Origin of the sequence: Roseococcus microcysteis (assembly GCF_014764365.1) — a bacterium.
Taxonomy (GTDB): domain Bacteria; phylum Pseudomonadota; class Alphaproteobacteria; order Acetobacterales; family Acetobacteraceae; genus Roseococcus; species Roseococcus microcysteis.
Genome location: NZ_CP061718.1, coordinates 3064248 through 3286870, shown reverse-complemented (window position 1 = coordinate 3286870; position 222623 = coordinate 3064248). Strand labels below are relative to the sequence as shown.

Annotated in this window: 215 protein-coding genes and 4 pseudogenes (2 of these 219 cut by a window edge); 109 read left to right on the top strand and 110 right to left on the bottom strand. The window is 71.6% G+C overall.

What is annotated here, in order from left to right; all coding sequences use genetic code 11:
* The 4 genes from fabG to lepA all read right to left on the bottom strand — a co-directional run.
* Positions 1-465: the 5' portion of a 3-oxoacyl-[acyl-carrier-protein] reductase gene (gene fabG / locus ICW72_RS15845; RefSeq protein WP_191083595.1), read on the bottom strand. The gene continues 273 nt to the left of window position 1, outside the view; 465 of the gene's 738 nt are visible here — the first part of the coding sequence; the start codon lies at positions 463-465; its stop codon lies beyond the left edge, outside the window.
* The gene (locus ICW72_RS15840) at positions 452-892 is read right to left on the bottom strand and encodes a GNAT family N-acetyltransferase (RefSeq protein ID WP_191083594.1); all 441 of its coding nucleotides are present in this window, start codon (positions 890-892) and stop codon (positions 452-454) included. Before ICW72_RS15840 ends, fabG begins: the two co-directional genes overlap by 14 nt.
* A gap of 1 nt (position 893) precedes the next feature.
* The gene (gene fabD, locus ICW72_RS15835; protein ID WP_191083593.1) at positions 894-1835 is read right to left on the bottom strand and encodes an ACP S-malonyltransferase; all 942 of its coding nucleotides are present in this window, start codon (positions 1833-1835) and stop codon (positions 894-896) included.
* 70 nt (positions 1836-1905) lie between these two features.
* Positions 1906-3711: a translation elongation factor 4 gene (gene lepA, locus ICW72_RS15830; protein ID WP_191083592.1), complete on the bottom strand. Its 1806-nt coding sequence runs from the start codon at positions 3709-3711 to the stop codon at positions 1906-1908.
* Between the two features lie 147 nt (positions 3712-3858).
* On the opposite strand from lepA, the gene ICW72_RS15825 reads away from it, so the two are divergent.
* Entirely contained in the window at positions 3859-4245 is a 387-nt protein-coding gene (locus ICW72_RS15825) for a RidA family protein (protein ID WP_191083591.1), read from the top strand.
* Here ICW72_RS15825 and ICW72_RS15820 read toward each other — a convergent pair.
* From ICW72_RS15820 to ICW72_RS15795, 6 genes are all read right to left on the bottom strand, one after another.
* Positions 4242-5435, bottom strand: coding sequence for an MFS transporter (locus ICW72_RS15820; protein ID WP_191083590.1), 1194 nt, complete (start codon positions 5433-5435; stop codon positions 4242-4244). The two genes, ICW72_RS15825 and ICW72_RS15820, sit on opposite strands and share 4 nt — an antisense overlap.
* Positions 5432-7903, bottom strand: a complete 2472-nt coding sequence (gene pheT, locus ICW72_RS15815) for a phenylalanine--tRNA ligase subunit beta (RefSeq protein WP_191083589.1) — start codon at positions 7901-7903, stop codon at positions 5432-5434. Before pheT ends, ICW72_RS15820 begins: the two co-directional genes overlap by 4 nt.
* A gap of 145 nt (positions 7904-8048) precedes the next feature.
* Positions 8049-9125 carry a phenylalanine--tRNA ligase subunit alpha gene (gene pheS / locus ICW72_RS15810; protein ID WP_191083588.1) on the bottom strand — a complete coding sequence of 359 codons (1077 nt, stop codon included), beginning with the start codon at positions 9123-9125 and terminating at the stop codon, positions 8049-8051.
* 82 nt (positions 9126-9207) lie between these two features.
* Positions 9208-9570, bottom strand: a complete 363-nt coding sequence (gene rplT, locus ICW72_RS15805) for a 50S ribosomal protein L20 (RefSeq protein WP_184382589.1) — start codon at positions 9568-9570, stop codon at positions 9208-9210.
* 23 nt (positions 9571-9593) lie between these two features.
* Complete coding sequence (rpmI, locus tag ICW72_RS15800; RefSeq protein ID WP_184382587.1) at positions 9594-9800, bottom strand: 50S ribosomal protein L35; 207 nt, start codon at positions 9798-9800, stop codon at positions 9594-9596.
* A gap of 155 nt (positions 9801-9955) precedes the next feature.
* Positions 9956-10597 carry a hypothetical protein gene (locus tag ICW72_RS15795; RefSeq protein WP_191083587.1) on the bottom strand — a complete coding sequence of 214 codons (642 nt, stop codon included), beginning with the start codon at positions 10595-10597 and terminating at the stop codon, positions 9956-9958.
* A 63-nt stretch (positions 10598-10660) separates the two neighbouring features.
* On the opposite strand from ICW72_RS15795, the gene dapF reads away from it, so the two are divergent.
* The 3 genes from dapF (at position 10661) to ftsY (ending at position 13810) form a co-directional block, all read left to right on the top strand.
* A complete protein-coding gene (dapF, locus tag ICW72_RS15790; RefSeq protein ID WP_191083586.1) occupies positions 10661-11476 on the top strand; it encodes a diaminopimelate epimerase in 816 nt (271 codons plus the stop codon).
* Complete coding sequence (locus ICW72_RS15785) at positions 11466-12644, top strand: radical SAM protein (protein ID WP_191086290.1); 1179 nt, start codon at positions 11466-11468, stop codon at positions 12642-12644. The genes dapF and ICW72_RS15785 overlap by 11 nt, the downstream gene beginning before the upstream one ends.
* 224 nt (positions 12645-12868) lie before the next feature.
* Complete coding sequence (gene ftsY / locus ICW72_RS15780) at positions 12869-13810, top strand: signal recognition particle-docking protein FtsY (protein WP_456300190.1); 942 nt, start codon at positions 12869-12871, stop codon at positions 13808-13810.
* 499 nt (positions 13811-14309) lie between these two features.
* On the opposite strand, the gene ICW72_RS15775 is transcribed toward ftsY, so the two are convergent.
* The 8 genes from ICW72_RS15775 to ICW72_RS15740 all read right to left on the bottom strand — a co-directional run bounded on the left by ICW72_RS15775 (position 14310) and on the right by ICW72_RS15740 (position 22892).
* Positions 14310-15002, bottom strand: a complete 693-nt coding sequence (locus ICW72_RS15775) for an ATP-binding cassette domain-containing protein (protein WP_191083584.1) — start codon at positions 15000-15002, stop codon at positions 14310-14312.
* Complete coding sequence (gene devC / locus ICW72_RS15770; protein WP_223880630.1) at positions 15002-16243, bottom strand: ABC transporter permease DevC; 1242 nt, start codon at positions 16241-16243, stop codon at positions 15002-15004. Before devC ends, ICW72_RS15775 begins: the two co-directional genes overlap by 1 nt.
* A 17-nt stretch (positions 16244-16260) precedes the next feature.
* Positions 16261-17328: an HlyD family efflux transporter periplasmic adaptor subunit gene (locus ICW72_RS15765; RefSeq protein WP_191083583.1), complete on the bottom strand. Its 1068-nt coding sequence runs from the start codon at positions 17326-17328 to the stop codon at positions 16261-16263.
* A complete protein-coding gene (locus tag ICW72_RS15760) occupies positions 17325-17900 on the bottom strand; it encodes a TetR/AcrR family transcriptional regulator (RefSeq protein WP_191083582.1) in 576 nt (191 codons plus the stop codon). Before ICW72_RS15760 ends, ICW72_RS15765 begins: the two co-directional genes overlap by 4 nt.
* Positions 17901-18008: 108 nt before the next feature.
* The gene (lpxK, locus tag ICW72_RS15755; protein ID WP_456300162.1) at positions 18009-18956 is read right to left on the bottom strand and encodes a tetraacyldisaccharide 4'-kinase; all 948 of its coding nucleotides are present in this window, start codon (positions 18954-18956) and stop codon (positions 18009-18011) included.
* A gap of 106 nt (positions 18957-19062) precedes the next feature.
* A complete protein-coding gene (locus tag ICW72_RS15750; RefSeq protein ID WP_191083581.1) occupies positions 19063-21027 on the bottom strand; it encodes a glycosyltransferase N-terminal domain-containing protein in 1965 nt (654 codons plus the stop codon).
* A 66-nt stretch (positions 21028-21093) separates the two neighbouring features.
* Entirely contained in the window at positions 21094-22107 is a 1014-nt protein-coding gene (locus tag ICW72_RS15745; protein ID WP_191083580.1) for a glycosyltransferase family 4 protein, read from the bottom strand.
* Positions 22108-22121: 14 nt separating this feature from the next.
* Positions 22122-22892 (bottom strand): UDP-2,3-diacylglucosamine diphosphatase, encoded by a 771-nt coding sequence (locus tag ICW72_RS15740; RefSeq protein WP_191083579.1) that lies wholly within the window; start codon positions 22890-22892, stop codon positions 22122-22124.
* A gap of 250 nt (positions 22893-23142) precedes the next feature.
* Here ICW72_RS15740 and ICW72_RS15735 point away from each other — a divergent pair, with 250 nt between their 5' ends.
* Positions 23143-23817: an RraA family protein gene (locus ICW72_RS15735; RefSeq protein ID WP_191083578.1), complete on the top strand. Its 675-nt coding sequence runs from the start codon at positions 23143-23145 to the stop codon at positions 23815-23817.
* A gap of 53 nt (positions 23818-23870) precedes the next feature.
* Here ICW72_RS15735 and ICW72_RS15730 read toward each other — a convergent pair whose 3' ends face one another.
* On the bottom strand, positions 23871-24884 hold the full coding sequence (locus ICW72_RS15730) for a TIM44-like domain-containing protein (RefSeq protein WP_191083577.1): 1014 nt from the start codon (positions 24882-24884) through the stop codon (positions 23871-23873).
* Positions 24885-25096: 212 nt separating this feature from the next.
* Here ICW72_RS15730 and ICW72_RS15725 point away from each other — a divergent pair, with 212 nt between their 5' ends.
* Together ICW72_RS15725 and ICW72_RS15720 are read left to right on the top strand one after the other, a co-directional pair.
* Positions 25097-25789 carry a CBS domain-containing protein gene (locus tag ICW72_RS15725; protein ID WP_223880629.1) on the top strand — a complete coding sequence of 231 codons (693 nt, stop codon included), beginning with the start codon at positions 25097-25099 and terminating at the stop codon, positions 25787-25789.
* Positions 25790-25942: 153 nt separating this feature from the next.
* The gene (locus tag ICW72_RS15720) at positions 25943-26926 is read left to right on the top strand and encodes a cyclase family protein (RefSeq protein WP_191083576.1); all 984 of its coding nucleotides are present in this window, start codon (positions 25943-25945) and stop codon (positions 26924-26926) included.
* Positions 26927-27189: 263 nt separating this feature from the next.
* On the opposite strand, the pseudogene ICW72_RS15715 reads toward ICW72_RS15720, so the two are convergent.
* Both ICW72_RS15715 and cysK read right to left on the bottom strand, forming a co-directional pair.
* Positions 27190-29624, bottom strand: a pseudogene (locus ICW72_RS15715) (DNA translocase FtsK 4TM domain-containing protein).
* 101 nt (positions 29625-29725) lie between these two features.
* On the bottom strand, positions 29726-30685 hold the full coding sequence (gene cysK / locus ICW72_RS15710; RefSeq protein ID WP_191083575.1) for a cysteine synthase A: 960 nt from the start codon (positions 30683-30685) through the stop codon (positions 29726-29728).
* Positions 30686-30817: 132 nt separating this feature from the next.
* Here cysK and ICW72_RS15705 point away from each other — a divergent pair, with 132 nt between their 5' ends.
* The 4 genes from ICW72_RS15705 (at position 30818) to ICW72_RS15690 (ending at position 33567) form a co-directional block, all read left to right on the top strand.
* Positions 30818-31660, top strand: coding sequence for a universal stress protein (locus ICW72_RS15705; protein WP_191083574.1), 843 nt, complete (start codon positions 30818-30820; stop codon positions 31658-31660).
* A gap of 94 nt (positions 31661-31754) precedes the next feature.
* The gene (locus tag ICW72_RS15700; RefSeq protein ID WP_191083573.1) at positions 31755-32198 is read left to right on the top strand and encodes an Rrf2 family transcriptional regulator; all 444 of its coding nucleotides are present in this window, start codon (positions 31755-31757) and stop codon (positions 32196-32198) included.
* Positions 32199-32257: 59 nt separating this feature from the next.
* Positions 32258-32860, top strand: coding sequence for a RecX family transcriptional regulator (locus ICW72_RS15695; RefSeq protein WP_191083572.1), 603 nt, complete (start codon positions 32258-32260; stop codon positions 32858-32860).
* Positions 32857-33567 carry an AzlC family ABC transporter permease gene (locus tag ICW72_RS15690; protein ID WP_223880628.1) on the top strand — a complete coding sequence of 237 codons (711 nt, stop codon included), beginning with the start codon at positions 32857-32859 and terminating at the stop codon, positions 33565-33567. The genes ICW72_RS15695 and ICW72_RS15690 overlap by 4 nt, the downstream gene beginning before the upstream one ends.
* Here the strand turns inward: ICW72_RS15690 and ICW72_RS15685 are convergent.
* Together ICW72_RS15685 and ICW72_RS15680 are read right to left on the bottom strand one after the other, a co-directional pair.
* Positions 33557-33745, bottom strand: coding sequence for a twin transmembrane helix small protein (locus tag ICW72_RS15685; protein ID WP_191083570.1), 189 nt, complete (start codon positions 33743-33745; stop codon positions 33557-33559). The two genes, ICW72_RS15690 and ICW72_RS15685, sit on opposite strands and share 11 nt — an antisense overlap.
* Before the next feature lie 4 nt (positions 33746-33749).
* Entirely contained in the window at positions 33750-34928 is a 1179-nt protein-coding gene (locus tag ICW72_RS15680; RefSeq protein WP_223880988.1) for an MFS transporter, read from the bottom strand.
* Between the two features lie 154 nt (positions 34929-35082).
* On the opposite strand from ICW72_RS15680, the gene ICW72_RS21120 reads away from it, so the two are divergent.
* Complete coding sequence (locus tag ICW72_RS21120) at positions 35083-37809, top strand: mechanosensitive ion channel family protein (protein ID WP_191083568.1); 2727 nt, start codon at positions 35083-35085, stop codon at positions 37807-37809.
* On the opposite strand, the gene ICW72_RS15670 is transcribed toward ICW72_RS21120, so the two are convergent.
* Complete coding sequence (locus ICW72_RS15670; protein WP_191083567.1) at positions 37757-38095, bottom strand: AzlD family protein; 339 nt, start codon at positions 38093-38095, stop codon at positions 37757-37759. The two genes, ICW72_RS21120 and ICW72_RS15670, sit on opposite strands and share 53 nt — an antisense overlap.
* Positions 38096-38106: 11 nt before the next feature.
* Entirely contained in the window at positions 38107-39969 is a 1863-nt protein-coding gene (locus tag ICW72_RS15665; RefSeq protein WP_191083566.1) for a transglycosylase domain-containing protein, read from the bottom strand.
* Positions 39970-40072: 103 nt separating this feature from the next.
* Here ICW72_RS15665 and accD point away from each other — a divergent pair, with 103 nt between their 5' ends.
* Together accD and ICW72_RS15655 are read left to right on the top strand one after the other, a co-directional pair.
* Complete coding sequence (accD, locus tag ICW72_RS15660) at positions 40073-40939, top strand: acetyl-CoA carboxylase, carboxyltransferase subunit beta (RefSeq protein ID WP_191083565.1); 867 nt, start codon at positions 40073-40075, stop codon at positions 40937-40939.
* 10 nt (positions 40940-40949) lie between these two features.
* Positions 40950-42227: a bifunctional folylpolyglutamate synthase/dihydrofolate synthase gene (locus ICW72_RS15655; RefSeq protein WP_191083564.1), complete on the top strand. Its 1278-nt coding sequence runs from the start codon at positions 40950-40952 to the stop codon at positions 42225-42227.
* A gap of 7 nt (positions 42228-42234) precedes the next feature.
* On the opposite strand, the gene ICW72_RS15650 is transcribed toward ICW72_RS15655, so the two are convergent.
* From ICW72_RS15650 to ICW72_RS15635, 4 genes are read right to left on the bottom strand one after another with little or no spacing between them, the layout of a single operon-like run.
* Positions 42235-42507 carry a hypothetical protein gene (locus tag ICW72_RS15650; RefSeq protein WP_191083563.1) on the bottom strand — a complete coding sequence of 91 codons (273 nt, stop codon included), beginning with the start codon at positions 42505-42507 and terminating at the stop codon, positions 42235-42237.
* Entirely contained in the window at positions 42477-42944 is a 468-nt protein-coding gene (gene arfB, locus ICW72_RS15645; RefSeq protein WP_332308927.1) for an alternative ribosome rescue aminoacyl-tRNA hydrolase ArfB, read from the bottom strand. The genes ICW72_RS15650 and arfB overlap by 31 nt, the downstream gene beginning before the upstream one ends.
* Positions 42945-42967: 23 nt before the next feature.
* Complete coding sequence (gene eutC / locus ICW72_RS15640) at positions 42968-43660, bottom strand: ethanolamine ammonia-lyase subunit EutC (RefSeq protein WP_191083562.1); 693 nt, start codon at positions 43658-43660, stop codon at positions 42968-42970.
* Complete coding sequence (locus ICW72_RS15635; RefSeq protein WP_191083561.1) at positions 43657-45018, bottom strand: ethanolamine ammonia-lyase subunit EutB; 1362 nt, start codon at positions 45016-45018, stop codon at positions 43657-43659. The genes eutC and ICW72_RS15635 overlap by 4 nt, the downstream gene beginning before the upstream one ends.
* A gap of 61 nt (positions 45019-45079) precedes the next feature.
* On the opposite strand from ICW72_RS15635, the gene ICW72_RS15630 reads away from it, so the two are divergent.
* The 4 genes from ICW72_RS15630 to ICW72_RS15615 all read left to right on the top strand — a co-directional run bounded on the left by ICW72_RS15630 (position 45080) and on the right by ICW72_RS15615 (position 48790).
* Positions 45080-45631, top strand: a complete 552-nt coding sequence (locus ICW72_RS15630) for a phosphonopyruvate decarboxylase (RefSeq protein ID WP_191083560.1) — start codon at positions 45080-45082, stop codon at positions 45629-45631.
* A 3-nt stretch (positions 45632-45634) separates the two neighbouring features.
* Positions 45635-46234 carry a thiamine pyrophosphate-dependent enzyme gene (locus tag ICW72_RS15625; protein WP_191083559.1) on the top strand — a complete coding sequence of 200 codons (600 nt, stop codon included), beginning with the start codon at positions 45635-45637 and terminating at the stop codon, positions 46232-46234.
* 244 nt (positions 46235-46478) lie between these two features.
* Positions 46479-47453: a hydroxyacid dehydrogenase gene (locus tag ICW72_RS15620; protein ID WP_191083558.1), complete on the top strand. Its 975-nt coding sequence runs from the start codon at positions 46479-46481 to the stop codon at positions 47451-47453.
* Positions 47450-48790, top strand: a complete 1341-nt coding sequence (locus ICW72_RS15615; protein WP_191083557.1) for an MmgE/PrpD family protein — start codon at positions 47450-47452, stop codon at positions 48788-48790. The genes ICW72_RS15620 and ICW72_RS15615 overlap by 4 nt, the downstream gene beginning before the upstream one ends.
* A gap of 57 nt (positions 48791-48847) precedes the next feature.
* Here the strand turns inward: ICW72_RS15615 and ICW72_RS15610 are convergent, their stop codons facing one another.
* Positions 48848-49516: a Tim44/TimA family putative adaptor protein gene (locus ICW72_RS15610; protein WP_191083556.1), complete on the bottom strand. Its 669-nt coding sequence runs from the start codon at positions 49514-49516 to the stop codon at positions 48848-48850.
* Positions 49517-49643: 127 nt separating this feature from the next.
* On the opposite strand from ICW72_RS15610, the gene ICW72_RS15605 reads away from it, so the two are divergent.
* Complete coding sequence (locus ICW72_RS15605; RefSeq protein WP_191083555.1) at positions 49644-50198, top strand: histidine phosphatase family protein; 555 nt, start codon at positions 49644-49646, stop codon at positions 50196-50198.
* Positions 50198-51601, top strand: coding sequence for an amidohydrolase family protein (locus ICW72_RS15600; RefSeq protein ID WP_191083554.1), 1404 nt, complete (start codon positions 50198-50200; stop codon positions 51599-51601). The genes ICW72_RS15605 and ICW72_RS15600 overlap by 1 nt, the downstream gene beginning before the upstream one ends.
* A 4-nt stretch (positions 51602-51605) precedes the next feature.
* On the opposite strand, the gene ICW72_RS15595 is transcribed toward ICW72_RS15600, so the two are convergent.
* The 10 genes and pseudogenes from ICW72_RS15595 to leuS all read right to left on the bottom strand — a co-directional run bounded on the left by ICW72_RS15595 (position 51606) and on the right by leuS (position 60793).
* The gene (locus tag ICW72_RS15595; RefSeq protein ID WP_191083553.1) at positions 51606-52274 is read right to left on the bottom strand and encodes a hypothetical protein; all 669 of its coding nucleotides are present in this window, start codon (positions 52272-52274) and stop codon (positions 51606-51608) included.
* A 115-nt stretch (positions 52275-52389) separates the two neighbouring features.
* Positions 52390-53451, bottom strand: coding sequence for a glycosyltransferase family 4 protein (locus ICW72_RS15590; protein ID WP_191083552.1), 1062 nt, complete (start codon positions 53449-53451; stop codon positions 52390-52392).
* Between the two features lie 48 nt (positions 53452-53499).
* Positions 53500-54087: a LysE family translocator gene (locus ICW72_RS15585; RefSeq protein ID WP_191083551.1), complete on the bottom strand. Its 588-nt coding sequence runs from the start codon at positions 54085-54087 to the stop codon at positions 53500-53502.
* Between the two features lie 127 nt (positions 54088-54214).
* Entirely contained in the window at positions 54215-54766 is a 552-nt protein-coding gene (gene rplI / locus ICW72_RS15580) for a 50S ribosomal protein L9 (RefSeq protein ID WP_191083550.1), read from the bottom strand.
* 13 nt (positions 54767-54779) lie between these two features.
* Complete coding sequence (locus tag ICW72_RS15575; RefSeq protein WP_191083549.1) at positions 54780-55655, bottom strand: DUF2232 domain-containing protein; 876 nt, start codon at positions 55653-55655, stop codon at positions 54780-54782.
* Between the two features lie 46 nt (positions 55656-55701).
* A complete protein-coding gene (gene rpsR / locus ICW72_RS15570) occupies positions 55702-55980 on the bottom strand; it encodes a 30S ribosomal protein S18 (RefSeq protein WP_184382518.1) in 279 nt (92 codons plus the stop codon).
* Positions 55981-55987: 7 nt separating this feature from the next.
* Positions 55988-56461 (bottom strand): 30S ribosomal protein S6, encoded by a 474-nt coding sequence (gene rpsF / locus ICW72_RS15565; RefSeq protein WP_191083548.1) that lies wholly within the window; start codon positions 56459-56461, stop codon positions 55988-55990.
* 225 nt (positions 56462-56686) lie between these two features.
* Entirely contained in the window at positions 56687-57691 is a 1005-nt protein-coding gene (holA, locus tag ICW72_RS15560) for a DNA polymerase III subunit delta (RefSeq protein ID WP_191083547.1), read from the bottom strand.
* A 3-nt stretch (positions 57692-57694) separates the two neighbouring features.
* Positions 57695-58237: an LPS assembly lipoprotein LptE gene (gene lptE / locus ICW72_RS15555; RefSeq protein WP_191083546.1), complete on the bottom strand. Its 543-nt coding sequence runs from the start codon at positions 58235-58237 to the stop codon at positions 57695-57697.
* A pseudogene (leuS, locus tag ICW72_RS15550) lies at positions 58227-60793 on the bottom strand (leucine--tRNA ligase). Before leuS ends, lptE begins: the two are co-directional and overlap by 11 nt.
* 79 nt (positions 60794-60872) lie before the next feature.
* On the opposite strand from leuS, the gene ICW72_RS15545 reads away from it, so the two are divergent.
* Positions 60873-61979: an alpha/beta fold hydrolase gene (locus tag ICW72_RS15545; RefSeq protein ID WP_191083545.1), complete on the top strand. Its 1107-nt coding sequence runs from the start codon at positions 60873-60875 to the stop codon at positions 61977-61979.
* 11 nt (positions 61980-61990) lie between these two features.
* Here ICW72_RS15545 and ICW72_RS15540 read toward each other — a convergent pair whose 3' ends face one another.
* The 3 genes from ICW72_RS15540 to ICW72_RS15530 all read right to left on the bottom strand — a co-directional run bounded on the left by ICW72_RS15540 (position 61991) and on the right by ICW72_RS15530 (position 64722).
* The gene (locus ICW72_RS15540) at positions 61991-62563 is read right to left on the bottom strand and encodes a DUF3576 domain-containing protein (RefSeq protein WP_191083544.1); all 573 of its coding nucleotides are present in this window, start codon (positions 62561-62563) and stop codon (positions 61991-61993) included.
* Between the two features lie 182 nt (positions 62564-62745).
* A complete protein-coding gene (locus ICW72_RS15535) occupies positions 62746-63954 on the bottom strand; it encodes a porin (protein WP_191083543.1) in 1209 nt (402 codons plus the stop codon).
* Positions 63955-64155: 201 nt separating this feature from the next.
* Positions 64156-64722: a thiamine phosphate synthase gene (locus ICW72_RS15530; RefSeq protein WP_191083542.1), complete on the bottom strand. Its 567-nt coding sequence runs from the start codon at positions 64720-64722 to the stop codon at positions 64156-64158.
* Between the two features lie 3 nt (positions 64723-64725).
* Here ICW72_RS15530 and ICW72_RS15525 point away from each other — a divergent pair, with 3 nt between their 5' ends.
* Entirely contained in the window at positions 64726-65388 is a 663-nt protein-coding gene (locus ICW72_RS15525) for a YggS family pyridoxal phosphate-dependent enzyme (protein WP_191083541.1), read from the top strand.
* 107 nt (positions 65389-65495) lie between these two features.
* Here the strand turns inward: ICW72_RS15525 and ICW72_RS15520 are convergent, their stop codons facing one another.
* On the bottom strand, positions 65496-66239 hold the full coding sequence (locus ICW72_RS15520) for a hypothetical protein (protein WP_191083540.1): 744 nt from the start codon (positions 66237-66239) through the stop codon (positions 65496-65498).
* Between the two features lie 195 nt (positions 66240-66434).
* Between ICW72_RS15520 and ICW72_RS15515 the strand changes: the two genes are divergently transcribed.
* The 3 genes from ICW72_RS15515 to acdA are packed head-to-tail and all read left to right on the top strand — an operon-like array spanning position 66435 to position 68906.
* Complete coding sequence (locus tag ICW72_RS15515) at positions 66435-66995, top strand: NifU family protein (protein ID WP_191083539.1); 561 nt, start codon at positions 66435-66437, stop codon at positions 66993-66995.
* A gap of 1 nt (position 66996) precedes the next feature.
* Positions 66997-67647 (top strand): DUF533 domain-containing protein, encoded by a 651-nt coding sequence (locus tag ICW72_RS15510; protein WP_191083538.1) that lies wholly within the window; start codon positions 66997-66999, stop codon positions 67645-67647.
* Between the two features lie 32 nt (positions 67648-67679).
* Positions 67680-68906 (top strand): 3-sulfinopropanoyl-CoA desulfinase, encoded by a 1227-nt coding sequence (gene acdA / locus ICW72_RS15505; protein WP_191083537.1) that lies wholly within the window; start codon positions 67680-67682, stop codon positions 68904-68906.
* A gap of 60 nt (positions 68907-68966) precedes the next feature.
* Here acdA and ICW72_RS15500 read toward each other — a convergent pair whose 3' ends face one another.
* Positions 68967-69239, bottom strand: coding sequence for an usg protein (locus ICW72_RS15500; protein ID WP_191083536.1), 273 nt, complete (start codon positions 69237-69239; stop codon positions 68967-68969).
* Between the two features lie 314 nt (positions 69240-69553).
* Here ICW72_RS15500 and groES point away from each other — a divergent pair, with 314 nt between their 5' ends.
* From groES to ICW72_RS15465, 7 genes are all read left to right on the top strand, one after another.
* A complete protein-coding gene (gene groES / locus ICW72_RS15495) occupies positions 69554-69868 on the top strand; it encodes a co-chaperone GroES (RefSeq protein ID WP_184382490.1) in 315 nt (104 codons plus the stop codon).
* Between the two features lie 44 nt (positions 69869-69912).
* Positions 69913-71550, top strand: a complete 1638-nt coding sequence (gene groL, locus ICW72_RS15490) for a chaperonin GroEL (RefSeq protein ID WP_191083535.1) — start codon at positions 69913-69915, stop codon at positions 71548-71550.
* 201 nt (positions 71551-71751) lie between these two features.
* Positions 71752-73431 carry a methyl-accepting chemotaxis protein gene (locus tag ICW72_RS15485; RefSeq protein ID WP_191083534.1) on the top strand — a complete coding sequence of 560 codons (1680 nt, stop codon included), beginning with the start codon at positions 71752-71754 and terminating at the stop codon, positions 73429-73431.
* A gap of 286 nt (positions 73432-73717) precedes the next feature.
* Complete coding sequence (locus ICW72_RS15480; protein WP_184382485.1) at positions 73718-73921, top strand: cold-shock protein; 204 nt, start codon at positions 73718-73720, stop codon at positions 73919-73921.
* A gap of 100 nt (positions 73922-74021) precedes the next feature.
* Entirely contained in the window at positions 74022-74960 is a 939-nt protein-coding gene (locus ICW72_RS15475) for a threonine dehydratase (RefSeq protein WP_191083533.1), read from the top strand.
* Between the two features lie 41 nt (positions 74961-75001).
* On the top strand, positions 75002-75631 hold the full coding sequence (locus ICW72_RS15470; RefSeq protein ID WP_191083532.1) for a hypothetical protein: 630 nt from the start codon (positions 75002-75004) through the stop codon (positions 75629-75631).
* A complete protein-coding gene (locus ICW72_RS15465; protein ID WP_191083531.1) occupies positions 75628-76785 on the top strand; it encodes an amidohydrolase family protein in 1158 nt (385 codons plus the stop codon). Before ICW72_RS15470 ends, ICW72_RS15465 begins: the two co-directional genes overlap by 4 nt.
* Positions 76786-76805: 20 nt before the next feature.
* Here ICW72_RS15465 and ICW72_RS15460 read toward each other — a convergent pair whose 3' ends face one another.
* The 3 genes from ICW72_RS15460 to petA form a co-directional block, all read right to left on the bottom strand.
* The gene (locus tag ICW72_RS15460) at positions 76806-77564 is read right to left on the bottom strand and encodes a cytochrome c1 (RefSeq protein WP_191083530.1); all 759 of its coding nucleotides are present in this window, start codon (positions 77562-77564) and stop codon (positions 76806-76808) included.
* 4 nt (positions 77565-77568) lie between these two features.
* The gene (locus ICW72_RS15455; protein ID WP_191083529.1) at positions 77569-78855 is read right to left on the bottom strand and encodes a cytochrome b; all 1287 of its coding nucleotides are present in this window, start codon (positions 78853-78855) and stop codon (positions 77569-77571) included.
* Positions 78856-78919: 64 nt separating this feature from the next.
* Positions 78920-79495, bottom strand: coding sequence for a ubiquinol-cytochrome c reductase iron-sulfur subunit (gene petA, locus ICW72_RS15450; protein ID WP_191083528.1), 576 nt, complete (start codon positions 79493-79495; stop codon positions 78920-78922).
* 190 nt (positions 79496-79685) lie between these two features.
* Here petA and hemF point away from each other — a divergent pair, with 190 nt between their 5' ends.
* The 3 genes from hemF (at position 79686) to ICW72_RS15435 (ending at position 82434) form a co-directional block, all read left to right on the top strand.
* Positions 79686-80564, top strand: coding sequence for an oxygen-dependent coproporphyrinogen oxidase (hemF, locus tag ICW72_RS15445; protein WP_408639213.1), 879 nt, complete (start codon positions 79686-79688; stop codon positions 80562-80564).
* Positions 80565-80801: 237 nt separating this feature from the next.
* Complete coding sequence (locus tag ICW72_RS15440) at positions 80802-81791, top strand: Bug family tripartite tricarboxylate transporter substrate binding protein (RefSeq protein WP_191083526.1); 990 nt, start codon at positions 80802-80804, stop codon at positions 81789-81791.
* Positions 81792-81816: 25 nt separating this feature from the next.
* Positions 81817-82434: a protein-tyrosine phosphatase family protein gene (locus ICW72_RS15435; protein WP_223880627.1), complete on the top strand. Its 618-nt coding sequence runs from the start codon at positions 81817-81819 to the stop codon at positions 82432-82434.
* Here the strand turns inward: ICW72_RS15435 and ICW72_RS15430 are convergent, their stop codons facing one another.
* Positions 82435-83130 carry a DUF1194 domain-containing protein gene (locus ICW72_RS15430; protein WP_191083524.1) on the bottom strand — a complete coding sequence of 232 codons (696 nt, stop codon included), beginning with the start codon at positions 83128-83130 and terminating at the stop codon, positions 82435-82437.
* A 52-nt stretch (positions 83131-83182) separates the two neighbouring features.
* On the bottom strand, positions 83183-84511 hold the full coding sequence (locus ICW72_RS15425; protein ID WP_191083523.1) for an MFS transporter: 1329 nt from the start codon (positions 84509-84511) through the stop codon (positions 83183-83185).
* Between the two features lie 63 nt (positions 84512-84574).
* Between ICW72_RS15425 and ICW72_RS15420 the strand changes: the two genes are divergently transcribed.
* From ICW72_RS15420 to ICW72_RS15410, 3 genes are all read left to right on the top strand, one after another.
* Entirely contained in the window at positions 84575-85441 is an 867-nt protein-coding gene (locus ICW72_RS15420; RefSeq protein WP_191083522.1) for a dimethylarginine dimethylaminohydrolase family protein, read from the top strand.
* A 105-nt stretch (positions 85442-85546) separates the two neighbouring features.
* Positions 85547-86836, top strand: coding sequence for an Hsp70 family protein (locus tag ICW72_RS15415; protein WP_191083521.1), 1290 nt, complete (start codon positions 85547-85549; stop codon positions 86834-86836).
* 37 nt (positions 86837-86873) lie between these two features.
* Positions 86874-87131: a DUF3297 family protein gene (locus ICW72_RS15410; protein ID WP_191083520.1), complete on the top strand. Its 258-nt coding sequence runs from the start codon at positions 86874-86876 to the stop codon at positions 87129-87131.
* Between the two features lie 3 nt (positions 87132-87134).
* Here ICW72_RS15410 and ICW72_RS15405 read toward each other — a convergent pair whose 3' ends face one another.
* From ICW72_RS15405 to ICW72_RS15385, 5 genes are read right to left on the bottom strand one after another with little or no spacing between them, the layout of a single operon-like run.
* Entirely contained in the window at positions 87135-87455 is a 321-nt protein-coding gene (locus tag ICW72_RS15405) for a DMT family transporter (RefSeq protein WP_332308925.1), read from the bottom strand.
* A gap of 49 nt (positions 87456-87504) precedes the next feature.
* Positions 87505-87822, bottom strand: a complete 318-nt coding sequence (locus tag ICW72_RS15400; RefSeq protein WP_191083519.1) for a DUF4387 domain-containing protein — start codon at positions 87820-87822, stop codon at positions 87505-87507.
* 1 nt (position 87823) lies between these two features.
* Positions 87824-89185, bottom strand: a complete 1362-nt coding sequence (locus ICW72_RS15395) for an acyclic terpene utilization AtuA family protein (protein ID WP_223880626.1) — start codon at positions 89183-89185, stop codon at positions 87824-87826.
* Entirely contained in the window at positions 89182-90153 is a 972-nt protein-coding gene (locus tag ICW72_RS15390; RefSeq protein ID WP_191083518.1) for a Bug family tripartite tricarboxylate transporter substrate binding protein, read from the bottom strand. The genes ICW72_RS15395 and ICW72_RS15390 overlap by 4 nt, the downstream gene beginning before the upstream one ends.
* A 31-nt stretch (positions 90154-90184) precedes the next feature.
* Entirely contained in the window at positions 90185-91561 is a 1377-nt protein-coding gene (locus ICW72_RS15385; protein WP_223880625.1) for an LLM class flavin-dependent oxidoreductase, read from the bottom strand.
* Between the two features lie 184 nt (positions 91562-91745).
* Between ICW72_RS15385 and ICW72_RS15380 the strand changes: the two genes are divergently transcribed.
* The gene (locus tag ICW72_RS15380) at positions 91746-92747 is read left to right on the top strand and encodes a LacI family DNA-binding transcriptional regulator (RefSeq protein ID WP_184382463.1); all 1002 of its coding nucleotides are present in this window, start codon (positions 91746-91748) and stop codon (positions 92745-92747) included.
* 77 nt (positions 92748-92824) lie between these two features.
* Here ICW72_RS15380 and htpG read toward each other — a convergent pair whose 3' ends face one another.
* On the bottom strand, positions 92825-94678 hold the full coding sequence (htpG, locus tag ICW72_RS15375) for a molecular chaperone HtpG (protein ID WP_191083517.1): 1854 nt from the start codon (positions 94676-94678) through the stop codon (positions 92825-92827).
* Between the two features lie 169 nt (positions 94679-94847).
* Between htpG and ICW72_RS15370 the strand changes: the two genes are divergently transcribed.
* The gene (locus ICW72_RS15370) at positions 94848-95258 is read left to right on the top strand and encodes a DUF3775 domain-containing protein (RefSeq protein ID WP_191083516.1); all 411 of its coding nucleotides are present in this window, start codon (positions 94848-94850) and stop codon (positions 95256-95258) included.
* A 97-nt stretch (positions 95259-95355) separates the two neighbouring features.
* Here the strand turns inward: ICW72_RS15370 and ICW72_RS15365 are convergent, their stop codons facing one another.
* Positions 95356-95967 (bottom strand): TetR/AcrR family transcriptional regulator, encoded by a 612-nt coding sequence (locus ICW72_RS15365; RefSeq protein ID WP_191083515.1) that lies wholly within the window; start codon positions 95965-95967, stop codon positions 95356-95358.
* Between the two features lie 98 nt (positions 95968-96065).
* On the opposite strand from ICW72_RS15365, the gene ICW72_RS15360 reads away from it, so the two are divergent.
* Genes ICW72_RS15360 through ICW72_RS15335 form a run of 6 tightly spaced genes read left to right on the top strand, consistent with a single transcriptional unit; the run spans position 96066 to position 102817 of the window.
* Positions 96066-96932, top strand: coding sequence for an FAD binding domain-containing protein (locus ICW72_RS15360; protein ID WP_191083514.1), 867 nt, complete (start codon positions 96066-96068; stop codon positions 96930-96932).
* Positions 96929-97444, top strand: a complete 516-nt coding sequence (locus ICW72_RS15355) for a (2Fe-2S)-binding protein (protein WP_191083513.1) — start codon at positions 96929-96931, stop codon at positions 97442-97444. Before ICW72_RS15360 ends, ICW72_RS15355 begins: the two co-directional genes overlap by 4 nt.
* A 5-nt stretch (positions 97445-97449) precedes the next feature.
* The gene (locus ICW72_RS15350; protein WP_191086284.1) at positions 97450-99837 is read left to right on the top strand and encodes a xanthine dehydrogenase family protein molybdopterin-binding subunit; all 2388 of its coding nucleotides are present in this window, start codon (positions 97450-97452) and stop codon (positions 99835-99837) included.
* 24 nt (positions 99838-99861) lie between these two features.
* Positions 99862-100932, top strand: coding sequence for a C4-dicarboxylate TRAP transporter substrate-binding protein (locus ICW72_RS15345; protein WP_184382457.1), 1071 nt, complete (start codon positions 99862-99864; stop codon positions 100930-100932).
* Positions 100933-100953: 21 nt separating this feature from the next.
* Positions 100954-101493 (top strand): TRAP transporter small permease subunit, encoded by a 540-nt coding sequence (locus tag ICW72_RS15340; RefSeq protein WP_191083512.1) that lies wholly within the window; start codon positions 100954-100956, stop codon positions 101491-101493.
* Positions 101494-101497: 4 nt separating this feature from the next.
* A complete protein-coding gene (locus ICW72_RS15335) occupies positions 101498-102817 on the top strand; it encodes a TRAP transporter large permease (protein WP_191083511.1) in 1320 nt (439 codons plus the stop codon).
* Here the strand turns inward: ICW72_RS15335 and ICW72_RS15330 are convergent.
* Both ICW72_RS15330 and ICW72_RS15325 read right to left on the bottom strand, forming a co-directional pair.
* On the bottom strand, positions 102814-103674 hold the full coding sequence (locus ICW72_RS15330) for an intradiol ring-cleavage dioxygenase (protein ID WP_191083510.1): 861 nt from the start codon (positions 103672-103674) through the stop codon (positions 102814-102816). The two genes, ICW72_RS15335 and ICW72_RS15330, sit on opposite strands and share 4 nt — an antisense overlap.
* A 5-nt stretch (positions 103675-103679) precedes the next feature.
* The gene (locus ICW72_RS15325) at positions 103680-105152 is read right to left on the bottom strand and encodes an NAD-dependent succinate-semialdehyde dehydrogenase (RefSeq protein ID WP_191083509.1); all 1473 of its coding nucleotides are present in this window, start codon (positions 105150-105152) and stop codon (positions 103680-103682) included.
* A gap of 102 nt (positions 105153-105254) precedes the next feature.
* On the opposite strand from ICW72_RS15325, the pseudogene ICW72_RS15320 reads away from it, so the two are divergent.
* Positions 105255-105659 (top strand): annotated as a pseudogene (locus ICW72_RS15320) (YqaA family protein); the annotation flags it as partial.
* A gap of 177 nt (positions 105660-105836) precedes the next feature.
* Here ICW72_RS15320 and ICW72_RS20770 read toward each other — a convergent pair.
* Genes ICW72_RS20770 through ICW72_RS21110 form a run of 4 tightly spaced genes read right to left on the bottom strand, consistent with a single transcriptional unit; the run spans position 105837 to position 108376 of the window.
* Entirely contained in the window at positions 105837-107168 is a 1332-nt protein-coding gene (locus ICW72_RS20770; protein ID WP_223880624.1) for an MFS transporter, read from the bottom strand.
* Positions 107165-107767, bottom strand: a complete 603-nt coding sequence (locus ICW72_RS15315; RefSeq protein ID WP_191083507.1) for a nitrile hydratase subunit alpha — start codon at positions 107765-107767, stop codon at positions 107165-107167. The genes ICW72_RS20770 and ICW72_RS15315 overlap by 4 nt, the downstream gene beginning before the upstream one ends.
* A 1-nt stretch (position 107768) precedes the next feature.
* A complete protein-coding gene (locus tag ICW72_RS21115; RefSeq protein ID WP_269749820.1) occupies positions 107769-108080 on the bottom strand; it encodes an SH3-like domain-containing protein in 312 nt (103 codons plus the stop codon).
* Positions 108077-108376: an SH3-like domain-containing protein gene (locus tag ICW72_RS21110; protein ID WP_191083505.1), complete on the bottom strand. Its 300-nt coding sequence runs from the start codon at positions 108374-108376 to the stop codon at positions 108077-108079. Before ICW72_RS21110 ends, ICW72_RS21115 begins: the two co-directional genes overlap by 4 nt.
* Before the next feature lie 134 nt (positions 108377-108510).
* Here ICW72_RS21110 and ICW72_RS15300 point away from each other — a divergent pair, with 134 nt between their 5' ends.
* The 5 genes from ICW72_RS15300 (at position 108511) to ICW72_RS15280 (ending at position 112381) form a co-directional block, all read left to right on the top strand.
* A complete protein-coding gene (locus ICW72_RS15300; RefSeq protein WP_191083504.1) occupies positions 108511-109440 on the top strand; it encodes a thioredoxin family protein in 930 nt (309 codons plus the stop codon).
* 2 nt (positions 109441-109442) lie between these two features.
* Positions 109443-110105, top strand: coding sequence for an LON peptidase substrate-binding domain-containing protein (locus tag ICW72_RS15295; RefSeq protein WP_191083503.1), 663 nt, complete (start codon positions 109443-109445; stop codon positions 110103-110105).
* Between the two features lie 41 nt (positions 110106-110146).
* A complete protein-coding gene (locus ICW72_RS15290; protein WP_191083502.1) occupies positions 110147-110311 on the top strand; it encodes a Trm112 family protein in 165 nt (54 codons plus the stop codon).
* The gene (locus ICW72_RS15285) at positions 110311-110670 is read left to right on the top strand and encodes a gamma-butyrobetaine hydroxylase-like domain-containing protein (protein ID WP_191083501.1); all 360 of its coding nucleotides are present in this window, start codon (positions 110311-110313) and stop codon (positions 110668-110670) included. Before ICW72_RS15290 ends, ICW72_RS15285 begins: the two co-directional genes overlap by 1 nt.
* A 133-nt stretch (positions 110671-110803) precedes the next feature.
* Positions 110804-112381, top strand: coding sequence for an ABC transporter substrate-binding protein (locus ICW72_RS15280; protein WP_191083500.1), 1578 nt, complete (start codon positions 110804-110806; stop codon positions 112379-112381).
* A gap of 60 nt (positions 112382-112441) precedes the next feature.
* Here the strand turns inward: ICW72_RS15280 and ICW72_RS15275 are convergent, their stop codons facing one another.
* The 3 genes from ICW72_RS15275 to ICW72_RS15265 all read right to left on the bottom strand — a co-directional run bounded on the left by ICW72_RS15275 (position 112442) and on the right by ICW72_RS15265 (position 114771).
* Entirely contained in the window at positions 112442-112780 is a 339-nt protein-coding gene (locus ICW72_RS15275) for a hypothetical protein (protein WP_191083499.1), read from the bottom strand.
* A gap of 259 nt (positions 112781-113039) precedes the next feature.
* Complete coding sequence (locus ICW72_RS15270; protein WP_191083498.1) at positions 113040-113381, bottom strand: hypothetical protein; 342 nt, start codon at positions 113379-113381, stop codon at positions 113040-113042.
* 157 nt (positions 113382-113538) lie between these two features.
* On the bottom strand, positions 113539-114771 hold the full coding sequence (locus tag ICW72_RS15265) for a UbiH/UbiF/VisC/COQ6 family ubiquinone biosynthesis hydroxylase (RefSeq protein ID WP_191083497.1): 1233 nt from the start codon (positions 114769-114771) through the stop codon (positions 113539-113541).
* Positions 114772-114972: 201 nt separating this feature from the next.
* Here ICW72_RS15265 and ICW72_RS15260 point away from each other — a divergent pair, with 201 nt between their 5' ends.
* The 5 genes from ICW72_RS15260 (at position 114973) to ICW72_RS15240 (ending at position 118601) form a co-directional block, all read left to right on the top strand.
* Entirely contained in the window at positions 114973-115311 is a 339-nt protein-coding gene (locus tag ICW72_RS15260) for a P-II family nitrogen regulator (RefSeq protein ID WP_184382431.1), read from the top strand.
* A 32-nt stretch (positions 115312-115343) separates the two neighbouring features.
* Positions 115344-116675 (top strand): ammonium transporter, encoded by a 1332-nt coding sequence (locus tag ICW72_RS15255; RefSeq protein WP_191083496.1) that lies wholly within the window; start codon positions 115344-115346, stop codon positions 116673-116675.
* A gap of 107 nt (positions 116676-116782) precedes the next feature.
* Positions 116783-117067 (top strand): hypothetical protein, encoded by a 285-nt coding sequence (locus ICW72_RS15250; RefSeq protein ID WP_184382429.1) that lies wholly within the window; start codon positions 116783-116785, stop codon positions 117065-117067.
* A gap of 71 nt (positions 117068-117138) precedes the next feature.
* Positions 117139-117903, top strand: coding sequence for a (Fe-S)-binding protein (locus ICW72_RS15245; protein WP_191083495.1), 765 nt, complete (start codon positions 117139-117141; stop codon positions 117901-117903).
* Entirely contained in the window at positions 117900-118601 is a 702-nt protein-coding gene (locus ICW72_RS15240) for a 2OG-Fe dioxygenase family protein (RefSeq protein WP_191083494.1), read from the top strand. The genes ICW72_RS15245 and ICW72_RS15240 overlap by 4 nt, the downstream gene beginning before the upstream one ends.
* A gap of 3 nt (positions 118602-118604) precedes the next feature.
* Here ICW72_RS15240 and ICW72_RS15235 read toward each other — a convergent pair whose 3' ends face one another.
* The 3 genes from ICW72_RS15235 to ICW72_RS15225 are packed head-to-tail and all read right to left on the bottom strand — an operon-like array spanning position 118605 to position 122452.
* Positions 118605-120674 (bottom strand): acetate--CoA ligase family protein, encoded by a 2070-nt coding sequence (locus tag ICW72_RS15235; protein ID WP_191083493.1) that lies wholly within the window; start codon positions 120672-120674, stop codon positions 118605-118607.
* Complete coding sequence (locus ICW72_RS15230; RefSeq protein ID WP_191083492.1) at positions 120671-121459, bottom strand: enoyl-CoA hydratase/isomerase family protein; 789 nt, start codon at positions 121457-121459, stop codon at positions 120671-120673. Before ICW72_RS15230 ends, ICW72_RS15235 begins: the two co-directional genes overlap by 4 nt.
* A 12-nt stretch (positions 121460-121471) precedes the next feature.
* A complete protein-coding gene (locus ICW72_RS15225; RefSeq protein ID WP_191083491.1) occupies positions 121472-122452 on the bottom strand; it encodes a Bug family tripartite tricarboxylate transporter substrate binding protein in 981 nt (326 codons plus the stop codon).
* 120 nt (positions 122453-122572) lie between these two features.
* Between ICW72_RS15225 and ICW72_RS15220 the strand changes: the two genes are divergently transcribed.
* Positions 122573-123448: a LysR family transcriptional regulator gene (locus ICW72_RS15220; protein WP_191083490.1), complete on the top strand. Its 876-nt coding sequence runs from the start codon at positions 122573-122575 to the stop codon at positions 123446-123448.
* 52 nt (positions 123449-123500) lie between these two features.
* Here the strand turns inward: ICW72_RS15220 and ICW72_RS15215 are convergent, their stop codons facing one another.
* From ICW72_RS15215 to ICW72_RS15200, 4 genes are all read right to left on the bottom strand, one after another.
* The gene (locus ICW72_RS15215; RefSeq protein ID WP_191083489.1) at positions 123501-124094 is read right to left on the bottom strand and encodes a DUF4189 domain-containing protein; all 594 of its coding nucleotides are present in this window, start codon (positions 124092-124094) and stop codon (positions 123501-123503) included.
* Positions 124095-124226: 132 nt separating this feature from the next.
* The gene (locus ICW72_RS15210; RefSeq protein WP_191083488.1) at positions 124227-125300 is read right to left on the bottom strand and encodes a glycosyltransferase; all 1074 of its coding nucleotides are present in this window, start codon (positions 125298-125300) and stop codon (positions 124227-124229) included.
* Positions 125237-125983 carry a hypothetical protein gene (locus ICW72_RS15205; protein WP_191083487.1) on the bottom strand — a complete coding sequence of 249 codons (747 nt, stop codon included), beginning with the start codon at positions 125981-125983 and terminating at the stop codon, positions 125237-125239. The genes ICW72_RS15210 and ICW72_RS15205 overlap by 64 nt, the downstream gene beginning before the upstream one ends.
* Before the next feature lie 3 nt (positions 125984-125986).
* A complete protein-coding gene (locus tag ICW72_RS15200) occupies positions 125987-127414 on the bottom strand; it encodes a mannose-1-phosphate guanylyltransferase/mannose-6-phosphate isomerase (RefSeq protein ID WP_191083486.1) in 1428 nt (475 codons plus the stop codon).
* 83 nt (positions 127415-127497) lie between these two features.
* On the opposite strand from ICW72_RS15200, the gene ICW72_RS15195 reads away from it, so the two are divergent.
* The gene (locus tag ICW72_RS15195; protein ID WP_191083485.1) at positions 127498-128844 is read left to right on the top strand and encodes a glycosyltransferase family 4 protein; all 1347 of its coding nucleotides are present in this window, start codon (positions 127498-127500) and stop codon (positions 128842-128844) included.
* Positions 128841-129398, top strand: a complete 558-nt coding sequence (locus ICW72_RS15190; protein ID WP_191083484.1) for a DUF4214 domain-containing protein — start codon at positions 128841-128843, stop codon at positions 129396-129398. The genes ICW72_RS15195 and ICW72_RS15190 overlap by 4 nt, the downstream gene beginning before the upstream one ends.
* Before the next feature lie 226 nt (positions 129399-129624).
* On the opposite strand, the gene ICW72_RS15185 is transcribed toward ICW72_RS15190, so the two are convergent.
* The 5 genes from ICW72_RS15185 to ICW72_RS15165 all read right to left on the bottom strand — a co-directional run bounded on the left by ICW72_RS15185 (position 129625) and on the right by ICW72_RS15165 (position 133383).
* The gene (locus tag ICW72_RS15185) at positions 129625-130368 is read right to left on the bottom strand and encodes an SDR family NAD(P)-dependent oxidoreductase (protein ID WP_191083483.1); all 744 of its coding nucleotides are present in this window, start codon (positions 130366-130368) and stop codon (positions 129625-129627) included.
* On the bottom strand, positions 130365-130688 hold the full coding sequence (locus ICW72_RS15180; protein WP_191083482.1) for a monooxygenase: 324 nt from the start codon (positions 130686-130688) through the stop codon (positions 130365-130367). The genes ICW72_RS15185 and ICW72_RS15180 overlap by 4 nt, the downstream gene beginning before the upstream one ends.
* Positions 130678-131529, bottom strand: coding sequence for a fumarylacetoacetate hydrolase family protein (locus ICW72_RS15175; protein WP_191083481.1), 852 nt, complete (start codon positions 131527-131529; stop codon positions 130678-130680). The genes ICW72_RS15180 and ICW72_RS15175 overlap by 11 nt, the downstream gene beginning before the upstream one ends.
* A gap of 66 nt (positions 131530-131595) precedes the next feature.
* Complete coding sequence (locus tag ICW72_RS15170; RefSeq protein WP_191083480.1) at positions 131596-132585, bottom strand: M14 family metallopeptidase; 990 nt, start codon at positions 132583-132585, stop codon at positions 131596-131598.
* 69 nt (positions 132586-132654) lie between these two features.
* A complete protein-coding gene (locus tag ICW72_RS15165) occupies positions 132655-133383 on the bottom strand; it encodes a DsbA family protein (protein ID WP_191083479.1) in 729 nt (242 codons plus the stop codon).
* Positions 133384-133586: 203 nt separating this feature from the next.
* On the opposite strand from ICW72_RS15165, the gene ICW72_RS15160 reads away from it, so the two are divergent.
* From ICW72_RS15160 to ICW72_RS15135, 6 genes are all read left to right on the top strand, one after another.
* Entirely contained in the window at positions 133587-134954 is a 1368-nt protein-coding gene (locus ICW72_RS15160) for a gamma-glutamyltransferase (protein ID WP_191083478.1), read from the top strand.
* A gap of 46 nt (positions 134955-135000) precedes the next feature.
* A complete protein-coding gene (locus tag ICW72_RS15155; protein WP_191086283.1) occupies positions 135001-136152 on the top strand; it encodes a pyridoxal phosphate-dependent aminotransferase in 1152 nt (383 codons plus the stop codon).
* Between the two features lie 119 nt (positions 136153-136271).
* Positions 136272-137180, top strand: a complete 909-nt coding sequence (locus ICW72_RS15150) for a DMT family transporter (protein ID WP_191083477.1) — start codon at positions 136272-136274, stop codon at positions 137178-137180.
* Positions 137181-137389: 209 nt separating this feature from the next.
* Entirely contained in the window at positions 137390-137938 is a 549-nt protein-coding gene (locus tag ICW72_RS15145; RefSeq protein WP_191083476.1) for a GcrA family cell cycle regulator, read from the top strand.
* Between the two features lie 52 nt (positions 137939-137990).
* On the top strand, positions 137991-138854 hold the full coding sequence (locus ICW72_RS15140) for a DMT family transporter (RefSeq protein ID WP_191083475.1): 864 nt from the start codon (positions 137991-137993) through the stop codon (positions 138852-138854).
* Positions 138855-138923: 69 nt separating this feature from the next.
* Positions 138924-140264: a carbohydrate porin gene (locus ICW72_RS15135; protein WP_191083474.1), complete on the top strand. Its 1341-nt coding sequence runs from the start codon at positions 138924-138926 to the stop codon at positions 140262-140264.
* An 8-nt stretch (positions 140265-140272) separates the two neighbouring features.
* Here the strand turns inward: ICW72_RS15135 and ICW72_RS15130 are convergent, their stop codons facing one another.
* Both ICW72_RS15130 and ICW72_RS15125 read right to left on the bottom strand, forming a co-directional pair.
* The gene (locus tag ICW72_RS15130; protein WP_191083473.1) at positions 140273-141670 is read right to left on the bottom strand and encodes a TolC family protein; all 1398 of its coding nucleotides are present in this window, start codon (positions 141668-141670) and stop codon (positions 140273-140275) included.
* 29 nt (positions 141671-141699) lie between these two features.
* Entirely contained in the window at positions 141700-144819 is a 3120-nt protein-coding gene (locus tag ICW72_RS15125) for an efflux RND transporter permease subunit (RefSeq protein WP_191083472.1), read from the bottom strand.
* Between the two features lie 184 nt (positions 144820-145003).
* Between ICW72_RS15125 and ICW72_RS15120 the strand changes: the two genes are divergently transcribed.
* Entirely contained in the window at positions 145004-146287 is a 1284-nt protein-coding gene (locus tag ICW72_RS15120) for an efflux RND transporter periplasmic adaptor subunit (protein ID WP_191083471.1), read from the top strand.
* A 5-nt stretch (positions 146288-146292) separates the two neighbouring features.
* Here the strand turns inward: ICW72_RS15120 and ICW72_RS15115 are convergent, their stop codons facing one another.
* Positions 146293-146982, bottom strand: a complete 690-nt coding sequence (locus ICW72_RS15115) for a response regulator transcription factor (RefSeq protein ID WP_191083470.1) — start codon at positions 146980-146982, stop codon at positions 146293-146295.
* Between the two features lie 44 nt (positions 146983-147026).
* Between ICW72_RS15115 and ICW72_RS15110 the strand changes: the two genes are divergently transcribed.
* The gene (locus ICW72_RS15110) at positions 147027-148409 is read left to right on the top strand and encodes a sensor histidine kinase (RefSeq protein ID WP_191083469.1); all 1383 of its coding nucleotides are present in this window, start codon (positions 147027-147029) and stop codon (positions 148407-148409) included.
* Between the two features lie 6 nt (positions 148410-148415).
* Here the strand turns inward: ICW72_RS15110 and ICW72_RS15105 are convergent, their stop codons facing one another.
* From ICW72_RS15105 to ICW72_RS15055, 11 genes are all read right to left on the bottom strand, one after another.
* Positions 148416-149531 carry a branched-chain amino acid ABC transporter substrate-binding protein gene (locus ICW72_RS15105; protein ID WP_191083468.1) on the bottom strand — a complete coding sequence of 372 codons (1116 nt, stop codon included), beginning with the start codon at positions 149529-149531 and terminating at the stop codon, positions 148416-148418.
* Between the two features lie 197 nt (positions 149532-149728).
* Positions 149729-150439, bottom strand: a complete 711-nt coding sequence (locus tag ICW72_RS15100) for an ABC transporter ATP-binding protein (RefSeq protein WP_191083467.1) — start codon at positions 150437-150439, stop codon at positions 149729-149731.
* A complete protein-coding gene (locus ICW72_RS15095; protein ID WP_191083466.1) occupies positions 150436-151275 on the bottom strand; it encodes an ABC transporter ATP-binding protein in 840 nt (279 codons plus the stop codon). Before ICW72_RS15095 ends, ICW72_RS15100 begins: the two co-directional genes overlap by 4 nt.
* Positions 151275-152579 (bottom strand): high-affinity branched-chain amino acid ABC transporter permease LivM, encoded by a 1305-nt coding sequence (gene livM / locus ICW72_RS15090; protein WP_191083465.1) that lies wholly within the window; start codon positions 152577-152579, stop codon positions 151275-151277. The genes ICW72_RS15095 and livM overlap by 1 nt, the downstream gene beginning before the upstream one ends.
* Entirely contained in the window at positions 152576-153490 is a 915-nt protein-coding gene (locus ICW72_RS15085; protein WP_191083464.1) for an ABC transporter permease subunit, read from the bottom strand. Before ICW72_RS15085 ends, livM begins: the two co-directional genes overlap by 4 nt.
* A gap of 68 nt (positions 153491-153558) precedes the next feature.
* Positions 153559-153948 carry a DsrE family protein gene (locus ICW72_RS15080; protein ID WP_223880622.1) on the bottom strand — a complete coding sequence of 130 codons (390 nt, stop codon included), beginning with the start codon at positions 153946-153948 and terminating at the stop codon, positions 153559-153561.
* A complete protein-coding gene (locus ICW72_RS15075) occupies positions 153945-154745 on the bottom strand; it encodes a HesA/MoeB/ThiF family protein (RefSeq protein ID WP_191083463.1) in 801 nt (266 codons plus the stop codon). The genes ICW72_RS15080 and ICW72_RS15075 overlap by 4 nt, the downstream gene beginning before the upstream one ends.
* A gap of 18 nt (positions 154746-154763) precedes the next feature.
* Positions 154764-155198: a dUTP diphosphatase gene (gene dut, locus ICW72_RS15070; RefSeq protein WP_191083462.1), complete on the bottom strand. Its 435-nt coding sequence runs from the start codon at positions 155196-155198 to the stop codon at positions 154764-154766.
* Positions 155195-156376, bottom strand: coding sequence for a bifunctional phosphopantothenoylcysteine decarboxylase/phosphopantothenate--cysteine ligase CoaBC (gene coaBC / locus ICW72_RS15065; protein WP_191083461.1), 1182 nt, complete (start codon positions 156374-156376; stop codon positions 155195-155197). Before coaBC ends, dut begins: the two co-directional genes overlap by 4 nt.
* A 2-nt stretch (positions 156377-156378) precedes the next feature.
* Entirely contained in the window at positions 156379-157722 is a 1344-nt protein-coding gene (locus ICW72_RS15060) for a glutamate--cysteine ligase (protein WP_191083460.1), read from the bottom strand.
* A complete protein-coding gene (locus ICW72_RS15055; RefSeq protein WP_191083459.1) occupies positions 157700-158464 on the bottom strand; it encodes an RsmE family RNA methyltransferase in 765 nt (254 codons plus the stop codon). Before ICW72_RS15055 ends, ICW72_RS15060 begins: the two co-directional genes overlap by 23 nt.
* Between ICW72_RS15055 and ubiA the strand changes: the two genes are divergently transcribed.
* The 16 genes and pseudogenes from ubiA (at position 158457) to ICW72_RS14970 (ending at position 175853) form a co-directional block, all read left to right on the top strand.
* Positions 158457-159392: a 4-hydroxybenzoate octaprenyltransferase gene (gene ubiA, locus ICW72_RS15050; protein WP_191083458.1), complete on the top strand. Its 936-nt coding sequence runs from the start codon at positions 158457-158459 to the stop codon at positions 159390-159392. The two genes, ICW72_RS15055 and ubiA, sit on opposite strands and share 8 nt — an antisense overlap.
* On the top strand, positions 159389-160033 hold the full coding sequence (locus ICW72_RS15045; RefSeq protein ID WP_191083457.1) for a class I SAM-dependent methyltransferase: 645 nt from the start codon (positions 159389-159391) through the stop codon (positions 160031-160033). The genes ubiA and ICW72_RS15045 overlap by 4 nt, the downstream gene beginning before the upstream one ends.
* Positions 160034-160062: 29 nt before the next feature.
* Positions 160063-160485, top strand: coding sequence for a type IV secretion protein Rhs (locus ICW72_RS15040; protein ID WP_191083456.1), 423 nt, complete (start codon positions 160063-160065; stop codon positions 160483-160485).
* A 64-nt stretch (positions 160486-160549) separates the two neighbouring features.
* Positions 160550-160969, top strand: a complete 420-nt coding sequence (locus ICW72_RS15035) for a MaoC family dehydratase (RefSeq protein WP_223880621.1) — start codon at positions 160550-160552, stop codon at positions 160967-160969.
* Complete coding sequence (locus ICW72_RS15030) at positions 160962-161558, top strand: LOG family protein (protein ID WP_191083454.1); 597 nt, start codon at positions 160962-160964, stop codon at positions 161556-161558. Before ICW72_RS15035 ends, ICW72_RS15030 begins: the two co-directional genes overlap by 8 nt.
* Positions 161555-162472: a bifunctional riboflavin kinase/FAD synthetase gene (locus tag ICW72_RS15025; RefSeq protein WP_191083453.1), complete on the top strand. Its 918-nt coding sequence runs from the start codon at positions 161555-161557 to the stop codon at positions 162470-162472. The genes ICW72_RS15030 and ICW72_RS15025 overlap by 4 nt, the downstream gene beginning before the upstream one ends.
* Positions 162473-162678: 206 nt before the next feature.
* Positions 162679-165390: an isoleucine--tRNA ligase gene (ileS, locus tag ICW72_RS15020; RefSeq protein ID WP_223880620.1), complete on the top strand. Its 2712-nt coding sequence runs from the start codon at positions 162679-162681 to the stop codon at positions 165388-165390.
* Positions 165387-165890 carry a signal peptidase II gene (lspA, locus tag ICW72_RS15015; RefSeq protein WP_223880619.1) on the top strand — a complete coding sequence of 168 codons (504 nt, stop codon included), beginning with the start codon at positions 165387-165389 and terminating at the stop codon, positions 165888-165890. Before ileS ends, lspA begins: the two co-directional genes overlap by 4 nt.
* Positions 165887-167935 (top strand): DUF3035 domain-containing protein, encoded by a 2049-nt coding sequence (locus ICW72_RS15005; RefSeq protein WP_223880618.1) that lies wholly within the window; start codon positions 165887-165889, stop codon positions 167933-167935. Before lspA ends, ICW72_RS15005 begins: the two co-directional genes overlap by 4 nt.
* Positions 167935-169215, top strand: a complete 1281-nt coding sequence (locus ICW72_RS15000) for a M16 family metallopeptidase (RefSeq protein ID WP_191083450.1) — start codon at positions 167935-167937, stop codon at positions 169213-169215. The genes ICW72_RS15005 and ICW72_RS15000 overlap by 1 nt, the downstream gene beginning before the upstream one ends.
* 36 nt (positions 169216-169251) lie before the next feature.
* Positions 169252-170873 (top strand): annotated as a pseudogene (gene pgi / locus ICW72_RS21360) (glucose-6-phosphate isomerase).
* Positions 170870-172564, top strand: coding sequence for a DNA mismatch repair endonuclease MutL (mutL, locus tag ICW72_RS14990; RefSeq protein ID WP_191083449.1), 1695 nt, complete (start codon positions 170870-170872; stop codon positions 172562-172564). The pseudogene pgi and the gene mutL overlap by 4 nt, the downstream one beginning before the upstream one ends.
* Positions 172565-172581: 17 nt before the next feature.
* Complete coding sequence (locus ICW72_RS14985; RefSeq protein WP_191083448.1) at positions 172582-173244, top strand: histidine phosphatase family protein; 663 nt, start codon at positions 172582-172584, stop codon at positions 173242-173244.
* 54 nt (positions 173245-173298) lie between these two features.
* Positions 173299-174351, top strand: coding sequence for a peptide chain release factor 1 (prfA, locus tag ICW72_RS14980; protein WP_191083447.1), 1053 nt, complete (start codon positions 173299-173301; stop codon positions 174349-174351).
* Positions 174351-175223: a peptide chain release factor N(5)-glutamine methyltransferase gene (gene prmC, locus ICW72_RS14975; protein ID WP_191083446.1), complete on the top strand. Its 873-nt coding sequence runs from the start codon at positions 174351-174353 to the stop codon at positions 175221-175223. The genes prfA and prmC overlap by 1 nt, the downstream gene beginning before the upstream one ends.
* 147 nt (positions 175224-175370) lie before the next feature.
* On the top strand, positions 175371-175853 hold the full coding sequence (locus ICW72_RS14970) for a DUF4167 domain-containing protein (protein WP_408639212.1): 483 nt from the start codon (positions 175371-175373) through the stop codon (positions 175851-175853).
* A gap of 76 nt (positions 175854-175929) precedes the next feature.
* Here the strand turns inward: ICW72_RS14970 and mltG are convergent, their stop codons facing one another.
* The 3 genes from mltG to ICW72_RS14955 all read right to left on the bottom strand — a co-directional run bounded on the left by mltG (position 175930) and on the right by ICW72_RS14955 (position 178510).
* On the bottom strand, positions 175930-176898 hold the full coding sequence (mltG, locus tag ICW72_RS14965) for an endolytic transglycosylase MltG (RefSeq protein WP_191083444.1): 969 nt from the start codon (positions 176896-176898) through the stop codon (positions 175930-175932).
* 61 nt (positions 176899-176959) lie between these two features.
* Positions 176960-178243, bottom strand: a complete 1284-nt coding sequence (gene fabF, locus ICW72_RS14960; RefSeq protein WP_223880617.1) for a beta-ketoacyl-ACP synthase II — start codon at positions 178241-178243, stop codon at positions 176960-176962.
* A 24-nt stretch (positions 178244-178267) separates the two neighbouring features.
* Positions 178268-178510 carry an acyl carrier protein gene (locus ICW72_RS14955; protein ID WP_191083442.1) on the bottom strand — a complete coding sequence of 81 codons (243 nt, stop codon included), beginning with the start codon at positions 178508-178510 and terminating at the stop codon, positions 178268-178270.
* A 202-nt stretch (positions 178511-178712) separates the two neighbouring features.
* On the opposite strand from ICW72_RS14955, the gene ICW72_RS14950 reads away from it, so the two are divergent.
* A complete protein-coding gene (locus ICW72_RS14950; RefSeq protein WP_223880616.1) occupies positions 178713-180161 on the top strand; it encodes a cytochrome P450 in 1449 nt (482 codons plus the stop codon).
* Here ICW72_RS14950 and ICW72_RS14945 read toward each other — a convergent pair.
* Complete coding sequence (locus ICW72_RS14945; protein WP_191083441.1) at positions 180112-180657, bottom strand: hypothetical protein; 546 nt, start codon at positions 180655-180657, stop codon at positions 180112-180114. The genes ICW72_RS14950 and ICW72_RS14945 overlap by 50 nt on opposite strands.
* Positions 180658-180834: 177 nt before the next feature.
* Here ICW72_RS14945 and ICW72_RS14940 point away from each other — a divergent pair, with 177 nt between their 5' ends.
* The 9 genes from ICW72_RS14940 to ICW72_RS14900 all read left to right on the top strand — a co-directional run bounded on the left by ICW72_RS14940 (position 180835) and on the right by ICW72_RS14900 (position 191010).
* A complete protein-coding gene (locus ICW72_RS14940) occupies positions 180835-182862 on the top strand; it encodes a hypothetical protein (protein WP_191083440.1) in 2028 nt (675 codons plus the stop codon).
* A 3-nt stretch (positions 182863-182865) separates the two neighbouring features.
* Positions 182866-183555, top strand: coding sequence for a glutathione S-transferase family protein (locus ICW72_RS14935; protein ID WP_191083439.1), 690 nt, complete (start codon positions 182866-182868; stop codon positions 183553-183555).
* Positions 183556-183670: 115 nt separating this feature from the next.
* A complete protein-coding gene (locus ICW72_RS14930) occupies positions 183671-184654 on the top strand; it encodes a tripartite tricarboxylate transporter substrate binding protein (RefSeq protein ID WP_191083438.1) in 984 nt (327 codons plus the stop codon).
* Positions 184655-184661: 7 nt separating this feature from the next.
* A complete protein-coding gene (locus tag ICW72_RS14925; RefSeq protein WP_191083437.1) occupies positions 184662-185093 on the top strand; it encodes a tripartite tricarboxylate transporter TctB family protein in 432 nt (143 codons plus the stop codon).
* An 18-nt stretch (positions 185094-185111) separates the two neighbouring features.
* On the top strand, positions 185112-186608 hold the full coding sequence (locus ICW72_RS14920; RefSeq protein ID WP_191083436.1) for a tripartite tricarboxylate transporter permease: 1497 nt from the start codon (positions 185112-185114) through the stop codon (positions 186606-186608).
* Positions 186609-186723: 115 nt separating this feature from the next.
* A complete protein-coding gene (locus ICW72_RS14915; RefSeq protein WP_191083435.1) occupies positions 186724-187716 on the top strand; it encodes a TAXI family TRAP transporter solute-binding subunit in 993 nt (330 codons plus the stop codon).
* A gap of 138 nt (positions 187717-187854) precedes the next feature.
* On the top strand, positions 187855-189087 hold the full coding sequence (locus tag ICW72_RS14910; protein ID WP_191083434.1) for a CaiB/BaiF CoA transferase family protein: 1233 nt from the start codon (positions 187855-187857) through the stop codon (positions 189085-189087).
* Positions 189084-189923, top strand: coding sequence for an HpcH/HpaI aldolase/citrate lyase family protein (locus ICW72_RS14905; protein ID WP_191083433.1), 840 nt, complete (start codon positions 189084-189086; stop codon positions 189921-189923). The genes ICW72_RS14910 and ICW72_RS14905 overlap by 4 nt, the downstream gene beginning before the upstream one ends.
* Before the next feature lie 100 nt (positions 189924-190023).
* Positions 190024-191010 carry a tripartite tricarboxylate transporter substrate binding protein gene (locus ICW72_RS14900; protein ID WP_191083432.1) on the top strand — a complete coding sequence of 329 codons (987 nt, stop codon included), beginning with the start codon at positions 190024-190026 and terminating at the stop codon, positions 191008-191010.
* Between the two features lie 21 nt (positions 191011-191031).
* On the opposite strand, the gene ICW72_RS14895 is transcribed toward ICW72_RS14900, so the two are convergent.
* Positions 191032-193167, bottom strand: a complete 2136-nt coding sequence (locus tag ICW72_RS14895; RefSeq protein WP_191083431.1) for a DUF294 nucleotidyltransferase-like domain-containing protein — start codon at positions 193165-193167, stop codon at positions 191032-191034.
* Positions 193164-193796, bottom strand: a complete 633-nt coding sequence (locus tag ICW72_RS14890) for an esterase (protein ID WP_191083430.1) — start codon at positions 193794-193796, stop codon at positions 193164-193166. The genes ICW72_RS14895 and ICW72_RS14890 overlap by 4 nt, the downstream gene beginning before the upstream one ends.
* Positions 193797-194080: 284 nt before the next feature.
* Here ICW72_RS14890 and ICW72_RS14885 point away from each other — a divergent pair, with 284 nt between their 5' ends.
* The 5 genes from ICW72_RS14885 to ICW72_RS14865 all read left to right on the top strand — a co-directional run bounded on the left by ICW72_RS14885 (position 194081) and on the right by ICW72_RS14865 (position 198867).
* Positions 194081-194347 (top strand): DUF4212 domain-containing protein, encoded by a 267-nt coding sequence (locus ICW72_RS14885; RefSeq protein WP_223880615.1) that lies wholly within the window; start codon positions 194081-194083, stop codon positions 194345-194347.
* Positions 194348-194363: 16 nt separating this feature from the next.
* A complete protein-coding gene (locus ICW72_RS14880) occupies positions 194364-196214 on the top strand; it encodes a sodium:solute symporter family protein (RefSeq protein ID WP_191083429.1) in 1851 nt (616 codons plus the stop codon).
* A gap of 105 nt (positions 196215-196319) precedes the next feature.
* On the top strand, positions 196320-196721 hold the full coding sequence (locus ICW72_RS14875; RefSeq protein ID WP_191083428.1) for a hypothetical protein: 402 nt from the start codon (positions 196320-196322) through the stop codon (positions 196719-196721).
* Positions 196722-196792: 71 nt separating this feature from the next.
* Complete coding sequence (locus ICW72_RS14870) at positions 196793-197551, top strand: enoyl-CoA hydratase/isomerase family protein (protein WP_223880614.1); 759 nt, start codon at positions 196793-196795, stop codon at positions 197549-197551.
* A gap of 35 nt (positions 197552-197586) precedes the next feature.
* A complete protein-coding gene (locus ICW72_RS14865) occupies positions 197587-198867 on the top strand; it encodes a Zn-dependent hydrolase (RefSeq protein ID WP_191083427.1) in 1281 nt (426 codons plus the stop codon).
* A 15-nt stretch (positions 198868-198882) separates the two neighbouring features.
* Here the strand turns inward: ICW72_RS14865 and ICW72_RS14860 are convergent, their stop codons facing one another.
* The gene (locus ICW72_RS14860) at positions 198883-200280 is read right to left on the bottom strand and encodes an aminotransferase-like domain-containing protein (protein ID WP_191083426.1); all 1398 of its coding nucleotides are present in this window, start codon (positions 200278-200280) and stop codon (positions 198883-198885) included.
* A 164-nt stretch (positions 200281-200444) separates the two neighbouring features.
* Between ICW72_RS14860 and ICW72_RS14855 the strand changes: the two genes are divergently transcribed.
* The 3 genes from ICW72_RS14855 to ICW72_RS14845 are packed head-to-tail and all read left to right on the top strand — an operon-like array spanning position 200445 to position 202088.
* Complete coding sequence (locus ICW72_RS14855; protein WP_191083425.1) at positions 200445-200690, top strand: DUF1127 domain-containing protein; 246 nt, start codon at positions 200445-200447, stop codon at positions 200688-200690.
* 28 nt (positions 200691-200718) lie between these two features.
* Positions 200719-201591, top strand: a complete 873-nt coding sequence (locus ICW72_RS14850) for a class I SAM-dependent methyltransferase (RefSeq protein ID WP_191083424.1) — start codon at positions 200719-200721, stop codon at positions 201589-201591.
* A gap of 17 nt (positions 201592-201608) precedes the next feature.
* Entirely contained in the window at positions 201609-202088 is a 480-nt protein-coding gene (locus tag ICW72_RS14845) for a glutathione peroxidase (RefSeq protein ID WP_191083423.1), read from the top strand.
* On the opposite strand, the gene ICW72_RS14840 is transcribed toward ICW72_RS14845, so the two are convergent.
* Genes ICW72_RS14840 through ICW72_RS14830 form a run of 3 tightly spaced genes read right to left on the bottom strand, consistent with a single transcriptional unit; the run spans position 202089 to position 204793 of the window.
* Positions 202089-203309 carry an MFS transporter gene (locus ICW72_RS14840; RefSeq protein WP_191083422.1) on the bottom strand — a complete coding sequence of 407 codons (1221 nt, stop codon included), beginning with the start codon at positions 203307-203309 and terminating at the stop codon, positions 202089-202091.
* A gap of 51 nt (positions 203310-203360) precedes the next feature.
* Positions 203361-203753 (bottom strand): hypothetical protein, encoded by a 393-nt coding sequence (locus tag ICW72_RS14835; RefSeq protein WP_191083421.1) that lies wholly within the window; start codon positions 203751-203753, stop codon positions 203361-203363.
* The gene (locus ICW72_RS14830) at positions 203750-204793 is read right to left on the bottom strand and encodes a hypothetical protein (protein ID WP_191083420.1); all 1044 of its coding nucleotides are present in this window, start codon (positions 204791-204793) and stop codon (positions 203750-203752) included. Before ICW72_RS14830 ends, ICW72_RS14835 begins: the two co-directional genes overlap by 4 nt.
* A 94-nt stretch (positions 204794-204887) precedes the next feature.
* On the opposite strand from ICW72_RS14830, the gene ICW72_RS14825 reads away from it, so the two are divergent.
* Complete coding sequence (locus ICW72_RS14825; RefSeq protein WP_191083419.1) at positions 204888-205859, top strand: 2-hydroxyacid dehydrogenase; 972 nt, start codon at positions 204888-204890, stop codon at positions 205857-205859.
* A 109-nt stretch (positions 205860-205968) separates the two neighbouring features.
* Positions 205969-207669 carry a DEAD/DEAH box helicase gene (locus ICW72_RS14820; RefSeq protein WP_191083418.1) on the top strand — a complete coding sequence of 567 codons (1701 nt, stop codon included), beginning with the start codon at positions 205969-205971 and terminating at the stop codon, positions 207667-207669.
* A gap of 3 nt (positions 207670-207672) precedes the next feature.
* Here the strand turns inward: ICW72_RS14820 and ICW72_RS14815 are convergent, their stop codons facing one another.
* Positions 207673-208998 carry a cytochrome P450 gene (locus ICW72_RS14815; protein WP_191083417.1) on the bottom strand — a complete coding sequence of 442 codons (1326 nt, stop codon included), beginning with the start codon at positions 208996-208998 and terminating at the stop codon, positions 207673-207675.
* Between the two features lie 122 nt (positions 208999-209120).
* Here ICW72_RS14815 and ICW72_RS14810 point away from each other — a divergent pair, with 122 nt between their 5' ends.
* The gene (locus ICW72_RS14810; protein ID WP_191083416.1) at positions 209121-210359 is read left to right on the top strand and encodes an NAD(P)/FAD-dependent oxidoreductase; all 1239 of its coding nucleotides are present in this window, start codon (positions 209121-209123) and stop codon (positions 210357-210359) included.
* A 35-nt stretch (positions 210360-210394) separates the two neighbouring features.
* Here ICW72_RS14810 and ICW72_RS14805 read toward each other — a convergent pair whose 3' ends face one another.
* The 4 genes from ICW72_RS14805 to aroB all read right to left on the bottom strand — a co-directional run bounded on the left by ICW72_RS14805 (position 210395) and on the right by aroB (position 215718).
* The gene (locus ICW72_RS14805) at positions 210395-211693 is read right to left on the bottom strand and encodes a PRC-barrel domain-containing protein (RefSeq protein WP_191083415.1); all 1299 of its coding nucleotides are present in this window, start codon (positions 211691-211693) and stop codon (positions 210395-210397) included.
* A gap of 120 nt (positions 211694-211813) precedes the next feature.
* The gene (locus ICW72_RS14800; RefSeq protein ID WP_191083414.1) at positions 211814-212764 is read right to left on the bottom strand and encodes a hypothetical protein; all 951 of its coding nucleotides are present in this window, start codon (positions 212762-212764) and stop codon (positions 211814-211816) included.
* Between the two features lie 258 nt (positions 212765-213022).
* Positions 213023-214042, bottom strand: a complete 1020-nt coding sequence (locus tag ICW72_RS14795) for an NADP-dependent oxidoreductase (protein ID WP_191083413.1) — start codon at positions 214040-214042, stop codon at positions 213023-213025.
* A complete protein-coding gene (aroB, locus tag ICW72_RS14790) occupies positions 214039-215718 on the bottom strand; it encodes a 3-dehydroquinate synthase (RefSeq protein ID WP_269749819.1) in 1680 nt (559 codons plus the stop codon). The genes ICW72_RS14795 and aroB overlap by 4 nt, the downstream gene beginning before the upstream one ends.
* Before the next feature lie 54 nt (positions 215719-215772).
* Here aroB and ICW72_RS14785 point away from each other — a divergent pair, with 54 nt between their 5' ends.
* Together ICW72_RS14785 and ICW72_RS14780 are read left to right on the top strand one after the other, a co-directional pair.
* On the top strand, positions 215773-215919 hold the full coding sequence (locus ICW72_RS14785; RefSeq protein ID WP_191083412.1) for a hypothetical protein: 147 nt from the start codon (positions 215773-215775) through the stop codon (positions 215917-215919).
* A 1-nt stretch (position 215920) separates the two neighbouring features.
* Positions 215921-216817: a tyrosine recombinase gene (locus ICW72_RS14780; RefSeq protein ID WP_191083411.1), complete on the top strand. Its 897-nt coding sequence runs from the start codon at positions 215921-215923 to the stop codon at positions 216815-216817.
* Position 216818: 1 nt separating this feature from the next.
* Here ICW72_RS14780 and ICW72_RS14775 read toward each other — a convergent pair whose 3' ends face one another.
* On the bottom strand, positions 216819-219137 hold the full coding sequence (locus ICW72_RS14775) for a methyl-accepting chemotaxis protein (RefSeq protein WP_191083410.1): 2319 nt from the start codon (positions 219135-219137) through the stop codon (positions 216819-216821).
* Positions 219138-219263: 126 nt separating this feature from the next.
* On the opposite strand from ICW72_RS14775, the gene ICW72_RS14770 reads away from it, so the two are divergent.
* Together ICW72_RS14770 and ICW72_RS14765 are read left to right on the top strand one after the other, a co-directional pair.
* The gene (locus ICW72_RS14770; RefSeq protein WP_191083409.1) at positions 219264-219905 is read left to right on the top strand and encodes a flavin reductase family protein; all 642 of its coding nucleotides are present in this window, start codon (positions 219264-219266) and stop codon (positions 219903-219905) included.
* Positions 219906-220004: 99 nt separating this feature from the next.
* Positions 220005-221633 (top strand): ABC transporter permease, encoded by a 1629-nt coding sequence (locus ICW72_RS14765; RefSeq protein ID WP_191083408.1) that lies wholly within the window; start codon positions 220005-220007, stop codon positions 221631-221633.
* Positions 221634-221667: 34 nt separating this feature from the next.
* On the opposite strand, the gene ICW72_RS14760 is transcribed toward ICW72_RS14765, so the two are convergent.
* Together ICW72_RS14760 and ICW72_RS14755 are read right to left on the bottom strand one after the other, a co-directional pair.
* Positions 221668-222111 carry an NUDIX hydrolase gene (locus ICW72_RS14760; protein ID WP_191083407.1) on the bottom strand — a complete coding sequence of 148 codons (444 nt, stop codon included), beginning with the start codon at positions 222109-222111 and terminating at the stop codon, positions 221668-221670.
* Positions 222111-222623, bottom strand: partial view of a DUF4340 domain-containing protein gene (locus ICW72_RS14755; protein WP_191083406.1) — the 3' portion only. The gene runs 480 nt beyond the window's last position; only the last 513 of its 993 coding nucleotides appear in the window; its start codon lies beyond the right edge, outside the window; it ends in the stop codon at positions 222111-222113. The genes ICW72_RS14760 and ICW72_RS14755 overlap by 1 nt, the downstream gene beginning before the upstream one ends.

The window sequence follows — 222623 nt, the reverse complement described above, 5'->3', positions numbered from 1 at the left end:
GGCGGCGGCGTAGTTCGCCTGGCCCGCATTGCCCGTGACACCCACGATGGAGGCGATGGAGACGATGCGCCCCGTCCGCCGCTTCATCATGCCGCGGAGTGCGGCGCGCGCCAGGCGGAAGGGGGCGTTGAGGTCCACCTCGAGAACGGCTTTCCAATCCTCATCGCCCATCCGCAGCGCCAGCATGTCGCGCGTGAAGCCGGCATTGTTCACCAGGATGTCGAGCTTGCCATGCGCGGCCTCGATGCCCTCCACGAGTGCCGCGGGCGCCGCGGGGTCGTTGAGGTCGGCGGGCATGACGCTGGCGCGGTCACCCAGTTCGTCGGCGACGGCCTTCAGCTCCGCCTCGCGCCTTCCGGTCAGCACCACATGGGCGCCCTGGGCGTGCAGCGCGCGGGCAATGCCCACCCCGATGCCCGAGCTGGCGCCGGTGACGAGGGCGATCTTGCCGTCAAGCTGGAACATGCGTCTCTCCGTCGAGGCGTTTCATCATGAAGTAGCGCGAATGGCCCGGCGGGTTGTCGGGCAGGGTGCCAAAGAGGGTGTAGCCCTGCTTCTCGTAGAAGGGCCGCGCCTGGAAGCTGAGCGTGTCGAGATAGACGCCCACGCAGCCGCGCGCGCGGGCTTCCTCCTCCGCGCGGCGCAGCAGTTGGGCGCCCAGGCCCCCGCGCCGGAGGTCTTCCGGCAAGTAGAACATCACGACATGCAGCCAGGCGGCGTAGCAATGGCCGTGGATGCCGCCCGCCGGCGCGTCCTCTCCGTCGCGGAAGACCATCAGCCGCAGCGGCTTGTAGCCATGCGGGCCGATGAAGGGGCCATTGAAGGCCACGAAGCCCTCGTAGAGCACGTCCTCCAGCGGCGTCTTTTCCTCCTCGGAGACTTCGATCCGCATGTCAGAGGGTCTTCGCGAAGGCTTCGATGTCGGCGGGCGTGCTGACGGCCATGGCGCTGGCCTCGGGCGCGTTGCGCTTCATCAGCCCGGTCAGCACCTTGCCCGCGCCGACCTCGACGAAGCGGGTGCAGCCGGCGGCGGCCATGGCGGCCACGCATTCGCGCCAGCGCACCGTGCCCGTCACCTGGCGCACCAGCAATTCGCGGATGGCCTCGGGGTCGCTGACCGGCGCGGCGGTCACGTTGGCCACCACGGGCACGGCGGGATGGGCCATGCGCGCCTTGGACAGCGCATCGGCCATCACCTCGGCGGCCGGGGCCATCATGGCGCAGTGGAAGGGGGCGGAGACGGGCAGCAGCATGGCGCGCTTGATGCCGGCGGCCTTGGCAGCCTCGATGGCGCGTTCCACGGCGGGTTTGGCCCCCGAGACGACCACCTGCCCGCCGCCATTGTCATTGGCGACCTCGACCACTTCACCCTGCGCGACTTCGGCGCAGATGGCCCGCGCCTGCTCGGCCTCGGCGCCCAGCAGAGCGGCCATGGCGCCCTCGCCGGGGGGCACGGCCTGCTGCATCGCGTCGCCGCGCACGCGCAGCAGGCGGGCGGCGGTGGGCAGGTCGAAGCTGCCGGCGGCCGTCAACGCGCTGTATTCGCCCAAGGAATGCCCCGCCACCAGCGCCACGCGCCGCCCCAGGTCGAAGCCCGCCTCCGTGGCCAGCACCCGCACCACGGCGAGCGAGACGGCCATCAGCGCCGGCTGGGCATTGGCGGTGAGGGTGAGTTCCTCGGCCGGGCCTTCGAACATCAGGCGGGAGAGGCGCTGGCTCAGCGCGTCATCCACCTCCTGGAAGGTGTGGCGGGCGATGGGGAAGGCATCGGCCAGGTCGCGGCCCATGCCCGGGGCCTGGCTGCCCTGGCCGGGGAAGACGAAGGCGAGTGACATTTTTGTTCCGTGCGTTTGGCGGGATTGCCATTGCGCCACGGCGCGCGCCTGTCAACGCCTTACAGTGGATTCACGCATCCATCTTCAAGGCGGCGATGAAGGCGCTCTGCGGGATTTCGACCTTCCCGAACTGGCGCATCTTCTTCTTGCCTTCCTTCTGCTTGTCCAACAGCTTGCGTTTGCGGCTGATGTCGCCGCCATAGCACTTGGCCGTCACGTCCTTGGACAGGGCGCTGATGGTCTCGCGCGCGATCACGCGCCCGCCAATGGCCGCCTGGATGGGGATCTTGAAGAGCTGGCGGGGAATCAGCTCCTTCAGCTTCTCGCAGATCTGCCGGCCGCGTTTGTCGGCCGCACTCCGGTGCGCCATGAAGGACAGCGCATCCACCGGCTCGTTGTTCACGAGAATGCTGATCTTCACGAGATCGCTCTCGGCATAGCCGTCCATCACGTAGTCGAAGCTGGCATAGCCGCGGCTGACCGACTTCAGCCGGTCGTAGAAGTCGAACACCACCTCGTTCAGCGGCAGGCGATAGACGGCCATGGCGCGGGTGCCGACATAGGTCAGCTCCACCTGCTGGCCGCGGCGTTCGTTGCACAGCGTCAGGATGGCGCCCAGGTGTTCATCGGGCACGAAGACCGTGGCCTTGATCCAGGGCTCCTCGATGGCCGCGATGCGGGTCGGGTCGGGCATGTCGGCGGGGTTGTGGAGTTCCTCCACCTCGCCGCTGTTCATGCGCAGCTTGTAGACCACGCTGGGCGCCGTCGCGATGAGTTCCAGGTTGAACTCGCGCGAGAGGCGTTCCTGAATGATCTCCAGATGCAGCAGCCCCAGGAAGCCGCAACGATAGCCGAGGCCGAGCGCGAGCGACGTCTCCTGCTCATAGTGGAAGCTGCTGTCGTTCAGGCGCAGCTTGCCCAGCGCGTCGCGCAGCTTGTCGAAATCATCGGCGTCCACGGGGTAGAGGCCGCACCACACCACCGGGATGCTGTCCTTGAAGCCGGGCAGCGCCTCGGCCGCGGGGGTGCGGTCATCGGTGATGGTGTCGCCCACCTTGGTGTCGGCCACGGTCTTCATGGCGGCCGTCAGGTAGCCCATCTCGCCCGGACCCAGGCTGTCCACCGGCACCATCTTCGGCGTGAAGACGCCCACCTGGTCCACCGTGTAGGTGGCGCCATTGGACATCATGCGGATCTTCTGGCCCTTCTTCAGGTGGCCATCCTTGATCCGCACCAGGATGACGACGCCGAGATAGCTGTCATACCAGCTGTCCACCAGCAGCGCCTTGGTCGGCGCCTTGGCGTCACCGGTGGGCGGCGGCAGGCGCGTTACGATGGCCTCCAGCACGCCCTCGATGTTGAGGCCGGTCTTGGCGGAAATCTCCACCGCCTCGCTGGCGTCGAGGCCGATCACATCCTCGATCTGCTGCTTCACCCGCTCGGGTTCGGCCGCCGGCAGGTCGATCTTGTTAAGGACCGGGACGATCTCGTGGTTGGCATCAATGGCCTGGTAGACATTCGCCAGCGTCTGCGCCTCGACGCCCTGCGAGGCGTCCACCACCAGCAGCGAGCCCTCGCAGGCGGCCAGCGAACGCGACACCTCATAGGCGAAGTCCACATGGCCCGGCGTGTCCATGAGGTTCAGCACATAGGTCTCGCCATCCTTGGCCTTGTAGTGGATGCGGACGGTCTGGGCCTTGATGGTGATGCCGCGCTCGCGCTCGATGTCCATGCTGTCGAGCATCTGTTCCTTCATGTCGCGCAGCGCCACGGTGCCGGTGGACTGGATCAGCCGGTCGGCGAGCGTGGACTTGCCGTGGTCGATGTGCGCCACGATGGAGAAGTTACGAATGCGGTTCAGCGGGGTATCGGTCATGGGGGCCCGGTCTGGCGGCGCCCGGATGATGCCGGGCGCGGTGGGTTCGGGATGGACATAGGCCAGACCGCCCGGAAGTCAAAGCGCGGAGGTGACGAAGCGGCCCGTGGCGGCGAAGCTGGCCCCTTCCCGCAACCGGAGACCCCCATGCCCAAGCGCGCCATCACCTCCGACAAGGTGTTCAAGTCCCGCCTGCCCTTCGCCCAGGCCACGGTCGCGGGCGGCTTCATGTTCGTCTGCTGCGTGGGCACCAACCGCGAGGGGAAGTACGCCCTGGGCGACGCCCGCGCCCAGACCCAGCAATGCATCGACAACATCCGCGCCCTGATCGAGGAGGCGGGCGGGGCGCTCGCCGACGTGGTGAAATGCACCGTCTATGTGACGGGCCGCGAGCATTGGGCGCCGATGAACGAGGTCTATTTCGCCAATTTCGCGGAGGACCCGCCGCACCGCGTCTCCTGCATCGTGGCTGGCCTCGGTTCGCCCGATTGCCTGGTGGAGATTGATGCGACGGCCTATCTGGGCGAGGCCTAGCGCGCAGGGTTGGTGTGGCGGCTGCGCGCCGGAACAGGCTGAGGCAGCAGGGGCGCCAGCCGCAGCATGGCAAAGGCCCCCAGCAGCGGCCCCGCCGCCAGCACGGCAAACGCCCCGCCCCAGCCCAGCGCCGGCACGGCCCAGGCCATCATCTGGATCACCGGCACGGTCAGCAGGAAGCCCAGGCAGGTCTGCACCGTCAGCATGGTGCCGACCAGTTCGGGCGGGGCGCAGAGGCTGGTGCAGGCGCTGAACTGCGCCGAATCCGCCACCACGAAGACGCCCCACACGAAGACCAGCCCCAGCGTTAGCGGCAGGAAGAGACCCGCCATGCTGCCCGCCAGCAAGGCGCAGCCGCCGCTGATGAGCATGGCGAGTGCGGCCATCCGTGCCCGGTTGAAGCGGTCCGCCAGCGCACCCAGCCCCACGCAGCCGATGGCGCCGGCGCCCACCACCAGCGTGGTCCAAACGCCGGCATCGCCCGGCACGCCCTGCTGCGCAAGGAACAGCCCCACCCAGGCCCACATGGCATAGAGCTCCCACATGTGGCCGAGATAGCCGGCATTGGCCAGGCGCAGCCGCCGGTCGGTGAAGGCCAGCAGCACGGCGCGCGGGTTGAAGGGTGGGCGGTTGGCCTGGTTGGGGCCCTCGCGGAAGGGCAGCACCAACACGCCGCCCAGCGCCGCCAGCCCGCCCGAGGCCATATAGACCGCCAGCGGGTCCAGCCCGCCCAGCAGCGCCGGCAGCGCGTGCGGCGCCGCCGAACCCAGCGTCAGCGCCCCCACCACGATGCCGATGAGCAGCCCCAGATCGCCTTGCGCCCAGCCCGAAGCGAGCTTCATCCCCACCGGATAGACCCCCGCCATGGCCGCCCCGGCCACGAAGCGCAGCGCATAGGCCGCGGGCCCGGCCGGCGGCAGGAAGGCCTGCGCCGCCGTCGCCGCCCCCGCCAGCAGGGCGGAGGCCAGGAACAGCCGCCGCGCCGGCAGCCGGTCGGCCAACGAGAGCAGGGCTGAAATAAGCGTCCCCGCCACGAAGCCCAGCTGCACCGCCGCCGTCAGCCAGCCCGCCTGCGCCCCCGTGATGGCGCCCGAGGCGAGCAAGGGCGGCACCGTCGCCGCCCCCGCGAACCACACCGCCGGCGCCAGCATGATCGCCAGCGCCAGCAAGGTGAGGTTCCGGGCCTTCATCCCCGCAGGACCGCGCCTGTCGCCTTGGCCACCGCCGCCACGACCTTCTGGCAGATGGCCTCGATGTCGGCGTCGGTGAGCGTCTTGTCGCGGGGTTGCAGCGTGACCTCGATGGCGAGGCTCACCTTGCCCTCGGGCAGGTTCGGCCCGGCATAGCGGTCGAACAGCACCACATCGCTGATCAGCGCGCGTTCGGCGCCCTGGGCCGCGCGCAGCAGCTTCTCGGCCGGGACGGTCGCGTCCAGCAGGAAGGCGAAATCCCGCCGCACGGGCTGCAGGGCGGAGAGTTCCGGCGCCGATTTCTTGCGCCGCTTGGGCTCGGGGATGGCGTCGAGGAACAGCTCGAAGCCCACCGTGTTGCGCGGCAGGTCCAGCGCCTCGCAGAGCCGCGGGTGCAACTGCCCGAACTGCGCCAGCACCAGCTTCGGCCCCTGCCGCAGCACGCCCGAGCGGCCGGGGTGGTAATGCGCGGGCGCCTCGGTGGTGGTCTGGAGGGCGGCCATGGGCACGCCCAGCGCCTCCAGCAGCGCCACCGCATCGCCCTTGGCGTCGAAGACGTCCAGCTCGCGCGCGGGCGCGGCCCAGCTGGCCGGGGTGCGCCCGGCGCGCAGGCCGACCGCCATGGCCATCTGCCCGGCAGGCGTGGTGTCGCGATAGCCGCCGCCCAGCTCACACAGCGCCACATCCGCGAAGCCCCGCGCGGCGTTGCGCGCGGCGGCCAGCGCCAGCGAGGCCAGCGGCGTGGGCCGCATCTGGTCGAGGTCGGAGGCGATGGGATTTTCCAGCCGCAGCGCCTCCGGCGTTTCCCCGAACATCGCGGCGATGCGCTGCTCGATGAAGCCATAGGTCACGCATTCCTGCAGGCCCCGCGCCGCCAGCACGCGCCGCGCCAGCGCCGCCCTGCCCTGCTTCGCGTCCAGCGAGGGTGCGGGCACGGGCGAGGCCACAGGCAGGGACACGGCCGGCACGGCATCGAGCCCGCCCAACCGCAGCACCTCCTCCACCAGGTCGCACTCGGCTTCCACCGCGGCGCAGCCCTCGGCGGCGGTGGCGGCGCGGGCAGCGTCGAGCCCCGGGTCCTGGTCCAGATGGATGGCGGCCGCGATGTCGTTGCGCCAAGGCGGCACGGCGACCGTGATCGCCGCGTCATCGGCCGATTGCAGCACGAAGCCGAGGCGCGTCAGCCGCGTCACCGCCTCGTCGAGCGGGAGGTCGAGGCCGCCCAGCCCGGCCAGCCGTTCCAGCCGCAGCGTGGCGTTGCGTTCCCAGGCGGGCGGCGTGCCGGCTTCGCTGACGGTGGAGGGTTCGCCGCCGCAGAGTTCCAGGATCATGGCCGTGGCCGCGTCCAGCGCGCCGGGCAGCAGCGAGGGGTCAATGCCGCGCTCGAACCGCGCGCGGGCATCGGTGAAGACGTTGTGCCGCCGGCCCGACAGCGCCACGCGCACCGGGTCGAACAGCGCGCATTCGATGAAGCATTCGGTGGTGGTCTCGTCGCAGCCCGAAGGCTCGCCGCCCACGATGCCGCCCAGCGCCTCGGGGCCATGGGCATCCGCGATCACGCCATCCTCGGGCGTCAGCGCGTAGGTCTTGCCGTTCAGCGCGGCCAGCTCCTCGCCCTCGCGTGCCATGCGCATGGCGAGCGTGTTCCCCTTTACCTTCGCCACGTCGAAGACATGCAGCGGGCGGCCGATGTCGAAGGTGAAGAAGTTCGTGATGTCCACCAGCGCCGAGATGGGGCGCAGGCCGATGGCGCGCAGGCGGTCCTGCAGCCATTGTGGGCTGGGGCCGTTCTTCACGCCGCGCACGGCGCGGCCCATTACCCAGGTGCAGGCGCGCTTGTCCTCGATGGTCCAGCGCAGCGGGGTTTCGTAGGCCGGGGTGATGGCGGGGGGCACGCGGGGGTGCAGCGTGCCGAGGCCAGCCGCCGCCAGGTCGCGCGCCACGCCGCGCACGGAGAGCGCATCGCCGCGGTTGGGCGTGACCTTCACCTCGATGATCGGGTCGTCCAGCCCGGCCCAGGCGACGTAGCTGCTGCCCACCGGCGCGTCGGGCGGCAGGTCCACGATGCCGTCATGGTCCTCGCCCAGGCCCATTTCGCGGGCGGAGAGCATCATGGCCTCGCTCTTCACGCCGCGGATTTCGCCGGCCTTGAGCGTGATGCCGGTGCCGGGGATGAAGGCGCCGGGAAGTGCCGCCACGCCCACCATGCCCGTGCGCGCATTGGGCGCGCCGCAGACGACGGACAGCTCACGCCCATCGCCCACATCCACGCGCAGCGCGCGCAGCCGGTCGGCATTGGGGTGGGGTGCGGCTTCGATCACGCGGGCGATGCGGAAATGGGCGAGGGCCGCGCCGCGATCTTCCACGCCCTCCACCTCGATGCCGATGGCGGAAAGGGTGGTGGTGATCTCGTCCAGCGTGGCGGTGGTGGCGAGGTGTTCCCGGAGCCAGCTCAAGGGAAACTTCATGGGATGAGTTCCACGTCAGAAGAATGCGGCCGCACGGCGGTCGCCGCCGCCCAACCGACCGTGACCGCAGATGCGCCCGTGGCGCGGCGAAAGCCAAGCGCGCGGATGCGCGCGCCCGGCGCTTGAGGGCACGAAAAACGAAGCATCAAACGCCCTCGTGCAGCGAAGCTGCCGCGAGGGGGGTTGAGGCGTAGTGGCTCAGCCACCGCGTGTCGCCCTCGAAGAACGGCCTGAGGTCCGCCATGCCGTGCTTCAGCATCGTGATCCGCTCGATGCCCATGCCGAAGGCGAAGCCCTGCCACTCGCGCGCATCCAGCCCGCAATTGGCCAGCACGCGCGGATGCACCATGCCGCTGCCCAGGATTTCCAGCCAATCGGTGCCCGCGCCGAGTTCCCCCGTCTTGCGGTTCCAGCCGATATCCACCTCCATCGAGGGCTCGGTGAAGGGGAAATAGCTGGAGCGGAAGCGCACCGGCAGGTCGGAAATGCCGAAGAAGGCGCGCAGGAAATCGGTCAGGCAGCCCTTGAGGTGGCCGAGCGTGATGCCGCGATCGATGACCAGCCCCTCGACCTGGTGGAACATGGGGCTGTGCGTCGCGTCATGGTCGGCGCGATAGGTGCGGCCGGGCGCGATGATGCGGATGGGCGGCTCCTGCCCGATCATGGTGCGGATTTGCAGGGGCGAGGTCTGCGTCCGCAGCACGGTGCGCCGGCCATCCGTCTCGCCGGGCAAATAAAACGTGTCCTGCTCCTGCCGCGCCGGATGATGGTCCGGGATGTTCAGCGCGGCGAAGTTGTACCAGTCGCCCTCGATGTCCGGGCCCTCCACCACGCGGAAGCCCATGGCGCCGAAGATGGCCGTCAGTTCCTCGATGGTGCGGGAAATGGGGTGGATGCCGCCCTTGCCGCCCGGGGCGAAGGGGCGCGGCGGCAAGGTCACGTCCAGGCGTTCGGCGGCGAGCCGCGCATCCAGGGCGGCGGCTTCCAGCACGGCGCGCCGCGCCTCGATGGCCGCTTCCAGCCGCGTCTTCAGCGCGTTCACGGCGGCGCCGCGGGCCTTGCGCTCCTCGGGCGGCAGGGCGCCCAGCGTCTTGAGCAGCCCGGTCAGCGCGCCCGCCTTGCCCAGCGTGGCCACGCGCACCGCGTCCAGCGCGCGCAGATCGGCGGCGGCGGCAAGCTCCGCCTCGGTCCGTGTGGCGAGTTCGGCGAGGTCATCCGACATGACAATGGTCCCGAAACATGAAAAAGGGCCGCCCACGCTTGCGCGCAGCGGCCCTCCGAAACACGACGCGTAACCCGGGCGGTCAGGCCTGGGGGCGCGCTTCCTTGGCCTTCTGGACGATCTCCGCAAAGGCCGCGGGCTCGTCGAAGGCGATGGTGGCCAGGACCTTGCGGTCCATCTCGATGCCCGCCGCCTTGATGCCCGCGATGAACTGGCTGTAGGTCATGCCATGTTCGCGCGTGGCGGCGTTGATGCGCTGGATCCACAGGCCGCGGAACTCACGCTTCTTGTTGCGGCGGTCGCGATAGGCGTATTGCAGCGCCTTCTCGACGCGCTGCAGCGCCGCGCGGTAGGTCGTGGACGAACGGCCGACATAGCCCTTCGCCAGGTCCAGGACCTTCTTGTGACGGGCATGGGCGGTAACGCCGCGCTTGACACGTGCCATCTGCTCTCTCCTCTAGCCGCGCTTTACCGGGACAGCCCGTAGGGCAGCCACTGCATCACCGTCTTGGCGTCCTGCGGCTCGAGAACCTGGGTGCCCCGGTTCTGGCGCTTGGCCTTCTGGCTGCGGTTGGAGAGCATGTGCCGCTTGCGGCCCGGGCCCGCGAGGACCTTGCCGGTGGCGGTGATCTTGAAGCGCTTCTTCGCGCTCGAGGTGGTCTTCATCTTGGACATTCGGGCCCTCCGATCGGTGGGTTGGGGCGGCCCCTGACTGCCACACCATGTGGCGGAGGCACGCACGCCCGGCCAGGCTGTCCAATGGCCATGGTCGGGCGGGAGGCAGGCTTCTACAGGCGGGGCGGCGCGGAGTCCAGCCCGGGCCCGGCATCTCAGTCCGGACGCGGCGGGGCGGGCACCACGGGCGGCGGCGGCACCAGCCCGCCGGCGACGGGCGCCAGGGCCTCTCGCGCCGGCGCGGGGGCCAGGGCGGGTTCCGTGGTCGGTGCCAGCGTCGGGGCGGGCGCGGGCGCCGCCGCGGCGGGCGCCATCACGGCCCCCGAGGGCGCCTCGGCCGCCGCGGGCTCCGTGTAGTCGGGCACGATGCGTGCCTGCGCCCCCTTGATGACCAGCACGCGGGTGCCGTTGGGCAGGGGCTCCAGGTCGCGCTGGGTCACGCTGACCAGCGAGCCATTGCCCTGCCGCACGACATATTCGATGGCATCTGTATTCGCGGTGGCGCGCTCGGCCGTGGTGCCGATGATGCCGCCCAGCAGCGCGCCGCCCACGGCGCCCAGCGCCGCGCTGACGCCGCCGCCGCCCGCGGCCCCGCCAACCGCGCCGCCCGCGGCCGCGCCGGCCGTGCCGCCCGCCGCGCCATCGGCCGCGATGGCGACCCGGCGCGAACCCAGCACCACCCCCTGCTCGACCGGGTTGGCCTGCTGCACGGCGGTGGTGCGGTATTCATCGGCCGAGAAACGGTCGGCGCAGGCCGCCAGCATCAGGAGCGCGAGGAGGAGGGCGAAGCGTCTCATGGTCCGCCAGATAGGCGCCTTGGGGCTGTTACGCCAAGGGCACCAATGGCCTATATCCGCCCCATGCGTGTTCCTTTCCGCAAAATGCACGGCCTCGGCAATGATTTCGTCATCCTGGACGCGCGCGCCCGGCCCTTCGACCTGCCCGCCCCCGCCATCGCCGCCATCGGCGACCGGCATCGCGGCGTGGGGTTCGACCAGCTCATCACCATCGCGCCCGCGACGGATGCGGACGTCACGCTGCTCTTCCACAACAGCGACGGCACCGAGGCGGGGGCCTGCGGCAATGGCACGCGCTGCGCCGCCAGCCTGATCCTGGCCGAGACGGGCAAGACGCGCATCACCCTCCGCACCGCCCATGGCCTGCTGGCCGCCGAGACCCTGGAAAATGGCCTGGTGCGCGTGGACATGGGCCAGCCGCGCCTGGAATGGGACGCCGTGCCGCTGGCCCGCGCCATGGACACGCTGCATGTGCCCATGGAGGCCGAGGGTGTTTCGGATGCGGCCTGCTGCTCCATGGGCAATCCGCACGCCACCTTCTTCGTGGACGACCTGGACGCGCTGGACATCAAGCGCATCGGGCCGATCCTGGAACATGACCCGCTGCTGCCGCAGCGCGGCAATATCGGCTTCGCGCAGGTGCTGGCGCCGGGCCATATCCGCCTGACGGTGTGGGAACGCGGGGCGGGGCTGACGCTGGCCTGTGGCTCCGGCGCCTGCGCCACGGTGGTAAACGCGGTGCGGCGGGGGCTGACGGAGCGCGCCGTCACCATCACCATGCCGGGCGGGGACCTTCAGCTGGAATGGCGCGCGGACGGCCATGTGCTGATGGCCGGCCCCGTCGCCACCTCCTTCACGGGCGAGTTCCCTGTTGGCTGAGACGCTGACCTTCGGCTGCCGGCTGAACATCGCCGAGAGCGAGACCATGCGGCGGCTCGCCGGCGGGATGGACGCGCTGATCGTGAACACCTGCGCCGTGACGGGCGAGGCCGAGGCCCAGGCGCGCCAGGCCATTCGCCGCGCGGCGCGGGAGCGGCCGGGGCGGCCCATCCTCGTCACCGGCTGCGCGGCGCAGATCAAGCCCGAGGCCTGGGCGGCGCTGCCGGGTGTCACGCGCGTTATCGGCAATGGCGCGAAGCTGGACCCTGCGCGCTGGGATGCGCCGGTGGCCGCCATGGACCGGGATGCGCCCATCGGGCTGGCGGCGGGCGGGGGCACGCGCGCCTTCCTGGCCGTGCAGCAGGGCTGCGACCATGGCTGCACCTTCTGCGTCATCCCCCAGGGACGTGGACCGGCGCGCGCCATGCCGGTGGACCAGGCAGTGGCGGCGGTGCGCGACCTCGCCTCGCGACATGCGGAGGTGGTGCTGACGGGGGTGGACCTGGCCTCGCACCCCGAACTGCCGGCGCTGATCCGCGCCGTGCTGCGCCAGGTGCCTGAATTGCGGCGGCTGCGGCTGTCCTCGCTGGACCCGGCCGCGCTGGATGACCGCTTCTGGGCGGTCTTCGCGGAGGAGGCGCGCCTTGCGCCCTACCTGCACCTCTCGGCGCAGCATGGCGATGACCTGATGCTGAAGCGCATGAAGCGCCGCCATTCCCGCGCCGACCTGCTGCGCGTGGCATCCCGCGCGCGGGCGCTGCGGGGCGATGTGGCGCTGGGCGCGGATTTCATCGCGGGATTCCCCACCGAAGCCGAGGCGCATTTCGCCGCCATGGAGGCGCTGGTGGCCGAAGCGGGCCTCAGCTTCCTGCATGTCTTCCCCTATTCCGCCCGCACCGGCACGCCGGCCGCGCGCATGCCGCAGCTTCCCATGGCGCTGCGGCGCGAACGCGCGGCGCGGCTGCGCGCGGCGGGTGCGGCGGAACGCGCGTGTTTCCTCGCCACGCGCATCGGCACCACCGCCGAGGCGTTGTTCGAGGCGGATGGCCGCGCCCATACCGAGCATTTCGCGCCCCTGCGCGTCGCCTCGCCCCCGCCCGCCGGCACGCTGCTGCGGCTGCGCGTGGCGGGCAGCGACGGCACCACCCTGACCGGGGAGAAAATCTGATGGCCCTGCGCGATCTCTGGAACCGTCTGCGCGGCAAGGAGGAGGGTGCCAAGCCCGAGGAGGCGGTCAAGGACGCGCCGGTGGAGGCGCTGAAGGAATCGCCTTCGGAACCCGTCCGGGAGCCGCTTCCGGAAGCGCCTCCCGAAACGGTCCAGGAAGCCCCGCCCCCGGTGGTGGAGGCCCCTCCTGCGGACGTGCCGCCGCCCCCACCCGCCCCGGCCCCGGTGGCGGTCGAACCCGAGGAACCGCGCGGCTTCTTCGCGCGGCTCAAGGCGGGGCTGTCACGCTCCACCGCCAAGCTCACGCAATCCATCACCGGCGTCTTCACCAAGCGCAAGCTGGACGACGAGGCGCTGGAGGAGCTGGAGGAGACGCTGATCAGCGCCGATCTCGGCGTCGCGGCCTCGCAGCGCATCGTGGCGGGCTTCCGCCGCACGCGCTTCGGGCGCGAGGCGACGGATGAGGAGATCAAATCCGCGCTGGCCGAGGAGATCGCGGCCATCCTGACGCCCGTGGCCCAGCCGCTGGAGATCACGCCCGCGCACGCGCCGCATGTGGTGCTGGTGGTGGGCGTGAACGGCACGGGAAAGACCACGACCATCGCCAAGCTGTCCGAGCAGTATCGCGCCCAGGGCCTGAAGGTCTGGATGGTGGCGGGCGACACGTTTCGCGCCGCGGCGGTCGAACAGCTGCAGGTGTGGGGCGAGCGCACGGGCGCGCATGTGGTGGCCCCGGCCAAGCATGGCGCGGATGCCGCGGGCCTCGCCTTCGACGCGCTGCGCGATGCGCGCGCGGCCGGCGCCGATGTGCTGCTGGTGGACACGGCCGGCCGCCTGCACAACAAGACCGCGCTGATGGACGAACTGCGCAAGGTGGTGCGGGTGCTGAAGCGCCATGGCGAGGCGGTGCCGCATTCCACCTTGCTGGTGCTGGACGCGACCACGGGCCAGAACGCCGTCAGCCAGGTGCGGGTGTTCAAGGAGATGGTGGAGGTGACGGGCCTCGTCGTCACCAAGCTCGACGGCAGCGCCAAGGGCGGCGTGGTGGTGGCGCTGGCGCAGGAATTCGGCCTGCCGGTGCACGCGGTGGGCGTGGGCGAGAAGGCGGCGGACCTGCGGCCGTTCGAGGCGCGGGATTTCGCGCGGAGTCTTGTCGGGCTGGATTGACGGCCCGACGCCATCAGCCCATCTCGGGCGCAGGACGGCGTGACCGGTCGCAGGGAGGTTGGCCCTCGTCACCATCGCCGGAGCGAAGGGGCCTGGCCAGCAGAACCCCCCGACCGTCCCGCCGACATGAGCGCGCTCGGTTGACGGTGCACCGTCACCGGCACTTGTCCATCCTGGATGATGTGTCCGGATGGCGGCGGCCGGCCCGCGTCATCTCCACCAGAGCAAGGGGCCCTGGCCGGCAGAACCCCGCATCCTGATCCATGCAAACGAAAGCGGCGCGGAGGTCTCCCCCCGCGCCGCCGCATCGGTCGGGCCAGCGCCCTGGACCGTTTACCCCTGCGCCGAGCTCACGATGGCGAAAGCGACGACCCGGGGCCGGGACCAGTTCCGGCCAAGCGAACGATGAGACACCGGATCACCTCCTTTCATTTGTTGCAGTGCGAAGTCTGCGCCCGCGCGGGCGCGTGACGCAAGCGCGGAATTGCTACGCCGCGTATCAGGCGGAAGCCTTGGCCGCCTGCACCACCCGCCCATCCTCCATGTCCACGATGCGGTCCGCGAGGTCGAGGATGCGCGGGTCATGCGTCACCAGCAGGATGGGCACGCCCCGCCCCTTCGCCAGGTCGCGCAGCAGCCGCACCACCTCCTGCCCCGTCTGCTTGTCCAGCGCGGCCGTGGGTTCGTCGGCCAGGATCAGGCCAGGATCACCCGCCAGGGCGCGCGCGATGGCCACGCGCTGCCGCTGCCCGCCCGAAAGCTGCGCGGGCTGCTTCTCCAGATGGTCGGAGAGGCCCACGGCGCCCAGCATCTCGCCGGCGCGCGCCAGGCGCTGCGCCTCAGTGCGGCGCCCGTCCAGTTCGAGCGACATCGCCACATTCTGCCGCGCCGTCAGAAATCCCAGCAGATTGTGGTTCTGGAAGATGAAGCCGATGCGCCGGCGCAGCCGCACGCGCTGGGCTTCGGTGGCGCCCAGCAGGGATTCGCCCAGCACCCGCGCCTCGCCCTCCTGCATGGCGCGCAGCGCGCCGATCAGCGTCAGCAGCGTCGTCTTGCCGGAGCCGGAGGGGCCGGTGAGGATCACGATCTCACCAGGCCCGATGCGCAAATCCACATCGCGCAGCACCTGCCGGCGCAACTCCCCCTCGCCATAGGCGAAGTTCACGCCCTTCAGTTCAACGGGCGCCTGCATCAGAACATGTCCGCCGGGTTGGCGTCGCGCAGCTTGCGCATCGCCAGCAATCCGGCCGCGAAGCACATGCCGAAGATCAGCAGGAAGACGCCCACGGCGCGCTCGGTGTACATCTCCAGCGGCAGGAAGGTCGCCCCCGCCACATAGCCATAGAGCAGCGTGGACAGCACGAAGCCCGGGATGAACCCCACGACCGCCAGGATCACCGCCGCCCCCAGCACCACCCGCGCCAGATAGCCGTTGGAATAGCCCATGGCCTTGAGCGTCGCGTATTCCGACAGATGCCCCGCGATGTCCGCGAAGAGGATCTGGTAGACGATCACCATCCCCACCACGAGGCCCATCACCGAGCCGAAGAGGAAGATGAAGCCGATGGGCGTGCCCGTCTCCCAATAGAGGCGCTCGCGCGCGACCATCTCCGCATGGGTCAGCACCAGCACGTCGCCCGGCAGCAGGGAAGCGAGGCGCGCCTGGGTGGCGGCCACATCCGCCCCCGGCCGCAGCTTCAGCGCGACCAGATCCGCGTTGGTGGCCTGGCGGGAGAAGACGCGGCGGAAATTCTGCTCGCTCAGCACCACATTGCCATCGGCGCCGAAGGAGGGGCCGACCTCGACGAGGCCCACCAGCTCCATCTCCCGCGTGCCGAGCTGGATGGGAAAGGGCCCGTCGCGCGCGAACATGGCGGCGACCGGCCCGAATTCGGGGCGGGAGAGCCGGTCGAAGGCGAAGGTGTCCGGCCGGCGCAGGGCGGCCGCGACATCGGCCAGCCCCGGGAAATCCACCGCCCCCGCATCGGCATCGAGGCCGATGAGCTGCACGGCGCGGCGGCTGCCCGTCTCGGGGTTCCGCAGCGTCACCTGGGCCAGATAGACGGGCACGGCGCGGTCCACCTCCGCATCGGCCAGGGCCTGCCAGGCGCGGGCGCGCGGGATGGATTCGGCGCGGAAGCTGGCCTCCGTCAGCGGGTGCATCAGGAACAGATCCGCCCGCATGGCGCGGAACAGATTGGTCGCGCTGTCGAACAGCGCGCCGCGGAAACCGAGCTGCATGAACACCAGAAGGCAGGCGAACATGACGCCCGCGATGGCGGTGGCCAGCCGCGCGCGGTCGGCCCGCAACTGCCGCCAGGCGAGGCGCAGCGCCAGCAGCAGCCCGGCCAGCACGCCCGGCTCGCGCCGTGGGGCTTGCGGGGGTTCGGCGGCCTCGCCCATGCGCTCCGGCGCCCAAGGCAGCAGCTTCACGGGGGGCGGGACCTCGTTCATCGGCGGGCCGCCAGCGGCGTGGTGCCATTGGGACGGATGGCCACCTGCACCTGCATGTTGCTGCGCCGGCGCACCAGGGCGGCGGCCTCCTCGGAGAGGGTCAGGCGCACCTCCACCGTGCGGGCGTCCACCGCCGCCACCGGGTCGGTGCCGGCCTGGGTGGTGCGGCGCACCTGCCAGCCGATCTCGCTCAGCGTGGCGGGCAGGCGGCGAGCCTCGCCGGGAATGATGATCTCGGCCGCGGCGCCCAGGCGCAGGCGGGCCACATCCGTCTCGAAGACATCGGCCACCACCTCCATGCGGCTGAGGTCGGCCATCTCCATCAGCCCGTCATTGCCCACCTGGTCGCCCGGCCGGGCGAAGATGCGCAGGATGGTGCCGGCGATGGGCGCCCGCACGCGGGAGAGTTCGGCATCGGCCTCGGCCTGGGCCAGCGTCGCCTCGGCCACGGCCACGCGCGCCTCGGCCAGGGCCAGATCCTCGGGGCGCGGGGCGCTGAGGGTGGCGAGTTCGGCCTCGGCCTGGGCGCGCTCCGCCTCCAGCCGCGCCAGGGAGAAGCGGGCGCGTTCGGCCGCCGCCTCGGCCCCGGCGCCGGAGGGCACGAGGCGCGTGGCCCGCGCCGCCTCGCGCCGGGCCAGTTCCACCTGGGCGGCCAGGCTCTCGATGCGGGCGCGCTGGGCCTCGCGTTCGGAGGGGCGGGCGGCTTCGCGCGTGCGCAGAAGGGCCGCGCGCTGTTCCGCGAGATTGCCGCGCGCCTTGGCGATGGCGGCGTCCTTCTGCGCCACATCCGCGAATTCGGCGAGCAACTGGCCGGCCACGACCTCCTGCCCCTCCTCCACATGCAGGGCGGCGAGGCGCGAGACGTTCATCCCCCCCGGCTGGTTCAGCCGGCGGATGCGCGAGGCGGGCTCGACGCGGCCCAGCGCGCCCACGCCCATGGCCTCGGGCAGGGTCGCGGCGGGCGGGGCGGGTTCGGGCGGCGGGGCGCCCTGGCCCAGCATGAGCCAGGCGCCGCCCAGCGCGGCGGCCCCCAGCACGACGGCCAGCAGAAGGGGGCGCTTCATGGCGACCCCGCCCGCGGCTGGGCCAGATGTTCGAGGGCGGCGCGCATGGCGGCCAGTTCCTCCGCGTCCATCGTGTACATGCCGAAGATGCGGCCCATGAAGAGCCCGTCGCCGGCGGCCATGATGGCCAGCGCATGGCCCGGCGGCAGCGCGTCCTGGCGCAGCCTGTCGCGGATATGGGCGAAGACGCGGCGGATGGGGTCCAGCAGCGCCGGGTCATGGTGGAAGGCGGCGAGGAAGACGGCGGCGGCGCGCTGGTGCTGCTCGCACACCATATGCGGGTCGTCGAAGGTCCAGGCCAGGATGGCGCGGGTGGTGCGGGCGGGGTGCGGGGGCTGGGCCTCCAGCACCGCCTCGAACTCGGCGGCGACGCCATCGGCCAGGCGGTTCAGCATGCCGGCCAGCAGCGCCTCCTTGGAGGCGAAATGGTAGAGCAAGCCGCCCTTTGACACGCCCGCCTCGCGCGCCGCGGCCTCCAGCGTGAGCGCGGTGACGCCGCGCGCCTGCACGATGCGCTCGGCGGCGTCGAGGATGCGGGTGGGCGCGTCAGGGGGCGGGGGGCGTTCCAGCATGCCCCTTCAGCTAGACCGGCTGGACGGTTTGTCAACCGTCCGGCCGGTATAGCGAATTTAGGAGCGGCTGATTCACCGCTCCGGCGACGCGCCTCCGCGGATCAGACGCTACGCCACCACCGGCTGAAACTGCGCCGCCAGCATCGCGTCCAGCATCGCCGCCGATTCCGCCTCCCACACCAGCCCCACGCTGACCACCCGCACCTGATCCCGGAACGCGGCCGGGATGCGGACCCAATCCTTGCGCGTGGTGACGGGGATGGCGTTCAGCCCGGCCGCGCGGTCCAGCAGGGCGCGCATATCGCCCTCGTCATAGGGGTAGTGGTCGGCGAAGCATTCGCTGCCCGCCAGCACCGCGCCGCCCACCCGCAGCGTGTTGAGGAATTTGCGTGGGTTGGCGATGCCGCAGAAGGCGAAGACATTCTCGCCCACCAGCGCCTCCATCTCCGGCCCCGGCGCCAGGTCGCCGCGCAGCACGGGCATGCCGGGCGGCAGGGCCGACAGCGCCCCCGTCTCGTCCGATCCGATCAGCACGGCGGCGGCGCAGCGGGCGGCGGCCATGGCCACGGGCTCGCGCAGCGGCCCGGCCGGGATCACGCGGCCATTGCCGAAGCCGTAATTGCCATCAATGGTCAGCAGGGAGAGCGTCTTGGTCAGCGTCGGGTTCTGCAGCCCGTCATCCATGATGATGGCGCCCGCCCCCGCCTCGACGGCGAGCTGCGCGCCGGCGGCACGGTCGGCGCTGACCCAGGTGGGGGCCAAGGCCGCCAGCAGCAGCGCCTCGTCGCCCACCTGTTCGCTGCCATGCTCCTCCGGGCGGACGCGCAGCGGGCCCTTCACGCTGCCGCCATAGCCCCGCATGAGGAAATGCGCCGAGACGCCCAGGGTGGACAGCCGCCGGCCAAGATCGAGCGCCAGCGTGGTCTTGCCCGCCCCCCGGCCGTGGCGCCGCCGCAGCAGAAGACGGGCACGGGGGCCTCCCAGCCCGGCCGCGCCATGCGCCGCGCCGTCGCCCCCGCATAGATCGCCGCGATGGGGGAGAGGAGCACAGGCCACACCCCCCCGTCGCGGCCCCAGAAATCCGGAGCCCGCATGCGTCTGACCAACCTTCCTTCCGCTTCTCACGGCGTGCCCCAAAGGGGGGCCGCCGCCTTTCTTGCCATCAGCCCCGGCCGCCATCGGGCAGCAGGGCCAGCACCGCCTCCGCCACCCGCTCGGGCAGCCGGGCCGCCGGGCCGCCCATCCGCGCCGCGACCCGTGCGGCCCCGGCCACCAGGGACCGGGACAATTCCGGATTCGTTAGCACATCGGCAACGGCCGGTGCCAGCGCCGCGGCATCGGGCAGGCGCAGCGCGCCGCGCTCGGCCTCCAATGCCGTCACCGCCTCCATGAAATTCGCCATGTGCGGGCCGAGGAGGATGGGGCAGCCCAGTCGCGCCGCCTCCAGCGGGTTCTGCCCGCCATGCGGCACCAGGCTGCCGCCCACCAGCGCCACCGAGGCCAGGCGGTAGAACAGCCCGAGTTCGCCCATGGTGTCCGCCACATAGGCGGGTCCGGCATCGGGCAGCGCGCCCGTGGCGCGGTGGGGCGCTTCCGGGGCCAGGGCCGCGCCGCGCTCCGGGTGGCGGGGGGCCAGGATGGTCAGCAGGTCCGGGAAGCGGCCGCGCAGTTCGGCCGCCGCCGCCAGCACCAGCGCCTCCTCGCCCGGATGGGTGCTGGCGGCCAGCAGCACGGGGCGGGTGCCGATGGCCCGGCGCAGCGCCTCCAGCCTGGCCGGGTCCGCCGGCAGGGGGTCCGCCGCGAATTTGAGGTCACCCGGCGGGCCAAGCCGCGTGGCGCCCAGCGCCGAAAACCGCGCCGCATCCTCGGCCGAGCGGGGGATGATGCCGCGAAACCCCTCCAGCATCCGCCGCGCCAGGCCGGGGGCGAAGCGCCGCCACAGGGCCGCACTCCGCGCGGACATGCGCCCGTTCACCAGCAGCACGGGCACCCCCCGCACGCGCAGCGCCTCCAGCGTGTTGGGCCAGATCTCGCTCTCGATCCGCAGCGCCGCGTCGGGGCGCCAGCCATCGAGGAAGCGCGCCACCCAGCCGGGCACGTCCAGCGGCGCGTAGCGGTGCGTGAGCCGGGCGGCCAGCGCGGGCGAGAGCCAGTCGGGCAATTGCCGCGCGGAGGTGACGGTGCCGGTGGTCAGCAGCACATGCAGGCGCGGGGCTTGCGCCACCAGCGCCTCCATCACGGGCAGCAGGGCGCGCACCTCGCCCACGCTGGCGGCATGGACCCAGATGAGCGGGCCGTCGGGCCGGGCCGCGCCATGGCCCTCGCGCTCGGGAAGGCGCGTGGCCTCCTCCTTGCCGCGCCGCGCGCGGCGCCGCAGGTGCGGGCGCAGCAGCGGCGCCGCGAGGCGGGTGAGGACGGACCAGAACCGGAGCATCAGGACGGCCTCAGCGCCGCGGGCGCCCGGCGGCGGCGTCGGCGGCGTCGGCCGCCGCGTCCATGGCGGCGGCGATGACGGGCAAGGCCGCCTCCCCGCCCCCGGCGGCACCAGGATGGGCGGGCCGGCGACCACATGGGCGCGGCCGAAGGGCAGCGGGATTTCCATGCGGTCCCAGCTCTTGATGCCGATGGCGTGGCGGCAGCGGCCGGCGATGGGCACCACGGCCTTGCCGCTGCTGGCGGCCAGCTCCGCCACGCCCGCCGCGGCCTGGCGGCGCGGGCCGCGCGGCCCGTCGGGCGTGATGGCGACGGATTCCCGCGCCTCCAGCAGCCGCGCCAGCGCGATCAGCCCAGCCGCCCCCCCGCGCGAGGAGGAGCCATAGGCCAGCTCCACATGGAAGCGGGCCACCGCGCGGCCGATGAACATGCCATCCCGGTGGTGCGACACCAGCACATGCCCGCGCCGCAGCAGCCCCCGGCGCCGGCATTCCAGCACCACCCAGGGCATCAACGGCAGGTTCTCATGCCAGAAGGAGAGGATGACGGCGCCATTCGCCTGCACCGAGGCGGCCGCGGCGTCATAGCCGCGCAGCTCCCACCGCGTGGTGCGATAGACGAAGGCGAGATAGGCCCCCAGCAGCCACGCCCCGGCGGCCAGCACGGAAGGATGCCGGATCAGCTTTCGGAGCATGGCAGTCGGTACATCATCCTGCCTGTCCGGGTCGCACGCGGGCCGCCCCGGCGCAAGGGGCGCCCCTCAACCGGCGATAGGACCCTCGACCGGGACCAGCTGGTCGCGGAAGGTGGTGGCGCAGGAGGTCCAGGAGAAGCGCTCGGCCTGGGCGCGGGCCGTGGCGCGGGGCACGTCCAGCGCCGCCAGCGCCGCCCGGCCCAGATCCTCGTCCAGCACGCCGGCGGGGCCCACCACGTCGCGCGGGCCCATCACGGGATAGGCGGCGACCGGCGTGCCGCAGGCCATGGCCTCCAGCAGCACCAGGCCGAAGGTGTCGGTGCGCGAGGGGAAGACGAAGACATCGGCGGCGCGATAGGCGTCGGCCAGGGCCGCGCCATGCCGCCAGCCGGCGAAATGCGCGCGCGGATAGCTCGATTGGAGGGCGGCGCGTTGCGGCCCGTCGCCCACCACCACCTTGCTGCCCGGCAGGTCGAGGCTGAGGAAGGCGGTGATGTTCTTCTCCACCGCCACGCGCCCGGCATAGAGGAAGATGGGCCGCGGCAGGTCGGCGAAGGTGCCGCGCTCGCCCTGGTCGGAGAAGAGGCCGAGGTCCACGCCGCGCGTCCAGGGCAGGATGCGCTCGAAGCCGCGCCCCGAGAGTTCGTCGCGCAGCGAGGGCGTGGCGGCGAAGACGCCGGCGCCGGCATTGTGGAAGCGCCGCAGCAGCGCCCAGGTGAAGCGCGGCGGAATGCCGGTGCGCGCCGTCACGTATTCGGCGAAGCGCGTGTGGAAGCTGGTGGTGAACTGCCAGCCGCGCTCCCGGCAGAGCGCGCGCGCGGCGAGGCCGAGCGGGCCTTCGGTGGCGATGTGCACGGCCTCGGGCCGGGCCGCGTCCATCAGGGCGCGCAGCCGCGCGCGCGGCCGCAGCGCGAGGCGGATATCGGCATAGCCCGGCATGGGGAAGTTGGCGAAGCGATCGGGGCCGATGATCTCGACCGTGTCGCCGCGCGCCACGAGTTCGCCCGCCACGCGCTCCAGCGTGCGGACCACGCCGTTGACCTGGGGCCGCCAGGCATCGGTGATGATAACCAAACGCATGGAGGGGGGACGCATCAGGCCGGCACCGCCTCGCGCAGCAAATGGCGCTCGCGCTGCTGCGCGGCCCAGTCCAGCAGTTCGAAGGCGCCGTCATGGTGCTCGACCAGGGCGGAGCAGCTTTCCACCCAGTCGCCGTCATTCATGTAGAGGATGCCCTGCACCATCCGCATCTCGGGGTGATGGATGTGGCCGCAGATCACGCCGTCCAGGCCGCGCCGCCGCGCCTCCACCGCCAGCGCGCCCTCGAAGCGGTCAATGGCCTTCACCGCCTCCTTCACCTGGCGCTTCAGCCACTGGCTCAGCGACCAGTATGGATAGCCCAGGCGGCGGCGGGCGAAGTTGAACCATTGGTTGATGATGAGCGCCGTGTCATAGGCCTTGTCGCCCAGATACGCCAGGAACTTGGCATAGCGGATGACGCCGTCGAACTCGTCGCCATGCATGACGAGGTAGCGCCTTCCATCGGCGGCCAGGTGCTCGGCCTCGCCCATCAGCTTCACGCCGGCCACTTCGAGGCCCAGCCATTCGCGGAACATCTCGTCGTGGTTGCCGGGGATGTAGATCACCTCGGTGCCGTTCTTGGCGAGGTCCAGGATGGCGCGGATGACCGCGTCGAACTCCGCGTGCCAGTACCAGGATTTGCGGAGGCGCCAGCCATCCACGATGTCGCCCACCAGATAGAGGCGTTCGCACCGCACCTGGGAAAGGAAGTCGAGCAGCATGTCGGAGCGCGCGCCCCGCGTGCCGAGATGCAGGTCCGAGATGAACACCGTGCGGACGTCCATGAGGTCACGGGGGGCATCAGCGGCGCTCCTGCTCTCTGTACGTGCGGGATTGCGGCCGCCGCACGCGCTTCGCACGTGAATCTTCGGTGACGCCTGCGCTGGGCGCATGTCTCGGGACTGACACCAAAACATCATCACGCCGTCCTGGGTTGCGTGCCATGCGGGGCGTTTCCGGCGCCATGCGGCCCACCCGCCCCTTCCCCGCGCGCGCCACCCATGGTCGGATCGGGGCCTCAGAGGGAGGCATTCCATGACCATCGGCTTTCGTATCAAGCCCATCACGCAACGCGTCTCGTCCGCGCTGATCCAGCGCGCCGCGTCCATTCCCGTGGCCAATATCGGCGACGTGATGAACCGCCTGCAAAGCTTCAGCGGCACCTTCCACCCCTATGGCGGGCGCAAGCGCATGGTGGGGCCGGCCTTCACGGTGAAGGCGCGCTCGGGCGACAACCTGATGCTGCACCGCGCGGTGGATCTGGCCGAACCCGGCGACATCATCGTCTGCGACGGCAATGGCGATCTGAGCGTGGCGCTGATGGGCGACCTGATGCTGGGCCACGCCATGGTGCGCGGCCTCGCCGGCACGGTGCTGGACGGCGCGGTGCGCGACGTGTCCTCGCTGGCCAAGATGGAATTCGGCGTCTGGGCGCGCGGCCACACCCCGGCGGGGCCCTGGAAGGAAGGCCCGGGCGAGATCGGCACCACCATCTCCTGCGGCGGCCAGGTGGTGGCCCCCGGTGACCTGATCTGCTGCGACGAGGACGGCATCGTGGTGGTGCCGCTGGAGGAAGCCGAGGCGGTGATCACCGCGGCCGAGGCGCACCAGGCCAAGGAGATCAAGTCCGAGGCCGACATCAAGGCGGGCAAGTGGGCCCGTGGCTGGGTGCCCGAGGCCCTGAAGGCCAAGGGCTGCGAAGGCGCCTGACGCCGCCTCCGGGGAGCGGTCCGAGATGGGGCCGCCCCCCGGCACGGGACCAATCAGCCCGCGGGCTGAATGGCGGAGAGGGTCCAGGGGCCGCCCTGGACACGCACGAAGGTCCAGATCTCGGTGCCCATGCCGCGCTCGGTGGCGCTGCCCTCGACCACGCGGCCGCTGGCGATTTCGCGCGTCACCTCGATCATGGAGTAGCGCATGGCGACGGTGGCGTATTCACGCGCCCCCTCGCGCCAGGCCTCGGCGAGGTCGCCCTGCTCCAGCTTGGTGTCGGTCGTCTCGTTCTTCAGGCCGCGCGCGGCGAGGTCCGCCAGGTCGTCGCGGAAATACTGCACCACCTCGGGCGTGGCCACGCGGCCCAGCGCGGCCATGTCCTCGCGCGTCCAGGCGTCGTTCACCTGGGCGAGAAGGCGCTCGAAGGCCTCGTAGTCGGCGGGGCCGACCTGGACCGGGGCTTCCGGCGCGGGGCGGGCGCCCAGGCCCATGCCGGCACCCATCGTGCCACGGCCGCTCAGATTGCCCAGGTTGCCGGGGCCGGGCGGGGGGTTGCCGCCGCCGTGCATGTCACGCGCCATGCCCGCGGGCTGCGGCTGCTGGCGCCGGCGCAGGAAGGCCATCACCAGCATGACCACGCCGGCGATCAGCGCCAGCTGCAGCATGAAGCCCAGGATGCCGGCGAGGCTGCCCAGGCCGGAGAAGAAGCCCGAACCCGCCAGCAGGCCGAAGATGCCCGCGCCGAACAGGCCCAGCATCATCCCGCCCATGAAGGGGTTGCGGGCGAAGAAGCCGGGACGGGCGGCACCGGCCGCCGCCGCGCCCGCCGCGGGCGCGCCGGGACGGGCGGCCGTGTTGGCCCCCGGCGCCATGGGCGGCTGCTGGGTGCGCTGCATGGGCTGCGCGGCCTGCGGCGCGGTGTTGGTCGGAGGGGGCGCCTGGTAGGTGCGCGCCCCCCGGCTGCCGCCGAAGCCGCCGCGCGCGCGCTGGGCTTCCGCCAAGGCGGGGGCGAGGACGAAGGCGGCAACCGCGAGCGCGGTCATGATCGTGGCGGGACGGCGCATGGTCGGGGCGATCTCCGTATCAAAGCTTTCTTGGATGCAATATGGCCCAGCGCCGCGAGAATTACGAGACTTCCATCCTTGGCCCGTCCCGTTTTCCGTGCCCGGCGCCGATGTGAAAGAACGTGCTGGACTGCCCGAGGGTTGCGCCAGCGCAATGCGCGAGGTGCCCACCCCCTCCTAGGCTTCCCACAGTATCCACCGGAGGCCAGAACATGCCCAGCAAAATGACCGCGCGCGACCTGATGACCCCCGACGTCGTCACCGTGCCGCCCGAGACCCCCGTCGTCGCCATGGCGAAGCTGATGGCCGACCGCGGCATCAGCGCCGTGCCCGTGCTGGCCGCCGATGGCGCGCTGCTGGGCCTCGTCACCGAGGCCGACCTGATCCGCCGCCTGGCCGATGAGGATGTGGAGCACCGGCCGAGCTGGTTCGCTTCCATGTTCAGCAGCCCCGGCAGCCAGGCCGACCGCTACGCCCGCACCCATGGCGCCGTGGCGCGCGACGTGATGACGGCCAATGTCGTGGCCGTGGGCCTGGACGAGACCGCCGCGCACATCGCGGCCCTGATGGAGGAGAAGAAGATCCGGCGCGTGCTGGTGGTGGAAGGCGGCAAGCTGCGTGGCATCGTCAGCCGGGCGGACCTGCTGCGCGCCCTCGTCACGCCCATGGAAGCGGGCGAGGCGATGAGCGACGACCGCATCCGCCGCGCCGTGCTGGCCGCCATGAAGCGCGAGCCCTGGGCCAACAGCTTTTATCTGTTGGCGGACGTGCAGGACGGCATCGTGACCTTCCACGGCTTCATGCGAGATGCCGGCGTGGCGCGCGGCCTGCGCGTGCTGGCCGAGGGCGTGCCGGGCGTGAAGGGCGTGAAGGACGAGACGCAGCCGCTGCCCGCCTATATGTAGCAACCACAGGTGCGCCCACCGCCAGGCGGGCGCCCCGCAGGTTTTGAACTGCCCGAGTCACGGCGTTATGCCTTGGTGGACTTGCCTCTGTTGTCCTTATTCTTGCCCGGCCAAGTCACGGCCAGCGAGATATAATATAACGGAGGAACTGCCATGCGGAGTATTTCCCGGCGGGCGCTGTTCGGCGCCTGCATGGCCTGCGGTGCCGCCCATGCCGGGCTGACCGCCACGCCGGCCCAGGCGCAAGGGGCGTGGTCGCCGCCCGCCTCGGCGCAGCGCTGCCCCTCGCGCTGGGGCGCCAATGACCGCCGCGGCTCGATGAACCACATGACGCCGGAGCGCATGCGCGACGCGGCCGGCATGATCCGCGAGGGCCGCAAGATCGAGATCGGGCACATGCTGACGCAGTCCATGCCCTTCTTCGGCACGCGGCGCTTCGACGTGCACCTCAAGCAGCAATTCATGAACCCGCAGGCCAACCGCCGCGGCTCCAACGAGGAGATCGTGATCACGGAGCTGGCGCAGGTGGGCACGCAGCTCGACGCCTTCCCGCACCAGACCATCGGCGACGAGACCTACAACTGCGTGAACGTGCCCGGCATCAGCAGCCGCGGCGGCTTCACCGAGATGGGTGTGGAGACGGTCGGCACCATCATGACCCGCGGCGTGGTCATGGACATCGCGGGGCTGAAGGGCACCGAGACGCTGCCCATAGATTACGAGATCACGCCGCAGGACCTCCAGCAGGCGCTCGACCGCCAGCGCGTGGAGCTGCGCGAGGGCGATGCCATGCTCATCAACACCGGATGGGCCGCGCTGTGGGGGCGGGACAATGCGCGCTATGTCTCGGGCTGCCCGGGCCTCGGCGTCGCCGCCGCCGAATGGCTGATCGAGCGCGGGCCGCTGCTGCTGGGCGCCGACAATTGGCCGGTGGAGGTGGCGCCGTCCCGCACCATGCCCCATGCCTCGCTGCCGGTGCACCAGATCGCGCTGGTGCTGCATGGCGTGCACCTGCTGGAGAACATGAAGCTGGACGAGCTGGTGGCGGCGGGGCGCAGCGAATTCTGCTTCGTGATGCAGCCGCTGCGCGCGCGCGGCTTCACCGGCAGCACGGTCGCGCCAGCGGCGATGTTTTAGGCCCTCAAGCGCCGGGCGCCGCCTCCGGCGGCTTGGCTTTCGCGCCGCGTGCTGGTGTGCGGGCGGTGCGGGCGGTCTGGGCGCGCCGGCCGCGTTGCGGCCGGATTTGTTGATGTTGCCGCCCTCAAGCGCCGGGCGCCGCCTCCGGCGGCTTGGCTTTCGCGCCGTGCGCTGGTGTGCGTGCGGCGCGGGCGGTCTGGGCGCGCCGGCCGCCTTGCGGCCGGAGGCTGGGAGGGCAGTTCTCCCTCCCTGTGGGGGCCGCCCTACTCGTCCACCCCCACGCGCCGCGCCAGGATCTCCCGCTTGCCCACATGGTTCGCCGGGCTGACGATGCCCTCGCGCTCCATCTGCTCGATCAGCTTGGCGGCGCGGTTGTAGCCGATGTTCAGGTGGCGCTGGATGAAGCTGGTGCTGGCCTTGCCCTCGCGCACCACCACATCCACCGCCTGGTCGAAGAGCGACTTTTCCGAATCCGAACCGGCGGCGATGCCGGACAGGCCCGGATTGCCGTCCTCGTCCTCCACCTCGGTCACCTCTTCCACATAGTCAGGCTCGCCCTGCTCGCGCAGCCAGTCGGCGATGCGCTCCACTTCCATGTCCGCCACGAAGGGGCCGTGGACGCGCGTCACCCGCCCGCCGCCCGCCATGTGCAGCATGTCACCCTGGCCCAGCAGCTGCTCGGCGCCCTGCTCGCCCAGGATGGTGCGGCTGTCGATCTTGCTCGTGACCTGGAAGGAGATGCGCGTCGGGAAATTCGCCTTGATGGTGCCGGTGATGACGTCCACCGAAGGCCGCTGCGTCGCCATGATCACATGGATGCCCGCGGCCCGCGCCATCTGCGCCAGGCGCTGCACCGCGGCCTCGATCTCCTTGCCGGCCACGATCATCAAATCGGCCATCTCATCAATGACCACCACGATCATCGGCAGGCGGGCGAGGGACAGCGGCTGTTCCTCGAAGACGGGCTTGTTCGTCTCAGGGTCATAGCCCGTCTGCACGCGGCGGGTCAGCACCGTGCCGGCGGCCTGGGCCTGGTCCACCTTCTCATTGAAGGCCGCGATGCCGCGCACGCCCACCTGGCTCATGGCCCGGTAGCGGCGCTCCATCTCGCGCACCGTCCATTTCAGCGCGCCGATGGCCTTGGGCGGCTCCGTCACCACCGGCGCCAGCAGATGCGGAATGCCGTCATAGACGGACAATTCCAGCATCTTCGGATCGATCATGATGAAGCGGCAATCGGCCGGGCTGAACCGGTACAGCAGCGACAGGATCATGGTGTTGATCCCGACCGACTTGCCCGAGCCCGTGGTCCCCGCGATCAGCAGATGCGGCATCCGCGCCAGGTCCGCGATGACCGGCGTGCCGCCGATATCCTTGCCCAGCACCAGCGGCAGGCGTGCGGCGTTGCGCTGGTATTCCTCGCTGTTCAGCATCTCGGAGAGGAACACCGTCTCGCGCTTCACATTCGGCAGCTCGATGCCGATCACGTTGCGCCCCGGCACGGTCGCGATGCGCACCGCCACCACGCTCATGGACCGCGCGATGTCGTCCGCCAGGCCGATGACGCGCGAGGATTTGGTGCCCGGCGCCGGCTCCAGCTCATAGAGCGTCACCACCGGCCCGGGGCGGATTTCCGTGATCGTCCCGTTCACCCCGTAGTCGTTCAGCACCTGCTCCAGCATGCGGGCATTGGCCTGCAGCGCATCGGCGCTGGGACCGGCCGCCACGCGGGCGGGCGGGGGGCGAGCAGGTCGAGCGGCGGGGTGCGCCACCCCTCCACCGGCAGATCCAGCGCGGGCTGCAGCGGCGCGCCGGGCTTGGCGCGGGCGGGGGTGGCCACGCGCGGCGCGGCGCGCGCGGGCTCGGGCGCGGCGGCGGCGGGCGCCACGGCGGGTTCGCGCCGCGCGGGGCGGGGGGCTTCGGCGGCGGCCTCGGCGGCGCGCAGCACGGTGGCGAGGTCGGCGGCCGGCTCGGCCCGGCGCGGGCGGCGGAACAGGCGGCCCATGGCGCGCAGGGGCGCCAGGAACAGCGCCTCGCCCGGGCCGCGCGTGGCGCGTGCCCCGCGCGCGGCGACATCGGCGGTGGCCATGGCGGCATCGGCGGTGGCGCGCGCGGCGCGGCCCCATTCCCCGAAGCTCAGCCCGAAGGCGACATAGAGCGTGCCCAGCAGGCCCAGCCCCAGAACGGCCCCGGCCGCGAGCCCCGCGAAATCCCCCAGCAGGGCCGAGAACAACCCGCTCACGCCGCCCAGCACGATCGGGCCCGCCGCCCCCGCCTCGGCGCCCGGAAGCAGCGCCAGCAGGGCCGACCCGGCCAGCAGGGCCAGCACAAGGCAGACGACCCGCAGCGGCCACACGCCCACCGGCCGGTGGGAGACCAGGCGCAACGCCCAGGCCAGCAACACCAGCCCCGGCAGGAAGCCAGCCAGCCCGACCCATTGCCACAGCAGGTCCGCCGCCACGGCGCCGCGCCAGCCGACCAGATTGCCCACGGGCGCCCCGGTGGCGGTGGAAAGCGAAGGGTCGGCCGGGTTGTAGCTGCCCACGGCCAGCAGCAGCAGCAGCCCCAGCGTGGCCAGGACCAGCGCGCCCAGCTCACGCAGGCGGCGCACCGCCGCGGCCCGGATGGCGGGCGAGGCGAAGCGGCGCAACCCGGGCAGCGTGCCGGTGGGTGCGATCGGGGCGGCGTCTCGTGCCATGCGGCGCGACCTCATGGGGGGAGGTGAAGAACGGCCGGGGGGATGGCCAGAGTAACAGGGGCGGAACCGTTTCGCCAGTTTCGCGGTTCACAGCCCTCGTCTCACAGCCCCTCGAACAGCTCCGTGGACAGGTAGCGTTCGGCGAAGGAGGCGGCGATGCCCAGCACCAGCTTGCCCTTCATACCCGGCTCCGCCCCCACAAGCAGCATGGCGGCGACCACGGCGCCCGAGGAAATGCCCACCGGCACCCCATCCAGCCGCGCCACCTCCCGCGCCGCGGCGAAGGCCTCCAGCTCCGGCACGCGCAGCACGGCGTCGAGCCGCTCCTGCTCCAGCACCGCCGGGCGGAAGCCCGCGCCGATGCCCTGGATGCGGTGCGGCCCCGGCTCCTCGCCGCTCAGCACGGCCGATTCGGCGGGTTCGACGCCAATCACGCGCAGGCCCGGCCGGCGGGGCTTCAGCGCGCGGGCGATGCCGGTCAGCGTGCCGCCCGTGCCCAGGCCGCCGATGATGACGTCCACCTCGCCCCCCGTGTCGCGCCAGATTTCCTCGGCGGTGGTGCGGGCATGGATGTCGGGGTTGGCCGGGTTGTCGAACTGCCGCGGCATCCAGGCGCCAGGGGTGCGGGCCAGGATCTCCTCGGCGCGGGCGATGGCGCCCGACATGCCGCGCCGCGCGGGCGTCAGCTCCAGCGTGGCGCCGAGCAGCCGCAGCATCTTGCGCCGCTCCACCGAGGCGCCGCCCGGCATCACCACGATCAATTTGTAGCCCCGCGCGGCGGCCACCAGGGCGAGCGCGATGCCGGTATTGCCCGAGGTCGGCTCCACGATCACCGACCGCTCGGGCGCGATCTCGCCCCGCGCCTCGGCCTCCTGCACCATGGCGAGGCCGATGCGGTCCTTCACCGACCCGCCCGGGTTGAAGAATTCCAGCTTCAGGGCCAGCCGCGCGGCGCAGCCCTTCTCCGCCATCAGGCGCGGCAGCAGCACCGAGGGGGTCTGGCCGACGGTGTCCAGGATGCTGGCGTGCAGCGTGTGGTTGCGCGTGGGGAGGGCGTCCATGGAGGCTTCCTAGGCCAGTTTGCGCCCCGCGTGAATCATCCATGACGCCATGGCTGCGCCGGATCAATGGCCGGGGCGTCAACCGCGTGGCAGGCTCGCGCGTCAGAAGACCACCAGAACCGGAGACGCCCCATGGCCCTGAAAGAGATCCTGCTGCACCTGGACGCCGCCGCCCCCGCCGCCGCGCGGCTCGACCTCGCCGCCGGCATCGCGAAGCGCAGCGGCGCGCATCTGGTGGGGCTGCACATGCTGGACCTGGCCTTGCCCATCCTGGCGGGCGATGTCGGCGGCGGCGCGGCCATGGCCGGGCTGATGGACGAGATGCGCGCCGAGGCGGTGGCCGAGGCCGGGCGCGTCCAGGCCATGTTCGAGGAACGCCTGGCGCGTGACGGCATCTCCGGCGAATGGCGCCTGCTGGAAGGCGCGACCGTGCCGCTGCTGGCCGAGAATGGCCGCTATGCCGACCTCATCATCCTCGGCCAGACCGACCCCGACGTGCCCCGCCCCGGCGGCCGCGCCCTGATCGAGGCCGCGCTGTTCGAGACGGGCCGCCCCGTGCTGGTCGTGCCCTATGCCGCCGCCCCCGCCGGGCCCATGCGCCACGCGCTGATCGCCTGGAACGCCAGCCGCGAGGCCAGCCGCGCCGTCCATGACGCCCTGCCTTTGCTGAAGCTGATGGAGCGCGTGACGGTGCTGGTGGTGGAGCCCGAGGCCACGCCCGGCACCCATGGGCAGGAGCCGGGGGCGGACATCGCGCGCCACCTCGCGCGGCATGGGCTGAACGTCACGGTGCAGCGGGCCGTGGCGCCCGACATCTCGGTGGCCGACGTGATCCTGAACACCATCGCCGAACAATCGGCGGACCTGCTGGTGATGGGCGGCTATGGCCATTCGCGCCTGCGCGAATTCATGCTGGGCGGTGCCACCCGCAGCCTGCTGGGCGCCATGACGGCGCCGGTGCTGATGGCGCATTGACCGCATGGCGCGGGACGTTTTCCACCCCGCGCCACATTTCACGTTGGGCGGGGATGGTTTAGCTTCCCCCCTCCCGGATCGGAGAACCCGCCCCATGCTGCTGCGGCAGGACCGCGCCTTGCTCGCGCTCGACATCGCGCTCGACATCGCCTTCCACGCCGCCGGGCGCGGGGAGGTGAGCGGCGCGGCCGATATCGCGACGCGCATGGGCCTGGCGCGGCGGGGCATCGAGCCGCTGTTGCAGGCGCTGGTCCGCGCGGGGCTGCTGCACAGCCTGCGCGGCCCCCGCGGCGGGTATCGCCTGGCACGTGCGCCCCGCGATGTGACGGCGGCCGAGGTGGTGGAGGCCGTGTGCGAGGAGGAAGCCCCCGCCCCGCCCGGGCGCCTGGCGGCCGCCGTGACGGCGCCGCTCTGGCAGGAGCTGGACGCAGCCGCCCTGGCCACGCTGCGCGCCACCACGCTGGAGGCGCTGCTGCGCCGCGCCCAGGCCGCCGGGCTGCGCCGCCCCACGCCCGAGGCGCTGGATTTCGTCATCTAGAGCGGTGTTCACACAAGTGAACACCGCTCCAGCCACTTCGTTCCGGGCAGATTCACGCCATGGCTGATTCCAGCCATCGGCGATCTGCCCCGGCCATGTCCCTCGACGAGGCCAGCCTGCGCGAGGCGGCGCTGCGGCACCTCTCCCGTTTCAGCGCCACGGAGGCCGGGCTGCGCCGCGTGCTGGGCAACCGCATCCGCCGCTGGGCCCGCGCGGCCGAGCAGGCGGGGCAGGACCCCGAGGCGATCCGCACCGAAACCCAAGCCGCCGAGGCCCGCGCCGCCGCCATCGCGGCGCGGCTGGTGCAGGCGGGGGCGGTGGATGACGCGGCCTTCGCCGTGGCCCGGGCGCGGCGGCTGCGGGGGGCGGGGCGCTCGGCCGCCGCCGCCATGGCGCATCTGGCGTCCAAAGGGGTCTCCGCCGAGACGGCACGGGCCGCGCTGGCCCATGAGGAGGTGCCGGATGAGCTGACGGCCGCGCTGCTGCTCTGCCGGCGCCGGCGCATCGGGCCCTTCGCGGCCGCCGAACCCGCGCTCGAGACGCGCCGCAAATGGCAGGGCATCCTGGGCCGCGGCGGCTTCGGCGGCGGGGTGGCGCGGCAGGCGCTGGGCATGGACCGCGCCGAGGCGGAGGCGCATCTCATCGCGGCGGGCCGTCCGTGAGTCAGCGCGTCGTCTTCACCCGGGCGGGGTTCTGGCGGGGAATTCGCGGGGCGCTCGCCCTCATGCCCGCCATGCTGCCCTTCGGCCTGGTGGTGGGGGTGCTGGCCGATGCGCGGGGCCTCTCCACCCTCGAATCGGCGCTGATGAGCGCGCTGGTCTTCGCCGGCACGGCGCAGCTCGTGGCGCTGGAACTCTGGGCGGACCCGGCGCCCATCCTGGGCGCGACCCTGGCCGCGCTGGTGGTGAACCTGCGCATGGCGCCCATGGGGGCGGCGCTGGCGCCCTGGCTGGACCGGCTGCGGGGCTGGAAGCTCTGGGGCACGCTGGCGACGCTGGTGGACAACAGCTTCGCCATGTCGGTGGCCGACCAGCGGGCGGGCGGGCGCGATGCCGCGCTGCTGCTGGGCATTGGCTTCGGGCTGTGGGTGTTCTGGGTGGCCTCCACCATGGTGGGGCATGCCTTCGCGGGCGTGATCCGGCTGCCGGCGGGGCATCCGGTGCTGTTCGCCAGCCTGGCCACCATGCTGGCGCTGATGGTGCCGCTGTTCCGCGGGCGGGTGGACATCCTCCCCTGGGCCGTGGCGGGCCTTGTGGCACTGGCCGCGCACAAGGCGGGGCTGGGCCAGCCCTGGCCGGTGCTGGCGGGGGCGCTGCTGGGGGCGGCCGTCGGCGCGTGGCGGGCCGCGCCACGCAAGACTACCGGATAAGCAGCATCAACACCGCGAACAGCGCCAGCGCCACGAACTGGAACAGCACCCGGTAGCGCATCAGCTTCTGCGAGAAGCCGGCATCGCCGCCGCGCGCCATGCCGAGCACGCCGGCCACCAGCACGCCCAGCGTGGCGAACATGGCCAGGCCGACAAGAAAGGTCAGGAAGGTTTGCATGCGCCTATCTTGGCGCGGCCGGCGCGGGACGCAACCGCAACAACGCGATCGTGCCCGCCGCCGCCGTCATGGCGCACATGCCGAAGGCCCATGCGTAGCCTCCCGTCGCCATCACCAGCAACGAGAACACCACCGGCATCACGATCATGGTGGCGGCGAAGGCGAAGCCCAGCGCGGCCGTGGCCGCCCCCACCCGGCCGGGCGGGGCCACGCGGGCCACCTCGCCCAGCAGCACCCCGTTCCAGCCGATGGCCGAGGCCCCCATGGCCACCGCCGCCACGCTGATGATCAGCCCCGGCCAGTCCGGCCCGGCCAGCGCGAAAACCAGGCAGGTGGCCACGATGGCGAAGCCCAGCCCCGCCAGCACCCGCATGGGCCCCACCCGGTCCGCGATCAGCGCCCAGAGCACGCGCCCCACCACCCCGCCGCCCTGGGCCAGGGCCAGCTGCAGCCCGGCGGCCTCCAGGGCGACGCCCCGCGTCTCGACCTGCCAGACCACGAAGAAGGAGGAAAAGCAGAACTGCGCCACCCCATAGCCGCAGGAGGCGATGGTCAGCGCCCGCGTCGCGCCGCGCTCGCGCAGCAGGGAGAGGCTCTGCCGCGCGTCATGCCAGGGGCGCATGCGGCCGGCGGCATGGGGCGCGCGGTCGGCGTCGAGGGTGGCGCGCAGCGGTTGCAGGGCCAGCGCCAGCAGCAGCGCGAAGCCCGACATGGTCAGCACCCCCGCACGCCAGCCATAGATGCCGCCCACCAGCGGCGCGATGGCCGCCACCAGCATCGCGCCCGCCGGCACGCCGCATTGCTTCAGGCCGAAGATCAGGCTGCGCCGGCGCGGCGGCACGCGCGGCGCCAGCAGGTGGCTGCCCGCGGGGGTGATGGGCCCATGCGCCAACCCCGCCACCACGGCCGAGAGCACCAGCGCCCAGGGGCTGCCCAGCACGGCCAGCGCCAGGCCGATGGCGATGCCCACCAGCGCCGCCTGGCACACCCGCACGCCGCCATGCCGCACCAGCAACCCCTGGCTGAGCGGCCCCGAGAGCAGCGCGCCGAAATAGCACAGCGCCGTGTGGACGCCGGCCAGGCTGGACGAAAGCCCGGTCTCGGCCGCGATGGCCGGCGCCAGGACGGGCACGGTCAGGAAGGCGCCCATTCCGGCCATATGCGTGCCCAGAAGGGCCAGCATCACGACCCAGATGGAGGGGCCAGGCGGAACCGGGAGGGGATCAACCGGAATGCCGGCCGGCGCGGGGGAGGATGACATGGGCCGTTGCATGTTGCGACGCAACGTGACCGGCCGCAACTTGACCCACCCCCCTCATGCGGGAGAACAGGACGGCATGACGCGTCTTCCCAAGGCGGCCCTCGCCCTTCTGCTGCTGCTCGTGCTGGCTCCCGTGCAGGGGGTGCTGGCGCAGGGCGCCGCGCCGCCCGCCCCGGCCGGCGCCTCGGCCGATGTGCTGAGCGGGCCCGCGCCGGCCGATGCCTCGGTGCTGAGCCCCGTGGCACCCGCCCCCGGCGCGGTGCAGGCGCCCGTGCCGCAAGCACCCGTGCCGCAGGCGCCCGAGCGGCGCGTCCCGCCGGCCCCGGCCCCCGAAGCCGCACCCGCCCCGGCCCCAGCCCCAACCCCGGCCGCACCCGAGCCCGCGCCGGCCCCCGCGCCAACCCCCGCGCCAGCACCGGTGGCACCCGCCGAAGCCGGGGTGGTGGGAACAACGCCCCCGCCTGGCGCCGTCGCCCCGCCCGCGGCGGCCCCCACGCCCACACCCGCGCCAGCCCCGGCGGCCACCGCGCCGGCGCAGCCGCCCGCCGCCGCGCCGGTCGCGCCCCAACCCCAGGCCCGGCCCGCCGTCCCGGCCCCGGCGCCCGCCCCGGCCGAGCTGGGCGCCCTGCTCGAATTGCTGCGCGACCCCGCCCGGCGCGACGCGCTGATCCGCGCGCTGGAGGGCGGCGAAGCCGCGCGCCCCGCCGCCCCCGCGCCCGCTGTCGCCCCCACCGCGCCGCCCGCCGCCCCCACGCCCCCCGCGGCCGCCACCCCCGCACCCGCGCCCACGCCCACCGAGGGGCTGGCGGACCTCCCCTCGCCCGCCGAGGTGCTGGCCGGGCTGCGCGACCGCGCGACCGAGCTGGCCGGCCGCGCCTTCGACGCCGCCGCCGACATCACCGACGTGAACTCGCTCCGCGCCTGGGCCCGCAGCGTCTGGGATGACGAGCTGCTGCGCGCGCAGGTGCTCTCCGCCGCCTGGCAGATGCTGCTGGTCCTCGCCGCCGGCATGCTGGCGGAACAGCTGGTGAACCTGCTGCTGCGCCGCCCCCAGCGCTGGCTGGACCACAAGGCCGCCACCGTGGAGGGGCCGCTGCGCGGCATCCGCCTCACGCCCTATGTCGTGGGCAACCTGGTGCTGTGCCTGCTGCCCATCATGGCCTTCGGCGTGGTGGCGCTGGGCGTCGTCGGCGGGCAGAGCATGTGGCCTTCCAGCCGCCTCATCATGGAGGCGCTGGTGCTGGCCTACATGGCCACCCGCACCGTCATGGCCGTGGCGAGGCTGGCGCTGGCGCCCAAGAGCAACCGCCTGCGCCTCGTGCCCTGCAGCGACGAGACGGCCATCAGCGCCACGCGCTGGACGCGGCGGCTGGCCGTCACCACCATCATCTTCTACGCGGCGTCCGAGGGGGGGCTGCTGCTCGGCCTGCCCATCACGGCGCGCGACGCCATCTGGCGCGTGGGGCTGCTGGTGCTCTCGGTGATGGGCGCCATGGTCATCCTGCAATTCCGCACGGTGGTGGCGGCGAAGCTGGCCGCGCCGCCGCTCGCGGCCGGCGACGTGCCGGACCGCGCGCGCGTGGCCATGCGTGCCCTGCGCGACCGCGTGGCGGGGCTGTGGCATGTCATCGTCATCCTCTGGATGCTGGCGGCCTGGGCGGTCTGGGCCTTGCAGATTGACCGCGGCTTCGAAAGGCTGGGCACGGCCTCGCTGCTCACCCTCGTCATCCTGGCGGTGGCCAAGGCGGCGGATGAGCTGGCGCGCCGCGTGCTGATCCGCGCCTTCAAGGTCAGCCCGGCGCTGGCCGAGCACTACCCGAACCTGGAGGTCCGCGTCGGCGCCTACCAGCCGGCGGTGAAGACCGCGATCTCCTCCTTCATCCTGGTGGTGTCCATCGTGGCCCTGCTGGAGGTCTGGGGGCTGGGGGCGCTCGCCTGGTTCGACACGGGCCGCTTCGGCAGCCGCGCCATGGTGGCGGTGGTGACGGTGGCCATCACGCTCTTCATCTGCGTGGCGGTGTGGGAGGCGGCCAATGCCGCCATCGCCCGCCAGCTCGACAGCCTGCCGCCCGATGGCTCGGCCGCGCGCAACGCCCGGGTGCGGACCCTGCTGCCCATGCTGCGCACCGTGCTGGGCGGCGTGCTGCTGCTGGTGGTGGGGCTGACGGCGGCGTCCGAGCTCGGCGTCAATGTGGCGCCGCTGCTGGCGGGCGCGGGCGTGCTGGGTGTGGCCATCGGCTTCGGCAGCCAGACGCTGGTGCGCGACGTCATCACCGGCATCTTCCTGCTGCTGGAGGATGCGGTGGCGGTGGGCGACGTGGTGCAGGTGGGCGGGCTGTCGGGCGCGGTCGAGAAACTGACCATCCGCTCCATCAAGCTGCGCGCCATGGACGGTTCCGTCCACATCGTCCCCTTCAGCGCGGTCACCACCGTGACCAACATGACGCGCGACTTCTCCTTCGCGCTGGTGGACCTGACGCTGGACTACAGCGCCGACACGGACGAGGCGGTGATGATGCTGCGCGTCATCGCGGAGGAGATGCGCGACGACGAGGCCTGGGCGCCCTCGCTGCTGGCGCCGCTGGAGGTGCTGGGCGTGGACCGCATCTCGGGCGAGGGCATCCTGGTGCGCGCCCGCATGATGACGCCGCCCATCCGCCGCTGGGCCGTGATGCGCGAGCTGAACCGGCGCGTGAAGCAGCGCGCGACGGAGCGCGGCATCAAGCTCTACGACCCGCGGCGCGGCATGATCATGGAAGGGAAGGCCACGGAAGCGAAAGCGCCGACGCCGGCAGAAGAGTGAGCAGCCACAGCGCCGCCACCCCGCCCAGGATGGCGATGGTGTAGTTGCGCGTGGCGAGCATCACGCCCACCACGCAGCCCGCCGCCACCCAGCGTGACGGCCCGGCCTCGACCAGCGAGGGTGTCACGAAGGCCACGAAGATGCAGCCCGGCAGGTAGGTCAGCATGGATTGCACGAAGGGGGTGGGCCTGGTGGCACGCAGCAGGGCATAGCCGCCGGCGCGCAGCGCGTAGCTGGCGGCCGCCATGCCCAGGATGGCCAGAAGCACGTCCCACCTGACCGACATCCGGCCTCCCCTCAGCGCAGCCCTTCCACTATGTCACGGAACAGCTGGGCCGGCAGGGTGCCGCCGCGCACATCATCCATGGGCCGGTTGTTGTCATTGCCGAGCCAGACACCGATGACGACCGGGCCGGAAGCGAGTTCGGCAAAGCCCAGGAACCAGGCGTCGCGGAAGGATTGGGTGGTGCCGGTCTTGCCGCCCGTCACGACGCCCGGCACGGCGGCCGCGCGGCCGCTGCCATAGCGGGTGGTGGCCTGCATCATGGCGCGCATCTGCGCCGCCGCGCTGGAGGGGACCACCTGGGCGGGCTCGGTGCGGGAGAGGGGCGCCGCGCGGCCCGCGGCCTCGGCGCGCACCATGCCGTGCGGCGCCACGCGCCGACCGCCATTGACCAGCGCGGCATAGGCCGCCGCCATCTCCAGCAGCGAGGCATCGCCGGTGCCGAGCGTGATGGACCCGTCGCGCGGGAATGGCCCGCGCAGGCCCAGCCGCTGCGCCACCTCGGCCACCGCCGCCGGCCCGCCGGCCTCCTGCATCACGCGCACGGCGGCCGTGTTGACGGAGTGGGCGAAGGCCTCCTCCAGCGTCACGCTGCCGCGCGTGCGCCAATTCCCGTTGGAGGGCGACCAGCGGCCCATCCGCACCGGGCCATCCGCCACCATGTCGCCGGAGGAGGCGCCACGTTCCAGCGCCGCCAGATAGGTGAAGGCCTTGAAGGTGGAGCCCGTCTGCCGCCTGGCCGAAACGGCCCGGTTGAAGGGGGAGCGGGAGAAGTCGCGCCCGCCCGCCATGGCGCGCACCGCCCCCGTGGCCGCGTCCAGCACCACCACCGCCCCCTGCCCGGCGCGGGCCGCCGCCCCCGGCCCGTCCAGCAGCGCGGCGAGGCGCGCCTCCACCACCGCCTGCCAGCCGGCATGGAGCGTGGTGCGGATGGTCAGATCCTGGCTGCCGGGGAATTGGCGGGGAATGTCCTCGAAGAGCCAATCCGCGAACCAGCCGCCATTGCGCGAGGGGCGGGGGGGAATCCGCATCTCCTCCAGCGCGCGGGCCGATTGGGCGGGGGTGATGGCGCCCGTGTCCACCATGGCGGCCAGCACGTCCCGCGCGCGGTCCAGCGCGCCATCGGGGTTGGTGCGCGGGTTGAGGCGCGAGGGCGCCTGGGGCAGCCCCGCCAGCACCGCCGCCTGCCACAAGGTGACGCGCCGCGCCGAGACGCCGAAATAGACCCGCGCCGCCGCATCCACCCCGAAGACGCCCGCACCCAGATAGACGCGGTTCAGGTAGATCTCGAGCAGCTCATCCTTGGTGAAGCGGTGCTCCAGCCACAGCGCCAGCAGGGCTTCCTGGACCTTGCGGCGCAGGCTGCGCTCGCCCGAGAGGAAGAGGTTTTTCGCGAGCTGCTGCGTCAGCGTGGAGCCGCCCTGCACCACGCCCCCGGCATTCCAGTTGGCCCAGGCGGCGCGGGCCAGCCCCACCACGTCCAGCCCGAAATGCGCCTGGAAGCGGCGGTCCTCGATGGCCAGCAGGGCGGCCGGCAGGTGCGGCGGCATGTCGCGCAGGCGCAGCGTCTCGCCGAAGAGGTCGCCCTGGGTGGCAAGCAGATTGCCCTCGGCGGTTTGCAGGGTGACGGAGGGGCGGCGCTGTTCCTCCAGCACGCGGTCCACCCGCGGCATGTCCCAGGTGAAGAAGAGCAGCAGGGCGGCCAGGGCCAGCCCGCCCCAGATGGTGGCGATGAGGGCGAACCTCGCCAGCGCCCAGCCGAGGTGCCGGCGGGCGGGTTTGGCGGCGCGGGGTTTTGGCCCGCTCGGGGGGTGCCGTTTCGTCCGGGGGGCGGCACGGGCCTCGGTTCGCAGCCGGGGGGCCGCTGAGCGGGGCATGAAGGAAGCTTAGCAGACCCGCGCGGCGCTAGGCGAGGCCCATGGCTTGACCCGGAGGCCCCGGCGCACCATTCCATCCGCCTCCCCGAAGGCCCGGAAGACGATGAACTGGATCAGTGAGTGGGCGCTGCCCAAGATCAAGACGCTGTTCGGCGCCCCGCGCGAGATGCCGGACAATCTCTGGCACAAATGCCCTTCCTGCGAAAAAATGATCTTCCAGAACGATCTGGAAGCCAATCTGCGGGTCTGCACCCATTGCGGCCACCACATGCGGCTCTCCGCCAAGCAGCGGCTGGACGCGACGCTGGATGAGGGCTGGCAGCGCGCCGACATCGAGAAGGTCCCCGTGGACCCGCTGCGCTTCAAGGACCAGCGCCGCTACGCCGAACGGCTGAAGGAGGCCCAGGCCAAGTCCGGCATGGAAGACGCCGTCATGGTCGGCCATGGCGCCATCGCCGGGCAGCGCGCCGTGGTCGCGGTCTTTGAATTCGCCTTCATGGCGGGTTCCATGGGCGCGGGCGTGGGCGAGGCGCTGGTCACCGCCGCGCGGCTGGCCGTGCTGCAGGACGCGCCGTTGATCGTCTTCGCCAGCTCCGGCGGCGCGCGCATGCAGGAGGGTGCCGTCAGCCTCATGCAGATGCCGCGCACGGTCATCGCGACGCAGATGGTGAAGGATGCCGGCCTGCCCTTCATCGTGGTGCTCTGCGACCCCACCACGGGCGGCGTGACCGCCAGCTTCGCCATGCTGGGCGACATCCAGATCGCGGAGCCCGGCGCGCTGATCGGCTTCGCGGGCGCCCGCGTCATCGAGCAGACGGTGCGGGAAAAGCTGCCCGAGGGCTTCCAGCGCGCCGAATACCTGCTGGCCAATGGCATTCTCGACATGGTGGTGAAGCGGGCCGAGATGCGCCCCACCCTGGCGCGCCTGCTGGCCCTGCTGCGCGGCGAACCCCGCGCCGAGGCCGCCTGACACCACGGCCATGAACGCGCTCATCGGCGGGCGGAGCGAGCCCATCATCGCGCGGATGCACGCGCTGCATCCGAAGCTGATCGACCTCAGCCTGGGCCGGCTGGAGGCGTTGCTGGCGCGCCTCGGCCACCCCGAGCGCAAGCTGCCGCCCGTCATCCATGTGGCGGGCACCAATGGCAAGGGCAGCACCTGCGCCGTGCTGCGCGCCGTGGCGGAAGCGGCCGGGCAGCGCGTGCACGCCTACACATCGCCGCATCTGGTGCGCTTCCATGAGCGCATCAGGCTGGCGGGCCACCTCGTCTCCGACGAGGCGCTGGCGGCCGCGCTGGAAGAGGTGGAGCGGGTGAATGGCGACACGCCCATCACCGTCTTCGAGATCACGACCGCCGTCGCCTTCCTGCTGTTCAGCCGCGTGCCGGCCGATGTGCTGGTGCTGGAGGTGGGGCTGGGCGGCCGCTTCGACGCGACCAATGTGGTGCGCGACCCCGCCGTGACCGCCATCGCCAGCATCTCCATGGACCACATGGATTTCCTGGGAAATGACCTGGCCTCCATCGCCTTCGAGAAGGCGGGCATCATCAAGCCCGGCACCCCCTGCGCCACCGGGGCGCAGCACCCCGAGGCGCTGTCCGTCATCGCCGCGCGCGCGGCCGAACTGGGCGCCCCCCTGCTGGCGCGCGGCGCGGCCTGGGACATGGACGCCACGGGCTACCGCGACGCCCATGGCGCCATCCCCCTGCCCCGCTTCGGCCTCCCCGGCGCCCACCAGCCCGACAATGCCGGCATCGCCCTGGCCGCGCTGCGCGCCTGGAACCCCGCCTGGCTGACCGACGCCGCCTGCGCCGCGGGCGTGGCCATGGCGCGCTGGCCCGCCCGGCTGCAACGCCTGCACGGGCGCCTCGCCCCCCCGGCCCCCTGGGAACTCTGGCTGGATGGCGGGCACAATGAGGGCGCGGGGCGCGCGCTGGCCGAGACGCTGGCCGGCTGGCGCGACCGGCCGCTGCACCTGATCGTCGGCATGAAGCAGGGCAAGACGGTGGAGGGCTTCCTGGCGCCGCTCATGCCGCTCGCCACCACGCTGACCGCCATCCGCGAGGTGGGGCAGCACCTGGCCATGCCGGTGGAGGAGATCATCGCCGCCAGCGGCGGCCGGGCCGAAGCGGGGCCGGACCTCGCCACCGCCCTGCCGCGCCTGCTGGCGGGCGCCGCCCCGGGGCGCATCCTGGTCTGCGGCAGCCTCTACCTCGCCGGCGAGGTGCTGAAGGCGGACGGCACCCTGCCGGATTGACCGGCCGCTACTCCAGCCCCGACGCGATGCGAAGGGCGCGGCGCAGCCAGGCGATGCCGATGCGCACCTGGCCTTCGGCGCAGAGGCGGCGGCCTTCCTCGGCCATGGCGCGCGGCGCTTCGGCCTCGGCGCCCGGCAGGCCGGCGAGGCGCTCGTAGAGGGTGGCGCAGTATTCCGGGGTGATGGTGGTGACGCGGACCGCGCCACTGGCCGCCGGCGCGTGCTCCGACGAGGCAAGCAACGGCACCATCAACGAGAAGAGAGCCAGAATGGACCGCATGGGGAATATATGCGCCTTGGCGCTTCACCCCCCCATGGGCCGGGGGTGAAGGCTGCGTCATTCCGATGGAGGTGAGCCCCGCAGCCGCTTGGTGGTGCCGCGCTTCGTCTTGCTGTCCATCCGCCGCTGCTGGGAGCCGCGCGTGGGCTTGGTGGCGCGGCGGATGGGGGCGGGGGTGCGGCGGCCTCGTCCAGCAGGGCCTGGAGGCGTTGCATCGCGTCCTCGCGGTTGCGCTCGCGCAGGCGGTGGCGCTGGGCGGTGAGCACCACCACGCCGTCCTTGGTCATGCGGCGGCCGGCCAATGTGGTGAGGCGCATCATCACCCGCTCGGACAGGTTCGCGGCGGCGGCGTTGTAGCGGAGCTGGACGGCGGTTTCGAGCTTGTTGACGTTCTGCCCGCCAGGGCCGGAGGACCGGAGGAAATCCTCCTCGACCAAGGCGGGGTCTATGGTGACGCGCATCAGGGTGCCAACCGGTTCTGGGCGGGCATGTCGTCCTTCAGCGCCACGCCAGAGGCACCCAGCGCGCGGGCGCCGCGCAGCAGCCAGTGCAGCTTGGCCGCGGCATCGGCGTGGGACAGCCCGCCGGGGCGGATGTTGCTGATGCAGTTGCGCTCGGCATCGGAGCGGCCGGGGCGGGGCGCCCAGGTGAGGTAGAGGCCCACGCTGTCCTGCGCCGAGAGGCCGGGCCTTTCGCCGATCATGACCACCACGGCCTCCGCACCCATGACGTGGGCGATGTCATCGCCCAGGGCCACGCGAGCTTGCAGCGCCACGACAACGGGCCAATCCGCGCCCAGGGCGCGCAGCAGCGGGGCGGCCTGGGATTGCACGCCGGTGGCGCACAACCCGTCCGCCACCACGACCACCACGCCGCCCGTCCTGGACAGGCGGGCGCGGTCCTCCGCGCGCAGGCGGCGGCCGAGGTCGGGGCGCAGCAGGTATTCGCGCCGGTCGCGCGCCTCGCTTTGCACCACGGGCGCGTCGAGGCCCAGCGCGTCAGGGTCCAGCGCGGACCAGACGGCGTCGCGCGCGGCGGCATGCGCCTCCTGGAAATCCAGATGCGCCGCCGTGGGCAGGGAGGTGCCGGCGCGGCCCAACGCCACGCGGGCGGAGGTGAAGCGGCGCAGGCTGTGGGTCGGGACCAACGTCATGACAGGCCGATCAGCGCCGGCGCCATGCGTTCGGGAATGCGCGCGCCGTCGCCAATGCCCATCCGCTCCAGCCAGGCCGCGAATTCGGGCGCGGGCGTCTTGCCCAGCAAAGCGCGCGCCGTGAGTCCGTCGTGGAAGCTGGTGGATTGGTAGGCCAGCATCACGTCATCCGCCCCCGGCACGCCCATGATGTAGGTGACGCCCGCCACGGCCAGGTTGATGAGCAGCGCGTCCATGTCGTCCTGGTCGGCCTCGGCGTGGTTGGTGTAGCAGACATCCACGCCCATCGGCAGGCCGAGCAGCTTGCCGCAGAAATGATCCTCCAGCCCCGCGCGCGCGATCTGCTTGCCGTCGAAGAGGTATTCGGGGCCGATGAAGCCCACCACGGAATTCACCAGCAGCGGGTCGAAGGCGCGGGCCACCGCATAGGCGCGGGCCTCGAGGGTCTGCTGGTCCACGCCGTGATGGGCATTGGCCGAGAGCGCGCTGCCCTGGCCCGTCTCGAAATACATCACGTTCTGGCCGACCGTGCCGCGTTGCAACGCCAGCGCGGCGGATTGCGCCTCGGCCAGCAAAGGCAGCGTCACGCCGAAGCTCTCATTCACGCCCTGGGTGCCGCCGATGGACTGGAACACCAGGTCGGTCGGCGCGCCGCGTTCCATGGCCAGCAGCGCGGTCGTCACATGGCACAGCACGCAGCTTTGCGTCGGGATGTCAAAGCGGGTGCGGACCCCTTCGAGCATCTCCAGCAGCGTCATCACCTGGGTCACGTTGTCGGTGGCGGGGTTCACGCCGATCACGGCATCGCCCGCGCCCAGCAGCAGTCCGTCCAGCACGGCGGCGGCCACGCCGCGCGCGTCATCGGTCGGGTCGTTGGGCTGGAGGCGGATGGAGAGGGTGCCCGGCAGCCCGATGGTGTTGCGGAAGCGCGTCACCACGCGGCACTTCGCCGCCACCGTGACCAGGTCGGACAGGCGCATGATCTTGGAGACGGCCGCCGCCATCTCGGGCGTGATCCCGCGCCGGATGGGCGGCAGCGCCTCGGGCGGGGCGGCCAGCAGCCAGTCGCGGAAACCGCCCACCGTCAGATGCGCGATGGGCGCGAAACCGTTGGGATCATGCCCATCCATGATGAGGCGCGTGACGTCATCCGCCTCATACGGGATCACCGCCTCATGGAGAAAATGCTTCAGCGGCACATCGGCCAGCGCCCGCTGCGCGGCCACCCGCTCGGCCCCGCTTTGCGCCGCGACACCGGCCAGCGCATCGCCCGAGCGGAAGGGCGTGGCGCGGGCCAGCAGCGTCCGCAGATCCTCGAACACGTATTGGGTGCCCGCCACGCTCTGCCGGAATGCCATGCCCGCCCCGCTTGCCAGATCCCCGCGCGGGCCGGAAACTCCCCGCCAACGGAGGACGTTCATGAGTCACAGCACGGTCGAGACCGCGCCCGATGCCCAGGCCGATTGGCCCGATGGCATCTATGCGCTGCTCAAGCAGTATTCAATCCGCCAGGTGGCGCTGGTGCCGGATGCGGGACATTCGCGCCTGATCAAGCGCTGCCTCGCCGACAACGAACTCCGCGTGGTGACGCTCACCACCGAGGAGGAGGGCATCGCCCTCATGCAGGGCGCCTGGCTGGGCGGCGAGCGCTCGGTGATGCTCATGCAGTCCTCGGGCGTGGGGAACTGCATCAACATGCTCTCCCTGTCCTCCATCCATCGCACACCCATGCCGATGATCGTGACGATGCGCGGCGATTTCGGCGAGTTCAACCCGGCGCAGGTCGCCATGGGCCAGGCGACCCAGGCGGTGCTGGAGGCCATGGGCACCCTCGTCCACCGCGCCGACCGCGCGGAGGATGTGCTGCCCACCGTGGAAGCCTCCCTCAAGCTCGCCTTCAACACCTTCCGCCCCACCGCCACGCTGATCGGCCAGCGGGTGCTGGGCGCCAAGACCTTCGGGAAGGACTGAGCCATGCTCGCACCCTCGGGGAAGATCGACCGGCGCGAACTCACCCGCGCCCTGCTGCAAGACCGTGGCGGCATGCTGGTCATCGCGGGCCTCGGCGCGCCGGCCTGGGACATCACGGCCATCGGCGACAGCCCGCAGAACCTGCCGCTCTGGGGCGGCATGGGCGGGGCGGCGATGATCGGCCTTGGCCTTGCTTTGGCCCAACCCAGCCGCCGCGTGCTGGTGCTGACCGGCGATGGCGAGATGCTGATGGGCATCGGCAGCCTCGCCACCATCGCGCACCAGGCGCCGAAGAACCTCGCCATCGTCGTCCAGGACAATGAACACTACGGCGAGACAGGCATGCAGGAGACGGCGACGCGCCACGGCACGGACCTCGCCACCATGGCGCGCGGGGCGGGCCTCAAGCACACCATGCTCGTCACCGAGGCCGGCGACGTGCCCGCCCTGGTCAAGGCCGCCCGCGAAGGCGACGGCCCCTTCTTCGGCGTGGTGAAGGTGGATGCGGGCAACAAGCCCCTCGTCCTGCCGCCCCGCGAAGGCGCCATCCTGCAGGCCAGGATGCGGGAACACCTCATGGGGCCGCAGGCGCACCTCGCGTGAGCCATGTGGGGGCGGTACCTCGGGAGGGGCGCCGCCCCTCCCGAACCCACCCCGCCAGGAGCCGGTGGGCTCCTGGACCTCGTTCAGCTTGGTTGGGTTTCGGGAGGGGGTTAAACCCCCTCCCGAAACCCAACAAAACTCAATGGTTCCAAGGGCCCACTGGCCCTTGGCAGGTGGGGTCCGGGGAGGACGGCGTCCTCCCCGGGGTGCCCGCCCCCCACATCGCCACACCGAGAGGCCCCTGATGCCCCATGTCGTTCTCCTGCGTCCTGTCCATGCTGATGCGCTCGCGCGGCTGGAGGCCGAGCCCGGCTACACGGTCGAGACGCTGCTGAATCCCAACAAGGACAACCTGCCGGGCGTGATGGCGCGGGCGGATGCGATCATCGTGCGCGCGACGCCGATCAACGCGGAATTCCTGGACATCTCGCCCAAGCTGTCCATCGTGGCGCGGCATGGCGTGGGCTATGACGCGGTGGACGTGCCGGAGCTGACGAAGCGCGGCATTCCCCTGACGGTCACGGCCGATGCCAACGCGCTCTCGGTGGCCGAGCACGCGATGATGCTGATGCTGAACATCGCGAAGCAGCTCAAGACCTTCGACATCAACACCCGCGCGGAGAAATGGAGCACCATTGACGCGCCCCAGGCCTATGATTTGTCGGGCATGACGGTGCTGGTGGTGGGCTTCGGCCGCATCGGCGGGCGGGTGGCGCGGCTGTGCCACGCCTTCGGGATGGATGTGCTGGTGCATGACCCGGCGATCCCGATGAACACGGTGAAGGGCGCCGGCTTCCGCTATGCCAAGACCCTGCAGGAAGGCCTGGCGCAGGCGGATTGGGTGACGATGCATTGCCCGTCCAACGCGCAGAATCGCGGCATGGTGAACGCGGAATTCCTGGCGGCGATGAAGCCTGGCGCGCGCTTCATCAACACCGCGCGGGGAACCCTGGTGCAGGAGGAGGCGCTGGCCGCCGCACTCCGCACCGGCCAGGTGGGGGCCGCCGGCGTGGACGTGTTCTGGGAGGAGCCGGTGAAGGCCTCCAACCCGCTGCTGAACGCGCCCAACGTGATCGCGACGCCGCATTCGGCGGCGGGGACGGACCAGGGCATGCGGCGGATGGGGCTGTCGGCGGTGTCCTCCATCATCGGCCATTTCAAGGGCGAGCTGGACGAGGACATGGTCATCAACAAGGAAGTGCTGCGGGGGAACCGGTGAACCCGCTTCTCGTCCTGGCGGAGCACGCGGCGTCCTGGCGCACGGCCCCGCTGGACGCCGACCTCGACCGCCACGCCCGCCGCGCGCTGATCGACTGGTTCGCCTGCGTGCTGGCCGGCGCGCGCAAGGAGCCGGCCACGCCCATGGCGCGGGCGCTGGCCGCCGAACGCGGCACGGGCCAGGCCGTCAGCTACACCGATGGCGCGCGGACCGGGCTGCGCCACGCGGCACTCATCAACGGCACGGCCAGCCATATCGTGGAGTTCGACGACATCTGGCGCTGGGGCGTCTATCACCCCGGCTGCCCGACCATCGCGGCGGCGCTGGCGGCGGCGCAGTCGCGCGGCACGGATATGGCGGCGCTGCTGCGCGCCATGACGGCAGGCTATGAGGTCTCCTGCCGCATCGCCCAGGCGGTGCAGCCCTCGCATTACGACTACTGGCACACCACCGGCACGGTCGGCACCTTCGGGGCCGCCGCCGCGGTCGCCGTGCTGCTGGACTGTGATGCCGGGCAGACGGCCCATGCCATCGCCACCGCCGCCACCATGGCGGGCGGGCTGCAACAGGCCTTCCGCGGCGATGGGATGAGCAAGCCGCTGCACCCGGGCCATGCGGCGGAAGCCGGGGCACTCGCCGCCATGGCGGCGCGCGAGGGCATGACCGGCGCGCTGGACGTGCTGCATGGCGAGGCGGGCTTCGCCGCCGCCACCAGCGAGGACACGGGCAAGTGGGACAAGCCGCTCTCACTGATCGGCAAGCCGCTCGCCATCACGGAAATGACCATCAAGAACCATGGCTGCTGCGGGCATATCTTCGCGGCGCTGGATGCGGTGCGGGAATTGCAGCGCGCCCATGGCTTCACGGCGGATGACGTGGCGGGCGTGCATGTCGCGGGCTATGCGGCGACGAAGAATGTCTGCGACCGGCCCGAGGCGCGGACCGAGCAGGAATGCCGCTTCTCCACCCAGTTCACGGTGGCGACCATGCTGCTGCATGGGGCGGTGCGGCTCTCCGCCTTCGACGAGGCCCGCCTGTCGGACCCCGCCATCCGCGCCGTGATGCCCCGCATCACCGTCAGCCAGGACGCGGAGTGCGAGGCCGCCTTCCCCGCCCAGCGCAGCGCCAAGGTGACCATCCGGCTGCGCGACGGGCGGGAGCTGTATCAGTTCCAGCCCACCCGCAAGGGCGACCCGGACGCGCCGCTGACCGACCAGGACCTGTCGGAAAAATTCCTGGAGCTGGTGGCGCCGGAGACCGGGGCGGAGGCCGCGGCTTCGCTGCTGGAATCGCTCTGGAAAGGGTCCGCGCTGCCCGGCCTCGTCGCGCTGCGCTGACAAAAAAGCCCCGCGCCGGGCGATCCGGCGCGGGGCTGTTCATGGGCCTCGGGCGGCTCAGCCCGAGCGGGTGGCCACCAAGCGCCAGGCCGGGTCATCGGTCGCGATGTCGCGCTGGAAGGTCCAGATGTCGATCACCTCGGTGATGGCGTCGGAACCCGCCACGATCTCGCCATCGCGGCCCGTGGTCATGTTCACCTGGTCGGAGATGAAGCGCACCGTCACATCGGCGACCGTGCCGCGCAGCTCCGCGCCTTCCACCACCATCTCGTGCATGGAGCGGATTTCGGTGCGCTGGCGCTCACCCGCCTGCTCGCGCGCCGTGATGGCGCCCTCGAAGCCGGCATAGGTGTCGTCGGAGAGCAGGTTGCGCAGCGTCTCGCGGTCGCCCTGGGCGAAGGCGGCCACGATCATGCCGAAGGCGCCCTCGGCACCGTCCAGGAAGGTGTTCGGGTCGAATTGCGGGTCCGCGCTGGCAATGCGCGCCAAGGCCGCGCCGGTGGGCGAACGCACATCCGGGATCACGCGGCGCGTGTTGCTGCGCTGCGCGGGCATGATCTCCTCCGCCACGCCCTCGGCACGGGCCGTGGGGCCCTGCACGCCCTGGGGCTGCTGCGGCGGCCGCTCATAGCCGGTGCGCTTGCCCAGCACGCTGCGCAGGCGCAGCACCAGGAAGGCAGCCACCATGGCGAAGAGGATCAGATCAATCGGGAAACCGCCCTGCATCGGGACCTCCTCTGGAACCGCCTACTTAGGCATGACGTGGCGTGGCCGCAATGTCCCACTCGGCTCACTTGCCCGCCAGCCGCGCCGCCGCTACCCCGGAACCCATCCCAGGGGAATGAGCCGAGACATGATCTTCCTGCGCCACGGCCAGAGCGAGTTCAACCTTCTCTTCACCCAGACGCGCCGCGACCCCGGCATCATAGACCCGAAGCTGACCCCGCTGGGCCATGAACAGGCGGAACGCGCGGCCGAGGAATTGGCCAAGCGCGACATCCGCCGCGTCATCACCTCGCCCTATACCCGCGCCTTGCAGACCGCGACGCCGGTGGCGCGGGCGCTGGGGCTGCCACTGACGGTCACGCCCACGGTGCGCGAACGCTACGCCTTCACCTGCGACGTGGGCACGCCCGTCAGCCACCTCCAACGCGACTGGCCCACGGTGGGTTTCCACGCGATCGAGGAGATCTGGTGGCCCCCCATCGAGGAGCCGGAGGACCAGGTGCTGGCCCGCGCCGCCCTGTTCCGCGCCGAGATGGCGGCCCTGGACGACTGGGCGCACACCCTGGTGGTGTCCCACTGGGGCTTCATCCTGGCCTTCACCGGGCAATCGGTCATGAACGGGCAGATGATCGAGGCCGACCCCACGGCCGGCGCGCCCGAGACCGTGGTCTGGAGGCATTGATGGACACGCTCCTCGTCACCGGCGGCGTGGTGGTCACGCTGGACCCCACGCGCCGCGTCATCCCCGATGGCGCGGTGGCCATCCAGGGCGGGCGCATCACGGCCGTGGGCCCCCGCGCCGAGGTGGAGGCCGCCGTCCCCTCCCCTACGCGCGTGCTGGACGCGCGCGGCAAGGCCATCCTGCCCGGCTTCGTGGACAGCCACGCCCATGCCGGGCATGGGCTGGTCAAGACCATGGGCAATGGCGACAGCGCGGCCTGGATGGAAGCCTGCCGCGTCATCTACACCACGGCCTCGCCGCCCTCCTTCTGGGCGGCGGAGGCGCGGCTGGCGGGGCTGGAACGCCTCATGGCCGGCGTCACCACCGGCGTCTCCCTGCTGGGCGGCGGCGATTCCATCATGCGCGTGGACAGCCCCGCGGCCGGCGAGGCGCGGGCCCAGGCCATCGCGGAGATCGGCATCCGCGAAGTGATGGCCGTGGGCCCCACCCGCCCGCCCTTCCCCCGCCGCTATGACGAGCGCGACGTGTCCTTCACGGAACAGCTGGAGGTCATGGGCCTGCTCTTCGAGCGGCTGCACGGGAAGGGGCTGATGCGGCTCTGCACGCTGATGCCCGTCTATCGCGAGGCGCAGCACGACGCCGCGAAGGTGGCCGAGATCCGTGCCCAGGGCGAGGCGGTCCGCGCGCTGGGCGCCCGCTTCGGCGCCCGCTTCCACCAGGACGGGCACCGCAACGGCTCCATCGCCATGGCGGATGGGATGTTCGGGCTGCTGGGGCCGGACGCCTTCCTCTCGCACTGCGTGGACCTGACCGATGCGGACATCGAGACGCTCGCCCGCACCGGCGCCCATGTGGTTCACAACCCGACGGCCATCGCCGCCGTGCGCGGCTTCTGCCCCGTGGTGCGGATGCTGGAGGCGGGGGTGAACGTCGTCATCGGCAGCGATGGCACCGCGCCCGACCGCAGCGGCGACATGCTGCGCCACGGCTTCGCCGCCATGCGCTACGCCCAGCAGCACGCCCGCGACGACAGGCTGCTGCCGCCGGGCCGCATCCTGGAGATGATGACGATTGACGCCGCCCGCGCGCTCGGCATGGAGGATGAGGTCGGCAGCCTGGAACCCGGCAAGCGCGCGGATGTGATCACGGTGGACCTCACCGCCCCGCACATGGCGCCAGCCAACATGCCCGTTTCCCGCGTCATCCACTTCGCCACCGGGGCCGATGTGCGCGACGTGGTGGTGGAGGGCCGCGTGCTGATGGAGGCGCGCCGCGTGCCGCACCTCGACCCCGCCGGCATCGTGGCCGAGGCCGAATCCGCCACCGCCGCCATGCTGCGCCAATCGGGGCTGGAGGCGCTCACGCTGGAGGAGCCGGGCTGGGGGCGTATCCGCCGCGGCTGACGCCTCAGAAGTTCACGCCTCCCTCCTTGCCCTTGCGGCGGAACTTGATGCGCCATTTCAGGCCGCGCGCCGGGTGCACCCCCTGGCGCCAGGCGGAGGGGCCCTCCCGCAGCAGGCCCTCGCCGAGGAGGTCGTCGAAGACCTCGCGCAGGGTGATGCTGTGCTCGTCGTAATGGAACACCTCGTGGGGGTGGTCGCCGCTGTCCATCGGGTAGATCTGCAGCAGCACCTGCCGGTCCGATTTCTGGTTGGCCATCCGCATGGGCGCCTCGATGGCCTGCAACGGGTTGCCCACCACCAGGCCGCGCCGGAAGAAGGGCGCCAGCGGGATGGTCAGCGTGCGCGCCGTGGTGACGCCGATGGTGCCGGGCACCGCCTTGGCGAAGGCCTTGGCGCTGCGGGCCACGACATGGGCCATGCTCTCGTTGCGGAAGCCCACGCCGATCCGGCGCCCGCGCTCCAGTTGCAGCACGATGCCCTTCGCCGCCTTCGAGCCGTTCAGCAATTCGTGGATGTCGCCCCGCAGGCCGGTCAGGGTGAAGCATTGCCCGGGGGAGAGGGTGAAGGTCCCGCCCCGGCGCAGCATGACGTCGAGGCCGGTCAGCTCGTCGTCGAGCTCGGCCCATTCTTCGTGGGTGAGGATGTAGTGGGTGATCCCGCAGACTGCGCCCATGGCTGGCCTCCGCTGCCGCCGCGCCTGGCCTGGCCGGGGGGCCTGGTTGCCGGTCGGATGCGAATGCCTACACCAGGTTGAGGCCGCCGCATGGGATTATCTTGGCGGCCAGGGCTCAGCCCGGCCGGCGGAAGCGCGTGCCGGTGCGGCGCATCCGCGCCAGAACATAGCCCGTCCAGACCAGCTGCACCGCCAGCGCGGGCAGGACGATGTAGGGCTTCAGCTCCGGCCCCAGGCGCAGGAAGAGGAAGGCCAGCCCGGCGTGGAACAGGGCGAAGCCCCAATGCGTGGCCACCACCTGCCATACCGAGAGGCCCGTCGCGGTCGCCACCTGGTAGAGGTGGCTGCGGTGCGGCTCCGCCACGGCCTCGCCCATCAGGGCGCGGCGGGCCAGGGTGAAGGCGGCGTCCCACAACAGGCCGAACAGCAGCAGCGGCACGATGAGGAAGCTGACCTGGCTGCTCTCCAGCCCGGCCGCGGCCACCGCCAGCACCGCCAGCATGAAGCCCGCGAACTGGCTGCCCACATCGCCCATGAAGATGCGCGCGGGGTGGAGGTTGTAGGGCAGGAAGCCCAGGAAGCCCGCCAGCAGGAACAGCGCGGCCGCATGGATGAACCATCCGCCCTGCAAGGCCGCGATGGCGGCCAGCGCGGCGCAGGCGATGACCACCACGCCGCCCACCAGCCCATCCATGCCGTCCATGAAGTTCACGGCATTGGTGCAGCCCACGATCCAGAACAGCGTGATGGCCAGGCCCAGCACGCCCAGCGGCAGCGGGCCGATCACCGGCAGGGAGAGGGTGTGCAGCACCAGCCCCGCCCCCAGCGCCACCAGCGCGGCCAGGGTCTGCGCGGCCAGCTTCACCAGGAAGCGGAAATCCCGCACGTCATCGGCCAGCGCCACGCCCGCGATGGCCACCGCGGCCAGGATGACGCCGACATAGCGCGCATCGGCCATGGGGTTGGCCGGCATGATGTGGAACAGCACCAGCATGCCCAGCACGAAGGCCAGCACCGGCCCCACCCCCCCGCCCTTGGGCGTGGGGCGGTCGTGCATCTTGCGCGCCTCGGGGTGGTCCAGGATGGGCCGCGCGATCATGGCCCGCACCGCGACCGCCGAGACGAGGACGAGGACGGGCGCCAGCAGCAGCGTGGGCAGGATGGAGGGGAAGTACATCGGGACGCGCCGCTATGCCCTGCCGGGGGGCGTCCCGCAACCTGGAGGTCAGAGAAAAGCCGGCACCAGGCTCAGCACCAGCAGCACGGCCATCACGCGGTTGAAGGCCCGCAGGCGGGCCGGCGTGGCCAGGAAGCGTCGCGCGCCCAGCCCCACCCCGGCCCAGATCAGCAGGCAGGGCAGGGAGACCAGGGCGAACACCGCCGCCATGCCCAGCGCCTGGGGCAGCAGCGGCGCCTCCGGCCGGGTGAAGGCCGGCACGGCGGCCAGTGCGATCATCCAGGCCTTGGGGTTCACCCATTGGAAGGCGGCCGCGCCCCAGAAGCCCAGGGGTGGCGCCGCCGGCCTTCCATCGGGCGGGGGCGCCTGGGCGATCTTCCAGGCCAGCCAGACGAGCCAGGTGGCGCCCACCACCTGCAAGGCCGGGTGCAGCCAGGGGAAGCGCTGGAAGGGCCAGCCCAGCCCGGCCGCGATGGCGACCAGCATGGCCGGGAAGCCCAGCGTGATGCCCAGCATGTGCGGCACCACCGCCCGCAGCCCGGACCGCGCCGCGGCCGCCGAGACCATCAGCGTGTTCGGCCCCGGCGTGGCCGAAGTCGCGATGGCGAAGGCGATGAGGGCCAGCAGGCTGTCCATGCCGCAGCATGACGCGGCGGCGGGATTTAGGTCAACAAGACTGACACATCACGTCGGCGCATGAAAAAGGGCGCGCATGAAAAAGGGGAGGCCGAAGCCTCCCCCCTTCCGAATTCACAGACCGCGATCAGTCGCGCGCGGCGGCGCCCAGCTCGGCCACCAGCTCGGCCTCGAGGGTGATCTCCTCCTCGCGCTCGATCTCCTCGCCGCGGGCCTGGCGCTCGGCCTCTTCCGGGCTGCGGGCGACGTTCACGATGATGGGCAGGTGCACCTCGGGGTGCAGCTCCACCTTCACCGTGGTCAGGCCCAGCGTCTTGATGGGCTGCTCCAGCAGCACCTGGCTGCGCGAGACGGTCAGGCCGCCGGCCGTGCAGCCATCGGCGATGTCGCGCGCGGAGACGGAGCCGTAGAGGCCGCCGCTCTCACCCGCCGAGCGGATGAGGACGACGGAGAGACCCTCCATGCGCTCCGCGATGCGCTCGGCTTCCTCGCGGCGCTTGATGTTCAGCGCCTCGAGCTGGGCGCGCTCCACCTCGAACTTGGCGATGTTCGCCTTGGTGGCACGGATCGCCTTGCCCTGGGGCAGGAGGAAGTTGCGCGCGTAGCCGGGCTTCACCTTCACCAGCTCGCCCATCTGGCCGAGCTTGTCCACGCGCTGCATCAGAATCAGGTCAATCATCGCACGCCTCACATCACGGGTTGGGCGGCGTCGGGCGCCGCCGGAATTGGTCGAAGAGGCCCACGCCGACCATCAGCGGGGCCATGAGCTGCAGGAAGAGCAGCATCAGCAGGTAAAAGCCGGTCAGGAAGGCGCGCCGGCCGGGACGGTTCCGCAGCCGCCGATGCACCCCCAGCACGCCCAGCAGGAAGAAGGGCAGCAGCAGGAGCAGCAGCGCCGACAGCGCCAGCACCCCGTCCGAGACGGTCCAGAGCACCAGGGCCACCAGGGGCAGCGGCGCGTACCAGCCGGGCAGGCGCAGATCGTCCACCGGCGGCAGGGAGGCGATGGCCAGCCCCCGCCGCTCGACGAAGCGCTGCGCCAGCAGCCCGTTGCCCAGCAGCAGCAGCGCGAGCCAGAGCCCCGCCGCGGCCGCCTTCACGCGCGCCACCTGGTCCATCATCGCCTCGGGCATGTCCACGCCCATGCGGGTCACGCCCATCTCGACCGCGGAGCGCATGGCGCCCTCGAGGTCGGTGACGAAGAGGGCCACCAGCAGCAGCACCGCCGTGGGCCAGAGCCCCAGCAGCGCCAGCGGCGTGGACAGCACCATGCGCCCCGTGCCGGGCGGCAGCGCCGTGATGGCGATGAGCGCGGCCGGCAGGCCGAACATCACGAGGTACATGCCCATGCCGAGCAGCGAACTGCCCAGCAGCACCACCATGGCCGCAAGCCCCGTCGCCGCCCCCGCCACGCGGCCGCCAAAGGCGGCCCCCGCGGCCAGGATGGGCAGCGGCGCCACCCACATCAGCAGCCCGCCGAACGGCATGCCGCGCATCGCGAACAGGGCGAACAGCGCCGAGAGCAGCCCGGCCGCACCCGCGGCCAGTGCCCATGGCTGGCTGAACATGCCACCCTGTCCCGAGGAGCCGCTCACGCCGCCGGCCTTTCCTGCGTCAGTCGTTGATGACGTAGGGCAGCAGGGCCAGGAAGCGGGCGCGCTTGATGGCCTGGGCCAGCTCACGCTGCTTCTTGCCACTGACCGCCGTGATGCGGCTGGGCACGATCTTCCCGCGCTCGCTCAGGAAGCGGGAAAGGAGGCGCACATCCTTGTAGTCGATCTTCGGCGCGTTGGCGCCGGAGAAGGGGCAGGACTTCTTGCGGCGATAGAAGGGCCGGCGGGCGCCCACGGCGGGGCGGCGGGCGGCGATGTTGGGTTCGGCGGACTCGCTCATGGCGTCCTCACATCTCGTCGTTCATGGAGGGGTCCATCTCGTCGCGCGGACGGGCCCGGAATTCCTCGCGATCGTCGCCACCGGCGCGGCCGCGGCCGGAGGTGAAGCGGCCGGCGGGCTTGGGCCCGCGGAAGCCGCGCTCACGGTCACGGTCGTCGGCGCGCTTGGCCAGCACGGCCGAGGGCTCCTCGGTGATGGCTTCCACGCGGATGGTCATCTCGCGCAGCACATCCTCGTTCAGGCCGAGCTGGCGCTCGATCTCCTGCATGGCCGGCGCCGGGCAGTCGAGGCCCAGCAGCATGTAATGGCCCTTGCGGTTCTTCTTGATGCGATAGGCGAGGCCGCGCAGGCCCCAGTATTCGCGCTTCTTCACCTCGCCGCCCTGCTCGGTGAGCACTTCGGCCATCTGGTCGGCGATCGCCTCGACCTGCTGCTGGGTGATGTCGTTGCGCGCGATGAACACGCATTCGTAGAGTGGCATGGGATCTCCCTCTGGATGCTCAGCCCTGAGCCCCGGGGATCGGGGCGCGCAAACGGGCATAGCCGCGGGCGTGCCAACGCCGGCGGCAGGGTGGGGCGCATGAACCACAGCCACCCCCGGCGATCAAGGGGGAATCGCGCGGGGGTGCCCCGCGCCGGCGCGGGGCCGGCGCCTGATCCGCGGAGGCGGCATCGCCGGAGCGGTGAATCAGTCGCCGAAACGGCGTTACCGCCGCGCCATCCCCAGCACCACCTGCCGCGCGATCACCTCGTCGGGCAGGCCGGTGGTCTTGGACTGGCGCTCGGCGCGCAGCAGGGCGGCGCCCAGCGCCTCCAGCCGCGCGGCGGGCCAGCGGCGCAGCGCGCGTTCCATCGCGGGCTTGTTCCGCCAGAACACCGGGGGGCGCAGCGCGCCCAGCGCCTCGTCGGGCGAAGCGCCCCCCTGCACGGCCAGCGCCGCCTGATGCAGCCGCTGCACATGGCGCAGCGCCGCGCGCAGCACCTGCACCGGGTTGGCGCCCTCGGCGAAGGCGTTGGCGATGGCGCGGTCGGCGGCGGCCACATTGCCCTCGGTCGCGGCCAGCAGCGCCTCGTCGAGGTCGAGCGCGCTGCCCTCGCCCAGCACCTCCATCGCGTCTTCCAGCGTGATGGGCTGGCCTGGGGTGGCGTGCAGGGCCAGCACCTCCAGGTTGCGGCGCAGCGCCAGGCGGTCCTCGCCACCCCGCTCGGCCAGCCAGTCCAGCGCGGCGGGTTCGGCCCGCGCCTCCAGCTCGTTCAGGATGCGGGCGATGGAGGCCGCGAGGTCCCGCCCCCGCTCGGCATAGCATTCGATGACCTGGCCGCGCGCATCGCCGGCCACGAGGGCGCGCAGCTTGGACCGGCCGGGCAGGCCCAACCCTTCCATCACCACCAGCCCAGGCCCCGGCCCGGCCAGCGCCAGCCGCGCGGCCTCCGCCCAGCCATCCTTGGCGTCGCGCACGCGGATGGCGGGGCGGCCACCCATCAGGGGCGTGGAGGCCGCGGTGTTGGCGAGGAAGGCCGCATCCTTCAGCGCCTCCCGCCCCGCCTCGGTGACACAGAGGGCATCGCCGCCCGAGGCGGCGGCGATGAGGTCGGCGGCACGCTCGCTGATCAGCCCCGCGTCATCGCCCACCAGCAGCACCACCCGGCAATCGGCCGGCGGGGCCGCCAGGAATGCCGGCAGCTTCCGCGCGTCGAGCTTGGCCGCCAAGCCTCAGGCCTGCAGGCGCCGGCGCAGCGCGGCGGCGACGCCCAGCACGATGCGGTCGCCCAGCTCCTCGACCATGCGGCGCTCGGTGTCGTCGCGCGACATGTCGGCGGCAAAGAACTGCAGCGTGGGGATGTTGTAGGAATCGATCGTCCGCGCGAGGCCGCGCCCCAGCACGGTGGGCGGCGTGCCGCCATCGGTCAGCGTCCAGGGCGCGCTGCCGATGACGCGCACGCGGCTGGTGTTGCCATCGCGCAGGAAGCCCAGCGCCTCGGTCGTCACGCCGAAGCTCGTCTGCAACTGGTAGCGCGCGGCGGTGCCGGGGCTGAGGGATTCGAAGCGTCGCTCCAGCATGCGCCGCAGCAGCTGCCCGCCGCGCTCCGGGATATTGGCCACGCGCACCGCAGCCATCTCCTGCACCAGGCGCGGCTCGCCACGGAAATCATCGCCGCCGCCGCGCGCGCCATCGGGGCCGTAGAGCGGCCGGAAGCCGCAGCCAGCCAGGAGGGTGGCGCCGCCGAGCGCCCAGAGGTTGCGCCTATGCCACAAGGTTCACCACCCGCCCCTTCACATGGATCCGCTTGCGGACGGGCTTGCCGTCCAGCGCGCGGATCACATTGGGTTCGGCCTCCGCCAGCGCGAAGACCTGTTCGTCCGTCGCGTCCACCGGCACCTCGATGGTGGCGCGCAGCTTGCCCAGCACCTGGACGGCCAGGGTCAGCGTGTCGGCGGCGAGCAGCGCGGGGTCGGGTTCCAGCCAGGGCAGCTTCGCCACCAGGCCCTCGCCGGGGCGCAGCGTGGACCAGAGTTCCTCCGCCAGATGCGGCATCATGGGTGAGGCGAGACGCACCAGGGCCTCCAGCGCCTCGGCCCGCGCGGCGCGGGGGCCGTGCCGGCGTCCGCGATGGCATTGGCGAGTTCATGGATGCGGGCCACCGCCACGTTGAAGGCGAAGCCCTCCAGCGCCTCGGTCACGGCGGCGATGGTGCGGTGCGTCGTCTGGCGCAGCTTCTTGCCCGCGCCCTCATCCGCGCCGCCGTCCAGGTTCTGCGCCAGGCGCCAGACGCGGTGGATGAAGCGGCTGGCCCCGGCCACGCCCGCCTCGGACCATTCCATGTCGCGCTCGGGCGGGTTGTCGCTCAGGATGAACCAGCGCGCGGTATCGGCGCCGAAGCGGTCAATGATGGCGCCGGGGTCCACCGTGTTGCGCTTGGACTTGGACATGCTCTCGATGCGGCCCACCGTCACCGGCTCATTCGTGCCCTTCACGATGGCGGTGCCGTCGGGGCGCTTCTCCACCTCCTCGGGGTAGAGCCAGCGGCCATCCGCGCCCTTGTAGCTCTCGTGCTGGACCATGCCCTGGGTGAAGAGGCCCGCGAAGGGTTCGTCCAGCGTGACATGGCCGGCGGCGCGCATGGCGCGGGTGAAGAAGCGGCTGTAGAGCAGGTGCAGGATCGCGTGCTCGATGCCGCCGATATACTGGTCCACCGGCAGCCAGGCGTTCACGGCCTCCGGCGTCACCGGCACCCCGGCGCGGGGCGAGCAGAAGCGGGCGAAATACCAGGACGAATCCACAAAGGTGTCGAAGGTGTCGGTCTCGCGGCGGGCCGGCTTGCCGCAGGACGGGCAGTTGACGTGCTTCCACGTCGGATGGTGGTCCAGCGGGTTGCCGGGCCTGGAGAAGTCCACATCCTCCGGCAGCACCACGGGCAATTGGTCGGCCGGCACGGGCACCACGCCGCAATCGTCGCAATGGATGACGGGGATGGGGCAGCCCCAGTAGCGCTGGCGCGAGACGCCCCAGTCGCGCAGGCGCCAGTTCACCACGCCCTGGCCCTGCTGGAGGCTTTCCAGCTCCTCGATCACGCGGCGCTTGGCCGCCGGCACGTCCAGCCCGTCGAGGAAGCGGCTGTTCACCAGCACGCCATCCTCGGTGAAGGGGGCCTTGGCCACGGAGAAATCCGCGCCCGCATCCTTCGGCTTCACCACGGGGATGATGGGCAGGCCGTATTTGGACGCGAAGTCATGGTCGCGCTGGTCATGGCCCGGGCAGCCGAAGAGGGCGCCGGTGCCATATTCCATCAGAACGAAATTGGCGATCCAGACGGGGTGCTTCTCCCCGGTGAAGGGATGGATCACGGTGAAGCCGGTGTCGAAGCCGCGCTTCTCGGCCTGTTCGATCACGGCCTCGCTCGTGCCCATGGCGCGGCATTCGGCGATGAAGGCGGCGGCGTCCGGGTTGCGGGCCGCGGCGGCGGCGGCCAGCGGGTGCTCGGCGGCCACGGCCAGGAAGGACATGCCGAAGAGGGTGTCGGGGCGGGTGGTGAAAACTTCAACATCGCTCACGCCATCCGCCGGTTCGGACAGCTTGAACTTCAGCCGCGCCCCCTCGCTGCGACCGATCCAGTTGGCCTGCATCAGCTTCACGCGCTCGGGCCAGCGGTCCAGCGTGTTCAGCGCCTCCAGCAGGTCCGGCGCGAACTTCGTGATGGAGAGGAACCACTGGCTCAGCAGCTTCTTCTCGACCACCGCGCCGCTGCGCCAACCGCGCCCGTCGATCACCTGCTCATTGGCCAGCACGGTGTTGTCCACCGGGTCCCAGTTGACCCAACTTTCCTTGCGCTCGACCAGGCCGGCGCGCAGGAAGTCCAGGAACAGCTTCTGCTGCTGGCCGTAGTATTCGGGGTCGCAGGTGGCGAATTCGCGTTCCCACTCCAGCGAAAGCCCCATGCGCTTCAGCTCGGCGCGCATGTTGGCGATGTTGGCGTAGGTCCATTTCGCCGGATGGGTGCCGCGTTCGCGCGCGGCATTCTCGGCGGGCAATCCAAAGGCGTCCCAGCCCATCGGGTGCATCACCAGGTGGCCGCGCGCCCGCTTGTAGCGCGCCACCACATCGCCCAGCGTGTAGTTCCGCACATGCCCCATGTGGATCTTGCCCGAGGGGTAGGGGAACATCTCCAGCACGTAATACTTACGGGCATCGGCGGGCGGCACGTCGGGCACGCGGAAGCAGCCCGCCGCATCCCATTCCCGCTGCCAGCGCGGTTCGGCGGCGCGGAAATCATAGCGGGCATCGAGGCTGGCGGGGGCGGGCGTATCGGGCATGGAGCTTCCATAAAGCAGAACGCGCGGCGCGGAAATGTGGCGCTTGCATCGGCCGTGGGTTTGCCCAACCTGTCATCCCGTGCGCGCCGTCCTCCCGCTCCTGTTCGGTCTGCTGCTGGCCCTGCCCGCGAGCGCGCCCGCCTGGGCCGACGAGGAAGCGGCGCACCAGCGCGTCTTCTCGGCCGGGAGCATCCTGCGCGGCGGGCTGCCCACGGCCAGCCTCGCCATCGGCTTTACCCAGCATTATCGTGGCGCCGTGCCGCACGCGGCCTTCGCCTTCGCGCAAGGCACGGATGGGCGGGCGGTCTGGGCCATGTCCTCCGGCCACGCCACGCCTTCCGAGGCCGAGGCCGAGGCGCTGGAATCCTGCGCCCGCCGCCTGCGCCAGATGCGCGCGGCCCCGGACCAATCCTGCCAATTGCTCGCCACCGACGGCGCGCTGCGCGATGGCGGCACCATCCGCGTGGAGCGCGGCGGCGTGGGCCCCTTCCAGCGCAGCCCCTTCCACCGCCACCGCGGCCCGGCCGAGGCCGCGGGCGTGCTGGTCTGGGGCCATGGCTATGGCGGCCCGGACGAGGATTTCCGCACCAAGCCCCTGCCCGGCTTCCTCACCGCGCTGAACGAGGCCGGCTTCGACATCCTGCGCTTCGACCGCCACCCGGGCGATGACGCGCTGTTCATCTCCCAGCCGCGCCTGGTGCGCGGCCTGCCCGCGCTGCGCGCCCAGGGCTACCGCCAGGTGGTGCTGGGAGGCGAATCGCGCGGGGCCTGGCAGGCGCTGATGGCCGCCGCCGAACGGCCGGAGCTGGTGGACGCCGTGATTGCCGCCGCCCCCGCCGCCCATGGCGAGGTGGAGGAGAACGAGACCCGCGCCGATGCCCTGGCCGATTTCCAGCGGCTGCTGGCAGGTATGGCCGCCTCGCCCGCGCGGCTGCTGGTCATCACCTTCGAGGGTGATGAGTTCGACCCGGACCCGGGCGCGCGGGCCCAGGCGGTGGCGGGGTTGGCGGCGCGGCGGGCGGCGCCCACCCTGGCGCTGTTCCCGAACGGCCCGACGCGCGGCCATTCCGGCGCGCGCGACTGGCGCTTCACCCGCGACTATGGTGCCTGCGTGCTGACGCTGCTGCGCGCGCCGGAACCGGCCGCGCCGCGCGGGCTGCGGCGGAGAAGCTGCGGGGGCGGCTAGCGCCTGAGGCTTCAGCGCCCCGCCGACATCACCCGAAGCTCACGCGCGCGGGTCAGCACGCGGTCTTCCATCTCGGTGTTGGTGCTGGAGGCGGTGGGCACGTCCACCCACTGCCCGCCCTGCTGCACCTGGCGGAACACCTGCACCCGCACCCCGTCGGAGCGGAGCTGGCGGCCCAGCACATAGGCGGTGGCCTTGAAGCGCTCGCCGCTCGCCTGCGGGGGCGAATACCAGTCGGTGATGATGACGCCGCCGAAGGGGTCGGCGCTGACCAGCGGCATGAAGGACAGCGTGTCCAGCGTGGCGCGCCAGAGGAAGGCGTTCACGCCCAGGCCGGGGCCCGCGCCGGCATCGGCGCCGCCGCGGCGGGTGCGGTCCGTGCCGAAGATCAGGATGCCCTCGGAGGCGGAGCCGGAAAGGCGCAGCGCCTCATCGCGGCGGTTGGAGACGTTGTACTCGTCATCGCCGGGCGTGCGGACCTGGCCGGCGCCGCAGCCTGCCAGGAGGGCGAGCGCGGCGAAGGCGGCGAGGAGGCGCCCGCCGGCCGGGCTCGGGGCGCTCGGAATCTGGGGCTGCGACGTCATGGCGCGGGTCCTCGTGGTGATCATCACGCGGCCTTGTAGGGCAGGGCCGCGGCCGCCGTCCATGGGGCGTCGCGCGAAAGCGCGCAAAAGGAAGTCCTGCGAAAGCCCGCAAACAGAAAGGGCGGCGGGTTTCCCCGCCGCCCCCTTTGCTGGACCAACCGGCCCGTTCTTGTCCCGAAGGATCAGAACGAGAGGGTGGTGCCGACCGTCAGAGCCTGCATGGTCCGGTTGCCGCCGGCGGCCACGCTGCCGACGCTGCTGCCGGGCCAGCCGCGGAAGCGCTGGTACTCGTAGCTGATGTAGCCCAGCAGGCCCGGGGCGATCGTGTAGCTGGCGCCCACGCCGACATGGGTGTGGCGCATGTCACGCACGGTGGCCGCGGCGGTCGGACGGCGGCCGTCCTGGAAGCCCTGGCCGAAGTTCGCCGTGATGGTCACCGGGTTGAAGGTGTAGGACGCGCCCAGCAGGTAGTGCCAGCTCATGTCCGCACCACGCGCGGTCGGCGCGGTGCCGACCGAGGCGCCACGGTAGTTACCGAACACGTACTCACCACCGAAGGTGAAGCCCTGGAAGCTGGCCGTCAGACCCGCGCCGTAGGAGGTGATCGTGTTGCGGGCACCGGCGTTGACCAGGCTCGCGGCGGCGCGCTGGTTCGCACCGGACTCGGCATGCGTCATCGCGAAGCCGGCGGCGACGCCCACGCCCGAGAAGTTGCCACGGTAGCGGATCGCGGCCGTGATCTCGTTCTGGCGGCCCTGACGGTCGCGGTCGATCAGACCCGTCGTCGTGCCGTTGTTGTTGCGGGGGCCTTCGTTGCCGTTGACCGCGTAGGACACGCCGAAGTCAAAGCCGGCGAACTGCGGCGACATGTAGGTGATCTTCGTGATGTCGGAGCCGTCGGTGAGGCCCGAGTTCACGTAGTTGAAGCCACCCGGACGCGCCACGTACCACGACGGACGGTAGAAGGCGGGGTAGCGGGGCGGACGCACCTGCATCACGAACGCGGCGGCGTCGGTGTCACCGAAGCGAACCGTGCCGAGCGTGGGCGAGCTGACGAACAGCCAGGTCTCGTCGGTGTCGACGGCGGTCTGACCCGAGCCCGGGATGTTGTCGTTCTGGAACTCGATGCGCGCACCATAGGTGATGCCGCCGGCCGTCTTGCCGCTGACCAGCACGTGGACTTCCATGTCGGAGCGGAAGTCGGAGGTGCGCGGACGGCGAGCCGTCGGGCTGAAGGTCTGCGTGCCACGGTCCGCGGTGTCGCTCAGGAACGTGTACGAGAAGTCCATGTAGCCGCCGATACGCACGGTCGGGGCTTCCTGAGCCGACGCACCCGTGCTCAGCAGCGCGGCACCGACCACAGCGGTCGTGCCAAGCAGAAGCTTGCGCATATTATCCCTCCTTGGTGCCAGGTTGCCCCGGCGGTTCACTGGTTCGTCCGCCGCCCGCCGCCCCCCCACGGAGATCATGCGCTTGGATCCGGCCTCACCTGCCGCCGGACTATGGTTCAGCCGGTTACCCCTGGGCAACCTGTTGAATGCACCCAGCGCGACTTCCGCGAGACACTGTGGCGCGAACAACACACACGCCCCTCAGCCCAGCCCGTCTATGGCCGCGAAACCGGCCGCGGGCACCCGTCGCGCGTTGCGGTGCGTCATGCCGCCCAGCGCCAGCACCGGCCGCCCGGCTCGCGCGGCCAGGCCAGCGAAGCGCCACGGCCCGAGGGACGGCGCGCCCGGATGGCTGCGCGTGGGAAAGACGGGCGACAGCAGAACGAAATCCGCGCCCAGCCGCCGCCCCCGCGCCAGCCCCGCCCGCCCATGCGCCGCCACCGACAGCGCGGCCCAGGGCGCGCCGGCCCGGCGCGCGGCCAGGAAGGGCAGCAGGTGCCGGGCGGGGCGGCGGTCGGGCAGGTGCAGCCCGGCGCGGTGTCGCAGCGCCACCCTGCCCTCGCCCGAGACCAGCAGCAGCAACCCCCGCGCCCGGCACAGCCGCGCCAGTGCCGGCAGCACCCCTGGCGCCACATCCCGCGCCAGCACGCCCGAACCCGGCGGCAGGCGGGCGGCCGCCGCCCGCGGGTCCGGCAGGCGGGCGGGGTCGGACAGAAGCAGCCTGGCGGGCGGCTGCCCCCGGCGCGGCGCGTGCCTTATAAAGGTCATGCCATGAGCATCGCAGAGAGAATCGCCCAGGTCAGGGCCCGAATCGCCGAAGCCAGCATCGCCGCGGGGCGCGGCCCCGATGCCGTGTCGCTGGTGGCCGTCTCCAAGACCCATCCGGGGGAAGCGGTGGTGGAGGCGCTGGCGGCGGGGCAGCTCGTCTTCGGGGAGAATCGGGTGCAGGAGGCGGCGGAGAAATTCCCCCCCCTGCGCGCCAGCCATCCCGGCCTGCGCCTGCACATCATCGGCGCGCTGCAGACCAACAAGGCGCGGGACGCGGTGCGAATCGCCGATGTGATCGAAAGCCTGGACCGGCCGAAGCTGGCCATGGCCCTGGCCGACGCCATGGCGAGGGAAGGCCGCCGCCCCGACCTGCTGGTGCAGGTGAATGTGGGCGAGGAGGCGCAGAAGGCCGGCATCTCCCGTGCTGAGGCCCCCGACTTCCTGCGCGCCTGCCGCGAGGATTGGAATTTGCCGGTGCGTGGCCTGATGTGCATCCCCCCCGCCGAGGGCGACCCGCGCCCGCATTTTGCCTGGCTGGCCGGGCTGGCGGCGCGGGAGGGCCTGCCCATCCTCTCCATGGGCATGAGCGGGGATTTCGAGGCCGCCATCGCCGAAGGCGCCACCCATGTCCGCGTGGGCAGCGCGATCTTCGGCGCGCGGGGCTGACGCGGTGGTTTTGAGCGACTGATTCACCGCTCCGGCATGCGCCTCCGCGGATCAGGCCTGTCTAAGCGCCTGATTCACCGCTCCGGCATGCCTCCGCGGATCAGGCGCTAGCTGGACTCCCCAAACCGCGCATAGGCCGCGGCGGCGCGCGCGGCGGCCGAGCCGGGCGCGGGCATGTGCGGGTCCGGCCGCCCCGCCCATGTGGCGCTGAGCCGTTCCATCGGGCGGGTGGCTTCGAAGGCCGCCCCCACCGCCGCCGTGATCATGCCGATGGGCCCGAAGGCCGCGCCGCCCAGCACGCGCATGACGGGATGGATCTCGGCCCCCGTCACCGCCCGGTAGATCATGCCCACCCCGGGCAGATGGTGCAGCGGGTTCAGCCCCTGGAGAAATTGCCGGAAGGTCATCTCGCCGGGGATGGGGGCGTATTCGTCCGGGCCCAGCGGCGGGCCGCCATCGGCGGGCGCGGTGGGGGCGGGCGCGGTGGCGGCGGGCGTTTCGGCGGGGGGCGCCGCCGCCGCCGGCGTGGCGGCGGGTGCGACCGCGGCCGGGGACGCGGGCGGGGCGGGTGACGCGGCGGCCGGCACCGGTGGGGAAGCGGCCTGCGGCGGGGCTTGCGGCGCCGGGACTTGCGGTGCCGCCTGCACCAGGGCCTGCGCCGCCGCCGGGGGCGGCGCGGGCGGCCGTGCCGGCGGGGTCCAGGAGGGGGTGGTGCGGATGATCTGCGCCGGGCTGTTGCGGAAGATCTGCGGCTCCAGCCGGGCGCGGAACATCCCGCCCGGCTCGGCGGGGCGCGGGATCTGCACGCCATGGCTGGTCATGGGCGCGCGGGCGGGGATGGGCTGCGTCATGCGGGGGCCTTTCGGTCTGCCCACCGCCCCACGCAACCGGCGTGCCAGCCCGCCGCGCTCCGGGGGCGGCCATTCCCGCCGGGCATGAAGGGAGTGCTTGCATCCGCGCGCAAACAGGACAACATCCGTCCGGAAAGCAGCGCGCCGGCCGCGAGGCCCATGCCGCTTCACCAGAAAGAGAGCGCCAGGGACATCATGTTCATCGAGACCGAAAGCACCCCCAACCCCGCCACGCTGAAGTTCCTGCCCGGGCGCGACGTCATGGGCAGCGCCGGCACGGCCGATTTCGTGGCGGGCGAGGATGCCTCGCGCTCGCCGCTCGCCGCGCGCCTCTTCGCGCTGGACGGCGTGGCCCGTGTGTTCCTGGGTGCGGACTTCATCACCATCACCAAGACCGATGCCACGGAATGGCAGGCGCTGCGCCCGCAAATCCTGGGCGCGGTGATGGAGCACATGCTGGCTGGCCTGCCCGTGCTGGACGGCCTGGGCGAGGACGCGGACGAGGATTTCGACCCCGCCGATTCCGAGGCCGTGGCGCAGATCAAGGAATTGCTGGACCAGCGCGTGCGCCCCGCCGTGGCCGGGGATGGCGGCGACATCGTCTTCCGCGGCTTCCGCGACGGGGTGGTGAAGCTGAAGATGCAGGGCGCGTGCTCGGGCTGCCCCTCCTCGCGCGCCACGCTCAAGCATGGCGTCGAGAACATGCTGCGCCATTACATCCCCGAGGTGCTGGCCGTGGAACAGGTCGAGGCCTGAGGTGAATTTCGGCCGGGTGCTGCAGGCGCTGCTGCGGGGCGCGTCCCCGCCACGCCGCCGCGCCGCGCGCCCCGGCCCCTTCGGACTGACCCAGACCCAGACGCGGCAGATCGGCCGCGCGCTGGGCACGCTGGCCGCCGCGGCGGCCGCGGCCATGGCGGGCAAGGGTGGCGCGGCCCCTGCCCCGGCGCCGCGCGCGCCCTCCGCCGCCAAGCCCGCCGCGCCCCGCCCGGCCGCGCCCGCGCGGCGCCTGCCCGAGACGGCCGCGCCCGCCCCGCCCCCCGCACCCGAAATGCGCGTCGAAAGCGCCGAGGCCCGGCTGATGCTCCGCGCCATGATCGCCGCCGCCAAGGCCGATGGCGTGGTGGACCGCGACGAACGCGCGGCCATCCTGGAACAGCTCAACGCCGGCGGCTTCACCGACCAGGAGCGCGACGCCCTGCTGGCGGATTTCGACCGGCCGGCCACGCCGCAGGAACTCGGCCGCGCCGTGCGCGACCCCATGCTGGCCGCCCAGGTCTACGCCGCCGCCGTCTTCGCCGCCGCCGACATGACGGAACCCGAGCGCGCCTGGCTTGACCAGTTGGGCACGGCCCTCAAACTGGACGCGACGGCCCGCCAGGCGATCGAGGCGCGGCTGCGAAGCATGTGACGCCGCCCGCGCGCGGCGCGGGAGAAACTGCCATGTTCAGCCTGAACGCCGACCAGGAGAAGCTGCGCGCCGCCGCGCGAGAGATGGCGCAGGAAGCCGCCGCCCAGGCGGCCGAGACCGACCGCAGCACCCACTACCCCTGGCCCATGGTCCGCCGCATGACCGAGGGCGGCTTCATGGGCCTGACCATCCCGCGCGAATGGGGCGGGCGCGGTGGCTCCTATCTCGACGCCGTGCTGGTGGTGGAGGAATTCGCCAAGGCCTGCGCCGTCTGCGGCCGCATCGCGGTCGAGGCCAATATGGGCGCGATCGGCGCCATCATGGCCTATGGCACCGAGGCGCAGAAGAAGATCGCGGCCGAACTCGTGCTGGCCGGCGACAAGCCCGCCATCTGCATCACCGAGCCCGAGGCCGGTTCCGCCGCCTCCGAGATGACCACCACCGCGGTGAAGCGCGGCGACCGCTGGATCATCAACGGGGTGAAGCACTGGATCACCGGTGGTGGTGTGTCCAAGCTGCATTTGATCTTCGCGCGCGCCATCGAGGATGGCGTGGAGCAGGGGATCGGCGGCTTCCTCGTGGTCCGCAATGGCGAGAACGACCCGGCGAACCTGGTGGTCGCGCGGCGCATCCCCTCCATGGGCCTTTGCGGCATGCCGGAGGCGGAGCTGCATTTCCGCGACCTGGAAGTGCCCGATTCGATGGTGCTGCGCGCGCCGGGTGGATTCAAGCGCGGCTTCGGCAAGCTGATGGACGCCTATAACGGCCAGCGCGTGGGTGCCGCGACGGCCGCACTCGGTATCGCGGCCGGCGCCTATGACCATGCGCTGGCCTTCGCGCAGCGGCGCCAGCAATTCGGCCGGCCCATCGCGGAGTTCCAGGGCCTGGGCTGGATGCTGGCGGACATGTCCATCAAGCTGGAAGCGAGCCGCGCCCTGATCTGGCAGGCGGCGGCCAGCGCCGGCCCCAACGGCTTCCCCGACCGGCTGATGGCCGCCCGGGCCAAGGTGCTGGCCGCCGACAGCGCGGTGGAAGTGACCAACATGGCGCTGCAGGTCTGGGGCGCCGCCGGCTATTCCCGCGACAACCCGATGGAGCGCGCGGTGCGCGATGCGCGCATGTTCCCCATCGCGGGCGGCACGGCGCAGATCCTGCGCAACCAGGTGGCCGAGCAGATCCTGGGCCGCAAGCTGCCGCAGACGCGCGACGGGATGCTGAAGCTGGCCATGTCCGAGGGGGCGAAGCTGGCGGCCGAATAAGGCCGCCGCCTTACCATCTTACGATCTTACCATCTTACTGGCGCGGGAACCCGCCCGGCGTCAGTGGATGGTGAAGACCCCATTCGCGTAGCGCAGATGCGCGGGCTCGATCAAGGCCGCGCTGGCCACGCGGACGGAGTGCAGCGGGCCCTCGATCTCACGCCGCCAGAAATCGAGGAAACGGGTCAGTTCCGGGAATTCCGGCGCGCGGTCGGTCTTCTGCCAGATGAAGGTCTGCAGGACATGCGGGTGGTCGGGCATGTGGTAGAGGATCTCGGCGGTGGTGACCCGCCAGTCGGGGATCTTCACCATGGGAACCAACGCGTCGAGCATGCACAGGCCTCCATCTGGGTTCGGACGGATCCGCGAGGCCGGCGCTTTCACTCCCGGCCGGCCCTCTCATCGGGGCCGTCCATGACCGGAGCGTGACATGGCGCGCGCGGCGATTTCCAGAAAAATCTCGCGCACACAAGGCATTAGCACTATCACACCGAGAGTGCTGCCATCTCCCTTGACGCGGGCCATGGGGCCTTCTAGATCGTTGGCACTCCTCGCCGGAGACTGCTAACGCAGGGCCAAGGCCCCGGATGCAGCCTTCGAAGTGAGGAGGTTCCACATGCCTGAGACCATCAGGAGAGAGAACCGCCATGAAGTTCCGCCCCTTGCACGACCGCGTCCTCGTCCGCCGCATCACGGCCCAGGAGAAGACCGCGGGTGGCATCATCATCCCCGACACCGCCCAGGAGAAGCCGCAGGAAGGCGAAGTCCTGGCCGTGGGCGCCGGCACCATCAACGAGAAGGGCGAGGTCCGTCCGCTCGACGTGAAGGCCGGTGACCGCATCCTGTTCGGCAAGTGGTCGGGCACCGAGGTCAAGATCGACGGCGAGGAGCTGCTGATCATGAAGGAATCCGACGTGATGGGCATCGTCGAGAACGCGACGCCCGCGGCGAAGGCGGCCTGAGCCTCCCTTCCGCTACCCCAACCCAATTCCAATGAGGTAATCACATGGCTGCGAAAGACGTGAAGTTCGGCGCTTCGGCGCGCGACAAGATGCTCCGTGGCGTCGACATCCTGGCCGATGCGGTCAAGGTCACGCTGGGCCCGAAGGGCCGCAACGTGGTCCTCGACAAGTCCTTCGGCGCGCCCCGCATCACCAAGGACGGTGTGACGGTCGCCAAGGAAATCGAGCTGGCCGACAAGTTCGAGAACATGGGCGCCCAGATGGTGCGCGAAGTGGCCTCGAAGACCAACGACCTCGCGGGCGACGGCACCACCACCGCCACCGTGCTGGCGCAGGCGCTGATCCGTGAGGGTGCCAAGGCGGTCGCCGCCGGCATGAACCCGATGGACCTGAAGCGCGGCATGGACAAGGCCGTCCTGCAGGTCGTGGCCGAGCTGGAAGCCAAGACCAAGAAGATCACGACCTCGGCCGAAGTGGCGCAGGTCGGCACGCTCTCCGCCAATGGCGAGACCGAGATCGGCGAGATGATCGCCCAGGCGATGGAGAAGGTCGGCAACGAGGGTGTCATCACCGTCGAGGAAGCCAAGTCCATCCAGACCGAGCTCGACGTCGTCGAGGGCATGCAGTTCGACCGCGGCTATGTCTCCCCGTACTTCATCACGAATGCGGAGAAGATGATCGCCGAGCTGGACAACCCCTACATCCTCATCTTCGAGAAGAAGCTGTCGCAGCTGCAGCCGATGCTGCCCCTGCTCGAAGCCGTGGTGCAGAGCGGCCGTCCGCTCGTCATCATCGCCGAGGACGTGGAGGGCGAGGCCCTGGCGACCCTCGTGGTCAACAAGCTGCGTGGCGGCCTGAAGATCGCGGCCGTGAAGGCGCCTGGCTTCGGTGATCGCCGCAAGGCGATGCTGGAGGACATCGCGATCCTGACCGGCGGCCAGATGATCAGCGAGGACCTCGGCATCAAGCTCGAGACCGTCACGCTGAACATGCTGGGCAAGGCCAAGACCGTCCGCATCGAGAAGGAGAACACCACGATCGTGGATGGTGCCGGCTCGAAGGACGAGATCACGGGCCGCTGCGAGCAGATCAAGGCGCAGATCGAGGAGACCACCTCGGACTACGACCGCGAGAAGCTGCAGGAGCGCCTGGCGAAGCTGGCCGGCGGCGTGGCCGTCATCCGCGTCGGTGGCAGCACCGAGGTCGAGGTGAAGGAGCGCAAGGACCGCGTGGACGACGCGCTGCATGCGACGCGCGCCGCCGTGCAGGAAGGCATCGTGCCGGGTGGTGGCACCGCGCTGCTGCGCGCCAGCACCAACCTGCACTCGCTGAAGGGCCTGAACAACGACGAGCAGGTCGGCATCGAGATCGTCCGCAAGGCGATCCAGGTGCCCGCGAAGCAGATCGCGACCAATGCCGGCAAGGACGGCGCGGTCGTGGCCGGCGAGACGCTGCGCAACGACACCTGGGAGTTCGGCTACGACGCCCAGAAGGACGAGTACAAGAACCTGGTGGAAGCCGGCATCATCGACCCGACCAAGGTCGTGCGCACGGCGCTGCAGGATGCGGCCTCGGTCGCCTCGCTGCTGATCACCACGGAAGCCATGGTGGCCGAGCGTCCGGAGAAGAAGGCGGCCCCCGCGGGCGGCCCCGGCGGCGGCATGGGCGACATGGACTTCTGAGGTCCGAAACGGGCGGGGGCTTCGGCCCCCCTCGGCAAGAGGGGCGGTCCCGCAGGGGGCCGCCCTTTTTTCGTTCCGAAGGTGTCAGATTTTTAAGGCCGCCTCACCCTCTATATGCGGCCATGTGCAAGGAAGATTTCACGATCCGGCGGTTAGCTGGCGGCGCGCGGAATGACCGCGTGGGCTGAAGGATCCGCCGTGATGCTGACTAACCTCTCCGTCGCCAACAAGCTGCGCCTAGGCATTGGCGGTCTTTTGGCGCTGCTGCTGCTGCTGGCCGCCGGCGCGATGCTGGCCATCAACCGCATGGACGCGGCCTCCCGCCAGGTGACCACGGTCTGGCTGCCATCCTTGGATGTGGCCGGCGAGTTGAACGACCTGGCCCTGACCCTGCGCCGACGGGAATTGACCCTCGGCGTCGTGACGGAACCGGCGCGCCTCGGGGTGGTCCTGGAATCCATGCGGACCCTGCCCGAACGGCTGAACGCCGCGCTCGACCGGTACCGGCCACTTATCGTCCTCCCCGAGGAGCATCGCATCATCCGGGAGCTGGAGGTCGCCCTGCGCGCCCATCTCGCGCTGAACCAGCGCCTGCTGCAGGCGCATGCGGCGGGCAACATCGAGCAGGTGCGGGCCCTGGCGGGCGAAGGCGGACCGGGCATCAACACCATCACTTCCCTCCTGGACGAACTGCGAAACCTGAACTCGACCGAGGCACGGCGGGCCGGGGCCGAGGTCGAGGCGGCTGGCCGGTTCGGCGACGCCCTCATCATCGTGTTGGGCCTGATCGCGCTGCTGGTCGGCATCGCCATCGCGGTCATGCTCACCCGCAGCATCACCGGCCGCCTGCTGAACCTGTCGGGTGCGATGGAGAAGCTCGCCAAGCGCGACTACGCCTTCACCCTGAAAGAGACCGAGGACAAGGACGAGCTGGGCGCCATGGCCCGCGCCGTGGAAACCTGCCGCGGCGGGCTGCAGGAGGCCGACCGCCTGGCCGCCGAGCAGGTCCAGGCCGCCGAGCGCCGCGCCGCCCGCGCCGCCCGGGTGGACGCGCTGGTGAAGGAGTTCGAGGCGGAGGCGGCCGATGTGCTGCGCGCCGTCAGCAGCGCCGCCACGGAGCTTTCCGCCACCGCCAACGGCATGACCGCGACCGCCGAGGAAGGCAGCCGCCAGGCCACCACCGTGGCCAGCGCCTCGCAGCAGACCAGCGGCAATGTGCAGACCGTGGCCGCCTCGACCGAGGAGCTGTCCAGCTCCATCGCCGAGGTGGCGCGCCAGGTGCGCGAGACGGCCTCCATCACCACCCGCGCGGCCGAGACGGCGCGGCAGACCGATGGCACCGTCCGCAGCCTGGCCGAGGCGGCGAACCGCATCGGCGACGTGGTGCGGCTGATCAGCGACATCGCGGGCCAGACGAACCTGCTGGCGCTGAACGCCACCATCGAGGCGGCGCGGGCGGGTGAGGCCGGCAAGGGCTTCGCCGTGGTGGCCAGCGAGGTGAAGAGCCTGGCCGCCCAGACCGCCAAGGCCACCGAGGAGATCGCGGCGCAGATCACCGCCATGCAGACCGAGACGCAGCGTTCGGTCGAGGCCATCGCCGCCATCGGCAAGACGGTGGAGGAGCTGAACGCCACCACCGCCCAGGTCGCGGCCGCGTCGGAGGAGCAGGCGGCCGCCACGCGCGAGATCGGCCGGGCCGTGGCCGAGGCGGCGCAGGGGGCCGAGGAGACCTCGCGCAGCGCCGCCAATGTGAAGGAGGGCGCGGAGCGCACGGGCCTCGCCGCGCAGGATCTGAAGGGCGCCTCGTCCGAGCTGGCCCAGCAGTCCGAGCGGATGCGCGGCCAGGTGGACCGCTTCCTGGCCGATATCCGCGCGGCCTGACGGGTGGGGCGCGCAGCCGCGCCCCCCGATTGACCCGCCCCGCCGCCAATCAACGCGGCGGGGCAAGTCTTCGGAATTCCGGGCCATGGGGCCCGGTTTCCTTTGACAGGGGGCGGCATATCTGCGCCTATCCCCGGGCGCTTCCAGTGCTTGCCAATCGCCTTGCCGTGCCCGCCCACCGATGCTCCCAGGAGTGCCGCCGGACGTTCCCCACGTGAAGTCCGGTGAGCCTGAAGCGCCCGGGATGGGATACTCCCCTCCCGGATTGCTACTCAGGAGAATCACGATGGCCCAGGGCACCGTGAAATGGTTCAACGCCACCAAGGGCTACGGCTTCATCGCCCCGGCCGGCGGCGGCCAGGATATTTTCGTCCACATCACCGCCGTGCAGGCCGCTGGCCTCCAGGGTCTGAAGGACGGTCAGTCCATCGGCTTTGACGCCGTCGAGGAGCGCGGCCGCGTGTCGGCCGTCAACCTGAAGGTCGGCTGACAAAGCCCGGCCGGCTTTGGCCGGCCACGGCAGCGAGGGGCGGCGGGACATCCCGCCGCCCCTTTTGCGTTTTTGGAGGCACCGGCGCAGGCTTGGCGCCATGTTCACCCTGACCGAACTCGAAGCCGCCCAGGCGCTGATCCGGCGCCATTTCCCCGCCACCCCGCAATATGCCTGGCCTCTGTTGGCGACACGCACCGGCTGCGAGGTCTGGGTGAAGCACGAGAACCACACCCCCACCGGCGCCTTCAAGGTCCGCGGCGGGATCGTGTATTTCGACGGGCTGCGCTCCAGGGGCGTGGTGTCCGCCACGCGCGGCAATCACGGGCAGTCGCTGGCCTATGCGGGGGCGAAGGCGGGCATTCCCGTCACCATCGTGGTGCCGCACGGCAACAGCGTGGAGAAGAACGCGGCCATGCGGGCGCAGGGTGCGAGGCTGATCGAGCATGGCGCGGATTTCGACGCCGCCCGCGCCTTCGCGGCCGCCCATGCGGCGGAACACGGGCTGGATTTCGCGCCCTCCTTCGCGCCGCCCCTGGTGAAGGGCGTGGCCACCTATGCGCTGGAATTGCTGCGGGCTGTGCCGGGGCTGGAGGCGCTCTATGTGCCAGTGGGGCTTGGTTCGGGCATCTGCGGCTGCATCCTGGCGCGCGACCTGCTGGGGCTTTCCACCGAGATCATCGGCGTGCAGAGCACCGGCGCGGATGCCTATGCGCAAAGCTTCGCCGCCGGCCGCGTGGTGGAGACGCCCCAGGCCGTGACGCGCGCCGATGGCATGGCCACCCGCATCCCCGACCCCGGCGCGCTGGAGATCATCCTCAACGGCGCAGCCCGCATCGTGACCGTGACGGATGACGAGGTGCGCGACGCCATCCGCGCCTATTGGACCGACACGCACAACCTGGCCGAGGGCGCCGGCGCCGCGCCCCTGGCCGCGCTGATGCAGGAACGGACGCGGATGGCCGGCAAGCGCGTCGCCACCATCCTGTGTGGCGGCAACATAGACCTCGACCTGTTCCGGGAGTGGGTGCTGGGATAAAGCCCCCTCTCCCGCCGCGACCGTGACGAAGGAGCACGACCATGCCCTCCCCCCTCCTGGCCGGAGACATCCTCGTGACCGATGGCGGGGCCGGGCCGGGCCATGCGGGCATCGCGCTGGCCGAGGCGGGGCGGAACCGCGTCCTGAACCAGCGCGCCAATGAGGACGGGCAGAGGCCGGCCGCCACGCAGATCTTCCACGCCACCAGCGCGGAGGGGGTGGTGTCCACCATCGCCTGGACGCAGGTCTCCATGGTGTTCCGGCCGGCCAACATCTCGCCCGAGCTGTGCATGAAGCTCGAGGTCATCGCCCGCGAGATCTCCGAGAGCGCGCGCTACGGCCTGGCCCGCGTGCTGTTCAAGAGCTGGAGCGCCCGTTCCCATTTCAGCGCCAATGCGCGCGGGCGGCTGGCGAAGTACCGCACGCGGCTGCAGAACCACCAGGGGGTGGTGAAGCATGTCTACTGCTCGGAATTCATCGTCCTGGTCTATCAGCTCGCCTGCGAGGACGAGGCGCATCCCCTCTTCCCGCGGCTCAATGCCAAGCACACCCTGCCGGGGACGCTCGCGGAATATCTGCGGCGCGACGCCACCAACTGGTCGCTGATGGGCACGACAGATGGCTCCGGCAATGGCGCCATGGACTTCGTGCCGGGGGGGAATGCGGCATGATCCTGCGCCACCTCCGCCCCCTGGGCGGCCCGCCCGTGGATGTGCATGTGGCCGAGGGCCGCATCACCGGCTTCACCCCCAGCACCGCCCCCGGCCCCGCCCCCCTGCTGCTGCCCGGCCTGGTGGAAGGGCACTGCCACTTGGACAAGACGCTCTGGGGCCGGCCCTGGTGGGTGAACGAGGTCGGCCCCCTGCTCACCGACCGCATCGAGAATGAGAAGCGCACCCGTCGCGCCATCGGCATGGAGGCGGCGCGCGAGGGCCGCGCCCTGGCCGAGGCGCACATCGCCGCGGGCACCACCCGGCTGCGCAGCCATGTGGATGTGGATGAGGAAAGCCGCCTCACCCATGTCGAGGCGCTGCTGGGGCTGCGCGCGGCGATGCGCGACGTGCTGGAGATCCAGCTCGTCGCCTTCCCGCAATCGGGCATCCTGCGGACGCCGGGGGTGGAGGAGCGGCTGGACGAGGCCCTGCGGATGGGGTGCGACGCGGTGGGCGGCCTCGACCCCTCGCTCATTGACCGCGACCCGGTGCGGCATCTGGACATCGTCTTTCGCCTCGCGGAGCGGCACGGCAAGCCGGTGGACATCCATCTACACGAGGCGGGCGAACTCGGCGCCTTCAGCATGGAGCTGATCGCGGAGCGCGCGAAGGCCCTGGGCATGGCGGGCCGTGTCGTCATCAGCCATGGCTTCGCCCTGGGCGATGTGGCGGCGGCGCGGGCCGATGCGCTGTTGGCTCTGCTGGCCGAAGCGGGCGTGGCGCTCTGCACCTCGGCACCCCCCTCGCGCGCCGTGCCGCCGCTGCGGCGGGCGCGGGAGCTGGGCGTCACCCTCTTCGCCGGCAATGACAACATCCGGGACACCTGGAGCCCCTACAACGCCCCGGACATGCTCGCCCGCGCCGCCATGGTCGGCCTCAAATACGAGCTGCGGCGGGATGCGGAGGTGGAATGGGCGCTGGACGCCGTGACCACCCTGGCCGCGCGGGGCTGCGGCTTCGCGGATTACGGGCTGGCGGTGGGCGACCGCGCCGACCTGGTGGTGGTCGAGGCCGCGACGGTGGCCGAGGCGGTGGTCCAACGCAAAGCGCCCGCCCTGGTGGTCTCGGGCGGGCGCGTCGTGGCGCGAAACGGGGTGCTGGAGGAGGGCTGATGCCAGCCCTCCAACCGGCCTCAGTGCTTCACGTCAGCCCAGACCTTGCGCTTGGTGGCGTAGACCAAACCGCCCAGGATCGCCAGGAAGATCAGCACTTTCACGCCCATCTGGCGCCGGCGCTCCATCTCGGGCTCGGCCGCCCAGGCGAGGAAGGTGGTCACGTCGCGCGACATCTGCTCGACGGTGGCTTCCGTGCCATCCGCGAACTCCAGCTGGCCCGGGTTGAGCACATTGGGCATCGCGATCTGGTGGCCGGGGAACCAGGCATTGTAGTTCATGCCAGGCATCACCTCGACGCCGGCCGGCGGGTCCACATAGCCGGTCAGCAGGGCGTGGATGTAGTTCGCCCCGCCGGCGCGCGCCTTGGTGATGACCGAAAGGTCCACCGGATAGGCGCCGTTGTTGGCGGCGCGCGCCGCCTGCTCATTGGGGAAGGGGCGGCGGAAGCGGTCCGAGAGGCGGCCGGGCCGCTCGAACATCTCGCCATCCTCGTTCGGGCCGTCCGTGATCTGGTATTCGGCCGCGATGGCGCGCACCTGCTCATCGGTCAGGCCGATGTCGAGCAGGTTGCGGTAGGAGAGCAGCCGCATGCTGTGGCAGGCGGAGCAGACCTCCTTGTAGACCTGGAAGCCGCGCTGCAGCGCGCCGCGGTCGAAGGTGCCGAACAGCCCGGCGAAGCCGAAGCGGGCGTCGGGCGGCGGCGGCGCCTCGGCCGCCAGCGCGGGGCCGGCGAACGAGAGCGAGAGGGCGACGGCGAGAGCCTTTACGATACGCATGGGATCAGGCCTTCTCCATCGGCTGGGCTGTGGCGCCGCCCGGGACGGGGCCACCGCCGAGCTGCGCCTTGGGGCCGAGCACCGCGCGCGCGATGCTCTCGGGCAGCGGCAGGGGCCGTTCCAGGCGCCCCAGCGCCGGCAGCACCACCAGGAAATACGCGAAGTAGATCATCGTGCCGATCTGGGCGATGAGGACGTAGTGCCCCTCGGCCGGCTTGGCGCCCACCCAGGTCAGCACCATGAAGTTCACGGTCCAGAGCAGGAAGGCGATGCGCGCGATCGGGCGGAACCGCATGGAGCGCACCGGCGAGGTGTCGAGCCAGGGCAGCACGAACAGCACCGCGATGGCGCCGAACATCAGGATCACGCCGCCGAGCTTGTCCGGCACCGCACGCAGGATGGCGTAGAAGGGCAGGAAGTACCATTCCGGCACGATATGCGCGGGCGTCACCAGCGGGTTGGCCGGGATGTAGTTGTCGGCATGGCCCAGGTAGTTCGGCATGAAGAAGATCAGGAAGGCGAAGACCGCCAGGTAGACCACGATGCCGACGCTGTCCTTGGCCGTGTAGTACGGGTGGAAGGGCAGCGTGTCCTGCGGGCCCTTGGGCTCGATGCCCAGCGGGTTGTTGGAACCCGTGATGTGCAGCGCGGCCACGTGCAGGAAGACCACGCCCGTGATCACGAAGGGCAGCAGGAAGTGCAGGCTGAAGAAGCGGTTGAGCGTCGGGTTGTCCACGCTGAAGCCGCCCCACAGATAGGTCACGATCTCCGGCCCGATCAGCGGGATGGCGCTGAACAGGTTGGTGATGACGGTGGCGCCCCAGAAGGACATCTGGCCCCAGGGGAGCACGTAGCCCATGAACGCGGTCGCCATCATCAGCAGGAAGATGATCACGCCCAGGATCCAGAGCAGTTCCCGCGGCGCCTTGTAGGAGCCGTAGTACATGCCGCGCCAGATGTGGATGAACACCACCGCGAAGAACAGGTGGGCGCCGTTCATGTGGGCATAGCGGATCAGCCAGCCGAAATGCACGTCGCGCATGATGCGCTCGACGCTCTCGAAGGCGTGATCCACATGGGCGGTGTAATGCATCGCCAAGAACACGCCCGTGGCGATCATGATCATCAGGTTGATCATGGCCAGCGCACCGAAGTTCCAGAAGTAGTTGAAGTTACGGGGCGTGGGGAACGTCCCGTACTCCTTCTGGATCATGGTGAACACCGGCATGCGCTGGTCGATCCAGCGCACCACGGGGTTCTTGAACGAACTGTCGTGCAGGCCGATGGCCATCTTGCTCGTCCTCTAATGGGGACGGACCGGGCGGAACGGGACCATACCCGCCGCCCAGGGGCCGTCAGCCGATGCGGATCGCGGTGTCGGAGGTGAAGGTGTAGCTGGGAACTTCAAGATTGGTCGGCGCGGGGCCGCGCCGAATCCTTCCCGAAGTGTCATAGTGGCTGCCGTGGCAGGGGCAGAACCAGCCGCCGAAATCGCCACGCGCATCGGTCGGCCGCTGGCCGAGCGGCACGCAGCCGAGATGGGTGCAGATGCCCACCACCACCAGCCAGGGCGCCTGTTGCACGCGGCTGTCGTCGGAGGCGGGGTCCTTCAGGCCGGCCAGCGGCTCGGCGCGGGCGGCCTCGATCTCGGCGGCCGTGCGGTGGCGCACGAAGACGGGCTTGCCGCGCCACATCACGGTGACGGCCTGGCCTTCCGCGATGGGCGCCAGGTCCACATCGGTGCTGGCCAGCGCCAGCACGTCGCCACCCGGGGCGAGGGAGGAAATGAACGGCCAGGCGAGCGCGCCGACGCCGACCACGGCGAAGGCCGTCGTGGTCAGCTTCAGGAAGTCACGCTTGGTGACGGCCTCGGCCGGAGCCCCGGCGGGGGAATGGGTCGTCGCACCGCTGGGTGCCGAAGTCTGTGCCATGACACTCCATCTCAACTCTGCGCCTTGCCCGCATCGGGGCTGGGCCTTGCATGATGGGATTTGGCGGCCAAACCTTGGCGCGCAACCCCGACCTTCGCCTGGGCTAATAGGCGCCCAACCCTGCCCTGTCCACCTCATCAGCCATGGGCAAGGCCGTGATTTGCAGGGTATTCATTCACAGACCATGACCATGAGCAGCCACGTGACCCACCCTTTCGCCGAACCGGCCCGCGCCTGGTTCGAAACCTTGCGCGACCGCATCTGTGCCGAGTTCGAGGCGATCGAGGAGGAACTGGCCGAAGGGCCGCATGCCGGGCTGCCCGCGGGCCGCTTCACCTACACGCCCTGGCAGCGCGCCGAGGGCGGCGGCGGCACCATGGGGCTGATGCGCGGGCGGGTGTTCGAGAAGGTGGGCGTGAACGTCTCGACCGTCTTCGGTGAGTTCAGCCCGGAATTCCGCAAGCAGATCCCGGGCGCGGAGGAGGATCCGCGCTTCCTCGCCACCGGCATCTCGCTGGTGGCGCACCCCCGCTCACCCCGGGCCGCGACGGCGCACATGAACACGCGCTTCATCTGCACCACCAAGGCCTGGTTCGGCGGTGGCGGCGACATCACGCCCATGGACAAGGAAAGCGCCGAAAGCCTGGAGGACGCGGCCTTCTTCCACGCCGCCTACCAGCGCGCCTGCGACAGGCACGACCCGACCTACTACCCGCGCTTCAAGCAATGGTGCGAGGAATACTTCTTCCTGCCGCACCGGGGCGAGACGCGCGGCCTGGGCGGCATCTTCTACGACTGGCTGGGCGACCGCACGCCGGGCAAGGGCATCGAGGCGGACTTCGCCTTCACCAAGGATGTGGGCCTGGCCTTCCTCGAATCCTACCCCGCCATCGTCCGCCGGCGCATGCATGAGAGCTGGACGGAGGCCGAACGCCAGCACCAGCTGCTGCGCCGCGGCCGCTACGTGGAATTCAACCTGCTGCACGACCGCGGCACCATCTTCGGCCTGAAGACGGGCGGGAATGTGGAGGCGATCCTGATGTCCCTGCCGCCGGAGGCGGCCTGGTAGGTCAGCCTCTTCCGCGCATGTAGCGGCGTTCGGGGCGGTAGCCGAACCAGCGGGAGAGGCGACGGATCAGGGCTTGGAACATGGCGGGGGCTCGGGCGCGCATGGCCCCTCATGGGCCAGGGATGAGGCCGCTTCGGGCCGTCTCAATGGCATTCCTATGGCACCAAAAGATGAACGGCGGATTGCCGGAGCGCGATCCATGCCCCATCTTCGCCCCATCAAAAGGGAGAAAACGCCATGACCAACATCATCCGTCCCGCGCGGCGCACACTGCTCGCGGCTGGCCTTCTCAGCCCGCTCGCCTCGCCCGCCATCGCGCAATCCCCCTGGCCCAACCGCCCCGTCCGCGTCATCGTCCCCTGGCCGCCGGGCGGCAGCACCGACGTGCTGGCGCGCATCGTGGCCGAGCGCATGCAGGCCATCACGGGCCAGCCCTTCGCCGTCGAGAACCGTTCGGGTGCCGCGGGCAATATCGGCGCCGACGCCATCGCGAAATCCACGCCCGATGGCTACACCATGGGCCCGCTGACGCTGACCGTCTGGGCCATCCACATGTTCCTGTATGACCGGATGCCCTTCAATCCGGACACGGAACTCCAGCCCATCTCCATGCATTGGGAACTGCCCAATGTCTTCGCCGTGCCCAGCCAGCATGTGCCGGCCCGCAACCCGCGCGAGTTCATCGAATGGGCGCGGGCGCGGCGGCAGGGCGTGGCCTATGGCTCGCCCGGCGTGGGCACCAGCCCGCACCTCTCGGGCGCGCTGTTTGCCAACCGCCATCAACTCGACGCCACGCATGTGCCCTTCCGGGGCGCGGCGCAGACCATCCCGGCCATGCTCCAGGGCGATGTGAACTTCGCCATCGACAACCTGGCGAGCTATGTGCCCGTCATCGCCGATGGCCGCATGCGGGCGCTGGCGGTGACGAGCGCGGAGCGCCACCCCGCCCTGCCCGACACCCCCACCATGGCCGAGGCGGGCATCGAGAACTTCGTGGTCGCCTCCTGGTGCGCCTATGCCTTCCCGGCCGGCGTGCCGGCGCCCATCCTGCAGCGGGCCAACCAGCTCATGCAGGAAATCCACAATGACCCCGCCATCCAGGAGCGCTTCATCCGCGCCGGCGGCCGCGCCATGGCCTCCACGCCCGATGGCGTGTGGGAACGCGCCCGGCGCGAGCGCCCGATGTGGGAGGAGATGGCGCGGATTACCGGCGCGCGCCTGGGGTAGTATAGGGGCGGGCATGTCCCGCTGGATGAACGCCCTTTTCGTGGACCACGCGGTGCTGCGCGTCGCGTGGCGCAATTGGGGGGTGGTGGAGAGCGGCCGGCTCTACCGGTCCAACCACCCCCTGCCCTGGCAATTGGCGGCCGCCGCGCGGCGGCACGGCATCGCCAGCGTCATCAATTTGCGCGGCCACCGCGCCGCCTGTGGCTCCGACCATCTGAGCCGGGAGGCGGCGCCGGCCTTGGGCCTCGTCCATGCCGACCAGCCGCTGGAAAGCCGCGGCGCGCCGCACAAGGACCGGCTGCAAAGGCTGATCCACCTCTACCGCACCCTGCCCGAGCCCATCCTGATCCATTGCAAGTCCGGCGCCGACCGCGCGGGGCTGGCGGCGGGCGTGTGGCGGCTGTTGCAGGGCCATGGCGCGGCGCGGGCGGCGGCGGAGCTTTCCCTGCGGCACGGGCATTTCGCCGCGGCCAAGACGGGCATACTCGACGCCTTCTTCGCGGAATACGCCGAGGCCGAGGCGCGGGGCCGCGATTTCGAGACCTGGCTCGCGCAGGATTACGACGAGGTGGCGCTCCGCGCCCGCTTCCGCCCGCGCGCCGTGGCGTCCTGGTTCACGGACAAGGTGCTGCGGCGGGAGTAGCTACGCGATCTCCAGGATGATCTTGCGGCGGACGGCCTGGGCGAAGCTGCCCATGTTCTCCGCCGCGATCACGAAGGCGCCGGGCCCGCCCGAGACGTTGCGCCGGTAGTATTCGTCGAGCGGCAGTTGACCCGGGATCTCCGGCACATTGTCCAGGATCGGCAGGCCGTTGATGATGATGCCCTCGGCCACCGCCTCGTCGCGCGCCTCCGCGCTGGGGCGGCCGGAATTGTTCATGCCATCGCCCGAGACATCCACCACGCGGCGCATGCCGTGCCAGGGCGCCGTCCGCAGCAATTCGCGCGAGACGTCTATGGCGCCCGAGACGGAGGTCCAGCCCACCGGGCGCGGCGGGTGCTGCTGCAATTCCTCCACCCATCCCTGCGCGGCCTCGGGCGAGGCGATGCGCGTCCAGGGCACGATCACGCGCTGATAATCGCGCCCGGACCATTCCATATAGACCACGCCGATGGCGCCCAGCATGCCGCGATGGATGGCCTCCATCACCGCCGGGTCGGTCATGGCGTCCACATAGCCGCGCCGTTGCAGCGCCGCCTGCTCCTCGTTGATGGAGCGTGAGACGTCCACGGCCAGCACCAGCAGCACATCCACCGAATCCTCGGCCACGGCGCGGCGCGAGGTCTGGAGGAAGGGGGCCGCGAGTGCGGTTGCGAGAATGATGGTGCGGCGGCGCATGGCTGCCTCCCGATTCGCTACACTGCGCCAACGCGGCCCCGGGGGCCCGGTTTCAGCGCCGTGACAGCAGCAGAAGGGCCAGCCCGCAAAGCAGGGCGGCGGCGCCGAGGCTGGCCGCGAAGCCTTGTTGAAATCCGCCCGGCACTTGCTCGAAGACCAGGGTGAGAAGCGAGGCCGCCATCACCACCCCCAATGTGCGCGTCATCATGGCAAGACTTCCGGCAACGCCGCGCTGGGCGCGCGGCAGGCTGCCGGTGACGATCTCGGCATGGGCGACCGTCAGCAGCCCAAGCCCCACCCCATGCAGCAGCAGCGCGGCCAGCATCCAGGGCAGCGGCGTGGCCCCGGTCCAGAAGGCGATGGCGGCCAGCCCAAGTCCCGTGCAGCCCACCCCCAGCCGTACCAGCAGGGCGGCGGGAACGCGACCCGTGCCCCAGCCCGCCGCCAGCGAGGCCGCCATGCTGCCCATGGCCGAGACGGCCAGCACCAGCCCGCCCCAGCCCGTCGGCAGCCCGGCCACGCCCACGAGGTGGTAGGGCACGAAGAGCAGCACCGCGAAGCCCGCCATATGCGCCAGCACCACGGCCGTGTTCAGCGCCGCGAAGCCCGGCAGGCGGAACACCGACAGGTCCAGCACCGGATGCGCCACGCGCCGGCTGCGCCACAGGAAGCCCCAGGCGGCGGCGCCGGCCAGCAGGATGAGGGCGGGGGCCAGCCATCCGCCCTCGCCCAGGTGCCGCGCCTGGTTCACCGCCAGCAGCAGCCCGCCGATGGCGGCGGCCAGCAGCAGGGCGCCCGGCGCGTCGAAGGGCTCGCGCCGCGCCGGCAGGGGCGCGCCGGGCAGGCGCCAGGCCAGCAGCAGCGCCAGCAGCGAGAGCGGGGTGCGGAACCAGAACACGCCCGGCCAACCGAACGCCGCCACCAGCACCCCGCCCGCCAAGGGCCCCAGCACGGAGCCCGCCGCGAACATCAGCCCGTAGAGGCCGAGCGCCCGCGGCCGCAGCGCCTCCGGCACCTGCGCCGTGACCAGGGCCGGCCCGCAGCTGATGACCAGCGCCGCCCCCACCCCCTGCAAGACACGGCAGGCCAGCAGCAGCGGGTAGCTCGGCGCCAGGGCGCAGAGCAGGCAGGCAGCCGCGCTCACCGCCAGGCCGGCGCGGAAGACGCGCGCATGGCCGAAGATGTCGCCCAGCCGGCCGATGCCCAGCATCAGGCTGCCATAGGTCAGCACATAGGCGATGACGACCCACTGGATGCCGGCCAATGGCAGGCCGAAATGCGCGGTGATGGCGGGGAAGGCGATGTTCAGCGCGCTGTCCAGCGGCACCACCAGGCTGCCGAACCCCACCACCCCCATGCGCCAGAGCGCCAGGCGGTTCATCGTCTCTGGCCGCGCGGGCGCAAAGGGGCTGTCATGGGCGCGATGGTAGAGGGAGATTCCCGGATGGGCACATGGGGCGTGGATTCCGAGACGGGCGTGCTGCGCGACGTGCTGCTCTGCCCGCCCGACAACTATGACTGGCTGCCGCTGAACGCCGTGGCCCGCGCCAATATCGCGTCCGGCGCGCGGCCCGACCCCCAGGCCGTCCGCCGGGAATTCCGGGAGCTGGAGGAGGCGCTGGAAGGTGCCGGCGTGCGGCGGCACTACCTGAGGCCCGAACCCCATCTCGGCTACCAGGTCTATGCGCGCGACAGCAGCCAGATGACGCCCTGGGGGCCGGTCGTCACGCACATGTTCAAGCCGGAGCGCCAGGGCGAGTACGCGCCGGTGATCCATTTCTACGAGAGGCTGGGCTGCCCCATCTGGCGCTATGCCAATCATGGCCATGTGGAGGGCGGCGACATTGCCATCATCCGCCCCGGGCTGCTGGCCATCGGGCACACCGGCACGCGCACGGATCTGGATGGCGCGCGGCAACTGGCCGGCTGGTTCGCGGCCGAGGGGTGGGAGGTGCGCCTCGTGCCGCTCGACGAGCATTTCCTGCACCTCGACGTCGTGTTCTGCATGGTGAATGACCGGCTGGCGGTGGGCTGCACCCAGGTGCTGGACCCCGATTTCGTGGAATGGCTGTCGGGCCATGGCATCGCCCTGCTGGACACAAGCTACCGCGAGGTGATGGACCTCTCCTGCAACCTGCTTTCGCTGGGCGAGGACCGGGTGATCTCGGCGCTTCACAGCGCGCGGCTGAACGCGGCGCTGCGGGCGGAGGGGATCACGGTGCTGGACCCCGATTTGCGCGTCATCACGCGCGGCGGGGGTGGGGCGCATTGCCTGACCATGCCCCTACGAAGGGACCCGCTCCGCGCCTGATCCGCGCAGGCGCAGCCGGAGCGGTGAATCAGTCGCGCAAACAGGCACGCTTGCCAGCCAGGGCGCGATGGGCTTCAACCCGCGGCCCTTTCGGAAGCTCCGCCCATGCGCCCGCGCCTCGGTCTCGATTTCGGCACCACCAACAGCGTCGCCGCGCTGCGCCACCCCGATGGGCGGGTGGAGGTGCTGCGCCATGACACGGGCGAGGTGTTCCGCTCCGTCCTCAGCTTCTGGCGCGGCGCGGGCGGGCGGGCCATGCACGCCGCCGGCCCGGCCGCCATCGCCGCCTATCTGGAGGAGCCTTTCGAGAACCGGCTCATCATGTCCATGAAGAGCTACCTGGCCCAGGCCAGCTTCACCGAGACGCGCATCCTGGGCCGCGGCTATGACCTGCCCGCGCTGATCTCCCTCTTCCTGCGCGAATGGCTGGCGCCCTTCCGCGCGCATCTCGATGAGGCCGAGGTCATCGTGGGCCGCCCCGTGCGCTTCGTGGGCGAGCGCGCCGATGACGCGCTGGGCGAGGCGCGGCTGCGCGCGGCGCTGGCCCAGGCCGGGCTGCGTGACGTGACGCTGGCGCTGGAACCCGCCGGCGCGGGCCAGCTTTTCGCGCGCGACCTGGATGGGCCCGCCACCGTGCTGGTGGCCGATTTCGGCGGCGGCACCAGTGACTTCTCGGTGCTGCGCTTCGTGCCCCACGAAGGCCGCGTCACGGCGCTGGGCCAATCGGGCGTGGGCATCGCGGGCGATGCGCTGGATTTCCGCATCATTGACCATGTGGTGTCGCCGCATCTGGGCAAGGGCGGCACCTATCGTGTGATGGGCGGCAACCCGCTGCCGGTGCCGCCCGCCTGGTACCTGGCCTTCGCGCGGTGGAACCAGTTGTCGCTGATGCGCGCGCCGCGCACCCTGCGCGAAATCCGCGAGGTGGCGGCCACCGCCGAGGAGCCGGACGCGCTGCAACGCCTGCTGCGCTTCCTGGAGGAGGAGGCGGGCTATGCCCTCTACCGCGCCGTCTCGGGCGTGAAGGCCGCGCTGTCGGGGGCGGAGGAGGCGCGGCTGCAATTCCACGAGGCCGGGCTCGATCTCGACGTGCCCATCGCGCGCGCGGAGTTCGAGGGCTGGATCGCGCCGGAACTGGCGCGCATCGGCGCGGCGGTGGATGCGGCGCTGGTGGATGCGGGCATTGGCCCTGGCGATGTGGACCGGGTGTTCCTGACGGGCGGCACCTCGCTGGTGCCGGCGGTGCGGGCGATCTTCACCGAACGCTTCGGCGCGGCGCGGGTGGTGGCGGGCGGCGCCTTCGTCTCGGTGGCGGAGGGGTTGGCGCTGATGGAACCCGTTGGCAAGGCCGCCGCCCTGGCCTGCAGCCCCGCGGCTGATTCACGCCTTCGGTGATTCCACCGAAGGCGATCAGACGCTATGACATCCCACCATGACCGATACCCCCACCCTCCCCGACCGTCTCTCCAGCGACCCCAGCAGCCCCTTCTACAACGAGGAATTGTTGAAGCGCGGCGTGGGCATCCGCTTCAAGGGGCAGGAGAAGACCAATGTCGAGGAGTATTGCGTCTCCGAAGGCTGGGTGCGCGTCAGCATGGGCAAGAGCGTGGACCGCAAGGGCCGCCCGCTGACCCTGAAGCTGACGGGGCCGGTGGAGCCTTACCTGCATGAGGAAACGCCTGGGGGCTGAGCCCTACCCGGCCGCCTTCAGCACCAGGATCCCGCCCACGATCATGCCGATGCCCAGCAGCCGCGGCAGGCTCACCGCATCGCCCAGGAAGGCCATGCCGATGATGGCCGTGCCGGTGGCGCCGATGCCGGTCCACACCGCATAGGCCGTGCCGATCGGCAGCACCTTCAGCGCCAGCGACAGCAGCCAGAAGCTCGCCACCATCGCGGAGACGGTGAAGACCGACGGCCAGAGCCGCGTGAACCCCACCGTGTATTTCAGCCCCACCGCCCAGGCGATCTCGAAGAGGCCCGCGGCGCCAAGGGTCAGCCAGGCCATGCCCATGCGTCGTCTCCGTTGCGGGGCGCAGCGGTAGGGGCGGGGCTGGGTGGGGTCAAGCGTTCAGAGGCACCTCCACCTCCAGCAGGGGCGCGTGCTGCTGGGCGCCATAGACGTCGGTGTCGCCGAAATCGCCCGCCGGCACCAGGCGCGGCAGCGTGGCCTTGAAGGCCAGCGCGGCGTCATAGGGGGTGAAGAGCACCTTCTCCTCCGGCACGCCGTAGAGACGCGCGAAGAGCGCCGCGTTCAGCACCCCCGTCGCCTTCACCTGGCGGTAGACCGAAGCATCCTCGAACAGCACGTCAATGGTGACGAGGAAGGGGCCGGCATTCTTGCTCTTGCAGACCTGCGCGATGTCGCGAATGCGTGGCATGTCAGACCCGTTCATGCTCGATGGGGAACAGCGCGTAGGGATCATCCGGCACGCAGAGATGGAACACGCTGAAACGATACAGCGGCCCCAGCGGAATGTCGGAGGGCGAGAAGGGAAAGGCCATGTTCCCCTCGCGGCACAGGCGGCCCGGGAAGTCCGCGTGCAGCAGGCTGGTGCGGGCCACGGCCAGCACGCCGTCGGCGATCTCCTGGCTGTCGGCCAGCACCTCCACCACGAAGCCGAGTTCGTGCGGCGCCGTGGTCGCGGCCTGTTCCCAGGCGCCCATCACGCCATCCTGCCCATAGACGCGCAGCTTCATCTGCCACGCATGGCCCGGGATGCCGATGGCCTGGGTCTTCATCTCCACGCGCTGCCGGTGGCCCTTCAGGTAGTCGTCAATCTGGCCGATCAGCACCGGGTCGCGCGTGCCGCAGAGGGTGATGGCGCGATAGCCCGCGCGCTCCACACCCTCCAGCTTCACGGTGTAGGTGTCGGCCGGCGTCCAGGTCATGCCGGAGACGCGCACGGCGCGGTCGGAGACGGGGTCGAAGCGCACATGCTCCGTGTCCAGCATCCCGCCCGGCTCCAGGTGGTGGATGGGGCTGGCGTTCTCGTGCAGGGCGAAGTTCGCGACCGAGAGCGGCGTGCAGCGGCGGATGGGGTTGGGCGGCTCGCAGACCAGGTGGTCGTCGCGCAGCGTGACCAGCAGGCAGTCGGGCTCCTTGGGCACGGCGGGTTCGGCGCCGCATTCCAGCATCTTGCCGGCATACCAGGCGGGGGCGGGCGGAATGCCGGCGCGCAGCGCGGGCGCCACCCATTGCGCGGGGTCGCTGCTGCGGCCGCAGAGGATGACCTGCGCGCCCTGGTCGAGCGCGCGGGCGATGGGCTCGGGGCCCATCATGGCGACGATGCGCTCGGCGCGATCAATGGTCGCGGCGTCCAGCTCCGGCAGGCTGGCCAGGGGCTTCGTGCGCCCGCCCTCGCGCATCCGGTGCAGCGTCGCGCGGTCGGGCTCCGCATGGATCAGCGCCATGGGGAAGGAGAGGCCCTCCTCGCGGGCGATCTCGCGCACCAGCGCGGCGGTGTCCTGCAAATGCGGCTCGCCCCCCGCGCCGCCGGCGGTGCCGATGATGCAGGGGATGCGCGCGGCGACGGCCGCTTGCAGCATCAGCTTCAGGTCGCGCTTCACCGCCATCCGGTTGCAGAAGCTGGTGCCGGCGCCGAGGTAATGCGGCCCCGGATCCGTGCTGCCGCCATCGGCGCCGATGATGTGCGGCTCCCGCGCCATTCCGCGGCGGAGCGAGTCCTCGGCATAGCCATAGCCGAGGATCCCGCTGGTCGAGAGCATGCGGATTTCGTTCATGTGGATGGCCTCAGCAGGCCCTCGCGCGAGGCCTGCGCCCATTTGGCGTCATCGTCGCGGAGGAGTTGCGCGAATTGCGGCACGGTCAGCGGCACCGTCTCCATGCCCAGCGTGCGCCAGCGTTCGCGCATGGCGGGCTCGGCCAGCAATTCGTTGATGTTGGTGTTGAGGCGGTTGGCGATCTCCGTAGGAAGACCGCGCGGCGCCAGCCAGCAGAACCAGCCGATGAAGTCCGCACCCTGCACCCCCGCCTCGCGCAGCGTGGGCACCTCGGGCAGGAAGGGCGAACGCTCGGGCGAGGACACGGCGATGATGCGGATATTCCCCGCCGCCACCAGCGGCGCCGCGGTGGCCGGGCTGCCCCAGGCCACGGGCAAATGGCCCGCCGTCAGGTCCGCGATATAGGCGCCGCTGCCGCGATAGGGCACCTCGATGATGTCCACGCCGGCGCGCGCCGCGAAGAGCCGCGCGGTGATGGAGGATTGCGCGTCCGAACTGGCCTGCGCCACCACGCCCGGCCGCGCGCGGGCGGCTTCCAGCAGCCCCGCCACATCGGTGAAGGGCGCGCGGGCGGAGGCCATCAGCACCAGCGGGTAGCGTGCCGTGAGCGCGATGGGCGTGATGTCATTCAGCGGGTCGAAGGGCAGCGGGCCCAGATACTTCGCCATGACATGCGTGCTGGTCTGCGCGCCCAGCACATAGCCATCGGGCGGGCTGCGGGTCACGGCCTCGGTGCCCACGATGCCGTTCGCACCGGGGCGGTTCTCCACCACGAAGTTGCGGCCGAAGCGGGTGGCCAGGCCCTCGGCGATGGCGCGCGTGGTGATGTCGGTGCCGCCGCCCGCGGCATAGGGCACGATGATGCGCACGGGGCGCGCGGGCCATGCCTCCTGCGCGCCGGCCGTGGCCAGCGCGGGCAGCGCGAGGCCCGCGCCCAGTGCGGCGCGGCGGGTGATGCCATGTGTCATGTGTCGTTTCTCCCTTGTGGCGTCGCGGCGTTCAGCGGCCGCGATCGGTCTTCTTCCAATCCCCGGCGTTCGGACGGGTCAGGCCAAGGTTCTCGCGCAGCGTGCTGCCGGCGTAGTCCTTGTGATAAAGGCCACGCCGCTGGAGTTCCGGCACCACCAGCCGGGCGAAATCCTCGAAGGCGCCGGGCATCTGCGTCGCCACCAGCACGAAGCCGTCGCAGGCGCGGCTGGTGAACCATTCCTCCATCTGGTCGGCCACGTCGGTCGGCGTGCCGCAGAAGATGGGGAATTCACGGATGGTGCCGCGGCCCGAGAAATGCACGAAGTCGCGCACGGTCGGGTTGGGCTTGCCGCTGAGCGCCACTACGCGGTCCTTGAAGCCGGTCCAGGACATCTTGCGCAGCTCCTCATCCGTGAATTCGGAGTCGAGGTCCTTGCTGGCGAAGTCGAAATTCGTCACCTCGGACAGCAGCACCAGCGCGTCCATGGGCTTCGACAGCGACAGCACATAGTCGCGCTTCGCCTCGGCCGCCGCCCGCGTCTCAGCCACGCAGACATAGCAGGCGGGCGCCACGGTCACCTTGTCCGGATCACGCCCCGCATCGGCCACGGCCTGCTTCAGCTCGGCATATTGCTTCCGGCCGGCCTCGATGGTCGGGTAGACCACGAAGATCAGCTCCCCCCAGCGGCCGGCGAAGCGGCGGCCACGGCCGCTCTGCCCCGCCTGGATCAGCACCGGATGCCCCTGCGGCGAGCGGGTCACCGGCAGCGGGCCCTTGGAGCGGAAATAGGTGCCCTGGTGGTTCAGCGCATGGACCTTGGACCCATCGGCGAAGCGGCCGCTGGCCTTGTCGCCGATGATGGCGCCCTCCTCCCAGCTGTCCCAATGGCCCATGACGACTTCGACGAATTCATCCGCACGGTCGTAGCGGAGGTCATGCTCCAGATGCTCGGCCCGGCCGAAATTCGCGGCCTCGGAATCATTCAGCGAGGTGACGATGTTCCAGGCCGCCCGGCCCTCCGTCATCAGGTCGAGCGTGGCGAAGAGACGCGCCACATGGAAGGGCTCGTAATAGGTGGTGGAGTAGGTGGCGCCCAGGCCCAGATGCTTCGTGGCCCCGGCGATGGAGACCAGGATGGTGGCAGGGTCCATCTTCACCACGCGGATGCCGTTCTCCACCGCCTCGCGGTGGTCGTGGCCATAGATGTCGGGCATGGCCAGGCGATCGTCGAAGAAGGCCAGGTGGAACTTCCCCTCCTCCAGCACGCGGCCGATGCGCTGGAAATAGGCCGGCGTCAGGAAGTCCATGGGGTTGGCCTGGTGCCGCCAGGAGCCGGGCGCGATGGAGCAGTTCTGCGCCTGCAGGAAGCCGACCATGGCGATCTGGCGGCCATCTTTCATGGACATGGGGCGTCGCACCTTGTGTTTCCTCTCGTCCGAACCTAGGCGGGACGGCGGGGCGGCGTCCAGCGGTTTTGCGCAAACGTTCGCACAAATTTTTTCTGAGGTTTTGCCTGCCTTCCTGGCACGATCTCGGGGTAAGTTGTGCTGACGCTTGCGCGCACCCGCCGCGTGGAGGACAGAGACAGGCATGGACGACAGCAACGGCCCGCGCGTGACCATCGTGACCCTGTCGCGCCGCGCCGGCGTCTCACCCTCCACCGTCTCGCGCGCGCTGCGGGGTGATCCGCGCATCTCCAAATCCGTGCGCCGCAGCATCGCGGCCCTGGCGGCGGAGGAGGGCTACCTGCCCAATGCCGTGGCGCGGGGCCTGGCCTCCGGGCGCAGCGGCCTGATCGGCCTGGCGCTGGGGCCGACCGAGAACCCGCTCTACACCCAGCTTCTGCAACTGGCCGTGCAGGAGGCCGCGACGCGCGGGTTGCGCTTCCTGGTGATGCATGCGGGTGAGGGCGCGGTGGACGAAGACACGGCGGGCGCCATCCTCGGCTATCAGCTCGATGGCTGCCTCATCACCTCGGCGGACCTGTCCTCGCGCGCGGCGGAAATCTGCGCGCGGCATCGCGTGCCCGTCGTCATGGTCAGCCGCGTGGCGCGGCTGCACGCCAGCGCCGTCACCTGCGACAATCGCGCCGGGGCGCGCGAGATGGCGAGCCTTCTGCTGGAGGCCGGGCACCGGCGCTTCGCCGTGGTGCATGTGGGGGGCCGCAGCTCCCCGGGGCTGGAGCGGGAGCACGGCTTCCTGGAACGCCTGGCCGAGGCCGGCCTCACCCCCGTGGCGCGGGAGGAGGCGGTCTCCTCCTACGAGGCGGGCTACGCCGCCGGGCAGCGGCTGGTGGATGTGCGGCCCGACGCGGTCTTCGCCGTCAGCGACATCATCGCGCTGGGCGTGATGGACGCGCTGCGCGCCGGCGGGCTGCGCGTGCCGGAGGATGTCTCCGTCACCGGCTTCGACGACATCGCCGAGGCCGCCCGCCCCGCCTATGCGCTGACCACCGCGGCCCAGCCGCTCTCCGCCATGGTGACGCGCGCGCTGGACCTGCTGGAGGCGCGCATCGCCAACCCCTTCGCCCCCGACGAGACCATCACGCTGGGCGCCCGGGTGGTGCGGCGGGGCTCGGCGCGGCTGGGCTGATCAGATCCTTCTGGGCGGCCGATTCACGGCTCCGGCGCGTCCGCCGAAGCCGATCGGACGCCTGCCATTCGGCCGATTCACGGCTCCGGCGATTCCGCCGAAGCCGATCGGACGCCTGCCAGCGCCGCCGTGACGCGCCGCGCGAAGGCAGCGGGGGCACGCGGGGCGTCGCCATCCTGCACGCGCGCGAGGTCGAGCAGCAGCCCGGCCATCTCCGTGACGTCCTCGCCCGCCTCGGCCTGCGCCGCCAGGCGCCGCACCAAGGCGTGGCGCGGGTTGAGGCGCAGCACGGCGCGGTCCGGACCGAAGGCGCGGCCGGCGCGGCGCATCATGCGCTGCATGGCGAGGTCCGGCGCGCCGGCCTGGGCGGCCAGCACGGCGGCGCTGTCCACCAGCTGCGCGGTTTCCTCGACGGCGGCGACATCCTCCTTCAGCGCCTCGCGCAGCAGGGGCAGGAGCGCGGCGAGATCGGGCGCCGGCTCGCCTTCCACCTTGTGTTCGGAGAGGTCCACCTGGCCCTGGGTGATGCTGCGCAGCGCCTTGCCTTCGAAGCCCGCCAGGCGCTCCGGCCAGAAGGCGTCAATGGGGTCGGAGAGCAGCAGCACTTCCAGCCCGCGCGCGCGGAAGCCCTCCAGCTGCGGCGACTTCGCCAGGGCCGCCGCGTCATCGCCCACCAGGAAGTAGATCTCCTGCTGGCCATCCTTCATGCGCGCGATGTAGTCGGCGAGCGAGGTCCAGCCTTCCTGCGCGGAGGAACGGAAGCGCAGCAGCGCGGCAATTTCCGTGCGGTGCTCGGCATCCTCCCACACGCCTTCCTTCAGCGTGGCGCCGAAGTTTTCCCAGAAGGGCGTGTAGCCCTCGGAATCCTTCGCGCGCGTCTTGAGTTCCGACAGCACGCGGGCGGTGACGGCGCGGCGGATGCGGGCCAGCACCGGCGTCGCCTGCAACATCTCGCGCGAGACGTTCAGCGGCAAATCCTCCGTGTCCACCACGCCGTTCACGAAGCGCAGCCAGGGCGGCAGGAGTGCCGCCTCATCGGTGATGAACATCCGCCGCACATGCAGGCGCAGCCGGCTTTCGCGGGCTTCCTCCACGGGCGTGAAGGGCTTCATGCCGGGGATGAAGAGCAGCGCGGTGAATTCCAGCGTGCCCTCGGCGCGCCAATGCAGCGTGGCCCAGGGCGTGTCGAAGACATGGCCGAGATGGCGGTGGAATTCCGCGTAGGCCTCTTCGGTGATCTCGGACTTGGGCTTGCGCCACAGCGCCGTGCCCTCGTTGGCCGCCTGCTCCTCACCATCCTTCACCACCATGATGGGCAGGGTGATGTGGTCCGCCCATTTGCGGATGATGGTCTGCAGGCGCAGCGGTTCCAGGAATTCCTCCGCGTCGGACTTCATGTGCAGCACGATGTCGGTGCCGGCCTCCTCGCGCGTGGCGGGGGCCAGCGTGTATTCGCCGCGCCCTTCGGAGGCCCAGGCCCAGGCTTCCTGCTGGCCCGCGCGGCGCGACGTCACTTCCACCCGCTCCGCCACCATGAAGGCCGAGTAGAAGCCCACGCCGAACTGGCCGATGAGGCTGGGCTTGTCGCTGGCCTGGCTCTCCGCCATGGCGCGCGTGAAGGCCAGCGTGCCCGAGCGCGCGATGGTGCCCAAATGCTGCGCCAGCTCGGCCTTGTCCATGCCGATGCCGTTGTCGCTGATGGTGAGCGTGCGGGCCGCCTTGTCGGGCACCACGCGCACGCGCGGCGCGTCGGGCAGGGAGAGGTCGGGGTTGGTCAGCGCCTCGAAGCGCCGGCGGTCCACCGCGTCGGCGGCGTTGGCCACCAGTTCGCGCAGGAAGATCTCGCGCTCGGAGTAGAGGGCGTGGACCACCAGGTCCAGCAGCCGGCCCACCTCGGCGCCGAAGCTGTGCCGTTCGACGGATTCGGTCATGATCTGGTCCTCAACAAAGGTCTTGGGCGGCGGCGATATGCGCGGGGCGCGGCGAGGATTCAAGCCGGCTCGCAACCGCCATGCCAGGCCCCCGTTCTCCGTGGCACGCCCGGAGGAAGGCCATGACCCCAGCGACCGAACCGAAACCCCATCCGCCCGCGGGGCGCCCATGAGCGGCCTGCCCGACCGTGAGGGGGAGGTGGACCTCATCCTCGACATGCCCACCCTTGTCGCCATCATCGCCGCCGCCCGCGCCGCCGACGAGGTGCAGGAGGAGGCGGTGAACGAGCCCGTGCAGGACCCCGAGAACCCCGAGGATGTCAGCCCGCGCGAGATGGGCCGCGCGGTGGCGGGGATGATCGCGAACCTCAACGAGGACGAGCAGGCCGCGCTGATCGCGCTGACCTGGATCGGCCGCGGTGATTTCGACGCGACGGAGTGGACGCAGGTGCTGCGCCAGGCGCGCGAGCGCAACGCCGACGGCACCGCGCCGCATTACCTGGGCGAAATGCCGCTGCTGGGGGAGCTGCTGTCCGAGGGGCTCGCCGCCCTCGGCCGGCCGCCGGAGGAGGAGGGCTAGAGCGGGATGCGTTGAGGTGGAATCACCGAAAACGTTGAATCCCGCTCTCCACGAAGGCTGGAGCAGGCTGCGTGAACGCATGTGAACGCAGCATGCTCTAGGCCGCCGGACGCAGCCCCGCCAGGAACCGCGCCACGGCCGCCGCGATGGCCGGCGCGGGGTCCTCCGGCGTCGGCAGGTGGTAGATGAAGCGGCGGATGCCGATATAGACGATGCCGCCATGGAGGTTCCACATATCCTCCATCGAAGGCGGCGCGAGGCCCGGGCTGGCCGCGATCTCCTCGCGCAGCGGGGCCAGCAGGCGTTCGCCCACATGGTCGAGGTAGCGGCGGTTCAGCACCTCGCCCGCCAGGCCCGCCCACATGAAGATCCGCATCCACTCATAGGTGAAGATGGCGCGCGTGTAGGCGGCGTAGAAGGCGCGGAGCCGGGCCTCGATGGGGGTGGCGCGGTCGCGGATGGCGTCCACCCAGCGCGGGTCCAGCCGGTCCAGATAGACGCGGGCGAAGACGGCCTCGGTCAGTTCCGCCTTGCTGCCGAAATACTGGTAGACCAGCGCCTGGGTCACGCCCGCGCGCCGCGCGAGGTCACGCGTGGTGCCGCCCAGCCCCACCTCGGCGAAATGCGCCACGGCGGCGTCCAGGATCTGTTCGCGCCGCGCCTCGGGCTCCAGCCGGCGGCGTGGCGATGGCGGCGGGGGTCCGTCCAAACCTCTGCTTCCTCTCGCTTGACAACATGCTGCCCGCCGCTGATCAATTGATCAACAAGTGGCGCGGGGCGTGCAGTCTCGCGCAGGGAGCAGCGTTCATGAAGTGGCCCGCACTGGGATATCTGCGCGCGTCGAGCCTGGATGAGCTGTGGCGCGCGCTGGGGGATGGGGCGCAAATCCTGGCGGGCGGGCAGACGCTGCTGGCCACCCTCGCCTTCCGCCTGTCCGAGCCTGGCACCCTCGTGGATATCACCCGCATTCCCGAATTGCGCGGCATCACGGTGACCGGCGGCGTGCTGCGCGTGGGCGCGCTGACGCGCCATGCGGAGCTGGGGCGGGACGCGCTGGTGGCCCGCCACGCGCCGCTGCTGACGCAGGCCGTGCCGCACATCGCGCACCCCGCCATCCGCAACCGCGGCACCATCGGCGGCAGCCTGGCCTATGCCGATCCGGCCGCCGAATTGCCGGCCTGCGCCGTGGCGCTGAATGCCACGCTGGTGCTGGCGCGCGCAGGCGGCGAGCGGCGCATCAAGGCCACCGAATTCTTCACCGGCCTGCTGACCACGGCGCTGGAACCCGGCGAGATCATCGCCGCCGTCGAATTCCCGCTGGCCGGGCCGTCGCAGCGCGCCACGATCCTGGAGGTGGCGCGGCGCAGCGGCGACTACGCGATGGCCGGGCTGGCGGCGGTGCTGGACCTGGGTGCCGATGGACGCATCGCCTCGCCCCGCCTCACCTTCTTCGGCGTGGGCGAGGGCCCGGTGCTGGCCAAGAACGCCAATGCCGCCCTGGAAGGCCGTGTGCTGGACGCTGCCGCCATCGCCGCCGCCCAGGCGGCGCTGGAGGGGGACCTCGACCCGCCCGCGGACCTGCACGGCCCGCCCGCCATGAAGCGCCACCTCTGCCGCGTGCTGCTGGGCCGCGCGCTGCAATCCTTCACGCCCGCCACGGAGCAGGCCGCATGATGATCACCCTGACCGTCAATGGCGAGCGTGTGACGCGCCATGTCGAACCGCGCCGCCATCTGATCGATTTCCTGCGGCTCGATCTCGGCCTCACCGGCTCGCACGCCGGGTGCGAGCATGGCGTCTGCGGCGCCTGCACGGTGCGGGTGGATGGCGAGATCGTGCGCGGCTGCCTCGTGCTGGCCGCCAGCCTGGACGGCGCCGAGGTCACCACCATCGAGGGGCTGACCGACAGCGGCGAGGTGGCGGATTTGCAGGAGGCCTTCGTGGCCCGCAACGCCGCGCAATGCGGCTTCTGCACGCCGGGCATGGTGATGGCGGCGGCCGACATCCTGCGCCACCACGCCGATGCGGACCGTGCGGCGATCCGCGAGCATCTGTCGGGCAATTACTGCCGCTGCACCGGCTACCAGGCGATTGTGGACGCGGTGGCCGCGACGCTGTCGGAGCGGGCGATTCACACCCCGGCCGATGCCGGCCGAGGTGATCGCACGCAGGAGGCCGGCCGGTGAACGACATGCCAACGCCCGCCAGCATCGGCCTTTCGCGCGAGGATTTGCCCAACTCCTATATCGGCCGCTCGGTGCCGCGGCCCAATCTGCCCAAGCTGGTGCAGGGCCGCGCGACCTACACGGATGATGTGGTGCTGCCGCGCATGCTGCACGCGGCCTTCCTGCGTAGCCCGCACGCCCATGCGCGCATCCTCGCCATCCGCACCGAGGCGGCGCTGGCGGTGCCCGGCGTGGTGCGCGTCTTCACCGGCGCCGACCTCGCCAAGGTCTGCGACCCCTGGGTGGCGGTGCTGGACCATCTGAAGGGCATGAAATCCGCGCCGCAGCACCCGCTGCCGCTGGAACGCGCCACCTGGCAGGGCGAGGCGGTGGTGGCCGTGCTCGCCGACACCCGCGCCGCCGCCGAGGATGGCGTGGCGGCCCTTGAAGTGGACTGGGACCCCCTGCCCGCCCAGACCGACATGGAGACGGCGCTGGATGCCGGCACCACCGTCATCCACCCCGAGCTGGGCGACAACCTCGTCTTCACCCGCACCGCCACCAAGGGCGATGTGGACGCGGCCTTCGCCGCCGCGCACAAGGTGGTGGAGGCCACCTTCGTCACGGGCCGACATACGGGCGTGACGCTCGAACCACGCTCCATCATCGCGGACTACAACCGCGCGGATGGCACGCTGACGGTGCACCAGGCCACCCAGGCCCCGCACATGATGCAGACCGTCTATGCGAAGCATCTGCGGATGGAGGAAGGCCAGGTCCGCGTCATCTGCAAGGATGTGGGCGGCAGCTTCGGCATCAAGGTGCATGTCTATCCGGACGAGGTCGCCGTCGCCGCCATGGCGCGCATTCTCGGCCGGCCGGTGAAGTTCATCGCCGACCGCTTCGAGAGCTTCGCCTCCGACATCCATGCCCGCGACCATCGCATCAAGGCGCGGATGGCGGTGGAGGCGGATGGCACCATCATCGGCTTCGACGTGGATGATCTGACCGGCATCGGGCCCTATTCGGTCTATCCGCGCACCTCGGCCATGGAGGGCAACCAGGTGGTGAACCTGGTGGGCGGGCCCTATGACTTCGCGCATTACCGCTGCACCACGCGCGTGGTGCTGCAGAACAAGGCGCCCACCTGCCAGTATCGCGCCGTGGGCCACCCCATCGCGACGGCGGTGACGGAAGGCTTGGTGGAGATGGCGGCGCGCGCGCTGGGGATGGACCCCATCGAACTGCGCCGGCGCAACATGATCCGCGACGACGCCTACCCCTTCACCTCGCCGCCGGGCATGCGCTTCGAGGGGCTGTCGCACCACGCCTCGCTCGACAAGCTGCTGGAGATGGTGCCGGTGGCGCGCATCCGTGCCGATCAGGCCGAACAGCGCAAGAAGGGCGTCTATCGCGGCCTGGGCTTCGCGGCCTTCATTGAACTCACCAACCCCTCGCCCTTCATGTATGGCATCGGCGGCGCGCGGATTTCCGCGCAGGATGGCTGCACGGTGCGGATGGACCCGGACGGGTCGGTCGTCGCCTCCTCCGGCGTCACGGAACAGGGGCAGGGCACCGAGGCCATCCTGGCGCAGATCGTGGCGCATGGCGTGGGCGTGCCGGTGGAGCGGGTGAAGATCATCACCGGCGACACGCTGAACACCCCCTATGGCGGCGGCACCTGGGCCTGCCGCGGGGCGGGCATCGGCGGCGAGGCGGCGCTGCAATCGGCGCTGGCGCTGAAGGCGCAGATCCTGGAGGTGGCGGGCGCCATGCTCCAGGCGCCACCCGAGAGCCTCGACATCGTGATGGGTCACATCACCGACCGCGCGACGGGGGCGGAGCGGATGACGCTGCACGAGCTCGGCCGCATCGTCTATTTCCGTGGCGACACCCTGCCACGTGACCTGCCGCGTGAGCTGGTGCAGACGCGCCACTTCATCACCAAGGAATACCCCTTCGCCTTCACCAACGGCATCCAGGCCTGCTGGGCCGAGGTGGACACCGACACCGGCATGGTGAAGCTGCTGGAGCATTGGGTGGTCGAGGATTGCGGCCGCGTCGTGAACCCGCTGCTGGTGGACGAACAGGTGCGCGGCGGCGTGGTGCAGGGGCTGGGCGGCGCGCTCTACGAACACTGCGTCTATGATGAGCGCGGCAATTTGCTGACCACGACGATGGCTGACTACCTGGTGCCCATGTCGGCCGAGATGCCGGACATCCATGTGGGCCATGTCGAGACGCCGACGAAGGAAAGCCTGCTCGGCGCCAAGGGCGCGGGCGAGGCCGGCACGGCGGGCGCGCCCGGGGCGCTGCTGAACGCCATCAATGACGCGCTGGCGCCGCTGGGCGCGCAAGTGCTGGAACAGCCCTTCACCCCCGCGCGAATCCTGGCCGCGCTGGGCCGCTTCTGACGCCGGGAACGGGAGGAAAGAAACATGTCCATCCATCGCCGCAGCCTGGCCGCCGGCGCCGCCGCCCTGCCCCTCTTCGCTGTGCATTCGCAGGCGCAGACGGCACTGAACGTCACCATCGCCTCATCCCACCCGGTGGCCAACTTCTGGGTGTCCATGATGAAGAACGTCTTCCAGCCGGAGACGGAAAAATTCCTGCGCGACAACGGCAACACCCACCGCATCAACTGGCGCGAGGCCTATGGCGGCACGCTCTACCGCTTCCAGGACACGATGGAGGCGGTGCGCGACAACATCACCGACATCGGCTATGTCGGCACGCTGTGGGAGGGCAGCACCATGCCCCTCCAGAACGTCACCTATTTCACGCCCTTCGCCACCGGTGACCACGCGGTGGTGGCCAACGCCTTCGAGGCGATGAACGAGAACGTGCCGGCCATCCGCGAGAACTGGTCCTCGCTGAACATGGTGCCGCTCTCCTCCTTCATCACGGACACCTACCACATCTGGTCCACCTTCCCGGTGCGCACGCTGGATGACCTGCGGAACCGCAAGATCTCCGCACCCGGCACCAGCGCGAACTGGCTGTCCGGCACGGGGGCCACGCCGGTGGATGGCGCGCTGACCACCTACTACACCGACATCCAGACCGGCGTGTCCGAGGGCGCGCTCTCCTTCTTCGTGGGCATCCTGCCGACGCGCGTCTATGAGGTCGCGCGGCACATCTGCAAATGCGATGTGGGCGCGATGTATGTGGGCGGCATCGCGGCCAACCGCCAGCGCTTCGGCCGCTTCCCCGAGCCCGTGCGCCGCGCGATGACGGCCGCCGGCAAGGCCTCCACCGTCGCGCACATCCAGGACGTGTCCTCGCGCATCGCGGCCGCGGAGGCGGAGATGGTGCAGAAGGGCGCCATCATCACCACCCTCGCGCCCGCCGAGCGCCAGCGCTGGATCAGCGGCTTGCCCAACATCGCGCAGACCTGGGCGCGCAGCTCGGGCCCCGCCTCGCGCGATGTGCTCAACGCCTATTTCGCCGCCATCCGTGGCGCGGGCCAGACGCCCGGCCGCGATTGGGACCGCGAAGTGACCGCCTGAACCACGGACAGGAGTGCCGCCATGGCCGATGAGACGAACATGGCGGCGCTCGACGCCGCGCCCGAACGCACCGGCTTCGACCCGGTGCGGATCGCGCTCGATGCGCTGGCCGCCATCGGCACCATCTGGACCTTCGGGCTGATGCTGCTGATCTGCGCGGACGTCATCGGGCGTTCCTTCCTGAACGCGCCCATCACGGGCGTGGCCGAGATCGCGGCGCATTCGGTGGTGGGCATCGTCTTCCTGCAGATCGGCGCCACCATCCACCAGCGCCGCATGACGCGGGCGGACTTCCTGATAGACCGCATCGCCCGCGCGGCACCCGCGCTGGGCCGCGCCATGGAGGTGACCTTCCTGCTGGTGGGGGCCGCCGTCATGGCGTTCATCGCCTGGGCGGCCTGGCCCGGCGTATGGAATTCGCTGGCGCTGCGGGAATTCTTCGGCGTGCAGGGCCTCTTCACCGTGCCCACCTGGCCCTTCCGCGCGCTAATCGTGCTGGGGGGGACGGCCGGCGCCGTCGCCCATCTCGCGCTGCTGCCCAGCGCCATCCGGGGACGCTGACGCCATGGAAGACATCACGCTGGGCTTCACGCTGATCGGCGTCATGGTGGGCCTCATCATGCTGGGCCTGCCCATCGGCATCACGCTGATCGGCACGGGGGCGGTGGGCGTGTGGCTCATCCGCGACAATCCGGACCTGGCCTTCCGCTTCACGGCGATGTCCACCTATTCGGGCATCCAGGACTACCTCTTCGCCACCATTCCCTTGTTCGTGCTGATGGGGCTGCTGGTCAGCGTCTCCAATGTGGGGCGCGACACCTTCGAGGTGGCGCAGGCCCTGTTGCGCCGACTGCGCGGCGGGCTTGGCATGGCGACGGTGGGGGCGAACGCCATCTTCGCGGCGGTGACGGGGGTGTCCATCGCCTCCGCCGCCGTCTTCACCAAGGTGGCGGTGCCGGAGATGGTGCGCCATGGCTATTCCATGCGCTTCGCCACGGGCACGGTGGCGGGCAGCTCCATCCTGGGCATGCTGATCCCGCCCTCCCTGCTGATGATCGTCTATGGCGTGCTGGCCGAGGTTTCCATCGGCCGCATGTTCGTGGCTGGCATCCTGCCCGGCATCATCATCGCGCTGGGCTTCGTGGCGCTGATCTGGGTGCGCGCCGCCTTCTTCCCGCACCGGATCATGACCGCCGCCGCCCCCGCGCCCGCGGTGCCGGAGCGCGACATGCCGGCGGGCGAGATGGTGGCCAAGGCCGTGCCCATCCTGCTGCTGGTCGTGCTGATCCTGGGCGGGCTCTACAGCGGCTTCTTCACGCCGACCGAGGCCGGCGCGGTGGGTGCGGCCGGCGCGCTGGTCATCGCGCTGGCGCGGCGGCAGCTCGATTGGCCGAAATTCTGGCGGGTGCTGCGCGAGACGGGGCTGGTCTCGGCCTCCATCCTCTTCCTGCTGATCGCGGCGAGCCTCTATTCGCGCATGCTCTCCATGGCGGGCGTGCCCCAGGCCATCGGCGAGATGGTGGAAACGATGGGCCTCGGCCCCTACGGCTTCCTGGCCGCCTTCGTGGTCATCGTGCTGCTGATGGGCATGATCCTGGACAGCACCTCCATCCTGCTGATCATGGTGCCCATCGGCGCGCCCATCGCGCAGGCCATGGGGTTCGACCTGATCCATTTCGGCATCATGGTCATCATCGCGGTCGAGATGGGGCTGCTGACGCCGCCCTTCGGCATCTCGGTCTTCACCGTGAAAGCCACATTGGGCGACCCAAGGGTGGGCGTGGAGACCATCTTCGCCGGCGCCCTGCCCTATGTGCTGGTGATGGGCGCGGCACTCGTGCTGATCGCCTTCGTGCCGGCGATCGCGACGGCGCTGGTGGGCTAGACTCGTTTCAACGCGAAATCGTAGCGCAGGGTACGCCAGGGCGCGTCCAACACCGTGCCGTCGGGCGCGACACCCGGCGGCTGCGGCGCGAAGGGCACCACCAGCGCGTCCTTCACGCCGAAGACCGCGTCGCTGTCCAGGTATTCATCGCCCTCGGCGAAGACATGCGTCACCAGCGTCTCGTGGCCGGGCGCGCTGATCATGAAGTGCACATGGGCGGGTCGCATGGGGTGGCGGCCGGTGGCCTGCAGCATGGCGCCCACCGGCCCATCGGTCGGCACCGGATAGGCGGTGGGGGTGATGGTCCAGAAGTGGAAGCGCCCCTCGGCATCGGTGCGGAAGCAGGCGCGCAGCTCCGGCACCGGGCCCTCGGCGCGCTGCACGTCGTAGAAGCCCTCCGCATCCGAATGCCAGATGTCCAGCAGCGCGCCCGCCAGCTTCGTGCCATCGGCGCTCGTCACCTGGCCCGAGACGTGCAGCCGCTCGCCGTCCACGCCATTCGCCAGCACGCTGCCGAGCGGCTTCTCCGCCACACCCGCCACATGGAAGGGGCCGAGGACCGTGGTGGGCGTGGCCCCCTCCGGCAGGCGGTGGTTGATGGCGTCCACCAGCATGGACACGCCCAGCGTGTCCGACAGCAGGATGAATTCCTGCCGCTTGTCGTCGCATGTCTGCCCGGTCTGCGTGAGGAAGGCGATGGCCGCCTGCCATTCCTCGAAGCTCGGCTCCACCTCGCGCACGAAGCCGTGCAAATGGCGCACCAGGGCCTGCATCACCTGGCGCAGGCGCGGGTCGGGCGTCTGGTCGAAGCGGGCCAGCACCGCGTCGGTGATGCTGGCCTCGTCGAAGTCGCGCATGGGGGTCAGAGGCCGCCCATCGCGAGGTACTTGATCTCGAGGTAGTCCTCGATGCCGTATTTGCTGCCCTCGCGGCCCAGCCCGGACTGCTTCACGCCGCCGAAGGGCGCCACCTCGGTGGAGATGATGCCCTCGTTGATGCCGATGATGCCGCTCTCCAGCGCCTCGGCCACGCGGAAGATGCGGCCCACATCGCGCGCGTAGAAATAGGCGGCCAGGCCGAATTCGCTGTCATTGGCGAGTGCGATGCCCTCCTCCTCCGTCTCGAAGCGGAACAGCGGCGCCACGGGGCCGAAGGTTTCCTCGCGGAAGCAGAGCGCGCCGGCGGGCACGCCGGTCAGGATGGTGGGCTCGAAGAAATTGCCGCCATTGCCGTGACGCTTGCCGCCGGTCAGCACCTTGGCGCCCTTGGAGGTGGCGTCGCTGATGTGTTCCTCCACCTTCGCCACCGCATCGGCGTTGATGAGCGGGCCTTGCGTGACACCCGGCTCCATCCCATTGCCGACCTTCAGCCCTTCCACCGCCACCTTCAGCTTGGCCGCGAAGGCGTCATAGACGCCGGCCTGGACCAGGATGCGGTTGGCGCAGACGCAGGTCTGCCCGGTGTTGCGGTACTTGGACGCCATCACGCCCTGCACCGCGGCATCCAGGTCCGCATCGTCGAACACCAGGAAGGGCGCGTTGCCGCCCAGCTCCATGCTGGTCTTCTTCACCGTGGTGGCGCATTGCGCGAGCAGGGTGCGCCCCACCTCGGTCGAGCCGGTGAAGCTGAACTTCCGCACCAGCGGGTTGGAGGTCAGCTCCTTCCCCGTCTCCGAGGCCGGGCCGGTGATGACGTTGCACACCCCGGGCGGCATCCCCGCGCGCTCGGCCAGCACGCCGAGCGCCAGCGCCGAGAAGGGCGTCTGGCTGGCGGGCCGGATCACGCCCGTGCAGCCCGCGGCCCAGCCCGGGCCGGCCTTGCGGGTGATCATCGCACTCGGAAAATTCCAGGGCGTGATGGCGGCGAAGACGCCGATCGGCTCCTTCAGCACGATCACGCGGCGGCCCTGGGCGTTGTGGGGGATGGTGTCGCCATAGACGCGCTTGGCTTCCTCGGCGAACCATTCGAGGAAGCTCGCGGAATAGGCCACCTCGCCCTTGGCCTCGGCCAGCGGCTTGCCCTGCTCGGCCGTCATGATGGCGGCGAGGTCATCGGCATTCGCGTGCATCAGGTCATGCAGGCGGCGCAGGATGGCGGCGCGTTCCTTGGCCAGCAGCTTGCGCCAGGCGCCGAAGGCGGCGTGCGCGGCCTCGATGGCGCGGCGCGTCTCGGCGGTGCCCATGGCGGGGACATGGCCGATGACCTCGCCCGTGGCGGGGTTGCGGACGGCGACGGTCTTGCCGCTGTCGGCCTGGACCCATTCGCCGTTGATGAGGTTGGCCTCGCGGAACAGCGAGGGGTCCTTCAGCGGCAGCTTCGCGGTGGCGTCGAGCATGGCATGTCCTCCTGTGTTGGGGGCAGGATAGGCCGGGCGCGGGGCATTTGTCAGCGCCGCCCGGCATGGCGTGCGGCCTGCCTTCAATGGTAAGGCCCAGGGATGATTCGCAGCCTCTACGACTGGACGCTTTCGCTCGCGCGCACGCCGCATGCGCTCTGGGCGCTGGCGGTGGTGTCCTTCCTGGAAAGCTCCGTCTTTCCCATCCCGCCCGATGTGCTGATGATCCCGATGATCATCGCCCGACCCTCGCGCGCCTTCGTGATCGCGGGGGTGGCGCTGGTGGCCTCGGTGCTGGGGGGTGTGGCCGGGTATTTCATCGGCTACGGCATGTTCGAGACGCTGGGGCGGCCGGTGCTGGAATTCTACGGCAAGGCGGCGTATTTCGAGGACTTCTCCAGCCATTACAATGAGTGGGGCGCCTGGGCGGTGCTGATCGCGGGGGTGACGCCCTTCCCCTACAAGGTCATCACCATCCTCTCGGGCGCCACGGCGCTGTCGCTGCCGGTCTTCATCGTGGCGAGCATCGCCGCAAGGGGGCTGCGCTTCTTCCTGGTGGCGGCGCTGCTGTGGAAGTTCGGCCCGCCCATCCAGCAATTCATCGAGAAGCGGCTGGGGCTGATGTTTTCTCTGTTTGTGGTGCTGCTGGTGGGGGGTTCGCCGCGCTGCGGCTTCTCTGAGCGGCTAACCGCGCCCCCGCACCAGGCTCAGCGTGCTGGACGCCAGCGCGAACGCCACCCCGCAGAGAAAGCCCAGCCACGGCCCCGCCAGGGTGAAGCAGGCGGCGGCGGTGACGGCGCCGGTGCTCTGCCCCAGCACCCGCGCCGTGGCCTGCATGCCCCCCGCGCTGCCCGCCCGCGCGCGCGGGGCGGCTGAGAGCATCGCCCGGTTGTTGGGCGACTGGAAACCGGCGAAGCCCACCCCCGCCAGCAGCAGCGCCCCGCAGACGGCCCAGACCATGCTCGGCGGCACCAGGGCCAGGATCACCAGCGCGGTGGCCAGGAACACCCCGCCCAGCACGCAGGTCAGGGTGGAATTGGCCCGGTCCGCCCAGCGCCCCGCGATGGGGCCGAGCAAGCCCACCGCCAGCGGATAGGGGGTGATGATCATGCCGATCTGCACCGGGCTGAACCCCGCCGCCGAGAGGTGGAAGGGCAGGCTGATCACCAGCAGCATATGCGCCGCGAACATCAGCACCGAGGCCGAGACGGCAAACCGCACCACCCGGATCCGCAGCAGGTCCAGCGGCAGCAGCGGCACGGGCCGCGCCATCTCCAGCCGTACCAGCGCGGCGGCGCAGAGCATGCCCCCCAGCAGCGCCGGCACCGCCACCCAGGGCGCGTGCAACAGCAGATCCATGCCAAGGAAGACCAGGCCGAAGGCGGCCACGTTCAGCGCGGCGGCCGTGATGTCGAAGGGCCGCCGCCGCCCCGGCACGCGCGGCAGCAATTTCAGCCCGAAGACCAGCGCCGCCAGCCCCATGGGGATGTGCGCGATGAACACGGCCGGCCAGGGCGCCACCGCCAGCACGGCCGCCCCCAACGACGGCCCGGCGGCCGAGGCCAGCCCCACCGTCATGGAATTCACCCCGATGGCACGGCCCAGCTGCGCCGCCGGGTAGGTGTGGCGGACCAGCCCCGCCGTCAGGCTCATCACCGCGGCGCTGCCCAGCCCCTGCACCATGCGCGCGGCCAGCAGCGCCTCGAAGCTGGGCGCGACCGAGCACACCATGGCCGCCAGCGAGAAGACCAGCAGCCCCCAGGCCCAGACGCGGCGGAAGCCGAAGATCTCGCCCAGCGCCGCCATGGGGATCAGCGTGCCCACCACCACGATCTGATAGGCGTTGACGATCCAGACCGCCTCGGCCGGCGTCAGGCCGAGATCGGCGGCGGCCGAGGGCAGGGCGATGTTGAGCATCGCCGCGTCCAGCACGGTGACGGTGATGCCGGCGGCAATGCAGGCCGAGGCCAGCCCCCGCCGTCCGGGGGGCAGGCCATCGGCATCGGTACTGCTCACGCCGCGGCTTGACGCTTCTCCGCCTGCGGCAGGGTCACCCCCACCAGGCAATCCCGCGTGACGATGGCGGCAAGTTCCTCCTCGCTCCATCCCTCGGTGCCGGGGGGACGGGTGGGCAGGACCATCCAGCGGTAGTCGGCCGTGCTGTCCACCACGCGCACCTGCACGCCGGCGGGCAGCACCGTGCCGAATTCGGCCAGCACGGCGCGGGGTTCACGCACCGCCCGCGCGCGATAGGCGGCGGATTTGTACCAATGCGGCGGGTAGCCGATGACCGCGCGCGGATAGCAGGAGCACAGCGTGCACACGACCAGGTGGTGCAGCCGGTCCGTGTCTTCCAGCACGCCCAGCGGGGGCGCGCCCTTCATGGCCACGCCGAAGCTCTCGGCGGCGGCGGTGCCGTCGCGCAGCATCAGGGTGCGGAATTCGGGGTCCAGCCAGGCGCGGGCCACCATGCGGGCGCCGGTCTCGGGCTTCGCGCGCTCGGCCTGGGTCTGGCAGCGCTGGATGTCCTCCTCCACCAGCACGCCGCGGCGCTTGAGCGCGGCGACGAGCTTGTCCAGGAGTTCGACGCTCTCGGGCAGCGGGGTTCCGGCCATGTCAGGCTTCCTCCAGCCAATGTTCGAAGATCTCGATCAGCACGGTGTCGCCGGCCTCGCCCTCGCCCCAGACGGGGGGTTGGTCGAATTCGACATGGTAGAGGATGCGCGGCTCGCCCGGGCGGCCGAAGGCCAGATCCTCGGGGTTGGGGAAGCGGCCCAGCGCGCGCGCCACCACCCCCTCGCGCCCGCGCACGTAATGCGGGGTGCGCAGATGCATGGGCGCGATGCGCTCCGGCCGGCCAGGCTTCACCCGCACCCGCGCGCCGGGGGCGAAGCGGGCCTGGGCGGTGTCGTGCACGCCGTGGCTCACTTGATGTCCTCCCAGGTGATGACACCCTTGCGGACCATCACGGCCGTCACCGAACGCAGCCATTTCTCGTAATAGGTCAGGCCGAAATATTCGGTTTCATGCAGCGCCTCGATGTTGAAGCGCATCTCGTCCACGGTGAACAAGCCCTTCTCCCGCAGGACCGAGCGCACGGCGTCCACCCGCTTGTCGAAATCGCTGGGCGGCGCGTCGTCATCGGGCTCGACGGGGGTGCAGCGGAAGCGCGGGTTTCCGCCGAGGTCGTGGGTCGCGGGGCGATCGGGGTCGGGGCTGTCCATGCCGGGATGCTAGTGCCGGCCGCCCCGCCGCCGCAATGGTCCGGACGGGTTGTCGCGCGGCCCGGACAAGACAAGATGTCGCTCTTGCCTTATCCCTGCGCCGGAACATCTACAGGCGGCCCCAGGAAATTCCCATGGAAGTGATCCTCGACCCCCAGAACCCGTCCCAGCGCCCCGACCCCGTGTCGGATGGCGACCAGAAGACCTTCATGCAGGACGTCATCAACGCCTCGCGCGAGGTGCCGGTCCTGGTGGATTTCTGGGCGACCTGGTGCGGGCCCTGCAAGCAGCTGACGCCCACGCTGGAGAAGGTGGTGCGCGCGGCCGGCGGGCGCGTGAAGCTGGTCAAGATCGACATCGACAAGAATACGGCGCTCGTCCAGCAGCTCGCGCAGCTGGGCCTGCCGCTGCAATCGGTGCCGACGGTCGCCGCCTTCTACAAGGGGCAGATCGCGGACCTCTTCCAGGGCGCCCTGCCCGAGGGCGAGGTGAAGAAGTTCATCGAGAACCTGCTCAAGCTGGCCGGCGGGCAGATGCCCAGCGCCGAGATGCTGGCCGAGGCCAAGGCGCTGCTGGAAGCCGGTGACGCCCAGGGCGCGCTGGAACTCTTCGCGGGCCTCGCCCAGCAGGAACCCGAGAATGCCGAGGCCCTGGCCGGCCTCGCCCGCTGCCTGATCGCGCTGGAGGAGGAGGAGCAGGCCCAGCAGATGCTGGACAGCCTCTCCGACAAGCTGAAGGCGCATCCCGAGATCTCGGCCGTGCGCGCCGCCATGGAGCTTGCCGCCCAGGGCCGCGCGGCCGCGGGCATGCTGGGCCAGTATGAGCAGCGCCTCGCCGCCAACCCCGATGACCACGAGGCCCGCATCGAGCTGGCCGTGGCGCTGGCCGGCATGAACAAGCGGCAGGAAGCGGCCGACGCCCTGCTGGAGGCCATCCGCCGCGACCGCGCCTGGAACGAGGAAGCCGCGCGCAAGCAGCTTCTGAAGTTCTTCGAGGCCTGGGGCTTCGACGACCCCGCCACCATGAAGGCCCGGCGCGGCCTCTCGACCATCCTGTTCCGCTGAGCATGGACCCTTTCCAGCCCGCGCCGGAGCAGCTTCCCGCCGAGATCGCGATCTTTCCGCTCTCGGGCGCGCTGCTGCTGCCGGGCGGGCGGCTGCCGCTCAACATCTTCGAGCCGCGCTATTTGGCGATGACGCTGGACAGCCTGGGCCAGGGGCGCCTCTTCGGGATGATCCAGGGCGACCCGTCCAAGCCGCGCGGTGAGCGCGGCAGCGTCACCTATGGGGTGGGGTGCCTCGGCCGCGTCTCCTCCTTCTCGGAGACGGAGGATGGGCGGCTGCTGGTGACATTGACCGGCGTGCTGCGCTTCCGCGTGGCCGAGGAAATCGAGATGCGGCGCGGCTATCGTCGCGTGCGGGCGGATTACGGCGCCTATCTGGCTGACCTCGATCCGCCGGTGGACCCGGTGCCCCATGCCGAAATCCTGGACGCGCTGCGCCCCTATTTCGCGGCCAAGGGCATCGAGGCCAACTGGTCCGCCATCGAGGAGATGTCGGGGCCCACGCTGGTGACCACGCTCGCCATGGTCTGCCCCTTCGCCATCCCGGAAAAGCAGGCGCTGCTGGAGGCACCCACGCTGACGGAACGCGCCGCCACCCTCGTCACCCTGCTGCGCATGGACGCCCATGATGGCGGCGACCTTCCGCCCGATGCGCGGCCCAGCTAGAACTTGCCCATGAACCAGACCCCCCTCCCGCCGGCGGCGCCGTGGACCCGCAGCTCCTGGAAATCCTGGTCTGCCCGGTCACGAAGAAACCGCTGCGCTATGACCGCGACCGGGGCGAGCTGATCAGCGACGCCGCGGGCCTCGCCTATCCGGTGCGCGACGGCATTCCCATCATGCTGCCCGACCAGGCGCGCAAGCTGCCCTGATGCAGGTTACGGAGCTGCGCTACCGCGCGGCGGACCGTGTGCTGCACATCGCCTTCGACGACGGCGCGCGCTTCGCCCTCAGCGCGGAATATCTGCGCGTGGAGAGCCCTTCCGCCGAGGTGCAGGGGCATTCGCCCGAGCAGAAGCGCCTCATCGCCGGGCGGCGCCATGTGGGCATCATGAAGATCGAGCCGGTGGGGCATTACGCCGTGCGGCTGCATTTCGACGATCTGCACGACAGCGGCATCTACTCCTGGGCCTGGCTGCGCAAGCTGGGCGAGGAACAGGCCATGCGCTGGCCTGCCTATGAGGCCGCGCTGGCGGCGAAGGGCTTGAGCCGGGACCCGCCAGGGCGCTGAAGGGAGCCTTGCCCGCATATCGGGCAGACATGATCCCACCCCGGGGATTCGCCTCAAAAGGAGTCAGTTTCGCCTTGCGATGACGGTTTCCTGCGTGGTCCCCTCCCCGGGCACCCCAGATGGAGACCCCGCCATGGCCACCTCCCGCCGCGCCTTCCTCGCCGGCACCGGGCTCGCCGCCCTGTCCACCCCCGCGCTCTCCCAGGGCGCGGCCGCGCGGGCCCTGCGCTTCATCCCGCACGCCAATCTGGGCGCCGTGGATCCGGTCGCGACCTCCGGCTACATCGTCCGCAACTACGGCTTCATGGTCTATGACACGCTCTTCGCGGTGGACACCGACTTCAAGGTGCAGCCGCAGATGGTGGAAAGCCACGAGACCTCGGCCGATGGCCGCACCTGGCGCTTCCGCCTGCGCGAGGGCCTGCGCTTCCACGACAATGAGCCCGTCCGCGCGGTGGACGCCATCGCCTCCATCAAGCGCTGGGGCGCGCGGGACACCATGGGCCAGACGCTCATGACCGTGATGGACGAGATGCGCGCCACCTCGGACCGCGACTTCGAGATGCGCCTGAAGCAGCCCTTCCCGCTGATGCTGGAATCCTTGGGCAAGCTCTCCACCCAGGCGCTGTTCGTGGTGCCGGAGCGGGTGGGCAATTCGGACCCGCAGGTGCCGAACAACGAGACGGTGGGCTCCGGCCCCTTCCGCTTCATGCGCAATGAATGGGTGCCGGGCAGCCTGGCCGCCTTCGAGAAATTCGCGGGCTATGTGCCGCGCGCCGAGCCCTCCTCCGGGGCGGCCGGCGGCAAGCAGGTGCTGGTGGACCGGGTGGAGTGGCGCATCATCCCCGATGCCTCCACCTCCGCCAATGCGCTGCAGACGGGCGAGGTGGACTGGTATGAGCAGCCCAGCTTCGACCTGCTGCCCATCATCTCCCGCAACCGCAACATCCGCATCGAGATCACGGACCCGATGGGGTCCCTGATGATGATCCGCTTCAACCAGCTGCATCCGCCCTTCGACAACCCGGCCATCCGCCGCGCCGTGCTGATGGCGACGGACCAGCAGGCCTATCTCGATGCGGTGGTGGGCAACCCGCGATATTCGGCGCTGTGCCGCAGCATGTATGCCTGCGGCACGCCGCTCGGCACGGACCAGGGCGCGGGGGTGATGCCGGGCAACCTGGAGCGCGGCCGCGCGGCGCTGCGCGAGGCCGGCTACAACAATGAGCCGGTGGTGATCCTGGCCGCCATGGACAACCCGGCCAACAGCCAGATGTCGCAGGTGACGGCCGACCTGCTGCGCCGCATGGGCATGAACGTCGAGCTGGTGGCGACCGACTGGTCCGCCCTGCTGGCCCGCCGCGCCAACCGCAACCCGCCGGACCGGGGTGGGTGGAGCATCTTCCACACCTCCTGGGTGGGGCTGGATGTCGCGGGGCCGGCGCTGCACCTGCCGCTGCGCGCCCATGGCGCCCCCGCCTGGGCCGGCTGGCCGACGGACCCCGAGATCGAAAGCCTGCGCACGCAGTTCATCGCCGCCACCGACCCGGCCGAGGGCCAGCGCATCGCCATGGCGCTGCAGGCGCGGGCCTTCGAGAGCGTGCCCTTCGTGCCGCTGGGCACCATCATCCAACCCACCGCCTTCCGGCGGAATGTGCAGGGCATCGTCAACGCGCCGGTGCCCTTCTTCTGGGGCGTCAGCAAGGGCTGAACGCGAAAGGGGCGGCGAGGCCTTCGCCCCGCCGCCCCCTTGAGCCGGTGGCCCGGCGCGTCAGCCGCGCTGGCCGCGCGTCGCGCGCTCGGCCTCGCTCAATGCCGTCGCGCGGTCCGGGGAGGCGCTGTAGATGATGCGCGCATCCTCGCCCGAGCCCACGATGTGCGAGTAGATCGGCGCCTGGCCGCGGACGGGGCCGGTGTATTCGACGCGGGCGTCCTCACCATTGCCGACCAGCCGGGCCTCGCCACCGCCCAGCACGTTGGCGCCCTGCGGCGCCTGATAGGCCGGGGTGCCGAAGTCACGGGGGTAGGCGACGCTGTCCTGCGCCTGGGCGAAGGCGGGCGCCAGCAGAAGGGCGGCGCCGGCGGCGAGAGTGCGGAAGTTGATGGTCATTGGTGGTCTCCTGTCGGGGTGGCCCTTGGGCCGATGGGATCGGCGATCCCGTTGCCGCCTAATGTGAGTGACCGGTCGGTATCTTTCAAGTCACGGCCGTGAAGAACCATCATCACCATCGCCAATGGACGTCCACTTGCCCGTGGCGCCTGCGGGCATCCTCCGCGCCCGGTGCCACCTGTCGGAGCCTGGAAGGCTCAACACGAAGGGGCGGCGAGGCCTTCGCCCCGCCGCCCCCTGTTTCAGCGCCTTGCCTGGATCAGCCGCGCGTGTCGGGCAGGTAGCCCGCCTCGCTCAGCGCCTGGGCGCGGTCGGGCGTGGCGCTGTAGATGATGCGCGCATCCTCGCCGCTGCCGACCATGTGCGCGAAGACCGGCTCCTGCGCCTGGGTGGGGCCGATATGGACCACCCGCTGGCTCTCGCCCGAGCCGACCAGGCGGGCCTCGCCACCACCCACCACGTTGCGGTTGTCCGAGGCATAGGCCGGCGTGCCGAACTGGGGCGACACCACCACGCTGTCGGCCGCCATGGCGGGCGCGGCGAAGGCGGGGGCCAGCAGCAGCGCGGCGCCGGCGGCGAGGGTGCGGATATTCACGGTCATGACCAAACTCCTGTCGAAATGACGGCCCGCGGGCCGCGGGACCCTGTGGTCCCCTTGTCCAGGAAGCTGGGAAGGCCGCGCCAAACCGCCAATTCGCGGCGCGAACGGCCATCATAGTCCGTGTGAATGAAACTTTTACGTCATCTCCGTGACAGCTTCATGCGCGCAGGGGCAACCCCATGGCCTGCCGCGCGAAGGCGCGCTTCAGCGCCGGGATGCGGTCCACCGCCGCGATGCCCAGGCGCCGCGCCAGCCGCACCACACCCACATCGTTGCCGAACAGCTTCTCCAGCGCATGGGTCGCGCCGATCATCATCAGCGCATCCGGCCGGCGCTCGGCCTGGTAGCGGCGCAGCAGGGCCTGGCTGCCCACATCCTCGCCGGCGGCATGGGCGTCGCCCACCAGGCGGGCCAGGGATTCCACGTCGCGGAAGCCGATGTTCAACCCCTGCCCCGCGATGGGGTGCATGCCATGGGCGGAATCCCCCGCCAGCGCCATGCGCTCGGCCGTGTAGCGCAGCGCGTGCATGGCGGTCAGCGGATAGGACCAGCGGCGGCCGATGGGCTCGATCTCGCCCAGCCAGTCACCCAGGCGGCGCTGGAGTTCGCGCTTGAAGCGGGCATCGTCCATGGCCAGCAGGCGCTGCGCCACGCCGCGGCTTTCGGCCAGCACGAAGGCCGAGGCATGCGGCAGGTGGCTGGTGCCGAATTCGTGCTGGTCGTTCAGCGGCAATTGCGCGAAGGGGCCGGCCGGGAGGAAGAGTTCCAGCGCGCGGTTGTCGTGCGGCTTCTCATGGGCGAAGGCGCCCACCATGCCGATCTGCCCGTAGTTATGCCGCGCGCTTCCGATGCCGGCCGAGGCGCGCAGCGGCGAGTTGCGGCCCTCCGCCCCCACCACCAGCCGCGCGCGCAGGCGCTTGCCGTCGCGCAGGGTGAGGGTGGCGCCGTCCGCGTCGCGCGCCACCTCGGCGGTCATGGGCGCGAAGACCTGCACGCCGGGCAGCTCGGGCAGGCGGGCGTTGAGCGCCACGCGCAAGGCCCGCGCCTCCACCATCCAGCCGAAGGGTTCGTCCGCGACCTCGGCGGCCTCGAAGTCGAGGTCCAGCGAGGAGGGCCGTTCGCCGATGCGCCCATCGGCCACCTTGATGCCCTCGATGGGGCAAGGGGTGGTGGGCAGGCGGTCCCAGATGCCCGCCGCCTCCAGCACCCGGCGCGAGGCCAGCGCGATGGCATAGGCCCGCCCGTCGAAACCCTGCAATTCCATGGGCGGCAGCGGGGCCGCGTCCAGGATGGCGCAGGGCACGCCGCGGGCGGAGAGGGCGGCGGCGAGCGTGGCCCCCACGGGGCCGGCGCCCAGGATGGCGACTTCGGTTTCGAGCGTCTGGTTCATGAGCGACAGCTTAGTTGATTCCGTGAACGCGCAAGAGTCGGGCGTTCCGACGCCGTGGCATGGGGTCACTCTGCACGCAAAACAGGCAACCCCCGCGCAACCCCCCGATGAATCGTGCCCGAACCGAATGGCACGGGATTTGGATACCCGTAGGTTGACCGGCGGTGCGGCACCGCCGCGTATCGGGAGAGAGGCAGGCTGATGAAGCTCGTGATGGCGATCATCAAGCCCTTCAAGCTGGACGAGGTGCGCGATGCGCTCACCCCGCTCGGCGTGCAGGGGCTGACGGTGACAGAGGTGAAGGGTTTCGGGCGGCAGAAGGGCCAGACCGAGATCTACCGTGGCGCCGAATACCAGGTGAGCTTCCTGCCGAAGCTCAAGATCGAGGTCGCGGTGCCGGCCGAGATGGTGGACGCGGTGGTCGAGGCCATCTCCGCCGCCGCCCGCACCGGCAAGATCGGTGACGGCAAGATCTTCGTGCTGGATGTGGACCGCGCGCTCCGCATCCGCACCGGCGAAACCGACGCGGCGGCGCTGTGATGCGCGCGCCCAACCTTGGGAGAATTCCGAACATGAAGTCCTGGTTGCGCGGCGCGCTCATGGCCGCACCGCTGCTGGCGCTGTCTGGCGCGCCCGCCTTCGCGCAGGAGGCGACGGTGGACACGGGCGACACCGCCTGGATGCTCATCTCGACGGCCATCGTGCTGATGATGACCATCCCCGGCGTCGCGCTGTTCTATGCGGGCATGGTCCGCAAGAAGAACGTGCTGTCCACGCTGGCGCAGTCCTTCGTGGTGTGCGCGCTGGTGTCGGTGCTGTGGGCCGTGGCCGGCTACAGCATCGCCTTCGGCGAGGGCGGCGCCTATATCGGCGACCTGTCGCGCTTCATGCTGGCGGGCGTGGGCACCAACTGGAGCGCGCCCTTCACCCTGGGCAGCGGCGACGGCGCGGTGGCCACCACCATCCCCGAAAGCGTCTTCATCACCTTCCAGGGGACCTTCGCGGTGATCACGGCCGCCCTCATCACGGGCGCGCTGGCGGACCGCATCAAGTTCTCCGCCCTGCTGGTGTTCGTCTCGCTCTGGACGCTGCTGGTCTATGCGCCGGTGGCGCACTGGGTGTGGCACCCGAATGGCTGGATCTTCGCCCTCGGCGCGCTCGACTTCGCGGGCGGCACGGTCGTTCACATCAATGCCGGCGTGGCCGGCCTGGTGGGCGCCATCGTGATCGGCAAGCGGCTGGGCTACGGCACGGACAACATGTCGCCGCACAACCTGGGCCTCGCCGTCGTGGGCGCGGCGCTGCTGTGGGTGGGCTGGTTCGGCTTCAACGCGGGCTCGGCCGTCGGTGCCGGTGGCCGTGCGGGCATGGCCATGCTGGTGACGCATCTGGCCGCCGCCGCCGCCACCCTCTCCTGGCTGCTGGCCGAGTGGATGTTCAAGGGCAAGCCGTCGGTGCTGGGCGCCATCTCGGGCGCGGTGGCGGGCCTCGTCGCCATCACCCCGGCGGCCGGCTTCGTGCTGCCGGACGGCGCGCTGATCATCGGCGTGGTGGGCGGCCTCTTCGGCTTCTGGGGTGCGACCGCGCTCAAGAAGGCGCTGGGCTACGATGACAGCCTGGACGCCTTCGGCGTGCACGGCGTCTGCGGCATCGTGGGCGCGCTGCTGACCGGCGTGCTGGCCTATGGCGCGCTGTCGGCCACCACGGCGGACCCGGCCGGCATCAGCGGCTCGATGGAGCAGCTGGTGAAGCAGTTCTACGCCGTGGCCGCGACCTTCGTCTTCACCGCGGTGGCGAGCTTCATTCTCTTCAAGATCGTGGACGTGATCGTGGGCCTGCGCGTCACCGAGGAAGAGGAGCGCGAGGGCCTCGACGTCACGCAGCACGGCGAACGCCTGGGCTGACGCCCCCCGGGGCGATGGATGGGGCGCGCCGGGGGGAACTCCGGCGCGCCCTTTCTTTTTCAAGCTTCCGCTTGACCCGGCGCGGCCGCCTTCCCTTCTATTGTTCCATGCGCGATCTGGCGGCGGTGCCGCGCGGCGATGAGGACAGCTGGTGGGCCGTGGTGGCCACGGTGGGCCGCGCGCATCGCGTCGCCGAGATCTACCGCTCCCGCGCCGCCGCCCTGGAAGACCGCGCCTGGCGGGCCCAGCAGGTGCGCGCCTATGAGGATTTCCTCCGCCGCTCCCAGCGGCCGGTGCCGCATTATTCCGTGACACCCATCCGCCGGTCGGACCTGCCAAGGAAATGGCGCCCCCTGCCGGCCTTGGGCTTCCTCAGGGGCGAGTTCATCTGAGGGGCTGGCATGCGCGGAAATCGCGCATCCCCTCCATTCCCGGCCGCCCGGTTCACCCCTAATTTGACCGCATGGCCAAGCCCCGCGTCGCCCTCTTCGTCACCTGCCTGGTGGATCTGCACCGCCCCGCGGTCGGTTTCAGCGCGATCAAGCTGCTGGAGGAGGCCGGCTGCCAAGTGGAGGTGCCCGCCGTCCAGACCTGCTGCGGCCAGCCCGCCTACAATTCCGGCGACCGGCGCACGACGCAGGACATCGCCCGCCAGGTGATTGACGCCTTCCTGCCCTATGACTTCACCGTGGCGCCCTCGGGTTCTTGCGCGGCCATGATCTCGCATCACTATCAGGGCCTCTTCGCGGCGGGGGACCCCGAATGGCGCGCCCGCGCCGAGCGCCTGGGCGCCAAGACGCATGAACTGGTTTCCTTCCTGACCGATGTGCTCGGCGTGAAGGGGGTGGCGGCGCGCTATGACGGCCGCGCGACCTATCACGACAGCTGCTCCGGCCTGCGGGAGCTGGGGGTGAAGGCCCAGCCGCGCGCCCTGCTCGGCTCCGTGGCGGGGCTGACGCTGACGGAAATGCGTGAGCCCGAGATCTGCTGCGGCTTCGGCGGCACCTTCTGCGTGAAATACCCCGAGATCTCGACGCGCATGGTCAGCGACAAGACGGCCGACATCACCGCCACCGGCGCCGACACGCTGCTGGCGGGCGACATGGGCTGCCTGCTGAACATGGCCGGCCGCCTGAAGCGCGAGGGCAGCCCCGTGCGCGTGCGCCATGTGGCCGAGGTGCTCGCCGACATGACGCATGAGGCGCCCCCCATCGGAGACGCGCCGTGACCGCGCTTCTGGACGAGGTCCGCACCCGCGGCTTCGCGCGGCTGCGGCCGGAGGAAAGCCTAGCCCGCCTGCGCCTGCCCGCCCCCCTGCTGGCCGATTTCGCGGCGAGCTGGCAGCGGCTGGAAACCGACGCCTTCATGGCCGATGGCGGGCGCTATCGCCGCCGGCGCATCGCCAACTTCCTGGCCCTGCCCGGCCGCGCGGACCATGTGCGCGGCCTGCACCGGCCGCATTTCCAGGCGGTGGTCCACAACACGCTGAATGGCGGCGTGGACCGATGGTTCGCGCCCGTCGAGGACGCCACCATCGCCCACCCCGCCTGCGCGGGCCTGCTGGCCCTGGGGCGCGAGGTGGCGGACAACCTCCACCCCGACACCGCCTGGTTCGTCGAGATGCACCAGTTCCGCATCGAGGCCGCCGCCGGCACCCCCGGCCTGCCCACGCCCGAAGGCGTGCACCATGACGGGGTGGATGTGGTGCTCATCGCCATGCTGGCCCGCCGCAATTTGCGCGGCGGCGAGACGCGGGTGACGGACCCCAAGGGCACCGAACTCGCCCGCTTCACCCTGGACGGGCTGCTCGACCTGGCCGTGATGGATGACCGGCGGGTGATGCATGGCGTGACGCCGGTGGAACCCGCCGACCCTGCCCTGCCCTCCAGCCGGGATGTGCTGGTGCTGACCTGGCGGCGGGCCTGAGCGTCACCGCAAAACGACCAACCCATCCACCGCCCGGACCCCCTGCCCCTCCGGCAGGACGAAGAGCGGGTTGATCTCCGCCTCCACCAGCCGCTCCCCCGCCGCGCCCGCCATGGCGGCGAACGCCATGATGGCGTCCAGCAGGGCGGGCACATCGGCAGGTGGGGCGCCGCGGAAGCCGCGCAGCAGCCGGGCGGATTTCAGCTCCTCCAGCATGGCTTCGGCATCGGCGCGGGTCAGGGGCAGCAGGCGCAGCGCCGTGTCCTCCCAGAGTTCCGCCGCCACGCCGCCCGCGCCCAGCAGCAGCACGGGGCCGAGCTGCGGGTCACGGTGGAAGCCCAGGATCATCTCGACCCCGCCGCGCAGGCGTTCCTGCACCAGAAAGCCCTCGGGCGCGGGGGCGCCGGCCGCTTGCACACGGGCCAACATGTCGGCGCAGGCGGCGGGGATCTCGGCGGGGCTGAGGCCCAGCCGCACCCCGCCCAGCTCGCTCTTATGGGCGATGGCGCGGGAGAGGATCTTCAGCACCACCTCGCCGCCCATCGCCTCCGCGGCGGCTTGCGCGGCGGCGGCGTCGGGCGCCGCCACCTCCCGCGTCACGGGCAGGCCGAAGCGGGCGAAGAGCGCCTTGCTCTCCGCCTCGTTGAGGTTGCCGGCGGGCAGGCCGGACAGCGCCGAGGGGTTCACCGCAGGGGCCCCCACCACCGCCGGCAGCGCGGGCGCCCGCAGGGCGCGCAGCACGGTCGGGCAGCTTTCCGGCGTGGCGAAGGCCGCGATGCCTTTGCCGTTCAGCAGCCGCACCAGATGCGGCGCGTGCGGGCTGACATAGGCCAGGATGGGCTTGTCGCTCCGCGCCTGGCACTCGACGATGGCGCCCGCCACGATGTCCGGCGCCGCCAGCGCGGAGGAGCCGATCACCACCGCCACCGCGTCATAGAGCGGGCTGTCCAGCAGCGCCGTGATGGCGCCGCGGAACAGGTCGGGCCGCAGCCCGGCCAGCGTCACGTCCACGGGGTTGCGGCCGACCGTCGCCTGGTCTTCGTCCAGCAGGGTGGCGAGGCGCTGGGTGGTCTCGGCATCGGGCGGGGGCACCTCGATGCCCGCCAGCCCGCAATTGTCGGCCAACAGCGTGCCCGCCCCGCCCGTGGAGGTCAGGATGGCAACGCGGTTCCCCGCCGCCCGCCGCCCCTTGGCCAGCGCGGCCGGAATGTCCAGCAGATCATTGAAGCTCTCGGCGCGGATCACGCCCGATTGGCGGAACAGCGCGTCATAGACCCGGTCCGCCCCGGCCAGCGCCCCGGTGTGGGAGGTGGCCGCCCGCGCCCCGGATTCCGAGCGCCCCACCTTGTAGACCACGATGGGCTTGCCGAGCTCGGCCGCGCGGCGGGCGGCGGCGCGGAAGGCCTGGGGCCGGCGCAGCCCCTCCATGTAGACGGCGATGACGCGGGTCGCCTCGTCCTCGACCAGCTCCGCGATGAGGTCGCTGCTGTCGAGATCCGCCTCATTGCCGGTGGAGACCAGCTTGGCGAAGCCGATGCCCCGGTCGGCGGCGCGGGAGAGCAGCGCGCCCAATATGCCGCCGGATTGCGAGACGACGGAAATGGCGCCGGCCGGCAGGTCGCCCACCTCCAGCGCCCCGGTGGCCGAGAGCATGATGCCATCGGTCAGGTTCACGAGGCCGATGGTGTTGGGGCCCAGCAGCCGCATGGGGCCGGCGGCGCGCTTCAGCGCCTCCTGCCGCGCCGCGCCTTCCGCATTGGCCTCGCCATAGCCGCTGGCCAGCACGATGGCGGCGGCGCAGCCGCGCGCGGCCAGGTCGCGCACCGCGGCCTCGGCGCGCTCGGGGCCGAGCAGCACGATGGCGGCGTCCGGCGCGCCGGGCAGCGCCGCGACCTCAGGGAAGCAGGGCAGGCCCGCGATGGTCTCGGCGCGCGGATTCACGGGCCAGATCTCGCCCGGGAAGCCGTGGCGCTGGAGGTAGCCCACCGGCCGGCCGGTCATCTTGGACGCATCGGCCGAGGCGCCGATGACGGCGACGCTGCGCGGCCGCAGCAACTGGCCCAGCGCGCTCATCGCTTGGACTTCGCCAGGAATTCCGCCACCGAGGCACGGTGCTCGCCCGTCGTGTAGCATAGGGCCTGGGCCTTGGAGCCTTCGGCCAGCACATCCTCGAAGCTCATCTCCAGCGAGCGGTCCATGACCGACTTCGCCAGCGCCAGCGCGGCCAGCGACCCGCCGGAGAGTTCCCGCGCCCATTCCTCGGCGCCCTGCAGCAGCGCGTCATCGGGCACCACGCGCTCGATCATGCCCATGGAGAGCGCCTCGGCCGCGCCCACGCGGCGGCCGCTGAACACCAGCTCCTTCGCGCGGGCCAGGCCCACGCGGCGGGGCAGGAAATACATGCCGCCGCCATCGGGGATCAGCCCGCGGGCGATGAAGCTCATGGTGAAATGGGCGCTCTCGGCGGCCATGATGAAGTCGCAGCACAGGGCCACGTCGCAGCCCAGCCCCGCCGCCGCGCCGTTCACCGCGGCGATGGTGGGCTTGGGGAAGTTGTGCAGCAAGGCGACGGCGCGGTGGGTGCGGCCCTGGCGGCGCCAGCCATTGAAGGCCACCTCCTCGGGCGGGGCCGCGAGGCGCTGCTGCATGCCGCGCACATCACCCCCCGCGCAGAAGGCGCTGCCCGTGCCGGTGACGACCAGGGCGCGCACGGCCGGGTCCACCGCCGCCGCCTCCAGCGCCTCGATCATCAGGGCGCGCGTCGCGTCATCAATCGCGTTGCGGCGCGCGGGGCGGTTGAGGCGCAGCGTGGCCACGCCGTCGGTGGTGGTGAGAAGGATGGCGCTGTCTTCGGTCATGCTCGGTGTTCCTTATTCGACGCGCAGCCGCGCGCGCTCCACCACCTGCGTCCAGCGCGTGCGGTCCTGCGCCAGGAAGCGCGTCAGGTCGGCGGGGTTGGCGCTGGGGGCGATCTCGTCCACGCCGCTCTCCACCAGGCGGCGGCGCACCTCGGGTTCGGCCAGCACGGCGTTCAGCGCGGCGTGCAGCGTGGCGATGCGGTCGGGCGGCGTGCCGGCCGTGGTCAGGATGGCATACCAGGTGGCGGAATCGAGGTCCGGGAAGCCCTGCTCCACGCTGGTGGACAGGTCCGGCAGGGCGGCGCTGCGCGTGCGGCCGGCGATGGCCAGCGGCCGCAGCTGCCCCGCCGCGATGGGCGGCAGCAGCGGCGCCGAGGCGTTGGTCAGGATATCAATCCGCCCCGCGATGGCATCCGCCATGGAAGGCCCGGTGCCGCGGTAATGGATGGCGTCCAGCTCCACCCCCAGCACCACGCCGATCATGGCCCCCAGCGCATGGCCGGTGGTGCCCACGCCGGGCGTGCCGAAGCGCAGCGGCGTGCGCGCGGCGCGGGCCACGCGCTGGAGGTCCGCGAGGTTGCGCGCCTCGACCGAGGGATGGACGGTGATGACGTTGGGCGCGGCGCCGATATACCCCACCGGCGCGAAATCCCGCACCGGGTCATAGGGCAGGCGCGGCTGCACCAGCGAGGAGATGAGGAAGCTGCCGCTGCCCGCCAGCAGCAGGGTGTGGCCATCGGCCGGCGCCTTGGCCACCAGATCATTGCCGATCAGCCCGCCCGCGCCGCCGCGATTCTCGACCACGATGGGCTTGCCGAGGCGGGCCGACATGCCCTCCGCGATCAGGCGGCCCACGATGTCGTTGCTGCCGCCCGGGGTGAAGGGAATGACCAGGCGGAGCGCGCGGTCGGGGAAGGCGGGCTGCGCGCTGGCCAGGGCGGGCAGCCCAAGGCCCAGCGCGGGGGCGAGCCGCAGGGCGGTGCGTCGGTTCATTCTGGGTGTTCCTCCGTCGCGCCGGTCTTGGCCGGCACGCGGCATTCAAAGCACCATCGCGCACGGCACGGGAAGCCGCAGAGTTTCGCACCCTGCCCCAACCCTGTGTTATGCTGCGCCATGCCGAGCGCCCTGCCCCCGCTGGACAGCCTGCGGGCCTTCCACCTCATCGCCGAGACGGGCAGCGTGACGCGCGCCGCCGCCGCGCTGGGGGTGACGCAGCCCGCCATCAGCCGCCGCCTGCGGGAGCTGGAGGCGGCGCTGGGCTGCGCCCTGGTGCACCGCAGCCCCAACGCGCTGCGCCTGACCGAGGCGGGGGCGCGCCTCGCCACCGGGCTGCGCGAGGGCTTCGCGCGCATCGAGGCAGCGGCGCGGGAGATGCGGGCGGAGACGGCGCCCTTGCGCATCCGCGCCTACACCACCTGGGCGCTGCGCTGGCTGATTCCGCGCCTCTCGGCCTTCAAGCAGCGCCATCCGGGGCTGGATGTGGAGGTCAGCACCTCCATCGCCCCCGTGGATTTCGCCCGCGAGGGCGTGGATGCGGCCGTCCGCACCGCCCCGCTCGGCGCGCCCCCCACCCCCACGGCGCGGGCGCTGCAGCCCGTCACCATCGCGCCCTTCGCGGCCCCCGCCCTGGCGGCGCAGCGGGGGCGTGAAACCCCCATCCCGGGGCGCATGTTGGGCAGCCGCGTGCGGCCCGGTGATTGGGCGCGGTGGCGGCAAGGCGCGGGCCTGCCCGAGGCCCCGCCGCCCTTGCTCTACGAAAGCACCACGCTCGCCATCCAGGCGGCGCTGGAGGGGCTGGGCACCGTCATCTGCCCGCCGGCCTTCGTGCGGGAGGAGGTGCGGGCGCGGCGCCTCGTCCCGCTGGCGCGCGCGGCGCTGCCGGCGGGCGACGCCTATTGGCTGGTGCTGCCGCCGGGGCGGGTCTCCGCACCGCTCGCCCTCTTCGCCGAGTGGCTGGTGGCCGCGGCGCGGGAGGAGGAGGGCGCCTGATCCGCGAAGGCGATATCGCCGGAGCGGTGAATCAGTCGCCCCAGAAAAGCCCTCACCGCGCGCAGATCGAGGCGATGACGCGGCAGATGGCGCCGCGCTGGCGGCGTTGGCACTGGTCCATGCCGTCGCGCGTCGCGTCCTCCACGGTGAAGCCCGCGCCGGCCAGCACGACCATCACCGGCTGGTTGGGGTCGGGCGTGGTGAAGGGCAGCAGCCGGTCGTCGCGCGCGCCCTGCACCAGCACGGCGCAGCCCTGCTGGATTTCCACGAGGCGCCGGCAGGTGTTGCCGCCGGCCCCTGCGCGGCATTGCGCCTCGGCCCGCTGGTGGGCGATGAGCCGGTCGCGCGTGGCGGGGCTGATGCCATAGGCGCGCGACGGGGGCGCCGCGGCATAGATGGTGGCCCAGACCACCGGCGTCTGCGCGCCGCGCTGGGCGGTGGGGGCGGGGGGCGGCGGCGCGGTCGGCACGGGCTGCGCCATGGGCGGTGCGGCCCGCATCGGGGGCGCGGTGGGCGTGGGCGGCGGCGGCAGGGGCAACAGGGGTTCCACGGCGCCGCCGCGCTGCGGCTGCGCCTGTCCCGCCCCGGAGGCGCCGATGCCCACGGCGCCGACCAGGATGCCGAAAATCACCCAGACCAGCCTCATTGTCTCAAGAAGTATCGCACCCGCCGTCCAGGCGATAGCGCCTGATCAGTGTCGGCGGAATCGCCAGGCCGTGAAGCAGCCGCCCGGCTAGGCCACGGCGTGGTCCACGAAAGCTGGCCGCGCTGTGGGGCGTCAGCCCAGGCGCGACAGGTGCAGGCGATCCCCCAGATATTCATAGGTGCGCTGCAGGTCGTGGTCGGCGATCAGCATCAGCCCGTGCAGCATGAGGGAGAACAGGCGGTCGTCATCGGCGATGGGCCGCGCGCCCGAGGTGTCGAACTCCACCACGACAACCCCCGCCGGGCCGGCGGGCAGGGTCATTTCCAGGTGCCGGCGCTCCTGCGCGGCCAGCCGCAGGCTGAGCCACGGCCCGGTGGTGCCATCGGGCAGATGCAGGCGCAGCCCCGTCTCCGTGGCGACGGGCGGGCCGCTGACCTCGAGGAAGAGGCGCATGCCGCTGCGCTCCAGCGCGGGCAGGCGCAGCCGCGCCCGGCCCTGGGTCAGCCAGACGCCATAGGCCTCGGGGATGCTCCAGCCATCCCCCTCCAGGATCAGGGCGTTGCCCACATGGGCGGCGCGCATGGCGGCCGGCGGCATGGCGGGCTGGATCTCGAAGCCGATGCGCCGCCCGGTGATGGCGCCCGCGCGGGCGAAGGGTCCCGGCAGGGCCACCAGCGGCGCCGCCAATTCCCGCGCCAGCCCTTCCACCACCTCGCGCCAGCTGCGCAGCCGCACGCGTCCGGGCAGCGCCGCCTCCAGCGCCGCGCGGCGCGCGGGGTCGCGGATGAGGCCCCAGGCGAGTTCCGCCAGTTCCGGCTCGCTCTGCGGGGTGAAGTAGAGGGCGGCGGTGCCGCCGGCCTCGCGCAGGCTGGAATGGTCGGGGGCGATCACGAGCTTGCCATGCGACAGCGCCTCGGTCACCGGCAGGCCCCAGCCCTCGTAGAAGCTGTTGAAGATGGTGAAGAGGCAGCCCTTGTAGAGCCGCGCCAGCTGCGCGTCCGACACGTCGCGCAGCCAGACCACGTTGCGGCGCAGCTCGGGCGCGTGTTCCAGCAGGCGCAGCGCGGCTTCGGCGCCGAAGCCCTGGCGCCCCACCAGCACCAGGCGCGGCAGCGCATGCTCGCCATGGCGGCGCAGCAGGGTCAGCCAGGCGTGCAGCAGCAGGACGTGGTTCTTGCGGCTCTCCAGGGTCGAGACGCAGAGCACATAGGGCCGCCCATCGGCCAGCGCCTCCGGCCAGGGCGCGTCCTCGTCCCCCCACCCACCGGCGGCAGCGGCGCGTCGAGCGGCATGGCCACCACCGGGATGTCCAGCTCCGGCAGCAGGCGGCGCTGCCATTCGCGGAAATCCCGCGCCGCGCAGGCGCTGGTGGCCACCACGCGGTCGGTCTGCAGGCAGATGGAGAGCAAATTGTCCGCGAAGCCCGAAGTGAGCTCGGGCGTGCAATGCTCGGGCACCACCAGCGGGATGGCGTCATGGAACAGGGCGCAGAGCGCCACGCCATGCGCCTGCCGCAACTCCCGCAGGCGGTGCATCTGGCCGGGCACCAGGAAGGGCAGGCCAGGGGTGAAGACGCGGTCGCCGGCGGCGAAGCCGATCTCGCGGGCCTTCCGGTGCGCCTCGGCCATGGTGGCGCGGGCCGCCACCCAGTCGGGCGCCTCGATGTCGGCGCCCCGGCGGGCGGTGGCCAGCAGGGCCAGCAATTCCTCGGCCGGCAGGGCGCGGAAGCGGCCGCTGGCCGGGTCGAAGGCCATGGGCTGCAGCAGGGGTTCGGGCGCCGCCAGCGCCGCCTCGGTCAGTGCCATCTGGACCCGCGGCACGCCGAGCGGCAGCCGGTTGATCCGGAAATAGTGCAGCAGGTCCGTCAGGTCGGCGAGGAGGCGCGCCATGCCTCAGCTGCGCCCGTAGGTGTCCTCGATCCGGACGATGTCGTCCTCGCCGAGATAGGAGCCGACCTGGACCTCGATCAGGTGCAGGGGGATCATGCCCGGGTTCTCCAGGCGGTGGACGCAGCCGAGCGGCAGGTAGACCGACTGGTTCTCGGCCAGCAGGATGCTGTCGGCGTCGCGCTGCACCTGGGCCGTGCCCTTCACCACCACCCAATGCTCGGCGCGGTGGTGGTGCTTCTGCAAGGACAGCTTGCCGCCGGGCCGCACCACGATCTCCTTCACCTGGAAGCGGTCGCCCATGATCAGGCCCGAATAATGGCCCCAGGGGCGATAGACGCGGCGATGCGTGCCGGCCTCGGCCACGCCCTCGGCGCGCAGCGTCTCCACCACCTTCTTCACATCCTGCGCGCGGTGGCGCGGCATGGCCAGCACGGCGTCCTCGGTGACGACCACCACCACATCCTCCAGCCCCAGCACGGCGGTGCGGATGCCCTCGCTGCGGACCAGGCAGTTCGTGGAATCCACGGCGGTGACGGGGCCTTGCAGCGCATTGCCCGCCCCGTCCTTCTCCGCGATGGTCCAGAGCGCGTCCCAGCTGCCCACATCCGACCAGCCGAGTTCGGCCGGGATGACGGCGGCATGGCCCGTGCGCTCCATCACGGCATAGTCAATGGAGATGGAGGGCGCGGCCCGGAAGGCCTCGGCACCCAGGCGGATGAAGTCCAGGTCGCGCGTGGCCGCGGCCAGGGCGGCGCGGGCGGCGGCGATGACCTCGGGCGCGTGGCGCTCCAGCTCCGTCACCAGGGTGGCGGCGGTGGCCACGAACATGCCGCTGTTCCAGACATGCTTGCCATCGGCCAGCAGGGTGGCGGCGGTGGCGGCGTCGGGCTTCTCGGTGAAGCGGGCCACGGCATGGACGCCGGGCGCGTCGGCGAGTGGCGCGCCCATCTCGATGTAGCCGAAGCTCGTCTCGGGCGCGGTGGGGCGCATGCCGAAGGTGACGATGCGCCCCGTCTCGCGCGCCGCATGGGCGGCCTGCGCGAGCGCCCGGTGCAGGGCCGGCACGTCCTCGATGGCGGCATCTGCGGCCATGATCCAGAGCACGGCCCCCGGCGAGGCCTCGGCCACCAGGGCGGCGGCGGCCGCGATGGCGGGGGCGGAGTTGCGGCCCTCCGGCTCCAGCAGGATGCGGGGGGCCTGGATGCCAGCCTCGCGCAGCTGCTCCGCGATCAGGAAGCGGTGCGCCTCATTCGCCACCACCACGGCCGGGGCGAAGCCCTGGCCCACCGCGCGCAGCGCCGTCTCCTGGATCATGCTGCGGGAGGAGACCAGCGGCCAGAACTGCTTCGGAAACCCCTCGCGCGAGAGGGGCCACAGGCGCGTTCCCGTGCCACCGGAGAGCAGGACGGGCACGATGTCGTTCAGGCTCATGCGAATGTGACTTCCTGTGGTCTGGGCGCGGCGGCGGCGGGGCTGACCTTGTCCCGATCGGGGGACGGAGGCAAGTTGCGCCCATGCCGAACGACGCGCCCCGGGGTTCGCCCCGCGTCTGGATGGATGGCTTCGGCCTCTCGCTCGTGGGTGGCACGGGCATCGCGACCTATTCACGGGGTTTGGCCGCCACTTTGGGCGAAACCGGGCTCGGACTGGGGCTGCTCTATGGCAGGCCCATCGGGGCGGGCGGCCCGCCCATGGCCCGTGAGATCGCCTTCTTCGACAGCCGCACCCAGCTGGACTACCGCCTGGCGCGCCGCCTGGCGGGCATCTGGGGTCCGCAGCGGGCCATCCCCGTGCCCGTCGCGGGGGCGGTGGAGCGCGGGCTGACCTCGACCGGGCTGCACCAGACCTTCTCCACCGCCAATGTCCCGCCCTGCGACGCGCTGTGGAACGCGCATGACATCTTCGGCCGCGCGGTGGTGAACATGCGGGTGCGAAGCCGCCTGCTGCGCGTCTCGGTGCAGGGCGCGCCGCCGCCGGCGCTGATGCACTGGACGCACATGCACGGCGTGCGCCTGCAGGGCGCGCGCAACATCTACACCATCCATGACGCCATCCCGCTGCGCCTGCCCTGGGCCACGCTGGACCACAAGGGCGCCTGGGTGCGGACCGCCCGCGCCGTGGCCGCGACGGCGGACCACATCCTCACCGTCTCCGAGCATTCGCGGCGGGACCTGATCTCGCTGCTGGGCATCCCGGAGGAGCGGATCAGCAACATCTACCAGCCCGTCTACCCGCCCGCCCACGGCCTCGACCCGCGCATGTCGCGGGAGCGGCTGGCCTCGGTCTTCGGGCTGGAGGACCGGGGCTACCACCTCTGCCTCTCGGCGGTGGACCCGCGCAAGAACCTGGCCCGCGCGCTGGACGCCTACATGGCGTCCGGCATCACGCGGCCCATGATCATCGTGGGCGGCAAAAGCGGCAACGCCGAGCCCGAACTGCGCCTGCTGACGGAGGCGGGCGGCACCCGCTCCCGCGACGGGCGCATCCGCCACCTGGGCTACCTGCCGCGCACCGATGTGGAGGTGCTGCTGCGCCACGCGCGCAGCCTGTGCTTCCCCACCCTGTATGAGGGCTTCGGCCTGCCCGCCATCGAGGCCATGCAGGCGGGAACGGCGGTGCTGACCTCCAACGCCTCCTGCATGCCGGAGGTGGTGGGCGATGCCGCGCTGAAGGTGAACCCCGTGGACCTGCGCGCCCTGACCGAGGCGATGATCGCGCTCGACACCGATGACGATCTGCGGCGGCGGCTGGAGGCCGAGGGCCCCGCCCGCGCCGCCCTCTTCACCCCTGAGCGCCACACGGCGCGGCTGGCCGCGCTGCATGCGCGGCTGGGCGTGGCCTGGCCGGAGCCCCCCGCATGACCATCCGCGCCGCCGACCTGCTGCATGGCTCCGACGAGGATGTGGTGGTGAACCTCTACCTCGGCATCCTCGGCCGCTGGCCGGACGAGCAGGGCTTCGCCCACTACCTGGAATTCATCACCAACCGGCCCGAGCACCGGGCCGAGGCGCTGGCGACCATGATGGCCAGCGAGGAAGGGCGCCGGCGCGGCACCAGGCTCGACCCCAGCCTGGTTGCCGTGCCGCCGCATGAGGCGCTGGCCACCCAGATGCGGCTGCGCACCGAATGGTTCCGCCAGGAGCTGGCCCGGCGCGACGCCGCCGCCCCCGCCACCACCCATGACCCCGCCACGCTGGAGGAGGTGATGGCGCTCCGCCAGGACGTGGCGGCGCTGCGGCGGGAGATGGAGGCGCGGCTGGCCGCCATCGAGGCACGGCTTTCGGGCGAATTGCCGGCGGCCCCCGCGCTCTCGCCCGCGCTGTCGGTGGGCTATGTCAATGACCTGCTGGAGACGCTGCGGGCCGAGATGCTGGAACGGGTGCGGCGGTTGGAAATCCGGCAGATGGGCGGTTAGGCTTTTCTTGCACCGCAAAAAGAAGCGGGCCGACCGAAATGAATTCGGCCGGCCCGTGGCACAAAGGCCAGTATGGCTTCGGCTTGCCGGGAAATAGCCTCCGCCGTTGTCATTGCCGGCAATTCTTTCGAACTGCGGAACGACAGGGTGATTATTGCTTGTCTTGCGCCATCTGGGGGATGGTAAAGGGCTTAAATTGCCGCAATGGAGAGTGGGGCGCTTGGTTTTAAAGCGCGATCCCACCATTCACATGCACGAGTTGCCCCGTGACATAGCCGGCCCCCGGACTCGCCAGCCAGGCCACCGCATGGGCCACGTCCTCGGGCGTGCCCAGCCGCGCCATGGGGATGCGCGCGATGGTCGCCTGCCACTGCTCGGGCGTCATGGCCGCATGGGCGCCGGGGTCCTTGCGGGTGTAGCCGGGAGCGATGGCGTTCACCGTGACGCGCGGCGCCCATTCGATGGCCAGTGCCCGGACCAGCGCCTCCACGCCGCCCTTGGCGGCCGCGGTGGCCGGGAAGGTCGCCGCGTCATTGCGGAACATGTGCGCGACGAAGGAGGAGATGGCGATGAGCCGCGGCGCCTCGCCCGCCGCCAGATGCGGCTGCGCGGCGCGGGCCAGGCGCAGGAAGGCCCAGAGCACGGCGTCCAGGCTCCGGGCGAAGCCCTCATCGGTCAGCTTGGCCACGGGGGTGCGGTCCGCGAAGCCGGCGTTGGAGACCAGCACGTCCAGCCCGCCCAGCAAGCGCGCCGTGTCCTCGACCAGCCGCGCGGGGGCGTCGGGCTCGGCGAGGTCCGCCAGCAGCAGATGCGCCTCGCCCCCCTTCTCGCGCACCTGGGCGGCCACGGCCTCCAGCCCCTCCCTGTTGTGACGGGCGTGCAGCAGCAGCGCGGTGCCGGGGGCCGCCAGCGCGCGCGCCACGGCGGCACCGATGCCGGAGGAGGCACCCGTGACCAGCACCCGCCTCATGCCGGGATTCCCCGGGTGATGGCCGAAAGTTCCATGTTGATGTCCCAGATGCGGGCCTGGATGTCGGTGGCCCCGCGCGCCGTCACGCGCGCCGTGTGCATTTCCTGGTAGGCGCGCGCGGCCTCGCGGCTCGTGAAGGCGTAGAGGCCGCCGGCGCGGCCCGCCGCCTCATCCTCGGTCCAGATCTTCCAGGCGAGGCCGGGCGTGTCCGCCGCGATGGAATGGGCGAGCGCCCGCAGGGCCTCGCGCCGCGCCTCGCCCCAGGGCGGGGGCGAGGCGAAGTCCATCTGCAGGATGACCGTCGGCGTGTCAGCCGGCATACGCGACGGTGCGGCTGCGCTGCTCGCCCAGCCCCTCGATGCCCACGCGCAGCTCCTGCCCGGCCTTGAGGAACCAGGGCGTCGGCTTCTTGCCGAGGCCCACGCCCGGCGGCGTGCCGGTGAAGATCACGTCGCCCGGATGGAGGGTGATGCACTGGCTGACATAGCTGACCAGCTGCCGCACGTTGAAGATCATGGTGGCGGTGCTGCCATCCTGCTCGCGCTTGCCGTCCACATCGGTCCACATGCGCAGCGCCTGAGGGTCCGGCACCTCGTCCTTGGTGACCAGATAAGGGCCAAGCGGGCCGAAGGTCTCGAAGCCCTTGCCCTTGTCCCAGGTCGGGCCGCGCTCGGCCTGCCATTCGCGCTCGCTGACATCGTTGCCGACGGCGTAGCCGGCCACATGGTTCATCGCATCCGCCTCGCTGACATAGCGCGCCGTGGTGCCGATGATGACGCAGAGCTCGCATTCCCAATCGGTCTTGCGGCTGTGCGGCGGGATGATGATGTCGTCGAAAGGCCCGTTCAGCGCGCCGAGCGACTTCAGGAAGACGATCGGCTCCTTGGGCGGCTCCGCCCCCGTCTCGGCCGCGTGGTCGGCGTAGTTCAGCCCGATGCAGATCAGGTTCGTCATGCCCGTGACCGGCGGCCCGAGCCGCGTGCCGGCCGGCACCGCGGGCAGTTCGGCCGGGTTGATGGCGGCGAGCTTGGCCAGCACGCCCGGCGCCAGCGTGTCGCCATTGATGTCGTTCAGCACGGAAGAGAGGTCGCGGATCACGCCCTGGGCGTCGAGCATCCCGGGCTTTTCCTGGCCCTTGGGGCCGTGGCGCAGCAGCTTCATGGGGGTTTCCTCACTGATCTGCCCGCATTCCGCCGCCTGATCGGCAGACCGTCAACCGGGGGCGCGTCAACCGGGGGGCGGAACGAGCCGCGCCAGCCGCACCGCCGTCTGCCCCGGCTGCGGCAGCAGCGAGGGCAGGACCAGAAGGCAATCCGCATAGGGGGTGCGGACTTCCGCCCCGCCATCGGTCGCGATCAGGGTGCCGGCGCGGGGCACCACCTCGCCGCCGCGCCAGGGGCGGGTGAAGGTGAAGTCCGCCGTGCGGGCGGTGACGGTGTGCGTCACCTGCGCCTGGCGGGAGGGTGGCGCGTCAGCAGACAGGGGCGCGCCGGGCAGCACGCCCGTCTCGTGCAGCAGGCGGCGCGTCACGCGCTCCATACGCGCCACCGTGGCCTTCTCCCAATGCCAGCCGCCCTCCAGCAACAGGCCGCGCCGCCCGCTGCCCGCCTGGCCGAAGGGGCCGTAGTCAATGACGCGGCTGCCCGCCACATGGCCCATGTCGCTCACCACCAGGGGTGGCACGCCAATGCGGGTGGCCAATTCCACCGCCGGCGACCGCCCGCTGACGAGGAAAAGCGGGTCCGCCGGCCAGAGCATGGAATGCAAGTCCAGCACCACATCGGCCGTGTCCAGCACCGGGCGCAGGGCGCGGGCGCGGCGCAGCTCCGCGCTGCGGCGGGGGCCTTCCAGCACCTCGATGTCCCAGAGGCGGTTCATGTCCTCCTCCAGGAAGCGCGAGGCGGTGGGATCATCGGGGTCGAAGCGGGAGAAGGCGTCGAGATTGGCGAAGACCAGCGTCAGCCGCCCCGCCGCCGGCCGTGTTGCGGCGCGCAGCAGCCGGTCCAGCACGATGGCGCCCGCGATCTCGTTGCCATGGGTCAGCGCCATCACGCAGACATGCGGGCCAGGCGCCTCGGCCGCGAAGCTCCAGACGCCGGGAATGCCGTTGCCGGCCCGCCAGGGCCCGATATCGGGCGCGCGCAGCACCAGGCTGCGCGGCGGCGCGCCGGCCTCGTCCAGCAGCGCGGCCAGCGGCGTGGGCTGCGGCGGGCTCATCGCGGGGGAAGGTCCAGACCCATGGGGCGCAGATTACCCAAGCAAGGAAGTCAGTCTACCGGGGGTGGGTCAGCCGCGCAGCTGCGCGGTCAGGCGTTGCAGGGTGGCCAGGTCCACCGCGCCCGGCAGCAGGGTGGTGCCGCCCAGGATGGCGGGCGTGCCCTGGATGTCCAGCGCGCGGGCGAGGCCGAGGTTCCGCTCGATGCGCTGGGTGGTCGTGGCCTCGTCCATCTCGCGCCGCAGCCGGGCCCAGTCGAGGCCCGCGCGCTCGGCCTCGCGGCGGATCACGGGTTCGGTGATCTCCTCGCGCAGGCGCAGCAGCGCGTCATAGAGGGGCACGTAGCGGCCCTGACGCTGCGCGGCCAGCAGCGCGCGGGCGCCCAGCACCGAGGCCGGGCCCAGGATGGGCAAATCCACCAGCACCACCCGCACATCGCCCTCGCGCCGGACCAGCTGGTCCATGACGGGGTGCAGCTGCTTGCAGAAGCCACAGCGCACGTCGAAGAACTCGGCCAGCACGACGCGGCCCTGCGGGTTGCCCTTGATGGGCGCGGCGGGGTCCTGGAACAGCGCCTGGGCGTTCTGCGCGATGGCCTGGGCGCGGGACGTGGCGCGGGCTTCCTCCTCCGCGCGCTCCAGGCTTTCGAAGGCGTCGCGGAGAATACTGGGGTCCTCGCGCAGGGCGCGGCGGAGGATGTCCAGCACCTCGGCCCGCTGCGCCTCGCTCAGGCCCTGGGCCAGGGCGGTGCCGGGCAGCAGCGCGGCGCCGGCCAGCGCGATCAGGCGGCGTCGGTTCATGGGGCAGGCTCCTTGGTGCGGGCGCATGTTCCCCCGGGGCGCGCCCCGAGCCAAGGGGGGCCAGGGAGGGGCGCGCCCCAAAGGGGGCCAAGGAGGGGCGCGGTTGCCGCTGGGCCGGAAGGCGTCTAAGCCCGCAGCATCATGAATACCGCAGGCGCGGCCCCTTCCGGGCGCCGCCGACGCAGGGGACGCACGACGCCAGCATGACCAGCACGGCCACCTTTCCGCACTCCGCCCCGCGGGCGCTTCGCCCCCTGGTCCTGGGCGCCGCCCTGCTGGCGCTGGCGGGCTGCGGCACCGCCCGCAACCTGGTGGGCGCGCAGCCCAGCATTCCCGCCGGCACGCCCGGCTTCGTCCAGGGCTTCCTGGGCGGGGTCGCGGCCGAGGAACCCCAGGCGGCCGCGGTGGCGCGCAACGTGCTCTCGGCCGGCGGCAACGCGGCGGATGCGGCGGTGGCGGCGGGCTTCGCCATGGCGCACACCCTGCCCTCGCGCGTGGGGCTGGGCGGCGGCGGGGCGTGCCTCGTCTTCGACGCGCGGCGCAACACGACCGAGGCCCTGCTCTTCCTGCCCGGCGCCCGCACCGGGGCGGGCGGCGACCGCCCGGCGGCGGTGCCCATGCTGGCGCGCGGCCTCTTCGCCCTGCACACGCGCATCAGCGGCGGCCGGCCCTTCGAGGAGCTGATCTCCCCCGCCGAGCAGCTGGCCCGTTTCGGCACGCCCATGTCGCGCGCCCTGCACCAGGATCTGACGGCGGTGCGCGGCCCGCTCTTCGCCGATGCCGAGGCGCGCGCCGTCTATGGCACGCCGGCGGGCGACGTGATCCCGGTGGGCGGCAGCTTCCGCAACCCGGCGCTGTCGGCCACGCTCGCGCAGCTGCGCACGGCCGGGGTGGGCGACCTGCACCAGGGCGCGATGGCGCGGCGGCTGGAGGAACTCTCCGGCGCGGCCGGCGGCGGCGCCTTCACGGTGGCGGAACTCCGCCCCGCTTTGCCCCGCGTGGTGGACCCCGTGGTGGTGGAAGGCCGCGGCGGCGACCGCATCGCCTTCCTGCCGGCCGAGGCCGATGGCGGCCAGGCGGCGGCGGCCCAGGCCTTCCGCGCGCTGGCCGCCGGGCAATCCCCCGCGCCGCAGCCGGCCCTGCTGCCGGCCAGCGCGGGGCTGATGGTCTATGACCGCAACGGCAATGCGGTCAGCTGCGCCTTCACCATGAACAACCTCTTCGGCACGGGCCGCACCATGCCTGGCATGGGCTTCCTGCTGGCGGCCGCGCCGCAGCCGGGCCGCGCGCCGCTGCTTTCGGCCTCGCTCGGCTGGTCGCCCAATATCCGCGCCTTCCGCATGGCGGCGGCGGGGTCGGGCCAGGGCGCGGCGCCGCTGGCGGTCGCCGCGCCCACGCACGCCATCATGCTGCAAGGCGCGGCGCCCGACGCCACGCTCGCCGCGGTGCCGGAGCCCGGGCGCGTGCAGCTCGGCGCCTGCGCGCGCTATCTGCCGGGGCTGCAAGGCGCCTGCACCACGCTGACCGACCCGCGCGGCGCCGGCGTCGCGCTGGGTGCCACGGACCGCTGAGGTGCTGAAGGTCGGGCGCGGGGCGCAATCCCCGCCCTTCCTGGTCATGGACGTGATCGCGGCCGCCAATGCCCGCGCCGCGACCCTGCCGCCCGGCGCGCCGGGCATTCTCCGCATGGAGGTCGGCCAGCCCGGCCATGGCGCGCCGCGGGGCGCGGTCGAGGCCGCCACGCGCGCCATGCGCTCGGGCCATGCGCTGGGTTACACGGAAGCCTTCGGCCTGCCCTCGCTGCGCGCGCGCATCGCGCGGCACTATGTGGACCATTATGGGCTGGTGGTGCCGCCGTCGCGCATCGCGGTGACGGTGGGGGCCTCGGGCGCCTTTCCGCTGGCCTTCCTGGCGGCGTTCGACCGGGGCGACCGCATCGCCATGGCCACCCCCTTCTACCCGCCCTATGCCAACATCCTGGAGAGCCTGGGCATGGAGGCGGTGCTGCTGGAATGCGGCCCCGAGACGCGCTTCCAGCCCACCCTCGCCCTGCTGGAATCCATGGACCCGCGCCCCGACGGGCTGGTCATCGCGAGCCCCTGCAACCCCGCCGGCACCATGCTGCCGCCCGGCGAGCTGGAAGCCATCGCGCGCTGGTGCCACGCGAACGGGGTGCGGCTGGTGTCGGACGAGATCTACCACGGCCTCTCCTGGGGCACGGTGGCCGAAGCCAGCGCCGCTGCCTTCAGCGACAGCGCCATCGTCGTGAACAGCTTCTCCAAATACTGGTGCATGACGGGCTGGCGCATCGGCTGGATGGTGCTGCCCGAGGATCTGGTGCGGCCAGCGGAATGCGTGGCGCAGAACATGTTCATCAGCCCGCCGCACATCGCGCAGCTGGCCGCCGAGGCGGCGATGGATTGCGGGGAGGAGCTGGAGGCCATCAAGGCCGGCTATGCCCGCAGCCGCGCCCTGCTGCTGGAAGGGCTGCCGCGCGCGGGGCTGGACCGCATCGCCGCCGCCGATGGCGCCTTCTACCTCTGGTGCGATGTGGGGCACCTCACGAATGACAGCCTCGAATTCTGCACCCGCATGCTGGAGGGCGCCGGCATCGCCGCCACGCCCGGCGTGGATTTCGACCGCGCGCGCGGCGCCCGCTTCCTGCGCTTCAGCTATTGCGGCGTCGAGGCCGAGATGACCGAGGTGCCCGCGCGCCTGGCACGCTGGCTAGAGCGGGATGCGTTGAGGTGGAATCACCGAAAACGCTGAATCCCGCTCTCAACGAAGGCTGGAGCGGGCTGCGTGAACGCATGTGAACGCAGCATGCTCCAGGGGGCTGACGCGGCGCGGCGCCGGGTCTAGCCTTTCCGCACTTCGGGGGCCGCAACTTGTCGCTTTGGGTTCTGATCACGCTCTGCGCCGCGCTGTTCCAGACCTGGCGCACGGCCTTGCAGCAGCGGTTGCGCGGGCAGCTCTCCCTCAATGGCGCGGCGGTGGTGCGCTACCTCTATGGCGTGCCCTTCGGGCTGATGATCCTGGGCACCTATTGGCTCATCTTCGGCGGCGGCTTCGGCACGCCGACGCTCTGGTTCCTGGCGCTCTGCGCCATGGCCGGCCTGATGCAGATCTTCGGCACGAACCTGCTGATCTCCTCCTTCGGGCCGCGCGGCTTCGCGGTGGGGACGGCCTATTCCAAGACCGAGGCGGTGCAGGCCTCCATCATCGCGGTGGTGGTGCTGGGCGAGGTGCTGTCGCTGACCTCCTGGGCCGGCATCGCGATCAGCGTGGCGGGCGTGATGTACCTGACCCTGGCGGGCCGCGGGCTGAGCCCCGCCGAAATCCTGCGGGCCACCACCCAGCCGGCGGCGTTGCGGGGCATGTCCTCGGGCTTCTGCTTCGCGCTGACGGCCATCTGCATCCGCACCGCCAATGCCGAATTGCCGGGCGAGGACGTGCTGCTGAAGGCGCTCTTCGCCGTGGTGCTGACCAATGCGATGCAGACGGTCATGCAGGGCGGCTGGCTGCTGTGGCGGGAGCCGGGGCAGCTTTCGGCCGTGTTCCGCACCTGGCGGGACAGCGCGAAGGTGGGGGCGCTGTCCGCCGCCGGCTCCTCCTGCTGGTTCATGGGCTTCGCGCTGGCGCCGGTGGCCCTGGTGCGCGCGGTGGGCCAGGTGGAAATCCTGTTCACCCTGCTGTTCAGCCGCTTCTTCCTGGGCGAGCGGCTCAAGGGCAAGGACGTGCTGGGCGCGCTGATCCTGGTGGCGGGCGTGGTGCTGGTGCTGCTGGGCACGCGCTGAAAGATTTGCATTCCGTTAAAATTCAGCGGCATCGCCATAAAATGGCAATGAGTTAATGATTCCCAATGAGTCCCGAAGGATTCGGCCACCACCCGAAGTGGAGTGACAAGGCTTTTCCACAAGTTTCTGCCGACTCGGGACAATCCAGCGCTTGTAGGTCAATAGCCCGTTTTGCTACATCATCTGGTATTCAGCCAAGGGGCATCCAGATGGATTGGACGTCGGAAGCGATCGAGCGCCTGCGGGCGTTGTGGTCCGAAGGACATTCCACCGCGGAGATCGGGCGTCGCATGGGCGTCTCGAAAAATTCCGTTGTGGGTAAGGCGCACCGCCTGCAACTGCCCGCGCGGCCCAGCCCCATCCGGCGCGACCCCGCCGCCCCGCGCCCCGTCGCGGCCGGCCGCCGGCCGACGCTGCCGCCGCTGCGCGTGGTGGCCGCCGCCCCGCCCGCGGCGCCGGTGCCGGCCGCCGTGATGGCCGCGCCCGCCGCCCCGCCCATGCCCCCGCGCCCGGAGGCCCGCCGGCCCGAGCCGCGCGTGGCCGAGATGCCCGCCGCCCTCGGCGCGCCCAAGCCCGCCCATGTGCTGCGGCCCTTCGCCCGCGCCAGCGCGCGCAGCTGCTGCTGGCCGATCGGCGAGCCCGGCACGCCCGGCTTCCGCTTCTGCACGGCGGAATCCATGAACGGAAAGCCCTACTGCGCCGAGCACGCGGCCGTCGCCTATGTCCGCGTGAAGGACCGGCGCGAGGACGCGGCGTAACACGCCAGGCTTCATGGTCCGGCGCGCGGGTCGCGCCGGATAAGGGTTCCTGATGGACCGGCCCCTTCACGGCGTGGCGCTGCAACTCGCAGCGCTCATGCTCTTCGTGGTGATGGACACGCTGTTCAAGCTGCTGTCCGACTTCCACGCCGTGCAGCTGGCCTGGGCCCGCTTCACCTTCTCGGCGCTCGCGGTCGCCGTCACGCTGCGGCTGGTGATGGGCCGCCTGCCCTGGCGCTCCCGCGCGCCGGGCTTGCAGGTGCTGCGCTCGCTGCTGCTGCTGGGCTGCACGCTGACCTTCACCGAGGCGCTGGCGCATATCCCCATCGCGGACGCCACGGCGGTCGGCTTCGCCTCGCCGCTCATCACCGTCGCACTCGCCGCGCTGCTGCTGCGCGAACCCGTGGGCTGGCGGCGCTGGGCGGGGGTGGCCATCGGCTTCGCGGGCGTGATGATCGCAGTGCGGCCGCCCTTCCTGACGGGCGAGGCGCTGCACTGGGCCTATCTGCTGCCGCTCTGCACCGCCACCATGTTCGCCTTCTACCAGATCCTGACGCGACGCCTGGCCAAGCTGGACGATCCGCGCACCACCATCATGCACACCGCCCTGGCCGCCGCCGTGGCGGCGAGCCTGTTGCAGCCCTTCGTCTTCATGCCCCCCGCGCCGGTGGAATGGGTGGGGCTGGTGATGGTGGGGCTGCTGGGCGCGCTCAGCCACGGGCTGCTGGTGCTGGCCTATGCGCGGGCGCCGGCCAGCCTGCTGGCGCCGCTCTCCTACAGCCAGCTCATCTGGGCCATGCTGGCGGGCATCCTGGTCTTCGCCGACTGGCCGGACCTGTTCACCCTGGTGGGCGCGGCGGTCATCGCGGCGGGGGGAATCCTGATCGCGTTGCCGCGGCGGACGGCGGCGGGCTGAACGCCGGCGGCAGGTGCCAGGTGCCGCATTCCGGTCTATCGTCCGCACGGCAAGCGGAGGCCCGGCGCCATGCGAAGGACGTTGATCGCGGCCGTGCTGGCCGCCACCCTTGGCCCTGCCGGTGTCAGGGCCGAGGCCCCCGCCCCTTTCCCCGACGCCGCCGCCCTCCAGTCCCGCCTCGCGCAGCAGGGTTGGCTGCTGCGGGGCGAGGCCACCTTCGTGCTGCAGGGCCACCCGGCCTTCCGCTCGCCCTACCGCGATGCGGGCAGCCTGCGGCCGGCGGCACAGGCGCGGAACACGCTTTCGGCGGACCTGATCCTCGGCCGGCGGTTGTGGGAGGGGGCGGAGTTCATCCTCGTCACCTCGCTGACGCGCGGCTTCGGCGTGTCGAACTCCACCGGCCTCGCCTCCTATCCGAACAACGAGGCCTTCCGCCTCGGCTCCGCCACGCCGCACATCTACACCCCGCGCATCCTGTTCCGGCAGACGCTGGCGCTTTCGGCCGACATGGTGGAGGCCGAGGACGACCCGCTGCGCTTCGACCGCCGCCTCCCGCGCGAACGGATCACGATCACGGCCGGCAAGATGTCGGTCTGGGACATCTTCGACGACAACCGCTACGCCCATGACCCGCGCTCGCAATTCCTCGGCTGGGGCCTGGTGGGCGGGGGCGCCTTCGACTACGCGGCCGACGCGCGCGGCTGGACGCAGGGCGTGGCCGTCGAATACGACAATGGAAGCTGGGGGCTGCGGGCAGGCGCCTTCCGCGTGGCGCGCGAGGTCAACGGCCTGCCGCTCGACCCCGCCCTCACCCGCGCCTGGCAGGTGCTGGGCCAGGTGGACCGCTTCTATACCCTCCGTGACCGGCCGGGCGCGGTGCGCCTCGTTTATGGCGCCTCACGCACGCGGCAGGCGGGCTGGGGCGCCCTGCTGGCCGAGGGCGTGGACAGCTTCGGGCGCAACCAGCCCGGCTGGCGCCTCAAGCACAACCTGACCCTGGGCTGGGAGCAGGAGATCGCGGACGGGCTCGGCGCCTTCGCCCGCCTCTCCTGGAATGACGGCCGCACCCAGAACTGGATGTTCACGGAGATGGACCGTGCCGTCTCGGGCGGGCTTTCGCTGCGCGGCCTGCGCTGGAACCGGCCGGAGGATACGGTGGGCCTCGGCACCAATATCGGCTGGATCTCGGCCGGGCGGCGGGCCTTCCTGGAGGCGGGCGGCATCGGCTTCATCACGGGCGATGGGCGGCTGCGCTACCGGCCGGAATGGGTGTCGGAACTCTACTACGACGCGCGGCTCGGCCCCGGGCTGAACGCGGCGCTGAACTACCAGCTGGCGGTGAACCCCGGCTACAACGCGGACCGGGGGCCGGTGCACCTGATGGCGCTGCGGCTGCGGGCGGCCTTCTAGGCGCGGGGCTACAGCCGCGGCACCAGCCCGCCCACCCCGCTGGCCTGCTCCAGCTCCGCCAGCGCCAGCAACAGCGCGGCCCGCGCCGCATTGGCCGAGACGCGCGTGGCGTTCAGCGTCCGCAGCGCGTCCAGCACATCCAGCAGCGAGCGCCCGCCGGCGCGGTAGGCGGCCTCGGTGGAGGCGAAGGCCTCCTCCGCGCGGCGCAGCGTGGCGCCCGCGGTCAGCTCCACCAAAGCGCGGGCTTGGCGGTGGCTGGCCCAGGCGGTCAGCAGCTCGGCCTGGGCGGTGGCCAGCGCGCCCTGCGCCTGCGCCGCCGCCTGGCCCTGCTGCGCGGTGGCGACCGCGATGTTCCCGTTCGTCAGGCGTTGCGTGAAGATCGGGATGGAGAGGGTGATGCCCACCGTGTCGCTCGCCCGCACCGGGCGGCTGCCGCCGGGCAGGTCCTGCGCCAGTTCGGTGCGCGTCAGGCTGCCGCCCACCGTCACGTCGCGCGAACGGCCCGCCTCGGCGAGGCGCGTATTGGCCTGCGCCACCGAGACGTTGCGCGTGGCCGCCAGCACGTCGGGCCGGTTGGGCAGGGCGGCGGCGAGGGTGTCGCGGGGCGCGGGCTCCGGCGCGCGGGCGGCGAGGCTGCCACGCAGCGCGAAGGGCAGGCCCTCCAGCAGGGGCGTGCGCGCGGGGGCGGCGCCGGACTGCATCGCGTCGCCGCCCACCAGCGCCGCCACGGTGGCCACCGCGGCCGCATGCGTCTGCACCGCCGCCGCCAATTCCTGCGCGAAGGCGAGGCGGCTGGCCTGGAAGCGCAGCAGATCCACCTCCGGCACCTGGCCCTCGCGCACCTGGCGGCGCAGCAGCGCCTCGGTGCGGTCGAGGGTGGCGCGGTTGGCCAGCGCCACGTCCAAATCCGCCCGCGCCTGGAGGCCCTGGATGAAGGCGCGGCGCAGCGCGAAGACCTGCTGGCGCAGCGTGTCCAGAAGCTGCGCCTCGGCGACCGAGACGCCCTCCTGCGCCACGCGCGTCCGCAATTCCCGCCGGCCGCCACGCTCGATGACGACGGAGAGCGTCACGCTCGCATTCTGCAAGGGCGTGTAGCCGCGCGCGCCGTGGAAGCCGCCGAGGCGCCGCGATTCCGCCACCTGCCCCACCGTCTGGCCATAGCCCAGTTCGGGCGCGGGCGAGGTGTCGGCCACCAGCACCTGCGCGCGGGCGATGTCCACGCCGCGCCGGGCGGCGACCAAGGCGAGGTTGCGTTCCACCAGCAGCGTCTCGGCCTCCGCCAGCGTGAGCGCGGGGGGCGTCACGCGGCTGGCGGCGGCCGGGCGGGCCGGCTCGCTGGCCAGGGCGGGCAGGACGGGGGCCAGCGCGAGGGTGGCCAGCAGCAGGGCGAAGGGCTTGGTGATCATGGCGGGTGTCGCTCGGAACAGGGTGCTGGCTATTCGGCCGGGGCGGGGCGGGGGGCGGTGGCGGGCGCGTCCTCGGCCCGGGCCTGGCGGCGGCCGAACAGATCCACCGCCGCCGGCAGCACGACCAGGATGAACAAGGGCACGAGGCCGATGCCGCCCACCACCACGATGGCGAGCGGCTTCGTGACATCCGCGCCGATGCCCGTCGCCAGCGCCATGGGCAGCAGGCCGGCGAAGGAGGCGAAGCAGGTCATCATCACCGGCCGCAGCCGGTCCGCGCCGGACTGCACCAGCGCGGGCGTCCAGGCCATGCCCTCATGGTCGCGCAGGTGGTTGAAGTGGGTGAGGAAGATGATGGCCTCCATCACCGTGATGCCCAGCAGCGCCAGGAAGCCGATGGCGGCCGGCACCGAGAAGTTCAGCCCCGCCACCGCCAGCGCCAGCACGCCGCCCGAGATGGACAGCGGCAGCATGGAGAAGACCAGCAGCGTCTCGCGCAGCCGCCCGAAGGCCACGTAGAGCAGCACCCCGATGATGGCGAGCGCGATGGGCACCACCACCATCAGCCGCGCCATGGCGAGCTGGAGGTTGCGGAACTCGCCCACCCATTCGAGGTGATAGCCGGGCGGCAGCGTGACGTTGCGCGCCACGCGCTGCTGCGCCTCCTGCACCGCGCCGGCGGGGTCGCGTTCGCGCACGGAGAAGCGCACGGGGACGTAGCGCGCGGAGTTCTCGCGGTAGATGTAGGAGGGGCCGGAGATCAGCTCGATCCGCGCCACATCGGCCAGCGTGGCGGTCGGGCCCACCGGCACGCGGCCGATGGCCTCGATGCCGTCACGGTAGCGCGGCGCGAGGCGCACCAGGATGGGGAAGTTGCGATCCCCGCCCGGTTCGAAGACGCGCCCCGCCTCCTGCCCGCCCACGGCGGCGGCGAGTGCGGTGTTGACGTCGGCGACGGTCAGCCCCTGGCGCGCGGCGCGGCCGCGGTCCACCGTGATGGAGAGCGTCTGCTGCCCCACCGAGAGCAGCACGCCGAGGTCGGCCACGCCCTGCACCTGCGCGAGTTCGCGCCGCACGGCGTCCGCGATGCGCGAGGCGACAGCGGGGTCGGGCCCCACCACCTTCACCGCATTGGCGCCCTTCACGCCCGAGGCCGCCTCCTGCACATTGTCCGAAATGGTCTGGGAGAAGGAGAACTCCACGCCCGGGAATTGCGCCGACAGGCGGCGGTTCACCGCGGCCACCATCCCGTCGCGGTCGCGCGCCGTGGTCCAGCGTTCCTGCGGCACCAGGGGCACGAAGAATTCCGCGTTGAAGAAGCCCGCGCTGTCCGTGCCGTCGTCGGGACGGCCCTGTTGCGAGGTGACGGTGATGACCTCGGGGAATTCCAGCAGCGCGGCGCGGATGCGGTTCACCACCGGGTTGCCGTCCTCCAGCGAGATGGTGCTGGGCATGGTGGCGCGCAGCCAGATGGAGCCCTCCTCCAGCGTCGGCAGGAATTCGGCGCCGAGCCGCGTCAGCACGCCCATGGAGCCCACGACCATGGCGCCCGCCAGGCCCAGCGCCAGCACGCGCCGCCGCAGCCCCGCCGCCGCGACCACGTCGAAGCCGCGCCGGATCACGCGCATGATGGCGGTGTCGCGCTCCTCCGTGTCGGCGCGGAACAGGGTGGCGGCGAGGACCGGCGTGATGGTGAAGGTGGCGAGCAGCGCGCCCGCGATGGCATAGGCGTAGGTCTTGGCCATGGGGCCGAAGATGCGCCCCTCGATGCCGCCCATGGTGAAGAGCGGCAGGAAGGCCGCGATGATGATCAGCGCCGAGAAGAAGATGGCCGGCGCCACCTCATTCGCCGCGCGCAGCACGGTCTTGGCGACGGGGTGCGGCCCGCCCGGCGCGCGGCGCGCCATGGCCAGGTGGCGGAAGATGTTCTCGACCATGATGACGGTCGCATCCACCAGCAGCCCGAAATCCAGCGCGCCGACCGAGAGCAGATTGGCGCTCTCCCCCCGCGCCAGCATCATCAGCACGGCGAAGAAGAAGGCGAAGGGGATGGTGGCCGCGATGACCAGCGCCCCGCGCAGATCACCCAGGAAAAGCCACTGGATGACGAGGATGAGCAGCACGCCCTCGATGATGTTCTTCACCACCTTGGCCGTGGTGGTGGAGACCAGCTCCTCGCGGTCATAGAGCGGCACGAGGCGCACGCCGGGCGGCAGCAGCCCGCCCGCGTTGATCTCGGCCACCGCCTGCTGCACGCCGCGGATGGTGGGCAGCGTCTGCTCGCCGCGGCGCATCAGCACCACGCCCAGCACCACGTCATCCTCGGTGTCATGGCCCGCGATGCCCAGGCGCGGGCGGTTGCCGATCTCGACCGTCGCCACGTCCGAGAGCAGCACCGGCACGCCGCCCTGGCTGCCCAGCACCACGTCGCGCAGATCCTCCGCCGAGCGGATCAGCCCGATGCCCTGCACCACGACGGATTGCGGACCGAGGTTCATGGTGCCCGCGCCCACATTCACCGAGGCGCGGCGCACCGCCTCCACCACCCCGTCCAGGCTGAGCCCATGCGCGGCCAGCCGGCCGAGATCGGCCTGCACGGTGTAGGCCTTGGTCAGGCCCCCGAAGGTGGTGACGTCAATCACGCCCGGCACGCGCTTGAAGCGGCGGTCCAGCACGAATTCCTGCAGCGTGTTCAGGTCCGACAGCGGGTAGCCCGGCGGCCCCACCAGGCGGTAGCGCATGATCTCGCCGATGGGCGAGGTGGGCGAGATGGCGGGCGCCGCCCCCTCCGGCAGGCTGGAGAGCTGGCCCAGCCGGTTCAGCACCTGCTGCACCGCCTGGTCATAGGTGTAGTTGAAGTTGAACTGCACCCGCACGTCCGACAGGCCGAACAGCGAGGTGGAGCGCACGGTGGTGAGGTTGGGCAGCCCCGACATCGCCACCTCGATCGGGATGGTGATGGTGCGCTCGATCTCCTCCGCGTTCTGCCCGGCATTCTGCGTGATGATGACGACGGTGGGCGGCACCGGGTCCGGATAGGCCTCGATGTTGAGCCGGGTGAAGGCGAAGCCGCCCACGACCAGGAACACGGCGAAGAGCAAAAGCACCAGCGAACGGCGCTCCAGCGACATGGCGACGATGTGGCGCAAACGGGCGGTTCCGATGGAGGGCAGGAGGGAGGGCTTTCGCGGCTATACAGCGCCGCCGCGGCGCGCAGATAGCGCCGCGCGCGGCTGTAAGCCGGCTGTAAGCCGGGCGTGCGACACAGCATGCGCCGGCCATGCCGCGCCGGGCGGGCCGGCGCGCGGGAGCCGACGCAGGACCGCACGACGCATGCATGTGAACCCCCCGGCCGAGACCGCCCCCGCCGCCCCGCCCATGTCCTCCGCCCCGCCGCGCCCCGGCCGCCGGCGGCTGCTCTGGGCTGTCGCGGGCGTGCTCGCCGTCGGCGGCGGCCTCGCATGGCACGCGATGGAGGCCCCGCCCGTGGCCCTGGTGCGGCCGAGTGCCGCCAGCATGTCCGGCCGCCTGCCCGATGGCAGCTTCCGCCTCTCGCCGGCCGAGACCGGCCTGCTCCGCATCGAGCCCGCCACCCTGCGCGACTTCCGGCCCGAGCGCGTGGCCGAGGGGCGCATCGCCTACAATGAGATGCGCGCCACCCCCGTCTTCCCGCCCTACACCGGCCGCGTGGTGCGCGTGGCCGCCGAGGCCGGCCAGGAGGTGCGCGCGGGCGCGGTGCTCTTCGAGATCGAGACCACGGACCTGACCGGCGCCGCGCAGGAATTGCTGGCCGGCCTCGACGGCGTGGCGCGCGCCCGCAACCTCGCCACCCTGGCCCGCCGCAACGAGGCGCGGCAGCGTGAACTCTTCGCCGCCCGCGCCGCCGCCCGGCGCGACCTGGAGCAGGCGGAGGCGGAACTCGCCAACGCGCTGGCCGACCTCAACACCGCCGAAGCCGCGCTCGCCGCCGCGCGCGACCGGCTGCGCGTGCTGGGCCGCGACGCCGAGGCCATCGCGGAGATCGAGCGCACGCGGCGGGTGAACGCCGTCATCGCCGTCACCGCGCCCATCGCGGGCACGGTGGTGCAGCGGCGCGTGGGCCCCGGGCAATGGCTGAACGCCGGCGGGGCCGAGGCCGTCTTCACCATCGCGGACCTCGACGAGATGTGGCTGGTGGCCGCCGTGCGCGAGCTGGACGCCGCCCTGGTCCGCGTGGGGCAGGAGGTGCGGGTGACGGTGGACGCCCTGCCCGGCCAGAGCTTTCCCGCGCGCATCGAGCATGTGGCCACGGGCCTCGACGCCACCACGCGCCGGCTGGCCGTGCGCGCCTCGGTGCAGGACCCCGAGCGGCTGCTGAAGCCCGAGATGTTCGCCTCCTTCCGCATCGCCGTGGGCGGCGCGGCGGAGGGGCTGGCCGTGCCCGCCACCGCGCTGATCCGGCGCGGCGCCGATGCCGCGGTGTGGGAGGCGCTGGAGGACACGCGCTTCATCCTGCGCCCCGTCCGCACCGGGCTGAACAGCGGCGGCCAGGTGCAGGTGCTGGAGGGCCTGGCGCCGGGGGCGCGGGTGGTCAGCGGCGGCGCGCTCTTCGTGGACCGCGCGGCGGCGATGGATTGACCGCCTCAGCCTTCCGGCGGGGCTTCCCCGGCGGCCGCCAGGCGGTAGCCCAGCCCGCGCACCGTCTGGATGGCCGCGCCCGCCTGGGCCGTGGCGAGGCGCGTCCGCAGCCGGTGCACGGAGACCTCGATGGCATTGGGCTGGGCCAGGCGGTCCTGCCCGCCCAGCCTGGCCTCCAGCGCCTCCTTCGAGACGGGGCGGGGGGCCGCGCGCAGCAGCGCCTCCAGCAGGGCGCGTTCGCGCGGGGGCGGGTCGAAGGGCGCGCCCCGCACCGTGACCTCGCGCGAGACGGGGTCATAGGCCAGCTCGCCCAGGCGCAGCGGCGCCATGGCGCGGCCGCCGCGCCGGCTGGCCGCGTTCAGCCGCGACACCAGCTCGGCCAGCGAGAAGGGCTTCACGATGTAGTCATCGGCGCCGAGGTCCAGGCCATGGCACACCTCCGCCACCCCGCCGCGCGCCGTCATCACCAGCACGGGCGGCGCGGCCGGGCGGGCGCGCAGGCGGCGGATCAGGTCCAGCCCGTCGCCATCCGGCAGGCCGCGATCCAGCACCACCGCGTCGAACTCGCCCAGGGCCACCGCGGCCTCGGCCTCCTCCAGCGAGCCCACGCTCTCGGCCAACCAGCCGGAACGGCGCAGCCCTTCCGACAGCAGGGCCGCCAGCCGGGCATTGTCTTCCACGAGAAGGACGCGCATGGGGCCTGATATCGTCCGTGCGGGCCTCGCGCTAGCCTGACGCGATGCCCCCGTCCAAGCCCAGCAGCCTGATCCGCCGCATCGCCCTGCTGCACGCCGCCATCGGCCTGCTGGCGGTGCTGGTGGGCGCCGTCGCGTTTCACCAGACCATCGCCATCATCGTCTGGGAGCAGCACCGGCGCAGCATCCTCGCCTCGGCGGAGGAGGTGCTGCAACGCCTCCAGCGCGAGGGCGTGGCCGGCCTGGCGCGGCCGCTGCCGCCCGGCGTCGCGCGCCGCTTCGACGCGGCGCAGGGCTCCATGCGCTTCGCCGTGCTGGGGCGGGAGGGCGAGGTGCTCGCGGCCTCGCCGGGCGCGCTGGGCGTGCTGCCGCGCCGGCGCGAGGATGGCTCGCTGCCCGCCGATTTCCGCGAGGGCAGCGACGGGTCGAGCCTCTGGGGCATCACCCGCGCCGTGCCCACGCCGCAGGGCCGGCTGGAGGTGCAGATCGCCCAGGACATGGACCGGCAATATGTCGTGCTGGACGATGTGGCGCCGGCCGCGCTGGGGCCGCTGCTGCTGGTGCTGGCGCTGGGGGCGCTGATGCTCTTCGCCGCCAACACCGCGCTGGTGGTGCTGAGCCTGCGCCCGCTGCGCAAGGCGGCGCGGGAGGCGGCGCTGATCGGCCAGGACGGGCCCGCGCGGCTGGAGGAGGCGGGCGTGCCCGTCGAGGTCGCGCCCCTGCTGCGCGCGGTGAATGCCGGGCTGGACCGGCTGGACGAGGCGCTGGCCTGGCAGCGCGGCTTTTCCGAGGAGGTGGCGCATGAGCTTCGCACGCCGCTGGCCGTCATGCAGGCGGAGCTGGACCTGCTCGACCCCAGCCCCGCGCGCGAGCGGCTGCGGCAGGATGTGCAGGAACTGGCGCGCCTGGTGGATGACCTGCTGGAACTGGCGGAGACGCGCGGCGCGCCCCAGTCCGGGCAGGAGGTGTTCGACCTGGCCGCGCTGGCCCTGGGCAGCGGGCGGCGCCTCGCTTCCATCGCGGCGCAGCGCGACCAGCGCCTGGACTTGCCCGAGGCCGCGGCGCCCATCCCGGTGCGCGGCAACCGCGAGGCGGTGGGCCGCGCGCTGCGGAACCTGATCGAGAACGCACTGTCCCATTCGCCCCCCGGCGCCACGATCACGGTGTCGCTGCGGGCGGGGCCGGAGGCGGCGGTGGCCATCGCCGATCGCGGCCCCGGCGTGGCGCCGGAGGACCGCGCCCTCATCTTCCGGCGGAACTGGCGCAAGCCGGGCGCGCAAAAGCGTGGGCTGGGGCTGGGCCTGTCCATCGCGGAGGCCATCGCCCGCGCCCATGGCGGCGGCATCGAGATCGCGGACAATCCGGGCGGCGGCGCGGTCTTCACCATCCGCCTGCGGGCGGAGCCGGGGGCGCTGCCCCCGGCCTGACAAGCTTCAGCTGATCTCCGCGTAGGCCCCGTTGCTCCAGCGGTAGAAGACGTAGTCGGGCTCGGTCGGGTCGCCCTTGTCGGTGAAGCTGATGGGGCCCAGCACCGATTGCCACGGCCCGCCCGATTTCAGCGTGGCGGCGATGCGGCGCGGGTCATCGGCATTGGTGCGCGCCATGGCCGCGGCCCAGATCTGCAGCGCGGCGTAGGTGTAGAGGACATAGCCCTCGGGGTCCACGTTGCGGGCGCGGAAGCGGGCCACCACCTCGGCCGCCGTGGAGCGCCGGCGGGGGTCGGAGGCGAAGGTCATCAGCGTGCCCTCGCCCGCCGGGCCCGCGATCTGCCAGAACTCGTTGGTCACGAGCGCGTCGCCGCCGATGAGCGTCAAATTCAGCCCACGCTCGCGCGCCTGGCGCAGGATCAGCCCGCTCTCGGTGTGGTAGCCGCCGATGTAGAGCACCTGGATGTTCGCCGCCTGCAGGCGCGAGACGATGGCGTTGTAGTCGCGCTCACCGGGCGTGTAGGCGGCGAAGATCTCCTCCTGCTTGCCGGCCGCGTTCATCGCCTTCTTGGTTTCCTCCGCGAGGCCACGGCCATAGGCGGAGTTGTCGTGCAGGATGGCGACGCGCCGGTCGCCCATCTGCCGCGCGATGTGGTTGCCCGCCACCTGGCCCTGCTGGTCGTCGCGGCCGCAGACGCGGAAGGTGTTCCACTTCCCTTCCTCGGTGAAGCGCGGGTTGGTGGAGGCGGGGCTCATCATCAGCACGCCCTCCTCCGCATAGACGTCGCGCGCCGGGATGGAGGAGCCGGAGCAGAAATGCCCCGCGATGAAGCGCACCCGGCGCGAGGCGAGCTGGTTCGCCACGCTCACGGCCTGGCGCGGGTCGCAGGCATCGTCGCCGATCTCGAGCGCCAGTTGCCGTCCCATCACGCCGCCGGCGGCGTTGATGTCGGCCACCGCGGCCTCGGCGCCCACGCGAAGCTGCGTGCCGAAGGCGGCGTACTGGCCCGTCATCGGGCCCACCGACGCCACCCGGATGGGGCCGGACTGCGCCTGGACGAGGGAGGGCGCCGAGAGCGCGGCGGCCCCCGTGGCGCCGAGCAGGACACGTCTGTTGAACATTCTGTTCCTCCTGGATGGGGCCGTGACGGCCGTGGGAAAAGGCTAGTCGAAGCGCGGCGCGCGGGGGAACAGGAAAGCTTCGGGAGTGCGATCCGCGAAGGCGAAATCGCCGGAGCGGTGAATCGCCCTCCCGGCAACGGAGTGCGATCCGCGAAGGCGGAATCGCCGGAGCGGTGAAGCGCCCTCCCCAACAAAAGCTAATGCCCGCCCAGATAGGCCTCGCGCACCTCGGGCCGCGCCAGCAATTCCGCGCCCGTCCCCGCCATGGTGATCTGGCCGGTGACGAGCACATAGCCACGATGGGCCAGGCGCAGCGCCTGGTTCGCGTTCTGCTCCACCAGCAGCACGGTCAGCCCCTCCTCCTCGTTCAGGCGGCGGATGGTGTCGAAGATCATGCGCACGATGAGCGGCGCGAGGCCGAGCGAGGGCTCGTCCAGCAGCAAGAGGCGCGGGCGCGACATCAACGCGCGGCCGATGGCGAGCATCTGCTGCTCCCCGCCCGACAGCGTGCCGCCGCGCTGCGCCTGGCGCTCGTGCAGGCGGGGGAAGATGGCGAAGACACGCTCCAGCTCCGGCGCAGGGTCGTGGCCCGCCACCTGCGCGCCGATCAGCAGGTTCTCGCGCACCGTCATGCGCGGGAAGATGCGCCGCCCCTCCGGCGCCTGGGCGAGGCCGAGCTGCATGATCTCGTGGGTGGGCATCTGCGTGATGTCGCGCCCCTCGAAGGTGATGCGGCCCGAACGCGCGCGGGGGTCGCCGCAGAGCGTCATCAGCAGGGTGGATTTGCCCGCGCCATTGGCGCCGATCAGCGTCACGATCTCGCCGGGATGGACCTCGATGGTCACGCCCTTCAGCGCCTGCACCGCGCCATAGCCGGCGGTGACATTGTCCAGGTGCAGCATGGTCATGGCGCGGCCTCGGAGGGGGCTTCATCCTCCTCCCCCTCGCCCAGATAGGCCGCGATGACGCGCGGGTCGGCGCGCACCTCGGCGGGCGTGCCGTCGGCGATCTTCTTGCCATGGTCCAGCACCACCACGCGGTCGGAGATGCCCATCACCACGCCCATGTCATGCTCGATCAGCAGCAGGGAACAGGGCGGCTCGCCCTCGGCGGCCTCGCCGTCGCGGATGGCGCGCAGCAGCCGCGCGAGGTCCACGGATTCGCGCGGGTTCAGCCCCGCCGCGGGCTCGTCGAGGCACAGCAGCAGGGGCGAGGTGCACATGGCCCGCGCGATCTCCAGCCGCCTTTGCTGGCCATAGGGCAGCGCGCCGGCCGGATCATCGGCGCGCTCGATCAGGCCCGTTGCCTCCAGCCAGCGCGTGGCGCGCGCGATGGCCGCGCGCTCGGCGGCCGGATAGCCCGAAAGGCCCAGGATGGCACCGATGGCGAAGCCCGAGGCGCGCATCAGCGGCCGGTGCTGCGCCACCAGCAAATTCTCCAGCGCCGTCATGCCGGGAAAGAGGCGGATGTTCTGGAAGGTGCGTGCAATGCCCGCCCGCGCGATGTCATGGCCCTGGAGCTTCTGCAATTCCGTGGCGCGGCCGTCGCGGTGCAGGCGCAGCCGACCGGAGGTGGGGCGATAGAAGCCCGTGATGCAGTTGAACACCGTGGTCTTGCCCGCGCCATTGGGGCCGATGACGGCGGTGATGTCGCCCGCACGCGCCGTGAAGCTGACCTCGTCCACCGCCTTCAGCCCGCCGAAGCGCATGGAGAGCGCGTCCACCTCCAGGATGGGCGGCGCCATCAGCCGCGGCCCTCGGCCACATGCTCGCTGCCGATGCGGCGGCGTTCGCGCAGCACCACGGTGGGCTGGCGGCTGCCCACCAGGCCGCGCGGGCGCCAGACCATGATGAGCACCATGGCGGCGCCGAAGACGAGCATCCGCCACTCTTCCAGGTCGCGGAACAGCTCGAAGCCGCCGATCATGACGATGGCCGCGATGGCGACGCCGATCTGGCTGCCGAGGCCCCCCAGCACGACGATGGCGAGGATGATGGCGCTCTCGATGAAGGTGAAGCTTTCGGGGCTGATGAAGCCCTGGCGCGTGGCGAAGAAGGCGCCGGCGAAGCCGCCGAACATCGCGCCGATCATGAAGGCCGAGAGCTTCGTGTTGCGGATGTTGATGCCGAGGCTGCGGCAGGCGATCTCGTCCTCGCGCATCGCCTCCCAGGCACGGCCGAGCGGCTGCTTGCGGATGCGGATGGAGACCCAGTTGGTCAGCATCGCCAACGCCAGGATCAGGTAATACAGGAAGATCACGCGGTGCACCGGCGAGGGCTCGATGCCGAAGAAGCCCGCGAAGGTGCCCGGGCCGCCCTCCATGGAGAAGGGCAGGCCGAAGAAGGAAGGGCGCGGAATGCCCGAGATGCCGTTCGATCCGCCCGTCAGCGAGACCCAGTTGAGCAGGACGATGCGGATGATCTCGCCGAAGGCCAGCGTCACGATCGCGAGGTAGTCGCCGCGCAGCCGCAGCACGGGAAAGCCCAGCAGGATGCCCCAGAAGGCCGCCAGGATGCCCGCCAGCGGCAGGCACAGCCAGAAGGAGAAGCCGAAATACTGCGCCAGCAGCGCATAGGAATAGGCGCCGACCGCGTAGAAGGCGACGTAGCCGAGGTCGAGCAGGCCAGCGAGGCCGACCACGATGTTCAGCCCCCAGCCCAGCATCACATAGGTCAGCACCAGGATACCGAGGTCGAGCTCATAGCGCCCCACGCCGGGAATGGCCGGCAGCAGCAGCGCCACGCCCAGCAGCACCGGCCCCAGGATGCGCGCGAGGAAGGCGGCCTGGGTGGCGAAGCGGCCGGGCCTGGAAAGGTCCGCCATGGCTGCCCGCGCCTCACGCCGCGCGAGGAAGACGTGCATGGCAAGCCGCCCCGCCATGACGAGGCCCACGATGATGGCCACATCCGTCCAGCGCGTGCGGATGAACAGCGCGCCGGTGGGCGAGACATCCGTCCGCAGCCCCACCAGCGGCGCGAAGAGACCCAGTGCCACCAGCCCGGCGAGCAGCATGTCCTTGAGCGCGGCCTGGGCGTCGAGGCCCTTCATACCTTCTCGACCTCGGCGCGGCCGAGCAGGCCGGTCGGCATGAAGATCAGCACGATGGCGAGGATGGCGAAGGTGGCCACGTCCTTGTAGGCCACGCTGAAATAGGCGGACCAGAAGGTCTCGATCAGCCCGATCAGCAGCCCGCCCAGCACCGCCCCAGGCAGCGAGCCGATGCCGCCGAGAACGGCCGCCGTGAAGGCTTTCACCCCCGCGAGGAAGCCGATGTAGAAATCGATCACGCCATAGCGCAGCAGGTACATCATGCCCGCCACGGCCGCGAGCGAGGCGCCGATGACGAAGGTGATGCTGATGACGCGGTCCGTGTTGATGCCGAGAAGCTGCGCCATGCGCCTATCCTGCTCGCAGGCGCGCATGGATCGGCCGAGTGCCGTGCGCGTCACCAGCCAGGTGAAGACCGCGAGCACCGCGAGCGTCACCAGCACGATGACCAGCTGCATCCAGCTGACCTGCACGACGAAGGTGCCCTCGGTCATCACCGTGAAGCCGCCGGGGACGATGGGCTCCAGCGGCTTTACCCGCGCCCCCTGCGCCACCTGCACATAGTTCTGCAGCACGATGGACATGCCGATGGCGGAAATCAGCGGCGCCAGGCGGAAGGAACCGCGCAGCGGGCGATAGGCCACGCGCTCCACCGTCCAGCCATAGAGGGCGGTGACGCACATGGAGACCAGCAGCACCAGCATGATGGCGCCCGGCCCCTCCATGATCCCGCCCGAGAGCAGCAGCACGATGGTGATGAGGGCCACGAAGGCGCCCACCATGAAGATGTCGCCATGGGCGAAGTTGATCATGCCGATGATGCCGTAGACCATGGTGTAGCCCACGGCGATGAGGCCGTAGATCATCCCCAGGGCCACGCCGTTGATCAGCTGCTGCAGCGCATAGGCCAAGCTTCATTCTCCCCGGTCATCGTTCCGGGAAGGCTGCCGCATCGAAGCATGACGGCGCAAGCCTCGGATTACAGCGTCACGACCTGGCCCGTGCCCACGGCGGCGAGAAAGGTCACGATTCCCGCCACCTCCACGCCGGGCGCGAGCGGCGCCTCGTGCAGGCCCTCGGCGCGCAGCCCGGCCTCGCAGGCGATGCGGCGCAGGGACAAGGCTTCGGCGGCCTCCAGCAATTCGGCGAGGGTGGCGATGCCGGCGGCGGCCAGCCTCGCCTCGCGCGCATCAAGCAACAAGGGGTTGTCGGCGAGAAGCGCGCTGCATCCGGCATTGGTGGCGAAGAGCGTCACCTTGCGCCCGATGGCGGCGGCGGCGGTGGCGACCATCAGCGCGTAATGCGCGCGTTCATGCCCGCCCGAGATCAGCAGCACGCCCAAGCTTGTCTGGATAGGGGGCGCGCTCACGCCCCGTGCGCCGAAAGGTCATGGATGGTGGCATGCTCGCCGCACAGCGCACAGGCCGGGTCGCGCCGGAGGCGCACGGTGCGGAAGCGCGCATCCAGCGCGTCCCACAGCAGCAGGCGGCCGGACATGCCCTCGCCGATGTTCATGACCAGCTTCAGCACCTCGGTGGCCTGCAAGGTGCCCATGACGCCCACCACCGCGCCCAGCACACCCGCCTCGGAGCAGCTCGGCACGAGGCCGGGCGGCGGGGGTTCGGGGTTCAGGCAGCGGTGGCAGGGGTGCGGCGCGCCCTCATGCGCGCGGAACACCGAAAGCTGGCCCTCGAAGCGCAGCACGGCCGCACTCACCAAGGGCTTACCCAGCAGATGGCAGGCATCGCCCAGCAGGAAGCGGGTGGGGAAGTTGTCGGTGCCGTCGCAGATGACGTCGTATTGCGGGATCAGCTCCCGCGCCGCGGCGGCGTCCATGCGGCGGGGATGGAGCTCCAGCTTCACCTCGGGGTTCAGGCCCCGCAGCGCCTCCGCCGCGCTGTCCACCTTGCGCTGGCCGATGCGCGCGGTGGCGTGCGCCACCTGCCTTTGCAGGTTGGAGAGTTCCAGCACGTCATGGTCCACCAGCCCCAGCGTGCCCACCCCGGCCGCCGCCAGATACAGGGCCAGCGGCGAGCCCAGCCCCCCCGCGCCCACGACCAGCACGCGCGCCGCGCGCAGCTTCGCCTGGCCGATGGCGCCCACCTCGCGCAGCAGGATGTGCCGCGAGTAGCGCTGGAGTTCGTCTTCGGTGAAATCGAGGTCCATGGCGGCGGATATGGGGTGTCAGCCCGTGGAACCGAAGCCGCCGGCGCCGCGCCGTGTTTCGGGCAGCACCACCACCTCCTCGAAGCCCGCGCGCGTCACGGGCGCGAAGACGGCCTGGGCGATGCGGTCACCGCGGGCGATGGCGAAGGGGGCGTCCCCGGTGTTGAGCAGGATGACGCCCACCTCGCCCCGATAATCGGCATCCACCGTGCCCGGCGCGTTCAGCACCGTCACGCCATGCTTGAGCGCGAGGCCGGAGCGCGGGCGCACTTGCATCTCGTAACCCTCCGGCAGCGCGATGGCGAGGCCGGTCGGCACCAAGGCGCGGCCGCCGGGCGGCAGCGTCAGGTCGCGCGCGGCCAGCAGGTCCATGCCGGCCGCGCCCTCGGTGGCATAGGCGGGCAGGGGCAGGTCGGCGCCATGCGGCAGGCGCTGCACCAGAACCCGGATCATGCCAGCGCCTCCGCGACCCGCGCGGCGAGGCGCGCCGCCACCTCCTCCTTCGGCGCGCGCGGCCAATCCTCGACGCCCGAGGCGGTGACGAGGTGGACGGCATTCTCCGCCCCCCCCATCACATCGCCCGAGACATCATTGGCCACGATCCAGTCACAGCCCTTCCGCGCCAGCTTGTCCCGGGCGTGGGCGACCACCTTCTCGGTCTCGGCGGCGAAACCCACCACCAGGCGCGGGCGGCGCGCATGGCGCGAGAGCGTGGCGAGGATGTCAGGGTTCAGCGCCATGGCGAGCGTCGGCGCATCGGCCCCCGGTTCCTTCTTCATCTTCTGCCCGGCCGCGGCGGCCACGCGCCAATCGGCGACGGCGGCGGCGCAGATGGCGGCGTCGGCGGGGAGTGCGGCCTCGCAGGCCGCCAGCATCTCGCGCGCCGTCTGCACGCGGACCACTTGCACACCCGCCGGGTCCGGCACCTGCACCGGGCCGCTGACCAGCGTGACGCGCGCGCCCAGCCGGGCAAGTGCGGCCGCGATGGCGTGCCCCTGCTTTCCGCTGCTGCGGTTGGCGATGTAGCGCACGGGGTCTATCGGCTCATGCGTGGGCCCGCTGGTGACGAGCACATGGCGGCCGTTCAAAGGCCCGCCCGAGAGCACCGCGCGGATCTCGGCGAGGATCGCGTCCGGTTCCATCAGGCGTCCGGCGCCGCTCTCCGGCTCGGCCATCGCGCCTTCCACGGGGCCGGCGAAACGCACGCCGCGCGAAGCGAGCAGCGCGACATTGGCGCGCGTGGCCGGGTGTTCCCACATGGCGGGGTTCATCGCCGGCGCCACCAGCACCGGGGCGCGGGTCGCGAGCAGAATGCACCCCGCCAGGTCGTCCGCCAGCCCATGCGCCATCTGCGCCAGCCGGTTGGCCGAGGCCGGCACCACGGCCACCATGTCCGCCCAGCGCGCCAGGCGGATATGGCCGATCTCGGCCTCGGCGGCCCAGAGGTCATCCTGCACCGCCTCGCCCGTGATGGCGGCCAGCGATTCCTTCGTGACGAAGCGCGCCCCAGCCGCCGTCAGCACGGCGCGCACCGTGGCCCCCTCCGCGCGCAGCAGCCGCGCCAGCATCAGCGCCTTGAACCCCGCCACGCTGCCCGAGACGACCAGCAGGATCCGGCGGCCGTGCAGCATGGTCACATCTCGCAGAAGGTGAGGGCCTGGGCGGCATCGCCCGCCCAGGGGCCGTGGTAGAGCTGGAGGATGCGGTCCGCCTGCGTCATGCCGCTTTCCGCGATCTCCCAGAGCGGTGCGAGATAAGCCTCCTCGCCCAACCCGCGCGCGCGCAGCCCGCCGGCGCTGATGGCCAGCACCTCGCGCGCCACGTCACGCAACTCGCGCCCGGCGATGCGCGCCTGGAGGGCCTGTTGCGGCACCTCGGCGCGCATGGCCATGATCTCGTCCAGCGTCCAGGCCCGCGTCAGCGCGCGCGCGGCCTTCTGCGCGGCGTCGTCATAGAGCAGCCCCACCCAGAAGGCAGGCTTGGCCAGGATCATGGCGGCACTTCCGGAATCGGCGCCGCGCATCTCCAGGAATTTCTTGAGGCGCACCTCGGTGAAGACCGTGGTCACATGGTCCGCCACATCGCCCATGGTGGCGGGGATGCCGCGCAGGGCCTCCACGCGGCCCGCCATGAAGTCGCGGAAGCTCGCACCCGCCACGTCGTGCAGCACGCCGTCCCGCGCCACGAAATACATGGGCACGTCCAGCACATATTCCGCGAAGCGCTCGAAGCCGAAGCCCTCCTCGAAGACGCAGGCGGGAATGCCGGTGCGGTCCGGGTCCGTGTCGGTCCAGACGCGGCCGCGCAGCGACTTGAAGCCCGAGGGCTTGCCCTCCAGCAGCGGCGAGGAGGCGAACAGCGCGGTGGCCAGCGGCTGCAAGGCGAGCGAGACGCGCAGCTTCTCCACCATGTCGGCCTCGTCGCCGAAGTCGAGGTTCACCTGCACGGTGCAGGTCCGCAGCATCATGTCGAGGCCGAGCCCGCCCTTCAGCGGCATGTAGCGGCGCATGATCTTGTAGCGGGATTTGGGCATCCAGGGCATCGCCTCGCGCGTCGCCACCGGGTGGAAGCCCATGCCGGCGAAGCCGAGGCCGAGCGGGGCCGCCACCTCATGCACGTCGCGCAGATGCGCGGCCAGTTCCAGGCGCGTCTCGTGCAGGGTCTGGGTGGGCGCGCCTGACAGTTCGAACTGCCCGCCCGGCTCCAGGCTGACCGATTCGCCCCCGCGCGTCAGGCCGATGACGTTCCCGGCATCCGTGATGGGCGCCCAGCCCTTGGCCTGGATGCCCTCCAGCATGGCCTGGATGCCCTGGTGCTCGTAGCTCGGCGGCGTGCCGTCCGCGCGGCGGAAGCCGAACTTCTCGTGCTCCGTGCCGATGCGCCAGGCCTCGCGCGGCTTGCAGCCGGCGGCGAACCACTCCGCCAACTGACGCGCGTGGGTGATCGGCGTCGGGTCAGCCTGGCCGGGGTTGGACATGCGGTGCTCGTGTTCCTGATGCGTCAGGCGGGTGGTCGAGCGAGAGGGACATCGCCGACAGACCCGCCACCAGCGCCGTCTCCGCGCGGAGGATGCGCGGCCCGAGCGAGGCCAGTGAAACAAAGGGCCGCCGGGCGAGATCGTCAAGTTCGGCACGCTCGAAGCCGCCCTCGGGGCCGACCAGGAAGGCACAAGGCGCTGACAATACTGGCAAAAATTCCAGCAGGGGGCGGGCCTCGCGCCGTTCGGCGGCGACATACAGGGGCGCACCGTCCCAAGCGTCCAGCACGGCGTGGAGCGGGCGGGCGGAGTCCACCACCGGCACCGACAGGCGCTCGCACTGCTCGGCCGCACCCCGGGCGATGGCGGCGAGGCGTTCGGTCTTGCCGCCCTCGGCCACGCAACGGCGCGTCAGCACGGGGATGATGCGGGTGGCGCCGAGTTCGGTGGCCTTTTCCACCGCCCAGCCCATGGCGTCGCGCTTGAGGCCCGCGATGAGGGCGCGCAATTCGGGCTCCACCACGGGTTCGCGCCGGCGGGGGCCGATCCGCACCGCGCCGCGCTCCTTCCGCAGGGCGGTGAGTTCGGCGTCGAACTCGCCATCGGTGGCGTTGAAGGCGCGCAGGGCGGCGCCGGGGGCGCGGCGCAGCACCACGCCCAGATGATGCGCCTGGGCGGGGGTGAGGGCGCATTCCGCCCCCTCCGCCAGCGCCTGTTCCATATGGACCCGAGGGATGGACATGGCCCGATGTGCCGTGCTGCATGGCGCCGTGCAAGGCTACACCGACATACGAACCCAGGGTTGGGTGGCGCATCTGCCCGCCTCCTGGCGGCCCTATGCGCTGCTGATGCGCGCGGACCGGCCCATCGGCACCTGGCTGCTCTTCCTGCCCGGGCTGTGGGGAATCGCGCTGCTGGCGCCCTCCTGGGGCTTCGGGCTGTGGCTGACCTTCCTGTTCCTGCTGGGCGCCTTCGTGATGCGGGGCGCGGGCTGCGTGGTGAACGACCTCTGGGACCGCGACATTGACGCGAAGGTGGAGCGCACGCGGGGAAGGCCGCTGGCGTCCGGCGCCGTCACGCCGCGGCAGGCGGTGGCCTTCCTGGTCCTTCTCTGCACCATCGGCCTCGCGGTGCTGCTGCAACTCTCGGCCACGGCCATCTGGCTGGGCGTGCTGTCGCTGCTGCCCATCCTGCTCTACCCGGCGGCCAAGCGCGTGACGGACTACCCGCAGCTGGTGCTGGGCTTCACCTTCGGCTGGGGCGCGGTGATGGGGCCGGCGGCGGCCGCGGGCGCGCTGGGGTGGGAGGTGCTGCCCCTCTACGCCGCCACCATCCTCTGGATTCTCGGCTACGACACCATCTACGCCCACCAGGACCGCGAGGACGACGCGATGCTGGGCATCGGCTCCACCGCGCTGAAATTCGGCGAGCGCACGCGGCCCTTCCTCGCCGCCTGCTATGCCGGGACGGTGGCGCTGCTGGCTGTGACGGGCGCGGTGGCGGGGCTTTCGGCCTGGTATTACCTGGCTCTGCTGGTGCCGGCGGGGATGCTGGCCTGGCAGGTCCGGGCGCTGGACATCCATGACCCCGCGCGCTGCCTCGCCCTGTTCAAGTTCAACCGCGAGGTGGGCTTCGTGGTGGCGCTGGCCATGCTGGTCGGCCGGGTTTGAACGCCGAGGGCTTCATCACGGCGCAGACCGCCATCGGCACGGCGCCGCTGGTGCCGGAAATCCGGCTGCATTTGGCCAGCGAGATCACCCCCATCTGGCACGCCAGCGAGGAATTCCTGGCGCGGAAGGGCATCGAACCCCCCTTCTGGGCCTTCGCCTGGCCGGGCGGGCAGGCCCTGGCGCGCAGCATCCTGGACGCGCCCGGCCTCGTGCGCGGCCGCCGCGTGCTGGATTTCGCGGCGGGCTGCGGCATCGCGGCCATCGCCGCCGCGCAATCCGGTGCCGCCTTGGTCGAGGCCGCCGAGATAGACCCCATGGCGGTCGCCGCCATCCGCCTCAACGCCGCGCTGAACGGCGTTTCCGTCACGGCGCTGGCCGCCGATGTGGTGGACAGCCCGCCCCGCTGGGACGTCATCCTGGCCGGGGATGTCTGCTACGAGGCGCCGATGACCGCCCATATCCTCCCCTGGCTGCGCGCCATGGCGGCGGCGGGCGTCGAGGTCTGGCTGGCCGATCCCGGGCGCGCCTACCTCCCGCGCGAGGGGCTGGAGGCGCTCTCCCGCCACGCCGTGCCGACCTCCCTGGAACTGGAGGATCGCACATTGCGCGAAGTCACCATCGCCCGATTGCTGCCTTCTTGACGCCATGAGGGCAGGGAAGGCTTCCGATCATGTGGCCCGCCTTCCTCACCGCCCTCCTCCTCTCGCTGCCGGCGCTCGACGCGTCGGGGCAGACCAAGCGCGAATTCGACGCCCAGGGGCGCAGCCTGGGGCGCGAGGAACGGCGCGGGGACACGCTGCGGCAATATGACGCGCAGGGGCGCGCCATCGGCCGCAGCGAATTCCGCGGCGACACCCGGCGCGACTATGACGCGCAGGGCCGCGCCGTGGGCCGGGCGGAGGTGCGGGGCGACACCACCCGCCTCTATGACGCCCAGGGCCGTGCCGCGGGCCGCACCGAGACGCGGGGCGACACCCAGCGCCACTACGACGCCCAGGGCCGCATGACCGGCCGGTCCGAGACGCGGGATGGCGTCACGCGCCACTACGACGCCCAGAGCCGGCAGGTGGGCCGCACCGAGACCCGCCGCTGATGCCTGTTGCGCGCCCCGCCTGAGCGGCTACACCCTGGCCCCGGACAGAATGGGCAATGGCAACATGGACGGTTTCGCCTTCGAGGACCTCAGCCTCGGCCAGACGGCGCGGTTTTCCAAGACCATCACGGAAGCGGACATCCTGATGTTCGCCGCCGTCTCGGGCGACACCAACCCCGTCCATATTGATGCCGAGCACGCGGCCGGCACCATGTTCAAGCAGCGCATCGCGCATGGGATGCTTTCGGCGGGGCTGATCTCGGCCGTGCTGGGCACCAGGCTGCCGGGGCCGGGCACCATCTATATGGGCCAGACGCTGAAGTTCCGCGCGCCCGTGAAGATCGGCGACACGGTGACGGCGGTGGTGGAGGTGACGGCGCTGGACCCCGCGAAGCGCCGCGCCACGCTGTCCACCACCTGCCTCGTCGGCGGCAAGCCCGTGATCGAGGGCGAAGCGACCGTCATGGTGCCCGCCCGTGGCTGACGCGCCCTTCCGCCGCGTCTGCGTCTTCTGCGGCGCCCAGCCCGGCGCCGATCCGCGCCATGCCGAACTGGCCACGGCACTCGGCCGGGCCATCGCGGCGCGGGGGCTCGGCCTCGTCTATGGCGGGGGCAAGGTGGGGCTGATGGGCATCGTGGCCGATGCCGCCATCAAGGCCGGCGCGGAGGTCATCGGCGTCATCCCCGAGGCGCTGATGGACCGCGAGCTCGGCCATGGCGGGGTGACCGAGCTTCGCGTCGTTCCCTCCATGCATGTCCGCAAGCAGATGATGAACGAGCTCTCCGACGGCTTCGTGGTGCTGCCCGGTGGCATCGGCACGCTGGAGGAGAGCGTGGAAATCCAGTCCTGGGCGCAGCTCGGCATCCATGGGAAGGGGTTGGTCTATCTCGACACGGATGGCTACTGGACGCCCTTCTTCGCCCTGCTGGACCGGATGGTGGAGGGCGGCTTCGTGCAGCCGCGCCATGCGGGCCTCGCCCTGCGAGCCGACACGCCCGAGGCCGCGCTGGACGCGCTGGAAGCCTGGTCCCCGCCCGCCATCACCCGCTGGATGACGAAGACCGAGACATGATCCACACCGATTGGCGCGCCCTGCCGCCCGAGGCGCGCGGCGGGACGGTGGCGCTCGGCAATTTCGACGGGGTGCATCGCGGCCATGCGGCGGTGCTGGCCGCCGCCCACCAGGCCCGGCCCGACCTGCCTTTGGTGGCGCTAACCTTCGAGCCCCACCCGCGCGAGCATTTCCGGCCCGACGACCCGCCCTTCCGCCTGACCCTGCTGCCCGCCAAGGCGACGGCGCTGGCCGCACTCGGCGTGCGCGCGGTGGTGGCCGTGCCCTTCGACGGGGCGTTCAGCGCCATGTCGGCCGAGGCTTTCGTGGAGGAGGTGCTGCACCAGGGCCTTGGCGCCAGGCACCTGGCCTGCGGCGGGGACTTCGCCTTCGGGCACCGGCGCGGCGGCAATATCGGCGTGCTGCAGGCGGCGGCGGAGGCGCGGGGCATCGGCCTCTCCATCGTGCCGCATCTGGCCGATGCGGAGGGGCCCATCAGCTCCACCCGCATCCGCCGGCAGTTGCAGGACGGGTACCCGGAGCGCGCGGCGGGGCTGCTGGGCCGGCCCTGGGCCATTCATGGCCCCGTCACGCACGGGGATGCGCGGGGGCGGACCATCGGTTTTCCCACCGCCAACATCCCGCTGGGGCGGCACCTGGAGCCGGCGCGGGGCGTCTATGCCGTGCGCGCGACGCTGGCGGATGGCCGCGTGGTGCCCGGCGTGGCCAATCTGGGCCGCCGGCCGACGCTGGGGGGCGACCCCGTTTCGCGGCTGGAGGCGCATCTGTTTGATTTCCAGGGCGACCTCTACGGGCAGGAGGTGGAGGTGGCGCTGCTAGCCTTCCTCCGCGACGAGCGGAAGTTCGCGAGCTTCCAGGAACTCACCACCCAGATCGCGGCCGATGCGGCGGCCGCCCGGGCCCTGCTGGCTTGACCAGGGGGCCGGGGGGCACGCATATCCCACGCATGCACCCGGCGCGGCCTTTCCGAATTCCCGGCCCGGTCCTCCGCTGAGGGCCGGGACCCTTTCGCGCGCCACCCCTGACGCCCCGCCCCGGCGGGGATGAGACATTCCATGAACGACGCCCCTCCCCGCGCGACTACCGGCAGACGGTCTTCCTGCCGCAGACCCAATTCCCCATGAAGGGCGACCTGCCCAAGCGCGAGCCCGCCATGCTGGCCCGCTGGGCGCAGCAGGACCTCTGGCGGAAGCTGCGGGACGCCTCGGCCGCGCGGCCGAAATTCGTGCTGCATGACGGCCCGCCCTACGCCAACGGCCCGCTGCACATCGGGCACGCGCTGAACAAGATTTTGAAGGACGTCATCAACCGCGCGGCGCAGATGTCGGGCTATGACGCCGACTACGTGCCCGGCTGGGACTGCCACGGCCTGCCCATCGAGTGGAAGGTCGAGGAGGAATATCGCGCGAAGAAGAAGAACAAGGACGAGGTGCCCGTTCTGGAGTTCCGCGCCGAATGCCGCGCCTATGCCGCGCATTGGCTGGAGGTGCAGCGCGAGGAGTTTTCGCGCCTCGGCGTGGCTGGCGATTGGGCGAACCGCTATGCGACGATGGATTTTCCGTCCGAGAGCGTGATCGTCGAGGAGATCGGGCGGTTCCTGATGAATGGCTCGCTCTATCGCGGGCTGCGGCCGGTGATGTGGAGTCCGGTGGAAAAGACGGCGCTGGCCGAGGCGGAGATCGAGTATCACGACCATGTGAGCCCGACGCTGTGGGCGCGCTTCCCGATCGTGAGCGGGCCGGAGGCCGGCGCCTCGGTGGTGATCTGGACCACCACGCCCTGGACCATCCCCGGCAACCGCGCCGTGGCCTATGGGCCTGAGATTGATTACGCGCTGGTGCATGTGGAGGGCGTGGCCGAGGGCAGCCATCTGCGCGTCGGCGAGACGCTGCTGGTCGCCCTGCCCCTGCTGCCGAAATTCGCCGAGGATGCGGGGCTTGGGGCGCACAGCTTGCACCGCGTGTTGAAGGGCGTGGAACTGGCCGGCGCCATCGCCGCCCACCCGCTGCGTGGGGCCGGATACGACTTCGACGTGCCCCTCCTGCCCGGCGACTTCGTCACCACCGAGGCCGGCACGGGCTTCGTCCACATTGCCCCCGGCCATGGCGAGGACGACTTCAACCTCGGCCGCGCCCATGGCCTGCCGGTGCCCGAGACGGTGAATGATGACGGCACCTTCACCCACCACGCGCCGGGCTTCGAAGGCCTGCACGTCTTCAAGGCGCATGACGCCGTCTATGCCGCCTGCGAAGCCGCCGGCACCCTCGTCGCCAAGGGCAAGCTGACGCACAGCTATCCGCACAGCTGGCGCTCCAAGAAGCCCGTCATCTTCCGCGCGACGCCGCAATGGTTCATCGCGATGGATGACAGCAATGCCATCCGGCAAAAGTCGCTGGACGCCATCGCCGCCACCACCTTCATCCCCGATGTCGGCCGCAACCGCATCGGCGGCATGGTGGCCTCGCGGCCCGACTGGTGCATCAGCCGCCAGCGCGCCTGGGGCGTGCCCATCGCCGTCTTCGTCGAGAAGCGCACGGGCGAGGTGCTGCGCGACCCTGCCGTGATGCAGTCCATCGTGGACGCCTTCCGCGAGGAGGGCGCCGATGCGTGGTACCAGCCCGGCGCCGCCGCGCGCTTCCTGGGACCCACGCGCAACCCGGACGACTACGAACAGGTCATGGACATCGTGGATGTCTGGTTCGAATCCGGCTCCACCCACGCCTTCGTCCTGCCCCCGCGAAACCTGCCCTTCCCGGCCGATCTCTACCTGGAAGGCAGCGACCAGCATCGCGGCTGGTTCCAGTCCTCGCTGCTCGAATCCGTGGGCACGCGCGGGGTGGCGCCCTTCAAGGCCGTGCTGACGCATGGCTTCGTGCTGGATGAGAGCGGGCGGAAGATGTCCAAGTCGCTCGGCAACGTCACCGCGCCGCAGGAGGTCATCGCCAAATACGGCGCCGACATCCTGCGCCTGTGGGTGATGAATTCCGACACGGCCGAGGACCTGCGCATCGGCAAGAACATCCTGGAGCAGCAGGCGGAACTCTATCGCCGCATCCGCAACACGCTGCGCTGGCTGCTGGGCAACCTCGCCGGCTTCGACGGCACGGAGCGCGTGCCGGTGGCCGAGATGCCGGAACTCGAACGCTGGGTGCTGCACCGGCTGACGGAGCTGGATGCGCGCGTGCGCCGCGCCGTGGCCACGCATGACTGGAACGGCGTGCTGCCGGACATCCACAATTTCTGCGCGACGGACCTCAGCGCCTTCTATTTCGACATCCGCAAGGACAGCCTCTACTGCGACGCCAAGGACAGTCTCCGCCGCCGCAGCGCGCGCACGGTGCTGGACAGCCTGCACCGCTGCCTCTGCGCCTGGCTGGCGCCCGTGCTGGTCTTCACGGCGGAGGAAGCCTGGACGGCCCGCTTCGGCGAGGAAGCCGGCAGCGTGCATCTCCAGCTTTTCCCCGAACTGCCCGAGAATTGGCGGGATGACGCGCTGGCGGCGAAATGGGCCGATATCCGCCGCCTGCGGAAGCTCGTCACGGGCAGCCTGGAGGACCATCGGCGCGATGGCACCTTCGGCTCCTCGCTCCAGGCCGCCGTCACCCTGACCCTGGCGCCGGCCGACGCGGCCGCCACGCTGGACGCCGCGACCTGGGCGGAGACGCTCATCGTCTCGAAGGTCACGCTGGCGGAGGGGGCGGAGACCAGCCTCGACGTGGCGCTGGCCCCCGGCCACAAATGCGACCGCTGCTGGAAGGTGCTGGAAGAGGTCGGCCAATCCGCCGCCCACCCCACCCTCTGCCGCCGCTGCGAGGCCGTGGTCGGGTCGTGACGAACCCCCTCCGCACCGGCCTCGTCTTCGCCGCCCTGCTGCTGCTGGCCGACCAGGCCAGCAAGTGGTGGATCCTGGAGGTGGTGGAACTGCCGCTGCGCCAGCACATCCCGCTGCTGGCACTGGGCCCGGTGGGGCTGGACCTCACCATGGTCTGGAACCGGGGGGTCACCTTCGGGTTGTTCTCGGGTGACGGGCCGTGGAACCACGTCATCCTGGCCGTCATCGCCCTGGTGGTCGCGGGGTTCCTGCTGCGCTGGCTCAGCCGCGCCGACACGCGGTGGGTGGCGCTGGCACTCGGCGCCGTCATCGGCGGGGCCATTGGCAATGTCATTGACCGGCTGCGATTTGGCGCGGTGGTGGACTTCGTGGACGTTCACGCCTGGGGCTGGCACTGGTATGTGTTCAACGTCGCGGACGCGGCCATCGTGTGCGGGGTCGTCGCCCTGGTGGGGGACGCCTTGATCCGGCCGGAAAGCAAGCGCAAGGAAGCGTCATGAAGCTTGCCTCTCAATATCGCCCCCTGCTGGGCGCCGTGCTCGCAGCGGGCCTCCTGGCCGGCTGCGGCCAGGACACCGCCCGCACGCTCGGCCTGACGCGCGACGCGCCGGATGAATTCCAGGTGATGACGCGCGCGCCGCTCTCCATGCCGCCCTCGCTGGGGCAGCTGCCGCCGCCGCGCCCGGGCAGCACCCGCCCGCAGGAACGCGCCGCGCGCGAACAGGCCGAGGCGCTGCTGACCGGCGGCGTGCCCGGCCGCCCCGCCGCCCCCACCCCGGGCGAGGCCGCCCTGCTGGCCCAGACCGGCACCCCCGTGCCGCAGGACATCCGCTCCACCCTCGACCAGGAAGCCACCCGGACGGAGAATGTAAACCGGACGCTGGTGGACCGCGCCCTGTTCTGGCGCGACCCGCCGCCCCCGGCGTGCCGGTGGACCCGAACCGCGAGGCCCAGCGCCTGCGCGAGAACGCCGCCCTGGGCCGCCCGGTGGCGGAGGGCGAGACGCCCATCATCCAGCCCGAGCGACGCGGGGTGCTGGAAAGCCTCAGCCTGGATCGCCTGCGCTTCTGGTGATCCTGGCCATGGGAAGCGTGGCGGCATTCTGGCGAAGCCGCCCCCGCCTCCCCACATGCGGCGGATGATCGCATTGACCCGCCGCACCGCGCTGAAGGGCGCCGCCGCCAGCCTGGCCCTGCCCGCCCTCGCCACCCCGCGCGAGGGACTGGCGCAGGCGGCCACCCCCCCGCTCCGCACCGCCCGCCGCGGGCCGGACCAGCCGCTCTTCGGCGCCGTGAGCTGGACGCTCGACAACGGGCTGCGCGTGGTCCTGGCCGAGAACCGCCGCGCGCCCGTGGCCGCCCATTACCTCTATGTGGCCGCGGGCTCGGGCGAGGACCCGGCGGGCAAGTCCGGCATCGCCCACTACCTTGAGCACATGATGTTCAAGGGCAGCCCCAACGTGCCCTCCGGCGCCTTCAGCCGCGTGGTGGCGCGCGAGGGCGGGCAGGACAATGCCTTCACCAGCCGCGACATGACGGCCTATTTCCAGACGGTCGAGGCCTCGCGCCTGCCGTTGATGATGCGCCTGGAGGCGGACCGCCTGGCCGCCCCCCTCATGCCGCCCGACGAATACGAGGCCGAGCGCGCGGTGGTGCTGGAGGAACGGCGCCAGGTGGTGGAATCCAACCCGCGCAGCCGCTTCCGCGAGGAATTCGACGCCATCATGTGGGGCCCGCAGCATTGGCGCGGCCGCCCCATCATCGGCTGGGAAGATGAAATCCGCGCCATCACCCGGCAGGACATGATTGATTTCCACGCCCGCTTCTACGCCCCCTCCAACTGCACGCTGGTGGTGGCGGGCGATGTGCGCGAGGCCGATCTGCGCCGCTGGGCCGAGGAATTCTACGGCCCCGTCCCCTCCCGCCCCGAGGTGACGCGCGACCGCGCGGCCCCGCCCGCGGCGGCCGGCGAGGCGCGGCTCATCCGCCGCGACCCGGGCGTGCGCGAACCCTCCTTCCTGCGCGCCTTCGCCGCCCCCTCCGCCACCTGGGGCGACCGGTCGCGGCATGACGCGCTGGACGTGCTGGCGCATCTGCTGGGCGGGGGCGCGGGCTCGCGCATCCACAAGGCGCTGGTGGAGGAAGGGCTGGCCGTCGGCGCCGGAGCTTCCTATTCGGGGCAGGTGCTGGGGGTGGGAAGCTTCTTCCTCTACGCCACGCCCCGCCCGGGCGTCTCGCCCGAGCGGATCGAGCAGGCGTTGAACACCGTGCTGTCCGAGCTGCTCGACTCGGGCGCGACGGAGGCGGAACTGCGCCGCTCCATCCGCCAGGAGACGGCCGGCGCCCTGCTGGCGCTGGACGGGCTGGGCGCCGCACCCCGCATGCTGGGCGGCGCTCTGTCCATCGGCCTGCCGCTGGACGCCGTGGAGTTCTGGCCGCAGCGCCTCGCCTCCGTCACCCTCGAACAGGTCAATGCCGCCGCGCGCCAGGTCCTTGGCGCGCCGGGCGCCAACATGGCCGGCTGGCTGCTGCCCGGAGACGCCTGATGTCCGAGACCCAGTTCGGCGTGACGCTGCCGGCGCGGCGCGGCTTCTCCGTGCCCATCCAGATCATCGAGGCAGGCGGCGTCACCGCCTGGCTCGTCGAGGACCATTCGGTGCCCGTCGTCTCCGTCGCCTGGTCCTGGGCCGGCGGGCAGGCGCTGGAGCCCGAGGGGCGCGAGGGGCTGGCCGGCATGGCGGCCTCCTTGCTCACCGAGGGCGCGGGCGACCTGCGCGCCACGGATTTCTCCGATGCGCTGTCCGATGAGGGGATCGGCCTCGGCTTCTCCGCCCGGGCCGATGTCTTCGAGGGCAGCTTCCGCACGCTGACCGACGCGCTGCCGCAGGCCGTGCCGCTGGCGCGGCTGGCCATGACCTCGCCCAGGCTGGACGAGGACGCCGTGGCCCGGGTGCGCGCCCGCGCCCTGCTGGCCGCGCGGCAGCAGACGGAAAGCCCCGGCGCCGTGGCCCGCCGCGCCTTCTGGGAGGCCGCCTTCCCCCGCTCCAGCCTGGGCCGGGCCGCGACCCCCGAGACCATCGAGACCATCACCACCGGCGACATCCGCACCGCGCTGGAAGCCCAGCTCCATCGCGGCGGCGTGCAGGTGGTGGCCGCCGGCGCGCTGGACGCGGCCGGGCTGCGCGCCGTGTTGGGTGAGCTGTTCGGCGCCCTGCCGGCCGGCACCCCGCCCGAGCTGACCCCGCCCGGCCCCATGGAGATGTTCGGCAAGGTGCTGCGCCCCATGCCGGGCCCGCAATCCCACATGGTCTTCGGCCAGGACGCCCTGCCGCCCACCGACCCGGATTGGGAGGCGAGCCAGGTGGCGCTGCGCATCCTGGCCGGTGGTGGCTTCAGTTCGCGCCTGATGCGGACCATCCGCGAGCAGCGCGGGCTGACCTATGGCATTGGTGCCGGCCTGTCCGTCGCCTTCGGCCAGGCGCTGGTGCAGGGCGTCGTCTCCACCGAGAACGCCCGGGCCAGCGAGGTCTGGCGCCTGGTGCGCGAGGGCTGGGCCGAGATGGCGCAGGACGGCCCCACGGAGGAGGAGCTGCGCGACGCGGTGGCCTTCCTGGCCGGCTCGCTGCCCTTACAGTTCACCGACAGCCGGCGCAGCGCCTCGCTGCTGCTGGGGCTGCGCCAGACGGGCCGCACGCCGGAATGGCTGGCCGGGCGGCCGGCGCGGCTGGCGGCGCTGACCCGCGAGGATGTGATGCGCGCGGGGCGGCGCTTCCTGCGCGCGAACACCCTGGCCCTTGCAGTGGCGGGGCAGCCGCAAGGGCTGTAACCTTCCGTCCGGCAAAGGTTTTCAGGAGAGGCCAGGATGGCGGCAGCGATGTCAGCGGCATGGGCGAAGGTCGAGGCATTGGCGGCGTCGCCCGGGGCGGCCCGCATCCGCCCGCTCTTCGCGGCCGATCCGGACCGCTTCGCCCGCTTCCACCACAAGGGCGGCGGGCTGCTGCTGGACATCTCCAAGACCTCGGTCTCGGACCAGGTGCTGGCGGCGCTGCTGGATCTCGCCCGCGCGGCCGATGTGGCTGGCCAACGGGACGCCATGGCGCGCGGCGAGGTGGTGAACAGCACGGAGCGCCGCGCCGCCCTGCACATGGCGCTGCGCGGGGATTTGCCCGGCGCGGGCGGCGAGGCCCACCGGGAAGCCGCCGAGGTGCTGGCCCGCATGGAGGCCTTCACCACCGCCATCCACCGCGGCGAGATCCGCGGCGCCACCAACCAGCGCTTCGACACGGTGCTGAACATCGGCATCGGCGGCAGCGACCTGGGGCCGGTCATGGTGGGCCGCGCCCTGTGGCGGGCGGGTGACCCGATGCGGCCCATCCATCTCGGCAATGTGGACGGGCATGGATGGGAGACGGTGCTGCCGCAGCTCGATGCGCGGCGGACCCTGGTGTTGGTGGCCTCCAAGACCTTCACCACCCAGGAGACCATGGCCAACGCCCATCTGGTGAAGCGCTGGATGGAAGCCAGCGTGGGGCCCAACGGCGCGGCCTCGCATTTCGTGGCGCTCTCCACCAACCTGAAGGCCACCGCGGAATTCGGCATCGGCGAGGACCGGGTCTTTCCCTTCCGGGACTGGGTGGGGGGCGGTTCTCGCTCTGGTCGGCCATCGGGCTGTCGCTGGCGCTGTCGCTGGGCTGGGACCGTTTCGCGGCGCTGCTGGCCGGCGCGCGGGCGATGGACCGGCATTTCCTGGACGCGCCGCTGGAATCCAACCTGCCCGTGCTGCTGGCGCTGGTGGAGGCCTGGCATGTGAACGGCCTCGGTCTGCACCGCCGCGCCGTGCTGCCCTATGACGAACGCCTGCGCCGCCTGCCGGCGCATCTGCAGCAGTTGGAGATGGAAAGCCTCGGCAAGGGCGTGACCGTGGAGGGCGCGCCCGTGCCCCGTGCCACCGGCCCCGTGGTCTTCGGCGAGCCCGGCACCAATGCCCAGCACAGCTTCATGCAGCTGGTGCACCAGGGGCCGCGCCACGTGCCGGTGGACTTCATCCTGGTGGCCCGCCCCGACCACACCCATGCGGACAACCACAACATCCTGCTGGCCAACGGATTGGCGCAGGCCGAGGCGCTGCTGATGGGCCGCGACGCGGAGGCCGTGCGGGCCGAGATGGAAGCCGCGGGCGTGGCCGAGGCCGAGATCACACGCCTGCTGCCGCACCGCGTCTTCGGCGGCGACCGGCCCTCCAACACCATCCTGATGCCGCGCATGGACGAGGCGGCGCTGGGCGCGCTGATCGCGCTGTATGAGCACAAGGTCTTCGTGCTGGGCGCGCTCTGGGGCATCAACCCCTTCGACCAATGGGGGGTGGAGCTGGGCAAGGTGATGGCGACCCCCATCGTCCGCGAATTGGAAACGGGCGAGGTGGGCGCGCATGATTCCAGCACGGCGGGGCTGCTGACAGAATTGCTGCGGCTGCGCGGGGGATGATCCGCCTCCTCCCCGACGCCACCGCCAACCGCATCGCCGCCGGCGAGGTGGTGGAGCGCCCCGCCGCCGTGGTGAAGGAGCTGGTGGAGAACGCGCTGGATGCCGGCGCCAGGCATATCCGCGTGGAGCTGGAGGAAGGCGGCATCGGCCGCGTGCTGGTCGAGGATGACGGGCATGGCATGTCGCCCGAGGATCTGGACCTCTGTGTGGAGCGCCACGCCACCTCCAAGCTGCCCGAGGAAGCGACCCTGTTCGCCATCGGCACGCTGGGCTTCCGGGGGGAGGCGCTGCCCTCCATCGGCGCGGTGGCGCGGCTGTCCATCACGACCGCACCCCGCGACGGCGCCGCCCACCGCATCACCGTGGAGGGCGGGCGCAAGGGGCTGGTGCAGCCGGCCTCCGGCGCGCCGGGCACGCGCGTCGAGGTGACGGACCTCTTCTTCGCCACGCCCGCCCGGCGGAAATTCCTGCGCTCCGCCCGGAGCGAAGGTGAGGCGGCCATGGACGCGCTGCGGCGCCTGGCCCTGGCCTGGCCCCAGGTGGGCTTCGAGGCCAGCCTGGACGGGCGACGCGTGCTGAACCTCTCGCCCGCCAGCCGCGAGGCGCGCATCGAGGCGCTGCTGGGCGCGGAATTCGCCGCGGCCGCGCGGCCGGTGGAGGGGCCGGGCATCACGGGCCTCGCGGGCGGGCCGGCCTTCACCCGCGCCACCTCGGCCGAGCAGCATTTCGTGGTGAATGGCCGCCCGGTGAAGGACCCCATGCTGCGCATGGCGCTGCGCGCCGCCTATCGCGACGTGAGCGCGCCGGGGCGGCACCCGGTGGCGGCCCTCTTCCTGGAGGTGCCGCCCGCCGAGGTGGATGTGAACGTCCACCCCATGAAGACCGAACTGCGCTTCCGCGATTCGGCCGGGGTGCGGGGGGCGGTGATCTCGGCGCTGCGGCGCGCCCTGGGCCAGGGGGTGGTGGGCGGCTCGCTCGGCTATGCGGGTCCGTCCGGCCTGCGCTTTTCCACGCCCCCGCCGCCGCTGACCGGCTTCGCGGAGGCCCGCCTGCCGCTCGCCTTCGCCCCGCCCGCGCCGGTCGAGGCCGCGCCCCCCGAACCCGTGCCGCAGGACCACCCGCTCGGCCGGGCGGTGGCGCAGGTGATGGACACCTACATCCTGGCCGAGGCGCCCGATGGCGCCCTGATCCTGGTGGACCAGCACGCCGCGCATGAACGGCTGACCCATGAACGGCTGAATGCCGAATTGCTGGAGGGCGGGGTACGGTCCCAGCCCCTGCTGATCCCCGCCGTGGTGGAATTGCCGGGTGCGGCGCGGCTGGTGGAAGCGGCGCCCGACCTCGCCCGCCTCGGGCTGGAGGTGGAGGGCTTCGGCCAGGGTGCGGTGCTGGTGCGCGCCCTGCCCGCCCTGCTCGGCACCGCCGACCCCGCGCCCATGCTGCGCGACCTGGCGGAAGAACTGGCCGAGGGCGGCGAGGGCCAGGCCCTCGCCTTGCGGCTCGATGCCGCCGTGGCGCGGCTGGCCTGCCATGGCTCGGTCCGCGCCGGGCGCCGCCTGACGCCGGCCGAGATGGACGCGCTGCTGCGCGCCATGGAGCGCACGCCCCGCGCCGCCACCTGCAGCCATGGCCGGCCCACCTATCTGCGCCTGGGCGCGGGGGAGATGGCGCGCTTGTTCGGGCGGGCGTGAGGCCCATCTGCCACCTCATGTTGCACCGCCGCGCCCTCCTTGCCCTGCCCCTGCTGGCCGCGCCCGCCGCCGCCCAGCCCGCCTTCCTGCCGGACGGGCAGGCCCTTTCCCTGCTGCGCGCGGGCGGGCTGAACCTCTACCTCCGCCATGCCATCACGGACCGGACCCAGGTGGACACCGGCCGCCGCGGCGACCGCGCGGGGCAGCGCAACCTGAGCGAGGCCGGGCGCGAACAGGCCCGCGCCTTGGGCCGTGCCTTCCGCGCGCTGGGCATTCCCGTCGCCGAGGTGCTGACCAGCGAGGTCTTCCGCGCCGCCGACACGGCCGAACTCGCCTTCGGCCAGGCGCGGGTGGAGCGGGACCTGATCGCCGACGACTACACCCCGGGCAGCGCCAGCGAGGATGCCCGGGCCGTCTCGCGCCGGCTGGCGCAGCCGGTAGGGCAGATCGCACATGGCGGGAATCCGCCACTGCGTGAATCTGTTCGGAATGAAACGGCCGGCGGGAACCGCGTCATGGTCGGGCATATCGTGCCGCTGGGCATGATCCTGGGCCGCGGCCTCGCGCAGGCGGAATTTCCCGAGGGCTCCATGGGCCTCTTCCGCCCGCGCGGCGCGGATTGGGAATTCCTGGGCTTCGTGACGGCGGAGCAGCTCATCGCGGCCGCAGGGTCGCGCTGAAGGCGCGCGGCGAGAGGCTTGCGCTGACGCGCCGCGTGGGGCATCGCCCCTGCCATGCCTCTCCCTGAAAGCCTCGACCGCCTGATGACGCGCGCCGCCGAACTCCGCGCGGAGCTGGAGACCGCCGACGGTTCGCAATTCGGCGCCCTCTCCAAGGAGCTTTCGACGCTGGAGCCGCTGGTCGAGAAGGTGGCCCAATACCGCGCCCTGGAAAACGCCCAGGCCGAGGCCGAGGCCCTCCTCTCCGACCCCGAGATGCGCGAGCTGGCCGAGGCCGAGTTCCACGACGCCAAGGCCCGCCTGCCTTTGCTGGAACGCGAAATCCGCCTGATGCTGCTGCCCAAGGACGCGGCGGATGAGCGCAGCGCCATCCTGGAAATCCGCCCCGCCGCGGGCGGCGACGAGGCGGGGCTTTTCGCCGGCGAGCTGTTCCGCGCCTACCAGAAATACGCCGAGGGGCGCGGCTGGCGCTTCTCCGTGCTGGATTATGACGAGAACGAGCTGGGCGGCGTGAAGGGCGCCACGGCCGAGATCGAGGGAAAGGGCGTCTTCGCCCGCCTGAAGTTCGAAAGCGGCGTCCACCGCGTCCAGCGCGTGCCCGCCACCGAAACCCAGGGGCGCATCCACACCTCCACCATCACCGTGGCCGTGCTGCCCGAGGCGGAGGAGGTGGATGTGAAGGTCGAGGACAAGGACCTTCGGATTGACACCTACCGCGCCTCCGGCGCCGGCGGGCAGCATGTGAACAAGACGGACAGCGCGGTGCGCATCACGCACCTCCCCACCGGCATCGTGGTCGCGATGCAGGAGGAGAAGTCCCAGCACAAGAACCGCGCCAAGGCCATGAAGGTGCTGCGCGCGCGCATCTTCGACGCGCAGCGCCAGGCCGCGGATTCCGCCCGCGCCGCCGACCGCCGCAGCCAGGTCGGCACCGGCGATCGCAGCGAGCGCATCCGCACCTACAATTTCCCGCAAGGCCGCGTGACGGATCACCGCATCGGCCTGACGCTGCACAAGGTGGACCGGGTGATGATGGGCGAGTTCGACGACATCTTCGACGCCCTCATCAGCGAGGACGAAGCCCAGCGCCTGGCCGCGGAGGCCTGATGCCCAGCGTGGGCGCCCTGCTCTGCCAGGGCGGGGCGGCGCTGCGCGCGGCGGGCATCGAGAATGCGCGCATGGAGGCGCGCTGGCTGCTGGCCCATGCGCTGGACGCCACGCCCGAGGCCCTGCTGCGCGACCCGCATGCGGAAGTGCCGCAGGAGACCGCCGCCCGCTTCCAGGCGGCCCTGACCCGCCGCGCGGCGCGGGAGCCGCTGGCCTTCATCACCGGCCGCGCCGGCTTCTGGACGCTGGAGCTGGAAGTCGCCCCGCACACCCTGATCCCGCGCGCCGACACCGAGACTTTGGTGGAGGCCGTGCTGGCGCGCGGCGTGGCGCCGCGCCGGGTGCTGGACCTCGGGACCGGCACGGGGGCGTTGCTGCTGGCCGTGCTGTCGGAATTCCCGGCGGCCACCGGCGTGGGCGTGGACCTGAAGCCCGAGGCGGCGGCGCTGGCCGCGCGCAACGCGGCGCGGCTGGGGCTTTCGGACCGCGCCGCCTTTTTGGCAGGGGATTGGGCCACGGCGCTCAACGCCCGCTTCGACCTGGTGCTGTCCAACCCGCCCTACATCGTCGCGGACGAAATCCCGGCGCTGATGCCCGAGGTGGCGCGGCACGAACCGGCCTCGGCGCTGGATGGCGGGGCGGATGGGCTGGACGCCTACCGGGCCCTCGCCACCGCCCTGCCCCACCTGCTTTCCCCCGGCGGGGTGGCGGTGCTGGAGCTTGGCCAGGGCCAGGCGGAAGCCGTTGGGGCCTTGGCCCAGGCCGCCGGGCTGTCGGTTGCGGGGCTGCGCGCCGATCTTTCGGGCATTCCCCGCGCAATCCTTCTGGAATCCGGGCAGAAAGCCATTGGCGGCGACGCGGACAGGGGCTAAGGTTGGAATGTTCACAGGGGTCGGAAGGCCGGTGAACAACGCTCGGGCCCGCGGGGCCTCGGTGAAGTGCAGCGAATGGCGTGACCGGCCCGTCCGGCCCGCCTTCATGAGACAGCAAAAGCACAGCAGCGGATGAACATGAAGCGCATGCGCCGTGGCCATCGCCATGGCGGCGGTGGTGGCGGCGGCGGTGGCGGTCAGTTCCGGCACACGGGCGGCGGCAATAGCGGAAACCAGCCTCTCAATCGGAATCACGTCTTCGATTCCAGCGGGCCTGATGTCCGGCTTCGCGGCACCGCCCAGCAACTCTTCGAGAAATACCTCCAGCTCGGCCGGGACGCGACCAGCGCCGGCGACCGGGTGGCGGCCGAGGGCTATTTCCAGCACGCGGAACATTATTTCCGCATCCTGGGCGCCATGGCCGCGGCCCAGCAGCAGCCCCCGCCGCAGGAACGTCGCCAGCGCGAGGCCCCCGATTCCTCCCCGCAGGAGGGCGAGGGCGAGGCCCAGGACGGCGCCAATGGCGGCAGTCACCCGCTGGAGGCCGAGCTGGCCGGCGAGGCGGAATCCCTGCCCATGCCGCAATCCCGCCGGGCCGCGCCGCAGCAGCAGGAAGAACAGCCGGGCTGAGGGATGGGGGGCTTCGCGCCCCCTTTTCTTTTTCGGCGGTGTTACTGCGCCCTGCGCAGCGCGCGCCAGCGCGACCTTATTGCGCCCGGCGCAGCGCGCGCCAGCGCGCGACATTCCGGTTATGTTCCTCCAGCGTGCGGCCGAAGGCGTGGCCGCCCGTGCCATCCGCCACGAAATACAGGTAGTCCGTGGTCTCCGGCTGGGTGGCGGCGCGCAGGGATTCGCGGCCCGGCGAGGCGATGGGCCCCGGCGGCAGGCCACGGATGCGGTAGGTGTTGAAGGGGTGGTCCTCGTTCAGGTCCGCCCGCGTCAGCGCCCGGTCCAGCGGCATGCCCTGCCCCGCCCCATAGGCCACCGTCGGGTCCGATTGCAGCATCATCCCGCGCCGCAGCCGGTTGATGAAGACGCCGCCCACCAGCCCACGCTCCCCCGCCACACCCGTCTCCCGCTCGATGATGGAGGCCAGGATCACCGCCTCGCGCGGAGAGGCCAGCGGCAGATTGGGCGCGCGGGCGGCCCAGGCCTCCTCCACCGCCTGCTCCATGGCCGCGGTGGCGCGGCGCACGATGGAGGCACGGCTGTCACCCAGGGTGAAGGCATAGGTCTCCGGCAGCAGGGCGCCCTCCGCGATGGGGGGCGTCTCGCCGGTCAGGCCTTCCATGTCGTCAATGAGTTGGGTGATCTGCCGCGCCGTCAGCCCCTCGGCAATGGTCAGGCGGCGCTGCACGGGCCTCCCCTCGCGCAGCACCGTCAGCACCTGGCGGATGGAGGCGCGGGCGGGGAAGGCGAATTCGGCGGCGCGCAGCGGGCCTTCGTTGCGGGTCAGCACGGCGGCGGCGGTGAAGAGGCGGGGGTCGGAAATCACCCCACGCTCGGCCAATGTGTCGGCGATGGCGCCCGTGCCGCCGCGCGGGATCACCACCTGGGCGGGCTCGGCCAGGGGGCCGGGCGCATCCACTTCGCGCCAGGCCATGAAGGCCAGGATGCCGGCCAGCACGGCCAGCGCGAGCACAAGCGACCCCAGCAGGCGCAGCACGCGCAACATCAGAAGTTGACCGGCAGGAAAGAGCCCGGGCGCCGCCGCGAGGGGCGCCCGGAAGCCCGCGTCAAGGCGCCGCCCGGAACACCACCGAGGCGTTGGTGCCGCCAAAGCCGAAGCTGTTGGACAGCGCCACCTCGATCTTGCGTTCCTGCGCGGTCTTGGCCACCCGATCGATCGGCGACGGGCGCGAAGGCTCTTCCAGATTCAGCGTGGGCGGGGCCACGTTGTCGCGGATGGCGAGGATGGAGAAGATCGCCTCCACCGCGCCGGCCGCACCCAGCAGATGCCCCGTGGCCGACTTGGTCGAGGACATGGCGAGGCCCTTGGCCGCGTCGCCCCAGAGGCGCTCCACGGCCGAAAGCTCGATGTCGTCGCCCATCGGCGTCGAGGTGCCGTGCGCGTTCACATACTGCACCTGCTCGGGCGTAATCCCGGCCGAGGCCAGGGCCGCCTTCATGGCGCGGTAGCCGCCCTCGCCATCCTCGGTGGGGGAGGTGATGTGGTAGGCGTCGCCGCTCATCCCATAGCCGATGACCTCGGCGTAGATCTTCGCGCCGCGCGCCTTGGCGTGCTCATATTCCTCGAGCACGACCACGCCGGCACCCTCACCCATCACGAAGCCGTCGCGGCCCTTGTCCCAGGGGCGGGAGGCCTCGGCCGGCGTGTCGTTGTAGCTGGTGGACAGGGCGCGCGCGGCGCAGAAGCCGCCGATGCCCAGTTCGCAGATGGCGGCCTCGGCGCCGCCGGCCACCATCACATCGGCATCGCCCAGCGCGATGAGGCGCGCGGCGTCACCGATGGCGTGCACGCCCGTGGCGCAGGCCGTCACGGCCGAATGGTTCGGGCCCTTGAAACCGTAGCGGATGGAGACCTGCCCGGAGGCGAGGTTCACCAGCGCGGAGGGAATGAAGAAGGGCGAGAGGCGCCGGGACTTGCCGGCGGCGACCAGGCCGCCCGCCTCCTGGATCACTTCCAGGCCGCCGATGCCGGAGCCGATCATCACGCCGGTGGCGCAACGACCCGCTTCATCCTCGGGGGCCCATCCGCTGTCCTCGATGGCCTCGGCCGCGGCCACCCAGGCGAGCTGGATGAAGCGGCCCATCTTCTTCTGTTCCTTGACGGGGATCCATTCGTTGAGGTCCAGGCCGCCCTCGGCGCGGGTTCCGGGGGGAACCTGGCCCGCGATCTTGGCCGGCAGGTCCTTCACGTCGAAGGACTGGATGGCGGAGATGCCGCTTTCGCCATTGACCAGCCGGCGCCAGAAGCGCTCCACCCCGAGCCCGAGCGGGCCCGTGATTCCCATGCCGGTGACAACGACGCGCCGCGGCGCGAATCCTGGCGCAAACACGTTATGAAACCCCGCGGAGAAAGCTCAGGCCGCGGCCTGTTGCTTCTCGATGAACTCGATCGCGTCCTTGACGGTCTGGATCTTCTCGGCCGCGTCGTCGGGGATTTCCACGCCGAAGGCTTCCTCGAAGGCCATCACCAGCTCGACCGTGTCGAGGCTGTCCGCGCCCAGGTCGTCAATGAAGGAGGCTTCGGGGGTCACCTTGGCCTCTTCGACGCCCAGATGCTCGACCACGATCTTCTTCACCTTGTCGGCGGTCTCACTCATCGCGAAAATCTCCTGCTGCCGCGGGCCCGACATCCGGGCCGGCTTCCCCCCGAGTCTTGCCCAGGCGGGTTATCATGAAAGGATGCGGGCCACTAGGCCGCTGACGCGACCCTGACAAGCCTGGGATATGGCATTTTCACCAGGGGGAAGCAGCGCAGCGGGTGTTCACATCGCGTTTCCCCATGTGACGCCTCATCATAAGATGCCCTGTAGGGCCATCCTCCTGGACATCGCGCCCGGGGCTGGTCTACCGCCTGGGTTCCCTCCCCTGGTCCGAGGCCGCCGCCTGAGCATTCCCCTCCCCCCGGCCGAGCCCTACCTGCCCCCCCGCCCGTCCCGGCACCGCGGGCGGCTGCCCATCTGGCGGCTGTTCCTGATCGCGCGGCGCAACCTGCTGGGCGTCTGGAGCGAGCAGTTCTTCGACCAGTCGCACATCCGGATGAAGGTGCTCAGCCGCAACATCTTCGTCTTCAACATGCCGCCGGCCATCCAGTCGGTGATGATCGGCCAGCCGGAGGCGTTCGAGCGCAAGTCGCCGCAGATGCGCCACGCCCTCGAACCCCTGCTGGGCGACGGGCTGCTGATCTCGGACGGGTTGGTGTGGAAGGAAAGGCGGCGGGTGGTGCAATCCGTCACCCACCCTTCGCGCATGGCGAGCCTGACCCCCGTGATGACGGCGGTCGCCGTTGAAACCCGCGACGCCTGGGCCGCCCTGCCGGAGGGCGCCGAGCTGGACATGCTGGAAGAGATGGGCCGCTTCACCGCCGAGGTCATCGGCCGCACCATCTTCGGCACGGCCGTGGGCCGCCGCGCGACCGCGACGGTGGTCGAGGCCTTCGCGCGCTACCAGGCGCGGATTTCCAACACCGACCTCACCTCCGTCATCGGCCTGCCGGACTGGACGCCCCGGCTGAACGGGCTGCTGCGGCGCGGCGAGGTGCGGCGCATCCATCGCGTGGTGGACGGGCTGATCGAGGAGGTGCTGAACGCCGCCGGGGGCGAGCTTTCCCTGGTGGCCGGCATGGCCTCCCACCCCGGCATGACGCGCGAGGCCTTCCGCAACGAGGCCATCACCATCTTCATGGCGGGGCACGAGACCACGGCCAATGTCATGGCCTGGGTGTGGTTCCTGCTCTCCCAGGCGCCCTGGGCCGAAGCCGCGCTGCACGAGGAGCTGGACCGGGTGCTGGGCGGCCGCGCCCCGGGCTTCGAGGATTTGCCGAACCTGCCCTACACGCGGGCGGTGGTGGAGGAGACGCTGCGCCTCTACCCGCCCATCCCGCTGCTGGCGCGCGAGGCGGCGATGGACACGGAGGTGACGGGCGTGCCGGTGCCCAAGGGCAGCATCGTCATCGTGGCCCCCTGGGTGGTGCACCGCCACCGCGCCCATTGGCAGGACCCCGACGCGTTCCGGCCCGAGCGCTTCCTGCCCGGCGCCCCGCCGCCCGCGCGCTTCACCTACCTGCCCTTCGCGCTGGGGCCGCGCATCTGCACCGGGCAGCATTTCGGCCTCTACGAGGCGATGATCGCGGTGGCGACGCTGGCCCAGCATTTCCGCCCGCGCCTGCGCCCCGGCCATGTGGCCGAGGCCGTCAGCCGCCTCAGCCTGCGGCCAGGCGAGACGCTGCCCATGCGGCTCGCGCGGCGCTGACGCGCGGCTCCTCGCAATTCCAGGCGGCGGGCCAGGCGGTGAGTTCGCCCACCTCCTCGCCGGCGGCGAAGAGGGTCCAGGACGGCTCCGCCAGGTTGCCGCCGCAGCGCAGCGCCAGCTTCTGGCCCGCGCGGGTGGCGGCATAGGGAAAATCCGCATCGGTGGTGCGCGTCCAGAGGATGGGGCTGGCCTCGCACTCGGCCAGCGCCCGGGCACGCCAACGCCGCACCAGGGCGTGGAAAGCGGCGTGGTCCAGCGGCTGCGCGTCGAGCAGCCCGTCACGGTACCGGTTCTGCAAGGCGTAGCTGGGGAGAAACGCGCCCGTGGCGGGGTCCAGCGCCAGGAGCACGGCCTCGCCATTCTCGCGGCGCACCTGCATCATCGGCCGGCCCAGGAGGGCGAAATAGCGATCGGCGGCCCACATGGCACGGCTGGGCTCGGAAAGGCCCTGCCAGAGCCGGCCTGCCGCGACCCGATCCGCTGCGACGCTGTCCATGGCGTTTCCCCTAAACTTTAGTGCAAAATATTGCTCCGACCATCAACTTTCAATTAAAATAGATGAGGCCGAAGGTCACACAGGTTTGAACGTAGCCGCCGCCTGGACGGTTGCAGGCGGGTGGCCGGGGGCGGGCCGCCATGGTCAGATGCCGGGGCGGGCGCCCACGCGCCCCGCATGCACACGGAGGCCAAGCCCATGATCCACCGCAATTTGCTGCCTGCCCTCCTGCTGGTTCTCGCCACACCGGTCCTGGCTACGGAATTGCCGGTGCGGGGGGTGATGCTCTCCTCCGCCGGCCTCGCGCAGATCATGCGCGGCGGCATGGTGGCGCCCGATGCGGGCGCCGTGACCTTCCGCGTGCCGCTGGCCGATGTGGACGACATCCTGCGCTCGCTGGTGGTCGCGGACCCGGCCGGGCGCGTGGAGGGGGTGCGCCTGCCGGCCCAGGACCTCGCCGCCGAGGCCTTCCGCGGCCTGCCGCTGCGCCCCCACGATTTCGACAGCCGCGCCGCCCTGTTCAACGCGCTGCGCGGGCAGGAGGTGACGGTCGGCGCCATCGAGGGCCGCATCGCCGAGGCCGCCGAGCATGAGGGCCGCCTGCGCCTGACGCTGCTGACCGCGACGGGCCTGCGCGCCCTCACCCTCGACCCCGCCGACGAGGTGCAGCTGCGCGACGCCGGTCTCGCCGCGCGCCTGGCCCGCGCCGCCGCCGCGCTGGCGGAGACGCGCACGGCCGACACGCGCACCGTCACCGTGGCGCTGCGCGCGGGCGCCAATGCCCCGCGCGAGATCGCCGCGGCCTATGTGGCCGGCGCGCCGCTGTGGAAGCCCTCCTGGCGCATCACCGTGCCGGGCTTCGGCGAGACGGGTGCCGAGGCGCGGCTGATGGGCTGGGCGGTGGTGGAGAACCTCACCGGCAGCGATTGGTCGGGCATCCGGCTCTCGCTGGTGTCCAGCGAGGCGGCGGCTTTCCGCCAGGCGCTCTACACCCCCGTGCTGCTGCCGCGCATCGAGCTGCCCATCGAGGGCAGCGGCCAGGTGGAGGCGCGGCCCGACACGGGTGACCGCCCCCAGCCCACGCCCGCGCCCGCCCCCTTGGCCCGCGCCTTCGCGCTGCCCGCGCCCGCCCCTGCCTCGGCGCCGGTGGCGGAAGCTGCCCCCGCCGCGCCCCCTGTGGCCGCCGAGGCCTCGCTCGGCCGGGTGGCCTTCGTGCTGGTGGACCCCGTGACCATCCAGGCGGGCGAGACGGCCAATGTGCCCTTCCTCGACATGCGCCTGCCGGCCGAGCGGGTGTGGTGGGTGCAGGATTTGGCCGCGCGCCACCCGCTCCAGGCGCTGCGCCTCCGCAACGCGGCGGACCACCCGCTGCCGCCGGGCCTCGCCACCATCTATGGCAGCCAGGGCGCCGAGACGGACGGCTTCCTGGGCGATGCGCAATTGCCCGGCATGCCGGCGGGCGCGACCCGGCTGCTGGCCTTCGGGCGCGACCAGGGCGTGCGGCTCAACGCCGCGCGGGATGACCGCACCGAGCCCACCGGCGTCACCTTCCGCCGCGGCGCGGTGCTGGTCGCGCAGCGCGCCTTGCACCGGCTACGGCTGGCGGTGGATGGCGGTGCCCAGCGCGGCACGCTGGTGCTGGACCTGCCCACGCGGCGCGGCGAGACCCCGCAATTCCAGCCCGTCGCAGAGGGGGATTTCGGGCTGCGCGTGGAGGTGACGCTGGAAGGCGCCGCCGCCGAGCACGGCTTCGAGTGGGAACGCCGCTCCACCCGCACCATCCCCCTCTGGGACCCGGCCCTGCCCGAGCCCCTGCCCCCCATCTGGCGCGACCTGGCGCTGGACCGCGACACCGCCCGACTGCCCGGCGGCACCGACCGCCTGGCCGCGCTGCGCGAGGTGCTGGAACGCCTGCCCGCCGGCGCCGAAGGCCGCACCGGGCTGGAGGGGCTGATCACCGCCTATGCCGAGGCCCTGCGCCTGATGGACGCCTTCCGCACCGCCGCCCGCGACCATGCCGCCGCGGAAGCCGCCCTGCTGCGCGCCCGCCGCGCGCTGGAAGACCGCACGGGCGCCGAGCGCGAGCCCGCGCGCGTCGCGTTGAACGCCGCCTCGCTCGCGGCCGAACGCAGCGGCCGCGCCGCCGATGCCGCCTGGACCGCCTGGCGCAACGCCGCCCAGCGCGTCGTGGCCTGGGAGGGCTGAGCCATGGCGCGGCAACTCTACGAACTCTGCGGCTCCGACCCGGCGCGGATCTTCAGCCCCTTCTGCTGGCGCAGCCGCTTCGCGCTGGCGCACAAGGGCCTCGACTTCGAGAGCATTCCCTGGCGCTTCACCGAAACGGAGCGCCTCGCCTTCGCGAAGCATGACAAGGTGCCCGTGCTGGTGGATGGCGGCCGCGTGGTGCCGGATTCCTTCGCCATCGCGCGCCATCTCGACGAGGCCTATCCGGAGCTTCCCACCCTGATGCCGGGCGGCGCCCCGGCCTATCGCTTCATCCAGTCCTGGACCGGGACGGTGTTCCATGCGGCGCTGATCCGGCTGATCGTCTCGGACGTGCCGCCCTTGCTGGACGAGAAGGCGCGGAGCTACTTCATCGCAAGCCGGGAAAAGCGCTTCGGCATGAAGCTCGCGGAAGTGACGCGCGACCGTGAGGCGCGCTTGCCGGAATTCCGCGCCATGCTCACGCCGCTGCGCGACGCCGTCGCGGCACAGCCCTTCCTCGGCGGCGAAGCGCCCGACTACGCGGACCATGTGGTGATGGGCGCCTTCATGTGGGCGCGCGGCGCCAGCCCGCTGCGCCTGCTGGCCGAGGATGATCCCGTCTGGTCCTGGCGCGAACGCATGCTGGACGCCTATGGCGGCCTGGCCCGCGCCACCCCCAGCGCCGAGGCCTGAGGCCGCCTTCACGTTGACCGCGCGCCCTCCCGTGTTACCGTGCGCCCCCACAGGGGGAGGCGGGCGCCGGCGGGCGTCTGTGTCCATGAAACAGAACAGAACGGGAGCCAACGCCATGACGCGCCTTCACCGCCGGAGCCTGCTGTCCGCCACCGCCATGGGGGTGCTCGCCACGCCGGCCATTGTCCCCCACGCAAGCGCGCAAAGCTGGCCCTCGCGCCCCATCGAATTGCTCATCGGCTTCGCGGCGGGCGGCGGCACGGACATCCTGGCCCGCACCCTCGCACCCTTCATGGAAAAGCATCTGGGCGGCGGCGCGCGCATCGGCGTGGTGAACCGTCCGGGGCCGGGTGGTGAGATCGGCTTCACGCAGCTCGCGCAGGCGCGGCCGGATGGCCACACCATCGGCATGCTGAACGCGCCGGCCTTCATCACGATCCCGCATGAGCGCCGCACGCGCTACACCTTCGAGAGCTTCGAGTTCGTCGCGAACCTCGTCTCCGACCCGGCCTCGATCAACGTCCACCCGTCCAGCGAATTCCAGACCATTGACCAGCTGGTGGCCTGGGCGAAGGCGAATCCCGGCCGCATGACCATCGGCATGCAGGGCACGGGCTCGGCCATGCATCTCGCCACGCTCGCCTTCATGCGGAAGGTGGACATCCGCGCGACGCTGGTGCCCTTCCCCGGCACCGCGCCCAACCGCACCGCCCTGCTGGGCCGGCACATCATGGCCAGCACCTTCGGCATCGGCGAGGCCGCGCCCTTCGTGAAGGAGGGGCAGATCCGCAACCTCGGCTTCATGGCCGCCAACCGCTGGGACGAGCTGCCCGACGCCAAGACCATGCGCGAGCAGGGCATTGACGTCGTCGCGGGGTCCGACCGTGGCCTCGCCGTGCCCGCCGGCACGCCGACCGAGATCATCGAGCGCCTGTCCAACGCCGTCACCGCCTCGCTGGCGGACCCCGAATTCCAGGTGAAGGCGCGCGAGCAGCTGCTCTTCCTCGCGCCCATGCCGCGGGAGGAGTACCGCACCTACCTGACGCAGCTGAACGAGGAGATCGGGCGACTCTGGCGCGAGGACCCCTGGCGCCGCTGATCCCGCCATGGCCCTGCACCGCGACAGCATCGCCGCCCTGTTCATCCTGCTGCTGGTGGCGGGCGGCTGGTACGATCTGCAAGGGGTGGCGACGGACGCCGCCATGTTCCCGCGCCTGATCCTGGGCGCCATGGGCATCCTGGCCGTGGCGATGTTCACGGCCGGGCTGCGCCGTGCCGCGCCGGACATGCCCTTCGTCGAGCATGCCCGGAACCTCGCCATCACGGTGGGGCTGACGGCCCTCTACATCATCGCCGTGGAGCCGGTGGGGTATTTCCCCGCGACCTTCGTCTTCGTGGCGGTGCTGGCGTTCACCCTCGGCCTGCGCCGGCCGCTCCTGGTGCTGGCGTCCAGCGCGGCCTTCACGGGCGCGGTGTGGCTCGTCTTCGTCGCCGCCTTCAGCCGGCGCCTGCCGCCCGGCTTCCTCTTCGACAACTGACCGGACGGACAACGCGCCATGTGGGACGGGCTGCTCCATGCGATCCCGGGCGTCTTTGCCTGGCAGAACGTGCTGGCCATGGTGGTGGGCACCATAGGCGGCATCATCATCGGCGCGCTGCCGGGATTGTCCGCCACCATGGGCATCGCGGTGCTGATCCCGCTGACCTTCGGCATGGAGCCGCTGGTGGCGCTGGGCATGATGGCGGGCATCTACAATGGCGCCATGTATGGCGGCGCCATCCCCGCCGTGCTGCTGCGGATTCCCGGCACGCCGGCCGCCGTCTGCACCACGCTGGACGGCTACCCCATGGCGCAGCGGGGCGATGCGGCGCGCGCGCTGCAGATCTCCTGCCTGTCCTCCACCGTGGGCGGCATGGCGTCCGCCATCGCGCTCATCGCGCTCGCGCCGCCGCTGGTGCAGGTGACGCTGCTCTTCGGCCCGGCGGAGTATTTCTGGGTGGCGGTGTTCGGCCTGTGCAGCGTCTCGGTGCTGCTGGGCAAGGACCCGGTGAAAGGCCTCATCGCCGCCTGCTTCGGCCTGCTGCTGGGCACGGTGGGCATTGACGGCGTCTCGGGCCATGAACGCTTCACCTTCGACGACATGAACCTGGCCGGCGGGCTGCATGTGGTGGTGGTGCTGACCGGCCTCTACGCGCTGCCGCCCATCTTCATGCTGGCCGAGGAGGCCGCGCGGCGAAAGGCCGGGGAAGGCATGGCCGTGCTGCGCGCCTCGGTGGGGCTGTTCCATGGCTGGACGAAGTTCATCCGCACCTGGATCCGCTCCTCGCTGATCGGCATCGCCATCGGCATTCTGCCAGGCGCGGGCGGCTCGCTCGCGGCCTTCCTCGCCTACAACGAGGAGAAGCGCGCCTCGAAGGACCCGGAGAGCTTCGGCCAGGGCAGTGAGAACGGCATCGCGGCCGCCGAATGCGGCAACAACGCGGACAACGCGGCCGCGCTGATCCCGGCGCTGACGCTGGGCATTCCCGGCAGCGCGGTGACGGCCATCATCCTGGGCGGGCTGCTGATCCATGGCTTGCAGCCCGGGCCGGCGCTGTTCCGCGACCATGGCGACGTGGTCTATGGCTTCATGATCCAGATGCTGATCACCAGCGTGCTGATCATCTTCTTCGGCGGCGTGGTGGCCAGCCGCCTCTTCGCCAATGTGCTGCGCATTCCCTCCGCGCTGCTGGCGCCCTGCGTACTGGGGCTTTGCGTGGTGGGCGTCTACAGCGTGCAGGACAGCATGTTCGACGTGTACCTGATGTTCGGCTTCGGCCTCATCGGCTACTGCATGGACCGCCTGCGCTTCCCCCTCGCCCCGGTGGTGCTGGGCGTGGTGCTGGGCGGCATGGCGGAAAGCAACCTGCGCCTGGCGCTGATCATCGCGCAGGGGGACTATATCCAGCTCGTCTCCTCGGTGGTGTCGCAGATCGTGATCGCGATGATCCTGGTGGTGCTGGCCGTGCCGCTGATCCGCGCGCGGCTGGCGAAGCGGGTGGGGCTGGGCTGAGCCGCATTGATCTGGCCGGGCCATCCGTGGTTAACCCGAAGGGTCGCCACGAATGAGGCACGGCGCCGCGCGGACTGACACGCGGCGCGATCACGTCACGGGAGGTTATAGAAACATGCAACGTCGCATCCTGCTGGCCGGCACCGCGCTCGGCCTCGCCGCGCCCGCCCTGATGGGCCGGGCCTTCGCCCAGCCCCGCGATGCCTCCTGGCCCCGCGCCATCACCATGGGCACCGCCGCCCCCGGCGGCACCTACGCGCTGTATGGACCCGCCTGGGGCGGCCTGGCGCAGGAAGCCACGGGCGTGAACATCTCCTACCGCACCACGCAGGGCCCGAACCAGAACATCATCCTGGTGCAGCGCCGCGAAGTGGAAGTCGGCATGGTCACCATGGGTGTCGCGCTCCAGGCCTGGAACGGCTCGGCCCCCTGGACGCAGGGCAACCGCTTCCGCGACATCCGCGCGCTGTTCCCCATGTATGACACGCCCTTCCACGGCATCACGCTGCGCCGCAGCGGGCTGACGAACATGGCCGCGCTCGCGGGCAAGAATGTCGGCGTGGGCCCGCGCGGCGGCACGCCCGGCACCTATTTCCCGCTGATGTTCGAGGCGCTGAACATCCGCCCCGCCGCCATCCGCTTCGGCTCGGGCAGCGACATGTCGGGCCAGCTGCAGGACGGGCTGCTGGACGCCTTCCTCTTCGCCTCCGGCGTGCCCATCCCGGCCTTCTCCGAGGCGGAGACGCAGGGCGAGGTGAACTTCATCGACTTCACCGCGGCCGAGACGCGCACCCTGACCGAACGCTTCCCCGAGCTGACGGCCAGCACCCTGCCCGCCAACACCTATCGCACGGCCGGCCGCGCGCTGAACGTGGTGGGCATGTTCAACTTCGCCATCGCGCATCACAGCCTGCCCGAGACGCTGGCCTATGAGATGACGAAGGCGGTGCTGGGCCAGAATGCGCGGCTGCGCCAGGCCATCGCGGCGGGTTCGGAGACGCTGGCCGAGAACGCCAGCAAGAACACCTTCCTGCCCTACCACCCCGGTGCCGCGCGCTACCTGCGCGAGGTGGGCCAGAACATCCCCGACAACCTCGTCGGCGCCTGAGGTGCAAGGCGCCTGATCCGCGGAGGCGGCATCGCCGAAGCGGTGAATCGGTCGCCGAAACGCTTCCGGGGCGGGTCGCATTGACCCGTCCCGGGGCAGCCCATAGCGTCGCCCCCAGGTTCGAGGGAGGCGAAGCGAATGCTCACGCGGCGGGAATTCGACGCGGAGGCGCGCGGCGCGCTGGAGGGCGTGCGGGTCGTGGACCTCTCGCGCCTCGTCGCCGGCAACATGCTGACGAAGGTGCTGGCGGACCACGGCGCCGAGGTCATCAAGGTCGAACCGCCCGCGGGTGATTCCCTGCGCGCCTGGAAGGTCGGCGGCATCGAGACCTCCTGGAAGACCTGGTGCCGCAACAAGCGCAGTCTCTGCCTCGACCTGCGCCGGCCCGACGCCATCATGATCGTGAAGCGCCTCGCGGAAGGGGCGGCCATGCTGGTGGAAAGCTTCCGCCCGGGCGTGCTGGAGGAGATGGGGCTGTCGCCCGCCACGCTGCACGAGATCAACCCGCGCCTCGTCATCGCGCGCATCTCGGGCTGGGGGCAGACCGGGCCCTTCGCGCACAAGCCCGGCTTCGGCACGCTGGTGGAGGGCTATTCGGGCTTCGCGGCGCTGAACGGCTTTGAGGACCGCGAACCCGTGCTGCCGCCCATGTTCATGGCCGATGCCTATGCGGGGCTGTATGGCGCGGCCACCGCCATGATCGCGCTGCGCCACGCCGAGGCCACCGGCCAGGGCCAGGTGATGGACCTCTCCCTCTTCGAGCCCATCTTCACGGTGCTGGAGCCGCAGATGGCCAACCACCGCATCACCGGAAAGGTGAAGCCGCGCACCGGCAGCCGCAGCACCAACACCGCGCCGCGCAACGCCTATCGCACGAAGGATGGTGGGTGGGTGGGCCTGTCCAGCTCGACGCAAGCCATGTTCGTGAAGCTGATGAAAAGCATCGGCCGGCCCGAGCTGGTGGAGGACCCGCGCTTCCGCACCAATGCCGACCGCATCCGCCACCTCGACGAGATTGACGGCGTGGTGCGCGACGCCATCGCGCGGCTGACGATGGAGCAGGCGCTGGCGCAGTTCGACCGCGACGGTGTCACCATCGGCCCTATCATGGACGTGGCCGGCCTCGCGCGGGACCCCTACGTCGCGGGCCGCGAGGCGCTGATCGAGGTGCCGGACGAAGAAATGCCCGGCGGCTGGCTGCCCACGGCGGGGGAGACGGCGCGCCTCTCGGCCACGCCCGGCATCCAGCGCAACGCCGCCCCCGCGCTCGGCCAGGACAATGACGCGCTGCTGGCGCCGCTGCTGGGCGAGGCCGAACTCGCCCGGCTGCGCGCCGCCGGCGTGGTGCTCGACGGAGGACGCAATCCATGAACCGCATCTGGCGCTCCATGCTCTATGTGCCGGCGAACGTGCCGCGCTTCGTGGCGAAGTCGGCCACTTCCGGCGCCGATGCCGTGCTGCTGGATTTGGAGGACAGCGTGCCCGCCGACCGCAAAGCCGAGGCGCGCACCGCCCTGGCCGAGGCGGTGCCCACCGCGCGCGGCGGCGGCGCCGATGTGCTGGTGCGCGTGAACCGCCCGCTCTCGATCGCGGTCGGCGACATCGAGGCCGCCATCGCCGCGGGCGCCGATGGCATCCTGCTGACCAAGGCGCTGGGGCCGGACCATGTGCAGTTGACGGCCGAAATGCTGGCCGCCGCACCCCGCCCCATGCGCATGATCGTGATGATCGAGACCGCCGCCGCCCTGCCGCGCATGGCGGAGATGGCGCGCGCCTCACCGCTGGTCGCGGGCCTGCTGATCGGCGCGGAGGACCTGGCGGCCGAGATCGGCGCGGCGCCGGATGACGAGATCATCGCGCTCGCCAAGCGGCAGATGGTGCTGGCCGCCGTCGCGGCGGGTGTCGCGCCGCTCGGCACGCTCGGCACCGTGGCCGACTATCGCGACACGGAGAAGCTGCGCGCCCTGGTCGCGCGGTCCCGCCGCGCGGGGCTGGTGGGGGCGAGCTGCATCCACCCCACGGTCGTGCCCATCCTGAACGAGGGTTTCTCGCCCAGTGCCGCCGAGGTGGACCTCGCGCGGCGGCAACTCGCGGCCGCCGAGGAAGCCGCGCGCGAAGGCCGCGGTTCCTTCGTGGTGGATGGCATGATGGTGGATGAGCCCATCCTCATCCGCGCGCGGCGCACGCTGGCACTCGCGGGCGGCTGACGGGGCGCGGGTTGCGCCCGGGGGCTCGCGGTTCCAAACTGCGCCTCGACCAGTCGGCGTGCCTTGGCGCGTCCGGCGATCCACCGGGAGGATAAAACCCATGACCATCATCCGCGCGGGCGGCATCAGCCGCCGTGGCACCTTCATGCTGGGCGCCGCCGGCGCCGCATCCCTCGCCACGCCCGCCATCGGCCAGTCGCCCTTCCCCAACCGCCCCATCCGCCTGATCTGCCCCTGGACGCCGGGCGGCAGCACCGACATGCAGATGCGCGCCATCGCGGAAATCGCGTCGCGCAAGCTGGGCCAGCCCATCACCATCGAAAATCGGCCCGGTGCCGGCGGCGTCATCGGCCCGCAGGCCGTCGCGCAGGCGCAGCCCGATGGCTATACGCTGGGCCAGCTGCCCATCAGCGTCTTTCGCCACCCGCAGATGGTGCAGCGCCCGCTGTTCAACCCGCTGGAGGACTTCACCTACGTCATCCACCTGACGGGCTACCTGTTCGGGACCGTGGTGCGCGCCGACAGCCCCATCCGCACCCACCAGGAGCTGATCGAGCGCGCGAAGGCGCAGCCGGGCCGCATCTCCTACGGCTCGCCGGGGGTCGGCACCTCGCTGCACATCACGATGGAGCAGATCGCGCTGGCCGCCGGCGCCGAGTTCCTGCACGTGCCCTTCCGCGGCTTCGCGGAGAACATCGCCGCCCTGCTGGGCGGGCAGATTGACGTGCTGGCCGACAGCTCGGGCTGGGCGCCGCTGGCGCTGGACGGCCGCGTGCGCGTGCTGGCGGTGTGGGGGCGTGAGCGCGCCAAGCGCTTCCCCGACGTGCCGACGCTGCAGGAGGTGGGCGTGCCGGTCGTCTCCGCCTCGCCCTATGGTTTCGCGGGGCCCAAGGGCATCCCGGCCGAGATCGTGGCCAAGCTGCACGACGCCTTCAAGGAGGCGCTGGAGGACCGCGCGCATCTCGACGTGCTGGACCGCTACGACATGCTGCCCTGGTACATGAACAGCGAGGACTACGCCGCCTTCGCCCGTCGGACCTTCGAGGAGGAGGGCGTGATGATCCGGCGCCTGAACCTGCGGATCTAGGCTGGTTTGCTGCGTGGGGGCTCACACCCCCTGCAGCAGGTCGCGCAGCATCTCGCGCATCGTCTCGATGCGGCCCAGCGCGTCCTTCAGATGGTCCTGGTCCTGGCGCGACAGGCGCGCCAGTTCCACCCGGTTGCCGGGGGTGATGCCGGCTTCCAGGTCCGCGATCTGCTGCGCCAGCAACAGGCGCAACAGGAAGCCGTGCACATCGGCCAGCAGCGCGGCATCCGTCTCGCCCCGCCCCGCCCGCTCCGCCGCCTGGCGCAGCCGCTGGGGCGTGGACAGCGCGGTGACGCCATGGCGCAGCGCGATGACCCGCGCCCCGGCCGTGATGGGCAGCAGCGCCCCCGATTTCAGGTCCACCCGCCCCGCCTCATCGCGCCGGATGCGCCCGAACAGGCCGAGCGGCGCCGTGTGCCCGCCCGCGATCTCGCCCATGGCGCGCAGCAGGGCGGGCGCGCCGCGCGCCGTCTCGGTTGCGGCTTCGCGCAACGCCTCGGCCAGTGCCGCGCCGCCTGCGCTCGGCGCATGGGCAAGCGTGAAGTCATAGAAGATGTCGAGGTTCAGCATCGCGGCCGGCTCCGGCCGCCGCGCCCATTCCGCCAGCTGCGTCCGCCATTCCGAAAGCCGCCGCCGCCAGGGGCGGTTGCGCGCCATGACACCGCCCTTGCAGAGCGGGATGCCCGCCTGGTCCAGCATCTCGTTCACGCGGGTGGCGAGGCGCGTGAACCAATCCTCCGCCGCGTCCAGGTCGCCCGCATAGTCATCGGCGATGACCAGCGCATTGTCCTGGTCCGGCGCCAGCAGGCTCTCGCCCCGGCCGCCCGAGCCCAGAACCAGCAGCGCGTAGTCCGCGGGCGGCGGGCCCCCCCCTTCTTGAAAAAGCTCCGCCTCGGCCAGTTCGGCGGCGCGGGCGGTCATGGCGCGGTTCTCGGCGGCGATGATGGCGGCGACGGCCCGCGCCTCCAGCCCATCGGCCAGCAGCCCGGCGGCGAGGCCCGGCAGCGCCGCCTGCACCCGCGCGAGGTCGGCGGCCCCCGTCGCGGCCGCGATCTCGTCGCCCACGGCCAGCGTGGCCAGGGCGCGTTCGCGCAGCAGGGTGCGCAGCGTGAAGATGCCGGCCAGCCGCCCGCCCTCGGTCACGCCCAGATAGCGCAGATGCCGCCGCGCCATGAGGCCGAGCGCGCGGTAGAGGAAGGTGTCGGCGGGCGCCGACAGCACGGGGCGGCTCATGAAGCGCGTGATGGGGGCGGCCTCGGCGCCACCCTCGGCAATGGCGCGCAGCATGTCGCGCTCGGTCACGATGCCGTGGCCGTCGCCCGTCTCCACGAAGACGCTGCCGATGCCGCGCGCGTGCATGAGTTGCGCGGCCTCATGCACCGTCGCCGTCTCGGGCACGGCGATGACGGGGCTCGACATCACATCCCCAAGGCGCGTGCGGTAGAGAAAGCTGTCCGTCGCCCGCTGCCCGCCCGCGCGCATGGCGGCCAGCGCATAGTCGGGCCGCCCGCCGCCGGCGGCACGGTCGAACCAGCCCGCGCGCTCCTGCCGGGCGATGAGGTCGGTGGCGCGGCGGGAGAGCGTCTCGGCCTCGCCGAGCGTGCGGATGCCGGCGGCCTGCAATCGCGGCAGCAGCGCGGCATAGATGCGTGCGGTGGCCTGGGCATCGCCCCAGGCGGTGTGCCGCCCCTCCACCGCCACGCCGAGGCCGAGCGCCAGCCCGTCCAGCGAGGTGTCCACCAGCCCGCGATCCAGCCCCGCCGCCAGGAAACCCACGTCCAGCACGCGCGGCTCGCGCCAGGGGAGGTTGTGGCGCCGCGCCTCGTGCCGCAGCACCGCCAGGTCGAAATGGATGGAGTGGCCGACCACCACCGCATCGCCCAGCCAGTGCAGCAGCTCGGGCAGGATGGCGGGAAAGGCCGGGTGGGGCGCGACATCGGCATCGGTCAGCCCATGCACGCGGCTGGCCACGGGCGGGATGGGAATGCCGGGATTCACGATGCGGTCGAAGGGCGGGTCGGGCAGCAATTCCGCGCCGCGCATCCGGATCGCGCCCAGCTGCACGATGCGGTCCTGCCGCACGTCGAGGCCCGTGGTCTCTGTGTCCAGCACCGCCACCTCCAGCGCGATCAGCGGCGTGGCGGCGGAGATGGTCACGGCACGCGCATCCGCGCCGAAAGCTCCTCGGCCAGGCCGGGCAGATCGAGCTTGCGGCGCAGCTTCGCCTGGTACTCGATGAAGCGGAAGGCCACGTTGTTCACCACCATCATCTTGTCGGCCTGGCGCACGCTCTCCTCGATGGGGGCGTGTTCCAGCAGGCGCAGCGCGGTGGCGATGGAGATGGCGTCCGGCTTCAGGGGCGGGCGGGAGAGGAAGACGGGCAGGCGCGCGTCGAACTCCGCCACCAGGTCATCCCAGCCGGAGGTGGCGCGGTGCTCGGGCAGCGCCTCGCTCTCCAGCACCTCGCGGTAGAGCGCGGCCAGCACGGGGGCGCGGGCTTCGGGGTCGGGCGGCAGGCGGTCGCGCAGCTCCGCCTCCAGGATCAGGATGAGGTCCTGCGCCGCGACGCCGAAGCCCTCCCATTTGCAGATGGTCAGCGCGAATCCGAAATCCGCGTCCTGGAACAGGCGCGGCCCGGCCAGCAATGTACGGGCGCGCAGGTAGGAATAGCTGGCGCCCTGGGCCAGGTAGGCGGCGCCGGCGCGGATGGCCTCCACGGCCGCGGGCCAGTCCGCGCGGCCGCGCGCCTCCTTGAAAATGGCCCCGATCCAGCCCTGCACCGCCATGTCACCCCCCGTTTTGCGGCCCAGTGTGCAGGGGGCCGGCGGGAAGCCGCAAGCACACCGACAATTTCACATGAAAATTGACAGAATTTCTGTTTGACGCCCGTTGCCTCGTTGCGAGACCATTGTTTCGCGCAGCAATCGGTGGTCAGACACCGTGCGGAACCGAAATTCTGACTCCGGCCAAGGCCCGGGATGTTTGCGCGTGCAACCAGGGGGTGGGTCCGAAGACGCACGGACTGGCGTTTTCGCGTGGCCTTTTCCCCTCAAAACGGGAGGGATGGGCGTTGTCCGACAAGCTGCCACCGGAAGTGGCGGAGGCGCACTGGGCCAAGACCCGAAACCTGATGTGGGTTTCGCTGGCCATCTGGGCGATCTTCAGCTTCTTCATCCACATGCTCGTCACGGTGCTGAACGGCGTCGTGATCGCGGGCTTCCCGCTCGGCTTCTACATGGCCGCGCAGGGATCGCTGATTGTCTTCGTCGTGCAGATTTTCTGGTTCGCGCACCGGCAAAATCAGATCGACGAGGAATTCGGCGTGGCCGAAGACTGAGGGGAGGAACACACACATGTCCCTCTCCATGAAGGGTGATTTCACGGACAATCTGGGCAAGATCTACGGCATCTATGTCGGCGGTTTTGCCGCCTTCGTGCTGCTGATGGCGCTGGCCTCCATGGTCGGCGTGCCCGACCGATGGATCCTGTGGGCCTATATGGCCGCGACCATCGGCATCTATGCCTTCATCGGCATCATGTCGCGCACCGCGCAGGTCTCGGAATACTACGTGGCCGGGCGTTCGGTGCCCGCGGTCTACAACGGCATGGCCACCGGCGCCGACTGGATGTCGGGGGCGAGCTTCGTCGGCATGGCCGGCACGCTCTTCGTGCTGGGCTATGACGGGCTCGCCTTCGTGCTGGGCTGGACGGGCGGCTATGTGCTCGTGGCCGTGCTGCTGGCACCGTATCTGCGGAAATTCGGCGCCTACACCGTGCCGGACTTCCTGGGCACGCGTTATGGCGGCAACGCCGCGCGCCTCGTCGGCATCATCGTGCTCTTCGCGTGCTCCTTCACCTACATCACGGCGCAGGTCTATGCCTCGGGCATCATCGCCTCGCAGTTCCTGGCGATCGACTTCCGCTGGGCGGTCTTCGCGGGGCTGGCGGGCATCCTCGTCTGCTCCATGCTGGGCGGCATGAAGGCGGTGACCTGGACGCAGGTGGCGCAGTACATCGTGCTGATCGTGGCCTACCTGCTGCCGGCCATCTGGATGTCCACGGTGCAGACCGGCGTCCCGCTGCCGCAGCTGATGTATGGCGGCGCGCTGACGCAGATCGCGGAATACGAGCGCATCCTGAACGTGGCCCGCACCCATGTGGCGCCGTTCCAGACCTACAGCGCGCGGGACTTCTTCTTCCTGATCTTCTGCCTGATGGTCGGCACCGCCTCGCTGCCGCACATCCTGATGCGCTTCTTCACCACGCCCACCGTGCGTGAGGCGCGCAAGTCCGTCGGCTGGTCGCTGTTCTTCATCTTCCTGCTGTACTTCACGGCGCCCGCCTATGCCGCCTTCTCGAAGTTCAACCTGATGGGTCTCTTCGTGAATGCCGAGGGGTATCGCCTCGCCTTCACCGCCATCCCGGCCTGGATGCTCGAATGGGGCTCCATCGCGGGGCACCAGCTCGTCACCATCTGCGGGGTGAAGGCGGAAAGCGTCATGGCCATCCAGGCGGCCTGCGAGGCGCGCGGCCATGTGGGCGGCTTCCCCTACAGCGAGCTGCGGCTGAACAACGACATGATCGTGCTGTCCACGCCCTCCATCGCGGGCATGCCGATCTGGGTCGTGGGGCTGGTGGGCGCGGGCGGCTTCGCGGCCGCGCTGTCCACGGCCGATGGCCTGCTGCTGGCCATCGCCAACGCGCTCAGCCACGACGTCTACTACAAGATGATCGACCCCAAGGCCGACACCAAGCGCCGGCTGCTGGTGGCGAAGGTGCTGCTGGTGATCGTGGCGCTGGCCGCGGCGCTGCTGGCGCGCACCCAGCCCTCGGACATCCTGTCCATGGTGGCCTGGGCCTTCTCCATCGCGGCCGCGGGCCTCTTCGCGCCCCTTGTTCTGGGGGTGTGGTGGAAACGCACCACCAATGCCGGCGCCATCCTCGGCATGGCGGCGGGCTTCGGTGTCACGATGTTCTACCTGGTGGGCAACGTCTATGGCATGGACCTCGTGCCGCGCAGCGGCGACGAGATCAGCTGGTTCGGCGTCGCCGCCATCTCCTCGGGCATCTTCGGCGTGCCCGTGGCCTTCATCGTCACCATCGTGGTCTCCTTGGTGACGCCGCCACCCAGTCCCGAAATGCAGGATTTCGTGGACCGGCTGCGGCTGCCCAAGGGCGGCAACATGATGGTGCAGACGCACTGAACGGAGCGGGGCGCGCCGGCTTGCCGGCCGCCCCGTTCTTCCCGAACATCATTTGGGGCGCGGGGTCCATCACGGTCCCGCGCCCCTTCCGCATGAGGCAACTGGATGCAGGCTTCCGCCCTTCGTGGCCTACTCTACCTGGCGCTGGCCTATGTGCTGGCGGTGGGCACCTTCCTGATCGGCGGCGCGCCGGCCATCGTCGCCATCTATCTGGGCGGCACCTACGCGCTGACGGCCATCGCGGCGCTGCTCTTCTCGCGCGGCGTGCTGGAATTCGCCATCGGCGTGGACCGGGACATCGCCTTCTTCGTGGTGCTGCGGCGCCTGACGGACCCGCTGCTGGCGCTGGTGGCGCCCCTCTCGCCGGGCTTCCTGCTGCCCTTCGCCGTCTCGCTCTACGGCGCCTTCCTGTTCTTCTTCCTGAAGCTGTTCCTGTTCGGCGATGCCTTCCTGGGCGTGCCGCCGCTGTTCATCCTGCTCTTCCTCGTCATCGCCTCCGCGTTCTGAGTGGAAGCTTCGCCTCGACGCGGCGCGCGATCCGCGCCACCCTTGCGGCAGAGGCAGGACGAGGAAGGCCCTTGAACGACACGACTACCGACGCCGTGCGGGCGGAGCATGATGGCGCCGTCACCACCCTCTGGCTCAACCGCGCCGCGCGCGGCAACGCGCTGGGTCAGGAGCTGGTGGAGGCGCTGGAGACGGCGCTGGACACGGCGCTGGGTGCCGGCGCGCGCCTTATCATCCTGCGCGGCGAGGGCCGGCATTTCTGCACGGGCTTCGACCTGTCGGACCTCGACACCGCATCGGAAGGTGACCTCGCGCTGCGCGTGCTGCGCATCGAGCTGCTGCTGCAAAGGCTGCACGCCTTGCCGGTGACGACGCTGGCCATCGCGCAAGGCCGGGCCATGGGCGCGGGGGCGGACCTCTTCGCCGTCTGCGACCACCGCCTCGCCCTGGAGGGCTCCAGCTTCGCCTTCCCCGGCCCCGCTTTCGGCCTGGTGCTGGGCACCGGACGTCTGGCGGGCCTGGTGGGCGACGGCGTGGCGCGGCGCCTGCTGCTGGCGGGCAGCACCATCCCGGCGGAGGAGGCGGTCCACATCGGCCTCGCCACGCAACATCTGACGAAAGACGCGCTGCCCAAGGCCATCGCCGCCGCGCGCACCGCCGCGCTGCGCCTCGATGCCCCCACCGTGGCCGCGCTGCATGGCCGCACGCGCCGCGCCGATGACGCGGGCGACCTCGCGGCGCTGGCGCGTTCCGTGGCACGGCCGGGGCTCAGGCAGCGCATCCTGGACCACCGCGCCCGCACCCTGGCGGCGAAGGCCCCGCGCGCGTGAGGCCGCGCGGCGGTCCCGGCCCCGCCATGCCGCCCATGGCGCTGCCCAGCCTCGGGCTGCGCGACGCCGTGGCCGCGCAGGCGCCCCTGGTGCAAAGGCTGCTGGACGGCGTGGCAAGGGTGGGCGCCGACCCGCCCGGCATCACCCGCGAGGCCTTCGGCCCCGGCGAGAACGCCGCCTTCGCCCTGGTGGCCGAGGCCGGCGCGGCGCTGGGCCTTGTGGCCAGCACGGACGCCGCCGGGAATCTCTCGCTCCGCTGGGCGGCCCGCGAGCCTTCGGCCAAGCCGCTGCTGATCGGCTCGCACCTCGACAGCATCGTGCAGGGCGGAAATTTCGACGGGGCCGCGGGCGTCATCGCGGGGCTGGGCGCGGTGGCCGCCCTCAAGGCCGCGGGCGTGGCGCCGCGCCGCGACGTCGAGGTGCTGGCCCTGCGCTGCGAGGAGGCGGTGTGGTTCGGCCTCGGCCTGGTGGGCTCGCGCGGCATGCTGGCGCGGCTGCCTCCCGGTGCGCTGGACCTGCCGCATGCCCGCACCGGCCAGAACCTGGCGCAAAGCATCGCGGCCTGCGGCGGCGACCCCGCGCGGCTGCGCGCCGGCACGCCCCTGCGCGACCCGCGCGAGATCGGGGCCTATCTGGAAATCCATATCGAGCAGGCCCCGCAATTGATCGAGGCCGGCGCGCCGCTCGGCATCTGCCTCGCCACGCCGGGCAATCTGCGCCACCCGCGCATCCGCATCCTGGGCGAGGACGCCCATACCGGCCTGCCGCACCGCTTCCGGCGCGACGCCGCGATGGCCGGGGCGGATTTCGCGCTGGCCCTCGAACGCTTCTGGCTGGCCGAGGAGGATGCGGGCTACCCCATGGCCGTCACCATCGGCCGCTTCCACACCCTGCCCGACCGCCACAGCATGACGGTGGTGCCGGGCGACTTCACCCTCAGCCTCGACCTGCGCGCCTATGATGCGGGGCACCTGCAGGCGCTGGAGGCGCAGCTCGGCGCCATCGCCGCCGAGGTGGCCGAGCGCCGCCACGTCACCATCATCCTGGGCGAGCGCAGCTGGGCCGCGCCCGGGATCATGGATGCCGGCATCGTGGAGGGGCTGGCGGGCGCCGCCGCGCGGCTGGGCATCACCATCCCCCGGCTGAACAGCCCGGGCAGCCATGACGCCAACAACTTCGCGGCCGCCGGCGTGCCCACCGGCATGCTGCTGGTCCGCAACGCCCATGGCAGCCACAACCCGCGCGAGGCGATGGAGACGGCCGATCTGATGGAGGCCATCGCGGTGCTGGCGGAGTGGATCGCGGCCGGGCCGTGAGGCGCGGCTGAAGGGTCAGATCACCGCGCCCTCATCCAGCCGCGCCGCGGCCTCGTCGCGCACCAGCCCCGCGATGATCTCCAGCGCGGGGCCAAGCTCCGTCTCCGTCACATTGCCCAGGCACAGCCGCAGCCCGGCCTCGGGCGCCGCCGGGTCCGCCATGAAGGCGAGCGGCGAGGCGATCTGGATGTTGCGCTGCCCCGCCCGCCGCACGATGTCGCGCGCGCGTGTCACGGGCATGGGCAGCCAGACCTGCAAGCCCGGCAGCGTGGTGGGGAAGACGGCATCGCCCAGCACCTCCCGCGCCAAGGCATGGCGGCGGGCGGTCTCGGCGCGGATGGAGGTGGCCACCGAATCCAGCAGCCCGTCCGCCACCGCATGGCGCATCAGCGCGCAGGAATGCGGGCTGGTCATGCAGGTGGTGGATTGCAGCCAGTCACAGGCCGGGTCCACCAGGGCGGGCGGGCAGGCCAGGTAGCCGAGGCGCAGCCCGGGGGCGAGGCTCTTGGAAAAGCTGGAGGCGTGGAACACCCGCTCCGGCGCCAGTTCCGCCAGGGATGGCCCCGCCTCGGGCGCCAGGCAGGCATAGACGTCATCCTCGATGAGGATGAGGTCGTGCCGCCGGGCCAGGGCCACGATGCGCGCGCGCCGCGCGGCCGACATTACGGCACCCGTCGGGTTTTGCAGCGTGGGGACGAGGTAGAGGGCGCGCGGCGGGTCGGGCGCGCGCAACGCGGCCTCCAGCGCGTCCGGGCACACGCCCTCCGCATCCAGCGCGATGGGCACGAGGCGCCGGCCCAGCCGCCGCGCGGCGGTCAGCGCCTGGGGGTAGCTCAACGCCTCCACCGCCACGGGGCCTGGCGGCGCGGTGGCCAGCGCGATGAAGATGGCGTGCTGCGCGCTGGAGGTGATGAGCAGGTGGCCGGGATCCACCCGCAGCCCGCGCGCCGCGGCCAGATGCGCGGCCAGGAATTGCCGGTCCTGCGCGGTGCCGGCGGGCGGGCTGTAGCTGGCGAAGAGGGCGGGGTCGAGCGCCGCGGCGGCGGCCGAGAGCATGTCCGACAGCATGCGCGGCGTGAGGATGGCGGCCGGCAGGTTCACGCTGAAATCCAGCCGGTCCGGCGCGCGGCGGGGGGCGGCCAGCACGAACATGCCCCGCCCATGCTCCGACCGCGCGAGGCCGCGCCGCTGCAAGGTGGCATAGGCGCGGGTGACGGTGCCGACGCTCAGCCCCAGCTCCCGCGCCAATTCGCGGTGGGCGGGCAGGCGGGCGCCCACGGGCAGGTGGCCGCGGGTGACGTCCTCGGCCAGGGCGGCGGAGAGCCGCTCATGCGCGAGGCCGGTTCCGGGGGCGAGGCGGGGGGTCCAGTCGGTCAGTGTCCCGGGCTCCTGGCTGGGGATGTGCTGATACACTTGTAGCGAAGGCGTGGCTGCCCGTCGAGTCGCGCATGGATATGCTCAAGCAGCTGAAAATGCTTAATTCAACCACCCTCCGGATGTTGCTGCGGTGCGAAAGTGCCGATTGACACATCCGCGCGCCACTGGCCCGATGTGTCTCCGCAAGGAGGTAGTGTATCATGACACATCTGCCCACCCGCCCCTTCCCCCCGTTGCGCGAGCCCCAGGCCAGCGCGCGTGACCCCTGGGCCGCGCCGCCGCCGCGTGGCGCCTGGCACCGCTTCGTCGCCTGGTGCCAGGACGCCGCGCAACGCCGCCGCACCCGTCGCCTCCTGGCGCAGCTCGACAACCGGCAGCTGCACGACATCGGCATTTCGCGCAGCGAGGCCGCCCATGAGGCCCAAAAGCCCTTCTGGCGGCTGTAGGACACCCTATCTGGAGGGGGTGACACGCATGCCCCTCCCCGCCGCCGCCGACCTGCTGCTCTGGGCCTGGACGCCCTGGCGGCGCCTGGCGGCGGCCGATCTCTACGAGAGCCTCGCCACTCGGGCCTTCACGCGGGAGGGGCTTTACCTGAACCTGGGCCTCTGGCGCCACGCCCGCACCATTGACGAGGCCTGCCCCGCGCTCGCCACCCTTGTGGCCGAGGCCGCCGCGATGGGGCCTGCGGATGAGGTGGTGGATGTGGGCTTCGGCTTCGCCGACCAGGACATTCTCTGGGCAAGGCGCTTCGGACCGAGACACATCACCGGGCTGAATGTGACACCGGTCCATGTGCGGCTCGGCCGCGCGCGGGTGCGGCGGGCCGGTATGGCCGACCGCATCACGCTGCGGCTGGGCTCGGCCACCGCCATGCCCCTGCCCGATGCGTCCTGCGACGTGGTGACGGCCGTGGAATGCGCCTTCCACTTCCACACGCGCGAGGCCTTCCTGGCCGAGGCCTTCCGCGTGCTGCGCCCCGGCGGGCGGCTGGTGCTGGCCGACATCATCCGCGCCGCGCCCGACGCCGACCAAATGCGTCGCCGCTGGCAGGAGGTGAGCTGGCGCGGCTTCGCCAGCAAGTTCGACATCCCCGCCGCCAATGCCGACACGCGCGACGCCTACCTGGAAAAGTTCCGCACGGCCGGTTTCACCGATGCCACCGCCACGCCCATCGGCCACGACGTCTTCCCCGGCTGGCACCGCGCCCTGGCCGAGGACCCCGCGCTGTTCGCGCGCCTGCCCGCCTCGGGCCGCCTGCCCTACCGGCTGCTGCGGCGGCGACCGGCGGAATGGGTCTATGCGGCCCTCGACTACGTGCTGGCGGTGGCGCAAAAACCGCGCTGACCGGAGGAGGGGCGCAGATGGGCTTCCATGATTTCACCGCGACGCGCAATGACGGCACCGAACAGAGCCTGTCCGACTATCGCGGCAAGGCCGTGCTGGTGGTGAATGTCGCGTCCAAATGCGGCTTCACCCCGCAATACAAGGGCCTCCAGGCGCTCTACGAAAGGCTGCATCCGCGCGGCCTGGAAATCCTGGCCTTCCCCTGCGACCAGTTCGGCCACCAGGAACCGGGCACAGATGCCGAAATCGCCACCTTCTGCGAGACGAATTTCGGCGTGACCTTCCCGCTGTTCCGGAAGATCGAGGTGAACGGCAAGGGCGCCCACCCGCTCTACCAATGGCTGAAGGCGGAGAAGGGCGGCGTGCTGGGCAGCGCCATCAAGTGGAATTTCTCGAAGTTCCTGGTGGACCCGCAGGGCCGCGTGGTGGACCGCTTCGCCCCCACCACCAAGCCCGAGGCCCTGGCGGCGAAGATCGAGGCGGTGCTGCCGGCGTGATCAGGCCTTGCGGCCTTCCCGGTGCTGCCGCCGCAGCAGCTCCGCGATGATGACGAGCTGCACCAGGTTCACCGCGATCCCCACCCACCAGGCCGCCGCGTAGAACCCCACCCGGTCATAGATGAAGCCGGCCAGCCAGGCGCCGGCCGCCATGCCCGAGAGGCTCACGAACAGCAGCACCGGCACGCGCCAGGCCGCCTCCAGCGCCGGGAACAGCCCGCGCACCGCCAGCACATAGGCGGGGATGATGCCGCCGAAGCCCAGCCCATAGGCGGCCGAGACGAAGAACAGCCCGGCCTCGTCCTGCGTGGCCAGGAAGCCCAGCATCCCCACCACCTGCGCGAGCGAGCCGAACATCACCGTCCACAGCCCGCCGATCCGGTCCGACAGCCAGCCCCAGAATTGCCGCGCCAGGAAGGCACAGAGCAGCAGCACCGACAGCATGGCCGCGCCCCTTGAGGCCGCGATGCCGAGGTCGCCGCAGAAGGCCACCAGATGCGCCGCCGGCATGGCCATCGGGATGCAGCACAGGAAGGAGGCCGAGGCGATCACGGCCAGCGCCACATTGGGCCGCATCCCCAGCACGCGCCGCCCGGCCGAGGCCCGCACCCCGCCATAGCCGCCCACCGGCACCGGCGCCGGGCGGATCACCAGCGCGCCCAGCGTCACCACCACCGCGGAGGCGAAAATCCCGTAGCCCAGCATGGTCCATTGCCACCCCACGAGCGCGATGGCGCGCTCGAAGACGAAGGGCCAGACGAAGCCCGCGATGTATTGCCCGGACGAGACCAGCGCCAAGGCCGTGCCCCGCCGCCGGTCGAACCACAGCGAGGCATAGGCCACCATCGGCGCGAACAGCGCCCCATTGCCGAACAGCCCCACCCCCAGCCCGATGCCCACCAGCAGGGACCAGGCCTCGCCCAGCGAGGCGAGGCCCAGCCCGAGCAGAATGGCGAAGCCCCCCAGCATGGCCACCGCCCGCTGCCCGAAGCGCGAAGCCAGCAGCCCGCACATCACGCCCCCCACCCCCGTGCCGAGATAGGCGAGCGAGGTGGCGAGCGAAGGCAGGGACCGCCCGGTGCCGAGGCTTTCCGAAATGGGCACCAGCCCGATGACCACCGTCAGCGGCGCGCCGGCCGCCAGCGCCAGCATGGTCGTGGTGGCGAAGGCGATGGTCCAGGAGGCGCGTGTCTCCACGCTGGCCTCGGCAGCATCCGGCATGGGTTTCCTCCGGCGGCCAGTCTCCGTGCGGGCGGGGCGCGCCGCAAGCCGTCAGGCCGGGATGTCGTAGTCCGCCAGCTCGGGCCGCATGGCCTCGATCACGAAGTCCACGAAGGCGGAGGGCGCGTCGAGGTAGAATTCGCGGTCGGAATAGGCGCCCACCATCGCCTCCAGCCCGCGCGCGCCGAGCCAATCCGCCAGCGCCTGCAAATCCGCGCGCGGCGTGTCGCTGAGAAAGGCGATCTGGGAACGCAGCTTGTCCTCGTCCCGCGCCGTGGTGGCGCTGCGGCTGAATTGCAGATCCACATTGGCGCCTGGCTGGCGCAGCCAGATGGCGCGTTCGGTGCGACGCAGCTCCACGAAGCCCAGGCATTCGCGCAGCATCACCACCACCAGCTCGAAATGCGCGGCGTCGAGGCGGTTGGCGACGTGGTTGAACCTCATGCGGCAGGCCTCCTGCGGATGCGCCAGATGGTGTGAGGGTCGCCCCAATCGGCGCGCGCGGGCGTGTCCAGCAGCAGGAAGCGGTCATGGACCTGGAGCATGCCCTCCACCAGCCCCTGCCAGCCCTCGAAGACGCAGGGGTGCAGGGGGCCGAGGCCGCGCAGCAGGCGGAAGCCCGTGCGGCGGACCAGCACGGCGGCGCCGTCCGGGATGATCTCGGCCGCATCCCCCTCCGCCTCCGCCCAGGCGGCGAGCAGGCGGGCGAAGCCCATGGCACCGCCCTCGCCCGCGACGCCCATTCCCTCGGCCGTGGCGTGGAAGCTCTGCGCGCCGACCAGGCGGCCCGCGACATTGCCGAGATGCCGCGCCTCGGCCGGGCCCAGCACCTCGGCGAGGCGCGGCAAGCCGCTGCGGATGTATTCCATCGCGTAGTTGCGCGCGGCCTTGGCCTGGCGTTCGGCGGGCCAGTCGGACTCGGGCAGGCGCGGGGCGGCCTCGGGGTCGAAGGGCGGCGGGTCCTCGCCGGGGCGGAAGAGCAGGCGTTCCTCGGGGACCAGGTCGCGGTCATGCTCGAGAAAATAGCCGGCGAGGCCGTGCTGCCCGTCGGTGGTCTGCGCGGTGCAGACGAAGCCGAGGCGCGGATTGCCCAGCGACACCCCGTTCTGCGCGTACCAGCCCCGCAGCATGGCGCGCGAGACCTCGGACGGCACGCCGCAGATGGACGCACCCGGATACACCCAGCGCGGCGGCACGAAGCGCACCCAGGCCTTGCGGTCGCTCTCGCGCATGAATTCGACGGAGACGCCGCCGACCTGGTTGGAGAGGTAGTGATAGGCCGCCGCCCGCACCGCATCGGGCAAATGCGACAGGCCGAGCTTGCCGAGGCTCGCCAGGAATTTCTCATGGTGCTGGTGGCGGAACAGGCGGAACACCCATTCGGCGGCGTCCGCCGCGCCGCGCCGGCTGCTGACCGTCAGGATCAGCCCGGTGAAATAGGCGTGGTAGAGCTCCGCCACCGCGGCCCAGCGTCGTTCCTGCATGCGCGGATGGTCCCGGCGCGCCGAAGCGAAGTCAACGCGTCTGGCCGAGCGGCCGCGTCCATGCCCATGATCCCGGCATGGAGAAAGACGCCCGATGACCCACAAGCTCGTCCTGATGGAAAACCCCATGAGCCCCGCCGAGATGGCGCGCGACATCCTGCCGCGCGGCTTCGACATGGTGGTGGCCCGCCCCGGCACGCCCGCCTTCACCGAGGCCATGCAGGACGCGGAATTCCTGGTGGGCTTCGCCAGCGCCGGTTTCGACGCCGCCTTCTATGCCGGCGCACCCCGGCTGCGCCTGCTGCAATTGCTGAGCGCCGGCTATGACCGCTGCGACATCGAGGCCGCGCGCGGCGCCGGCGTGCCCATCAGCACCAATGGCGGCGCCAATGGCAATGCGGTGGCCGAGCACGCGCTGATGCTGATGCTGGCAGTGGGCAAGCGCCTCATCTGGCAGCACCGCACCGTGACCGCCGGCGGCTGGCGCGGCCAGTCCAAGGAACAGCCGGGGCTGATCGAATTGCGCGGGCGCACCCTCGGCATCGTGGGGCTGGGCAATATCGGCAAGAAGGTCGCGCGGCTGGCGCGCGCCTTCGGGATGCACGTCATCTATTTCGACCAGGCGCGCCTGACCGAGGAGGCCGAGGACGCGCTGGAAGTCCGCTTCCGCCTGCTGCCGGAAATCCTGGCGCTGTCGGACATCGTCTCGCTGCACGTGCCGCTGACCAAGGCGAGCCGCCACATGATCGGCGCGCCCGAACTCGCCGCCATGAAGCCCAGCGCCATCCTGGTGAACACCAGCCGCGGCCCGGTGGTGGACGAGGTGGCGCTGCATGACGCGCTGGCGGCGGGGCGCATCGCGGGTGCCGGGCTGGACGTCTTCGACCAGGAACCGCCCGCGCCCTCCAACCCGCTCTTCACCCTGGACAATGTGGTGCTGACGCCGCATCTGGCCGGCCCCACGGCCGACAACGTGCTGGCCCGCTTCCGCAACGCCTTCGACAATTGCCAGCGCGTGGCGCGGGGGCAGAAGCCGTTCTGGGTGATTCCGGAACTGGCGGAGTAGCGTCCGATCGGCTTCGGCGCAGCCGGGGCGTGAATCGGCCGCGAATCAGGTGGCAGCCCCGCGCGATCCGCGCTTGACGCGGCCCGCGCGCGGGCACACCCCTCCGCGCATGTCCTTCGACCATCTGCCCGCCCCGCTGCAGGCCGCCCTCTCCGGCCGCGGCTATGCCGCCCCCACTCCCGTCCAGGCCGCCGTGCTCCAGCCGGAGGCGGCGGGGCGTGACCTGCTGGTCTCCGCCCAGACCGGCTCAGGCAAGACCGTGGCCTATGGGCTGGCGCTGGCGCCCGAACTGCTCGGCGAGGCCGCCCGCCTGCCCGCCGCCGGCGCGCCGCTCGCCCTCGTCGTCGCTCCCACCCGCGAACTCGCCCTGCAGGTGAAGGCGGAACTGACCTGGCTCTACGCGCCGGCCGGGGGGCGCATCGTCTCCTGCGTGGGCGGCATGGACCCGGTGGCGGAAAAGCGCCTGTTGATGCAGGGCGCGCACATCGTCGTCGGCACGCCGGGCCGGTTGCGCGACCACCTGGAGCGCAACAACCTCGCCCCCGCCGCGCTTCGCGCCGTGGTGCTGGACGAGGCGGATGAGATGCTGGATCTGGGCTTCCGTGAGGAACTGGAGGCCATCCTCGACGAGGTGCCGGCCGAGCGACGCACGCTGATGTTCTCGGCCACCGTGCCGCGCGGCATCGCGGCCCTGGCCAAGAGCTACCAGCGCGACGCGCTGCGCATCGAGGCCACCAGCCAGGGCGAGGCGCATGGCGACATCGAATACCGCGCCGCCCTCGTCGCCCCGCATGAGCTGGAGCGCGCGGTGGTGAACGTGCTGCGCCTGGAGAACCCGCGCATCGCCATGATCTTCTGCGCCACGCGTGCCACGGTCGCGCGGCTGCGCGGCAATTTGTCGGAACGCGGCTTCTCCACCGTGGCGCTTTCCGGCGAGCTCTCCCAGACCGAGCGGCTGCGCGCGCTGCAAAGCCTGCGCGACGGGCACGCGCGCATCTGCGTGGCGACCGACGTGGCCGCGCGCGGCATTGACCTGCCCGATCTCGGCCTCGTCATCCATGCGGAACTGCCGCGCGACCCGGAGACGCTGCTCCATCGCAGCGGCCGCACGGGGCGCGCCGGGCGCAAGGGTGTCAGCCTGCTTCTGGTGCCGCACATCCGCCGGCGCCTCGCGGAGCGGCTGTTGCAGGCGGCGAAGGTGAAGGCGAGCTGGGGCCCCGCGCCCTCGGCCGAGGCCATCCGCGCGCGCGATGCCGAGCGCCTGGCGGAACAGGCCCTGGCGCTGGCCGCCGAGGAACCAGCGGAACAGGACCTCGCCATCGCGCGGCGCCTGCTGGCCGAACCGGCGCTGTCCGGGCGCGGGACGGAGGCGCTGGCCGCCGCGCTGGTGCGCGTGCTGCGCGCGCCGCTGCCGGCGCCGGAGGAACTGTCCGAAATCCAGGAACGCCCCGCCCCGCGCGGCACCTTTCCGCGCGACTCCGGGCCGCGCGACCCGCGCCCCACCCCGGAAGAGGGCGGCGGCCAGGGCGTGTGGTTCCGCATGGATGTGGGCCGCGCGCAGAACGCCGATCCGCGCTGGCTGCTGCCCTTCCTCTGCCGCCGTGGCCATGTGACGCGGCAGGAAATCGGCCGCATGCGGATCATGGAGCGCGAGACGCAGTTCGAGGTGGCGCCCTATGCCGCCGGCCGCTTCGCCACCGCCGCGCGCCGCGCCGTGGGCGAGGATGCGAATATCCGCGTGGAGCCGATGCAGAACCTGGATCGCCCAGGGGGCCGTCCCGCGGGCCGCAAGCCGCCGCCGCGGCGCTGAGCGCTACGCCTCCGCGCGGGGGGCGAGGCGCAGGCGCAGGCTGAACGCATCCAGCAAGCCCGGCATGGGCTTGCCGGGATCGAGCGTCCGCGGCTCCACCACCGACACGTCGCGCGCCATGATGATGGGCGCCAGCACCGCGCTCGCCAGCATGGGCACCAGGTGCCGCGCCGGGCAGATGCCCGGGCCGCCGCTGAAGGGAATGAGGGGCCAGCCGCCCTCGCGCGGGCGGTTCTGCCATTGCTCCGGGTCGAAGCGGTGGGCGTTGTCCAGCGTCTCGTCGTCGCGGTGGAAGAAGGGCGCGTAGATGATGAGGTGCGCGTCGCGCGCCAGGCTGTCCGCGCCCCAGGACGTCTCCTGCCGCGTCTCGCGCAGGATGACGGGGGTGGTGGGCCAGAGGCGCAGCGCCTCCAGCACCGTGCCGCGCAGATAGGGCAGCTTCGCGCGCGTCTCGGCCGTCGCCACATCCTCGCGCGCGCGCGCCATGCCGTCCGGGTGCGCGGCCAGCAGGGCCAGGGCGCGGAAGGCCGCCATCGCCCCCGGCTCGAAGGCAAAGAGCCAGTGCGCCACCTGGTGCGAGGGCGCCTCATTCCCCTGCTTGTCGGCGGCCGCGATCATGGCGGCGAGCGTCCCGGGCTCGGCGCGTTGCAGGTAATGGTCCACGCGCGCGTGGAACTCCGCCAGCAGCCCCCTCCGGCGTGGGTGCAGGAAGGCCCAGTTCGCGGCCTGGCGCAGCTTGGCCAGCATCTCCGTCACGGCCTCGTCGTCGCGCGCCGCCTCGCCCAGGGTGACGCGGCGGACCATGGCGTGCCAGGCGGCGTTGAAGGGGCCCCATTCCAGGTCCCCATGTGTGCCCGTCTCGCGCAGCAGGCGGCTTGCCTCCTCCTCCGCCACGGCCACGAATTGCGCGGCCATGCGGTGCACGTCGTGCTGGCTGTCCAGCACCTCCTCGTTGAAGCGGCGGCGCACGGCGCGGTCCGGCCCCTCCGAGATCAAGGAGGCATGCGGCTCCAGATGCGCCAGCGCCGCGCGCTTCTCGCGGCTGGCGGGCGAGAAGACCTCCGTGTCGCCCAGCACGCGGTGCACATCCTCCGGCGCCAGCACCAGCACCTGGGTGCGGAAGGGCAGGTTCATCACCAGCGGGCCCGTGCCATAGGTCGCGCGCAGCTTCTGCATGCGGCGCACGCCGCGGCTGTCGAGGTCCAGCCGCTCCGCCAGGCGCGTGACCTTGGGGCGGCGGATGATGACGCCCTTGGCGAAGGTGGGGCCGATGACCTCGGCGAGGGTCGCGATGGTGTCGGCGAGGCTGGCGCGCTTGAGGCCCTGCATGGCGGCGTCTCCTTTCCGTGTTCCGGAAAAAACGGGCGCGGGGCGATAGGGTTGCCCCTCCAGGGCTTGTCGCGCCGTGCTGTTTTCCGCAGCGTGGCGCCGTGCGGAACGGGTGGTTGGCGATGGCGAATTCGGCGCTGGTGCTGGGGGCGGGAATGGTGGGCGTCTCGGTGGCGCTGCATCTGCAACGGCGCGGCTGGGATGTGGCGCTGCTGGACCGCGATGGCGCGGGCGAAGGCGCCTCCTTCGGCAATGGCGGGCTGATCCAGCGCGAGGCGGTCTTTCCCCACCCCTTCCCGCGCGAGTTTTCCGAACTCCGCCGCATGGCGTCCAACCGCACGGTGGAGGTGGCCTATCACCCCTCCGCGCTGCCCGGCCTCGCGACACCGCTGCTGCGCTACTGGTGGCATTCGGAGCCACGCCGCTACGCCGCCGCCGTCGCGGGCCATGCGGCGCTGATCGCGACCTGCCTGGATGAGCACATGGCCTTGGCACGGGACACCGAGGCCATGGCGCTGATGCGGCCCATCGGCTGGATGCGGCTCTACAACGACCAGGCCAAGCTCGACGCCGCGCTGGCCCAGGCCGAGGCGGCGCGCCAGGGTTTCGGCATCAACTACACCCTGCTGGACAGTGCCGCGTTGGCGGCGGCCGAGCCGCATCTGAAGGTGTCACGCCTCGGCGCCATCCATTTCACCGACCCTGTCTCGGTCAGCGACCCGCACGCATTGACGCTGTCCTACCTGCGCCGCTTCGAGGAGGCGGGCGGCCGCTTCCTGCGCGGCGATGCCACCACGCTGGAACGCGCGGGCAGCGGCTGGCGCGCGGGCGGCGAGGAGGCGGCGCATGTGGTGGTGGCGTTGGGCGCCGCGGCGGGGCGCGTCACGGGCAAGCTGGGCTATGCGCCGCCGCTCTTCGGCAAGCGTGGCTATCACCGGCATTTCCGGATGGAGGGCAATGCGGTGCTGAACCGGCCCATCCTGGATGTGGGCAGCGGCTTCCTGCTCGCCCCCATGCGGGCCGGCGTGCGGCTGACCACGGGCGCCGAATTCACGCGCGACGAAGCCCCGCCCACACCCGTGCAACTGGCCCGCGCCGAGCCCATCGCGCGCGGCCTGCTGCCGCTGGCGGAGGCGGTGGAGGAGACGCCCTGGATGGGTGTCCGCCCCTGCACGCCCGACATGCTGCCCGTCATCGGGCCCATGCCCGGACAGGCGAATGCCTGGTGCGCGTTCGGACACGCGCACCAGGGCTTCACCCTCGGCCCCAGCACGGGGCGACTGCTGGCGGAAATGATGGTGGGCGAGGGGCCCTTCCTGGACCCCTCGCCCTATCGCGCGGACCGGTTTCAGCGCGGCTGATTCACCGCTCCGGCTTCGCCTACGCGGATCAGACGCTAGCGGTACATCCGCACGCCATCCCAGCCGCGCTGCTGGCCAACCTCGGCCACGTTCCCGCGCTCATAGCGGGGCAGCTGCTCAAGCTGCTGGCGCGTGAGGTTCATCTCGGCGCGCTCGCCATTGATGTTGATGTTCTCGATCGGCACCACCGCCTGGCGCGCACCGATCCCGAGGAACCCGCCCCACTCCACCACGGCGGCGCGAACGACGCCCTGGCTGTCCACCAGGAGGTTCTCGATCTCGCCGGCGTCACGGCCATTGGCACCGACGACATTCGTGCCAACCAGGGCCGAAGCCTGCTCCAGCGGCACGCCAGCCGCGGCCTGCGGCTGCGCCGGGGCGGGCTGGGCCTCGGCCTGCTGCGCCGGGGCGGGCTGCTGCGCCGCGGCGTCGGGCTGCTGGGCCTCGGCCTGGCGCTCATGCCGCACCGTGGCCTCGCCCTGCTGTTCGTAGCGGATCTGCGGCTGGCCCTCGGCCTGGCGCACGATCACGCGCGGCTCCACCCGCTGCACCTGCACGCGCGGCTGGCCTTCCGAGACGCGCACCTGCGGCTGCGCGGCTTCCGACAGGGCCACGCGCGGCTGTTCCTGCTGCACCTGCACCTGCGGGTCGGGCATCTGCACCGTCACCTGCGGGGCGGGCTGGCGCACGATGATCTCGGGCTGCGGCACGATGACCGTGATCACGGGCTCGGGCTGCGTCACGGTCACCTGCGGCGGCGGCTGCGTGACCTGAAGCTGCGCCGTCGGCTGCTCCACGACCACCGCGGATTCCCGCGCGCCTTCCGCCTGCCCCTGGGCCTGCGCCTGGGCCTGCCCTTGCGCGGGCGGCCCGCCGGCGAGCTGCGCGCGCATCCCGGGGATCACGCCCAGAAGATTCTGGATGGCGGTGCGGGCCTGCTGGGCGTTGACATTGTCACCCTGCAGGGTCTGCTGCGCCGCGGCCACATGCTGCTGGGCGAGGCGATAGCCCTGCTCCTGCCGCTGCGCCTCGGGCACCTGCCCCATGGCCTGCTGCACCTGCTGCACGGCCTGGCGGGCCTGCTGCACGGCCTGGGGCTGGGCATTGCCGCTGCCCTGGAATTGCTGTTGCGCCCGCTGGAGGCGCTGTTCGGCCTGCTGCAGCTGCTGCGCGGCCTGCTGCTGGCCCTGCTGCGCCTGGGCAGGGGCCTGCTGCGGCTGGGCCTGCTGGGCCTGGGCCATGCCGGTGAAGCCGAAGGCGAGTGTCGCGCCGATCGCGGCGGTGGCCAGCAGGCTGGCCCGCCCGGGGCGTTGCCGTGTGATCTCGTTGTTCATGTTCTGCGTCCTCTCTCGTAGGGGCGTAGCGCCGCCGCGGGGGCATCGGTTGCCGTTTCGGACACGCCATTCATGGTAAATGGCCGGGCAGGGACATCCCCGCCCGGCCTGTGCCGTGCCTCAGTTCGAGGCGGGCTGCGGCATCACCGCGCCGGTGTTGCCGTCAATGCGCACGCGCATCTCGCGGTCATCGCGCTTCGCCTGGGCGGTGATGGTGTCGCCGTCGCGGGACACGTCGCTGACCTCGGTGTAGCCGCGCTGCTCCAGCAGGTTGCGGGCCTGGTCCTCGTTCAGCCGCGCCTCGTCCTGCACCTGGCCGGTGCGGGCATTGACGCGCAGGTCCTCGACGTCGCGGCCATAACGCTTGGCCTCGCTCACCTTGAAGTGATCACCGTCACGCTCGATGCCGCTGATGTCGGTGTAGCCGCGGGCGGAGAGCATGCCGCGGATCTGCTCCTCGTTCATCGTGGCCTGCTGGCCAGGAGCGGCGCCGCCCGGACGCATGGGGTCACGCTGGCCGGTGGTGCCGGCCTGCGGCGCGCCGCTCATGCCGGGCTGGGCGCCCATCTGGCCGGGCTGCGTGCCGGTCTGGTCGGGCGTGGTGGCCTGGGCGAAGGTCTGCTGGTCCTGCATCAGCGAACCGCCCTGCGTGCCGCGCTGGCCGCCAGGCTGAGCCGCCCCGCCCTGCGTGCCCTGGCCGGGACGCGTGGCGTCACCCTGGGTGCCGTGCTGCCCGCCCTGCGTGCCGGTCTGGCCGCCGGGGGTCGTGGTGCCGCCCTGCGTGCCGGCCTGGCCGCCCGGCGTGGTCGCGCCGCCCAGCGTGCCGCTGCGGGCGTCAGGCGAAGTCGGGCCGCGCTGGGTGCCAGCCTGGCCGGCGCCCGGCGCGGTGGTGCCGCCCTGCGTGCCAGCGGTTCCGCCCTGCGTGCCGCCCTGGGTCCCACCTTGCGCCATGGTCCCGCCCGCGGCGCTGCCGGGGGAGCTCGGGTTCACGCCCTGCGCGAAAGGCGCGCCGGCGATGCCGATGGCGAAGACGCCCGCGAGCGCCGTGGTGGTGATGAAATGCTTCTTCATGATGACTGTTCTCCTCGAGACGGGTGTAGTTGTGCGGCCCGGAGGCCGCAGTTCTTCCTCCGCGCCTTGCGGCGCGTTGGTTCACGGGTCCCTTGGTCTTGGGGTGGGCGTCGCCGTCCTCGGCTGAGGCCCCCGCTACGGTGCCGCCGCGTGGGCGGCCCTTGCTGAACCAACCCGCCAGCCGCGTGCGGGTTCCGAAAAAACGCCCAAATTATGTCGAAGAGAACCTGCGCGGGGCCTCACGGCCCCGCGCGCAACTCAGCCGATGCGAACCACCAGCTTGCCGAAGTTTTCGCCCTGCAAAAGGCCGATGAAGGCGCGCGGCGCGGCGGCCAGACCCTCGGCCACATCCTCGCGCCAGCGCATGCGCCCCTGGGCGATCAGCGGCGTCATCTCCGCCAGGAAGGCGTCATAGCGGGGCCAGCCGGTGTCGCTGACGATGAAGCCCTGGATGCGCAGCCGCTTCCGCACCACGGGGCCGAGATTGGGGCCCGGCGGCGCGCCGGCCGCATCAGCGCCGGGGGCGATGTTGTATTGCGCGATCATCCCGCACATCACCATCCGGCCGAAATCATTGAAGCGGGGGAAGACCGCCTCCTGCACATGGCCGCCGACATTCTCCCAATAGACGTCAATGCCATCCGGGCAGGCGGCGTCGAGCTGCGGGTTCAGCGGCTGGCGGTGATCGAGGCAGGCGTCGAAGCCCAGCTCCTTCACCACGAAGTCGCACTTGGCCTGGCCACCCGCAATGCCCACCACGCGGCAGCCCCGCGCCTTGGCCAGCTGCCCCACCACCTGGCCCACGGCGCCGGAGGCGGCACTCACCACCACCGTCTCGCCGGCCTTGGGCGTGCCGATATCCTCGAGCCCCACCCAGGCCGTCAGCCCCGGCATGCCCAGCAGACCGAGATAGGCCGAAAGCGGCGCCACCTTCGTGTCCACCTTCCGCAGCCGCGCCGCGTCCATCACGCAGAAGCGCTGCCAGCCCTGGCCGCCCATCACCACATCGCCGGGCTTGAAGCCGGGGTCGTTGGACGCGACCACCTCGCCCACCGTGGCGCCTTCCATGACGGCGCCGAGTTCCACGGGCTTGGCGTAGCTCTTCGCGTCGCTCATCCGCCCGCGCATATAGGGGTCGAGGCTGAGGAAATGCGCGCGGACCAGCACCTGGCCCGGGCCAGGGGTGGGGATGGCGTTTTCCACCACCTCGAAATCCTCGGGCACGGGCGCGCCCTGGGGGCGGCGGCGCAGCAGGACCTGCAGGTTCTTATCGGTCATTCGGAACATCCTTCATCCATCAGCAGGCGGCGCACGGCGTCTTCCTGCACCGAGGAATCGGTGAAGGCCTCGCCGGCGCCGCGCAGCAGCACGAAGCGCATGGCGCCATCGCGCGCCTTCTTGTCGGCCTTCATCCGCGCGATGAGTCGCGTCGCGGAAAACCCGCGCGACAGGGAGGCGATGCGGGCGGGCAGCCCCACCTCGCGCAGATGCTCGCGCACGCGGCCGGGCCATTCCTGGCTGCACAGCCCCATGCGCGCGGAGATCTCGGCGGCGAGGCCCAGGCCCACCGCCACCGCCTCGCCATGCAGCAATTCGCCGCCATAGCCGCACTCGGCCTCCAGCGCGTGGCCGAAGGTGTGGCCGAGGTTGAGCAGCGCGCGGCCGCCCTCGGCCTTGGTCTCGAACTCATCCTCCGCCACCACGGCGGCCTTGAGGCGGCAGCTTTCCAGCACGGCGTGCGTCAGCGCGGCGGCATCGCCCTGCATGGTGGCGGCGCCATTGGCTTCGCACCAATCCCAGAGCGGGCCTTGCAGCAGCCCGTGCTTGGCCACCTCCGCCCAGCCCGCGCGGAGTTCGCGCGGCGGCAGGGTGGCCAGCGTGGCGGTATCGGCCAGCACCAGCTTCGGCTGGTGGAAGGCGCCCACCAAATTCTTGCCGTGCGCGGTGTTGATGCCGGTCTTGCCGCCCACCGAACTGTCCACCTGCGCCAGCAGCGTGGTGGGGCACTGCACGAAGGGCAGGCCGCGCAGCACGGAGGCCGCGGCGAAACCCGCGAGATCCCCCACCACGCCGCCGCCGAGCGCGATCACCACCAGCCGCCGGTCGGCACGCGCGGAGAGGATGGCATCCACCACGCGCTCATATTCCGCGAAGGATTTGCTCGCCTCGCCCGGCGGCACCAGGATTTCGGCGGCGAGCTGGATGCCGCCATCCGCCAACCCTTCGCGCAGCGCGGGCAGGTGCAGCGGGCCCACCGCGGCATCGCTCACCACCACCGCGCGGCGGCCTTCCACCCGCTGCGCGATCTCGGCGCCCGCGCGGCGCAAAAGGCCGGGGCCGATCAGGATGTCATAGGCGCCGCGGGCGAGGGCCACCTGCATGCGCGCGGGCGGGCGATGCGCGCCGATGGCCTCGGCGAGGCGGCGCGTGGTGGTCTCGGGGTTCTCGTCGGTGCAGAGCAAGGTGATGTCGGCCTCGGCATAGCTCGGGTGGCGTTGCGCCATCAGGCGCTCCAGCACCGCGCGCGGGTCGGCGTTCTGGAACATGGGGCGGTGCTCCCGCCCCGCCACGCGGCGCAGCAGCACGGAGAGGCGGCATTTCAACCAGACGGAGAGCGCGCCCGCCTCGCGCACCGCCGCGCGCGTCACGGGGTCCACCCAGGCGCCGCCGCCGGTAGCGAGCACGATGGGCTCGGGCCGCGCCAGCAGCCGCGCGATGACGCGGCGTTCGCCCTCGCGGAAATGCGCCTCGCCATAGCGGGCGAAGATTTCGGTGATGGGAATGCCGGCCGCCGCCTCGATCTCCGAATCGGCGTCCAGAAACGGCATGCCCCAGCGCGCCGCCAGGCGTTTGCCAATGGAGGATTTGCCGGCGCCCGGCATGCCCACGAGCACGATGCTGCGCGCGGATGGCGTTTCGGGAAAAGGGCTCAGGGGGGCGAGGTTGCGTGACACGGCGACGGAAGGTAGCACACGGGCCTGTTCGCGCGAGGGGACGCACCGCCCATCATGTTCCGCCGCCCCATCCTGACCTTGATCCTGCTTCTGCTGCTCGGTGCCGCGGGGGCCGTGCTGTGGTTCGCCGCCTTCCCGCCCCCGGTGACGCCCACGGCGGTGGAACGCGTCATTCCGAATGATCGCTTCCAGGTGAGGTAGCGTGTCCGGCGCGCTGCTCGAAGCCTTCCTGGAGATGATGGCGGCCGAGCGCGGGGCCGCCCGCAACACCACCGACGCCTATCGCCGTGACCTGGAGGATGCGCTGGTCGCCCTGGGCGGCGATTTGGCGACGGCCGACCCCGATTCGCTGCGGACCTATCTGCGCGGCCTGGCCGCCATCGGCCTCTCACCCCGCACCCAGGCGCGGCGGCTCTCCGCGCTGCGGCAATTCTACCGCTTCCTGGCGCGTGAGGGCCACCGCGCCGACGACCCGACCGAGCTGCTGGACAGCCCCAAGCTGCCCGCCCCCCTGCCCCGCGCCTTGACCGAGGCCGAGGTGCAGGCCCTGCTGGCCGGCGCCGAAACCCTGCCCGAGGGCAAGGCCGCGCTGGCCGTGGCCGCCATCGAGATGATCTATGCCTCCGGCCTGCGCGTCTCCGAACTGGTGACGCTGCCCGCCGGCGCGCTGCGCGAGGACACACCGCTGGTCATGGTGCGCGGCAAGGGCGGGCGGGAACGTCTGGTGCCGCTGTCACGCCGCGCGAAGGAGGCGGCGGCCCAGGCACGGGCGGGGCTGGTGGAAAGCACCAAGGGCAGACCGCGCACAGGGCGCTATCTGCTGCCCTCGCGCGGGGCCAATGGCCACATGACGCGGCAGAGCGTGGGGCTGCTGCTGAAGCAGGCGGCCGAGGCGGCGGGGCTCGACCCCGAGCGCGTGAGCCCCCACGTGCTGCGCCATTCCTTCGCCACGCACCTGCTGGCGCGCGGCGCTGATCTGCGCAGCCTGCAGATGCTGCTGGGCCATGCCGACATCGCCACCACGCAGATCTACACGCGCGTGATGGAGGAGAAGCTGCGGGCGGTGCTGGCGGAGCACCACCCGCTCGCGGCGGGTTAGTTCAGGCCCGCACCTGCCGCAGGAACTCCGACGCCTTGCCGCGCAGCGATCCCGCCTGGTCCGCCAGATCATTGGCCGCTTCCAGCACATGGCCGGCCGCGCCGCCCGTCTCGCCCGAGACGCGGCGCACATCCTCGATGCGGCGCGCCACCACGGCCGTGCCGTCGGCGACCAGCGTGGCGCTGCGGGCGATCTCGCGCGTGGCGGCCCCCTGTTCCTCGACGGCGGCGGCGATGGCGGCCGTCACCTCGTTCATGCGCTCGATGGTGGCGGTGATGGAGCGCAACGCCGTCACCGCCTGCTCGGTGGTGCCCTGGATGCCGCCGATCTGCGCCGCGATCTCCTCCGTCGCCTTGGCGGTCTGGGCGGCCAGGTTCTTCACCTCGCTCGCCACCACGGCGAAGCCCTTGCCGGCTTCACCGGCGCGCGCGGCCTCGATGGTGGCGTTCAGCGCCAGCAGGTTCGTCTGGCCCGCGATGTCGCTGATCAGCCGCACCACATCGCCGATGCGCTGCGCGGCCTGGGCCAGGCCCTGCACCGTGCCGTCGGTCGCCCGCGCCTCCTCGGCCGCGCTGCGCGCCACCTGCGCGCCCTCGGACACCTGGCGCGTGATCTCGGCCACCGAGGCGGCCAATTCCTCGGCGCTGGCCGCCACGGCCTGCACATCGGCGCCGGCGCGGGCCGAGGCCTCGGCCACCGCCTCCGCCTCGCGGCCCGACAGCGCGGCAGCCTGGGTCAACCCGTTGGCGGAAGTCTGCATCTGGCCCGCCGCATTGGCCACGGCGTCCACCACGCCACCCACCTCGGCCTCGAAGCTGTCGGCCAGGCGGGCCTGGGCCGTCACCAGCTGCCAGGTGAGCATGGGGCCCATGTAGCGGCCCTCGCGGTCCCGGATGGCGGTGACGTTCAGCTCGATCACCTCGCCGCCCAGGCTGATGCGGGTGCGGTGCGGCAGGTGGCGGTCATCCACCATCATCTCGCGCTGGTGCGCGGGGTTCTTGTGGAAGACATCCATGCTGGCGCCCATCAGCGCATCGGCCTTCACCGGCAGCACATGCTCCACCGCGCGGATCACGCGCACGGCCTCGGGGTTCACATAGGTGATGCGGAAATCATCCTGCGGGTTGGCCGTCATGACGCCCAGGTTGAGCTGCTCCAGCATCTGGCCCTGGGCGAAGGCCTTGCGGACCTCGCCACGCAGCCCTTCCAGCGCGCCGGCGATGCGGCCGATCTCGTCCTGGCGGTCCTGGTGCGGCACGCTGGCCGCGGTGTCGCCCGCCGCGATGTCGCGGATGGCGCCGGCCAGCCGCGCCAGCGGCGTGGCGATGGCCCGGGTGGTGAGGAAGGCGAAGGCCAGCATGAAGGCCACGATGACGCCGCCCGTCACCACCACCACCTGCTGCAGCACGGAGGCGCTGTGCATGGCCTCCGCCGCCAGGTCCTCGCTGCTGGCGCGCAGCCCCGCGCCCGCGGTGTCCAGCGTGGCCATCAACGCCTCGCGCGCCGGCGCCAGGCGTTCGGACTGGAGGGTCGCGATCTCGGCGTTGCGCGTCGCCAGCGCCTCGGCCGCGCTGGCCACGGCGGTGCCGGCATTGGTCAGGCGTTCCGCCTCGAAGCGCATGCTCTCCGGCACCTGGGAGGCGAAGCGCCGCCCATGCACGCGTGACTGCGCGGCCGCGCGCCGCAGCCGGTTGACCGCCCCCGCATCCCCGGTGGCGAGATAGCGCTGCGCGCTGAGCCGCGACTCATTCACCGCCTGCACATAGGTGTTCAGCGTGTCGCGCAGCTCCTCGCGCTGCTCGCCCTCGGCGGCGAACTGGACATTGGCGTTGGAGGCCTCCACCGCATGGTCGAAATCGGGCTGGCGGGCGAAGAACTCGCCGTCGCGCGTGGCCAGCAGCGCGGCGCGCGCCTGCACCAGGGCGGCGGCCAGCGCCTCCAGCTCCCGCAGCCGGGCCTCGGCGGCGGAAAGTGCCGCCAGCACGGCGGGGCCGGCCGTGCCCGCGCGCTCCCGCGCCGCGCCCAGCGCGGCGGTGGCATCGGCCAGGGCGCGGCGCTGGGCCTCCGCCTCCCGCTCCAGCTCGGGCGTTGACTGGGCCAGGACCACGCCACGTTCGTGGCTGTAGGCACGCCAGACCCCCTGCCCGACCTCGATGGAGTATTGCCTTGCCTCGCTGCCCTGCCGCGCCTCGCCATTGGCGCGCTCCAGCTGGTTGGCCTGGAACATCACGGCCGCGGCGAGCGCCGTCAGCAAGGTGATGGTCAGGCCCGCGCTGATGGACAATTTCGTCGCGACACGCAGGTTATTGAACAGACGCATGGGTTTTCCTCGCAGGCCGATCCCGCAAATCATTGCGCCCGCCTGCTTAAGCGAGGATGAACACCACCCCCTCGACAGGCCGGGCGACCCCGCCCAACTTGCGGCCACAACCGGAGGCCCCCGCCCATGATGTTCGATTTCGAGAAGATGTCCCCCGCCGACTGCTACAAGCTGGTGGTCAGCACCGTGGTGCCGCGCCCCATCGCCTGGGTGGTGACGCAGGACGAGGCGGGCGTGGTGAATGCCGCCCCCTATTCCTTCTTCAACGCCTTTTCCTCGAACCCCGTGGTGGTCGGCATCGGCTGCGGCCCGCGCCCCGAGGGCAGCCCCAAGGACACGCTGGCGAACATCAAGGCCACCGGCCAGTTCGTGGTGTGCCTCGTGCCCTATTCCCACATCCAGCACATGAACATCACGGCCACCGACTTCGCCCCCGGCGTGGACGAGCTGGCCGAGGCGGAACTGACCCAGGTGCCGTCCAGCAAGGTGAAGCCGCCCCGCATCGGCGAAAGCCCGGTGGCGCTGGAATGCGAGACCTTCCAGCTGGTCGAGGCGGGGGAGCACACCATCGTGCTGGGCAAGGTCGTGGGCATGCATGTGCGCGACGACGCGGTGATGGACCCCGCCCGCCACTACATTGATACCCCCAAGCTCGACCTCGTGGGCCGCATGCATGGCCGCGGCTGGTATGCCCGCACCACCGACCGGGTGGAGGTGCCCCGCCTGACCATGGCGGAATGGGAGGCCCGCAAGAACAAGAAGGGGTGACCCGCCGGGGCATGGCGGGCCCGGCCGCCTTCGGGTAAGGCTGGGCGAGATGAGAATGCCTCGCACCTTCCCATGGGCGTAACGACCGCCACCCCCAGCATGGCCCGCCCGCGCCGCACCCCGGCCTGGGCGCGGCTGACGCTGCTGGTGGCCCTGGTGCTGGCCATGCCCATCGGGGCGGTGCTGGCGGCGGCCGTGACGCCGGCGGGCGCCGTGTGGTGGCACATCGCCACCACCTTCCTGCCCGAGATGCTGGCCACCACCCTCGTTCTGGGGCTGCTGGTGGCGCTGCTGGCCGGCAGCGCGGGGGCCGTCACCGCCTGGCTGGTCACATGCTGCCGCTTCCCGGGGCACCGGGTGCTGGAGGTGGCGCTGCTGCTGCCGCTGGCCATGCCGGCCTATGTCGCCGGCTATGCCTGGACCTGGCTGATGGACGTGGCGGGGCCGGCGCAGAGCATGGTCCGCGACGTGACGGGGCTGCGCTTCGGGGAATACTGGTTCCCGGAGATGCGCAGCCTGGAGGGGGCGGCGCTGGTGCTCTCCATGGTGCTCTACCCCTATGTGTATCTGCTGTGCCGGGCGGCCTTCCTGGCGCAGTCCACCTGCCTGGTGGAGGTCTCGCGCACGCTGGGCCATTCGCTCTCGCGCGTGTTCTGGCATGTGGCGCTGCCGCTGGCGCGGCCGGCCCTGGCGGCGGGCATCGCGCTGGTGCTGATGGAGACCTTCGCCGATTTCGGCACGGTGCAGTATTTCGGCCTGCGCACCTTCACCACCGGCATCTACGAGGCCTGGTTCGGCATGGCCGACCGGGGGGCCGCCAGCCAGTTGGCCGCCGTGCTGCTGATGTGCGTGGCCCTGTTGCTGGCGCTGGAACATGCCAGCCGCGGCGGCCGCCGCTTCCACCCCATGACCACGCGCCACGCCCCCTTCCAGCCCGTGCCGCTGCGCGGCGTGAAGGCGGCGCTGGCGCTGCTGGCCTGCCTGGCGCCATTGGCGCTGGGCTTCCTGGTGCCGGCGGGCGCGCTGTTTGCCCTGATGCTGGAGGCGGGGGACCCGCTGGCGCCGCACCGCTTCCTGCCCTTCCTGCTGAACTCGCTGACGCTCGCCTCCATCACGGCGGTGCTGGCCGTGATCATCGCCGCCTGGCTGGCCTGGGCGGCGCGGCTGCATCCGGGGCGGGGGCAGCGCGTGGCGAACCGCGTGGTCTCGCTCGGCTATGCCGTGCCGGGCTCGGTCATCGCGGTGGGGGTTCTGGTGCCCTTCGGCCTCTTCGACAACGCGCTGGATGCCTGGATGCGGAGCAGCTTCGGCTTCGGCACGGGGCTGCTGCTGTCGGGCACCATCGTGGCGCTGGTCTTCGCCTATCTCTCGCGCTTCCTGGGCGTGGCCCTGCAGGCGGTGGAAAGCGGGCTGACGCGCCTCAAGCCCTCCTTCCAGATGGCCGCGCGCTCCTTGGGCTGCGGGCCGGGCGAGGCGGTGCGGCGCGTGGAATTGCCGCTCTCGCGCGGGGCCATCTTCACCGCGGCGATCCTGGTCTTCGTGGACACGATGAAGGAGCTGCCGGCCACGCTGATCGTGCGGCCCTTCGACTTCGACACGCTGGCGGTGCGCGTCTACAACCTCGCCTCCGATGAGCGTCTGGCGGAGGCCAGCACCTCCGCGCTGCTCATCGTGTTGGCAGGGCTTCTGCCGGTGGTGGCGCTGACGCGGGCGATGCGGCGGCGGTAGCGTCGGATCGTCTTCGGTGCAGTCACCGAAGACGTTAATCCGCCGCGTCAGCAAGCAGGCGCAAGCGCGCGATGGCGATCACCGCCCGCGCCTCGCGCGTCAGCGCGTAGTTGTCCAGCGCCTCGGGGCGCGCCCAGGCCACCGCGTCCACGTCGTCGCCGGGCCGCGCCTCGCCGCCCGCCCATTCGCCGCAGAAATCCACGATGGTGTAGTGGTAGCGCACGGCGCCCGCCTCATCATGGGTGACGGCGTCCACCACATCGGCCAGCAGCAGGGGGCCGACCTCGATGCCCGTCTCCTCCAGGAGTTCGCGCCGCGCGGCCTCCTGCACCGTCTCGCCCAGATGCTGCGCGCCGCCGGGCAAGGACCAGGAGCCGATGCGCGGCGGCTTCCCACGGCGGACCAGCAGCACCTCCTCGCCCCGGAAGGCGATGACGCCGATGCCGATCCAGGGGCGGTCGGGATATTCGCGGGACATCAGGGCAGCAGATCAGCCAGGCGCGGGACCAGCGCCTTCTCCTTCCAGTCGCCCACGCGGAAGGCCCAGCCCTGCCAGCGCGCGTGCAGCGCCTGGGCTTCAGGGCCGCCATCGGCGCGCAGCACGAGCCAGAGCTGCCCGTCGAGCATTCGCGGCCAGGCGGTGATGTTCACCTCATCGGTGTAGGTGAAGCGCGCCTCGCCCAAAGCCTCGCCTTCGAGGGCGGTGGCGGGGCGGACATCGGTGAAGGTCAGCAGGTCGAAGGCGCGGCCCACATCCTCCAGCGCGGCCGGGGCGGTGCCGGGGGCTTCGGCGGGCGTGGTCACGCGCAGGGGCGCATCCACCTCCCCCGCGCGTTCCAGCACAAGCGGCGGCTCGCCCGTGCGCTGGATTTCGACACGGCGCAGCCGGTCGGGCGCCAGCATGGCGATCTCGCGGTCCACCCAGAGATTCGGGTCGCCATCCGGCACCACGCGGCCTTCCGCGAGCCAGGAGCGCGCCTCGCCCTCGCG

Excerpts from the sequence above, each read along its gene's own strand:
- ICW72_RS15430 (WP_191083524.1), bottom strand. The coding sequence starts at position 83,130 with ATGCGCCGCCGCACCATCATTCTCGCAACCGCACTCGCGGCCCCCTTC.
- ICW72_RS14775 (WP_191083410.1), bottom strand. The coding sequence starts at position 219,137 with ATGCGTCTGTTCAATAACCTGCGTGTCGCGACGAAATTGTCCATCAGC.
- ICW72_RS15390 (WP_191083518.1), bottom strand. The coding sequence starts at position 90,153 with ATGACACATGGCATCACCCGCCGCGCCGCACTGGGCGCGGGCCTCGCG.
- ICW72_RS15695 (WP_191083572.1), top strand. The coding sequence starts at position 32,258 with ATGGCTGATTCCAGCCATCGGCGATCTGCCCCGGCCATGTCCCTCGAC.
- ICW72_RS15195 (WP_191083485.1), top strand. The coding sequence starts at position 127,498 with ATGCCGAACGACGCGCCCCGGGGTTCGCCCCGCGTCTGGATGGATGGC.
- ICW72_RS15515 (WP_191083539.1), top strand. The coding sequence starts at position 66,435 with ATGTTCATCGAGACCGAAAGCACCCCCAACCCCGCCACGCTGAAGTTC.
- ICW72_RS15185 (WP_191083483.1), bottom strand. The coding sequence starts at position 130,368 with ATGAGGCGGGTGCTGGTCACGGGTGCCTCCTCCGGCATCGGTGCCGCC.
- dapF (WP_191083586.1), top strand. The coding sequence starts at position 10,661 with ATGCGTGTTCCTTTCCGCAAAATGCACGGCCTCGGCAATGATTTCGTC.
- ICW72_RS15300 (WP_191083504.1), top strand. The coding sequence starts at position 108,511 with ATGGAAGTGATCCTCGACCCCCAGAACCCGTCCCAGCGCCCCGACCCC.
- ICW72_RS15205 (WP_191083487.1), bottom strand. The coding sequence starts at position 125,983 with ATGGCGCGCCTCCTCGCCGACCTGACGGACCTGCTGCACTATTTCCGG.
- ICW72_RS15235 (WP_191083493.1), bottom strand. The coding sequence starts at position 120,674 with ATGAGCGCGCTGGGCCAGTTGCTGCGGCCGCGCAGCGTCGCCGTCATC.
- ICW72_RS15630 (WP_191083560.1), top strand. The coding sequence starts at position 45,080 with ATGAGTCACAGCACGGTCGAGACCGCGCCCGATGCCCAGGCCGATTGG.
- ICW72_RS15265 (WP_191083497.1), bottom strand. The coding sequence starts at position 114,771 with ATGAACCAGACGCTCGAAACCGAAGTCGCCATCCTGGGCGCCGGCCCC.
- ICW72_RS14925 (WP_191083437.1), top strand. The coding sequence starts at position 184,662 with ATGGCCCTGCACCGCGACAGCATCGCCGCCCTGTTCATCCTGCTGCTG.
- ICW72_RS15575 (WP_191083549.1), bottom strand. The coding sequence starts at position 55,655 with ATGTTCAGCCAGCCATGGGCACTGGCCGCGGGTGCGGCCGGGCTGCTC.
- mutL (WP_191083449.1), top strand. The coding sequence starts at position 170,870 with ATGATCCGCCTCCTCCCCGACGCCACCGCCAACCGCATCGCCGCCGGC.
- groES (WP_184382490.1), top strand. The coding sequence starts at position 69,554 with ATGAAGTTCCGCCCCTTGCACGACCGCGTCCTCGTCCGCCGCATCACG.
- ICW72_RS15635 (WP_191083561.1), bottom strand. The coding sequence starts at position 45,018 with ATGGCATTCCGGCAGAGCGTGGCGGGCACCCAATACGTGTTCGAGGAT.
- ileS (WP_223880620.1), top strand. The coding sequence starts at position 162,679 with ATGAAGGGCGACCTGCCCAAGCGCGAGCCCGCCATGCTGGCCCGCTGG.
- ICW72_RS14815 (WP_191083417.1), bottom strand. The coding sequence starts at position 208,998 with ATGCAGGGCCTCAAGCGCGCCAGCCTCGCCGACACCATCGCGACCCTC.
- ICW72_RS15230 (WP_191083492.1), bottom strand. The coding sequence starts at position 121,459 with ATGACCGAAGACAGCGCCATCCTTCTCACCACCACCGACGGCGTGGCC.
- ICW72_RS15475 (WP_191083533.1), top strand. The coding sequence starts at position 74,022 with ATGTTCACCCTGACCGAACTCGAAGCCGCCCAGGCGCTGATCCGGCGC.
- ICW72_RS21110 (WP_191083505.1), bottom strand. The coding sequence starts at position 108,376 with ATGGACAGCCCCGACCCCGATCGCCCCGCGACCCACGACCTCGGCGGA.
- ICW72_RS14905 (WP_191083433.1), top strand. The coding sequence starts at position 189,084 with ATGAACCGCATCTGGCGCTCCATGCTCTATGTGCCGGCGAACGTGCCG.
- ICW72_RS15225 (WP_191083491.1), bottom strand. The coding sequence starts at position 122,452 with ATGAACCGACGCACCGCCCTGCGGCTCGCCCCCGCGCTGGGCCTTGGG.
- ICW72_RS15590 (WP_191083552.1), bottom strand. The coding sequence starts at position 53,451 with ATGTACTTCCCCTCCATCCTGCCCACGCTGCTGCTGGCGCCCGTCCTC.
- ICW72_RS14785 (WP_191083412.1), top strand. The coding sequence starts at position 215,773 with ATGTTCCGCCGCCCCATCCTGACCTTGATCCTGCTTCTGCTGCTCGGT.
- ICW72_RS14955 (WP_191083442.1), bottom strand. The coding sequence starts at position 178,510 with ATGAGTGAGACCGCCGACAAGGTGAAGAAGATCGTGGTCGAGCATCTG.
- ICW72_RS14855 (WP_191083425.1), top strand. The coding sequence starts at position 200,445 with ATGACACATCTGCCCACCCGCCCCTTCCCCCCGTTGCGCGAGCCCCAG.
- ICW72_RS15455 (WP_191083529.1), bottom strand. The coding sequence starts at position 78,855 with ATGGCCATCGGCCTGCACGACAGTTCGTTCAAGAACCCCGTGGTGCGC.
- ICW72_RS15325 (WP_191083509.1), bottom strand. The coding sequence starts at position 105,152 with ATGCTCGACGCCACCGCGAAGCTGCCGCTGAAGGACCCCTCGCTGTTC.
- ICW72_RS15250 (WP_184382429.1), top strand. The coding sequence starts at position 116,783 with ATGCGCGATCTGGCGGCGGTGCCGCGCGGCGATGAGGACAGCTGGTGG.
- ICW72_RS15145 (WP_191083476.1), top strand. The coding sequence starts at position 137,390 with ATGGATTGGACGTCGGAAGCGATCGAGCGCCTGCGGGCGTTGTGGTCC.
- petA (WP_191083528.1), bottom strand. The coding sequence starts at position 79,495 with ATGGCACAGACTTCGGCACCCAGCGGTGCGACGACCCATTCCCCCGCC.
- ICW72_RS15655 (WP_191083564.1), top strand. The coding sequence starts at position 40,950 with ATGAACGCGCTCATCGGCGGGCGGAGCGAGCCCATCATCGCGCGGATG.
- ICW72_RS14935 (WP_191083439.1), top strand. The coding sequence starts at position 182,866 with ATGGCGCGGCAACTCTACGAACTCTGCGGCTCCGACCCGGCGCGGATC.
- ICW72_RS15170 (WP_191083480.1), bottom strand. The coding sequence starts at position 132,585 with ATGAGCCCGCCGCAGCCCACGCCGCTGGCCGCGCTGCTGGACGAGGCC.
- eutC (WP_191083562.1), bottom strand. The coding sequence starts at position 43,660 with ATGACGTTGGTCCCGACCCACAGCCTGCGCCGCTTCACCTCCGCCCGC.
- ICW72_RS14880 (WP_191083429.1), top strand. The coding sequence starts at position 194,364 with ATGTCCCTCTCCATGAAGGGTGATTTCACGGACAATCTGGGCAAGATC.
- ICW72_RS15720 (WP_191083576.1), top strand. The coding sequence starts at position 25,943 with ATGCGGAGTATTTCCCGGCGGGCGCTGTTCGGCGCCTGCATGGCCTGC.
- ICW72_RS15270 (WP_191083498.1), bottom strand. The coding sequence starts at position 113,381 with ATGACCGTGAATATCCGCACCCTCGCCGCCGGCGCCGCGCTGCTGCTG.
- ICW72_RS15795 (WP_191083587.1), bottom strand. The coding sequence starts at position 10,597 with ATGAGACGCTTCGCCCTCCTCCTCGCGCTCCTGATGCTGGCGGCCTGC.
- groL (WP_191083535.1), top strand. The coding sequence starts at position 69,913 with ATGGCTGCGAAAGACGTGAAGTTCGGCGCTTCGGCGCGCGACAAGATG.
- ICW72_RS14825 (WP_191083419.1), top strand. The coding sequence starts at position 204,888 with ATGACCCACAAGCTCGTCCTGATGGAAAACCCCATGAGCCCCGCCGAG.
- ICW72_RS15025 (WP_191083453.1), top strand. The coding sequence starts at position 161,555 with ATGATCCACACCGATTGGCGCGCCCTGCCGCCCGAGGCGCGCGGCGGG.
- ubiA (WP_191083458.1), top strand. The coding sequence starts at position 158,457 with ATGGACATGGCCCGATGTGCCGTGCTGCATGGCGCCGTGCAAGGCTAC.
- ICW72_RS15775 (WP_191083584.1), bottom strand. The coding sequence starts at position 15,002 with ATGCAGGCGCCCGTTGAACTGAAGGGCGTGAACTTCGCCTATGGCGAG.
- ICW72_RS15595 (WP_191083553.1), bottom strand. The coding sequence starts at position 52,274 with ATGGGCGCAGTCTGCGGGATCACCCACTACATCCTCACCCACGAAGAA.
- ICW72_RS15620 (WP_191083558.1), top strand. The coding sequence starts at position 46,479 with ATGCCCCATGTCGTTCTCCTGCGTCCTGTCCATGCTGATGCGCTCGCG.
- ICW72_RS15075 (WP_191083463.1), bottom strand. The coding sequence starts at position 154,745 with ATGGACCTCGATTTCACCGAAGACGAACTCCAGCGCTACTCGCGGCAC.
- ICW72_RS15105 (WP_191083468.1), bottom strand. The coding sequence starts at position 149,531 with ATGTTCAACAGACGTGTCCTGCTCGGCGCCACGGGGGCCGCCGCGCTC.
- ICW72_RS14875 (WP_191083428.1), top strand. The coding sequence starts at position 196,320 with ATGCAGGCTTCCGCCCTTCGTGGCCTACTCTACCTGGCGCTGGCCTAT.
- ICW72_RS15625 (WP_191083559.1), top strand. The coding sequence starts at position 45,635 with ATGCTCGCACCCTCGGGGAAGATCGACCGGCGCGAACTCACCCGCGCC.
- ICW72_RS14800 (WP_191083414.1), bottom strand. The coding sequence starts at position 212,764 with ATGAAGAAGCATTTCATCACCACCACGGCGCTCGCGGGCGTCTTCGCC.
- ICW72_RS15120 (WP_191083471.1), top strand. The coding sequence starts at position 145,004 with ATGCATGTGAACCCCCCGGCCGAGACCGCCCCCGCCGCCCCGCCCATG.
- ICW72_RS15370 (WP_191083516.1), top strand. The coding sequence starts at position 94,848 with ATGAGCGGCCTGCCCGACCGTGAGGGGGAGGTGGACCTCATCCTCGAC.
- lepA (WP_191083592.1), bottom strand. The coding sequence starts at position 3,711 with ATGACCGATACCCCGCTGAACCGCATTCGTAACTTCTCCATCGTGGCG.
- htpG (WP_191083517.1), bottom strand. The coding sequence starts at position 94,678 with ATGACCGAATCCGTCGAACGGCACAGCTTCGGCGCCGAGGTGGGCCGG.
- livM (WP_191083465.1), bottom strand. The coding sequence starts at position 152,579 with ATGAAGGGCCTCGACGCCCAGGCCGCGCTCAAGGACATGCTGCTCGCC.
- rpsR (WP_184382518.1), bottom strand. The coding sequence starts at position 55,980 with ATGAGCGAGTCCGCCGAACCCAACATCGCCGCCCGCCGCCCCGCCGTG.
- ICW72_RS14760 (WP_191083407.1), bottom strand. The coding sequence starts at position 222,111 with ATGTCCCGCGAATATCCCGACCGCCCCTGGATCGGCATCGGCGTCATC.
- ICW72_RS15160 (WP_191083478.1), top strand. The coding sequence starts at position 133,587 with ATGACCAGCACGGCCACCTTTCCGCACTCCGCCCCGCGGGCGCTTCGC.
- ICW72_RS15005 (WP_223880618.1), top strand. The coding sequence starts at position 165,887 with ATGAAGCTTGCCTCTCAATATCGCCCCCTGCTGGGCGCCGTGCTCGCA.
- ICW72_RS15745 (WP_191083580.1), bottom strand. The coding sequence starts at position 22,107 with ATGCGTTTGGTTATCATCACCGATGCCTGGCGGCCCCAGGTCAACGGC.
- ICW72_RS14920 (WP_191083436.1), top strand. The coding sequence starts at position 185,112 with ATGTGGGACGGGCTGCTCCATGCGATCCCGGGCGTCTTTGCCTGGCAG.
- ICW72_RS15410 (WP_191083520.1), top strand. The coding sequence starts at position 86,874 with ATGACCGATACCCCCACCCTCCCCGACCGTCTCTCCAGCGACCCCAGC.
- ICW72_RS14835 (WP_191083421.1), bottom strand. The coding sequence starts at position 203,753 with ATGAGGTTCAACCACGTCGCCAACCGCCTCGACGCCGCGCATTTCGAG.
- ICW72_RS15395 (WP_223880626.1), bottom strand. The coding sequence starts at position 89,185 with ATGAACGAAATCCGCATGCTCTCGACCAGCGGGATCCTCGGCTATGGC.
- ICW72_RS15165 (WP_191083479.1), bottom strand. The coding sequence starts at position 133,383 with ATGAACCGACGCCGCCTGATCGCGCTGGCCGGCGCCGCGCTGCTGCCC.
- ICW72_RS15520 (WP_191083540.1), bottom strand. The coding sequence starts at position 66,239 with ATGACGCAGCCCATCCCCGCCCGCGCGCCCATGACCAGCCATGGCGTG.
- dut (WP_191083462.1), bottom strand. The coding sequence starts at position 155,198 with ATGATCCGGGTTCTGGTGCAGCGCCTGCCGCATGGCGCCGACCTGCCC.
- rpmI (WP_184382587.1), bottom strand. The coding sequence starts at position 9,800 with ATGTCCAAGATGAAGACCACCTCGAGCGCGAAGAAGCGCTTCAAGATC.
- ICW72_RS15000 (WP_191083450.1), top strand. The coding sequence starts at position 167,935 with ATGTCCGAGACCCAGTTCGGCGTGACGCTGCCGGCGCGGCGCGGCTTC.
- ICW72_RS15840 (WP_191083594.1), bottom strand. The coding sequence starts at position 892 with ATGCGGATCGAAGTCTCCGAGGAGGAAAAGACGCCGCTGGAGGACGTG.
- ICW72_RS15535 (WP_191083543.1), bottom strand. The coding sequence starts at position 63,954 with ATGCGCAAGCTTCTGCTTGGCACGACCGCTGTGGTCGGTGCCGCGCTG.
- ICW72_RS15345 (WP_184382457.1), top strand. The coding sequence starts at position 99,862 with ATGTCCATCCATCGCCGCAGCCTGGCCGCCGGCGCCGCCGCCCTGCCC.
- ICW72_RS15605 (WP_191083555.1), top strand. The coding sequence starts at position 49,644 with ATGATCTTCCTGCGCCACGGCCAGAGCGAGTTCAACCTTCTCTTCACC.
- ICW72_RS15260 (WP_184382431.1), top strand. The coding sequence starts at position 114,973 with ATGAAGCTCGTGATGGCGATCATCAAGCCCTTCAAGCTGGACGAGGTG.
- ICW72_RS15035 (WP_223880621.1), top strand. The coding sequence starts at position 160,550 with ATGGACGGTTTCGCCTTCGAGGACCTCAGCCTCGGCCAGACGGCGCGG.
- ICW72_RS21120 (WP_191083568.1), top strand. The coding sequence starts at position 35,083 with ATGACGCGTCTTCCCAAGGCGGCCCTCGCCCTTCTGCTGCTGCTCGTG.
- ICW72_RS15220 (WP_191083490.1), top strand. The coding sequence starts at position 122,573 with ATGCCGAGCGCCCTGCCCCCGCTGGACAGCCTGCGGGCCTTCCACCTC.
- rpsF (WP_191083548.1), bottom strand. The coding sequence starts at position 56,461 with ATGCCACTCTACGAATGCGTGTTCATCGCGCGCAACGACATCACCCAG.
- ICW72_RS15340 (WP_191083512.1), top strand. The coding sequence starts at position 100,954 with ATGGCCGATGAGACGAACATGGCGGCGCTCGACGCCGCGCCCGAACGC.
- ICW72_RS15115 (WP_191083470.1), bottom strand. The coding sequence starts at position 146,982 with ATGCGCGTCCTTCTCGTGGAAGACAATGCCCGGCTGGCGGCCCTGCTG.
- ICW72_RS14930 (WP_191083438.1), top strand. The coding sequence starts at position 183,671 with ATGACGCGCCTTCACCGCCGGAGCCTGCTGTCCGCCACCGCCATGGGG.
- ICW72_RS15330 (WP_191083510.1), bottom strand. The coding sequence starts at position 103,674 with ATGCGCGACTTCGACGAGGCCAGCATCACCGACGCGGTGCTGGCCCGC.
- ICW72_RS15730 (WP_191083577.1), bottom strand. The coding sequence starts at position 24,884 with ATGCGCCGTCCCGCCACGATCATGACCGCGCTCGCGGTTGCCGCCTTC.
- ICW72_RS15400 (WP_191083519.1), bottom strand. The coding sequence starts at position 87,822 with ATGCCACGCATTCGCGACATCGCGCAGGTCTGCAAGAGCAAGAATGCC.
- ICW72_RS15760 (WP_191083582.1), bottom strand. The coding sequence starts at position 17,900 with ATGCTGGAACGCCCCCCGCCCCCTGACGCGCCCACCCGCATCCTCGAC.
- ICW72_RS15175 (WP_191083481.1), bottom strand. The coding sequence starts at position 131,529 with ATGAAGCTGCTGCGCCACGGCCCCAAGGGCCAGGAAAAGCCCGGGATG.
- ICW72_RS15055 (WP_191083459.1), bottom strand. The coding sequence starts at position 158,464 with ATGTCCATCCCTCGGGTCCATATGGAACAGGCGCTGGCGGAGGGGGCG.
- ICW72_RS14910 (WP_191083434.1), top strand. The coding sequence starts at position 187,855 with ATGCTCACGCGGCGGGAATTCGACGCGGAGGCGCGCGGCGCGCTGGAG.
- ICW72_RS15180 (WP_191083482.1), bottom strand. The coding sequence starts at position 130,688 with ATGCCGGCTGACACGCCGACGGTCATCCTGCAGATGGACTTCGCCTCG.
- ICW72_RS14805 (WP_191083415.1), bottom strand. The coding sequence starts at position 211,693 with ATGAACAACGAGATCACACGGCAACGCCCCGGGCGGGCCAGCCTGCTG.
- ICW72_RS15820 (WP_191083590.1), bottom strand. The coding sequence starts at position 5,435 with ATGAAGGCCCGGAACCTCACCTTGCTGGCGCTGGCGATCATGCTGGCG.
- ICW72_RS15245 (WP_191083495.1), top strand. The coding sequence starts at position 117,139 with ATGGCCAAGCCCCGCGTCGCCCTCTTCGTCACCTGCCTGGTGGATCTG.
- ICW72_RS15700 (WP_191083573.1), top strand. The coding sequence starts at position 31,755 with ATGCTGCTGCGGCAGGACCGCGCCTTGCTCGCGCTCGACATCGCGCTC.
- ICW72_RS14810 (WP_191083416.1), top strand. The coding sequence starts at position 209,121 with ATGGCGAATTCGGCGCTGGTGCTGGGGGCGGGAATGGTGGGCGTCTCG.
- ICW72_RS15585 (WP_191083551.1), bottom strand. The coding sequence starts at position 54,087 with ATGGACAGCCTGCTGGCCCTCATCGCCTTCGCCATCGCGACTTCGGCC.
- ICW72_RS14900 (WP_191083432.1), top strand. The coding sequence starts at position 190,024 with ATGACCATCATCCGCGCGGGCGGCATCAGCCGCCGTGGCACCTTCATG.
- accD (WP_191083565.1), top strand. The coding sequence starts at position 40,073 with ATGAACTGGATCAGTGAGTGGGCGCTGCCCAAGATCAAGACGCTGTTC.
- ICW72_RS15095 (WP_191083466.1), bottom strand. The coding sequence starts at position 151,275 with ATGGCGCCGCCCATCCTGGAGGTGGACGCGCTCTCCATGCGCTTCGGC.
- ICW72_RS15130 (WP_191083473.1), bottom strand. The coding sequence starts at position 141,670 with ATGATCACCAAGCCCTTCGCCCTGCTGCTGGCCACCCTCGCGCTGGCC.
- ICW72_RS15385 (WP_223880625.1), bottom strand. The coding sequence starts at position 91,561 with ATGTCCATGAAAGATGGCCGCCAGATCGCCATGGTCGGCTTCCTGCAG.
- ICW72_RS15485 (WP_191083534.1), top strand. The coding sequence starts at position 71,752 with ATGCTGACTAACCTCTCCGTCGCCAACAAGCTGCGCCTAGGCATTGGC.
- ICW72_RS14830 (WP_191083420.1), bottom strand. The coding sequence starts at position 204,793 with ATGCAGGAACGACGCTGGGCCGCGGTGGCGGAGCTCTACCACGCCTAT.
- ICW72_RS15380 (WP_184382463.1), top strand. The coding sequence starts at position 91,746 with ATGGACGACAGCAACGGCCCGCGCGTGACCATCGTGACCCTGTCGCGC.
- ICW72_RS15140 (WP_191083475.1), top strand. The coding sequence starts at position 137,991 with ATGGACCGGCCCCTTCACGGCGTGGCGCTGCAACTCGCAGCGCTCATG.
- ICW72_RS15040 (WP_191083456.1), top strand. The coding sequence starts at position 160,063 with ATGTGGCCCGCCTTCCTCACCGCCCTCCTCCTCTCGCTGCCGGCGCTC.
- ICW72_RS15350 (WP_191086284.1), top strand. The coding sequence starts at position 97,450 with ATGCCAACGCCCGCCAGCATCGGCCTTTCGCGCGAGGATTTGCCCAAC.
- ICW72_RS15405 (WP_332308925.1), bottom strand. The coding sequence starts at position 87,455 with ATGGGCATGGCCTGGCTGACCCTTGGCGCCGCGGGCCTCTTCGAGATC.
- ICW72_RS15825 (WP_191083591.1), top strand. The coding sequence starts at position 3,859 with ATGCCCAAGCGCGCCATCACCTCCGACAAGGTGTTCAAGTCCCGCCTG.
- ICW72_RS15255 (WP_191083496.1), top strand. The coding sequence starts at position 115,344 with ATGAAGTCCTGGTTGCGCGGCGCGCTCATGGCCGCACCGCTGCTGGCG.
- ICW72_RS15600 (WP_191083554.1), top strand. The coding sequence starts at position 50,198 with ATGGACACGCTCCTCGTCACCGGCGGCGTGGTGGTCACGCTGGACCCC.
- ICW72_RS14940 (WP_191083440.1), top strand. The coding sequence starts at position 180,835 with ATGCACACGGAGGCCAAGCCCATGATCCACCGCAATTTGCTGCCTGCC.
- ICW72_RS15735 (WP_191083578.1), top strand. The coding sequence starts at position 23,143 with ATGACCATCGGCTTTCGTATCAAGCCCATCACGCAACGCGTCTCGTCC.
- ICW72_RS15420 (WP_191083522.1), top strand. The coding sequence starts at position 84,575 with ATGGGCACATGGGGCGTGGATTCCGAGACGGGCGTGCTGCGCGACGTG.
- ICW72_RS15460 (WP_191083530.1), bottom strand. The coding sequence starts at position 77,564 with ATGCGTATCGTAAAGGCTCTCGCCGTCGCCCTCTCGCTCTCGTTCGCC.
- rplT (WP_184382589.1), bottom strand. The coding sequence starts at position 9,570 with ATGGCACGTGTCAAGCGCGGCGTTACCGCCCATGCCCGTCACAAGAAG.
- ICW72_RS14845 (WP_191083423.1), top strand. The coding sequence starts at position 201,609 with ATGGGCTTCCATGATTTCACCGCGACGCGCAATGACGGCACCGAACAG.
- ICW72_RS15215 (WP_191083489.1), bottom strand. The coding sequence starts at position 124,094 with ATGAGGCTGGTCTGGGTGATTTTCGGCATCCTGGTCGGCGCCGTGGGC.
- ICW72_RS15415 (WP_191083521.1), top strand. The coding sequence starts at position 85,547 with ATGCGCCCGCGCCTCGGTCTCGATTTCGGCACCACCAACAGCGTCGCC.
- ICW72_RS15335 (WP_191083511.1), top strand. The coding sequence starts at position 101,498 with ATGGAAGACATCACGCTGGGCTTCACGCTGATCGGCGTCATGGTGGGC.
- rplI (WP_191083550.1), bottom strand. The coding sequence starts at position 54,766 with ATGATTGACCTGATTCTGATGCAGCGCGTGGACAAGCTCGGCCAGATG.
- acdA (WP_191083537.1), top strand. The coding sequence starts at position 67,680 with ATGTTCAGCCTGAACGCCGACCAGGAGAAGCTGCGCGCCGCCGCGCGA.
- ICW72_RS15740 (WP_191083579.1), bottom strand. The coding sequence starts at position 22,892 with ATGGACGTCCGCACGGTGTTCATCTCGGACCTGCATCTCGGCACGCGG.
- ICW72_RS15285 (WP_191083501.1), top strand. The coding sequence starts at position 110,311 with ATGCAGGTTACGGAGCTGCGCTACCGCGCGGCGGACCGTGTGCTGCAC.
- ICW72_RS15200 (WP_191083486.1), bottom strand. The coding sequence starts at position 127,414 with ATGAGCCTGAACGACATCGTGCCCGTCCTGCTCTCCGGTGGCACGGGA.
- ICW72_RS15670 (WP_191083567.1), bottom strand. The coding sequence starts at position 38,095 with ATGTCGGTCAGGTGGGACGTGCTTCTGGCCATCCTGGGCATGGCGGCC.
- ICW72_RS14945 (WP_191083441.1), bottom strand. The coding sequence starts at position 180,657 with ATGGACAGCGTCGCAGCGGATCGGGTCGCGGCAGGCCGGCTCTGGCAG.
- ICW72_RS15610 (WP_191083556.1), bottom strand. The coding sequence starts at position 49,516 with ATGCAGGGCGGTTTCCCGATTGATCTGATCCTCTTCGCCATGGTGGCT.
- ICW72_RS14890 (WP_191083430.1), bottom strand. The coding sequence starts at position 193,796 with ATGGCGGTGCAGGGCTGGATCGGGGCCATTTTCAAGGAGGCGCGCGGC.
- ICW72_RS14915 (WP_191083435.1), top strand. The coding sequence starts at position 186,724 with ATGCAACGTCGCATCCTGCTGGCCGGCACCGCGCTCGGCCTCGCCGCG.
- ICW72_RS15435 (WP_223880627.1), top strand. The coding sequence starts at position 81,817 with ATGAACGCCCTTTTCGTGGACCACGCGGTGCTGCGCGTCGCGTGGCGC.
- coaBC (WP_191083461.1), bottom strand. The coding sequence starts at position 156,376 with ATGCTGCACGGCCGCCGGATCCTGCTGGTCGTCTCGGGCAGCGTGGCG.
- ICW72_RS14850 (WP_191083424.1), top strand. The coding sequence starts at position 200,719 with ATGCCCCTCCCCGCCGCCGCCGACCTGCTGCTCTGGGCCTGGACGCCC.
- cysK (WP_191083575.1), bottom strand. The coding sequence starts at position 30,685 with ATGGACGCCCTCCCCACGCGCAACCACACGCTGCACGCCAGCATCCTG.
- ICW72_RS15685 (WP_191083570.1), bottom strand. The coding sequence starts at position 33,745 with ATGCAAACCTTCCTGACCTTTCTTGTCGGCCTGGCCATGTTCGCCACG.
- ICW72_RS15060 (WP_191083460.1), bottom strand. The coding sequence starts at position 157,722 with ATGTCCAACCCCGGCCAGGCTGACCCGACGCCGATCACCCACGCGCGT.
- ICW72_RS15190 (WP_191083484.1), top strand. The coding sequence starts at position 128,841 with ATGACCATCCGCGCCGCCGACCTGCTGCATGGCTCCGACGAGGATGTG.
- ICW72_RS15100 (WP_191083467.1), bottom strand. The coding sequence starts at position 150,439 with ATGACCATGCTGCACCTGGACAATGTCACCGCCGGCTATGGCGCGGTG.
- ICW72_RS14820 (WP_191083418.1), top strand. The coding sequence starts at position 205,969 with ATGTCCTTCGACCATCTGCCCGCCCCGCTGCAGGCCGCCCTCTCCGGC.
- ICW72_RS15525 (WP_191083541.1), top strand. The coding sequence starts at position 64,726 with ATGAGCATCGCAGAGAGAATCGCCCAGGTCAGGGCCCGAATCGCCGAA.
- ICW72_RS14795 (WP_191083413.1), bottom strand. The coding sequence starts at position 214,042 with ATGACCGATAAGAACCTGCAGGTCCTGCTGCGCCGCCGCCCCCAGGGC.
- ICW72_RS15540 (WP_191083544.1), bottom strand. The coding sequence starts at position 62,563 with ATGACGTCGCAGCCCCAGATTCCGAGCGCCCCGAGCCCGGCCGGCGGG.
- ICW72_RS15470 (WP_191083532.1), top strand. The coding sequence starts at position 75,002 with ATGCCCTCCCCCCTCCTGGCCGGAGACATCCTCGTGACCGATGGCGGG.
- ICW72_RS15355 (WP_191083513.1), top strand. The coding sequence starts at position 96,929 with ATGATGATCACCCTGACCGTCAATGGCGAGCGTGTGACGCGCCATGTC.
- ICW72_RS15650 (WP_191083563.1), bottom strand. The coding sequence starts at position 42,507 with ATGCGGTCCATTCTGGCTCTCTTCTCGTTGATGGTGCCGTTGCTTGCC.
- pheT (WP_191083589.1), bottom strand. The coding sequence starts at position 7,903 with ATGAAGTTTCCCTTGAGCTGGCTCCGGGAACACCTCGCCACCACCGCC.
- ICW72_RS15480 (WP_184382485.1), top strand. The coding sequence starts at position 73,718 with ATGGCCCAGGGCACCGTGAAATGGTTCAACGCCACCAAGGGCTACGGC.
- ICW72_RS15665 (WP_191083566.1), bottom strand. The coding sequence starts at position 39,969 with ATGCCCCGCTCAGCGGCCCCCCGGCTGCGAACCGAGGCCCGTGCCGCC.
- mltG (WP_191083444.1), bottom strand. The coding sequence starts at position 176,898 with ATGTTGCGCGTGCTGCGCCTGCTGGGGTCGCTTGTGCTCGCGCTGGCC.
- ICW72_RS14970 (WP_408639212.1), top strand. The coding sequence starts at position 175,371 with ATGCGCCGTGGCCATCGCCATGGCGGCGGTGGTGGCGGCGGCGGTGGC.
- ICW72_RS15530 (WP_191083542.1), bottom strand. The coding sequence starts at position 64,722 with ATGACCTTTATAAGGCACGCGCCGCGCCGGGGGCAGCCGCCCGCCAGG.
- ICW72_RS15280 (WP_191083500.1), top strand. The coding sequence starts at position 110,804 with ATGGCCACCTCCCGCCGCGCCTTCCTCGCCGGCACCGGGCTCGCCGCC.
- ICW72_RS15155 (WP_191086283.1), top strand. The coding sequence starts at position 135,001 with ATGGACGTGATCGCGGCCGCCAATGCCCGCGCCGCGACCCTGCCGCCC.
- ICW72_RS15275 (WP_191083499.1), bottom strand. The coding sequence starts at position 112,780 with ATGACCATCAACTTCCGCACTCTCGCCGCCGGCGCCGCCCTTCTGCTG.
- ICW72_RS15425 (WP_191083523.1), bottom strand. The coding sequence starts at position 84,511 with ATGAACCGCCTGGCGCTCTGGCGCATGGGGGTGGTGGGGTTCGGCAGC.
- ICW72_RS15750 (WP_191083581.1), bottom strand. The coding sequence starts at position 21,027 with ATGCTCCGAAAGCTGATCCGGCATCCTTCCGTGCTGGCCGCCGGGGCG.
- ICW72_RS14765 (WP_191083408.1), top strand. The coding sequence starts at position 220,005 with ATGGCCCGCCCGCGCCGCACCCCGGCCTGGGCGCGGCTGACGCTGCTG.
- ICW72_RS15440 (WP_191083526.1), top strand. The coding sequence starts at position 80,802 with ATGACCAACATCATCCGTCCCGCGCGGCGCACACTGCTCGCGGCTGGC.
- ICW72_RS15295 (WP_191083503.1), top strand. The coding sequence starts at position 109,443 with ATGGACCCTTTCCAGCCCGCGCCGGAGCAGCTTCCCGCCGAGATCGCG.
- fabD (WP_191083593.1), bottom strand. The coding sequence starts at position 1,835 with ATGTCACTCGCCTTCGTCTTCCCCGGCCAGGGCAGCCAGGCCCCGGGC.
- ICW72_RS15500 (WP_191083536.1), bottom strand. The coding sequence starts at position 69,239 with ATGCTCGACGCGTTGGTTCCCATGGTGAAGATCCCCGACTGGCGGGTC.
- ICW72_RS15705 (WP_191083574.1), top strand. The coding sequence starts at position 30,818 with ATGGCCCTGAAAGAGATCCTGCTGCACCTGGACGCCGCCGCCCCCGCC.
- ICW72_RS15725 (WP_223880629.1), top strand. The coding sequence starts at position 25,097 with ATGCCCAGCAAAATGACCGCGCGCGACCTGATGACCCCCGACGTCGTC.
- ICW72_RS14985 (WP_191083448.1), top strand. The coding sequence starts at position 172,582 with ATGTTGCACCGCCGCGCCCTCCTTGCCCTGCCCCTGCTGGCCGCGCCC.
- pheS (WP_191083588.1), bottom strand. The coding sequence starts at position 9,125 with ATGTCGGATGACCTCGCCGAACTCGCCACACGGACCGAGGCGGAGCTT.
- ICW72_RS14865 (WP_191083427.1), top strand. The coding sequence starts at position 197,587 with ATGGCGCTGCCCAGCCTCGGGCTGCGCGACGCCGTGGCCGCGCAGGCG.
- ICW72_RS14770 (WP_191083409.1), top strand. The coding sequence starts at position 219,264 with ATGATGTTCGATTTCGAGAAGATGTCCCCCGCCGACTGCTACAAGCTG.
- ICW72_RS15765 (WP_191083583.1), bottom strand. The coding sequence starts at position 17,328 with ATGAAGCGCCCCCTTCTGCTGGCCGTCGTGCTGGGGGCCGCCGCGCTG.
- ICW72_RS15465 (WP_191083531.1), top strand. The coding sequence starts at position 75,628 with ATGATCCTGCGCCACCTCCGCCCCCTGGGCGGCCCGCCCGTGGATGTG.
- ICW72_RS15680 (WP_223880988.1), bottom strand. The coding sequence starts at position 34,928 with ATGCTGGCCCTTCTGGGCACGCATATGGCCGGAATGGGCGCCTTCCTG.
- ICW72_RS14950 (WP_223880616.1), top strand. The coding sequence starts at position 178,713 with ATGCCCTGTAGGGCCATCCTCCTGGACATCGCGCCCGGGGCTGGTCTA.
- prmC (WP_191083446.1), top strand. The coding sequence starts at position 174,351 with ATGCCCAGCGTGGGCGCCCTGCTCTGCCAGGGCGGGGCGGCGCTGCGC.
- hemF (WP_408639213.1), top strand. The coding sequence starts at position 79,686 with ATGAGCAGCCACGTGACCCACCCTTTCGCCGAACCGGCCCGCGCCTGG.
- prfA (WP_191083447.1), top strand. The coding sequence starts at position 173,299 with ATGCCTCTCCCTGAAAGCCTCGACCGCCTGATGACGCGCGCCGCCGAA.
- ICW72_RS14840 (WP_191083422.1), bottom strand. The coding sequence starts at position 203,309 with ATGCCGGATGCTGCCGAGGCCAGCGTGGAGACACGCGCCTCCTGGACC.
- ICW72_RS15110 (WP_191083469.1), top strand. The coding sequence starts at position 147,027 with ATGCCCCCGTCCAAGCCCAGCAGCCTGATCCGCCGCATCGCCCTGCTG.
- ICW72_RS15315 (WP_191083507.1), bottom strand. The coding sequence starts at position 107,767 with ATGGCCGGAACCCCGCTGCCCGAGAGCGTCGAACTCCTGGACAAGCTC.
- ICW72_RS15135 (WP_191083474.1), top strand. The coding sequence starts at position 138,924 with ATGCGAAGGACGTTGATCGCGGCCGTGCTGGCCGCCACCCTTGGCCCT.
- ICW72_RS15360 (WP_191083514.1), top strand. The coding sequence starts at position 96,066 with ATGAAGTGGCCCGCACTGGGATATCTGCGCGCGTCGAGCCTGGATGAG.